193 protein-coding genes, 2 tRNA genes, 1 pseudogene and 1 riboswitch (1 of these 197 cut by a window edge) are annotated in these 223,812 nt (G+C 64.4%); of the genes and pseudogenes, 89 read left to right on the top strand and 107 right to left on the bottom strand.

Features of this window, described 5'->3' with window-relative positions:
- Positions 1-23: 23 nt before the first annotated feature.
- Complete coding sequence (locus ACTJKX_RS02540; RefSeq protein WP_440724248.1) at positions 24-1,520, bottom strand: CoA-acylating methylmalonate-semialdehyde dehydrogenase; 1,497 nt, start codon at positions 1,518-1,520, stop codon at positions 24-26.
- A 158-nt stretch (positions 1,521-1,678) separates the two neighbouring features.
- The gene (locus tag ACTJKX_RS02535) at positions 1,679-3,004 is read right to left on the bottom strand and encodes an aspartate aminotransferase family protein (protein ID WP_311933327.1); all 1,326 of its coding nucleotides are present in this window, start codon (positions 3,002-3,004) and stop codon (positions 1,679-1,681) included.
- 284 nt (positions 3,005-3,288) lie between these two features.
- Between ACTJKX_RS02535 and ACTJKX_RS02530 the strand changes: the two genes are divergently transcribed.
- The 3 genes from ACTJKX_RS02530 (at position 3,289) to phhA (ending at position 5,673) form a co-directional block, all read left to right on the top strand.
- Positions 3,289-3,840 carry a cupin domain-containing protein gene (locus ACTJKX_RS02530; RefSeq protein ID WP_149254399.1) on the top strand — a complete coding sequence of 184 codons (552 nt, stop codon included), beginning with the start codon at positions 3,289-3,291 and terminating at the stop codon, positions 3,838-3,840.
- 38 nt (positions 3,841-3,878) lie between these two features.
- On the top strand, positions 3,879-4,523 hold the full coding sequence (rutR, locus tag ACTJKX_RS02525; protein WP_149254398.1) for an HTH-type transcriptional regulator RutR: 645 nt from the start codon (positions 3,879-3,881) through the stop codon (positions 4,521-4,523).
- Between the two features lie 277 nt (positions 4,524-4,800).
- Positions 4,801-5,673: a phenylalanine 4-monooxygenase gene (gene phhA, locus ACTJKX_RS02520; protein WP_394310063.1), complete on the top strand. Its 873-nt coding sequence runs from the start codon at positions 4,801-4,803 to the stop codon at positions 5,671-5,673.
- 13 nt (positions 5,674-5,686) lie between these two features.
- Here the strand turns inward: phhA and ACTJKX_RS02515 are convergent, their stop codons facing one another.
- The 6 genes from ACTJKX_RS02515 to ACTJKX_RS02490 form a co-directional block, all read right to left on the bottom strand.
- Positions 5,687-6,361, bottom strand: a complete 675-nt coding sequence (locus ACTJKX_RS02515; RefSeq protein WP_440724247.1) for a hypothetical protein — start codon at positions 6,359-6,361, stop codon at positions 5,687-5,689.
- A 294-nt stretch (positions 6,362-6,655) separates the two neighbouring features.
- Positions 6,656-7,975 (bottom strand): NAD-dependent dihydropyrimidine dehydrogenase subunit PreA, encoded by a 1,320-nt coding sequence (gene preA / locus ACTJKX_RS02510; protein WP_415082670.1) that lies wholly within the window; start codon positions 7,973-7,975, stop codon positions 6,656-6,658.
- 12 nt (positions 7,976-7,987) lie between these two features.
- Positions 7,988-9,337 carry an NAD(P)-dependent oxidoreductase gene (locus ACTJKX_RS02505; RefSeq protein ID WP_440724246.1) on the bottom strand — a complete coding sequence of 450 codons (1,350 nt, stop codon included), beginning with the start codon at positions 9,335-9,337 and terminating at the stop codon, positions 7,988-7,990.
- A 399-nt stretch (positions 9,338-9,736) separates the two neighbouring features.
- Positions 9,737-10,570: an anti-sigma factor gene (locus ACTJKX_RS02500; protein WP_311933333.1), complete on the bottom strand. Its 834-nt coding sequence runs from the start codon at positions 10,568-10,570 to the stop codon at positions 9,737-9,739.
- Positions 10,567-11,094, bottom strand: coding sequence for an RNA polymerase sigma factor (locus ACTJKX_RS02495; protein ID WP_311933334.1), 528 nt, complete (start codon positions 11,092-11,094; stop codon positions 10,567-10,569). Before ACTJKX_RS02495 ends, ACTJKX_RS02500 begins: the two co-directional genes overlap by 4 nt.
- A gap of 146 nt (positions 11,095-11,240) precedes the next feature.
- On the bottom strand, positions 11,241-11,510 hold the full coding sequence (locus ACTJKX_RS02490) for a (2Fe-2S)-binding protein (RefSeq protein WP_311933335.1): 270 nt from the start codon (positions 11,508-11,510) through the stop codon (positions 11,241-11,243).
- Between the two features lie 273 nt (positions 11,511-11,783).
- Between ACTJKX_RS02490 and bfr the strand changes: the two genes are divergently transcribed.
- Both bfr and ACTJKX_RS02480 read left to right on the top strand, forming a co-directional pair.
- On the top strand, positions 11,784-12,266 hold the full coding sequence (bfr, locus tag ACTJKX_RS02485) for a bacterioferritin (protein ID WP_311933336.1): 483 nt from the start codon (positions 11,784-11,786) through the stop codon (positions 12,264-12,266).
- 148 nt (positions 12,267-12,414) lie between these two features.
- Positions 12,415-13,116: an aspartate/glutamate racemase family protein gene (locus ACTJKX_RS02480; protein ID WP_440724245.1), complete on the top strand. Its 702-nt coding sequence runs from the start codon at positions 12,415-12,417 to the stop codon at positions 13,114-13,116.
- Positions 13,117-13,219: 103 nt separating this feature from the next.
- Here ACTJKX_RS02480 and greA read toward each other — a convergent pair whose 3' ends face one another.
- From greA to ACTJKX_RS02445, 7 genes are all read right to left on the bottom strand, one after another.
- Positions 13,220-13,705, bottom strand: coding sequence for a transcription elongation factor GreA (gene greA / locus ACTJKX_RS02475; RefSeq protein ID WP_440724244.1), 486 nt, complete (start codon positions 13,703-13,705; stop codon positions 13,220-13,222).
- Between the two features lie 38 nt (positions 13,706-13,743).
- Positions 13,744-14,718 carry a transaldolase gene (tal, locus tag ACTJKX_RS02470; protein WP_394310074.1) on the bottom strand — a complete coding sequence of 325 codons (975 nt, stop codon included), beginning with the start codon at positions 14,716-14,718 and terminating at the stop codon, positions 13,744-13,746.
- A 233-nt stretch (positions 14,719-14,951) separates the two neighbouring features.
- Positions 14,952-15,731 carry a class I SAM-dependent methyltransferase gene (locus ACTJKX_RS02465; protein WP_440724243.1) on the bottom strand — a complete coding sequence of 260 codons (780 nt, stop codon included), beginning with the start codon at positions 15,729-15,731 and terminating at the stop codon, positions 14,952-14,954.
- Positions 15,732-15,765: 34 nt separating this feature from the next.
- On the bottom strand, positions 15,766-16,569 hold the full coding sequence (locus ACTJKX_RS02460; RefSeq protein WP_367624034.1) for an ABC transporter ATP-binding protein: 804 nt from the start codon (positions 16,567-16,569) through the stop codon (positions 15,766-15,768).
- Positions 16,566-17,588, bottom strand: coding sequence for a FecCD family ABC transporter permease (locus ACTJKX_RS02455; RefSeq protein WP_367624035.1), 1,023 nt, complete (start codon positions 17,586-17,588; stop codon positions 16,566-16,568). Before ACTJKX_RS02455 ends, ACTJKX_RS02460 begins: the two co-directional genes overlap by 4 nt.
- A gap of 1 nt (position 17,589) precedes the next feature.
- Positions 17,590-18,633 (bottom strand): ABC transporter substrate-binding protein, encoded by a 1,044-nt coding sequence (locus ACTJKX_RS02450; protein WP_440724242.1) that lies wholly within the window; start codon positions 18,631-18,633, stop codon positions 17,590-17,592.
- 192 nt (positions 18,634-18,825) lie between these two features.
- Positions 18,826-19,055, bottom strand: a riboswitch (cobalamin riboswitch).
- Between the two features lie 71 nt (positions 19,056-19,126).
- Complete coding sequence (locus ACTJKX_RS02445; RefSeq protein ID WP_311933343.1) at positions 19,127-20,095, bottom strand: CobW family GTP-binding protein; 969 nt, start codon at positions 20,093-20,095, stop codon at positions 19,127-19,129.
- Between the two features lie 281 nt (positions 20,096-20,376).
- On the opposite strand from ACTJKX_RS02445, the gene recQ reads away from it, so the two are divergent.
- From recQ to ACTJKX_RS02420, 5 genes are all read left to right on the top strand, one after another.
- On the top strand, positions 20,377-22,221 hold the full coding sequence (gene recQ / locus ACTJKX_RS02440) for a DNA helicase RecQ (RefSeq protein ID WP_440724241.1): 1,845 nt from the start codon (positions 20,377-20,379) through the stop codon (positions 22,219-22,221).
- Between the two features lie 174 nt (positions 22,222-22,395).
- Positions 22,396-26,037 carry an acyl-[ACP]--phospholipid O-acyltransferase gene (locus ACTJKX_RS02435; RefSeq protein ID WP_440724240.1) on the top strand — a complete coding sequence of 1,214 codons (3,642 nt, stop codon included), beginning with the start codon at positions 22,396-22,398 and terminating at the stop codon, positions 26,035-26,037.
- A complete protein-coding gene (locus tag ACTJKX_RS02430; protein ID WP_394310082.1) occupies positions 26,030-26,596 on the top strand; it encodes a TetR/AcrR family transcriptional regulator in 567 nt (188 codons plus the stop codon). The genes ACTJKX_RS02435 and ACTJKX_RS02430 overlap by 8 nt, the downstream gene beginning before the upstream one ends.
- 184 nt (positions 26,597-26,780) lie before the next feature.
- Positions 26,781-29,402 carry an aminopeptidase N gene (gene pepN / locus ACTJKX_RS02425; RefSeq protein WP_440724239.1) on the top strand — a complete coding sequence of 874 codons (2,622 nt, stop codon included), beginning with the start codon at positions 26,781-26,783 and terminating at the stop codon, positions 29,400-29,402.
- Positions 29,403-29,763: 361 nt separating this feature from the next.
- Positions 29,764-32,055 (top strand): PAS domain-containing sensor histidine kinase, encoded by a 2,292-nt coding sequence (locus ACTJKX_RS02420; protein ID WP_311933347.1) that lies wholly within the window; start codon positions 29,764-29,766, stop codon positions 32,053-32,055.
- A 45-nt stretch (positions 32,056-32,100) separates the two neighbouring features.
- On the opposite strand, the gene ACTJKX_RS02415 is transcribed toward ACTJKX_RS02420, so the two are convergent.
- From ACTJKX_RS02415 to ACTJKX_RS02390, 6 genes are all read right to left on the bottom strand, one after another.
- Positions 32,101-32,319 (bottom strand): hypothetical protein, encoded by a 219-nt coding sequence (locus ACTJKX_RS02415; RefSeq protein ID WP_394310087.1) that lies wholly within the window; start codon positions 32,317-32,319, stop codon positions 32,101-32,103.
- Positions 32,316-32,621 (bottom strand): ATP-dependent Clp protease adapter ClpS, encoded by a 306-nt coding sequence (gene clpS / locus ACTJKX_RS02410; RefSeq protein ID WP_311933349.1) that lies wholly within the window; start codon positions 32,619-32,621, stop codon positions 32,316-32,318. Before clpS ends, ACTJKX_RS02415 begins: the two co-directional genes overlap by 4 nt.
- A gap of 130 nt (positions 32,622-32,751) precedes the next feature.
- Positions 32,752-35,649 (bottom strand): bifunctional [glutamine synthetase] adenylyltransferase/[glutamine synthetase]-adenylyl-L-tyrosine phosphorylase, encoded by a 2,898-nt coding sequence (locus ACTJKX_RS02405; protein ID WP_440724238.1) that lies wholly within the window; start codon positions 35,647-35,649, stop codon positions 32,752-32,754.
- A 137-nt stretch (positions 35,650-35,786) separates the two neighbouring features.
- A complete protein-coding gene (locus ACTJKX_RS02400; protein WP_367624045.1) occupies positions 35,787-37,235 on the bottom strand; it encodes a sensor histidine kinase in 1,449 nt (482 codons plus the stop codon).
- Between the two features lie 72 nt (positions 37,236-37,307).
- Complete coding sequence (locus ACTJKX_RS02395) at positions 37,308-37,988, bottom strand: response regulator transcription factor (protein WP_068296804.1); 681 nt, start codon at positions 37,986-37,988, stop codon at positions 37,308-37,310.
- 245 nt (positions 37,989-38,233) lie between these two features.
- Positions 38,234-39,769, bottom strand: a complete 1,536-nt coding sequence (locus ACTJKX_RS02390) for a Do family serine endopeptidase (RefSeq protein ID WP_367624046.1) — start codon at positions 39,767-39,769, stop codon at positions 38,234-38,236.
- Between the two features lie 370 nt (positions 39,770-40,139).
- On the opposite strand from ACTJKX_RS02390, the gene ACTJKX_RS02385 reads away from it, so the two are divergent.
- From ACTJKX_RS02385 to ACTJKX_RS02365, 5 genes are all read left to right on the top strand, one after another.
- Positions 40,140-40,670 carry an RNA polymerase sigma factor gene (locus tag ACTJKX_RS02385; RefSeq protein WP_440724237.1) on the top strand — a complete coding sequence of 177 codons (531 nt, stop codon included), beginning with the start codon at positions 40,140-40,142 and terminating at the stop codon, positions 40,668-40,670.
- Between the two features lie 36 nt (positions 40,671-40,706).
- On the top strand, positions 40,707-41,672 hold the full coding sequence (locus ACTJKX_RS02380) for a FecR family protein (protein WP_440724236.1): 966 nt from the start codon (positions 40,707-40,709) through the stop codon (positions 41,670-41,672).
- A 181-nt stretch (positions 41,673-41,853) separates the two neighbouring features.
- A complete protein-coding gene (locus ACTJKX_RS02375) occupies positions 41,854-44,544 on the top strand; it encodes a TonB-dependent receptor domain-containing protein (RefSeq protein WP_440724235.1) in 2,691 nt (896 codons plus the stop codon).
- 85 nt (positions 44,545-44,629) lie between these two features.
- Positions 44,630-45,517, top strand: a complete 888-nt coding sequence (locus tag ACTJKX_RS02370) for a TonB family protein (RefSeq protein WP_440724234.1) — start codon at positions 44,630-44,632, stop codon at positions 45,515-45,517.
- A gap of 181 nt (positions 45,518-45,698) precedes the next feature.
- Positions 45,699-46,208 carry a Dps family protein gene (locus tag ACTJKX_RS02365; protein ID WP_068296793.1) on the top strand — a complete coding sequence of 170 codons (510 nt, stop codon included), beginning with the start codon at positions 45,699-45,701 and terminating at the stop codon, positions 46,206-46,208.
- Between the two features lie 47 nt (positions 46,209-46,255).
- On the opposite strand, the gene ACTJKX_RS02360 is transcribed toward ACTJKX_RS02365, so the two are convergent.
- From ACTJKX_RS02360 to ACTJKX_RS02325, 8 genes are all read right to left on the bottom strand, one after another.
- On the bottom strand, positions 46,256-46,714 hold the full coding sequence (locus tag ACTJKX_RS02360) for a cytochrome c-type biogenesis protein (RefSeq protein WP_440724233.1): 459 nt from the start codon (positions 46,712-46,714) through the stop codon (positions 46,256-46,258).
- A gap of 3 nt (positions 46,715-46,717) precedes the next feature.
- Positions 46,718-48,703, bottom strand: a complete 1,986-nt coding sequence (locus ACTJKX_RS02355) for a heme lyase CcmF/NrfE family subunit (protein ID WP_440724232.1) — start codon at positions 48,701-48,703, stop codon at positions 46,718-46,720.
- Positions 48,700-49,155, bottom strand: coding sequence for a cytochrome c maturation protein CcmE (ccmE, locus tag ACTJKX_RS02350; protein WP_068296783.1), 456 nt, complete (start codon positions 49,153-49,155; stop codon positions 48,700-48,702). The genes ACTJKX_RS02355 and ccmE overlap by 4 nt, the downstream gene beginning before the upstream one ends.
- On the bottom strand, positions 49,152-50,294 hold the full coding sequence (gene ccmI, locus ACTJKX_RS02345) for a c-type cytochrome biogenesis protein CcmI (protein WP_440724231.1): 1,143 nt from the start codon (positions 50,292-50,294) through the stop codon (positions 49,152-49,154). Before ccmI ends, ccmE begins: the two co-directional genes overlap by 4 nt.
- Positions 50,295-50,514: 220 nt before the next feature.
- Positions 50,515-50,913, bottom strand: coding sequence for a hypothetical protein (locus ACTJKX_RS02340; protein ID WP_311933362.1), 399 nt, complete (start codon positions 50,911-50,913; stop codon positions 50,515-50,517).
- 235 nt (positions 50,914-51,148) lie between these two features.
- Positions 51,149-52,573, bottom strand: coding sequence for an ATP-binding protein (locus tag ACTJKX_RS02335; RefSeq protein ID WP_440724230.1), 1,425 nt, complete (start codon positions 52,571-52,573; stop codon positions 51,149-51,151).
- Positions 52,570-53,244 (bottom strand): response regulator transcription factor, encoded by a 675-nt coding sequence (locus ACTJKX_RS02330; protein ID WP_068296769.1) that lies wholly within the window; start codon positions 53,242-53,244, stop codon positions 52,570-52,572. Before ACTJKX_RS02330 ends, ACTJKX_RS02335 begins: the two co-directional genes overlap by 4 nt.
- A gap of 10 nt (positions 53,245-53,254) precedes the next feature.
- Positions 53,255-53,539, bottom strand: coding sequence for a PepSY domain-containing protein (locus tag ACTJKX_RS02325; protein WP_311933365.1), 285 nt, complete (start codon positions 53,537-53,539; stop codon positions 53,255-53,257).
- A 187-nt stretch (positions 53,540-53,726) separates the two neighbouring features.
- On the opposite strand from ACTJKX_RS02325, the gene ACTJKX_RS02320 reads away from it, so the two are divergent.
- On the top strand, positions 53,727-54,593 hold the full coding sequence (locus ACTJKX_RS02320) for a S1 family peptidase (protein ID WP_311933366.1): 867 nt from the start codon (positions 53,727-53,729) through the stop codon (positions 54,591-54,593).
- A gap of 118 nt (positions 54,594-54,711) precedes the next feature.
- Positions 54,712-55,500 carry a S1 family peptidase gene (locus tag ACTJKX_RS02315; RefSeq protein WP_311933367.1) on the top strand — a complete coding sequence of 263 codons (789 nt, stop codon included), beginning with the start codon at positions 54,712-54,714 and terminating at the stop codon, positions 55,498-55,500.
- 792 nt (positions 55,501-56,292) lie between these two features.
- On the opposite strand, the gene ACTJKX_RS02310 is transcribed toward ACTJKX_RS02315, so the two are convergent.
- Together ACTJKX_RS02310 and ACTJKX_RS02305 are read right to left on the bottom strand one after the other, a co-directional pair.
- Complete coding sequence (locus tag ACTJKX_RS02310) at positions 56,293-56,784, bottom strand: YcgN family cysteine cluster protein (RefSeq protein ID WP_367624056.1); 492 nt, start codon at positions 56,782-56,784, stop codon at positions 56,293-56,295.
- Between the two features lie 60 nt (positions 56,785-56,844).
- A complete protein-coding gene (locus tag ACTJKX_RS02305; RefSeq protein WP_367624057.1) occupies positions 56,845-57,300 on the bottom strand; it encodes a VOC family protein in 456 nt (151 codons plus the stop codon).
- A 318-nt stretch (positions 57,301-57,618) separates the two neighbouring features.
- Between ACTJKX_RS02305 and ACTJKX_RS02300 the strand changes: the two genes are divergently transcribed.
- The 3 genes from ACTJKX_RS02300 to ACTJKX_RS02290 are packed head-to-tail and all read left to right on the top strand — an operon-like array spanning position 57,619 to position 60,835.
- Positions 57,619-59,703 (top strand): transglycosylase domain-containing protein, encoded by a 2,085-nt coding sequence (locus ACTJKX_RS02300; RefSeq protein WP_440724229.1) that lies wholly within the window; start codon positions 57,619-57,621, stop codon positions 59,701-59,703.
- Positions 59,700-60,311: a DUF1214 domain-containing protein gene (locus tag ACTJKX_RS02295; RefSeq protein WP_311933371.1), complete on the top strand. Its 612-nt coding sequence runs from the start codon at positions 59,700-59,702 to the stop codon at positions 60,309-60,311. The genes ACTJKX_RS02300 and ACTJKX_RS02295 overlap by 4 nt, the downstream gene beginning before the upstream one ends.
- Complete coding sequence (locus ACTJKX_RS02290; RefSeq protein ID WP_440724228.1) at positions 60,308-60,835, top strand: DUF1254 domain-containing protein; 528 nt, start codon at positions 60,308-60,310, stop codon at positions 60,833-60,835. Before ACTJKX_RS02295 ends, ACTJKX_RS02290 begins: the two co-directional genes overlap by 4 nt.
- A 56-nt stretch (positions 60,836-60,891) precedes the next feature.
- Here ACTJKX_RS02290 and ACTJKX_RS02285 read toward each other — a convergent pair whose 3' ends face one another.
- Positions 60,892-61,797: an ADP-ribosylglycohydrolase family protein gene (locus ACTJKX_RS02285; protein ID WP_440724227.1), complete on the bottom strand. Its 906-nt coding sequence runs from the start codon at positions 61,795-61,797 to the stop codon at positions 60,892-60,894.
- 8 nt (positions 61,798-61,805) lie between these two features.
- Between ACTJKX_RS02285 and ACTJKX_RS02280 the strand changes: the two genes are divergently transcribed.
- Positions 61,806-62,063, top strand: coding sequence for a hypothetical protein (locus tag ACTJKX_RS02280; RefSeq protein ID WP_440724226.1), 258 nt, complete (start codon positions 61,806-61,808; stop codon positions 62,061-62,063).
- Positions 62,064-62,328: 265 nt separating this feature from the next.
- Here the strand turns inward: ACTJKX_RS02280 and ACTJKX_RS02275 are convergent, their stop codons facing one another.
- The 3 genes from ACTJKX_RS02275 to ACTJKX_RS02265 are packed head-to-tail and all read right to left on the bottom strand — an operon-like array spanning position 62,329 to position 65,202.
- Entirely contained in the window at positions 62,329-62,679 is a 351-nt protein-coding gene (locus ACTJKX_RS02275) for a DUF1491 family protein (RefSeq protein WP_311933375.1), read from the bottom strand.
- On the bottom strand, positions 62,676-63,461 hold the full coding sequence (locus ACTJKX_RS02270) for a peptidoglycan-binding domain-containing protein (RefSeq protein WP_311933376.1): 786 nt from the start codon (positions 63,459-63,461) through the stop codon (positions 62,676-62,678). The genes ACTJKX_RS02275 and ACTJKX_RS02270 overlap by 4 nt, the downstream gene beginning before the upstream one ends.
- Positions 63,454-65,202, bottom strand: a complete 1,749-nt coding sequence (locus ACTJKX_RS02265; RefSeq protein WP_394310136.1) for a PAS domain-containing sensor histidine kinase — start codon at positions 65,200-65,202, stop codon at positions 63,454-63,456. Before ACTJKX_RS02265 ends, ACTJKX_RS02270 begins: the two co-directional genes overlap by 8 nt.
- Positions 65,203-65,555: 353 nt before the next feature.
- Between ACTJKX_RS02265 and ACTJKX_RS02260 the strand changes: the two genes are divergently transcribed.
- Together ACTJKX_RS02260 and ACTJKX_RS02255 are read left to right on the top strand one after the other, a co-directional pair.
- Positions 65,556-65,858 (top strand): hypothetical protein, encoded by a 303-nt coding sequence (locus ACTJKX_RS02260; RefSeq protein ID WP_311933378.1) that lies wholly within the window; start codon positions 65,556-65,558, stop codon positions 65,856-65,858.
- A gap of 41 nt (positions 65,859-65,899) precedes the next feature.
- A complete protein-coding gene (locus ACTJKX_RS02255) occupies positions 65,900-66,319 on the top strand; it encodes a SufE family protein (protein WP_311933379.1) in 420 nt (139 codons plus the stop codon).
- A gap of 126 nt (positions 66,320-66,445) precedes the next feature.
- Here ACTJKX_RS02255 and ACTJKX_RS02250 read toward each other — a convergent pair whose 3' ends face one another.
- The gene (locus ACTJKX_RS02250) at positions 66,446-66,865 is read right to left on the bottom strand and encodes a MucR family transcriptional regulator (protein ID WP_068288823.1); all 420 of its coding nucleotides are present in this window, start codon (positions 66,863-66,865) and stop codon (positions 66,446-66,448) included.
- 656 nt (positions 66,866-67,521) lie between these two features.
- On the opposite strand from ACTJKX_RS02250, the gene msrB reads away from it, so the two are divergent.
- The 4 genes from msrB (at position 67,522) to murJ (ending at position 73,157) form a co-directional block, all read left to right on the top strand.
- On the top strand, positions 67,522-67,929 hold the full coding sequence (gene msrB / locus ACTJKX_RS02245; protein ID WP_394310138.1) for a peptide-methionine (R)-S-oxide reductase MsrB: 408 nt from the start codon (positions 67,522-67,524) through the stop codon (positions 67,927-67,929).
- Between the two features lies 1 nt (position 67,930).
- Positions 67,931-70,066 carry a S9 family peptidase gene (locus ACTJKX_RS02240; RefSeq protein WP_440724225.1) on the top strand — a complete coding sequence of 712 codons (2,136 nt, stop codon included), beginning with the start codon at positions 67,931-67,933 and terminating at the stop codon, positions 70,064-70,066.
- Positions 70,067-70,325: 259 nt separating this feature from the next.
- The gene (locus ACTJKX_RS02235) at positions 70,326-70,925 is read left to right on the top strand and encodes a superoxide dismutase (protein ID WP_311933382.1); all 600 of its coding nucleotides are present in this window, start codon (positions 70,326-70,328) and stop codon (positions 70,923-70,925) included.
- 702 nt (positions 70,926-71,627) lie between these two features.
- Positions 71,628-73,157 carry a murein biosynthesis integral membrane protein MurJ gene (gene murJ / locus ACTJKX_RS02230; protein WP_440724224.1) on the top strand — a complete coding sequence of 510 codons (1,530 nt, stop codon included), beginning with the start codon at positions 71,628-71,630 and terminating at the stop codon, positions 73,155-73,157.
- Here murJ and ACTJKX_RS02225 read toward each other — a convergent pair.
- From ACTJKX_RS02225 to ACTJKX_RS02210, 4 genes are all read right to left on the bottom strand, one after another.
- On the bottom strand, positions 73,135-74,175 hold the full coding sequence (locus ACTJKX_RS02225; RefSeq protein ID WP_394310144.1) for a zinc-dependent alcohol dehydrogenase family protein: 1,041 nt from the start codon (positions 74,173-74,175) through the stop codon (positions 73,135-73,137). The genes murJ and ACTJKX_RS02225 overlap by 23 nt on opposite strands.
- 66 nt (positions 74,176-74,241) lie before the next feature.
- Complete coding sequence (locus ACTJKX_RS02220) at positions 74,242-75,627, bottom strand: M20/M25/M40 family metallo-hydrolase (protein ID WP_440724223.1); 1,386 nt, start codon at positions 75,625-75,627, stop codon at positions 74,242-74,244.
- A 140-nt stretch (positions 75,628-75,767) separates the two neighbouring features.
- Positions 75,768-76,226, bottom strand: a complete 459-nt coding sequence (locus tag ACTJKX_RS02215) for a response regulator (protein WP_156771527.1) — start codon at positions 76,224-76,226, stop codon at positions 75,768-75,770.
- A 196-nt stretch (positions 76,227-76,422) separates the two neighbouring features.
- Positions 76,423-77,925: a helicase HerA-like domain-containing protein gene (locus tag ACTJKX_RS02210; RefSeq protein ID WP_440724222.1), complete on the bottom strand. Its 1,503-nt coding sequence runs from the start codon at positions 77,923-77,925 to the stop codon at positions 76,423-76,425.
- A gap of 201 nt (positions 77,926-78,126) precedes the next feature.
- On the opposite strand from ACTJKX_RS02210, the gene ACTJKX_RS02205 reads away from it, so the two are divergent.
- The 3 genes from ACTJKX_RS02205 to scpA are packed head-to-tail and all read left to right on the top strand — an operon-like array spanning position 78,127 to position 82,031.
- Positions 78,127-78,519, top strand: a complete 393-nt coding sequence (locus ACTJKX_RS02205) for a DUF2780 domain-containing protein (protein ID WP_068288794.1) — start codon at positions 78,127-78,129, stop codon at positions 78,517-78,519.
- A 3-nt stretch (positions 78,520-78,522) separates the two neighbouring features.
- The gene (locus ACTJKX_RS02200; protein ID WP_440724221.1) at positions 78,523-79,875 is read left to right on the top strand and encodes a methylmalonyl-CoA mutase family protein; all 1,353 of its coding nucleotides are present in this window, start codon (positions 78,523-78,525) and stop codon (positions 79,873-79,875) included.
- Positions 79,872-82,031, top strand: a complete 2,160-nt coding sequence (scpA, locus tag ACTJKX_RS02195; protein ID WP_394310152.1) for a methylmalonyl-CoA mutase — start codon at positions 79,872-79,874, stop codon at positions 82,029-82,031. Before ACTJKX_RS02200 ends, scpA begins: the two co-directional genes overlap by 4 nt.
- 127 nt (positions 82,032-82,158) lie before the next feature.
- Here the strand turns inward: scpA and ACTJKX_RS02190 are convergent, their stop codons facing one another.
- From ACTJKX_RS02190 to ACTJKX_RS02165, 6 genes are all read right to left on the bottom strand, one after another.
- Positions 82,159-83,742, bottom strand: coding sequence for a Na+/H+ antiporter (locus ACTJKX_RS02190; RefSeq protein ID WP_440724220.1), 1,584 nt, complete (start codon positions 83,740-83,742; stop codon positions 82,159-82,161).
- Positions 83,743-84,095: 353 nt separating this feature from the next.
- Positions 84,096-85,607 (bottom strand): arabinosylfuranosidase ArfA, encoded by a 1,512-nt coding sequence (gene arfA / locus ACTJKX_RS02185; RefSeq protein WP_440724219.1) that lies wholly within the window; start codon positions 85,605-85,607, stop codon positions 84,096-84,098.
- A 194-nt stretch (positions 85,608-85,801) separates the two neighbouring features.
- Positions 85,802-87,124: an extracellular solute-binding protein gene (locus tag ACTJKX_RS02180; protein ID WP_440724218.1), complete on the bottom strand. Its 1,323-nt coding sequence runs from the start codon at positions 87,122-87,124 to the stop codon at positions 85,802-85,804.
- Between the two features lie 78 nt (positions 87,125-87,202).
- The gene (locus tag ACTJKX_RS02175; protein WP_440724217.1) at positions 87,203-88,048 is read right to left on the bottom strand and encodes a carbohydrate ABC transporter permease; all 846 of its coding nucleotides are present in this window, start codon (positions 88,046-88,048) and stop codon (positions 87,203-87,205) included.
- 3 nt (positions 88,049-88,051) lie between these two features.
- Positions 88,052-88,981: a carbohydrate ABC transporter permease gene (locus ACTJKX_RS02170; protein WP_440724216.1), complete on the bottom strand. Its 930-nt coding sequence runs from the start codon at positions 88,979-88,981 to the stop codon at positions 88,052-88,054.
- A gap of 10 nt (positions 88,982-88,991) precedes the next feature.
- Positions 88,992-90,071 (bottom strand): ABC transporter ATP-binding protein, encoded by a 1,080-nt coding sequence (locus ACTJKX_RS02165; protein WP_440724215.1) that lies wholly within the window; start codon positions 90,069-90,071, stop codon positions 88,992-88,994.
- Positions 90,072-90,332: 261 nt separating this feature from the next.
- On the opposite strand from ACTJKX_RS02165, the gene ACTJKX_RS02160 reads away from it, so the two are divergent.
- Both ACTJKX_RS02160 and ACTJKX_RS02155 read left to right on the top strand, forming a co-directional pair.
- Complete coding sequence (locus ACTJKX_RS02160) at positions 90,333-91,076, top strand: FadR/GntR family transcriptional regulator (RefSeq protein ID WP_311933396.1); 744 nt, start codon at positions 90,333-90,335, stop codon at positions 91,074-91,076.
- A gap of 90 nt (positions 91,077-91,166) precedes the next feature.
- Positions 91,167-91,508, top strand: coding sequence for a cupin domain-containing protein (locus ACTJKX_RS02155; protein ID WP_440724214.1), 342 nt, complete (start codon positions 91,167-91,169; stop codon positions 91,506-91,508).
- A gap of 37 nt (positions 91,509-91,545) precedes the next feature.
- Here ACTJKX_RS02155 and ACTJKX_RS02150 read toward each other — a convergent pair whose 3' ends face one another.
- Together ACTJKX_RS02150 and ACTJKX_RS02145 are read right to left on the bottom strand one after the other, a co-directional pair.
- Positions 91,546-92,586 (bottom strand): alpha/beta hydrolase, encoded by a 1,041-nt coding sequence (locus tag ACTJKX_RS02150; RefSeq protein WP_440724213.1) that lies wholly within the window; start codon positions 92,584-92,586, stop codon positions 91,546-91,548.
- Between the two features lie 323 nt (positions 92,587-92,909).
- Entirely contained in the window at positions 92,910-94,373 is a 1,464-nt protein-coding gene (locus tag ACTJKX_RS02145) for an NAD-dependent succinate-semialdehyde dehydrogenase (protein ID WP_440724212.1), read from the bottom strand.
- Between the two features lie 151 nt (positions 94,374-94,524).
- Between ACTJKX_RS02145 and ACTJKX_RS02140 the strand changes: the two genes are divergently transcribed.
- A complete protein-coding gene (locus ACTJKX_RS02140; RefSeq protein ID WP_440724211.1) occupies positions 94,525-95,529 on the top strand; it encodes an asparaginase in 1,005 nt (334 codons plus the stop codon).
- Positions 95,530-95,538: 9 nt separating this feature from the next.
- On the opposite strand, the gene ACTJKX_RS02135 is transcribed toward ACTJKX_RS02140, so the two are convergent.
- Both ACTJKX_RS02135 and ACTJKX_RS02130 read right to left on the bottom strand, forming a co-directional pair.
- Entirely contained in the window at positions 95,539-96,114 is a 576-nt protein-coding gene (locus ACTJKX_RS02135; RefSeq protein WP_440724210.1) for a methyltransferase family protein, read from the bottom strand.
- Between the two features lie 159 nt (positions 96,115-96,273).
- The gene (locus tag ACTJKX_RS02130) at positions 96,274-96,711 is read right to left on the bottom strand and encodes a hypothetical protein (protein ID WP_440724209.1); all 438 of its coding nucleotides are present in this window, start codon (positions 96,709-96,711) and stop codon (positions 96,274-96,276) included.
- A 234-nt stretch (positions 96,712-96,945) separates the two neighbouring features.
- Between ACTJKX_RS02130 and ACTJKX_RS02125 the strand changes: the two genes are divergently transcribed.
- Genes ACTJKX_RS02125 through ACTJKX_RS02115 form a run of 3 tightly spaced genes read left to right on the top strand, consistent with a single transcriptional unit; the run spans position 96,946 to position 98,445 of the window.
- The gene (locus ACTJKX_RS02125; RefSeq protein ID WP_394310173.1) at positions 96,946-97,311 is read left to right on the top strand and encodes a MerR family transcriptional regulator; all 366 of its coding nucleotides are present in this window, start codon (positions 96,946-96,948) and stop codon (positions 97,309-97,311) included.
- The gene (locus tag ACTJKX_RS02120) at positions 97,308-97,778 is read left to right on the top strand and encodes a DUF1330 domain-containing protein (protein WP_440724208.1); all 471 of its coding nucleotides are present in this window, start codon (positions 97,308-97,310) and stop codon (positions 97,776-97,778) included. Before ACTJKX_RS02125 ends, ACTJKX_RS02120 begins: the two co-directional genes overlap by 4 nt.
- Complete coding sequence (locus ACTJKX_RS02115) at positions 97,681-98,445, top strand: metallophosphoesterase family protein (RefSeq protein WP_440724207.1); 765 nt, start codon at positions 97,681-97,683, stop codon at positions 98,443-98,445. The genes ACTJKX_RS02120 and ACTJKX_RS02115 overlap by 98 nt, the downstream gene beginning before the upstream one ends.
- 40 nt (positions 98,446-98,485) lie before the next feature.
- Here ACTJKX_RS02115 and ACTJKX_RS02110 read toward each other — a convergent pair whose 3' ends face one another.
- From ACTJKX_RS02110 to ACTJKX_RS02075, 8 genes are all read right to left on the bottom strand, one after another.
- Positions 98,486-99,067, bottom strand: coding sequence for a hypothetical protein (locus ACTJKX_RS02110; protein ID WP_440724206.1), 582 nt, complete (start codon positions 99,065-99,067; stop codon positions 98,486-98,488).
- 37 nt (positions 99,068-99,104) lie between these two features.
- The gene (locus ACTJKX_RS02105) at positions 99,105-100,121 is read right to left on the bottom strand and encodes an aldose epimerase family protein (RefSeq protein WP_440724205.1); all 1,017 of its coding nucleotides are present in this window, start codon (positions 100,119-100,121) and stop codon (positions 99,105-99,107) included.
- A gap of 64 nt (positions 100,122-100,185) precedes the next feature.
- A complete protein-coding gene (locus tag ACTJKX_RS02100) occupies positions 100,186-101,124 on the bottom strand; it encodes a phosphatidate cytidylyltransferase (protein ID WP_311933407.1) in 939 nt (312 codons plus the stop codon).
- Entirely contained in the window at positions 101,124-101,780 is a 657-nt protein-coding gene (locus ACTJKX_RS02095) for a lysophospholipid acyltransferase family protein (RefSeq protein ID WP_425590887.1), read from the bottom strand. Before ACTJKX_RS02095 ends, ACTJKX_RS02100 begins: the two co-directional genes overlap by 1 nt.
- A gap of 5 nt (positions 101,781-101,785) precedes the next feature.
- Positions 101,786-102,229 (bottom strand): hypothetical protein, encoded by a 444-nt coding sequence (locus ACTJKX_RS02090; RefSeq protein WP_440724204.1) that lies wholly within the window; start codon positions 102,227-102,229, stop codon positions 101,786-101,788.
- Positions 102,230-102,234: 5 nt separating this feature from the next.
- Positions 102,235-103,587, bottom strand: a complete 1,353-nt coding sequence (locus tag ACTJKX_RS02085; RefSeq protein ID WP_440724203.1) for a phosphatase PAP2/dual specificity phosphatase family protein — start codon at positions 103,585-103,587, stop codon at positions 102,235-102,237.
- A gap of 115 nt (positions 103,588-103,702) precedes the next feature.
- Positions 103,703-105,463: a bifunctional alpha/beta hydrolase/class I SAM-dependent methyltransferase gene (locus tag ACTJKX_RS02080; protein WP_440724202.1), complete on the bottom strand. Its 1,761-nt coding sequence runs from the start codon at positions 105,461-105,463 to the stop codon at positions 103,703-103,705.
- A complete protein-coding gene (locus ACTJKX_RS02075) occupies positions 105,447-106,091 on the bottom strand; it encodes a CDP-alcohol phosphatidyltransferase family protein (protein ID WP_440724201.1) in 645 nt (214 codons plus the stop codon). The genes ACTJKX_RS02080 and ACTJKX_RS02075 overlap by 17 nt, the downstream gene beginning before the upstream one ends.
- Positions 106,092-106,499: 408 nt before the next feature.
- Here ACTJKX_RS02075 and ACTJKX_RS02070 point away from each other — a divergent pair, with 408 nt between their 5' ends.
- Positions 106,500-107,228, top strand: coding sequence for an SDR family oxidoreductase (locus ACTJKX_RS02070; RefSeq protein WP_440724200.1), 729 nt, complete (start codon positions 106,500-106,502; stop codon positions 107,226-107,228).
- On the opposite strand, the gene ACTJKX_RS02065 is transcribed toward ACTJKX_RS02070, so the two are convergent.
- From ACTJKX_RS02065 to glgX, 3 genes are read right to left on the bottom strand one after another with little or no spacing between them, the layout of a single operon-like run.
- Positions 107,179-108,129 carry a LysR family transcriptional regulator gene (locus ACTJKX_RS02065; protein ID WP_440724199.1) on the bottom strand — a complete coding sequence of 317 codons (951 nt, stop codon included), beginning with the start codon at positions 108,127-108,129 and terminating at the stop codon, positions 107,179-107,181. The genes ACTJKX_RS02070 and ACTJKX_RS02065 overlap by 50 nt on opposite strands.
- A gap of 50 nt (positions 108,130-108,179) precedes the next feature.
- Positions 108,180-108,623, bottom strand: coding sequence for a hypothetical protein (locus ACTJKX_RS02060; protein ID WP_440724198.1), 444 nt, complete (start codon positions 108,621-108,623; stop codon positions 108,180-108,182).
- A gap of 2 nt (positions 108,624-108,625) precedes the next feature.
- The gene (glgX, locus tag ACTJKX_RS02055; RefSeq protein WP_440724197.1) at positions 108,626-112,462 is read right to left on the bottom strand and encodes a glycogen debranching protein GlgX; all 3,837 of its coding nucleotides are present in this window, start codon (positions 112,460-112,462) and stop codon (positions 108,626-108,628) included.
- Between the two features lie 198 nt (positions 112,463-112,660).
- Between glgX and ACTJKX_RS02050 the strand changes: the two genes are divergently transcribed.
- Positions 112,661-113,602, top strand: a complete 942-nt coding sequence (locus ACTJKX_RS02050; RefSeq protein ID WP_440724196.1) for a lysophospholipid acyltransferase family protein — start codon at positions 112,661-112,663, stop codon at positions 113,600-113,602.
- A gap of 136 nt (positions 113,603-113,738) precedes the next feature.
- On the opposite strand, the gene ACTJKX_RS02045 is transcribed toward ACTJKX_RS02050, so the two are convergent.
- From ACTJKX_RS02045 to glgB, 4 genes are all read right to left on the bottom strand, one after another.
- Entirely contained in the window at positions 113,739-115,367 is a 1,629-nt protein-coding gene (locus ACTJKX_RS02045; RefSeq protein ID WP_440724195.1) for an alpha-D-glucose phosphate-specific phosphoglucomutase, read from the bottom strand.
- 64 nt (positions 115,368-115,431) lie between these two features.
- On the bottom strand, positions 115,432-116,865 hold the full coding sequence (gene glgA, locus ACTJKX_RS02040) for a glycogen synthase GlgA (protein ID WP_440724502.1): 1,434 nt from the start codon (positions 116,863-116,865) through the stop codon (positions 115,432-115,434).
- A gap of 86 nt (positions 116,866-116,951) precedes the next feature.
- A complete protein-coding gene (gene glgC, locus ACTJKX_RS02035) occupies positions 116,952-118,223 on the bottom strand; it encodes a glucose-1-phosphate adenylyltransferase (protein ID WP_311933417.1) in 1,272 nt (423 codons plus the stop codon).
- 110 nt (positions 118,224-118,333) lie between these two features.
- Positions 118,334-120,550 carry a 1,4-alpha-glucan branching protein GlgB gene (glgB, locus tag ACTJKX_RS02030; RefSeq protein WP_440724501.1) on the bottom strand — a complete coding sequence of 739 codons (2,217 nt, stop codon included), beginning with the start codon at positions 120,548-120,550 and terminating at the stop codon, positions 118,334-118,336.
- A 386-nt stretch (positions 120,551-120,936) separates the two neighbouring features.
- Between glgB and ACTJKX_RS02025 the strand changes: the two genes are divergently transcribed.
- The 8 genes from ACTJKX_RS02025 (at position 120,937) to ACTJKX_RS01990 (ending at position 129,816) form a co-directional block, all read left to right on the top strand.
- Positions 120,937-121,983, top strand: coding sequence for a LacI family DNA-binding transcriptional regulator (locus ACTJKX_RS02025; RefSeq protein ID WP_440724194.1), 1,047 nt, complete (start codon positions 120,937-120,939; stop codon positions 121,981-121,983).
- A 95-nt stretch (positions 121,984-122,078) separates the two neighbouring features.
- Positions 122,079-123,728, top strand: coding sequence for an ABC transporter substrate-binding protein (locus tag ACTJKX_RS02020; protein WP_394310201.1), 1,650 nt, complete (start codon positions 122,079-122,081; stop codon positions 123,726-123,728).
- Entirely contained in the window at positions 123,728-124,711 is a 984-nt protein-coding gene (locus ACTJKX_RS02015) for an ABC transporter permease (protein ID WP_440724193.1), read from the top strand. Before ACTJKX_RS02020 ends, ACTJKX_RS02015 begins: the two co-directional genes overlap by 1 nt.
- Positions 124,708-125,598 carry an ABC transporter permease gene (locus tag ACTJKX_RS02010; protein ID WP_415084319.1) on the top strand — a complete coding sequence of 297 codons (891 nt, stop codon included), beginning with the start codon at positions 124,708-124,710 and terminating at the stop codon, positions 125,596-125,598. Before ACTJKX_RS02015 ends, ACTJKX_RS02010 begins: the two co-directional genes overlap by 4 nt.
- Complete coding sequence (locus ACTJKX_RS02005) at positions 125,595-126,407, top strand: ABC transporter ATP-binding protein (RefSeq protein ID WP_440724192.1); 813 nt, start codon at positions 125,595-125,597, stop codon at positions 126,405-126,407. Before ACTJKX_RS02010 ends, ACTJKX_RS02005 begins: the two co-directional genes overlap by 4 nt.
- Before the next feature lie 5 nt (positions 126,408-126,412).
- Positions 126,413-127,360 carry an ABC transporter ATP-binding protein gene (locus ACTJKX_RS02000; protein ID WP_394310692.1) on the top strand — a complete coding sequence of 316 codons (948 nt, stop codon included), beginning with the start codon at positions 126,413-126,415 and terminating at the stop codon, positions 127,358-127,360.
- A gap of 12 nt (positions 127,361-127,372) precedes the next feature.
- Complete coding sequence (locus tag ACTJKX_RS01995; RefSeq protein WP_394310205.1) at positions 127,373-127,849, top strand: GNAT family N-acetyltransferase; 477 nt, start codon at positions 127,373-127,375, stop codon at positions 127,847-127,849.
- A gap of 23 nt (positions 127,850-127,872) precedes the next feature.
- On the top strand, positions 127,873-129,816 hold the full coding sequence (locus ACTJKX_RS01990) for a beta-N-acetylhexosaminidase (protein WP_440724191.1): 1,944 nt from the start codon (positions 127,873-127,875) through the stop codon (positions 129,814-129,816).
- A gap of 263 nt (positions 129,817-130,079) precedes the next feature.
- Here the strand turns inward: ACTJKX_RS01990 and ACTJKX_RS01985 are convergent, their stop codons facing one another.
- On the bottom strand, positions 130,080-132,593 hold the full coding sequence (locus ACTJKX_RS01985) for a glycogen/starch/alpha-glucan phosphorylase (protein ID WP_440724190.1): 2,514 nt from the start codon (positions 132,591-132,593) through the stop codon (positions 130,080-130,082).
- Positions 132,594-132,981: 388 nt separating this feature from the next.
- On the opposite strand from ACTJKX_RS01985, the gene ACTJKX_RS01980 reads away from it, so the two are divergent.
- Both ACTJKX_RS01980 and nagA read left to right on the top strand, forming a co-directional pair.
- Positions 132,982-133,845, top strand: a complete 864-nt coding sequence (locus tag ACTJKX_RS01980) for a BadF/BadG/BcrA/BcrD ATPase family protein (protein WP_440724189.1) — start codon at positions 132,982-132,984, stop codon at positions 133,843-133,845.
- Positions 133,846-133,847: 2 nt separating this feature from the next.
- Positions 133,848-134,996 carry an N-acetylglucosamine-6-phosphate deacetylase gene (nagA, locus tag ACTJKX_RS01975; protein WP_440724188.1) on the top strand — a complete coding sequence of 383 codons (1,149 nt, stop codon included), beginning with the start codon at positions 133,848-133,850 and terminating at the stop codon, positions 134,994-134,996.
- Between the two features lie 10 nt (positions 134,997-135,006).
- Here nagA and ACTJKX_RS01970 read toward each other — a convergent pair whose 3' ends face one another.
- The 9 genes and pseudogenes from ACTJKX_RS01970 to hutC form a co-directional block, all read right to left on the bottom strand.
- On the bottom strand, positions 135,007-135,336 hold the full coding sequence (locus tag ACTJKX_RS01970) for a YnfA family protein (RefSeq protein ID WP_440724187.1): 330 nt from the start codon (positions 135,334-135,336) through the stop codon (positions 135,007-135,009).
- 105 nt (positions 135,337-135,441) lie between these two features.
- Positions 135,442-136,131, bottom strand: a complete 690-nt coding sequence (locus ACTJKX_RS01965; RefSeq protein ID WP_311933431.1) for an outer membrane protein — start codon at positions 136,129-136,131, stop codon at positions 135,442-135,444.
- Positions 136,132-136,409: 278 nt separating this feature from the next.
- Entirely contained in the window at positions 136,410-137,444 is a 1,035-nt protein-coding gene (gene mgrA, locus ACTJKX_RS01960) for an L-glyceraldehyde 3-phosphate reductase (protein WP_394310215.1), read from the bottom strand.
- Positions 137,445-137,709: 265 nt separating this feature from the next.
- A complete protein-coding gene (gene mctP, locus ACTJKX_RS01955) occupies positions 137,710-139,260 on the bottom strand; it encodes a monocarboxylate uptake permease MctP (protein WP_440724186.1) in 1,551 nt (516 codons plus the stop codon).
- Positions 139,260-139,427: a DUF3311 domain-containing protein gene (locus ACTJKX_RS01950; protein WP_082979752.1), complete on the bottom strand. Its 168-nt coding sequence runs from the start codon at positions 139,425-139,427 to the stop codon at positions 139,260-139,262. Before ACTJKX_RS01950 ends, mctP begins: the two co-directional genes overlap by 1 nt.
- 255 nt (positions 139,428-139,682) lie before the next feature.
- Positions 139,683-140,714 (bottom strand): ABC transporter substrate-binding protein, encoded by a 1,032-nt coding sequence (locus tag ACTJKX_RS01945; RefSeq protein WP_440724185.1) that lies wholly within the window; start codon positions 140,712-140,714, stop codon positions 139,683-139,685.
- 33 nt (positions 140,715-140,747) lie between these two features.
- Positions 140,748-141,518 (bottom strand): ABC transporter permease, encoded by a 771-nt coding sequence (locus tag ACTJKX_RS01940; protein WP_311933435.1) that lies wholly within the window; start codon positions 141,516-141,518, stop codon positions 140,748-140,750.
- A 161-nt stretch (positions 141,519-141,679) separates the two neighbouring features.
- A pseudogene (locus tag ACTJKX_RS01935) lies at positions 141,680-142,467 on the bottom strand (ABC transporter ATP-binding protein).
- Between the two features lie 128 nt (positions 142,468-142,595).
- Entirely contained in the window at positions 142,596-143,333 is a 738-nt protein-coding gene (gene hutC, locus ACTJKX_RS01930; RefSeq protein WP_394310221.1) for a histidine utilization repressor, read from the bottom strand.
- Between the two features lie 201 nt (positions 143,334-143,534).
- On the opposite strand from hutC, the gene hutI reads away from it, so the two are divergent.
- From hutI to ACTJKX_RS01910, 4 genes are all read left to right on the top strand, one after another.
- Complete coding sequence (hutI, locus tag ACTJKX_RS01925) at positions 143,535-144,752, top strand: imidazolonepropionase (RefSeq protein WP_440724184.1); 1,218 nt, start codon at positions 143,535-143,537, stop codon at positions 144,750-144,752.
- Positions 144,749-146,296 carry a histidine ammonia-lyase gene (hutH, locus tag ACTJKX_RS01920; protein ID WP_440724183.1) on the top strand — a complete coding sequence of 516 codons (1,548 nt, stop codon included), beginning with the start codon at positions 144,749-144,751 and terminating at the stop codon, positions 146,294-146,296. Before hutI ends, hutH begins: the two co-directional genes overlap by 4 nt.
- Positions 146,293-147,120 (top strand): N-formylglutamate deformylase, encoded by an 828-nt coding sequence (hutG, locus tag ACTJKX_RS01915; RefSeq protein ID WP_394310227.1) that lies wholly within the window; start codon positions 146,293-146,295, stop codon positions 147,118-147,120. Before hutH ends, hutG begins: the two co-directional genes overlap by 4 nt.
- Positions 147,121-147,183: 63 nt before the next feature.
- A complete protein-coding gene (locus ACTJKX_RS01910) occupies positions 147,184-147,759 on the top strand; it encodes a HutD/Ves family protein (protein ID WP_440724182.1) in 576 nt (191 codons plus the stop codon).
- Positions 147,760-147,773: 14 nt separating this feature from the next.
- Here the strand turns inward: ACTJKX_RS01910 and ACTJKX_RS01905 are convergent, their stop codons facing one another.
- Positions 147,774-147,908: an entericidin A/B family lipoprotein gene (locus ACTJKX_RS01905; RefSeq protein ID WP_068288645.1), complete on the bottom strand. Its 135-nt coding sequence runs from the start codon at positions 147,906-147,908 to the stop codon at positions 147,774-147,776.
- Positions 147,909-148,193: 285 nt separating this feature from the next.
- Between ACTJKX_RS01905 and ACTJKX_RS01900 the strand changes: the two genes are divergently transcribed.
- Positions 148,194-149,465, top strand: coding sequence for a hemolysin family protein (locus tag ACTJKX_RS01900; RefSeq protein WP_440724500.1), 1,272 nt, complete (start codon positions 148,194-148,196; stop codon positions 149,463-149,465).
- Between the two features lie 206 nt (positions 149,466-149,671).
- Here the strand turns inward: ACTJKX_RS01900 and ACTJKX_RS01895 are convergent, their stop codons facing one another.
- On the bottom strand, positions 149,672-150,160 hold the full coding sequence (locus tag ACTJKX_RS01895; RefSeq protein WP_440724181.1) for a DMT family transporter: 489 nt from the start codon (positions 150,158-150,160) through the stop codon (positions 149,672-149,674).
- An 83-nt stretch (positions 150,161-150,243) separates the two neighbouring features.
- Between ACTJKX_RS01895 and ACTJKX_RS01890 the strand changes: the two genes are divergently transcribed.
- Positions 150,244-151,155, top strand: a complete 912-nt coding sequence (locus tag ACTJKX_RS01890; RefSeq protein ID WP_440724180.1) for a LysR substrate-binding domain-containing protein — start codon at positions 150,244-150,246, stop codon at positions 151,153-151,155.
- A gap of 169 nt (positions 151,156-151,324) precedes the next feature.
- Here ACTJKX_RS01890 and ACTJKX_RS01885 read toward each other — a convergent pair whose 3' ends face one another.
- The 8 genes from ACTJKX_RS01885 to tssH form a co-directional block, all read right to left on the bottom strand.
- A complete protein-coding gene (locus ACTJKX_RS01885) occupies positions 151,325-152,989 on the bottom strand; it encodes a flavin monoamine oxidase family protein (RefSeq protein ID WP_440724179.1) in 1,665 nt (554 codons plus the stop codon).
- A 140-nt stretch (positions 152,990-153,129) separates the two neighbouring features.
- Positions 153,130-153,786 (bottom strand): DUF2625 family protein, encoded by a 657-nt coding sequence (locus tag ACTJKX_RS01880; RefSeq protein WP_440724178.1) that lies wholly within the window; start codon positions 153,784-153,786, stop codon positions 153,130-153,132.
- A 9-nt stretch (positions 153,787-153,795) separates the two neighbouring features.
- Positions 153,796-159,114, bottom strand: coding sequence for an RHS repeat-associated core domain-containing protein (locus ACTJKX_RS01875; RefSeq protein WP_440724177.1), 5,319 nt, complete (start codon positions 159,112-159,114; stop codon positions 153,796-153,798).
- Between the two features lie 2 nt (positions 159,115-159,116).
- Complete coding sequence (locus ACTJKX_RS01870; protein WP_440724176.1) at positions 159,117-160,202, bottom strand: DUF2169 family type VI secretion system accessory protein; 1,086 nt, start codon at positions 160,200-160,202, stop codon at positions 159,117-159,119.
- 13 nt (positions 160,203-160,215) lie between these two features.
- On the bottom strand, positions 160,216-162,768 hold the full coding sequence (gene tssI, locus ACTJKX_RS01865) for a type VI secretion system tip protein TssI/VgrG (RefSeq protein ID WP_440724175.1): 2,553 nt from the start codon (positions 162,766-162,768) through the stop codon (positions 160,216-160,218).
- 117 nt (positions 162,769-162,885) lie between these two features.
- Complete coding sequence (locus tag ACTJKX_RS01860; protein ID WP_322431029.1) at positions 162,886-163,392, bottom strand: hypothetical protein; 507 nt, start codon at positions 163,390-163,392, stop codon at positions 162,886-162,888.
- 123 nt (positions 163,393-163,515) lie between these two features.
- Positions 163,516-163,992: an Hcp family type VI secretion system effector gene (locus ACTJKX_RS01855; protein WP_068288623.1), complete on the bottom strand. Its 477-nt coding sequence runs from the start codon at positions 163,990-163,992 to the stop codon at positions 163,516-163,518.
- 42 nt (positions 163,993-164,034) lie between these two features.
- Complete coding sequence (tssH, locus tag ACTJKX_RS01850; protein WP_440724174.1) at positions 164,035-166,806, bottom strand: type VI secretion system ATPase TssH; 2,772 nt, start codon at positions 166,804-166,806, stop codon at positions 164,035-164,037.
- 371 nt (positions 166,807-167,177) lie between these two features.
- On the opposite strand from tssH, the gene tssA reads away from it, so the two are divergent.
- The 14 genes from tssA (at position 167,178) to ACTJKX_RS01780 (ending at position 185,909) form a co-directional block, all read left to right on the top strand.
- Positions 167,178-168,242 (top strand): type VI secretion system protein TssA, encoded by a 1,065-nt coding sequence (tssA, locus tag ACTJKX_RS01845; RefSeq protein WP_440724173.1) that lies wholly within the window; start codon positions 167,178-167,180, stop codon positions 168,240-168,242.
- A gap of 166 nt (positions 168,243-168,408) precedes the next feature.
- Positions 168,409-168,924, top strand: a complete 516-nt coding sequence (gene tssB, locus ACTJKX_RS01840; RefSeq protein WP_068288619.1) for a type VI secretion system contractile sheath small subunit — start codon at positions 168,409-168,411, stop codon at positions 168,922-168,924.
- Between the two features lie 26 nt (positions 168,925-168,950).
- Positions 168,951-170,432, top strand: coding sequence for a type VI secretion system contractile sheath large subunit (tssC, locus tag ACTJKX_RS01835; RefSeq protein ID WP_311933454.1), 1,482 nt, complete (start codon positions 168,951-168,953; stop codon positions 170,430-170,432).
- A gap of 95 nt (positions 170,433-170,527) precedes the next feature.
- Positions 170,528-171,901 carry a type VI secretion system contractile sheath large subunit gene (gene tssC, locus ACTJKX_RS01830; protein WP_394310247.1) on the top strand — a complete coding sequence of 458 codons (1,374 nt, stop codon included), beginning with the start codon at positions 170,528-170,530 and terminating at the stop codon, positions 171,899-171,901.
- Positions 171,898-172,719 carry a type VI secretion system accessory protein TagJ gene (locus ACTJKX_RS01825; protein ID WP_440724172.1) on the top strand — a complete coding sequence of 274 codons (822 nt, stop codon included), beginning with the start codon at positions 171,898-171,900 and terminating at the stop codon, positions 172,717-172,719. The genes tssC (ACTJKX_RS01830) and ACTJKX_RS01825 overlap by 4 nt, the downstream gene beginning before the upstream one ends.
- Positions 172,712-173,221, top strand: a complete 510-nt coding sequence (gene tssE, locus ACTJKX_RS01820; RefSeq protein WP_440724171.1) for a type VI secretion system baseplate subunit TssE — start codon at positions 172,712-172,714, stop codon at positions 173,219-173,221. The genes ACTJKX_RS01825 and tssE overlap by 8 nt, the downstream gene beginning before the upstream one ends.
- Positions 173,214-174,992, top strand: coding sequence for a type VI secretion system baseplate subunit TssF (gene tssF, locus ACTJKX_RS01815; protein WP_440724170.1), 1,779 nt, complete (start codon positions 173,214-173,216; stop codon positions 174,990-174,992). The genes tssE and tssF overlap by 8 nt, the downstream gene beginning before the upstream one ends.
- Before the next feature lie 16 nt (positions 174,993-175,008).
- Entirely contained in the window at positions 175,009-176,004 is a 996-nt protein-coding gene (gene tssG, locus ACTJKX_RS01810; RefSeq protein WP_440724169.1) for a type VI secretion system baseplate subunit TssG, read from the top strand.
- Positions 176,005-176,014: 10 nt separating this feature from the next.
- Positions 176,015-177,277 (top strand): type VI secretion system-associated FHA domain protein, encoded by a 1,263-nt coding sequence (locus ACTJKX_RS01805; RefSeq protein WP_440724168.1) that lies wholly within the window; start codon positions 176,015-176,017, stop codon positions 177,275-177,277.
- On the top strand, positions 177,274-178,614 hold the full coding sequence (gene tssK, locus ACTJKX_RS01800) for a type VI secretion system baseplate subunit TssK (protein WP_311933462.1): 1,341 nt from the start codon (positions 177,274-177,276) through the stop codon (positions 178,612-178,614). Before ACTJKX_RS01805 ends, tssK begins: the two co-directional genes overlap by 4 nt.
- Positions 178,615-178,627: 13 nt before the next feature.
- On the top strand, positions 178,628-180,127 hold the full coding sequence (gene icmH, locus ACTJKX_RS01795; RefSeq protein WP_440724167.1) for a type IVB secretion system protein IcmH/DotU: 1,500 nt from the start codon (positions 178,628-178,630) through the stop codon (positions 180,125-180,127).
- Complete coding sequence (tssM, locus tag ACTJKX_RS01790; protein WP_440724166.1) at positions 180,124-183,594, top strand: type VI secretion system membrane subunit TssM; 3,471 nt, start codon at positions 180,124-180,126, stop codon at positions 183,592-183,594. The genes icmH and tssM overlap by 4 nt, the downstream gene beginning before the upstream one ends.
- Before the next feature lie 9 nt (positions 183,595-183,603).
- Positions 183,604-184,989: a type VI secretion system-associated protein TagF gene (gene tagF, locus ACTJKX_RS01785; protein ID WP_440724165.1), complete on the top strand. Its 1,386-nt coding sequence runs from the start codon at positions 183,604-183,606 to the stop codon at positions 184,987-184,989.
- Positions 184,986-185,909 (top strand): protein kinase domain-containing protein, encoded by a 924-nt coding sequence (locus tag ACTJKX_RS01780; protein WP_440724164.1) that lies wholly within the window; start codon positions 184,986-184,988, stop codon positions 185,907-185,909. The genes tagF and ACTJKX_RS01780 overlap by 4 nt, the downstream gene beginning before the upstream one ends.
- Positions 185,910-185,921: 12 nt before the next feature.
- On the opposite strand, the gene ACTJKX_RS01775 is transcribed toward ACTJKX_RS01780, so the two are convergent.
- Together ACTJKX_RS01775 and ACTJKX_RS01770 are read right to left on the bottom strand one after the other, a co-directional pair.
- Positions 185,922-187,163, bottom strand: a complete 1,242-nt coding sequence (locus ACTJKX_RS01775; RefSeq protein WP_311933468.1) for a polysaccharide biosynthesis/export family protein — start codon at positions 187,161-187,163, stop codon at positions 185,922-185,924.
- 390 nt (positions 187,164-187,553) lie between these two features.
- A tRNA-Pro gene (locus ACTJKX_RS01770) sits at positions 187,554-187,630 on the bottom strand.
- Between the two features lie 144 nt (positions 187,631-187,774).
- Between ACTJKX_RS01770 and ACTJKX_RS01765 the strand changes: the two genes are divergently transcribed.
- Positions 187,775-187,849: transfer RNA gene (locus ACTJKX_RS01765), tRNA-Gln, on the top strand.
- A gap of 157 nt (positions 187,850-188,006) precedes the next feature.
- Positions 188,007-188,486: a hypothetical protein gene (locus ACTJKX_RS01760; protein ID WP_440724163.1), complete on the top strand. Its 480-nt coding sequence runs from the start codon at positions 188,007-188,009 to the stop codon at positions 188,484-188,486.
- A 5-nt stretch (positions 188,487-188,491) separates the two neighbouring features.
- Here the strand turns inward: ACTJKX_RS01760 and ACTJKX_RS01755 are convergent, their stop codons facing one another.
- Together ACTJKX_RS01755 and ACTJKX_RS01750 are read right to left on the bottom strand one after the other, a co-directional pair.
- Positions 188,492-189,025, bottom strand: a complete 534-nt coding sequence (locus ACTJKX_RS01755; RefSeq protein ID WP_311933471.1) for a 2,4'-dihydroxyacetophenone dioxygenase family protein — start codon at positions 189,023-189,025, stop codon at positions 188,492-188,494.
- A 4-nt stretch (positions 189,026-189,029) separates the two neighbouring features.
- The gene (locus ACTJKX_RS01750; protein ID WP_311933473.1) at positions 189,030-189,737 is read right to left on the bottom strand and encodes an SDR family oxidoreductase; all 708 of its coding nucleotides are present in this window, start codon (positions 189,735-189,737) and stop codon (positions 189,030-189,032) included.
- Between the two features lie 296 nt (positions 189,738-190,033).
- Between ACTJKX_RS01750 and ACTJKX_RS01745 the strand changes: the two genes are divergently transcribed.
- Complete coding sequence (locus tag ACTJKX_RS01745; RefSeq protein ID WP_311933475.1) at positions 190,034-191,287, top strand: ROK family protein; 1,254 nt, start codon at positions 190,034-190,036, stop codon at positions 191,285-191,287.
- An 18-nt stretch (positions 191,288-191,305) separates the two neighbouring features.
- Here the strand turns inward: ACTJKX_RS01745 and ACTJKX_RS01740 are convergent, their stop codons facing one another.
- The 5 genes from ACTJKX_RS01740 to ACTJKX_RS01720 all read right to left on the bottom strand — a co-directional run bounded on the left by ACTJKX_RS01740 (position 191,306) and on the right by ACTJKX_RS01720 (position 195,107).
- On the bottom strand, positions 191,306-192,160 hold the full coding sequence (locus ACTJKX_RS01740) for a 23S rRNA (adenine(2030)-N(6))-methyltransferase RlmJ (RefSeq protein WP_440724162.1): 855 nt from the start codon (positions 192,158-192,160) through the stop codon (positions 191,306-191,308).
- Positions 192,157-193,356 carry a low temperature requirement protein A gene (locus tag ACTJKX_RS01735; RefSeq protein ID WP_440724161.1) on the bottom strand — a complete coding sequence of 400 codons (1,200 nt, stop codon included), beginning with the start codon at positions 193,354-193,356 and terminating at the stop codon, positions 192,157-192,159. Before ACTJKX_RS01735 ends, ACTJKX_RS01740 begins: the two co-directional genes overlap by 4 nt.
- Before the next feature lie 276 nt (positions 193,357-193,632).
- On the bottom strand, positions 193,633-193,983 hold the full coding sequence (locus ACTJKX_RS01730; protein WP_440724160.1) for a cupin domain-containing protein: 351 nt from the start codon (positions 193,981-193,983) through the stop codon (positions 193,633-193,635).
- Positions 193,984-194,004: 21 nt separating this feature from the next.
- Positions 194,005-194,670 (bottom strand): ribonuclease T2 family protein, encoded by a 666-nt coding sequence (locus ACTJKX_RS01725; protein ID WP_440724159.1) that lies wholly within the window; start codon positions 194,668-194,670, stop codon positions 194,005-194,007.
- Positions 194,667-195,107: a hypothetical protein gene (locus tag ACTJKX_RS01720; protein WP_440724158.1), complete on the bottom strand. Its 441-nt coding sequence runs from the start codon at positions 195,105-195,107 to the stop codon at positions 194,667-194,669. The genes ACTJKX_RS01725 and ACTJKX_RS01720 overlap by 4 nt, the downstream gene beginning before the upstream one ends.
- A gap of 250 nt (positions 195,108-195,357) precedes the next feature.
- Between ACTJKX_RS01720 and ACTJKX_RS01715 the strand changes: the two genes are divergently transcribed.
- Both ACTJKX_RS01715 and ACTJKX_RS01710 read left to right on the top strand, forming a co-directional pair.
- Positions 195,358-196,572 (top strand): alanine racemase, encoded by a 1,215-nt coding sequence (locus ACTJKX_RS01715; RefSeq protein WP_311933487.1) that lies wholly within the window; start codon positions 195,358-195,360, stop codon positions 196,570-196,572.
- A gap of 132 nt (positions 196,573-196,704) precedes the next feature.
- The gene (locus tag ACTJKX_RS01710; RefSeq protein WP_440724157.1) at positions 196,705-197,247 is read left to right on the top strand and encodes a hypothetical protein; all 543 of its coding nucleotides are present in this window, start codon (positions 196,705-196,707) and stop codon (positions 197,245-197,247) included.
- Here the strand turns inward: ACTJKX_RS01710 and ACTJKX_RS01705 are convergent.
- Together ACTJKX_RS01705 and ACTJKX_RS01700 are read right to left on the bottom strand one after the other, a co-directional pair.
- Positions 197,244-198,032 carry an SDR family oxidoreductase gene (locus ACTJKX_RS01705; RefSeq protein WP_440724156.1) on the bottom strand — a complete coding sequence of 263 codons (789 nt, stop codon included), beginning with the start codon at positions 198,030-198,032 and terminating at the stop codon, positions 197,244-197,246. The two genes, ACTJKX_RS01710 and ACTJKX_RS01705, sit on opposite strands and share 4 nt — an antisense overlap.
- Positions 198,033-198,064: 32 nt before the next feature.
- The gene (locus tag ACTJKX_RS01700) at positions 198,065-198,523 is read right to left on the bottom strand and encodes a RidA family protein (protein WP_440724155.1); all 459 of its coding nucleotides are present in this window, start codon (positions 198,521-198,523) and stop codon (positions 198,065-198,067) included.
- Positions 198,524-198,621: 98 nt separating this feature from the next.
- Between ACTJKX_RS01700 and ACTJKX_RS01695 the strand changes: the two genes are divergently transcribed.
- On the top strand, positions 198,622-199,473 hold the full coding sequence (locus ACTJKX_RS01695; protein ID WP_440724154.1) for a LysR family transcriptional regulator: 852 nt from the start codon (positions 198,622-198,624) through the stop codon (positions 199,471-199,473).
- A gap of 48 nt (positions 199,474-199,521) precedes the next feature.
- Here the strand turns inward: ACTJKX_RS01695 and ACTJKX_RS01690 are convergent, their stop codons facing one another.
- Entirely contained in the window at positions 199,522-199,950 is a 429-nt protein-coding gene (locus ACTJKX_RS01690) for a MerR family transcriptional regulator (RefSeq protein WP_440724153.1), read from the bottom strand.
- Positions 199,951-200,030: 80 nt separating this feature from the next.
- Between ACTJKX_RS01690 and ACTJKX_RS01685 the strand changes: the two genes are divergently transcribed.
- The 4 genes from ACTJKX_RS01685 to ACTJKX_RS01670 all read left to right on the top strand — a co-directional run bounded on the left by ACTJKX_RS01685 (position 200,031) and on the right by ACTJKX_RS01670 (position 203,977).
- Positions 200,031-202,370, top strand: a complete 2,340-nt coding sequence (locus ACTJKX_RS01685; RefSeq protein WP_440724152.1) for a heavy metal translocating P-type ATPase — start codon at positions 200,031-200,033, stop codon at positions 202,368-202,370.
- Positions 202,371-202,544: 174 nt separating this feature from the next.
- The gene (locus ACTJKX_RS01680; RefSeq protein ID WP_394310273.1) at positions 202,545-202,895 is read left to right on the top strand and encodes an ArsR/SmtB family transcription factor; all 351 of its coding nucleotides are present in this window, start codon (positions 202,545-202,547) and stop codon (positions 202,893-202,895) included.
- Complete coding sequence (locus ACTJKX_RS01675; RefSeq protein WP_394310274.1) at positions 202,888-203,364, top strand: SRPBCC domain-containing protein; 477 nt, start codon at positions 202,888-202,890, stop codon at positions 203,362-203,364. Before ACTJKX_RS01680 ends, ACTJKX_RS01675 begins: the two co-directional genes overlap by 8 nt.
- A 25-nt stretch (positions 203,365-203,389) precedes the next feature.
- Entirely contained in the window at positions 203,390-203,977 is a 588-nt protein-coding gene (locus tag ACTJKX_RS01670; RefSeq protein WP_394310275.1) for a dihydrofolate reductase family protein, read from the top strand.
- A 9-nt stretch (positions 203,978-203,986) separates the two neighbouring features.
- Here ACTJKX_RS01670 and ACTJKX_RS01665 read toward each other — a convergent pair whose 3' ends face one another.
- Positions 203,987-204,877, bottom strand: a complete 891-nt coding sequence (locus ACTJKX_RS01665; RefSeq protein ID WP_394310277.1) for a LysR family transcriptional regulator — start codon at positions 204,875-204,877, stop codon at positions 203,987-203,989.
- 94 nt (positions 204,878-204,971) lie between these two features.
- Here ACTJKX_RS01665 and ACTJKX_RS01660 point away from each other — a divergent pair, with 94 nt between their 5' ends.
- Positions 204,972-205,970: an aldo/keto reductase gene (locus ACTJKX_RS01660; RefSeq protein WP_440724151.1), complete on the top strand. Its 999-nt coding sequence runs from the start codon at positions 204,972-204,974 to the stop codon at positions 205,968-205,970.
- A gap of 538 nt (positions 205,971-206,508) precedes the next feature.
- On the opposite strand, the gene ACTJKX_RS01655 is transcribed toward ACTJKX_RS01660, so the two are convergent.
- The gene (locus tag ACTJKX_RS01655; RefSeq protein ID WP_440724150.1) at positions 206,509-207,402 is read right to left on the bottom strand and encodes a branched-chain amino acid aminotransferase; all 894 of its coding nucleotides are present in this window, start codon (positions 207,400-207,402) and stop codon (positions 206,509-206,511) included.
- A 561-nt stretch (positions 207,403-207,963) separates the two neighbouring features.
- Between ACTJKX_RS01655 and ACTJKX_RS01650 the strand changes: the two genes are divergently transcribed.
- From ACTJKX_RS01650 to ACTJKX_RS01640, 3 genes are all read left to right on the top strand, one after another.
- A complete protein-coding gene (locus ACTJKX_RS01650; RefSeq protein WP_440724149.1) occupies positions 207,964-208,515 on the top strand; it encodes a MarR family winged helix-turn-helix transcriptional regulator in 552 nt (183 codons plus the stop codon).
- The gene (locus ACTJKX_RS01645; protein WP_311933514.1) at positions 208,512-209,225 is read left to right on the top strand and encodes a response regulator; all 714 of its coding nucleotides are present in this window, start codon (positions 208,512-208,514) and stop codon (positions 209,223-209,225) included. The genes ACTJKX_RS01650 and ACTJKX_RS01645 overlap by 4 nt, the downstream gene beginning before the upstream one ends.
- 95 nt (positions 209,226-209,320) lie before the next feature.
- The gene (locus ACTJKX_RS01640) at positions 209,321-210,673 is read left to right on the top strand and encodes an ATP-binding protein (protein ID WP_394310694.1); all 1,353 of its coding nucleotides are present in this window, start codon (positions 209,321-209,323) and stop codon (positions 210,671-210,673) included.
- Between the two features lie 39 nt (positions 210,674-210,712).
- On the opposite strand, the gene ACTJKX_RS01635 is transcribed toward ACTJKX_RS01640, so the two are convergent.
- Together ACTJKX_RS01635 and ACTJKX_RS01630 are read right to left on the bottom strand one after the other, a co-directional pair.
- The gene (locus ACTJKX_RS01635) at positions 210,713-211,321 is read right to left on the bottom strand and encodes a TetR/AcrR family transcriptional regulator (RefSeq protein ID WP_394310281.1); all 609 of its coding nucleotides are present in this window, start codon (positions 211,319-211,321) and stop codon (positions 210,713-210,715) included.
- Positions 211,311-212,150: an alpha/beta fold hydrolase gene (locus tag ACTJKX_RS01630; protein ID WP_394310282.1), complete on the bottom strand. Its 840-nt coding sequence runs from the start codon at positions 212,148-212,150 to the stop codon at positions 211,311-211,313. Before ACTJKX_RS01630 ends, ACTJKX_RS01635 begins: the two co-directional genes overlap by 11 nt.
- 88 nt (positions 212,151-212,238) lie before the next feature.
- On the opposite strand from ACTJKX_RS01630, the gene ACTJKX_RS01625 reads away from it, so the two are divergent.
- Positions 212,239-213,429: an acetyl-CoA C-acyltransferase gene (locus tag ACTJKX_RS01625; RefSeq protein ID WP_311933521.1), complete on the top strand. Its 1,191-nt coding sequence runs from the start codon at positions 212,239-212,241 to the stop codon at positions 213,427-213,429.
- A 117-nt stretch (positions 213,430-213,546) separates the two neighbouring features.
- On the opposite strand, the gene ACTJKX_RS01620 is transcribed toward ACTJKX_RS01625, so the two are convergent.
- From ACTJKX_RS01620 to ACTJKX_RS01600, 5 genes are all read right to left on the bottom strand, one after another.
- Positions 213,547-213,909 carry a tRNA-binding protein gene (locus ACTJKX_RS01620; RefSeq protein WP_440724148.1) on the bottom strand — a complete coding sequence of 121 codons (363 nt, stop codon included), beginning with the start codon at positions 213,907-213,909 and terminating at the stop codon, positions 213,547-213,549.
- Positions 213,906-214,646 (bottom strand): TetR/AcrR family transcriptional regulator, encoded by a 741-nt coding sequence (locus ACTJKX_RS01615; protein ID WP_311933524.1) that lies wholly within the window; start codon positions 214,644-214,646, stop codon positions 213,906-213,908. The genes ACTJKX_RS01620 and ACTJKX_RS01615 overlap by 4 nt, the downstream gene beginning before the upstream one ends.
- Positions 214,647-214,812: 166 nt before the next feature.
- Entirely contained in the window at positions 214,813-215,640 is an 828-nt protein-coding gene (gene proC, locus ACTJKX_RS01610; protein WP_440724147.1) for a pyrroline-5-carboxylate reductase, read from the bottom strand.
- 282 nt (positions 215,641-215,922) lie between these two features.
- The gene (locus ACTJKX_RS01605) at positions 215,923-216,423 is read right to left on the bottom strand and encodes a YbjN domain-containing protein (RefSeq protein ID WP_105861637.1); all 501 of its coding nucleotides are present in this window, start codon (positions 216,421-216,423) and stop codon (positions 215,923-215,925) included.
- Between the two features lie 179 nt (positions 216,424-216,602).
- A complete protein-coding gene (locus ACTJKX_RS01600; RefSeq protein WP_068288466.1) occupies positions 216,603-216,857 on the bottom strand; it encodes an accessory factor UbiK family protein in 255 nt (84 codons plus the stop codon).
- 196 nt (positions 216,858-217,053) lie between these two features.
- Between ACTJKX_RS01600 and lgt the strand changes: the two genes are divergently transcribed.
- On the top strand, positions 217,054-217,914 hold the full coding sequence (lgt, locus tag ACTJKX_RS01595) for a prolipoprotein diacylglyceryl transferase (protein ID WP_311933529.1): 861 nt from the start codon (positions 217,054-217,056) through the stop codon (positions 217,912-217,914).
- A complete protein-coding gene (locus ACTJKX_RS01590) occupies positions 217,911-218,999 on the top strand; it encodes a class I SAM-dependent methyltransferase (protein ID WP_440724146.1) in 1,089 nt (362 codons plus the stop codon). Before lgt ends, ACTJKX_RS01590 begins: the two co-directional genes overlap by 4 nt.
- Positions 219,000-219,089: 90 nt before the next feature.
- Here the strand turns inward: ACTJKX_RS01590 and ACTJKX_RS01585 are convergent, their stop codons facing one another.
- Positions 219,090-219,665 carry a DUF992 domain-containing protein gene (locus tag ACTJKX_RS01585; RefSeq protein WP_367624140.1) on the bottom strand — a complete coding sequence of 192 codons (576 nt, stop codon included), beginning with the start codon at positions 219,663-219,665 and terminating at the stop codon, positions 219,090-219,092.
- A gap of 178 nt (positions 219,666-219,843) precedes the next feature.
- Here ACTJKX_RS01585 and pgeF point away from each other — a divergent pair, with 178 nt between their 5' ends.
- The 4 genes from pgeF to ACTJKX_RS01565 all read left to right on the top strand — a co-directional run.
- Positions 219,844-220,632 carry a peptidoglycan editing factor PgeF gene (gene pgeF / locus ACTJKX_RS01580; protein ID WP_440724145.1) on the top strand — a complete coding sequence of 263 codons (789 nt, stop codon included), beginning with the start codon at positions 219,844-219,846 and terminating at the stop codon, positions 220,630-220,632.
- A gap of 127 nt (positions 220,633-220,759) precedes the next feature.
- Positions 220,760-221,908 carry a M24 family metallopeptidase gene (locus ACTJKX_RS01575; RefSeq protein WP_440724144.1) on the top strand — a complete coding sequence of 383 codons (1,149 nt, stop codon included), beginning with the start codon at positions 220,760-220,762 and terminating at the stop codon, positions 221,906-221,908.
- Positions 221,909-222,058: 150 nt separating this feature from the next.
- Positions 222,059-223,027 carry a ribose-phosphate pyrophosphokinase gene (locus tag ACTJKX_RS01570; RefSeq protein WP_068288448.1) on the top strand — a complete coding sequence of 323 codons (969 nt, stop codon included), beginning with the start codon at positions 222,059-222,061 and terminating at the stop codon, positions 223,025-223,027.
- A gap of 421 nt (positions 223,028-223,448) precedes the next feature.
- Positions 223,449-223,812 carry the start of a peptide ABC transporter substrate-binding protein gene (locus ACTJKX_RS01565; protein WP_440724143.1) on the top strand. It continues 1,232 nt past the right edge of the window, so only the first 364 of its 1,596 coding nucleotides appear in the window; the start codon lies at positions 223,449-223,451; the stop codon falls past the right edge of the window.

The following is a 223,812-nucleotide window of genomic DNA, read 5'->3' as shown; positions in this document are numbered from 1 at the left end:
CGCACCCGGGAATATGCCTCCCCTCAGTTCGTCGAGGGGAAGTTCAGGTTCACGCCCGAGCGGATGCCGGTCGGCCAGCGGGCGGTCACGGTCTTCAGGCGGGTGTAGAATCGCACGCCCTCCATGCCGTAGATCGAGTGGTCGCCGAACAGCGAGCGCTTCCAGCCGCCGAAGGAATGGTAGGCGACCGGCACCGGCAGCGGCACGTTGACGCCGACCATGCCGACCTCGATGCTGTCGGCGAAGGCGCGGGCCGCATCGCCGTCACGGGTGAAGATGGCGGTGCCGTTGCCATATTCGTGGTCGTTGATCATCTTGGTGGCATGCGCATAGTCGCGGGCGCGCACCATGGAGAGCACCGGCCCGAAGATCTCTTCCTTGTAGATCGACATCTCTTCGGTGACGTGATCGAACAAGGTGGCGCCGACGAAATAGCCGTTCTCATAGCCCTGCAGCTTGAGCCCGCGACCATCGACCACCAGCTTGGCGCCTTCGCGCACGCCGGCGTCGATATAGCCGAGCACCTTTTCCTGGTGCTGCTTGGTGACCACCGGCCCCATCTCGGCCTGCGGATCGGCGGCGGGGCCGACCTTGAGCTTGTTGATGCGCGGCAGGAGATGCTCGACCAGCGTGTCGGCCGTCGCATCACCGATCGGCACCGCCACCGAGATCGCCATGCAGCGCTCGCCGGCCGAGCCATAGGCGGCCGAGACCAGCGCATCGGCAGCCTGGTCCATGTCGGCATCCGGCATCACCACCATATGGTTTTTGGCGCCGCCGAGGGCCTGGCAGCGCTTGCCGTTGGCAGCAGCCGTCGCATAGATGTACTGGGCGATCGGGGTCGAGCCGACGAAGCTGATGGCCTTGACGTCGGGATGGTGCAGCAGCGCGTCGACGGCTTCCTTGTCGCCATTGACGACGTTAAGCACGCCCTCGGGCAAGCCGGTGTCGAGGAGGAGTTGCGCCACCAGCAGGGCAGCGGAGGGATCGCGCTCGGACGGCTTGAGGATGAAGGTGTTGCCGGCCGCGATCGCCACCGGATACATCCACAGCGGCACCATGGCCGGGAAGTTGAAGGGCGTGATACCGGCGACGACGCCGAGCGGCTGGCGGTCATTGTGAGTGTCGATGGCCGGGCCGACATTGCGGCTGAATTCGCCGGCAAGCAGATGCGGGATGCCGCAGGCGAATTCGACGACCTCGATGCCACGCTGCACTTCGCCCAGCGCGTCGGAATGGGTCTTGCCATGCTCGGCCGAGATCGCCTGGGCAATCCTGTCTGCATTGGCCTCGAGCAGTTCCTTAAACTTGAACATGTAGCGGGCGCGCTTGAGCGGCGCGGTGGTCGACCAGGCCGGGAAGGCCTTCTTGGCCGCCTGCACGGCGGCATCGACATCCACGGTCGAGGACAGGCCGAGTTCGCCGCTCTGTTCGCCGGTGGCAGGGTTGAACACGGGCGCGAAGCGTCCGCTGGTGGTGGCGGTCTGCTTGCCGCCGATCAGGTTGTCGATACGGGCCATGGGGTTTCCTCTGAAAAATAGGTCATCCCGGACGCATTGCGGCACGCAGTGACGCGATGCAGATCCGGGACCGTCTTCCGATAGAAGCTCATCTGTCACGCGATCCCGTGTCGGCGACGCAGCATTGCATGCTGCATCGCGCACGGGATGACATGACCTCAATCCAGCGTCTTCAAGACGTCGCCGAGCGTGGTGACCAACTCGTCGATCTGCGCCTTGGAGATGATCAGCGGCGGGGACAGGGCGATGATGTCGCCGGTGGTGCGGATCAGGAGGCCTTTCTCATAGGCCTTCAGGAAGGCGGAGAAGGCGCGCTTGGTAGGCTGACCGGCGATCGGCTCGAGCTCGATGGCGCCGATCAGGCCGAGATTGCGGATGTCGATGACATGCGGCAGGCCCTTGAGCGAGTGCACCGCATCTTCCCAATAGGAGGCGAGATCGGCGGCGCGGGTGAGCAGGCCTTCCTCGGCATAGGTGTCGAGCGTGCCGAGCGCGGCGGCGCAGGCCACCGGATTGGCCGAATAGGTGTAGCCGTGGAAGAGCTCGATCAGGTGCTCCGGCCCCGTCATGAAGGCATCGTAGATCTCCTTCTTGGCGAACACCGCGCCCATCGGGATCACGCCTGAGGTGATGCCCTTGGCCACCGTCATCATGTCGGGGGTCACGCCGAAATAATCGGCGGCGAAGGGCGCACCGAGGCGGCCGAAACCGGTGATGACCTCGTCGAAGATCAAGAGGATGCCGTGCTTGTCGCAGATAGCGCGGATCCGCTCCAGATAGCCCTTGGGCGGCAGCAGCACGCCGGTGGAGCCGGCGATCGGCTCGATGATCACGGCCGCGATGGTAGAGGGATCATGCAGGGCGATCACACGCTCCAGATCCTCGGCATATTCGGCACCATGTTCGGGCAAGCCGCGGGAGAAGGCGTTGCGGGTGAGGTCATGGGTGTGGCGGATATGGTCCACGCCGGTGAGCAGCGTGCCGAACATCTTGCGGTTGGAGACGATGCCGCCCACCGAAATGCCGCCGAAGCCGACGCCGTGATAGCCGCGCTCGCGGCCGATCAGGCGGAAGCGCTGCCCTTCGCCGCGGGCGCGGTGATAGGCGAGTGCGATCTTGAGCGCGCTGTCGACGGCTTCGGAGCCGGAATTGGCGAAGAAGACGTGATCGATGCCCTGGGGCGTAAGCTGGACCAGGCGCGAAGCGAGCTCGAAGGCGGCGGGGTGCCCCATCTGGAAGGCTGGCGCATAATCGAGCTCGGCCGCCTGCTTCTGGATCGCCTCGGTGATCTTGGGGCGGCCATGGCCGGCATTGCAGCACCACAGGCCCGCCGTGCCGTCGAGCACCTGGCGGCCATCGGCCGTCGTGTAGTGCATGTCCTTGGCCGCGACGAACATGCGCGGATTGGACTTGAACTGTCTGTTAGCCGTAAACGGCATCCAGAACGCTTCGAGGTTGTTGGTCACACGGATCGGGGCATTCATCAGGATCTCTCCGGAAGCTGCCGGGGTCCCGAAGGCTGGCGGGAAGCCCGGCTCGTTAAGCTGGCAATAGCTTTGCCTTGAATTTGAAAATTATGCCAACTCTTTGTTGTGGCAGCATCATTCCTATTTCGGCCACACTTTCATACCCGAGTTTTCGTTCTAGAACGAATGTTCAATAACGAGCGTTAGGTTCGTAAATTTCCGCACGTTGAATACAAAGTGGAATTGCCGGTCGCGTTCATGATATTTAACACTCTAAACAGGCCTGGGCGAAGGACCACATCATGCAGAACGTCGATTTGGGTTCCCTGCTGCGGCGGGTACGCGAGGCGCGCGGATTGTCGCAGCGCCAGCTCGCCAAGCGTGCCGGCATCTCCAACGCCACCATCTCGCTGATGGAATCGAATGCAGTGAACCCTTCGGTCGGTGCCCTGAAGCGGGTGCTCGACGCCCTGCCGATCGGCCTGGCAGAATTCTTCGCCCTCGACGCCAATCCCGGCCGCAAGGTGTTTTATCGCTCGGGCGAGTTGATGGAAATCGGTCGCGGACGCGTCTCCTACCGCCAGGTCGGCTCGGATCTGCGCGGGCGCGCGCTGCAGATGATCTCCGAGCGTTACCAGCCCGGCGCCGATTCCGGCAAAGTGCTGCTGCACCACCAGGGTGAGGAATGCGGCATCATCATTCGCGGCCAGCTCGAAGTCACGGTGGGCGAAGATGTGGCCGTGCTTGGTCCCGGGGATGCATATTATTTCGACAGCCGCGAGCCTCATCGCTTCCGCAATGTTGGCGATACGCCTTGCGAGCTGATATCGGCTTGCACACCGCCAAGCTTCTGAGCCATGAAGGAATGGGAACAACGAAACAGGAAGCGCTCATGGCAGAGGGAGGAGAGGCCGGCCGGCAACGCAACAAGACCAAGCTCGGCCTGGCCAATATCGACAAGATCCTCGACAGCGCCCTTTCGGCCTTTTCGAAACATGGCTTGCGCGGTACGCGCATCGACCAGGTCGCCGAAGCCGCCGGCATGTCGAAGACCAATCTCCTCTATTATTTCCGTACCAAGGACGCCCTCTATGAGGCGGTACTCACCCGCACGCTGGAAGTCTGGGTCACGCCGCTGAAGGAACTCGACGCCACGCGCGGCCCGGTCGCGGCCCTGACGTCCTATATCGAGCACAAGCTCAAATGCTCGCGGCTCTATCCGGAGTCCTCCCGTCTCTTCGCCATGGAGATCATGCAGGGGGCGCCCCATCTGAAGAAGGTGCTGGCGACGGATCTCACCAACACCGTCCGGCAGAAATCGGTCATCATCCAGCGCTGGATCGCCGAAGGGAAATTGCGGCCGATCGAGCCCTATCATCTCCTCTTCATGATCTGGGCGACCACCCAGCATTATGCCGATTTCGCCACGCAGATCAGCGTCCTCACCGGCAAGGACCTCACCGACGAAGCCTTCTACGAAGAAACGCTGAAGACGTTGACAGAAACGATCCTACGCGGCGTGCTGGCCGAGCGCTGATCGGGCCTTGGGCCCAAAGCAATTTTCGGAAAGGTGGCCTCGCATTTAAGCTAATAAAATGCGCCAAAACAAAGAGTTATAGACAAAACACAACCCAGAGAAATCACGTCTTACCCTAGCAGCCGTGCTATCCTCACCCCACATGGATAGAGGGGTCATCCCCTAGAGCAAAGCGCGTTCAGGCGTGAACGCTTGTTTGCCCTAGCTCCTTGTTCCGACGCGTCTTTGCGATTCTTGGTGCTTCCAGGAAATCACAAAACGCTTTTGGGAGGACGAGATGGGACACGCTATACTGAGTGCTCAGACGATCGAGCAATGCATCATCCCGCAGGATTGGGATCGCTACACCAAGGAAGACCACGAGACCTGGTCGATCCTGTTCAAGCGCCAGCTCACGGCTCTCAAGGGCCATGTCGCGCAGGAATATCTCGATGGCCTGGCGACACTGGCTATCGACGAGACGGGCATACCGAATTTCGAGCGCATGAACGAAAGGCTGCGACGGGCCACCGGCTGGGAGGTGGTGGCCGTGCCCGGCCTGATCGCCTCCCGCCCCTTCTTCGAGATGCTGGCAAGCCGGCGCTTTCCGGCCGGCACCTTCATCCGCACGCGCGCGCAGCTCGACTATCTCGAAGAGCCCGACATCTTTCACGACGTCTTCGGCCATGTGCCGCTGCTCACCAATCCGGCCTATGCCGATTACATGAACGAATATGGCCGCATCGGCCTCGACGCGATCGACAACAAGGGCGTGAAATTCCTCGCCCGCCTCAACTGGTACACGATCGAGTTCGGCCTGATCCGCAAACCCGAGGGCATCCGCATCTATGGGGCGGGCATCGTCTCCTCCTTCGGTGAAGCCAAATATGCCGTCGGCGATACCTCCGCCCATCATCTGCGCTTCGATTTCGACAGGGTCGTCAGGACCGGCTACTACATCGACGACTTCCAGGCGAGCTACTTCGTGATCGACCGTTTCGAAGAGCTCTTCGACCTGCTCAAGGGGATCGATGCACCGGCGCTGTTCGCCGAATTGCGGGAGAAGCCCACGCTGTCCCCTTTCGAGATCCGGCCCGAGGACGAAGTGCTGCGCCGGGGCAGCGGCGACTATTGGCGTGATTTTCCCAAGACCAAGGCGAAGCTGAAGTAGAGCGATCCTTCGCTCAATGCGCGGCCAGGAAAGCGTTCATGTAGAAGCCCGCCTCCCCAGCGCCATACGCCTTGTCAGGGGCGACCGGACAAGCCCGGCGCGCGAGGCAGCCACCATGCCTGCAGTTGGTGCCTTGCGGTGAGTGCACATGGGCGGCGCAGCGTTCGACATCGTAACCGGCCGTCGTGAAGGCCCCGACCGGACAGCTGTTCAGGCAGGGCTGGGGCGCACAGCTCTCGCAGGGATGGACTGCCTCTGCGAGCGGCGGCAGCGCCAGCCTTTCGCCAAGGCCGAGCGCCCCGCGATAGCTGTGCCAGAGACCATGCACGGGATGCACATAGATGCCGAGCGGCGAAGGGAAGACAGCGTCGCCGCGCTGCGCCCATCGTTGGAACGGCAAATAGGGCGGACCGCCGAAGGGATAGAGGGCGACGGCACCGAACTGGTTCGCCATCGCGTCGATCACCCGGGCGGACCAGCGATCCAATGGATGCTGCGCACCATCGGCTGCCTCGGGCGAGGCCGCGAAAGCGGGCCATTGCCGGCCGCCGCTCCAGCCGAGCAGCACCAGCGTTTCGACCGGCCCGGTGTCGAGCGCCGGTACGCCGTCCTCCTGCCGAGGATGGAAGGCACCTCTCACCGAGACGCCGACAGCTTCGGCATGTTCTGCAATCTGATCCAGCGTCATGGGCTCGGCGTGATTTCCCGATGAGAGCGCTGCATCCTGGTCTGGGCGGAGAGGGATGACAATCTCATTCTGCTCGGTCGAGTGTCACCCTCATCCGGCTGCCGCCACCTTCTCCCGCAAGGGGAGAAGGGGTTTTGATGGCGAAGGCCGAGACCAACTGAGCGACCCCAAATACCGCATCCCACGCCGAGTAAATTCCCTTCTCCCCTTGCGGGTGTCGTCAACTCTCTTGAGTTGACTAGAGGTGGCGGCAGCCGGATGAGGGGTGGTGGCGCGGCCCGCTCGAGTCCTGCCCTACTCCGCCGCCGCGGCTGCCTTGGCATGCACGGCCGGATTGTTGGGATGCTCCTTCCAGGTGCGATGCCCGCCCACCGGCCTGCCGGTGCGCTTGTCGACTCCGGACGTCACCGGTTCGAGCGTGATGCAGTTCTCGATCGGGCAGACCACGGCACACAGATTGCAGCCGACGCACTCCTCCTCGATCACCTCGAACTTGCGCTCGCCGGCGACCATGTTGGTGATGGCCTGGTGCGAGGTGTCCTCGCAGGCGATGTGGCAGCGGCCGCATTTGATGCAGGCATCCTGGTCGATATGGGCCTTGACCACATATTCGAGGTTGAGGTGCTGCCAGTCGGTCACCTGGGGGATGGCCTTGCCGACGAACTGGTCGACGGAGGTATAACCCTTCTCGTCCATCCAGTCGGACAGGCCGGAGATCATCTCCTGCACCACCTTGAAGCCATAGACCATGGCAGCCGTGCAGACCTGCACCGTGCCGCAGCCAAGCGCCATATATTCCACGGCATCACGCCAGGTCTCGACGCCGCCGATGCCAGAGATCGGCAGGCCGCGGGTGGCCTCAGCCCGGGCGATCTCCGAGACCATGCTGAGCGCGATCGGCTTCACCGCCGGGCCGCAATAGCCACCATGGGTACCGAAGCCATCCGTGTTCGGCCAGGGTCGCATATTGTCGATGTCGACCGAGACGATGGAGTTGATGGTGTTGATCAGCGACACCGCGTCAGCCCCGCCGCGCTTGGCCGCTTCGGCGGGCTTGCGCACATCGGTGATGTTGGGCGTCAGCTTCACGATCACCGGCATGCGGGTATATTGCTTGCACCAGCGCGCGACCATTTCGACATATTCGGGCACCTGCCCGACGGCCGAGCCCATGCCGCGTTCCGACATGCCATGCGGGCAGCCGAAGTTCAATTCGATGCCATCGGCCTCGGTGTCTTCGACGAAGGGCAGGATCGACTTCCAGGCATTTTCCTCGCAGGGGACCATCAGGGAGACGATGAGCGCCCGGTCCTTCCAGTCACGCTTGACCTGCTTGATCTCGCGCAGATTGACCTCGAGCGGCCTGTCGGTGATCAGCTCGATATTGTTGAAGCCCATCACCCGGCGGTCCTGGCTATGCCAGGCGCCGTAGCGCGGGCCGTTGACGTTGACCACCGGCGGACCCTGCTCGCCGAGCGTCTTCCAGACCACACCGCCCCAGCCCGCCTTGAAGGCGCGGACGACGTTGTATTCCTTGTCGGTCGGCGGCGCGGAGGCCAGCCAGAACGGATTGGGTGACTTGATGCCCAGGAAATTCGTGCTGAGATCGGCCATTTTCGTTTCTCCTCACGCAGCCTTGGCTTGGGACTTCAGAACGCGATCGATCGAAAGAGCGGCCTGCTTGCCGTCCTCCACCGCCGCCACGGTCAGATCCTTGCCGCCGGCGACGCAATCGCCTCCGGCCCAGATGCCGGGCACCGAGGTGCGTTGCTCGGCATCGACGGTAATCCGGCCTTTTTCAAGTGCGAGCGCTACGCCATTCACTTCCTCGGGCAGGAAGGATTGCCCGATCGCGGTGAAAAGCTGGTCGCATTCGAGCCTGACGGTCTCGCCGGTGCCCGTGAGGCGCCCGCCCTGCTCCACGGTGTATTCGAGCTCGACGGCCACCAGCCTGCCGTCCTCAGCATGCAGCCGCGCTGGCTTGAGCCAGTGGCGGATCAGCACGCCATCGGTCTGCGCCACCTCCTGCTCGTAGTCGGAGGCATTCATCTGCGGCTGGCCGCGGCGATAGGCGATGGTGACGCTCTCCGCCCCCAGGCGCTTGGTCTGCGAGGCGATGTCGATGGCGGTCATGCCGCCGCCGATCACCACGATACGGCGGCCGACCGGCAGGTCAGCGAGATCCGCCGCCTGGCGCAAATCGGCGATGTAGTCGACGGCATCGATCACGCCCTCGATCCCCTCTTCCAGGCCGAGATCGTTGGTGTCGCCTAGTCCCATGCCAAGGAAAACCGCATCATACTCACGAGCGAGGCTCGCCAGTTCGACGTCGCGGCCAAGGCGCTTGCCATAGTCGATGGTGATGCCGCCGATCGCCGTGATGTAGTCGACCTCGGCCTGGGCAAAGCCGCCGGTGCTCTTATAGGCGGCGATGCCATATTCATTGAGCCCACCGGCCTTCTCGCGCGCCTCGAACACGGTAACCTCATGGCCCAGCGTTGCCAGCTTGTGGGCACAGGACAGGCCCGCCGGACCGGCACCGACCACGGCGACGCGCTTGCCGGTGGGGGCGCCGCGCTTGAACAGTTGCCGGCCCTTGGCGAAGAGCTCGTCGGTGGCGTAGCGCTGCAGATTGCCGATCTCGACCGCCCTGCCCTCCGAGGTCTCCTTGACGCAGGCTTCCTCGCACAGCGTCTCGGTGGGGCAGACGCGGGCGCACATGCCGCCCATGATGTTGGATTCCAGGATGGTCCGGGCCGCGCCGACCGTGTTGCCGGTCATGATCTCGCGGATGAACATCGGAATGTCGATCGAGGTGGGGCAGGCCTTTACGCAGGGCGCATCGTAGCAGAACAGGCAGCGCTCGGCGGCAACGCGCGCCTCATGCCTGCCGAAGGCCGGATGCAGGTCTGAGAAATTGCTGGCGAGCGTGGGGGAATCGAGACGGCCCCGCGCAATGTCGGATCGTGCAGTCATCTGAACCTCTGGTATTTGGCTCTTTATTTTTTACCAGTTGATCAAAAGAACGAGTCGCTGTCAATCACACTTTTGAACAGCTCCAGAGTGAGAATCTGCCTGTCTCGACGGCTTGGCAAGGGGTTTGGGGGCTGGTCTTCAGACCCGCCCCTTTCAAGGTGTTTGGAACGAACCCGGAAAAAACTGGGACAGGGCAACACGACCCCTCATCCGCCCCTCCGGGGCACCTTCTCCCGCAAGGGGAGAAGGCAACCGACCAGCGCCGCGTCTCCTGAAAAGATCCCCTTCTCCCCTTGCGGGAGAAGGTGCCCCGGAGGGGCGGATGAGGGGTCGCACCACTCTATCCGACATTCAGACCTCAACACCTTGAAAGGGGCGGGTCTGAAGATCCGCCCGCCATCATGCCGCGATCTGCTTCGCCAGCATGGCGGCGAGCTTCTGCATGATCTCGTCCGGCCCGTGGCCGATCAGCATGTAGGAACGCTCCGCATCCGACCAGTAGACCACGTTGAAGCCGTTGCGCTGTTCGAGCGTCGGCGGCGTTACCGCACCGGGGCTGTTGCCATAGATGCAGAAGGCGAGCGGGCCCGTCAGTTCGTCGAGATAGGCGATCTCGACCAGGGGCGCATTGTCGTAGTGGAAGAGTTCGACGCGCTTGAGCTCCTGGGCCGGCAGGCTGATCTTCTCGGGCGTCAGCGGGAAGCCGAGCCGACGGGTCGCTGCGGCAAGATCACGCTGCGCGGTGGAGACGTCGTTCGGCATCCAATCGAGCGTCTGCGACGTCGTCAGCCCCCAATAGTCGGCGACGGTCGAACGCCAGGCGTCCGGCCCTTCATGGTCGCTGCGCTGCGACGAGGGCAACGGCCAGAGGCCGGGCGGCATGTAGTGGCCGACCCCGGTACCCACGACGAACAAGGCGAGCGCTGCTGCGACCGCGGCAGGCGGGATGCGCCAGCGCGAGCCCCGTGCATTGTCATTGGCCACCGGCGCCGGAACCGCGGCCAGGCTTTCGGCCAGAAGCGCTTCCAGACGTTGCCGTGGCGCATGCGCCGTCAGGGCCTCGTAACTCTGCTCGAAGGGGAGCGAACCGCCCGCCAGAGCGTCCAGCCTCGCCTTCAAGGCCGGTTCCCGAGCCAGGCGCCCTTGTAACGCCGCACGTTCTTCGGGCGGCAGCGCATCATCGAGGAAAGCCACGAGGACGGCATCGTCGGGTCCCATCTCTTCCACACTCATGATGTCTCCCCCGAAGCGCCCTCGGGCGTATCCCTGTTCAGATGAGCGAGCCTGAGCCGGGCCGAGGCAAGACGACTCATGACGGTGCCGATCGGCACGGCCAACATCTCGGCCGCCTCGGCATAGCTGAGCCCCTCGCCATAGACCAGAAAGACGGTTTCGCGCAGCGCTGCAGGCAGGGCCTGCACATGCCTCAACACCTGAGCAGCCAAAATATTCGTTTGAAACTGCCGTTCGCCGTCAAAAGACAGAGCCGCCTCCGCCTCGTCGAGTTCGACGGGATTGCGGACCTTGCTGGCCCGGATCTCGTTGAGCCAGATCGAACGCTCGATGGCGAACAGCCAACGATCGAGACGCGTTCCGGGGATGAACTGGTGCGACCGCTCGAGCGCCCTCAGGCAGGTAGCCTGGACCAGTTCCTCCGCCGCCTGTCCGCTACCCGATAGCACAAGCCCGAACCGCCACAGCGCTACAAGATGCGCGGCGAGGCCGGTTCGAACGTCCTGATCACCTGATTGGGGCATGAATCGCCTATGCCGATATGGCGCGGCATTATTGTGGCGCGGCTGGCGGGAAACGCAATCATGTGAAAAGGGGTGGTGGGCGGACTTGCGACAAGCATTACCGCCGCTGCGCCAAAGTCTCCCTATCCCTTCTGTTGTCAGAAGGCCTATTCGGCGGCGTCGAGCAGGATTTCGTCGGCATTCGCCGCTTCGACCATGTCACGCAGGGCGCAATCCTCGGTGCAGTCATGGCAGCGTGCTGCTGCGCGTGCATCGGCGAGAATCTGCCGCACGGTGATCAGGCAGCGGCCGCATTCCGGTCCGCAACCCAGGCAACGATAGGCATCTGCAGCCGAACGCGGACACCCCGGCTGCTCGGTCGCGAGCGTGCTGGTGAAATCCTCATCGGTCAAAACACGGCAGGAACAGACGATCATTCGCGGCGATCTTGGGCTCGAGCAAAGGCAGTGACGCGAGTGATGTGGACGGACGCGAGCGCCTTGTCAATGGCTCGCCGCAACAATAGAATCGTTATAAATCAGTAGTTTAGAATGACAATAAACTGGGGCTCGCCTCGACAGTCATCGGTGACCGACCTCATCCCTTCCCCTGGATAAAATCCTCCGGACAAATTTGACGTCACCGGGGGCTTGCCTAAATTTAGAATTCTTCTAATGTGATTTCAGTCCACTAAGTACGGAGAAACGCTCATGAAGGGCGACAAGAAGGTCATCGACTATCTCAACAAGGCGTTGCGCAGCGAACTGACCGCAATCAATCAATATTGGCTGCATTACCGGATCTTCGACAATTGGGGCCTGCTCGGTCTTGCCAAGAAGTGGCGTGCCGAATCGATCGAGGAGATGCAGCACGCCGACAAGCTGACCTCGCGCATCCTCTTCCTCGAAGGCTTCCCGAACATGCAGACGCTCGATCCGCTGCGGATCGGCCAGACGGTGAAGGAAGTTCTCGAATGCGATCTCGCCGCCGAGCGCGAGGCGCGCTCCCTCTATCAGGAAGCTGCGGAATATTGCCGCACCGTCAAGGATTTCGTCTCCGAGAACCTGTTCAAGGAACTGATGACCGACGAGGAAGGCCATATCGACTTCCTTGAGACCCAGCTCGACCTGGTCGAACGCCTCGGCATCCAGAACTACTCGCAGAGCCATCTCGGCGGCTTCTCGGAAGAATAGGCCGTTCTTCCTCAGAACTATCGGACAAGGCGGTCGCGACGACCGCCTTTTTCTTTGGTTTCGCCGGCCTGCAGCGACGGCAGGCGCTCACCTCGTATAAGGTAACCGTATCGACCATTGCCACGCTTCCGTAGCCGACGAGGACCCAATGCCGAGCAGATCGCCGATACACATCAAGCCAACCAGGATCGGCCTGATCGGCGGCTTGGCGGCCAGGGCCGGGATCTACTACTACGAGCGGATCCTGCAAGAATATCAGGGGGCGAAGATCGCCCTCGACCTGACGCTGAGACATGCCGACGTGGGCACGGTACTGCACCATGTCGGATCGGGGGACAGGGACGGGCTCGGCCACTATCTGGGCTCGCTCGCCAACGAACTGTTCGACGCCGGCATGGACACGGTGTCCATCACCGCCATCGCGCCGCATCTTGCCATCGACGAAATCAAGAAACGAGCAAAGGGCCCGATCATCGACGTGCTGGCAACGATCCCGGGCGCCCTGAAATCCGCGGGCTTCGAACGCGTCGCGATTTTTGGCAACCGCGCCGTGATGACCTCGGCGGTCTTCGGCGCCGTGCCGGAAGATATGGTCGTCAAGCTCGATCCAAGCGAGATCGCGCGCGTACACGAGACCTACACCGACATTGCCCTCTGCGGTAAGCGCGGCACCAAGGCCGAGGTCGCCTATTTCGACGACCTGGCTGGCGACCTGCTCGGCCGGAGGGGCGCACAAGCCATCATGCTGGCCGGGACGGACCTGTCGTCCTTCTATGCGGATCGTGAGCCCGATTTTCCCTTCCTCGATGTGAGCGCCCTGCACATCGAACAAATTCTCGCAGGAATCTGAGCGGCATCGCCGGCGAGGAACTACAGCACGACATCAAGAGGTTCGAGTCCGGAGTCACGGTCACACGTCGATCTTTGAACCGCCCCTGCAGGACTGGTCCGGTTCAATTCGGTTCCGGCGTGATATCGATCTCGACGACCTCGCCCTCCTGCGGCCCGACGCGGATGACCTCCCCGACATCCTTGCCGAACAACGCCTTCGCTAGCGGCGAGACATGACTGATCCGGCCATGGGTGGCGTCGGCCTCGTCTTCGCCGACGATGCGCCAGACCCTTTCGCGCCCGTCGGGATAGTGCAGCGTGACGGCCATGCCGAAGCGAATGCCGGCATCGGCGACAGAGGGCGTCACCAACTCCGCAGAGGCCCGCCGGGCAGCCCAGTAGCGAATGTCGCGCGAGGCATTACCCATGGCAATGCGATCCCCCGCGGCCTCCGCCGTTGCGAAAAGCGCGCGCGCTCGCCTGAGCTCGGCCTCGATCATGGCAAGGCCGCGCGCGGTGACGAGATTGCGCTCGATCGAAATCGGCCGCTCGGGAAGGACCTGGGCGTCCTCCCCTTCCTGGCCGTCCTGGGTGAAGGCTCGGCTCATGTTGCGACGATCAGGCGGCTAAGGTCATGCCGCCAAGATCATGCGGCCTGGGCTGTGCCCTCGACGCGCTTGGCGATGAGGGTGCGCAGCTTGCCGAGATCCTTGGCGAAGCCGCGAATGCCTTCGGCGAGCTTCTCGGTCGCCATGGCATCCTCGTTCATCTCCCAGCGGAAGGCGCGTTCGTCGATCTTGCCGGTAGTCGGAGCAGCGGCATAGTTGTCGGGCGAGAGCTGGCGCTCCAGCGTGCCTTGATCCGCATCGAGCGCCTGCAACAGGTTCGGTGCGATGGTGAGACGGTCACAACCGGCCAGCGCCTCGATCTCGCCGGTGGAGCGGAACGAAGCGCCCATCACGACCGTCTTGACGCCGCGGGACTTGTAATCGGCATAGATACCGCGAACCGACAGCACGCCCGGATCCTCTTCCGGGGTGAAGGTGCGGCCGTCATTCTTCACGTGCCAATCGAGGATGCGGCCGACGAAGGGCGAGATCAGGAACACGCCGGCATCGCCGCAAGCCACGGCCTGCGCCTTTGAGAACAACAGGGTCAGGTTGCAGTCGATGCCTTCCTTCTGCAGCACCTCGGCGGCACGGATGCCTTCCCAGGTCGAGGCGATCTTGATCAGAATGCGGTCGCGCTCGATGCCGCGCGACTTGTAGTCGGCGATGATGGCATGCGCCTTGGCAATGGTCGCCTGCGTATCGAAGGAGAGGTCGGCGTCGACTTCGGTCGAAACGCGCCCGGGAACGAGCTTGGTGAGTTCCGCACCGAAGGAAACGGCGAGGCGATCGGCGATGGCTGCGACGACGCCGTCCTTGCCGCCACCCTGCTTGCTGCCCCAGCTCACGGCTTCCGCGATCAAATGGTCATAGGCCGGCATTTCGGCTGCCTTGAGCAGCAGGCTCGGATTGGTGGTGCAGTCCACCGGCTTGAGCGCCTTGATCGAGTCGATATCGCCGGTATCGGCGACCACGACCGTCATGGCACGCAATTGTTCGAGTTTCGAAGCCATATGTTACGTCCTTGTTCACAGAGCTTGTTAGCGTCCCGTCACGGACCATAGACCCCAGCCCCGGCGGCGTCATCAGTTATCATGCCTGTTTTTCTGCCTCGCCATCGGAGCGGGCAAGAGAGCACGGTGCGGCAGACATTTGCCGCCTCGAACATGCCTCGGATGATCCTCCAGGCTGCTTATCAAGATATGGCTCCGTTGCCGGGAGATACAAGGCGACTGCGGTACGCGGATCACTTGCGGCAGCAGATGATGAAGCGCTGGTAGAGATAGGTGCGCAGCCGGTTGCGCAGATTCGCCCGGCGCCTCTGGGCGGCGGCTATCGGCCGATGCGAGGAGACCACGACATCCCTGAAACCGGCCTGCTCCAGGAGCAGCAGGAGATCGGTGCTCCGCAGTCCCCGGCCAAAAGGCAGCCGCTCCATGATGCGGGCATGGCGTTCGCCCATCGCGCCATCATAGTAGGGATCGGCGCCACCGAGGCGATCGATCAGGGCGATGAGCCTGGACGCCATGCGTCCGGTCCTGGTCGGTCTCGCCCAATCCCCGTCGAAGAACAGCAATCTGCCACCCGGCTTCAGCACGCGATGCCAATCGGCGAAGGCCTTCTGCGGCTCGGTCAGCGTCCAGACCAGATGCCGGCAGACGACGGCATCATAGGCGCCTTCCGGTTCCATGGTGTTTTCGGCGTCGCCGAGCCGGAAGCGCAGGCGCTGTCGCCCGGCATGCTTGCGCCGGGCGACAGCCAGCATCGCCTCGGAAAAATCCAGGGCCGTGACCTCGTGGCCGAGCGCCAGCAGCAGCTTGGTGATCTCGCCCGTGCCGCAGGCGAGGTCGAGAACCCGGCGCGGATCGCTGCCGAGATGATCGCGGATCGCCGCAGCCCAGGCCTCGAATTCCGGACCTTCGGGAATGTGATGCCCGAAGGCGCGGTCGAAGGTTTCCGACCGCCCCGACCAGTAATCGCGGATCTCTTCCTTGAGATCGTAATTCGCGGTGCCGGTGCTGGTCATCTGACGGTTCTCTCCATCTGTTGGCGGATGCGGGTCATGACGCCGCCGCGATCCAGCCCGCCCGCGGTGCCGGAAGATCCGGATGCCGATAGCGAATGAAGCAGCCTCCCGCGCCGTCGCGAACGATTTCGGCGGCGACACCGAAGACCGACTGGATGCGCGCCGCCGTCAGCACCTCGGACGGAGGACCGATCGCCTCGATCCGTCCCGCCTGCATCAGGGCAATGCGGTCGCAGAACATCGCCGCGTGGTTGAGGTCATGCAGGGCCGCCACCACGGTGAGGTTCTGACGGTGCACCAGATGCAAAAGGCCGATCTGGTGGCCGATATCGAGATGATTGGTGGGCTCGTCGAGAAGCAGGATCTCCGGCTGCTGCGCCAGGGCACGAGCGATGTGGAGGCGCTGGCGTTCCCCACCGGAGAGCGTGTGCCACAGGCGACCGGCAAGGGCGGTCATCGCCACCTCCTCGAGCGCGAGGTCGACGATGGCATCGTCCTGGTTCGACCAGGGCGTGAAGGCCCCCAGATGCGGTGTTCGCCCAAGCTCCACGGCCTGGCGGGCGGTAATGCGCTCGGCCGTCTCGGCCTGCTGTTCGACCAGGGCGATGCGGCGTGCGACTTCGCGGCGAGCGAGGCCATGGAGCGGCTGGCCCGAGAGAAGCACCTGCCCCCCCTGCGGACGGCGAATGCCGGCCAGCAGGGACATCAGGCTGGTCTTGCCCGAACCGTTCGGGCCGATGATGCCGAGCAACTCGCCCGGACGGACCTCCAGCGATACTCCGTGCAGGATCGAGACCCCACCAGCCGACCAGGACAGATCGTGGGCCGACAGGCTCATGCCGTCGCCTTTCTTTGGCTGAGGATGAGAGCGAAAGCCGGCGCACCGACCAGAGCCGTGATCACGCCGATCGGCAGAACCTGGCCGGGGATGATGATGCGGGACAGAATGTCGGCGATGATCATGAAGACGGCGCCGATCAAGGCGCTGGCCGGCAGCAGGCGCCCATGGCGCACGCCCACAACCATCCGCGCCGCATGGGGGATCACCAGCCCGACGAAGCCGATCGATCCGACGATACTGACCATCACGGCCGTCATCATCGCCGCAACACCGACGAGCACGACATAGGCGCGCCGGACGGAGATGCCGAGGGACGCCGCCGATTCCGTGCCGAAGGTGAAGGCATCGAGCGCGCGGGCATGCCACAGGCAGACCAGCAGCCCTACGGCCGTGACCGGCAGCGCCAGCCAGACGTCGGGCCAGCGTACACCCGAGAGATTGCCCAGCAACCAGAACATGATGCCGCGCGCCTGTTCGGCATTGGCCGCCTTGGTAACGATGAAGGAGGTCAGGGCATTGAAGAGCTGGGATCCGGCGACCCCGGCCAGGATCACCGCGCCGGTGCCGCGGCCCGAGCGCATCGCCAGCAAGGCGACGAAGCCGAAGGCCGTCAGCGCACCGAGAAAGGCGCCGGCGGGCAGGCTCAGGACCCCTGCCCCGAGGCCGAGGATGACGACCCCGACCGCTCCCGTCGATGCCCCGGCCGAGATGCCGAGGACATAGGGGTCGGCCAGGACGTTGCGCAGCAGCGACTGCAGCACGACGCCCGACAGCGCCAGGGCCGCGCCGCAGCAGGCCGCGACGACCGCGCGGCTCAGCCGGTAGTTCCACACGATGCCTTCATCGATGCGATCCAGACCATAGCCGGCGCCCCACAGGCGATTGGCGGCCGTCTTGGCGACGACGTCCATCGGAATGGCCGTCTCGCCAATGGCGGCGCCCAGCCAGAGGGCCAGCACGAGCACCGCCAGCGCCAGCATCCCGATCGCCAGTAATCGTGTGACGGGGCGATTCATCTCAGCGCTTCAGGCCGAAACGCTGGATGGCATCGGCGAGCATCTCGATGCCCTCGACGACGCGCACGCTCGGCTGCATCGCCTGCACGTCCATCTCCACGACATGGCCCTGCTTGACCGCCGGCATCAGGCTTGCCACCGGATCGGTCTTGAGAAAGTTGAGCTTCACGGCGATGTCGTCGGCCGGATAGCGGCGACGATCCATCCGGCCGGCGACGATGATGGTCGGATCGGCCTTGGCGATGGTCTCCCAGCCGACGCTCGGCCACTCCTCCTCGCTCTCCACGACGTTCCGCACACCCAACGCCGACATGATATAGCCCGGCACGCTGTTCTTGCCGGCCATATAGGGATCGACGTCGACCTTGGCGCTCGAGAACCAGAAGGCGGCGGAGACCTTGCCATCGCCGGCCGCGATCTTGCGGCGGGCGGCTTCCTCACGCGCCTTTAGCTCGGCGACGACTTTCGCCCCGCGCTCCTGCACGTCGAAGATCTCGGCAAGCTCGGTGATCTCCCGATAGACCAGATCCATGGTGAAGAGGGTGCCGCGCGTGCCATCGCCGCCGCTGGAATTGTCCTTGCCAACGCAATCGGCGGGCGAAACATAGGTCGGGATGCCAAGTTCCTCGAACTGCTCGGGCTTGCCGACAATACCGCTGGGCCCGACATGCCATTGGAACTGCGCCGTCACAAGATCCGGCTTCCTGGCGATCACGCTTTCGAAGCTCGGATCATTGTCGGCCAGACGCGGAATTTTGGCATTGGCCGCTTCATAGCCGGGCAATACAGGGCCGAACCACACCGCCGTGCCGACGACCTTGTCGGCCAGGCCGAGGAGATAGAGAACCTCCGTGCTGCTCTGGCCGACGGAAACGGTGTGCTGCGGCGCATGCTCGAAGGTGACGGTGCGGCCGCAATTGGTGAGCTTGAGGGGATATTTCGTTGCCTGCGCAGCCGCCGGATCGATACCCAGCGCCAAGCCGAAGCTGGCCGCAAGCATGACGGCGAAGCTGGACCAGCGGGCCTTGCTCGTTGAAAGGATCATGACGTTCTCTCGTTTCGCGATAGGGGAAGCAGCGGTCTTCAGCACCAGCCGAATACCGTGAGGTTTCCTCAGGCCAGACCGTGGCAAAGGACGTGAGCGTGCGAAGCGGAGGGAACAGGCGGGCAAGCGCCCGAAACGTCGGGAAGAAACGTCACATTGTCTCCTGTTCCGGGCATCCCCGCCCGTGACATGGGATTGATCGAGATGACGGCAGGTTTCCTGGCTCGCGGATAAAGGCCTTGCATCTGCCTTCCCATGGGAGACCCACAGTGGCATGGCGCCTTTCGCGCCACGGGGATGCTTGGCAATCCGCCTACAGTTGCGGGGGCAGCCACGGCATGGGCTTTTAGAAAGCCGAACCGTGTTCCCTATTACTCCCGACGGACTTGCATCCGACGGGAACCGTCACCGCACAGTTATCGGGGCGTCACGACCGCGGTCAAGCGAATATGCAAAGCGAACGGCCCCTGATGCCGTGCCCTGCCTTCCCGCGTCAGGCCCGACAGGCCAGGAAGCCCTGTTCGATCACGTCCTTCGGCAGGTTGCGGCCGATGAAGACCAGGCGGCTTCGGCGCTCCTCCTCCGGCTTCCAGGCACGCTGATGATCGCCTTCGAGCAGCATGTGCACGCCCTGCACGACGAAGCGCTGCGGATCGCCATCGAAGGCGACGATGCCCTTCAGGCGCAGCATGTCCGTGCCGAACTGTTGCACGATCATGTTGAGCCAGGGCATGAATTTGCCGGGATCGAGCGGCTCCTGGGACACGAGAGCGAAGCTGCCGACATGATCGTCATGGTCGTGGTCATGGAAACCCTCGAGGAAATCAGGCTCGGCTTCGAGGATACGGTCGAGGTCGAACGCGCCGCGGCCGAGCACCTTGTCGAGCGCGATGTCGCAACGCCGGGTCTCGTGGAGAGTGGCGGTGGGATTGATGCGACGGATCCGCTTCACCACCCGATCGAGTTCCTCTGCCGTGACCAGATCGATCTTGTTGAGGAGGATCGTGTCGGCGAAGGCAAGCTGCTCCTGCGCCTCATGCGCCGTCTCGATCTCGCCGAGCAAATGCCGGGCGTCGACCACGGTGACGATGGAGTCGAGCTGGGTCTTGGCGCGCACATCGTCATCGACGAAGAACGTCTGGGCAACCGGTGCGGGATCGGCCAGCCCGGTCGTCTCGATCAGGATGGCATCGAAGCGGTCGCGCCGACGCATCAGGCCCTCGATGATGCGAATGAGGTCGCCGCGCACCGTGCAGCAGATACAGCCATTGTTCATCTCGAAGATTTCCTCGTCGGTATCCACGACAAGGTCATTGTCGATGCCGACTTCGCCGAACTCATTGACGATGACCGCATATTTCCTGCCGTGGCTCTCGGTCAGGATACGGTTGAGAAGCGTGGTCTTGCCTGCCCCGAGATAGCCGGTGAGGACGGTGACGGGTGTCTGCGGCGCGGGCTGCATGATGTCGGAATTCCTTGATCCGTTGCGGATGCCCCACAGCATGTCGCTGCCGAGAGGCCTCATTGAATTTTGATTTATATGAAACGTTATAACATAACTATCGCAATCGCAAGCGAGCTCTCACCATCGTCACCCCAGCAATCGCCACGCAGGTGGGCAGAGGCTTGCTGGCATTCTCGACCGTGATCATTCCACCGGATTTGTCTGCCAGCAGAGGAAATCCATGCGGGAAATTTTCGAATCACGGCCCTTGTCGGGTAAGCCTCACGCTTCACCCTGCAATGGAATCAGGCACCAAGGTGCATCCTGCCGGCATGACCCTCTCCTCTCCGCGAGATCCTCTCGCCATCCTCAATAGCGTGTTCGGCTACGCCGCCTTTCGCGGCCAGCAGGAGGCGGTGGTGCGCCATGTCACCGGAGGGGGCGATGCGGTGGTGCTGTTCCCGACGGGAGCCGGCAAGTCGCTGTGCTACCAGATCCCGGCTCTGTGCCGGCGCGGCGTCGGCATCGTGGTCTCGCCGCTGATCGCGCTGATGCGCGACCAGGTCGAGGCACTCAAGCAGGCCGGCGTGCGGGCGGCGCCGCTCAACTCCTCCCTGTCGCGCGAGGAGGCCTACAAGGTCCGCCGTTCCCTGATGGACGGCAAGCTCGACCTCCTCTACGTCGCACCGGAGCGCGTGGCGACGCAAGGTTTCCAGGCCCTGATCGCCGATGCCGACATCGCGCTCTTCGCCATCGACGAGGCCCATTGCGTCAGCCAATGGGGCCACGACTTCCGGCCTGAATATCGCGAGCTCGGCGGCCTCGCCGCGTCCTTCCCCGGCGTGCCGCGCATCGCCCTCACCGCCACGGCCGATCCGGTCACCCGTGCCGACATCATCGAGCGGCTCGGCCTCAACCAGGCCGAGGTCTTCGCCACCAGCTTCGACCGGCCCAACATCAGCTACGCCATCGTCGAGCGCGACAATGCCCGCCGGCAATTGCTGGCCTTTCTGGCCGGGCACAAAGGCAATAGCGGTATCGTCTACTGCCTGTCGCGCGCCAAGGTCGAGGAGACGGCGCAATGGCTGAACGAGCAGGATATCCGCGCCTTGCCCTATCATGCCGGCCTGGAAGCGGCTGTTCGCAGCGCCAACCAGGACGCTTTCCTGGAGGAGGAAGGCCTCTGCCTGGTCGCCACGGTCGCCTTCGGCATGGGCATCGACAAGCCCGACGTGCGCTATGTCGCCCATCTCGATATCCCTGCTTCGGTGGAGGCCTATTACCAGGAGACGGGCCGCGCCGGCCGCGATGGCCTGCCCTCGGATGCCTGGATGAGCTACGGTATGGCCGATGTGGTGCAGCGCCGCCGCATGATCCAGGAGGGCAATGCGCCGGAGACGGTCAAGCGGGTCGAACTCGGCAAGCTCAACGCTTTGCTCGGCATCTGCGAAACCGCCGAGTGCCGGCGCAAGGCAATCCTCGCCCATTTCGGCGAGACCCATCCCGGCCGCTGCGGCAATTGCGATACCTGCCTTTCGCCGGTGGAGAGCTGGGACGGCACCGATGCCGCCGTCAAGGCGATGGCCGCGATCTACCGCACCGGCCAGATGTTCGGTGCCGCCCATATTATCGACGTGCTCACCGGCAAGGTCACGGAGAAGGTCCAGCGCTTCGGCCATGACAACCAGCCCGTCTTCGGGGCCGGCAAGGACATCGAGGCGCGCACCTGGCAGTCGGTGCTGCGCCAGCTCACCGCGGCCGGCCTCGTCAATGTCAACCACGAGGCCCATGGCGCCCTGATCCTGGCCGAGGAGGCGCGAGCCGTGTTCAAGGGCGAGCGGCAGATCGTCTTCCGTCGCGACCGCCCCCGCAAGAGCACCGAGACCAAACGCGCCCGGCGCGGCGAGATCGAGATGTCGGAACGCGACGGCGCCTTGTTTGCCGCCCTTCGGGCGGAGCGCAGCCGCCTCGCCCGCGAGCAGGGCGTGCCGCCCTACATGATCTTCGCCGACACCACCTTGCGAGCCATGGCGAGCGAGCGCCCCGGCAGCCTGCCGGAATTTCTGGCCCTGCCTGGCGTAGGCCAGGCAAAGCTGGAGCGCTATGGCGAAGTCTTCCTGGAAGTCGTCAGGCGCGAGGGCTAGGATGACGGCTCGGTACCGCTGGTTCACGCCACTGTGCGGCGGCGCACAGGCCGGACATGAGCCAGCCCTCCCCTCCTTGACGCCGTTTACCATACATTTTAAGTTAGTGAACGAACGCTAACTTAAAATGCGATTCTCCCGCGCCCGGTACGCGCCCATCCAGGAACCACACCGATGCTCGCATCGCTGATGTCCGCCCGCCGCTTCTGGCCCCTGTTCTGGAGCCAGTTCTTCAGCGCCTTCAACGACAATTTCATCAAGCAGGCCCTGACCATCCTTGCGGTCTACGGCATTGCCGAAACGGCCGCGATGGAAGGCGGCGACAGCATGGTCTCGATCGCCGGTGCCTTGATCGTGCTGCCCGGCCTGCTGCTGTCGGGTCTGGCGGGGCAATTGGCCGACCGTTACGACAAGGCCCGGGTCGCCCGGCAGATCAAGCTCGCCGAGATCGCCATCGTCGCCATCGCTGCGGTCGGCTTTGCCCTGCACTCCATGCCGATCCTGCTGGTCAGCATGCTCACGCTCGGCATCATGGGCACGCTGTTCACGCCGGTGAAATACGGCATCCTGCCGGACCATCTGGCGCCGGAGGAACTGCCGGCCGGCAACGGCCTGATCGAGGCAGGCACCTTCCTGTCGATCCTGATCGGCATCATCGGGGCCGGCTTCGTCGCTCCCCACCTGCCCAGCTGGATCGTGGCCGCCATCATGGTGGCGGTGGCCGTGGCCTGCTGGTGGTTTGCCCGCCTGATCCCGCCCACGGGCGAAGCGGCCCCCGACCTCAAGGTCGACTGGAACATCATCCGATCGAGCTACCAGCTCGTGCAACTGGTGGCCTCCGACCGCAAGCTCCTGATCGGCTCGCTGGCGGTGGCCTGGTTCTGGATGAGCGGCATCGTCATCCTGTCACTGACCCCTTCCCTCGCCCACAGTGTCATCGGCGGTGACGGCACGCTCAATACCTGGTTCACCACCGCCTTCTCGATCGGCATCGCCATCGGTTCGATCCTGGCCGCACGCCTGGCCACGGGCCGCATCATCGTGCTGCTCTCCCCGATCGGCTGCATCCTGATGGGGCTGTTCTGCCTCGACGTGGCCTGGATCGCCTTCGGTACCGAGCGCTCGGCCACCCCCCTCCATTTCCTGAGCTATCTCGCCACCGGCTCCGGCGTGCACATGACCCTTGCGCTCGTGCTGGTGGCGCTGGCAGCGGGCCTGTTCATCGTGCCGATCTATGCGGCCGTCCAGCATTGGGCGCCCAAGGACGAACGCGCCCGCGTCATCGCCGGCGGCAATGTCATCACGGCCCTGTTCATGACGGTCGGCGCCGGCGGTCTCTCCCTGCTGCAGGGTAAATTCGGCCTCACCACACCGACGGCCCTGCTCGGCATCGCCGTCCTCGACATCATCGCCGGCGTCATCCTGCTCTATGTCCTGCCCATGAGCCGGTTCCGCGACTTCATCCTGCTGCTCTACCGGCTGCTCTATCGCCTCGAGGTCAAGGGCATCGAGAACCTCGAGACGCCGACGCCCCATCGCATCATCGCGATCAACCATGTCAGCTTCCTCGACGCCGGCCTGGTCCTGGCCCTGCTCGACAAGGATCCCGTGTTCGCCATCGACCACACCATCGCCAAGGCCTGGTGGGTCAAGCCCTTCCTGAAGATCTGCCGGGCCTATCCGCTCGACCCGACCAAGCCGATGGCGACGCGCGGGCTGATCAATGCTGTGAAGGCCGGCGAGACCCTGGTGATCTTCCCCGAGGGGCGCCTCACCGTCACCGGCGCGCTGATGAAGGTCTATGACGGCGCCGGCCTGATCGCCGACAAGTCGCATGCCGACATCGTGCCCATGCGTATCGACGGCCTGGAGCGTACGCCCTTTACCAGGCTCGACGCCAACAAGGTTTCGCGCCGCTGGTTCCCGAAAGTGACCGTCACTTTCACCGAACCGACACGCCTCACCATCGATGAGGACCTCCGCGGCAAGAAGCGCCGCCAGGCCGCCGGCGCCGCCCTCTACGACGTGATGTCGGACCTCATCTACAAGACGAGTTCGGTCGACACCGATCTCTTCCGTGCCCTGGTGGCGGCGGCCGACAAATATGGCCGCAAGCGGGTGGTGCTGGAGGACCCGGTCAGCGGCACCCTCACCTATAAGCGCCTCTTGATCGGCATCAACGTGCTCGGCCGCAAATTCATGGGCTTTACCGCCCCCGGCGAGCATGTCGGCGTACTCCTGCCCAACGCCAATGCCGTGGCCGTCACCTTCTTCGCCCTGCAATCGACGGGCCGCATCCCGGCCATGCTGAACTTCTCCGCCGGGCAGGCCAATCTGATCTCGGCCTGCAAGACAGCGCAGGTGAAGACGGTGCTGTCGTCCCGCGCCTTCGTGGAGAAAGGCCGGCTCGGCGATGTCGTGGCCGCGATGGAAGAGCATGTGCGCTTCGTCTGGCTGGAGGATGTGCGCGCCGAGGTCGGCACCGCCGACAAGCTGAGGGCCCTCCTCGGCGCCGGGCGCGCCCATGCCAGGCCCGCGCCGGGTGCCCCCGCCGCCGTCCTGTTCACCTCGGGCTCGGAGGGCGCGCCGAAGGGCGTGGTGCTGTCGCACAGCAACATCCTCTCCAACATCGCGCAGGTCGGTGCCCGCATCGACTTCGGCCCCGGCGACATCGTCTTCAACGTGCTGCCGGTCTTCCATTCCTTCGGCCTGACCGGCGGCATGATCCTGCCGCTCGTCAACGGCGTCAGGCTCTACCTCTACCCGACGCCGCTGCACTACCGCATCATCCCCGAACTGATCTACGGCACCAACGCCACCGCCTTGTTCGGCACCGACACCTTCCTCGCCGGCTATGCCAAGATGGCCAATCCCTACGACTTCCGCTCGCTGCGCTATGTCGTGGCCGGTGCCGAGCCGGTGAAGGTGGAGACCCGGCGGGCCTATAACGAGAAGTTCGGCCTGCGCATCCTGGAAGGCTACGGTGTCACCGAGACCTCGCCGGTGCTGGCGCTGAACACGCCGATGTTCAACAAGAACGGCACCGTCGGCCGGGCTCTGCCCGACATGGAGACGCGGCTGGAGGACATTCCGGGCATCGAGGAAGGCGGCCGCCTGCATGTGCGTGGCCCCAATGTGATGCTCGGCTATCTCAAGGCCGATCAGCCCGGCGAGATCGCCGCACCCGAGGAAGGCTGGTACGACACCGGCGACATCGTCACCATCGATCCGCAAGGCTTCATCGCCATCAAGGGCCGGGCCAAGCGCTTCGCCAAGATCGGTGGGGAGATGGTGTCGCTCGCAGCCGTCGAGGCGATGCTTGCCGATCTCTGGCCTGAGAGCCCGGTGGCCGTGCTCGCCACCCCCGACCCGCGCAAGGGCGAGCGCCTGGTGCTGATCACGCCTCACAAGCAAGCCAGCCGCGCCGACGTGATCGCACATCTGCGCTACAAGCATGCCGCCGAGCTGATGATCCCCTCGGAGATCATGATCATCGACGCCATGCCGGTGATGGGCACCGGCAAGACCGATTATGTCGGCCTCAACAAGATGCTGAAGGAGCGTCAGGCCAATGCCGGCGCCGCCGAAGCAAAGGCCAGCCCACCGGCCCCGCTGCCGGGCTTGCCCGAGCCGCCCAAGCCCTCCGCCGCTTCGCCCGCGCAGGGCAATGGTGCCGAGCCGGAAGCCCATCGCCCTCCGCCTGCCCCGCTCGCCGCACCGGGTCGCCCCGCCGGCGAGTCCAGGCTGGCCGCCGAAGCAGAAGCGCCGCCTTCGGCCAGGGCCGCCCACGACGAAACGGGCGGGAATCATGCGTGACGGATCGAAGACGCGCGCCAAGATCGTGACGGAGGCCTTGCGCCTGTTTGCCCAGAAAGGTGTGGCAGGGACCTCGATCCGCGACATCGCCGGTGCCGTGGGCGTGGCGGAGGCTGCCCTCTACCGCCACTTCCCGTCCAAGGACGCGTTGTCGCGTTCCCTCTTCCTGGATGGCTATGCCAGGCTTGCCGGCGACATCCTGGCAGCGGACCAGGCCCATGACCGGTTCGACACCAAGATCACGCGGATCGTCGAGGTCTTCTGCGACCTTTTCGACGAAGACCGCGCCCTGTTCACCTTCCTGCTGCTCTCCCAGCACGCCCATCTGGCCGAGGTTCCCCACGAAGCCGGCAAGAACGTGGTGGAGGCCGTGCACTCGATCTTCGCCGGCGCCATGCAAAGGCGGGAGATCCGCGAGCACGACACCGACCTCCTGACCGCGATGGCGCTGGGCATCGTCGCCCAGCCCGCGATCTTCACCCTCTATGGCCGGCTCCAGGGGCCGTTGCGTCATCGCGCCCCGGACATGGCGAAGGCCATCCTGGCGCTGGTCGGTTAGGGGAATTTCGAGAAAATCCGATCGGCCCTTCGCTCAGGAGAACATGCCGGCACGGCATTGCCCCGGCATCGCGGAGGATCATATCGCACCATGCGGAAATGCCTGGGTTGCGGCGCGGGCCGGACATCCGCCATGATGGCCGGCACCAGACGATTCAGATTGTCCCCGCCGGAATGAAGCCCCTATGACAGCAGCTGCCCTGGAACCCGTTCGCCTCGCCGACTACCGGGTGCCCGCTTTCCTGATCGACACGGTGCATCTCGACATCCGGCTCGAGCGGACGCAGACCCGTATCGTTTCTACCCTGACTTTGCGGCGCAATCCCCACAGCGCTGGGCAAGGCGCCTTGAAGCTCGACGGCGACGGTCTCGTCTTCGTGGAGGCGTGGCTCGACGGCGTGTCGCTGCCATCGGATGCCTATTCGGTCTCGCCCCATGGCTTCAGCCTGCACCAGCCGCCCGCCGAGCCCTTCACCTTGGCCATCGAGACGCGCCTGGATCCTTCCGCCAATACACAGCTGATGGGGCTTTACCGCTCCAACTCGGCCTATTGCACCCAATGCGAGGCCGAGGGCTTCCGGCGCATCACCTATTTCCTGGACAGGCCGGATGTGCTGTCGGTCTACACCACCAGGATCGAAGCTTCGTTCCAGGAAGCACCGGTGCTGCTCGCCAATGGCAACCGCACCGAGCACGGATCCTTGGCAGACGGCAGGCACTATGCCGTCTGGCATGATCCCTTCCCCAAGCCCTCCTACCTCTTCGCCATGGTTGCGGGCGATCTCGCCATGGTGGCCGACAGCTTCACCACCCGCTCTGGGCGGGAGGTGCGCCTGGAGATCTATGTCGAGCACGGCAAAGAAGACCGCTGCGCCTATGCCATGGACGCCCTCAAGCGCTCCATGCGCTGGGACGAGCAAGCCTTTGGTCGCGAATATGATCTCGACATCTTCATGATCGTCGCCGTGTCCGATTTCAACATGGGCGCCATGGAGAACAAGGGCCTCAACATCTTCAACGACAAATATGTACTGGCCCTGCCCCAGACGGCCACCGACAGCGACTTCGCCGCCGTCGAGGCGATCATCGCGCATGAATATTTCCACAACTGGACCGGCAACCGCATCACCTGCCGCGACTGGTTCCAGCTCTGCCTGAAGGAGGGCCTGACGGTCTTCCGCGACCAGGAATTCTCCTCCGATCAGCGCTCGCGCCCCGTCAAGCGCATCAATGACGTCAAGCTCCTGCGCAGCCAGCAATTCTCCGAGGACGGCGGACCGCTCGCCCATCCCGTCCGTCCTGAAATCTACAACGAGATCAACAACTTCTACACCGCCACGGTCTATGAAAAAGGCGCAGAGGTCGTGCGCATGCTCAAGACCCTGATCGGCGACGAGGCTTTCGCCGCCGGCATGGATCTCTATTTCCAGCGCCATGACGGGGAAGCGGTCACCATCGAGGATTTCCTGACCTGCTTCGCTGAGGCAAGCCGGCGCGACCTCGGCCAGTTCATGCTCTGGTACAGGCAGTCGGGCACGCCGGAGATCCGCGCCGAGGGGCAGTGGGACGAAGAGGCCGGCACCTACCACCTCAGCCTAAAGCAGATCCTGCCGCCGACGCCGGGCCAGCCCAACAAGCAGCCCATGCTGTTCCCGATCCGCCTCGGCCTGGTCGGCGAGGACGGCGATCTTCCCGTCACGCTCGACGGCAAGCCTTTCGATGGTCTGGTGGCCTTGGCCGAATCCGAGCGCAATTACGTGTTCGGCAATGTGCGCCAGGCCCCCGTTCCCTCGCTGCTGCGTGGCTTCTCGGCCCCGGTCAAGCTCACGGTCGCGCTCGACGAGGAAGCCCTGCTCACTTTGCTCAAGGCCGACAGCGACCCCTTCAATCGCTGGCAGGCCTCCCAGAGCTACGCACTCAAGCTGCTGCTGCGCCTGGTCAAGGACCCGACGACGCCGGTCGACCCGCGTTTCATCGCGGCTGTCCGTGGCCTCCTTGCCGGGGGAGCCGTCGATCCCGCCTTCACCGCGCTTTCCCTCGCCTTGCCCAGCGAGACCGACATCGCCCGCGAGATCGGCAATGACGTCGATCCCCAGGCCGTCTACCAGGCCCGCTCGATCCTGCGGCGGACCTTGGCCCGGGACCTGCAGGCGGACTTGCTGCGGACCATCGAGAACATGACGATGGCGGGCCCGTACTCGCCCCAGGCCGCCGATGCCGGGCGACGTTCCCTGCGCAACGGCGCACTCGACCTGATCTGCGCTGGCGGCACGCCCCAGGCGCTGGATGCTGCCGCCGCGCAGTTCGACAAGGCCGACAACATGACCGATGAAATGGCAGCGCTGGCCACGCTGGCCCTGTCCGCTACGCCGGCCGGCGAACGGGCCCTGCACAATTTCCGCGAACGTTACGACAATGATCCACTGGTCATCGACAAATGGATGGGCGTGCAGGCGATGCTGCCGCTCGAGGCGACGCTGGATCGTGTCAAGGAACTCATGCATGACCCCGCCTTCTCCCTGCACAATCCCAACCGCGTCAGAGCCTTGATCGGCACCTTCTGTTCCGCCAACCAGACGCAGTTCAACCGCGCCGACGGCGAGGGTTATCGCTTCGTCGCCGATATCATCCTGGCGATCGACCCGAAGAACCCGCAACTGGCGGCCCGGCTGCTGGTCGCGTTCAAGACCTGGCGCTCGCTCGAACAAGGCAGGCGCACCTTGGCGGCGGCAACATTGCGCGACATCGCCAGGCGTCCGGGACTATCGCGCGACGTTGCTGACATCGCGCAAAGATCGCTTGCATGAAGCAGCCTTTGCAACTATGCGGTCGGCTCGGCGCCGGCTGACCGTTGCAATCGAGAGTACTGGTGCCTCTAGGGAAGCATTCATAGGCTGCACTCCAAGGAAAGCAGCCCCATGCCACCAGATCTTGTGGTGGTGAGTTTTCAGCTCCATACATGTAGCCAAAGCATCAAGATTTTGTCTTGAATCGGGCGCGAATTCTTCGCTTTTCAGCCGCAAACGGACACAAATAATTAAAAAAGTGTTCACGGCGACTCTAGACAAATCACGTGAAGGTTGATTCTTATAGCTTTATCGATTCGGGGGCGGTGATGACCACCTGCCCTGTCGCAAATTCTCAGATAAGGCTTGGAAGGGCTAAGCAATGGCGCGTGCAAACGCGACACATGCGTCTTTGCGCGCGCCGGGCATCCGGGGCCTTGCCAAGACACTGGTCTGCCCAACCTATCGGCGACTGATCGGGCTTGAACCGATCCTGCGCAAGGCCGTGCCCTTGCTGATCATCGCCTTCCTTGCCGTCATCGCCCTCGCCTCCTTCATCCAGGCCCGGGACAGCCGCCAGCAAGCCATGCAGGAGGCCGGCCGCAACCTCGATCTCATCGTCTCGGCCGCAGCGGCGCAACTGAGTGCGATCGTCGCCCAGAGCGGCCGCGTGCCGACCCGTGCCGCGATCACGGCGCCCGAGCACACCCTGCTTGCCGTGATCACGCCGCATGGCCGCCTGCTCAACGACAATGGTGACGTCGCCGGCCTGATCGGCGCGATCGGGGACCGCGTCAGTGGCCAGTTGACCGTCACGGTCGGCGGCACTGCCATGCTCGCCTCCATCGGCACCAGCGAGAGCCTGCGCATCGTCGCCGCCAGGCCGATCGACGATATCCTGGAAGGCTGGTACGCCCTGAGCGGCCGGCTGCTCGTCTTCACCACCACCACCGGCGGCGTGCTGCTGATCCTGGGCTTTGCCTATTATTGGCAGGCCTCCCGGGCCCGCCGGGCCGACGACATCTACAACAATGTGCGCAACCGGCTGGAAACCGCGCTCAGCCGTGGACGCTCGGGCCTGTGGGACTGGGATCTCGAAGCGGGACGGGTGTTCTGGTCGGATTCGATGTTCCATCTGCTCGGCTACGAGCCGCAGGACGACCTTCTGGTCCACAGCGACATCGACCGGCTCATTCATATCGACGATGGCGGCTTGCGCACCCTTTCCGCCGAACTGCTGGCCAAGGATCCGCCACTCGCGATCGACCGGCGCTTCCGCATGCGCTGCGCCAATGGCGAATGGATCTATGTGCGCGTGCGCGGCGAGCTGGTCTATGGCCCGCAGGGCAACAAGCGCCTGATCGGCATCGTCGTCGACGAAACCGAAGAGCGGCGCTTCGCCGAGCACACCAAGCGGGCGGACCTGCGCCTGCGCGACGCCGTCGAAACCATCTCGGAAGCCTTCGTCCTGTGGGACGCCGGCAATCGCCTGGTAATCTGCAATTCCAAGTTCCAGGCACTGCACAACCTGCCGGACGGCCTGGTACGTCCCGGCACCCATTACAGCGCTATCGTCGAGGCCGGCTCCCAGCCCGTGGTGCGCACCAACATGTCCGCCAACGCGCCGATCGAGCGGGGCGCGCGCACCTTCGAGGCCCAGCTCCAGGACGGTCGCTGGCTCACCATCAACGAGCGGCGTACCAAGGATGGCGGCTATGTCTCCGTCGGTACCGACATCACCTCGCTGAAGGAACAGCAGACCCGGCTGATGGACAGCGAGCGCAGCCTGATCGGCATGATCGCCGACCTCAAGCGCTCCCGGCAGGTGCTCGAGCGCCAGACCCAGGAATTGGCCGAGCTGGCTGAGAAATATGCCGAGGAAAAGATCAAGGCCGAGTCCGCCAACCGGGCCAAGTCGGAATTCCTCGCCAATATGAGCCATGAGCTGCGCACCCCGCTCAACGCCATCATCGGCTTTTCCGAATTGATGGAGAACGGCACCTTCGGCGCGCTCGGCCAGCCGCGCTATGTCGGCTATTGCAAGGACATCAACGACAGCGGACGCTATCTCCTGAACTTCGTGGACGACATCCTCGAAATGTCGAAGATCGAGGCGGGCGAGGTCACGCTGCAGCGCGAACTCGTGGCGGTCGACCGACTGCTCGGCGACCTGCTGCGCTCGCTCCGGCCGGAGACGGACGCCAAGAAGCTCAGCCTCCACCCCTCCTGGAGCAATGGCGTGAACCTGCAGGCCGATCGCCGCGCCCTGCGCCTGATCATGAACAACCTTCTCTCCAACGCCATCAAGTTCACGCCGGAGGGCGGCAGGATCGGCGTTCGCATCCGCCGGCACGGCAGCCGGGTCGCCCTCTATGTCGAGGATTCGGGCATCGGCATTCCGGCGGAAGCAATCGGCAAGCTCGGTCGCCCCTTCGAGCAGGTCCAGACCCAGTTCACCAAGACGCACAAGGGCTCGGGCCTCGGCCTTTCCATCGCCAAATCCCTGGCGGAGCTGCATGGCGGCTCGATCCGCATCCGCTCCGCCGTGGGCGTCGGCACCGTCGTCATGGTGGTGCTGCCGGTCGAAGCCACGCGTTCGCCGGCTCAACCGACCACGCCGCTCCTGATGCGGCCCACGCCAAGACGCGCGGCATCGGCAGCGCTGTTGCACTGACACCGCCGCGCGATGGAACCTGCCGGCGTCGGCTTGGCGAGGGGATCAGGTTCGGCTCTTGCCTCCTTCATCGGCGCCACGCGCCCCATCCATCTGCTGCTGCAGCGCCGCCAGCCGCGCCTCCTGGGCCGCGATGCGGTCGGCCAGAAGGTCCTCATTCGCGGCCCCGGAAGATGCCGCCGCCTGCTCCATCAACTGACGGATGTTTTCGCGGATGATCGCGATCTCGGCATCGTAGGACTGTGTCGTGCGGGGCGTGCTCATTCTTCCGGCTCCGTCGTGAACAACAGGGGATAGCCCTGGCTGCGCGCCATATCCGTCGCCCGGGTCGCCTTCGTCTCGGCAATGTCGCGCGCGAACACGGCCACCACGCAGACGCCTCTTTGATGGGCGGTAAGCATAACGCGGTAGGCCTGTGACTCGTTCATCCGGAATTCGGCCTTGAGCACCACCACCACGAACTCCCGGGGGGTGTAGTCGTCATTGACCAGGATGACCTTGTGCAGCTGCGGCCGCTGGGTCCTGGTTCTGGCCTTGGTGCGAGGGCGAAGGTCGGTGTCGCTCATTGGCAGAAAACTCCCAATGAAGCCTCCCGTCGGGAAGCGGTGATCGCAATCATTCTTCCACGTCCGAGCGGCAAAATCGAGCCCGCTCGAAGGGAGACCAGGGATGAATGGGCCGCATCGCCGCGCGGGCTTATTTCCCGCCGACGACCTGCTTGAAAATGTTCCGCACCTGCGCCTGCGTCACGCCGATGACGGCGTTGAGTTCGTCGAAATCACTGCATTCGGCCACGCGGCTGAGCAGGATCTTGCCCGTTTCGGATGTCTTGTCGGGATCGAGATTACCGCCGACACAAAAACGGATCACCTGGGAGAGAGCGGTGTAGAGCCGCCAGGCCTCGATGAGGCGCCGATGCGCCGTCTTGGCCAGCACGCCGGCTTCCAGGGCCTTGTCGAGGGCACGGCCGGTATTGGCATCGAGCATGGCCGGATGGGTGGCCGCATGCAGGAGCTGCAGGGTCTGGGCGATGAATTCGATATCGACCAGGCCGCCCCGGGCATTCTTGAGGTCCCACGGCCCGCGCCCGCCCTTCTCGCTTTCGAGCAGGACCCGCATTTCCGCGACGTCCTTGAGAATCTTGCGCGGCTCGCGCTCGACGGCGAGGATCCCGGCGATGGTCTCCTCGATCAGGCGGCCGAACTCGGCGTCACCCGCGACGATGCGCGCTCGCGTCATCGCCATATGCTCCCAGGTCCAGGCTTCCTTGAGCTGGTATTCCCTGAACCCGTCAATATGGATGGCGACCGGCCCCTTCTGCCCGGACGGGCGCAGCCGCATGTCGACGGAAAAGGCCGTTCCCTCTCCCGTCGGGGCCGAGAGGGCGGCGATCAGCCTCTGCGTCAGCCGGGCGAACCAGACGGACGGGGCGATCGCGCGGGGTCCGTCAGTTTCAATGGCATCGGGATCATGGTCGTAGAGCACGATCAGGTCGAGGTCGGAGGAAGAGGTCAATTCCCCCCCGCCGAACTTGCCCATGGCAAGGATGCCGACGCGGGCACCGGGCGGGCTGCCATGGGCCTGCTTCAGTTCGGCGATGACGAGATCGAGCAAGGCCCTGACCACGGCCTGCGCCAGGGCGGTGATCTGCTCGCCGACCAGCAGGGGATCGAGTTCTCCGGAAAGCAGGCGGGCGCCGAGCACAAAAATGCGCTCGCGCACGAAAATGCGCACCAGGTCGAGTTTGTCCTCATAGCTCTCGCCCGTCGCGAGCGCACCGGCGAGGCGCGAATCGATCCAGGCCTGAGCGTCGTTTCCCTCGGCACCATGGTCGAGCAGGCCGTCCAGCGCATGCGGGCGCCGCACCAGCACTTCGGCCAGGCGTGGCGCCACGCCGAGCACGCGCGCGAGCACCGAAAACAGCTTGGCGTTGTTGCGCAGGATCGAAAAGAGCTGGTAACCCGAGGGCATGCGGGCGAGCAGCCCGTCGAACACGAACAAGGCCTTGTCGGGACGCCCCTCCTTGGCCAACGCCTGCAGCAGAGCGGGCGTGAGTTCGGTGAGATCCTCGCGTGCCTTGGCCGAGCGCATGGCGGGGTAACGTCCGTGATGCCAGCCGCGGATCATCTCCGCCACCTGCGAAGGCGAGGCATAGCCCAGGCGCTCCAAGGTCTTCAGCGTCTCCGGATCGTTCTCCTTGCCGGTGAAGACCAGGCTGCCGACATCGCTGGCGAGCGGCGCCGAGGCCTCGAACAAGCGGGCATAATGCTGCTGCACGGTCTCCAGGCGAGAGATCAGCGCCTTGGATAGGGCTTCCACATCGGCGTAGCCGGCAAAGCGGGCAAATTCCAGGAGTACCTGCTTCTCCGCCGGCAGGCTGTGGGTCTGCTCGTCCGCCATCATCTGGAGGCGATGCTCCAACCCGCGCAGGAAGTCATAAGCCTCGGTCAATTGGTCACGCGCCTCCGGCGTGATCCAGCCGGCTTCCTGCAGGGCGGCGAGCATGGCGATGGTGCCGCGCCCGCGCAGGTCGGGATTGCGGCCACCGGCAATCAGCTGCTGGGTCTGCACGAAGAACTCGATCTCGCGGATGCCGCCGCGCCCGAGCTTGAGATTGTGCCCGGCAACGGCGATGGCCTCATGGCCCTTATGGGCATGGATCTGCCGCTTCATGGCATGGACATCGGCGATGGCGGCATAGTCGAGGTGCCGCCGCCAGATGAAGGGCACCAGCCCGGCCAGGAAACGCTCGCCCAGCGCGATGTCACCGGCGCAGGGTCGCGCCTTGATCATCGCCGCCCGTTCCCAGTTCTGCCCGACGCTTTCATAATAGCCATAGGCGGCAGGAAGCGAGATCGCGATCGCGGTGGCTCCCGGATCGGGCCGCAGACGCAGGTCGACCCGGAAGACATAGCCATCGGCCGTGCGCTCGGACAACAATTTGACCAGCCCCTGTGTCAGCCGCACGAAGAAAGGCGCCGGCTCCAGCCCTTCGCGCAAGGGCGCCGTTTCCGGATCGTAGAGGACGATCAGGTCGATATCGGATGAATAATTCAGTTCGAACGCGCCCTGCTTGCCCATCGCCAATGCCACCAAGCCGCAATCCCGGTCCGGATTTTCAGGATCGGACGGCAGGAAACGACCTGCGGCGGCGGCCTCCCGCAGCAGGAAACGCAAGGCCAGCGTCGCGCTTTCGTCGGCCACGCGCGTCAGGGCCGCCGTGACCTCGGCAAGCCGCCAGACGCAGCCGAGATCGGCAATGCCGATCAGCAAGGCTGCCTCCTGCTTGAGCAGGCGCAGGGCCCGCATGGCCTCGGCGATATCGGCCGCGGCGCTGCATCGAGCCTTGGCACGTGCGATCGCCTCTTCGAGCACCGCCCCTGGCGCTCCTGCCAGGATGCGCTCCAGGCGGGCGGAATCGGCTAGGGCCAGCCCCCACAGGAAGGGTGAGGCGGTGGCAAGCCCGGCCAGCACGGCATGGCCCTGCCCGCCCCCCAGCGCCGTTGCGACGGTCGGTTGGGCGGCCGGATCCAATACGTCCGTCAGATCGGCGAAGCGGGATTTGACACGACGTTTGTCTTCAATGGGAATCATGCCGCCGCCTCACCCTGCTTTCACGCTCTTCTTGTCGTTCCTTGGCGATAGCATTGGTTCAAACAATTCGCATGCGCAAATGGCTGACTTCGAATGCCGTCGCTACGACGTAGCATGCTCTCGAGCAGGTGTCCGGTTCAGGAGCGAACGCGCAAGCCCGGGCGGCGCAGGGCGAGCTTGGACGGCACCGGCTCCTCGGCGGGCTTGTCGGGCAATTCCAGCACCACACGTAGACCCGGCTGGTTGTCTTCCAGGCGGATCGTGCCGCCATGCAGCTTCACCATGGCGGAGACGAGCGCCAGGCCAAGGCCGGAGCCCGGGCGCGTGCGGCTCGATTCCAGCCGGACGAAGCGTTCCAGCACCCTCTGCCGGTCGGCCTGCGGAATGCCGGCGCCATGATCGGCCACGCTGAGAATGACGCGCCCGTCGCGTTTCTCGGCCGCAATCGTCACGTCGCCAGCCGGTCCGCCCTCCTCCTTGGGGCTGTATTTGAGGGCGTTGTCGATGAGATTGGCCAAAGCTTGGCTGACCAGCTCGCGGTTGCCGTGCAGCGCCAAGGGCGATTGCGCCGCCACCACGATCCTGGCACCGCTCTCCTCGGCAACGGGTTCGTAGAGCTCCGCCACTGCATGCACGGCCTCGGCGACATCGAACTCGCTGAGCGCCCCGTCGATACGGCCGCCTTCCGCCCGCGCGATCATCAGGAGAGCGTTGAAGGTGCCGATCAACCCGTCTGACTCCTCGATGGTGCGATCGAGCGCAGCGCGATAGGCATCCTCGTCCTTCGCCGTTCGCAACGCCTCCTCGGCGTGATTGCGCAGGCGCGTCAACGGGGTCTTGAGATCATGGGCGATGTTGTCGGAAACCTCCTTGAGGCCCGCCATCAGTTCCTGGATGCGATCCAGCATGGCATTGGTCGTCGAGGCCAGCCTGTCGAATTCGTCATCCGTGCCTGCGACCTTGAGGCGGCGGGTGAGGTCCCCGTCGATGATGGAGCGGCTGGTGGCATTGATGTCGTCGAGGCGATGCAGCACGCGCCGCGCCACGAACCAGCCGCCGGCCACGCCGAGCAACATGATCAAGCCGACCGACCACAGTGCCGCATTGAACATGATCGCACGCACGCGGCTCTGCTCGTCGAGATCGACGCCGACGAGGAGCTTGTAGCCATCCTGCAGGGCAAAAACCCGCACCAGCGCCGTGCGCGGACCGGCCTTGCCGCCATCATCACGGCGATAGGGAATATTGCTGAGGCCTGGCTTATCGAGGACACCGTCGGGCAGTTCGCTGACATTGCCGACGAGCGCCTCCCCCTGCGGCGTGGTGAGCAGATAGAGCAGCGATCCCGGCCGGCGGGTGCGGGCCTCGATGGTCGAGGCCAGCAGCATCACGCCACCCTGGGCATATTCGTCACTGAGGCTGTTGATCTCGGCATTGATGGAATTGCTGATCTGCGAGCCGAGGAGGCGCTGGGCATTCCAGAAGAAATAGCCGAGCAGCGAAGCCGCGAACAGCGTGAACACCAGCAGATAGGCGGCCATCAGCTTGAAGGCCGTGGTTCGGATCAGTTTCCGCAGTCCGGTCACAGCCAGTCTTTCCGATTCAGCCCCCGACGCAGTGCTCCTCATCTTCACGCGGTGGAATCCTGCCGGGATGGCTTATTTCGCACTGTCGCGGATCATGTAGCCCGCCCCGCGAATGGTGTGCAGCAATGGCTTCTCGAAGCCCTTGTCGAGCTTGGAGCGCAGGCGCGACACATGGACGTCGATGACATTGGTGCCGGGATCGAAGTGGTAGTCCCAGACATGCTCGAGCAGCATGGTACGGGTCACCACCTGGCCGGCATTCTTCATCAGATATTCGAGCAGCCGGAATTCCCGGGGCTGGAGGTCGATCTCCTCCCCCGCCCGCTTGACCACATGGGACAGGCGGTCGAGCTCAAGATCGCCGACCCGATAGACCGTTTCCTCGCCCTTGCCGGGACGCCGGCGCGACAGGACCTCGACCCGAGCCAGGAGCTCGGAGAAGGCATAGGGCTTGGGCAGATAGTCATCGCCACCGGCGCGCAGGCCCTTGACCCTGTCATCGACCTCGCCCAACGCGGACAGGATCAGGGCGGGTGTCTGCGTGTCTTCGAGGCGCAGGCGGGAGATCATCGAAAGGCCATCGAGTTTGGGCAGCATGCGATCGACGATCAGCACGTCATAGGGACCGTCCTTGGCCATGGCATAGCCGCTCAAGCCATCGGCAGCATGGTCGGCAACATGTCCCGCTTCCGAGAAGGCCTTGACCAGGTAGGCGGCTGCGTCGCGGTCGTCCTCGACGATCAGAATACGCATTTTGGTTTCAGACTCATTCAGATTTCGAGTTGAAGGCGTCTGAGACGAGCTTTGCCACATTTCGAGGTCACCTCATAGGGGCGCAATGATCCGCGCCCGCAGCATTCACACGGTGTTTTCAAGAATGCACCCCCCATCCCGATCTGCTCCGACCGGAGCGAACGGGGTGGGGGGGACATGGATTCGAGCCAAGGTGCCGTCACGGCCGCCCGTGACGGGCAGCCGCATCGGCGTTTCAGCTCGGATCAGGCCTTGCCGATCGGCAGGGCGACGAAGTGCAGGCCGTCATTGTTCTTCACGCGCAGCAGCACGGTGCGCTTGGAGTCGGCCTTGGCGCTCGAAAGGATCTCGCGAACCTCGCGCACATTGCTCACCGGCTTGCCGGCAATGTCGAGGATGACGTCGCCCGGGCGCAGCGATTCGGCAGCGGGGCTGCCTGGATCGACATCGGTCACGACCACACCGGCCTTGCCGGCACCGGCAACGGCAGCAGCCGGCGCCAGTTCGACGCCCAGGCTGGCGAGCGAGCTCTTGCCGCCGGTGTCGTCATCCTGCTGCGAGCGCGCATCGGCCAGCTGCTTGTCGCCCGGCAGTTTGCTGGTCTCGACCTTGACGCTCTGCTCCTTGCCGTCGCGCCAGACGGTCAGGTCGGCGGTCTCGCCGGGCTTCACATCGGCGATGGCGCGGGCAAGCTCGCGAGAATCGCCGACTTCCTTGCCGTTGACGGCGGTGATGGCGTCACCCGACTGCAGGCCGGCCTTGGCAGCAGGACCGTTCTTGGTGACGTCGGCGATCAGGGCACCCGAAGCCTTCTTCAGGCCGATGGAGTCGGCGATATCCTGGGTGACCGGCTGGATCTGCACGCCGATATAGCCACGCGTCACCTGGCCATCGGCCTTGAGCTGCGAGACCACACGCGAGACGGTCTCGGCGGGAATGGCAAAGCCGATGCCGATCGAGCCACCGGACGGCGAGTAGATCGCCGTGTTCACGCCTATGACGCGGCCGGAGAGGTCGAAGGTCGGCCCGCCCGAATTGCCGCGATTGACCGGAGCGTCGATCTGCAGGAAGTCGTTATAGGTCGAGTTGTTGAGATCGCGGCCACGCGCCGACACGATGCCCGCCGTCACGGTACCGCCCAGGCCGTAGGGATTGCCGACAGCCAGGACCCAATCGCCCACGCGCGGTTCGTTCTGCAGTTCGAGTTCGACAAAGGGGAACTTGCCCGCATCGTCCTGGACCTTCAGCAAGGCGAGGTCGGTCTTCGGATCGACGCCGATCACCTTGGCCGTATAGGTCTTGCCGCCATCGGTGACGACATCGACTTCCTTGGCATGGTCGACGACATGGTTGTTGGTCACGACATAGCCGTCAGCCGAGATGAAGAAACCGGAGCCCAGCGCCATGCCGAACTGCTTGCGAGGCCGGCCGGGCTGCATGTTGCCGCCACCGGGCCCGTTGAAGAAGAACTCGAACGGATTGGCCGGCGCACCGTCATTGTCGTCGTCGGAAGCGCTGGCATTGGTTTCGGTCTTGACCTTGATGGAAACCACTGCCGGCCGCACCTTCTGCACGATATCGGCAAAGCCCGGCTGCGCGACGCCAGATTGAACGGCTTGGCTCTGGGTCTGAGCGAAAGCGGGCGTGACGGATGGCATGACCACGAAGTTGCCGGCAACCGCGCCGGCGACGCCAAGGCCGAACACGGCAGCCATCAGGCGCGTGCGGCGGCGGGCGAGGATACCGGCCTTCGGCTTCATGTCATGATCGGATGAATTCATCGTGATAGGCTCCATAATGACACGGCCTTCCGTAGGGATAGACCGGTCGCCTTTGCTTCAGCGCCCCCATTCAGCGCCGTTGCCGGTGACAATGCCCTGACCAACATTACGGCTCTTTTTCCGCCGGATTACTCTTTAGTAAGACGCAGTTTTTCCCGCTCGAGAGCATGTCCCACCGGCTGGATGCCGGCCCCTGTCGCGCTATAAGCGCACATCCCACCGGACGGCACCGGTTTTCCGCACCCCTTAGAATTCATCTAAACTATTGATGTTGCAGGGAAATTATTGATGAGATATCAGGTCCTGCATTAAGTTGACGCGCATCGCCCTCCCGAAGCGCGACTTCGTTTCCATTTCCGATGCGACGCCGATGACGACGTTCACCACGACCGATGCCCGTGACGACCTGATGTCGCTTTATCTGCGCCAATGGAAGACGCTGCGCAGCCTGCTGCGCAAACGCAGTGGCTCGCACGATCTCGCGGAGGAGGCCGTCCAGGAAACCTGGCTTCGGCTGGCGGACATGAAGGGAACGCGAGGCCCCATTCAGGACCAGCAGGCTTTCCTGCTACGCATCGCCGGCAACATCGCCATCGATTTCGCCCGCAAGGATCGTCGGCATTCGGCCCGTTGCCTCAGCGACGAAGCCATTCTCCAGGCGGTCGCCGACAGCGCACCGTCACCAGAGACGATCACGATCGATTGCGACCAATTGCGTTTCCTGGCCATCGGCCTGGCCAAACTCGCAGCCAAGCCACGCACGGCCTTGTTGCTGAATCGCTGCGACGGCCTTTCCCATCGGGACATCGCAAAGCGACTCGGCGTTTCCGAAAGCATGGTGGCGCGCTACCTCACCCAGGCGCTACGACATTGCCGCGACCATTTCCGCGCCATCGCCTGACCTCTCGGCCGAGCACGTATAGATTGCCGGGAGCGGATGGTGACGAGAACGCCGACCAGACAGACGGAACCAGGCCAAGAGAGGCAGCAGGCCGATCTCGCACTCAGCGACGCGGCCATCGACTGGCTGGTTAGGCTCCATTCCGGCCAGGCTGGCAAAGCCGACCATGAGGCTTTCGCGGCCTGGCGCAGGCAGAGCCGCGAACATGAACTGGCTGCCCGCGAGGCCGAGACGATCTGGCATGGCCTCGGCCTTGCCGGAGACAAGGTCCAGCGCAATGCCCGCGCCAAATTGACGAGACGGGCAGTGCTTGGTGGTGTGGCGATCGGTGGATTGGCCGTCGCCGGTTCCAGCCTTCTGCGCCAGCATCTGTTCGCCGACCACAGCACCGGTGCCGGAGAACGCGCGACGATAACCCTGCCGGACGGCTCCACCGCCCTTCTCAACGGCGACACCGCGCTGAATGTCTCCTTCGATGCCGCCCAGCGGCGCCTGGAACTGCTCGCAGGTCAGGCGCTGTTTCAAGTCCGACCGGACGCCGGACGGCCTTTCGTGGTGGCGGCCAATGGCGGGCAAGCGCGGGCCGTGGGAACCGTATTCGACGTCGACATCCGTTCGCAGGAAGTGGTCGTTACCGTGGTGGAGGGACAAGTGGACGTGACGGCCGGTGCCGGACCCGGCACGGGCGTACTCGCGGCAGCCGATCAGCGGGTGCGCTACGGAACAGGCCGGCAGCCCTTCGCGGCCGAACCCGTCGACGCCGAATCCGAGACGGCCTGGCGCAGGGGCAAGCTCATCTTCAACCAGAGGCCGCTGGGCGATGTCGTGGTCGAGATCGAGCGCCAGCGCCGCGGCAGGATCGTGATCACCAGCGCCCGCCTGCAGTCGCTGGAGGTGACCGGGGTATTCGAACTGGCCGACCCGGAATCCGTGCTCTCCACCCTCGAGGCAACGCTCCCCGTCAAGGTGACGCGGCTGCCCTTCGTCACCATCCTGCACTGAAGCCGCCTTCCCTCGAGCGCTTGGGACATGGTTCCGCTCCCCTCTTCCGCGAGCACTTCGAAATTTTCCTGCCGATGCGCTGCAAGATCGCCGGTCTCGTTTCGTCCTGGAGATATGGGGGACTGGCAGACGTTTTCAGGAAACGCCTGCCCTCCCCCCTTTGGTCAGCGGGGCGGGATTGATGGACAGCAGAAGATTGGGACATAACAAGGGGTGCGGCTTTGGCGGCCTCACCAGGATCGCACTTTTGGGGTCGGTATCGATCGGCATGGTGCTGGCGTCGGCATGGTGCGGCGGCACCGCCTATGCGCAAACGTCACAGCAGGGCAGTATTCGCCTCGACATCCGCCAGCAGGGCCTGGGCCCGGCGCTCACCCGCTTTGCCGATCAAGCCGGGTTGCGGTTGCTGTTCGCCTCGTCCCTGGTCGCCAACCGGACCAGCCCTGCCCTATCAGGCAGTTACACCCGCGAACAGGCACTTTCGCGCCTTCTCGCGGGCACAGGCCTCTCCTACAGCTTCACCAGCGCCAACACCGTGACCATCAGCGGGCGTGCTGCCGGCACGGCGGCCCCGCTTGCCGACGACGGCTCGCTGGTCCTCGACGTCATCACCGTGACGGCCGGCCAGGGCGGCAATCAGCAGGAAGCCCCCTACGAGACGCCGGCGCCCACCGCCTACATTTCGGAAAAGGCCATCGAGCGCTTCCGGGGATCGAGCCCGGCCGACATCTTCCGGGGCACGCCGGGCGTGACATCGGGCGAAGCGCGCAACGGTGCCGGTGCCATCGACGTCAACATCCGCGGCATGCAGGGCATGGGCCGCGTCGCGGTGACGGTCGACGGAGCCGAGAATGCCGTGACCGTCTACCAGGGCTATCAGGGCACGTCCAACCGCACCTTCGTGGACCCGGACCTGCTCGGCGGCATCGACATCACCAAGGGGTCGGACGTCACCTCCAACGGCATTGCCGGCACAGTCGCCATGCGCACGCTCGATGCCGCCGACATCGTGCAGGACGGCAAGAATTACGGCGTGCGCGTCCGTGGCGGTTTCGGCACCAATACCTCTTCGCCGAAAGCCGGCGCGGTGGCCGGCTACCAGTGGCCCTACGCCTCCTGGGCCTCCCCGGTGGCCACGCCCTCGCCGACCGGCATGGACCGGCCGGCCCTCCTGTCGCCGACGAGCGGCTCGGGCAGCGTCGTGGCTGCGGTGAAGGAGGAGAATTTCGACCTAATCGCCGGCTACGCCTATCGCAAGCAGGGCAATTATCATGCGGGAACGAACGGGCCTTCCGCCTATCCCATCCATCTGGGGCCACGCCGCGTCTGCTCCACGCCCACCTACTGCCAGAACTACACGGACTATATCGACAATGGCGGCATCGCCAATTATCGCGCCGGCGAGGAAGTGCTGAACACCCAGCTGGAGACGCAATCCTGGCTCGCCAAGGGAACGGTGCGCTTCGGCGACGGCCACAGTGTGCAGCTCGGCTACAACGGCTTTCGCAGCGAGGCAGGCGACCTTCTCGCTTCCCGGCTTACCGATGACCGGGGCCAGGCAGTCCAGCAGGCACAGACCACGGGAACCTCGGTGGACAGCGTAACGCTACGCTACCGCTGGAAGCCCGAGGACAATGACCTCATCAACCTCAAGGCCAATCTGTGGTGGAGCAAGCTGGAGATGCGCAATCCGCTGCGTGCCGGCTACAGGCCGCCCAGGCCGGGTGATTTCCGCTCCGGATCCGACACGGACATGTGGGGTGCCGAGATCACCAACACCTCCAAATTCCAACTGGCCTATGGTTCGGCCGACCTGACCTATGGCGTCTCCTATCGGGGCGAGGACACCCGCCCGAGTCGCGGCACCAAGGAGGCGGAAACCTGGCTGGACCTGCGCGACGGCATCCGCCATGAGGCCGCCGGTTTCGCCAAGGTCGCCTGGCGGCCCGTCGATTGGCTTACCCTCAACGGGGGGCTGCGCTACCAGTATTTCTGGTCCGAGGATCGCAACGCCCCCGAACTGGTGCGCCCCGACTACACCTACGACACCAGGCTGGCCAAGGGCGGCATCAGCCCCTCGATCGGCGTGACGGTCGAGCCTTTCGATGGCACCCAGTTCTACGTCAACTATTCCAATGCGATGCGGCTGCCCAGCATCATGGAATCGGTCTCGGCCTTCACCATGAACGTCAACTCGCATCTGAAGCCCGAACGTTCCAGCAATTGGGAGATCGGCACCAATCTGCGCCGGGAGGGCCTGCTGTCGGCGAATGACAAGGGCATGCTGAAGCTTGGCTATTTCGACTGGACAGTCGACGACTACATTGCCCGCCAATGGTACACCTTCCCCAATGGCGTGTCGGGCATGCGCATCTTCAACATCGACCGCGCCCATTTTTCCGGCCTGGAACTGTCCGGACGCTATGAGCTCGGCGGCTTCACGGCGGACCTTGCGGCCAACTACTATACCAATGTCGAGTTCTGCCGCACCGCCGGAACCTGCGAGAACAAGTCGCTCTATGCCGACTATTCGACCAACCATATTCCGCCCCGCTATTCGCTGGCGCTCACGCTGTCCCAGAAATTGATGGACGATGCGCTCACCGTGGGCGGGCGGATTTCCCATGTCGGCGCGCGCGCCATCGGCCATGGCGACGTGACGGCGCAGGGTGCGTCCCAGTTCATCGCCCTGGTCGACTGGAAACGGCACACGTTGGTGGACGTCTTCGCCGAATACAAGTTCAGCAAGAACCTCACGGGCAGCGTCCGCGTCGAGAACCTGACCGACCAATATTACGTCGACCCCCTGAGCCTGGTGCAGCAACCGGGCCCGGGGCGCACCTTCTACGCCTCGCTCACCGCCACATTCTGACGGCGCTGATGCACAAGCAGCGCGAGGCCAGCTATCCCACGATAACTCCGGCCGAACTGGAGAGCGTACCGGAAGGCACCCTATCGTGACCGATTGGCAAACCGTCTCAGGCTCCGGGAGCCGCGTCGCGGATCTGGCTCTCTGGGCCGGCGCGGGTCTCGTCGTGCTCAGCCTGCACCTTGGGATTGCCATCTGGTGTCTGTGGCCGTCGCCGGCAGCGCCTTCCGCCGATGCGCCGCCGCCGGCGATCATGATCGAGTTCGCGCCGACCTCGGAGGCGATGCAGACCCAGACCAACGAGATCTCTCCCGACCTGCAGGCGGCGGAGCCCCAGGCGGCAAGCGAGGCGGTCCCGGCGTCCGAGGAGCCCGTGCCCGCCGACCCCATCGAGGAGGTCCAGGCTCCGGAGCCGGTGACGGAGGCGGCCGAGCCGCAGCCGACAATGGAAACGCCGCCGACGCAGGTCACGCAGGCCGAAGTACAGCTCCCCCAGCAGCGGCCCATCGAGGTGAAGGCGAGGCAGCAGACCACTCTCCGGGCAGAGCCGAAGAAGCCGCCCAAGCAAAAGCCAGCCAAGCCACGCCCTCAGCACGCCCAGGAGGCTTCGAAGGCGGCCGTCGTGGCACAGGTCCAGGCCAACCAGTCGAGCCGCAACGCGGCCCGGCAAACCAGCTCCGGCCAGCTGTCCGGCCAGGCGCCGGCGCAGTGGCGCTCGCAGTTGATGGCGCATCTCGAACGGCGCAAGCGTTATCCAGCCGGCGCCCGTTCGCGCGGTGAACGCGGTATTGCCTATGTCCGCTTCCGGATCGACGATGAGGGCAACGTGCTGGCAGCCTCGCTCGCCCGCTCCTCGGGTTCTGTCGAACTCGACCAGGAGGTACTGTCCCTGGTCCGGAGGGCATCGCCCGTTCCCGCGCCGCCGGCTGGCGTCAGCCGGACCATCACCGCGCCGGTTCGGTTTGATTCAAGATGAGATCGGTGCACGAGCAACCGGGCAAAGCAGACAGGGCCATGGCGGTCCAACGATTGTCCAAGCTCGATCTGCGATGAACCTTGCTGGCCGAGCGATGTTCTATGAAGGCTGCCTCTCTGTCATGGTTCCGCTTGGGCTGGAGAGGAGCGCCACCGACCTGATAGCAAAAGGAAACGACTTGATGGCCAAGGACAAGGCGAAGGCATTGAAGACGGCGGATCTGCGGGTCCCCACCGATCTGGGTTCCAATGCGACCAAGGATCTGTCAGGCGCACTCACGACGTTACTTGCCGACGTGTTCACCCTTTATCTGAAGACCAAGAATTTCCACTGGCACGTCTCGGGCCCGCATTTTCGCGACTATCATCTGCTGCTGGACGAGCAGGCCGATCAGATCTTCGCCATGACCGACGCCATCGCGGAGCGGGTCCGCAAGATCGGCGGCACCACGCTGCGCTCGGCTGGCCATATCGGGCGGCTGCAGCGCCTGTCGGACAATGATGCCGATTTCGTCACGCCCGGCGACATGCTTGCCGAATTGCTCGACGACAACAAGCGCCTGGTCGGCTTCCTGCGCGAGACCCACGATCTGTGCGATGAACACCGCGATGTCGCAACGGCGAGCCTGATCGAAAACTGGATCGACGAAACCGAACGCCGAGCCTGGTTCCTGTTCGAGACCGGCCGATAGCAAACCTCTTCCGCATCGCGAACCGGGCGGCCGCGGCGATCCGCGGCCTAGCTTTCCCGCTTGAGGATATCGTCGACCCTGGCCTGCTCATCCGAACTGAGCGGTGCAGGAGCAGCAGCCTGCCGCCGCCGCGTCGACAGGAAGATGGCGATGCCGCCCAGCAGCAGCAATGCCGGCGGTCCTGACCACAAAGCGAGGGTCCGCCATTCCAGAGGTGGCTTCAAGAGGATGAAATCGCCATAGCGGGCAACCAGGAAGTCCTTGACTTCGGCGTCGCTGTCGCCGGCCTTCAGGCGCTCGCGCACGAGGATACGCAGGTCCTTGGCGAGCGAGGCATTCGAATCGTCGATCGACTCGTTCTGGCAGACCATGCAGCGCAGCTGCGCCGACAGCGCGCGGGCGCGTGCCTCGAGGGCCGGATCGGGCAGAACCTCGTCCGGCTGCACGGCCAGCGCCGGCAGCACCATGAGGCCGAAAAGGCAGGCGAGGATGAAGCGCTTCGCCATCGCCTATTCGGCCGGTTGCATGGTCTGGGCAAGCCGGCGAGCCGGCTTGGGGGCACCGACGCGCAGGCGGCGGTCCGAGAGCGATAGCAGGCCGCCAAACGCCATGACCAGGCAGCCGAGCCAGATCAGGGTGATCAGCGGCTTGTCGTAGAGCCGGGCCGCAATGGCACCATCCGGCAGGTTGTCGCCGAGGCCGATATAGATCTGATCGAAACCATGGGTGCTGATGCCCGTTTCCGTCACCGGCATCTGGCGCGCCGGATAGAAACGCTTGGAGGACGTCATGCGGCCGATCTCGACGCCATCGCGGCGGATCACGAACTGCGCCTCGGTGGCCGTGTAGTTCGAGCCGCGCCTGGGTACTGCGCCGACATAGGTGGCCTGGAAACGTCCGAAGGTGGCGGTCTCGCCGGGCTTCATCGCCACGATGGTCTCCGATTGCCAGGCCGAGGCAGCGACGACGCCCATCAACGTGACGCCGACGCCAAAATGGGCGAAGGCCGTGCCGAAGGCCGACCGCGGCAGGCCCGTTGCCCGGCGCAGGCTGGATCCCAGCGGCTCGCGGAACAACTTGATGCGCCCGGCGATCTCGACCACCGCTCCCGCCATGATGAAGAAGGCGAGGCCTGCGCCGAGCGGTGCCAACACCGGCCCGCCCTGCTTGAGCCACAGCGTCACCAGCGCGGCCAGGATGGCCAGGCCGATCGCAGCGGCGAGGCGCTGCATGGCACCGGCCAGGTCACCGCGCTTCCAGGCCAGGAACGGCCCGAACGGCATCACCACCAGCACCGCCAGCATCAGCGGCCCGAAGGTCAGGTCGAAGAAAGGCGGACCGACCGACACCTTGCCGCCGGTCAGGGCCTCCAGCGCCAGCGGGTAGAGCGTGCCGATGAACACGGCAAAGCAGCTCACCGTGAGCAGGAGATTGTTGAGGATCAGCGCGCCCTCGCGCGAGATCGGCGCGAAGATGCCGCCCTGCTTCAGGGCTGAAGCGCGCCAGGCGAACAGGCTGAGGCCACCGCCGATGAACAGCACCAGGATCGCCAGCATGAACACGCCGCGCCTGGGATCGGTGGCGAAGGCGTGCACGGAGGTGAGCACGCCCGAGCGCACCAGGAAGGTGCCGAGCAAGGAGAGGGAGAAGGTGAGGATGGCGAGCAGGATCGTCCACACCTTGAGGGCATTGCGCTTTTCCATCACCAAGGCGGAGTGGAGGAGCGCCGTACCGGCGAGCCACGGCATCAGCGAGGCATTCTCGACCGGGTCCCAGAACCACCAGCCGCCCCAGCCCAACTCGTAATAGGCCCAATAGGAGCCCATGGCGATGCCCAGAGTCAGGAAGATCCAGGCCAGCAGGATCCAGGGCCGGACCCAGCGCGCCCAGGCGGCATCGATGCGCCCCTCGATCAATGCGGCAGCCGCAAAGGCAAAGGCGATGGAGAAACCGACATAGCCGAGATAGAGGAGCGGCGGATGGATGGCGAGGCCGACATCCTGCAGGATCGGGTTGAGATCCTGCCCCTGCATCGGCGCCGGCGTGAGGCGGGTGAAGGGATTGGAGGTGAGCAGGATGAACAACAGGAAGGACGTGCTGATCCAGGCCTGCACCGCCAGTACGGTCGCTTTCATGGTCGGCGGCAGGTTGCGGCCGAAAGCAGCCACCAGCCCGCCGAAAAACGCCAGGATGAGGACCCAGAGCAGCATCGAGCCCTCATGGTTCCCCCATACGCCTGTAATCTTGTAGAGTAGCGGCTTGGCCGAATGGGAATTCTCGAACACGTTGGTAAGCGAGAAATCCGAGCTGACATAGGCATAGGTCAGCACGCCGAACGCCATGGCAACGAAGAGAAGCTGGAACAGGGCGGAACTGGTGCCGATGCGCATCAGCCCGAGATCGCCCGCGCGAGCGCCCCACAGCGGCAGCACCGACTGGATCACGGCGAGCGTGAGGGCGAGAACGAGTGCGTAGTGGCCGGCTTCGACGATCATGGCTTTTTCCCGTAGGCGCCGCCCTCTTCCCAGTGGCCTTGCGCCTTCAGCGCATCCGCCACTTCCTTGGGCATGTATTTCTCGTCATGCTTGGCCAGCAGCGTATCGGCCTGGAAGACGCCGGCGCTGTCGACCACGCCCTCGGCCACCACGCCCTGCCCCTCGCGGAAGAGATCGGGCACGATACCCGAATAGACGACCTTGATCGACTTGTTGGTATCGGTCACCGTGAAGGCGATCTCGGATGCGCTGCCGCGCTGCAGGGAGCCTTGCTCCACCAAGCCGCCCAGCCGCCAGCGCTGGCCTGGCGTGGTCTGCTTGCCGACGATGTCGCTCGGCCCGGCGAAATAGGACATGGTGCCGCCCAGGCTGAACAGCACCAGGCCCACCGCAGCCGCGAGGACCACACCGGCTGCGCCGATCATCGCCAGACGTCTGCCCTTGCGCGTCATAGACCCAATGCCTTCGAAAGCTCGTCCATCTGCCTGACGGCATCGGGCGAATTGGCCAGGGCCTTGCGGGCATCCGCGAGCGCAGTGCGGGCATTGTCCGCCTGCCCGAGCACGCTATAGGCCTTGATCAGCTTCATCCATTCCTCCGGGCTGCCCCCTTGCGATTTTAACCGCTCGGACAGCCCGGACACCATGCCCTGGATCATTTTGCCGCGCTCCTGCGGAGTCATCGCCTGGGCTGCCCTGACATCGTCCTGTGAAGGGCCGCGTGCAGCCGTATCGGGAGCGGCGCCATCGGGAGCAGATCCGGGCTGCCCGCCGACCCTGGCGATTTCCTGCCGCAGGAAGTCGGCAGCATTGGGATTGTCGGCAATCAGGGCCTGCCAGGCCTCGATCGCCCCCTTCTTGTCGCCGTCCTGCTCCCTGGCGAGGCCGAGGAAATAGGCAGAACGGAACTCCTTGGGATCGAGCTTGAGAGCCCGCTGGAAGGCGGCCTTGGCGTCGGCCGTCACCATGCGGTCGGCGGCAGCGACGACGGCGACGCCGAAATTGGCCTCGCGTTCGGCGGTCGACCCCAGCAGCCGCAGGGCGTTGGCATAGGCCTGCTTGGCATCCTCGAAGCGCTGCTGGCGCAGATAGATCTGCGCCATCAATTCCCAGCCGCGGCCGTCTTCGGGATTCTCCGCCAGCTTGGCTTCGACCCGGGCCACCAGTTCATCGAGCGAGGCGTTTTCGATATTGCCGTCCAGCCGGGCCGCCAGGGGCTGGTCGGGACTCGATGGCGAGCCGAGATAGGCATAGAGCCCGAGGCTGAGCAGCGGGACCGCCACCAGGACGACGCACGCGGCAAACCTCCGCCGCCCGCTGGCCGCCTGCGCGGCCGGCTGCCGGTCCTTCTCGGCTTTCTTTCCCTCATCGGCCTCGATCAGGCGGCGGGAGACCTCGATGCGGGCGGCCTGCGCCTCGCTCCCGGCGATCAGCCCGCGCTCGAGATCGCGATCGATCTCGGCCAACTGGTCCTTGTAGATGGCGACATCGGATGCCTGCGGCGTCACGGCGCCGCCACGCTGCGCCAACGGCCACAGCAATGCCAGAGCTGCGAGGCCGGTCATGGCGGCCAGGGCTATCCAAAGGAGCATTCGAGATCTCTTGCGCTGGCCATAAGGCCTAATTTGGGCGTTTCAAACGCGCAGAGACGCCTTATCACCCATCGGCTGCGGGCAGCGTGCGCGACCGCACCCCGCCCGCCCAGATATCGCCGCAGCAAAGCGCGTTCATGACCGAACACCTCTTCGCTCCGGCTTGTCGTCCCGACGCGTCGCTGCGATTCCCGGCCCTTCCGCCCGATCGCAAAACGCCTCAGCTGTTGACCCAACCGCCATCCGGCTGCCGGCACGCCGTCGAACGGGCGACGCTCGGCACGCCGTCCTTGTAGACGGTCTGGGAATATTGCCGGCACGGAGCCGCGCCCTGGTTCTGCAGCGGCCCGGCCACCACGCTGCCATGGGTGGTGGCGTTGCTGTCGCTCTTCCAGTCGATGCTGACCTTGGCCTTGCCATCCAGGGCCGTGCGCCGAGCCTGCTCGGCGCGGGCGCGATCGGCGGGATCGAGGCTGTCGAGGATCGGCGAATTGCTGGTGGCGGGCGTGGGCGGCGCGGCGGCGACGGTCGGCTGGGTGGTCGAGCTGGTAAGCCCGCATCCTGCCAGCGGCAGCGCCACCACAGCCAGGCCAAACAGCTTGACGATCGATTTTGTCATAGGACCCCTGACCTAAGCATAAGAGCATAAGCTGTCGGCAGCCTTACACGCAAAAACGCCCCGCGCCAACCATCTCTCAATGTCGCAAGGGGCAGGTGTTCCGCGCGATACGAGAAAGTGATCCTGATACCGGCCCAACCGGTTTTGCCACTTGGTGGAACCACCAGAAATCGCAAAGACGCGCCGGACTGGAGAAGTCGAACCAACAAATGTTCGCATCTGAACGTGTTTGGTTCTAGACCGTCGCGCCTTCACCGCTTCGCGAGGATGGCCGGGCGCCGGCTGTTGGTACCGGCCCCTGCAGGGCGGGAATATCGAGGATGGCCCGCAGACCGCCGATCGGTGCTTCATCGAGATTGAAACGGCCGCCATAGAGCGAGACGAGATCCTGTACGATGGCAAGGCCGAGGCCGGTGCCGGGCTTGGTCTCGTCGAGCCGCTTGCCGCGCTGTCCCGCCTCGGCGCGCTTCTCGGGTGACAGGCCCGGTCCGTCATCGTCGATGGTAATCCGGGCGAACATCGCGCCATCCAGGTGGAACGCCTCGGTCCGGATCAATACCTCGCTGATCGCCCATTTGCAGGCATTGTCGATGAGATTGCCGGTCATTTCCTCGATGTCTTGCTTCTCACCGCGGAAACGCAGCGCCGGATCGACCTGAACCGTGATCTTCAGGCGCTTGACGGCATGGATTTTCTCCATGGCCCGGACCAGCCCCTCGATCACCGGTGCGATCTCGGTCACCGTTCCCACCACGCTGACGGCGGCGGCGATGCGCGCGCGCTGGAGGTGGTGATCGATCTGCTTGCGCATCACGCCAACCTGTCGGCCCACCTGTTCGGCCAAGGGACTGGCCGGCGCCGTACCCGCCTCGTTGGCGATGACGGACAAGGGCGTCTTCAGGGCGTGGGCGAGATTGCCGACATGGGTGCGGGCCCGTTCGACCACTTCCCGGTTGGCGTCGACCAGCGCATCCAGTTCACGCGCAAGCGGCACGATCTCGTCGGGCAGGTCCGGCGGCAGCTTGGCCGCCTCGCCAGTGCGCATGCGCGCCAGCGCACCGCTGATGCGCGAAAGCGGCCTGAGGCCGAAGCGTACCTGCAGCAGAATCGCAGCGAGCAGCCCGACGCCAAGTGCGGTAAAGGTCAGCAGCAGCGAATATTGAAAGTCGGAAATGGCGCTGTCGATCTCATCGGCAGGGCCGGCCAGGGTTACCCGGTAGCGGCCGTCCTCCCCAAGATCGATCAGACGCTCGACGGCACGCAGCCGGCGATCGTCCGGGCCCTTGATATAGCCCTCGCGCACACCGCTGGGTTCGCCGGGCGTGTTCTGGTCGTCGAGGCTCGGCAAGGTCGCTTCGAACAGCGATTTGGATCCATTGGAAGCCGGCTTGTCGAGGCGGTTGATCTGCCAGTACCAGCCCGACAGCGGCAACTCGAAACGGGGCTCGCCCATGGCGCCTGGCGCCGTGCGGTCGCCCACATCCGCGCCAGCGATATCGGCGACCAGCGTCTTGAGATAGACATGCAGGCGCTCGTCGAAGGAGCGCTCGGTCGCATGCTGGTAGACGGAGGAGAGCACCACGCCCGCCACCACCAGCACCACCACCACCCAGGCCGCGGCGGCGACGAAGAGGCGGAAGGCCAGCGAGCGTGTGGTCATACGCGCATGGCGTCCGGCGGCGTGAGGATATAGCCCATGCCGCGCACGGTCTGGATCACATCCACACCCAGTTTCTTGCGCAGCCTGCCGACGAACACCTCGATCGTATTGGAATCACGGTCGAAATCCTGGTCGTAGAGATGCTCGACCAATTCGGTGCGCGACACGACGCGCCCGGTATAGTGCATCAGATAGGCCAGCAGCCGATATTCATGCGAGGTGAGCTTGATCGGGTTGCCGTCGACCACCACGCGGCCGGCCCGGGCATCGAGGCGCACGGGGCCGCAGACGAGTTCATTGGTGGCATGGCCGGTGGTACGGCGGATGAGCGCGCGAAGACGAGCCAGGACCTCTTCCATGTGGAAGGGCTTGGCGACGTAATCGTCCGCCCCCGAATCGAATCCCATCACCTTGTCGGACCAGCGATCCCGGGCGGTCAGGATCAGCACCGGCATCACCTTGCCGGCGCGGCGCCAGCGGTCGAGCACGGTAATGCCGTCGAGCTTCGGCAGCCCGACGTCGAGCACAACGGCATCATAAGGTTCGGTATCACCGAGGAAATGGCCTTCCTCGCCGTCGAAGGCCCGGTCGACGGCATAGCCGGCCTCTTCAAGCGCCTTGACCAGTTGGCGGTTGAGATCCTGATCATCCTCGACCACGAGAAGCCGCATCGGTATTCCTTTACTTCACACCTACGACTTCGCCGGTCTTGGCGTTGATCGTCGCTCTTATCACCCGACCATCGGTCCCCAGAAATGTGACGACATAGCGGTAATTGCCAGGGTCTCCACACAAATTGCCGTCGATCATCTCTCCCTTTACCGCACGTCGAGCCGCTCCCAATGCCGAAAGAAGAGGCACGATCGTACCTGACTTCACGAGCGGGCGCGCCTCGCTGAGGCTGACGCAGGCAGCCATCGCCGGCTGCAACGCCACAAACCACCCCAGTCCCAGGGCAAGGGCCACGGCTAAGGAAGATATCCGCCCCATCCTCATCCTTCTGCTATAGCTCGCCTCGTGCAAAATCCAAAAACGCGCCGAAACAAGGAGTTAGAACAAGGCGGCATTTCCGCCCGACGCGCCTTGCTCTAGATTTCGCCGCAATTCCCCTCGATTCGAGCCATCATCATTGTGCAGAGCCACTGAACACGGCATGAACGTAATGCTCAATCCCGCGTTTCGCCAGAAGGAGCGCCCCGTTAATACGACAGGTGCCGGCTGGTTCTCGCCCGGGCCACGCCAGTCACGGATGCTGGCATCGATGTCGACCTGGGTCCTGCGCTCACCCATGATCGCCCTTCTGAGCCTGGTCATAGCTCTGGTCATGGCTCTTGTGTCGGCGTTGCCCGCCCATGCCATCGTCGGCGGCACGCCGGCAGCCGCCGATATGGCCCGCCACGTCGTGATGATCGTCTCCGATCGCGGCAGTTTCTGCTCGGCCAGCGTCATTGCCTCCGATCTTCTGCTGACAGCGGGCCATTGCGTGCGCAAAGGCGCCAATTACCGTCTGCTGACCTATCAGGGCGGCAAGCCGGTGCTGTCACAACTCGGCAGCGTGGCGATCCACCCCCAATTCGATGCCAAGGCTTATGACAAACGGCATTTCACCATCGATCTCGCTCTGGTGAAACTCGATGCGCCCCTGGCGGGCTATGCGCCGCTTTCCCTGGCGGCCGAAGCAGGCATCGCGGGTGCGGTCTACCGCGTCGCCGGGTTCGGCCTGACTGCCCAGAATGCCGGCAAGAGCGGCGGCGTTCTGCGTGAAATTGCGCTGGAAGGATCTCCGCCCATCTCCAGGGTGCAGTTGCGCCTGCGCGAGAACAGTGGCGTCGGCGGCGCCTGCCAGGGCGATTCGGGCGGTCCGGTGCTGCGCGAGGGCATGCTCGTGGGCGTGCTGGCTTCGGCCGTGGGCGCCAATAGCGGCCGGGGCTGCGGCGGCATGACGGGCGTGGCCCTGCTGGGCACCGCCCTGCCCTGGATTCGCAGCAATGCAGCGCGCATGGGAGCGCCCCTGCCATGACAGCCCGGCGTTTGAGATCCGGCCGATTCTTCACGGTCGAATCCGAGACTCGCTCGGCAAGAACCCGCCCGAACGCGCAACAATTTGGTTTTGGTTGGAAATGCTCTACAGCTTAGCCATGATGAAAACCCGCCTCGCCGCCGCTGTCATGTCCTTCGTGGCCCTCACCATGCCAGCCCTGGCGATCAAAGGCGGTCGCGACGTCACCGATCCCTCCGGCGTACGCAGTCACGTGGTACAGATCACGGGGCCGAGCGGCACCAAATGCAGTGGCACGGTGATTTCCCGCAAGCTTGTGCTCACGGCCGCTCATTGTTTCCTGAGCGGGCATGGCGACTATCGCATCCGTGCCCTCGATACCCAGTTCCGCTTCCGCTTCGCCGAGGCGACGCAGGTGGCGATCCATCCCCAGTTCGACGTAACGGCGCTCGGAACCTCGGCTGCGATCAACGATATCGCGCTGATCCGGGTCGACCACGATTTTCCCGACTGGCTGGTGCCGGTGCCGCTGGCCTCGCGTATCGCCGATGACGGCAGTTTCGTCGACGTCCAGGTCGCCGGCTTCGGCATGAGCCGCGATCGCGTGGTCAGCAGCGCCGGCAAGCTGCGCGAACGGCGCTTCGATATGCTGGACCAGATCGACAGCAAATCCCACCAGCTCTTCCTGATCGATCACAAGGCAACCCGCCGCACCATCAACAATAACGGCATTTGCCGGGGCGATTCGGGCGGGCCGGTGTTCCAGCGCCAGGGCGCGAACTATGTGCTGGTCGGCGTGATCTCGGCCGTGATGGGCGGCAAGGGGCGCGATTGCGGCACGATCACCGCCGTTACCGCCGTCTCGGCCTATCGCACCTTCATCGAGACCATGGCCGACAGAGCCGGCTCCCCTGTGCGCTTTCAGTAAGCGAGACGCTCATCGCCGGGGATCGCAGGCCCTGCGATCGTTCCTGTGGCCCCTGCCCTCGCTATTTCAATCCTGAGCACTGCTTTCCGAGGTCACATGCAGCCCCATGGTCGCGCTCGAAACGGCCAATGCCGGCGGCCGAGCTTAGAAGAATGAAGCAAGGAACAAGACGGAGGCAGCGATCACGACAAAGGACAGAGTCGAGATCGCAAAACTGAGATGCCGTCCAGCCGCCGAGGGATTCACGCGGCCGAAGCCCGCCACCCGCTCAGGACGATCGAAAACCAGTTGCGCACGTGTCATCAATCTTCCCCCGAATCTGATGTTCAACACGCCCTATTTCGAACATTTGCGCGTATTCGCTCTGTGCGAAAACGCACAAACTCCTCTCCTTCGACAAAAAATGTTTACCAAAGAGTAAACTTAGTATTTTCCAACCTCAGACCGGCATGGACAGGGCAACATGCAAGATCATGCCCGCCAAGATCATGAGCACGGCAGCAGAGCCGATATCGACAAGCGTTTCCATCCCGCAACTCCTTTTGAATGATGCAAAGATAAGCGTGCTGTGTTGCTGGAATGCTGCCCGAGTGGGGCAATTCCCAGAATGTCCGCACAGCGATGCTCGACGATGCGGTGCCATGCCGTTTCCCCGTCGCCGCGATTCCACCCGTCTTCGGCTCGCTCGAATGGCGTTTGCTGCCGTTGCGCCAGGAAAGCCCGCAGGCAACCGCCACGGCTCCCATCCTGACGTTTCAGGCAGAGCGGCGGAGCGTCGCCTTCACACAGGCTTCAGCGCCTGCGAGCCGCCTTGGGTACGCGCGCGGGCCAACGCACCACGTGCTCTTCCCACTCGCCCTCGCCCACCTGCTTGTCGTCGGCCTTGACCTTGCCGCGCACCGAGACATTGGCCTGGTGCACGGTATTGGGGTCCCCCGAAACCAGGGGATGCCACCAATAGAGATCCTCGCCGTCGGCGACCAACCGATAGGCACAGGTCGGCGGCAGCCAATCGATGGTGCGCACCAGCTCGGGCGTCAGCGTGACGCAGTCAGGAACATGACGCTTGCGATGCTCGTAATCGGAGCACTGGCAGCTATGGCATTCGAGCATGAAACAGGCGACATCGGTGAAATAGGTGTCGCCGGTTTCCTCTTCCTCGAGCTTGACCAGGCAGCAGCGCCCGCAGCCGTCGCAAAGGCTCTCCCATTCCTCCGGGGAGAGGGCCTCCAGGGGCTTGGTCTTCCAGAAGGGCTTCGAAGGCTGTTCCATCGCCGTTGCCATAGCGGAACAGCCGGTCAGAGTCACCCTTCGTGAGAAGGCGGGCCGCCGGAAGGGAGCGCTTCAGCAGGCCATCTTGCGCATACCTTCCTGGATTTCCTCGACGGTGAGATCGCGCTGATGGGTGGCGATCGACCAATGATGCCCGAAGGGGTCCTTGATCACGCCATAACGGTCGCCCCAGAACATGTCCTGCACCGGCATCGCCACTTCGGCGCCCGCCTCGACAGCGCGGGCGACGAAAGCGTCGACGTCGGCGACGAAGAGATGGATGGTCACGGGGGTGCCGTTGAGCATCTTGGGCGATAGCAGGCCCCATTGCTTGTTCGCGTCGACCAGCATGACGGAACTGCCGCAGACCTTGATGGAGGCATGCATCAGCTTGCCGTCGGGTCCGGGCAGGCGGATCATCTCTTCGGCGCCAAAAGCCTTCTTGTAGAATTCGATGGCATCGGCTGCGCCGTCGCAGACCAGATGCGGCGACAGGACGTTCATGCCGTGCGGGGCGATATCAGCCATGGTCTTCCCTCCTCATGGGCAAGTTTCGTGGACTTACCCCAAGGACGGCGCAGCGCGGCCGGTTCCGACAGGGATGAAAAATTAATTCTGAACGCAACGTTGTTTGCCATGCCGCTGGAAAATCTCGGCAGGGAAATTGCAGGTCTTTCAGGATCGGCGACCGGGGGTTAGACTGTGCGTCCTGACGTCTTTCGCGTACCGGTTGGTTCCATCGTGCCTGAACGCAAGCCAGAGCCGTCCTTTCGAAAGCGCCTGAGCCGCGCCGCCCTTCGTTTGGACTCATGGCTCGACAACGCCGTCTATGCGTCGTGGCAGAAAGTGCGAGCCGGGATCGAACGCGGCTCCGACATCTCCAACAGGTTCCAGGTCTCGGGCTGGCGCCGGATGCTGGTGGAAGTCGGCTGCGAAGGGCTGACGCTGGGCACGGCCGGCATGATCTTCGGCCTGATGCTGATGCAGCCGGCAATCCGCCAGATCGGCGATGACTGGCTGCGCCGCGCCGACATCGCCGTCACTTTCGAGGATCGTTATGGCAATATCGTCGGCCAGCGCGGCATCCGCAGCAATGACAGCGTGGCCCTGGCCGACATGCCCGACTATGTCATCAAGGCCGTTCTCGCCACCGAAGACCGGCGCTTCTACGATCATTTCGGCATCGACGTCATCGGCACGCTGCGCGCGCTCACCGTCAACAGCCAGGCGAGCGGCGTGGTGCAGGGCGGCTCCTCGATCACCCAGCAGCTCGCCAAGAATCTCTTCCTGTCCAACCAGCGCACGCTGGAACGCAAGATCCGCGAGGCCTATCTGGCGCTCTGGCTCGAGGGGCATCTGAGCAAGGACGAAATCCTCAAGCTCTATCTCGACCGCGCCTATATGGGCGGGGGTGCCTTCGGCATCGAGGCGGCGGCGCAATATTACTTCGGCAAGTCGGTGCGCGACGTCTCCCTGGCGGAAGCGGCCATGCTGGCCGGCCTGTTCAAGGCACCGACCAAATACGCACCGACCAACAACCTCGCAGCGGCGCGTGGGCGTGCAAACCAGGTGCTCAGCAATCTCGTCGACGCCGGCTTCATGACCGAGGGCCAAGTCTCCGGTGCCCGCCGCAATCCGGCCACGCCGGTCGACCGGGCGCGGGAAAAGGCACCCGACTATTATCTGGACTGGGCCTATGGCGAGATCGCCGACCTCGCCGATGACGGGGCATTGGGCAGCGAATCCGTGTTCGTGGTGCGCACGGCGCTGGATCCGATCATCCAGGCAACGGCGGAAAACGCCCTGGAATCGAATCTGCGCCAATATGGCAAGGACTACAACGTGCACCAGGGTGCCATCGTGGTCATGGAGCCCGACGGCGCTGTACGCGCCATGGTGGGCGGACGCGATTATAGCCAGAGCCAGTTCAACCGGGCCACGGACGCCCTGCGCCAGCCCGGCTCCTCCTTCAAGCCCTTCGTCTATGCCACCGCCTTGATGAACGGCTTCACGCCCAAATCCATCGTGGTGGATTCGCCCGTCTGCATCCGAAACTGGTGTCCCCAGAATTTCGGCCACAAATTCTCCGGTCCGATCACGCTGACACAGGCCATCACCCGCTCGATCAACGTCATCCCCGTCAAGATCTCCCTGGCCCTCAGCAAGAGCGCCGCCGACGGCCGGCGCATGATCATCGAGACGGCCAAAACCATGGGCATCGAGACGGAGCTCAAGGAGTCCTGGGCCCTGCCGATCGGGGTCGAGGCCGTCAATCTCCTGGAGATGACCGGCGCCTATGGCGTCTTCTCGTCCGGCGGACACAAGGCGCCCCCCCATGCCGCGCTGGAGATCCGCAATGCCAAGGGCGACCTTCTGCATAAGTTCGATCCCGCCCGCGAGGATCCGGTGGTGATCGACCCCAAGATCATCGCCGATATGAACGGCATGCTCAACAGCGTGGTCGAAAACGGCACGGCCAAGCGAGCCCAGCTGCCCGGCATCAAGGTGGCCGGCAAGACCGGCACCACCAATTCCTATCGCGACGCGTGGTTCATGGGCTTTACCGGTAACTTCATCGGTGGGGTCTGGTATGGCAATGACAATTTCCAGCCCACGGAGGAGATGACCGGCGGCTCCCTTCCGGCCATGACCTGGCAGCAGGTGATGACCGTCGCTCACCAAGGCGTGGAAATCCGGCCGATCCCCGGCGTTGCCCCCTTCCCGCCGGTGCAGCAGCCCAGCAAGGCCGAACCGTCGGCCCCCGATACGGCGGATGCGGCGCAGATGGCTCCTGCGCCGCCGCCTGTCCTCACCCGCAACGCGACACAGATCCTGCGGGACGTCGCCACCCTGATCGAGCAGGCCGATCATTCGCCTGCCAGGCAGGCAGCCCAGATGCGCCGCCCGGCGCCGGTTTCGGCCATCGAATGAAAGGTTTCTCCGCGATCCTGGGGCTGGTCTATGCCCTTGCCCTCGGCGGCGCGCTGGGGCTCGGTCTCACCTGGTGGGCTACCGGGGCCGATTTCCAGCTCGGCGCCCTGCGCTTCGGTCCCTGGACGGCATGGCCCCTGGCCGACCCGCTCGGGGCCGATCGCTATAGCCGCGCGCGCATCGCCCGCAGTGGAGACCTGCCTCTCGGGCCTGGTGAAGGCCTTGCCTTCACGGCGTGGGAGGATTCGGCGGGGCGAGCGCTCGATGGCACCTGCCGGTACCGCCTTTCGGCCATGCTGCCGCAGGCGCGCTGGTGGACCCTCAGCCTCTATGATCGATCCGACAGGCTGGCCCGCAATCCCAGCAACCGGGCCGGCTTCACCAGTGCTTCCGTTCTGAGGGGCGAGGAAGGCCGGGTGACCGTCACCGTGGCGCCCGACAGCCAGCCCGGCAACTGGCTGCCGAGTTCCCCCGGCCCGATGAGCCTGATCCTGCGCCTTTATGACAGTCCGATCTCGACAGGCCTCGCCACGGAATTCGGGGCCGGCCGGAGTATTGCCGTTCCCGCAATCGAACGGCTCGACTGCGTGGCTGGAGGCCCCCCGTGATCCGCTGGCTGTTATGGACGCTCGCGGGCCTGCTCATCGGCGTCGTGGTGCATTTGGCCACGATCGTCACTCTACCCCGCCTCAGCGGGCAGACCGGCTTTCAGCGCGCGAGCGCAATCGCCCCACTCGGACGTTTCGTCATCCTGACTGCCGACAAGACCCCATTGCCGCTACCGGACCCGGCCATCGTAACGGCTTTCTGCCGCTACGACCTCACCGGTGGCCCGGTTCATGTGCGCGTTCCGCTGAATGCCGGTTTTCTGTCGGTGTCGTTCTATACGCCGGCAGGCCTCAATTTCTACACGCTGACCGACCGTGCGGGCGCGAACGGTGCGCTCGAGATGACCTTGTTCACACTGGCGCAGCTTGCCGAGATCAGGGCCAAGCAAGGTCCGGATCTGCCGGTCGCCTTGCGACTTCAGGCCCCCGAGCCGACGGGCCTGATCGTGGTGCGTGCGCTCGTGCCCGAACCGACCCAGCAGGTCGATGTGGAGCGGGAACTGGAGCCCGCAAGCTGTCGCTAGAGCGTTGTTCAGAAACGTCGACAGATTTTTCGATAGAGAAAGCGCTCGGCACCCTCTCAACCCAGCGCGAGAGCGCGGGCCGTCGCGATGATCTCATCGCCCCACACGACCTTGTGCTGCCAGGCGATCGGAATGGCGCTTCGTCCCCACAAGGCACCGGCCAATTGGCCGGCCACAGCGCCGATCGTGTCGGCGTCCCCACCCAGATTCACCGCGTCTACCACCGCACCCTGGAAGCATTCGGCTCGGGATACGGCCCACAGCGCCGCCTCCAGCGTGTGCATGACATAGCCGCTGGAGGAAATGGCATCGCGTTCGACCCGCCGCCAATCCGTGCTTGCACAACGCCGCAGCGGCTCGGGAAGATTCTCCGGCAAGTGCTTCGGCCGCAGCACGCTCGCCGGATCCGCACCGTGCAGGGCCTCGAACAGCAGTGTTGCGAAATAGACGCAGGCCTCGACGGCTTCCTCGGCCCCATGAGTCAGGCGGGACTGGTCCGCCGCATCCCGCAGGGCACGTTGCCGATCTCCTCGAGCGGCGATGACGACCGGCACCAGTCTCATCAAGGAGCCGTTGCCGGCGGTGTCGGCGGCTGTCGGGCCAGCGAACGGATTGCCCGAGGCCTCATAGCGCGCCAGGGCCTTGCTGGTTACCCCGCCAATGTCGAAACACTCGCCGGTCGCGCTCAAATAGCCGTGTCGCCACCAATTGACGAAACGGTTCATGCAATCCTGGGGATCGAATTGTTTGTGCTGCTGGAGGCTCGCCGCCAGGCAAAGCGCCATGGAGGTGTCGTCGGTCCAGGCCCCGGGTGGAAGGGCGAATGGCCCGCCGCCGACGATGTCGGTCAGGGGAGCATGGCTGTCGCGAGCTGAAAATTCGAGCGTAGTGCCGAGGGCATCACCGATGGCAAGCCCGAGGAGAGCTCCCTCGGCTCGGTCGAGATAGTCGCTGGAACTCACGCCTTGCGATGGCGCTTGCCACCACCGGCGCCACGACGCGGCTGGGGCGACTGACGATCGTCTTCTACGTGGCGCTCGATACGCACGCCGGTGAAGAACAGGATTTCGGCACTAGGCTCCCGGGCCTCCTGTTCACTCGGAGGGCGTGGGGCTTGAGGTTGTTTGGGAAATGGCAGGACGATGCTCATGGCGGGACCTATCAGCAGATTGCACCAGAAATCGAGACTCCGTTCGCTTTGGGGTCATTAGCAGGTAAGGAAAGTTAACAGTCTGTGTACATACGCACTAAACGCCGCCCGCCGTCGCTGCGGCGTGACTCCGGTGTGCGATTTTGCACATCGGGCCCCGATATTACGGCCAATTGGCCCTTTTTGGGCAAAACGCGCCCAACAAAATAGGCGTAGGCCTTTCGGGCATGGTGCGTCCGGCAATGCATCACCGGCCGTCCGGGCCAGACTATGCACCCAAAGCCATCGGTTGCGGAATCACGTTTTGATACATTGCCGAATGGTAATTCGGGCAATGCCCGCCTCAGCTTTCCTCGGCGAGGTCGAGGAAATGCCGGCCCTGGCGGTCCTCCGCCTCGATGACCCAGAGGTCGGGGTCGAAGCGGAATTCGCGCTGCAATCGCGTCTCAGCATCCAAGGGCGTGGCGTCCGCCGGCGTGATCCGCACAAAGCGGCGCACGCCATCATCCTCGGTGATGAGCGATTGCGGCGCCGGGCCGTAAAGCGCGGCGGTGCCGTCGAGATGGTCGATCTTGACGAAGATGGCCCCGGCCTCCTCGGAACCGCGCTGGCGCAATGCGGCGAAGGCACCTTCCGCCATGGCGCGGCGAAGATAAGCCGCGACGAACAGGCTGGATTTGAGCCGGGCGCTCATTCCACCTTGGTACCGGAACGGGCCAATTCCTGCAGCAGCCGCGTCGAGATCTGGCCGGTTACCGGCAATCCACGATCCTTCTCGAAGCGGGAGATGGCGTTGCGCGTGTCGGCCGCCATGAAGCCATCGACCTTCAGGGGACCATAGCCCTGCTTGGCCAGTGCCTTTTCGACCCCAAGCACGCGTTTGTCGGGCTGTGGGCCGGCCGGGGCCGGCGGCTCGCCATTGATCAGCGCGGCGATCTGGTCGACGGGCGGAGCCGGGGGCGCCTCTGCGGCGGTCGGTTCGGTGGTGAGCAGGGGACTGGAACTGGCGATGATCTTGGTAAGCAGCGCCGCGCTGGGCTGACCGTCGACCGGCATGCCATTGTGCTGCTGGAAGGAGCGGATCGCCGTGGTGGTCTTGGGGCCGAGAACCCCGTCGGCCAGGCCGTCATAGAGCCCGCGCTCGGCCAAGGCGAGCTGGACATCCCGCAGCACGGCAACCGCGTCCTGGGAAGCGGCATCGTCAGCCCCACGCGCGCTCGCACCCGACGCCGAAACGGAAGGAGCCGACGAGGCCGAGCCGCGCTGGGCGATGAAGGGCGAGGTATGCGTGCCGTTCTGCAGAACCAGAGCATTGACCAGGATCGCAAGGCTGAGGCCCCCCATCACCGCCAGTCCCGCGACCTCGGCCGGACGCTGCAGGATCACCCGCATGATACCGACATAACGCGAGGGGGCCTCTTCGACCTTGTCCGACAGCAGAAAATCGCGATCGGAACGGGCTAACGCTTCACGCACGCTTCTTCCCCAATTCTTCTTCGATAAAATGATCTTGGACCGCCGGACGCACCGGCAGCGTTTCAATGGTGGCGCCGCTGGCAAAGGCCCGGCGCGAGGCTTCGCTTTCGCAATCGGACGGCAGCTGGACCGTGACGGTGGTACCGTGACCGATCAGGCTGTCGACCTCCATGCGCCCGCCATGCAACTGGGCAAGGCCCTTGACCACGGAAAGGCCGAGGCCGGTGCCTTCATAGGTCCGTTCGTAGTCCTTGGACGGCTTGCCGGCCGTCGACTGGAAGAAGGCCTCGCCCAGCCGCGGCACGTCCTCGCGCGCCACGCCGACGCCGTCATCGGCGACGAAGAGGGCGACGCCGTATTTCTCCTGGCGCGCGCCGATGGTGACATGGCCGCCGCGCTTGGTGAATTTGAGCGCGTTGGACATCAGGTTGAGGTAGATCTGGCGGCAGGCGCGCTTGTCGGCGATGATCGGCGGCATGTCGGGCGCGATGGCGGTCTCCAGGGAGATGCCGAGTTCCTGCGCCTTCAGCAGCAGGATATTGCGGCAGTTCTCGATGAGGTCGCGGATCTGGAAGGATTCAGGCACCAACTCGAAGCTGCCGCTCTCGATCTTCGACATGTCGAGGATGCCGTTGACCATCGACAGTAGATGGTGGCCGCTGTCATGGATCAGGCCGGCATATTCATGCCGCCGCTCTGCCGAGAGCTTCATCATCTCCTCGTTCAGCATCAGCTCCGAAAAGCCGATGATGGCATTGAGGGGCGTGCGCAGCTCATGGCTCATCGTGGCCAGGAAGCGGCTCTTGGCGGCATTGGCCTTCTCGGCCTCGATCTTCGCGTCGATGAGCTGGTGCTCATAGGCCTTGCGATCGGTGATGTCCTGCATGACCGCCACCGTCTGGCGGTCCTCGTCCTCGCCCAGCGGCCGGCAGCGCATCTCCACCCACAGGAAGACGGGAGCCCCCTCCCCCTTGCGGCGCAGCCGGAACTCGACCGTCGAGCCCAGCCCATCCATCTCGGCGCTGGAAAGCGCAGACAGATAGGCGGGACGGTCGGCGATATGCACATAATCGAACAGGCCCTGGCCGAGCAGTTCGGACGGCTCGGCACCGAACAGCGCCTGGGACGCCGGCGAAGCATAGACGACCTGGCCGCGCTTGCCGTGCCGGGTCACGAGGTCGCTGATGTTCTCCGCCAGCAGGGTATAACGGGCTTCGCCGGACTTCACGAGCTGGCGGTCGTAGCGCCTCAGGCGCAATTCCATCAGCACGATGCCGCCGACGGCAGCAAGGGCAAGCACGACGCCCAGTCCGTCGAGGAAGCGCGTACCGAAACTGGGCGGCGGCGCCATCTTCGTTCCCGCCAGGGCGATCACCATGGCGGTGATGCCGGCCAGGACGATAGCGCGGATCACGATGTTGCGGGCGCCCGTCAGCAGCGCGAGGGCGGGAGCGACGGCCAGAAGTGCATAGGCGCTGGCGCTGTGCCCGCCGCTGTGGCGGGCGACGATGCCGGCAAAGCCGCAGACGGCGAGGACGGTGAGTAGAGCCGCAACATCGAGACGACCGGTGACGGACAAGCGCCAGACAATGGCGAGCAGGGCGGCAACCAGTACCATGATGCCGCCGACACCGAGGCTGGGACCACCGGAGAAAGCCAGGAAAGGCGGCACCAATGTCAGGCCGAACAGCGCCGCGCCGAGCAGCATGGCGACGAAGGCACCATGTCGGGCCGCTGTCAAGGGATCGTGTTTCGCCGATCCGTGGACCAAGCGGTCGACGGATGCCTTGGCGGATATGAACCAATCAAACTGACGCAACGCCCCGGCACGGCCCTGCGGCCGCGCTCCCTACATGACCCGTCGACCATGGCAGTGCGTCCTTTAAACGAACCCTAAGAGAATGGGCCTGCCAGGCCGTTCCTGCGTCTGGAAAGGCCTCTTGGCGGGTCAAGTGCCAAACATGGTGAACAATTCCTCACCAAGACGGGTTGGCGGGTTAACCATCCCTTCACTTTGCCGCCGTCCGTGCGATGAGTCACGCTCCTGTCGATGGTGCCCATGCTAGAATTGACCATCGATCGGGAGCCCATGACGTGTTCTTCATCCTGCGCATGATGTTCTGGCTTGCCGTGGTCGCCCTGCTCTTGCCGGCGCCGCCGGCCCAGCATGACAAGCAGGCCCTGGCGGGTCTGTCGGCAACGGCCCTCGCCGACAAGGCCGTCGGCGCCGCCTTGTCCTATTGCGCCGCCAGTCCCCAGCAATGCGCCGCTGGCCTCGCCGGTGCCAGGCAGCTTACCGGCCTCCTCGCCAGCCCGGGTGACGATGCCGCCGCCGCTCCCGCTCCAGCCGGTCAGCGCTTCACAGCCCTGCCGCCCCCACGCCCTTCCATTCCCTGAGAGGGCTTTGTCTTCCTCGGCATCTCACTTATATGAAGGGGATGAGCAGCCAAGACATCGCCGTCATCATCGAGAATTTCGAACTCCTGGACGATTGGGAGGATCGCTATCGTTACCTGATCGAGCTCGGCAAGACGCTGGAGCCGCTGCCCGACGAGGCGCGGACAGCGGCCAACAAGGTGCAGGGCTGCGTCAGCCAGGTCTGGCTCGTCACCCATTGGAAGGAAGGGCGGGCCGGTTTTCAGTGCGATAGCGACGCCTTTATCGTGCGCGGCCTCCTGGCGATCCTGGTGGCCGTCTATTCCGGCCGCACCGCGTCGGAGATTCTGGCCATCGACGCACTTGAAATCTTCCGCAAACTGCAGCTCGAGGAACATCTCACGCCTCAGCGTTCCAACGGACTGAAATCGTTTGTCGAACGCATTCGCAGCGATGCGCGGCAGGTCCTGGTCACGACCTGATCGCTTCCTGCCTCGAACGTCTAGCGCCAAACCATAACTGGCGACACGCCCTATATACTTCAAACAACAACAGCCGGATGCATGGCATCCGGCTGTTGTTGTCGTTCCGGCAGGGCCGTGGCGAAATTACCGTCCCTTGCGACGGCGCTGCTGGCCGAGGCCCATCTGCTTGGCCAGGTTGGAGCGGGCCTGAGCATAGTTGGGGGCAACCATCGGGTAATCGGCCGGCAGAGCCCACTTCTCGCGGTATTCTTCCGGCGAGATATTGTATTGCGTGCGCAGGTGACGCTTCAGGGACTTAAACTTCTTACCGTCCTCGAGGCAGATGATGTAGTCAGCCGTCACCGACTTCTTGATCGGAACCGCCGGCTTGGGAGCCTCGGCCGGCACTTCCTGCACGCCGCTGGTGATACGCTGAAGAGCACCATGGACCTCATTGATCAAGCCGGGCAGGTCCGATGCAGCAACCGAATTATTGCTGACATAGGCCGAGACGATGTCCGCCGCGAGCTCGATGAAGTTGGTGTTGTTGGATCCGTCGCTCATGGTAAATCGACTTTCTTTTTTTGGTCTGATTTAACTAAATGTTCACCACCGGCTACGCTGCCGCGCCATTCATTAACAGCAGTGCAGGCCATACATCCGCTTCGCAACTTTGGAATCGCGAATTTCGAATTGCGCACTGATGTAAACTCTCAAATCTTATCAATCAAGATCTTTTGCAAGACAAGCATGAATTTTGCACTACGCCGCATCTGATTACTGCCGTGAAAACATGCAACCGCCTACGTAAGACGCTCCCCTATCACAAATGGGTACTGCAACACCCGATCGGACTATCTGATCTGCACTGATGACCGGATAGGTCACGCCAGGCACGACAGCAGACTGCAATTGTAGAAAGGCGCACCTAACCAGCGCATTACGCAGCATCGCTGCGCCTGCCGCCGATCCCGCGCCGATGAGAAAGGTCTAGAATTCGACCGGCTTCCCTTGCGACAATTCCCACCCTCCGCAAACAGCAAATGCAAATTTGCAAGCCCGCCGCGGAATTCAACAAGACACTGAATTGCGAACTGTCGCCCCACCCCCTATTTACGACGAACTGAATAGTCTTCAAACGCTCGGCCCGTCGAATCAGTCGCAAAGTATGTCCACCGTTTCGATAGCATCCCTTTGCGGCAAAATATTGGGAGACAATTGTGCCAAACAAGAAAGTTAACAAAACAGATGCGGAATGGCGGTCGCTTCTCTCTCCAGAACAATACCACATTACCCGCGAACGCGGCACGGAGCGCGCTTTTACCGGACCTTTCTGGAACGCCAAAGAAAAAGGCACCTATTCCTGCGTCTGTTGCGGTGAGGAATTGTTCCGGTCGGACACTAAGTTCGATTCAGGCTGCGGCTGGCCGAGCTATTTCGAACCTGTGCGCGCGGATGCCGTAGTCGAGTTGGAGGACAGATCCTACGGCATGCGCCGTATCGAGATCCGCTGCGCCGCTTGCGATGCCCATCTCGGCCATGTCTTCCCGGATGGCCCGCCGCCTACGGGCCTGCGCTATTGCATCAACGGCCATGCCATGAACTTCACCCCCGACCAGAAGGCATGAGATGGTGACTTCCTCCCCCATTCTGCCGCCGATTGCCGAAAAGCGGCCAAGCAAACGCGTCGTTCACGGTATTGCGTTACAGGACGACTATGCTTGGCTGCGGGCGGACAATTGGCAGGACGTGCTGCGTGACGGCTCGACGCTGCCCGCCGACATCAAGACCCATCTCGAGCAGGAAAATCGCTATGCCGACGCCCAGCTTGCGGAGGGCGAGCACCTGCGGGCCGTCCTGTTCGAGGAGCTCAAGGGGAGAATCAAGGCCGACGACTCCTCGGTGCCCTCTCCGGACGGGCCCTTCGACTACTATTCGCGCTTCCGGCAGGGCGGACAGCACCGCCTGTTCTGCCGGCGCCCGCGTGGCGGCGGCGAGGAAACGCTGCTTCTGGACGGCGACGCCCTCGCAAAGGGCAAGAGCTTCTTTGCCTTCGGCGGTTTTGCCCCCTCGCCCGATCATCGGCTGATCGCCTGGAGTTGCGATGAGAACGGTTCGGAATTCCATACGATACGCCTGCTCGATACCTCGAAAGGCGTAATGCTCACCGACAATGTCCCCGATACGGAAGGCGAGGCCGTCTGGCTCGCGGATGGATCGGGCTTCTACTATGTGAGGCTCGACGAGAACCATCGCGCCTCCAGCGTGTGGCTGCATCTCTTGGCTACCCCAGCCGGTACCGACCGCCTCATCTATGAGGAGGCCGACGCCGGCATGTTCGTCGGTCTGTCGCAGACCCAGTCGCGCCGTCTGGCGGTCATCGACATCCACGATCATGAAACCTCGGAAGTCCGGGTGATCCGCCTCGAGGATGGCGACAGCCGCGTGCATCTGATCGCCGCGCGCCAGGAAGGCGTGCAATATGAGATCGAACACCGCCCCTTGCCGGACGGGAAGGATCAGTTGCTGATCCTGACCAATTTCGACGATGCCGAGGATTTCCGCATCATGACCGCGCCTCTGGCGACGCCCGTACAGGCGTCTTCAGCTCAGGCGTCCTCAATTCAGGCATCCTGGAGCGACCTCATCCCGCATAAGCCGGGCCGCTATATCCTCGACATCGTGCTGCTGGCCGATTGGCTGGTCCGGCTCGAGCGCGAGGACGGCCTGCCGCGCATCGTGATCCGCTCCTTGTCCAGCGGCGAGGAACACGCCATCGACTTTGCCGAGGAAGCCTATTCCCTCGCGCTCGATGGCGGCATGGAGTTTGCGACAGACCGGATCCGGTTCGTCTATTCCTCGATGACCACGCCGGCCGAGACCTATGACTACGACATGCGCTCGCGCGAGCGTGTTCTGCGTAAGCGCCAGGAGGTTCCATCCGGACACGATCCTGCGCTCTACGTCACCCGCCGGGTCTTCGCCCCCACGGCCGATGGCGAAAGCGTGCCTATCAGCCTGCTCTACCGCAAGGAAACCGCCCTAGACGGCTCGGCACCGCTGCTGCTCTACGGCTATGGCGCCTATGGCCTGTCGATGCCGGCGCAGTTTTCCACCAACGCGCTGTCATTGGTCGACCGTGGCTTCGTCTATGCCATCGCCCATATTCGCGGCGGCACGGAAAAAGGCTGGCGCTGGTATCGCGAAGGCAAGCTCGCCAAGAAACCCAACACCTTCCAGGACTTCATCGCGGCCGGCAGCTATCTGGCGGAACGCGGTTTCACGGCCCGCAAGCGGATCGTCGCCCATGGCGGCTCGGCCGGCGGCATGCTGATGGGCGCCGTCGCCAATCTCGCTCCCGACCTGTTCGGTGCCATCGTGGCAGAGGTTCCCTTCGTCGACGTGCTCACCACCATGCTCGACGACAGCCTGCCCCTCACCCCGCCGGAGTGGCCCGAATGGGGCAATCCGATCGAGGACGAAGCGGCTTTCCGGACCATTCTTTCCTACAGCCCGGTCGACAACGTGGCCGCCCGTCCCTACCCGCCCATCCTGGCCCTCGCCGGCCTGACCGATCCCCGCGTGACCTATTGGGAACCGGCCAAGTGGGTGGCGCGGCTGCGCGAGAAGAACCCGCAGGGCAATCCGGTGATCTTCAAGGTCAATATGGATTCGGGCCATGGCGGGGCTTCCGGGCGCTTCGAACGGCTGAAGGAAGTGGCGCTGGTCCAGGCCTTCGCCCTGCAGAGGATGGGAGCGGCGTGACTTAAAAATCATGCCGGTCACCCTGCCAAATCAGTTCCCTTCCAGCGCCATCGCGCTTAAGTTTGCCCGCCGATGGTGCATCGGCCTTGCAGCCCGCTCCAGCGGGCATCGAGGCCGCTAGCCGCCACCCCTTCACTCGGCTCCCGCCCGGATGGCTGCAAGATCTTCGATCTCGCGGCAACCGTTCGGGAACACTGGACGGGCGGGCTGCGTTTTGTAGCCATGCCCATCGCCATCATGTCACTTCATGAGGAACACCATGTCCTTCACGCTCCCCGAACTGACCTACTCCTATGACGCCCTCGCGCCCTACATGTCGCGCGAAACGCTGGAGTTCCACCACGACAAGCATCACCTTGCCTATGTGAACAACGGCAACAACCTGCTCAAGGGCACGGAGTGGGAAGGCAAGAGCCTCGAGGACATCGTCAAGGGCTCCTATGGCAAGAATGCCGGCCTGTTCAACAATGCCGGCCAGCACTACAACCATCTGCATTTCTGGAAGTGGCTGAAGCCGAATGGCGGCGGCGCCATCCCCGGCAACCTCGAAAAAGCCATCGTCGACGGCCTCGGCTCGGTGGACAAGGCCAAGGAAGAATTCATCCAGGCCGGCGTCACCCAGTTCGGTTCGGGCTGGGCCTGGCTTGCCGTCAAGGACGGCAAGGTCATCGTCGCCAAGACCCCGAACGGCGAGAGCCCGCTGGTGCACGGCGCTACGCCGATCCTCGGCGTCGACGTCTGGGAGCATTCCTATTACATCGACTATCGCAATCGTCGCCCCGACTATCTCAAGGCTTTCGTCGACAACCTGGTGAACTGGGAATATGTCGCCGAGCTCTATGAAGCGGCAGTGAAGTAAGCAGCTCCGGAGCGCCATTCGGCCCGTGGGCTCGAATGGCGCTTACTTTCAAAGAGGTCGCCCCGCGCCTTCGTCACACCCTGTCTGACTGCAGGACGTTTTCGGATATTCTGTCGAGAAGCTGAAAGGGCGGAGCGTTCTCCGCCCTTTTCATTTTAGGAGACTTGATAGTCGATCCGTCCCGCGCAGTGCATGGCTTGCCCCATTTTGGGCACAAGGCGTAAATGCAAAATCTTGGACATGAAACACAACCTATTGATATATCTATTCTTTATAGGGAAACGGTAGCGGAGCACCTGCAATCGTTACGCATGGCTCGCCTAGCAGCCATGCAAACTCAGCAATTGTTTATTGTGCGGCGCACACTAAACTAATCCCTATCAAACGGCGCGGAATTTTTCCCCGTTTGATAGCCCTCCTTGGGCGTTTCCTCCCTAGACTTGGGCCGCAGCGCAAGCTGCGGCCTCTTTCTTTTCTGGTACCCGTTACACGCTGGCGCGAGTCCCCGGAATCACAAGGCGGCCGTAAACAACGTGGAAACAAATCGGGCTCACGCCTGAACGCAGCTGGCCCGAACGACAGCTTCTCCACCGAAAATCCCTGCCGCCATCATCCGTTGGCAACCTTTTCAAGGCGATAGTGCCTGTTCCCGCCGATCAAAGCCGCGTATAGGCGGAGCTGACATCACGATAGGCCCTCTCCTTGCTGAAGAACATTCTTTCCATCGGCGCCTGGACCATGGTGTCGCGCGTGACCGGTTTTGTCCGGGACGCCTTGATGGCCGCCCTGATGGGAAGCGGCCCGGCCGCCGAGGCCTTCATCGTCGCCTTCCGCCTGCCGAACAATTTCCGCGCCATCTTCGGCGAAGGCGCCTTCAACGCCTCCTTCGTGCCGGCCTACACCAGGGTCCACCAGCAGGATGGCGACGACGCCGCACGGCTGTTCCAGGGGCGGATCGTGTCGATATTGCTGATCTCGCAGGTCATCCTGCTGGGATTGGTGCTGATCTTCACGCCGCAATTCGTCGGCTTGAATGCGCCGGGCTTCGAGGGTGAGCGCTTCGATCTTGCCGTAACGCTCACCCGCATCACTTTTCCCTATCTCATCCTGATCACCCTGGCCACGCTCTATGGCGGCGTGCTCAACGCCGTCGGACGCTTCACGGCGGCTGCCGCGGCACCGATCCTGCTCAATGTGGCGATGATCGCCACCCTGCTCGCGCATCATTGGTTCCCGACCACCGCCCATGCCGCGGCCTGGGGCCTCACCATCTCCGGTGTCCTGCAGCTCGGCTTCATGCTGTGGGCGGCGCGCCGGGCCCGTGTGCTCGCCAAGCCCGAGCCGATCAAGCTGGACGCGCCGGTGAAAGCTTTCTTCAAGGCGCTGGGGCCGGCCACCATCGGCTCGATGGGCACGCAAATCGCCATCTTCGCCGACACCATCATCGCCTCGCTGCTATCGGCCGGCGCGGTGGCGGCACTCTACTATGCCGACCGCATCAATCAGCTGCCGCTCGGCATCATCGGCATCGCGGCCGGCACCGTGATCCTGCCGCAGATGAGTCGCCTGTTGGCGGCCGGACAGGTCGACGAGGCGCATGCCGCCCAGCGGCGGACCATCTTCCTGACCTGGCTGCTGGCAGCCCCCTTTCTCGCCGGCTTCCTCGCGGTCCCCGATCTCATCATGCGCGCGCTCTTCATGCGCGGCGCCTTTACGGCTGGTGACGCGGCGGCCGCCTCCAGCGCCCTTCTCGCTTATGGCGCAGGCTTGCCGGCCGTGGTGCTGATCCGCTCGGCCGTCGCCAGCTTCTACGCCCGTGGCGATACGGCGACGCCACTCTGGGCCTCCCTCACCGGCATCGCCGTCAACATCGGGCTGAAGGTCGTCCTGATGGGGCCGCTCCAGCAGGCGGGCCTTGCCCTGGCGACCTCGCTCGGTGCCTGGGTCAATCTCGGCCTCCTCACGGTACTGGCGAGCCGCCGCGGCTTCATGCATCTCGACAGGCGCCTCTATGCCATGCTGGCTTGCGTCGCCCTGGCGACCGTCACCGCCGGCCTGGCCATGTACGCAGCCGCCACCGCCCTGGTGCCACTCCTGGCCGGGCTCTCCCATATCGGCGACATCATCGGCCTCGCCCTCGTCGGCATCGTTGGCGCCGCGTTCTACGGCGCCACCGTGTATTGCGCGTTCGGCACGGCCGGCATGGACCTCAAAAGCGCGTTACGACGCTGATGCCGACGCCGTCGAAGCGGTCCATCCGCATCAGGGCTTCCGGCGCCTCGTCGAGGCCGATGCGGCTGCCGATCAGCTTCTGAGGCGCCAGCTTGCCGGCGGCGATCATGTCGAACATCGCCTGGTAGCGGAAAGCCTGCATGCCGTGGCTGCCGAGGATCTCGAGCTCATAGGCGATCACCCGGTCCATCGGTATCGGCGGCCGGGCATGGTCGCCCAGCATCAGGCCGACCTGGATGTGGCGGCCGCGCCGACGTAGATTGCCGATGGAATTGACGCTGGTGACGGGATGGCCAAGCGCGTCCAGCGATACCTGGGCGCCACCGCCGGTGAGGTCTCGGACCGCTGCGACGACATCCTTGGTCTGGGCCGCATTGATGGTTGCCACCGCGCCGAACTGGCGGGCGAAATCCAGCTTTTCGTCGGTCAGGTCGATGGCCACGACATTGGCGCCGACGGCGCTGGCAATCATGATCGCCGACAGCCCGACGCCGCCGCAGCCATGCACGGCGACCCAATCGCCTGCCCGGACCCGTCCCTGGTCGACCACCGCCCTGAAAGAGGTGGCGAAGCGGCAACCCAGGCTCGCCGCTGTCGCCGAATCGAGGGCCTCGGGCAATTCCACCAGATTGGCATCGGCGAAATCGAGCGCCACGAATTCCGCGAAAGACCCCCATCCCGTAAAGCCCGGCTGGAACTGCTGTTCGCAGACCTGCTGATTGCCGCCGGCACATTCCCGGCAATGGCCACAGCCCGCGACGAAAGGCACCGTGACGCGCTGCCCCGCGCGCCAGCGCCGGACCTGGCTGCCGACCGCCACGATGGTGCCGGCCAATTCGTGCCCAGGCACATGGGGCAGCACGATATCGGGGTCATGCCCCATCCAGCCATGCCAGTCGCTGCGGCACAGGCCCGTGGCCTCGACCTTGACGACCACGCCTTCCGGCGAGGGCGCCGGATCGGGCACGCTCTGCAGTCTCGGCGGCTGCCCGAATTGTTCGAAAACCACAGCTTTCATGGTGGACCCGTATCGCAGCCAATGGACGAGGGCCGGCGCTGGCGCCGGCCCTGCTCGAGGCCTGCCCTATTTGGCGAGCGCATCGAGAATGCGCACCCAGGAGCGGATGCCCCGATGGAAGCTGCGCACATCGTATTTCTCGTTGGGCGAATGGATCTGATCGTCTTCCAGGGCAAAGCCGATCAGGAGCGAATCGATGCCGAGGATGCGCTGCATGTCGCCGACCACCGGGATCGAACCGCCCGACCCGATCACCGGCGCGGTGCGGCCCCATTCCTCCGCCAGCGCCGCTCGCGCCTTGGCAAGCGGCTCGCTATTCGCAGGTACGGCGATCGCCGGTCCCATGCCATGCGACTGGAATTCGGCCTTGCAGTCTGCAGGCAGGCGATCGGTCACGAATTTGCGAAAGGCAGCCTGCACCTTTTCGGGCTCTTGGCCTGCCACGAGGCGGAACGACACCTTGGCGAAAGCCTGCGCGGCGATCACCGTCTTGGCGCCCTCTCCCTCATAGCCGCCACTGATGCCGTTGACGTCACAGGTCGGGCGCACGGTGATCTGCTCGAGCACCGTACGGTCCTTCTCGCCGGCCGGCACCTTCAGGCCGACTTCGGCGAGATAGGCCTCGCCGTCGAAGTCGAGGGCAGCCCACTCGGCCTTCACTGCCTCGGGCAATTCCTGCACGCCGTCGTAGAAGCCCGGCAGGGTGACGCTGCCATTGTCGTCATGCAGGGCAGCCAGGATCTTCGACAGCACCCGAATCGGGTTCTGGGCAGCGCCGCCATACATGCCCGAATGCAGGTCGCGGCTGGCGGCCTTGATGGTGACTTCCTCATAGACCATGCCGCGCAGCATGGTGGTGATGGCCGGCGTTTCGCGATCCCACATATCGGTATCGCAAACCAGGCAGAAATCGGCCTTCAGCTCGTCCTTGTTCTCCTCGAGGAAGGGAATGAGGCTGCGCGAGGACGATTCTTCTTCGCCCTCGAGGAACACCGTCACATCGACGGGCAATTCCCCCTGGGTCTCGATCAGGGCACGGCAGGCCTCGATGAAGGTCATCACCTGGCCCTTGTCGTCGGAAGCGCCTCTGGCCACGATGATGTCGCCATGGGGACCGGGCTTGCGCACCGGCTCGAACGGCTTGGTGTGCCACAGATTGAGCGGATCCGGCGGCTGCACGTCATAGTGGCCGTAAAACAGGACATGCGGCACGCCCGGCTTGCCGGTGCGGCGATGTCCCACCACCATGGGATGGCCGATGGTCTTGCGAGGGGAGGCATCGAAGCCGATGTCCCTCAAGACCGAGGCGGCCCATTCGGCCGCCTTCTGGCAATCGCCGGCATAGGCGCTGTCGGCGGAGATCGAGGGAATACGGAGAAATTCGAACAGCCGGTCGAGGCTGGCATCGAGTGCCGTGTCGGCAGCATCGAGCGCTTTATTGATGTCAGACATGTGCCTTAACGATGCGGGTGAGAAAGCGCCAAGCTAACGCGCCTTGCCCGATCTGGGTAGGGCCGACTTGCCTTCCGATGGCATTTTCGCGGCCCATGGCTGCGCCCTGCCCTGAGCGGGAAGGGCAAGAATAGCGCTGGTCAGCTCGCAAGGCTCCGCATCCGGGCGGTGAGTCGCGTGCGCTGGATCATCGATCCCACCCGCCGATAGATCTGCCGCGGCGAGACCGGCTCGGTCAGCACGGCATCGAAACCAGCCTGGGTGGCGGTGAGAAGCGCAGCACGGTTCGGCTGGTTTGCAACCAGCAGAATCGGCACTTCGCGCAGTTCGCCTCCTTCGTCCTGGCTCAGTGCGCCCAACAACGCAAAGGCGTCCGCAAGCACCGGCAGTGCGATCACAACACCCAGCGGCGGATCCCGCCGCGCCATCTCCAGAGCATCCACGATACCCGAAGCAAGTCTGACTTTGGTCATGCCGAAATCCAGCAGGTTCTCACGCCAAAACTCGGCAACCTCTCGGTTTGGATTCACTAGTAAAATATCAGCAGATTGTATTACTTTTCTATTCGACCGGTCGTTCAGTATAGTTGCGCCATCCATCGCCCAAGAGCCTCCAGCAATCGCGCTTCAAAAGCTCATACGCCAAGGGTACCCAAACGTATATGCTGATCCCAATACCTCACCAGGAGGGCTAGGAATGCAATACGGGAAATTTGACGTAGGCGGCCCGAATAACGGCGAACTGGTAGTACTTGTATACTGACTCTTCAGCTATGGCATTGCGAGAGAGCATGCCTCAGCGTCGTGAACGGCCGCCGAGCACACCTCTCAGGATCGCCTGGGTAATTTCCCGGCCGGCCGTCGTGGCGATCGTGCGCGTCACCGAGCGAATCACGGCCTGTGAGGTCGTCATGCGGCCGGAAGCACGCCCACCGCCACTGCCCGAACCGAACACGCTCCCCAGGACGCTGCCGAGCAAACCGCCGCCCTCCTCCGCCTGCTCGGCGGACGCCGCCTCGTCGGTGACGCGGCGCTGCAGCATTTCGAAGGCCGATTCGCGATCGACCACGGTTTCATATTTGCCGCGCAGCGGGGAAGCCTGCAGGATCGCCTGGCGTTCGGCCGGCGTGATGGCGCCCACGCGTGCCGCCGGCGGCAGGATTAGCGCCCGCTGCACGATGGAAGGCACGCCATTGCCTTCGAGGAAGGAAACCAGGGCCTCGCCCTTGCCGAGCTCCGAGATGACCTTGGCGGTGTCGAGATCGGGATTGGGGCGGAAGGTCTCGGCAGCGGCCTTGACCGCCTTCTGATCGCGCGGGGTGAAGGCGCGCAGAGCATGCTGCACGCGATTGCCGAGCTGGCCGAGCACGGCGTCGGGCACGTCGAGCGGGTTCTGGGTGACGAAATAGACACCGATGCCCTTGGAGCGGATCAGGCGCACCACCTGCTCGATCTTCTGCAACAGTGCGGGCGGGGCATCGTTGAACAACAGATGCGCTTCATCGAAAAAGAACACCAGCTTGGGCTTGTCGAGGTCGCCGACCTCGGGCAGTTGCTCGAAGAGCTCGGACAGCAGCCAGAGCAGGAAGGTGGCGTAGAGCTGGGGCGCCATCATCAGCTTGTCGGCGGCCAGGATGTTGATGGTACCGCGCCCCTTGGCATCGAGCAGGCCGATATCGGCCAGCGACAGGGCCGGCTCGCCGAAGAATTTGTCGCCACCCTGCTGCTGCAGCGCCAGGAGCTGGCGCTGGATCGCCCCCACCGTCGTCTTGGAGACATTGCCATAGGTCTTGATTAGTTCGGCGGCCTTGTCGGCCATGTCGGCCAGCAGGGCCTGGAGATCCTTGAGATCGAGCAGCAGCAGGCCCTGGTCGTCGGCAAGCTTGAAGGCGGCGTTGAGCACGCCCTCCTGGACATCGTTGAGCTGCAGCATCCGCGCCAGAAGCAGCGGCCCGACATCGGAGACCGTCGCGCGGATCGGCATGCCCTGTTCGCCGAAGACGTCCCAGAACTGCACCGGGAACTGGTCGGGCTGATAGGTGATGCCGACATCGGCGGCCCTCTTGACGATGAAGTCCTTGGCTTCGCCGCGCTGGGAAACGCCGGATAGGTCGCCCTTGATGTCGGCGGCGAAGACCGGCACGCCACGGGCGGAGAAACCCTCCGCCAGCACTTGCAGGGTCACCGTCTTGCCGGTTCCCGTCGCCCCGGTGACCAACCCATGGCGATTGCCGAAGGCCAGCGCGAGATATTGAGGCTCCGCGCTCTTGGCGACGAAAATCCGGCTCTGATCGGTCATCTCTTCCTGTCCTGAACGGTCAAATCGCAACGCAAACCATAACCGGCCGCGCCGCCAATCGCTACGGCCAATGGCTTGATGAAGTGTTACAAGTATTTAAAGCCACGGCCTTGATCTCCATGGCAAAATGGGAAACAGAGAAGAGCGGTTTGCCTACCGTGTGTCTCTGGTAGCAGCCGCGTCACGTCAGGGAGAAGAAAGATGGAAGAGCTGGTCGCCCAACTAGGTGCGAAGATTGGCGTGAGCCCCGAAGTTGCGACGCAGGCTATCGGTGCCGTGCTTGCCTTCCTGGAGCGGGAAGGACCCGCCGACGCGGTATCGAAGCTCGTCGATTCGATCAGTGGCGCGCGTGAAGTCACCAATGAGGCCATGAATGCCCAGAGCGGCGGTTTCATGGGCATGCTGGCCGGCATGGTCGGCCATGTCGGCGGCGGCATTGCAGGCCTCGGCGGCCAGCTGATGGCGCTCGGCCTCGACCTCAACCAGATCCAGGCGATCGGCAAGGAGCTCTTCGCCTATGCCGAGAAGGAAGCCGGGCCGGAAGTCGTCGGCAAGATCGTTGCCGAGATCCCTGAACTCGGCCAGTTCGTCTGAGCCATGGCGGAGGCGGATGCGGATGAGGCCCGTTGGCGCGACGCCGTCGCCGGCGTGCTCAAGGGAGCCTCCTTCGAGGACAGGCTGACCAGCCTGTTGCCGGACGGCGCGCGCCTCCAGCCCATCCATGCCCGCATGGCCGGCGCCCTGCCCATTCCCGGGCGGCCGCCGGCTGCACCCTGGACCATCGTCCAGCGTGCCGACCATTCCGATGTCGTACCGGCGAACAGCCAGCTCCTCGAGGATCTCGAGGGCGGTGCCGGCGGCATGACGCTGGTGACGACGCAAAGCCCGTTCGCCCGCGGCTTCGGCGTCGTGATCACCTCGGCCGGCAGCCTGGACGGCCTGCTGGCCGGAGTCGTGCGCAATGCGATCGAGATCCGGCTCGAAGCGGGGCCGCAGACCCTCGAAGTCGCGCGCTGGCTCAGCGAGATCGAAGGCGGCACTGTTCATTACGGTTATGACCCGATCGGCCAACTCGCCACCACCGGCATCTTGCCAACCGGCTGGCCCTCGACAGCTTCGGTTCTCGCCAATCATCGGCAAGGCGGCACGGTGCTGACCGCCGATAGCCGCCCCTTTCATGAGGCCGGCGCGACCCCGGGGCTCGAGCTCGCCAGCACGCTGAGCTCGGCACTGTCCTATCTGCGCGTGCTGGAAGCGACCGGCCTGCGCCTCGAAGAAGCGCGCCACTGCATCGGCTTTACCCTCGCCGCTGATCAGGACGTGTTCACCACCATCGCCAAGCTCCGGGCCCTGCGCCTGCTCTGGCTCGAGATCGAGGATGCCTGCGACCTTGCCTCCTCCCCGATCCATGTCCACGCGGAAACCGCCTGGCGCATGCTGAGCCGGCGCGACCCGGCCACCAACATGCTGCGCAACGGACTGGCTGCCGCTGCGGCGGGGCTGGGCGGGGCCGACAGTGTCGCCATCCTGCCCCATACCGCCGCCAACGGGCTCGCCGACACCCATGCCCGGCGCGTTGCCCGCAATTGCCAGCATGTCCTGATCAGCGAGGCCAATCTGCACCGCATCGCCGATCCGGCCGCCGGCTCCGGCGGGCTGGAGGCGATGACGCAGGCTCTGTGCGAGGCCGGCTGGACCCAGTTCCAGGCGATCGAACGCCAGGGCGGCATCATCAATGTGATCCAGTCGGGCTGGCTGCAGGAAGAGATCCAGAGGCTGCGCCGGCCCGTCGGTACCATCATCGGCGCCAACAAATACACCCTGGCGGAGGAACCGGCGGTTTCGGTGCTGCGGCCGGCCCCGGACGAGGAGGCCCCGCCCCCCTCGCCGGCCCTGAGCCGCAAGCGCGACGCGCTCGCCTTCGAAAGCCTGTCGGGAGGCACCCCATGAGCCGCATCCCCGATTTTTCCGCGCGTCCCCGCCGCCGACCCGCCCCTGGACCGCTCTTGACCGGCGAGGTCTGGCGCACGCCCGAGGGCATCGACATCAAGGCCGTGCATGGCGAGAGCGACCTGATCGGCCTGCAGGCGGTCGATTCCTGGCCGGGCCTGCCGCCCTTCCTGCGCGGCCCCTACCCGACCATGTATGTCCAGCAGCCCTGGACCATTCGCCAATATGCCGGCTTTTCGACCGCCGAGGAATCCAACGCCTTTTATCGGCGCAACCTTGCGGCAGGCCAGAAGGGCCTCTCGATCGCCTTCGACCTCGCCACCCATCGCGGCTATGATTCCGACCATCCGCGCGTGACCGGCGATGTCGGCATGGCCGGCGTCGCCATCGATTCCATCATCGACATGCGCACCTTGTTCCAGGGCATCCCGCTCGACGAGATGTCGGTGTCGATGACCATGAACGGCGCAGTGCTGCCGATCCTGGCCCTCTACATCGTGGCGGCCGAGGAACAGGGCGTATCGCCCGACAAGCTGGCGGGGACCATTCAGAACGACATTCTGAAGGAGTTCATGGTCCGCAACACCTATATCTACCCGCCGGGCCCCTCCATGCGCATCGTCGGCGACATCATCGCCTACACCGCGCGGAACATGCCGAAATTCAACGCGATCTCGATCTCCGGCTACCACATGCAGGAGGCCGGCGCGACGCAGGACCTGGAGCTCGGCTACACCCTGGCCGACGGTGTCGAATACATCAAGGCCGGGCTGAAGGCCGGGCTCGACATCGACCATTTCGCCCCGCGCCTGTCCTTCTTCTTCGCCATCGGCATGAATTTCACCATGGAGGTGGCCAAGCTGCGGGCCGCCCGGATGCTGTGGACGCGGCTGGTGCAGCAGTTCAATCCGAAGTCGGCCAAGTCGCTGGCCTTGCGCACGCATTGCCAGACGTCCGGCTGGTCGCTGACGGCACAGGACGTCTACAACAACGTCACGCGCACCTTGATCGAGGCGATGGCGGCCACGCAGGGCGGCACCCAGTCCCTGCACACCAACGCCCTTGACGAGGCCCTGGCGCTGCCGACGGACTTTTCGGCCCGCATCGCCCGCAACACCCAGCTCGTGCTGCAGCAGGAGAGCGGCACCACCAGGCTGATCGATCCCTGGGGCGGCGCCCACGCCATCGAAAGCCTCACCGCCGACCTCGCCGCCAAGGCCTGGCAGCATATCGAGGAAGTCGAGGCGCTGGGCGGCATGGCCAAGGCGATCGAGGCCGGCTTGCCCAAACTGCGCATCGAGGAAGCCGCCAGCCGGACCCAGGCCCGCATCGATGCCGGCGAGCAGGCGGTGATCGGCGTCAACATCTACAAGCCGCAATCGGAGCCACCGCTCGACCTGCTCAAGGTCGACAATTCGGCGGTACGGGCGGCCCAGATCGCCAAGCTCGAGCAGTTGAAGGCCGAGCGCGATCCGACGGCGCTCGAAAAGGCGCTGGACGCCCTGAGCAAGGGCGCCGAAGGCGATGCCAATCTCCTCGCCCTTGCCGTCGAGGCGGCCCGGGCCAAGGCGACCGTCGGCGAGATCTCCTCGGCGCTCGAAAAGGTGTTCAGCCGCCATAAGGCTGAGATCCGTGCCACTTCCGGCGTCTACAAGGCCGCGATGAGCGGCGATGGCATCGCCAAGGTCCAGCAGAAGACGCAGACCTTCCGTGAGGAAGAGGGACGTCCACCCAAGATCCTGGTGGCCAAGATGGGCCAGGACGGCCATGATCGCGGCCAGAAGGTGATCGCCTCGGCTTTCGGCGATCTCGGCTTCGAGGTCGAGATCGGCCCCCTGTTCGCCACGCCCGACGAAGTCGCCAGGCAGGCAGCCGACAGCGACGTCCATATCGTCGGTGTCTCCTCCCTCACCGCCGGGCACCTGACATTGGTTCCCGCCTTGCGCAAGGCCCTGGTGGCCGAGGGGCGGCCCGACATCATGATCGTGGTAGGCGGCGTGGTGCCCGAGCAGGATTTCGAAGCGCTCTACACCGCGGGTGCCCAGGCGATCTTCCCGCCCGGCACCGTGATCACCGAGGCTGCCGGCGGCCTGCTCGACGAATTGCTGAACCAGTTGCGCCACCGGCACCACAACAGGCCACGGGACGCTCAGTGACGGCCGGCGTTTTATGGGATCGCAGGCATCCCTGCCTGCTCTTCCTTGAGACGCCGCGGTTCCAAGGGCAGGCAAGGATGCCTGCGATCCCAATGTACTCCGCCAAGATCGTCACGGCCCGCCCTCATCACGATTTGGCGGAGATCGCGCTCAATTCTTCCAGGTCGAGGTCCCGCTCCAGTTCGTGCAGCGTCTCGTTGTCGATCTTTCCGAGCCGGTGGAGGCGAATGAGTTCGTCGCGCCCGGTGGCGATTGCCGCCAAAACGACGTCGAAATGGGCGTGCAGCCCTGGCTGATACGCTTCGGTCCGCTCGGCATAGTCGACGATCATCGTGGCCCGGCGCTGGTAGCGCTCCAGCAATCGGGGATGGATGAGCGTCCCCTCGCTGTCATAGGCGAGCTTCTCGATGGTAACCAATTGCTTCTGCGCCATGGCGGATTCGGCCTGGGCCATGGTGAGGCGCGCCCGCTCCGATTCCGGCTCGACCGGCTTCACCCAGCCGATCACCCGCCCCAGGGTGGTGCCCTGGACGAGCACCGTTCCCAGGATGACGGCGAACGACGTCACCAGGATGAAGTCGCGGCCGGGAAAGCCTTCCGGTATGCTCAGCGCCAGGGCCAGGGTGACGACGCCGCGCACGCCAGCCCAACTCAGGATGGTGGCGTTGGCAAGGCCGAGCGGCGTGTAGCGATCGAGCCCCGCAGCCCTGCAAAGCCGGATCACCAGATCGGACCCGAACACCCAGGCAAAGCGTGCAAGGGTGAGTGCCGCGAGGATCACCAGAATGGGCACGGCCATGGTATCGGCCACCACGCCGAATCCGCCACCGCGCTCCACCACGCCACGCAGGGTGAAGCCGATCAGGATGAAGACCGCCGCTTCCATCAGGAAGATCATCACGGTCCAAAACGCCGTGCCGCGCATGCGTACCGAAGCCGAAAACACGGTGTGCTGGTACCAGCCGGCGATCAAGCCCGTGGTGACCGTGGCGATGACGCCGGAGACGTGGAGCATCTCGCCCAGCAGGTAGGACGACCAGGACAACAGGCAGGTGGCAGCGATGATCAGATATTCGTCACCGAGGCGGCGGGCGAGCAGCACCCATGTCGCGCCCGCTGCGACACCAACGAGGACACCGCCCAGTGCCAGCAGGAAGAACTCGCCGACCGCATCCACCGCACTGAAGGTGCCGGTGACGCCCGCAGCGATGGCAAAGCGGAACAGCACCAGGCCGCTGGCATCGTTGAACAGGCTCTCGCCCTCGAGCAGGATCTGCAGGCGCCGGGGCAGCTTCACCCGTTGCAGCACGGCGCGGGCGGAGACGGCATCGGGCGGCGAGACGATCGCCCCGAGCGCCGCACAGGCGGCCCAGGGCAAGGACGGGAAGACGAGATGGGTCGCCACCGCGACGACGACGCAGGTAAAGACCACTGCCCCGACCGCCAGCGAGGCGATACCGATCATGTGGCGCCGCAACCGGCCGAGCGCGATGAACCAGGCCCCGTCCATCAGCAGCGGCGGCAGGAAGATGACGAGCACCAGGTTGGGATCGAGCGCAATGGCAGGCAGGCCCGGCAGAAAGGCGAGCGATGCGCCGCCGACCAGCAGCGCCACGGAGGGCGGCAGCCCCAGCTTGTGGGCGGCATAATGCAGCACGATGATCGCCAGGAACATCGCGATCACCAGTTCGAACAGGTGAATTGGGTCCATCCGCCTCTGCCCCGATTTGGCTTTTGCAGACCCTATAACGTCACGTCAGAAATGAAAGCCGGCGTTTTCGGCACAAATGCCGGGTTGATGAGCCCTGTCGTGCCTCTCATTTTGAGGAGCACGGCCAGGACGAGCGAGACGCGCCAGTCCTTCCCCGATTTCGAGGAAGGTGGCGATGCGAAGCATCGACGGAAGGCGGAGAGTGGCTCAAATCGAGCAACAATAAGCACTGTAGCGCCACTCTCCCCCACCCGGCCTTTCGGGCCACCCTCCCCGCAGACGGGAAGGAATTGGCGCGCTCAACTCTGAAATCCAGCCTTGTTCAACTCGTTCGGCGAAATCGCCTCCTCCGCTCAGCGCGGCGCGGTGACGATCACGTTCCAGGAGCCCGGCAAGAGCCGCGCCTGCAGGCGATCTCCCTCCAGGCTCACCTTCTCGATCGGCGCCGGCGCGACGGTATCCTGGGCGTCTTTGGTGTTCACCGCCTTCATATTGGGATGATGGATCTGCAAAGCTTCCACCACCTGGCGGTTGCCGCCGAAGCCGCGCAGCAGGACCTCGAGGTCCATCGGCTCGCCGAGATGGCGGTTCAGGGCGAAGATGGTGACCTGGCCGGTCGTCTCGTCCTCGGTGACGCAGGCATGGAGGTAGGGAATTTCCGGCGCCGTCTTGCCGGCATAGGAGGGTGAGGAGATCAGCGAGCGCAGCACGCGGCCATGGGCATGGCGTGCCGTGAGCGCGAAGGGATGGAAGATGGTCTGGCGCCAAGCCGCTCCGCCCGGCTCCGTCATGATCGGTCCGATGATGTTCACGAGCTGGGCAATGCAGGCGCATTTCACGCGGTCGGCATTGTTGAGCAGCGTGATCAGCGCACCGCCCACCAGGAGCGCATCCTCGGTGTTGTAGACCTCCTCGATCAGCGGCGGATGCTCGGGCCAGCCCGGCTTGCGCAGATGCTCGTGGGTGCGGGCCTTGTACCAGACATTCCACTCGTCGAGGGACAGCATGATCCGCTTGGGCGAGCGACGCGTGGCGGCCACGGCGTCGGCAATGGCGACCACTTCGCGGATGAAGGCCTCCAGCAGCTCGATATTGCCGAGGAACTCCTCGGTGCTGTCATGCGGGTTCTGGAAATAGGTGTGCAGAGAGATGAAGTCGACATAGTCGAAGCAATGGTCGAGGACTTCGTATTCCCAGCGGGCATAGGTGGCCATGTCGCGGTTGGACGAACCGCAGGCAGCCAGTTCGATGGAGGGATCGACCCAGCGCATCACCTTGGCGGTCTCATGGGCGATGCGGCCATATTCGCCCGCCGTCTTGGCGCCGATCTGCCAGGGGCCGTCCATCTCGTTGCCCAGGCACCAGAACTTGATGTCGTGCGGCTTCTCATAGCCGTGGCTCTTGCGCAGCTCCGACAGCTCGGTGCCACCCGGATGGTTGCAATATTCGATGAAGCGCCGCGCTTCGTCATGGTCGCGGGTGCCGAGATTGACGCCGAACATCGGCTCGACCCCGACCTTACGGGACCAGTCCATGAATTCATTGGTGCCGAAGGCGTTGGTCTCGGTCGAGAACCAGGCGAGGTCGAGCCGGCGCGGCCGCTTCTCCACCGGGCCGACGCCGTCTTCCCAATTGTAGCCGGACAGGAAATTGCCGCCGGGATAGCGCACGATGGTAGTGCCGAGTTCGCGGGTCAGCTCGGCGACGTCCTGGCGAAAACCCTGGTCATCGGCGGTGGGATGGCCGGGCTCGAAGATACCGGTATAGACGCACCGTCCCATATGCTCGACGAAGGTACCGAAGATACGGCGGTCGAGATCGGAGATGATGAAATCGTGATCGACGATCAGGCGGGCGGACGGCATGGCGAAAACTGACCTTTGAACCGGGGAAATATCGGGCGGAAAAGGGACCCACGGCGGGAGGAGAGCCGTGGGTCCTAGAGCGTTTTCCAGAAAAGCTGATGGACTTTTCGATTAAGAAAACGCGTCAAAACAAAGAGTTAGAGAGAGTGGGATTTAAAGAAATCATACTTTCTCTAGCTGTGGCGAACGCGGCCTTACTTCGCGTTCGCCAGCAATTCGTTGATGCGGGACTGGGCATCGGCGAGGGCGGCGTCGATCTCCTTGTCGCCGGTCACTCCGGCGGTGACCTCGTCATTCTCGATCTCCTGGATCGCGAACTGGCGCTTCACCGCCGCCGGACGGGCGGCGCCGTTGGTGGTCAGCGGTGCGAGATCGGCCCGATGCGGCAGGGCCTTGAACTCGGCGCTGTCGGCCACGGATCTGCGGATGGGCAGATGGCCGGTGCGCGCCCACTGGAAATCATTGTCCCACAGGAATTTCAGGAATTCGTAGGCCGATTTGCGCTGAGCATCGCTGAGATCGGCCTTGAGGACCACCCAGCTATGTCCGTCGGCCCAGACGCGCGGGCTGCCGGGATAGAGCTGCGGGAAAGGCACTACCGCATAGCCGTTGGACAGGGGAGCGCCACTCTTCTTGGATTCCTGGTCATAGGTATCGACCAGCCAGGTGCCGCAGATGAACACGCCCGCATCGCCGGCCGCGAAGCTGGCGACCGAGGCGGCATAGTCCTGCCCCTTGGTGGTGTCGCCGTTCTGGTAGAGCGCCTTCAGCAGTGTCGCGGCGTTCTTGGCCTCGGGCGTGGCGAAATTGACCTTGGTTGGATCGGCGAAGAATTCTGAATTCTGCTGGTAGAGCAGCGTATCGAAGGTGCGCGTGAAGAAGGCACGCTCATTGGCGATGGTCCAGACGAAATAGGGCTTGCCCGTCTTTTCCTTGAACTGCTTGGCCTGGGCCAGCAGTTCCTCGCCATTCTTGGGCAGGATCGGCTTGCCGGCAGCATCGACGAGGCCGGCCTGCTTGAACAGGTTCAGATTGATGTGCCAGAGCCAGGTATGGGTATCGAAGGGCAAGGCATAGGTCTTGCCGTCCTTGGTGACCCCGGCCTTGGCAGCATCGGTGAAGTCAGCGGTATCGACACCCGCCGCCTTCAGGCCCTCGTCGAGGGGTTCCAGCAGCCCGCGCGAGGAATAGTCGCTGATCACGGCCTCATGCATGACCGAGATGGTCGGCGGTTCGCCTGAGCGGATGCGGGCGGTGAGCTGGTCATAGCCCGGCCATTCGACGATATCGACCTTGACGCGGGTATCCTTGCTCTCGGCGTTGAACTTGTTGATCAGCGCCGTGATGATGCCGCACTCGCCATTGGCCTTGGCGACATCCGTCACCGTGCCATAGTCGGCTTCGCAGGCCCCGAAGAAGCGCGATACCGAGATCTCGGTCTTGTCCTGGGCGAGGCCGACCTGCGACGACAGCAGCAAGAGAGCCCCGGCATAGAGCAATCGTTTCAAACCGATCATGCATTTCCTCCGTTTCGGCCGATTTTGTTCAAGGTCGAGCGCGCGGCCGGGACGCGGAACCAGGAGATCTTCTCGGAGTCAGCGGATCGCGGCGCCGGCCACGGCGCGGACGATGTATTTCTGGAAGAACAGGTAGACGATGAAGACGGGCAGCCCGGCGAAGACGGCCTGGGCCATCAGGAAGCCGAGCCCCTCGGACTGGGCAAAATTGGTCTGGGTCGAGGCCATGCCGACGGTGAGGGTGAACATGTCCGGCTTGGTCGCCGAGATCAGGGGCCACAAATAGTCGTTCCAGGCCGACAGGAAGGTGAAGATGCCGAGCGTGGCCTGGGCCGGGATGGTCAGCGGCAGCACCACCTTCCAGAAGATCTTGAAGCGCGAGGCATTGTCGAGCATCGCGGCCTCGTCGATGTCGCGCGGGATGGCCTTGAAATATTGGGTCATCAGGAAGACGCCGAAGGCATGGGACAGCCCCGGCAGGATCAGCGCCGGATAGCCATTGTGCATCTTCCAGTCGGTGAACATCTGGTGGCGGGCGATGATCACCGCCTGTTCGGGGATGGCGAGGCCCAGCAGCACCAGCACGAACAGGATGTCCCGGCCGAAGAATTCGGTGCGTGCGAAGCCGTAGCCGGCCAGGGATGACAGCACCAGTGTGCCGATGGTCATGCCGCCGGCCACGATCATGGAGTTGAGCAGCCAGCGAAACACGCCGGATGACGCGATGATGTCGGTGTAGTTCTTCAACGTATAGGGCGGATGCAGGGCCGTGGCGGTCGAGAGCATCAGCTCCGAATTGGGCTTGAAGGAGAGCACGATCACCCACGCGACCGGCACCAGCCAGGCGAAGGCCAGGACCAGGACACAAGCCAGGATCACCCGGTCCCCTGCGGTGCGGCCGACGAATTGCTGCGCGCTCGCCATGGCCTAGCCCTCCGCGCGCCGGCGGGCGGCGACATATTGCAGGATCGCGGCAACGGCCATCAGCAGGAACAGCACCTCGGAGGCCGCGGCGGCATAGCCGACATTCCAGCGCTGGAAGCCCTCCTCATAGATGAACTGCACGATGGGGCGGGAGGCGTTGTTGGGCCCTCCCCTGGTGAGAAGCTGCGCCTGGCCGAAGAGCTGGAACTGCGCGACGATCTCGTAGATCGCCACGACGACGACGCTACGCCGGATCGAGGGCAGCGTGATCGACCAGAAGGAGCGCCAGCGCCCGGCATTGTCCAGCGCGGCGGCCTCGTAGAGTTCGCCCGGTATCTGCTGCAGGGCGGCGAGGAAGAGCATCATCGGCAGGCCGATCACCCACCACAGCGTGCACAGCGCGATGGCCGGCAGGGCAAGCTCCTGGCTGGTGAGGAACTGGATCGGCGGCAGGCCGAAGATCGAGAGGATGCCGGCGATCAGGCCCCGGTCCGGCAGATACATCATCTTCCAGATGATGGTGACGATGGTCACCGACAGCACCGAGGTGCCGAAGAAGATCGCCCGCAGGGCGGCGCTGCCTTTACTCTCCCGGTTGAGGGCAAGCGCGAGGGCAAGGCCGATGGCGACGAAAACCGGCACCGTCATCAGCACGAAGACGAAGGTATTGCTCACCGTGCCCAGGAAGACCTTGTCGGCGAACAGGCGGCGAAAATTTGCCATGCCGGCAAAGGAGGCGGTCTGGTCGAACATGTCGTATTCCTGCAGGCTGATCCAGATGCCTCGAAACAGCGGATAGACCAGCAGGACGGCATAGACGGCGAGGAACGGCAGCACGAACAGGAGATTGCGCCAGCTCGGCCCGATCGAGGCGCCGGCATAGCGGGGTGCGGGCGTCGCGGCCGCCGTGGAGGCAAGGCTCTGCGTGGACATCAGCCCCTCCTCACGCGGCATGGAAGGCGCGGCCGCCATCGTCGAACAGATGGGCAGCTTGCGAATCCACCGAGAAGCGGGCTTCGCCACCAGCAACGGCGGTCGAAGCGCCCTTGTCCTCGGCGACCAGCGAGGTGCCGTCGGGCAGGCGCACATAAAGATGCGTGCGGTCGCCGAGGCGCTCGACCACTTCGATCCGGCCGGCAAGGGAGCCCGCCGGATCGGCGCGGACAGCCTCCGCCCTCACCCCCAGGCGCAGCTTGGCACCCTGAGGCAGGGTGGCGACGGGCACGCGGGTGGCGATGCCGGTGCCATCGGCCAGCCTGGCGGCGGCAAGGCCGCCCTGCTCGGCGACCGTGACGGGCAGGAAATTCATGGCGGGCGAGCCGACGAAACGGGCCACGAATTCGGTGGCGGGCCGTGAATAGACCTCCATGGGCGTACCCACCTGCTCGATCTTGCGGGCGTTCATCACCACGATGCGCTCGGCCAGGGTCATCGCCTCGACCTGGTCATGGGTAACGAAGATGGTGGTAGCCTGGACCTGCTGGTGCAGGCGGGCCAGCTCGACACGGGTGCGCACACGCAGCGCCGCATCGAGATTGGAAAGCGGTTCGTCGAACAGATAGGCCTTGGGGCTCTTCACCAGAGCGCGGCCGATGGCGACACGCTGGCGCTGGCCGCCGGAGAGCTGGCCGGGCTTGCGGGCAAGCAGCGGCTCGATCTCCAGGATGCGCGCCGCTTCCTTCACCCGGCGATCGATCTCCTGGCCGGGCACCGCGATGTTGCGCAGGCCGAAGGCCATGTTCTCGTAGATCGTCATATGCGGATAGAGCGCATAGTGCTGGAACACCATGGCGACGCCGCGCGCGCCGGGGGGAAGCTGGTCGACCCTCTGGCCGCCGATCGAGATCGAGCCGCCATCGACGCGCTCCAGCCCCGCGATCATGCGCAGCAAGGTGGACTTTCCGCAGCCCGAGGGCCCGAGAAAGGCAATGAACTCACCCGAGCGGATCTTCAAAGAGAGGTCTGCGATGACGTTCACGGCGCCAAAGGTCTTGGACACCCTGTCGATGTCGATGGCACTCAAGGCCTCTTCCTCCTACCATCTTTTCTTATTATCATCTGATGATAAGATAGAAGCAATCGCGATCCGGTGTCAATCCATCGGCGGGTCGGATATCGGCAATTTGTAGGAGGATTCATAATTGGCAGGAGGGTTGTTGGGCGCTTTGTTCGCCCCCGATAGCGGTGATAAGAGGTGGAGTGCCCTCCCAGGCACGGTCGGAGTTGCCCGTGCGAAGGGCGCGTTCCCGCCTGGGTCCGGCCGCGGGCTGGTTTGGAGATGAGTATGTTCGAGCGGGATACCGCCATCAGCACGATGAGTGCGCAGGTCGCACGCATCATCGGCACCCGCATCACCTCGGGAGAGTTCCGCCCCGGCGACACCCTGCCGATCGAGAACGAACTCTGCCAGGCCTATGGCGTCAGCCGCTCGACAGTGCGCGAGGCGGTAAAGAACCTGGCGGCCAAGGGGCTGGTCGAGGTTTCGCCCAAGACCGGCACGCGCGTCCTGCCCTTCGCCGACTGGAACCTGCTCGACCAGGACGTGCTGTCCTGGCGCCTCAATGCCCAGTTCGACGAACGCATCATCGAGGATCTCTACGAGATGCGGAATTGCTTCGAGCCGCGCGCCTGCTTCCTGGCGGCGCGGGACGGCTCGGCGGATGACCTCGAACGCATCCGCATGCGCTTTGCGGACCTCGTTTCCATGCTCGGGCAACCGGCCTTGGCGGCCGGCGCGGAGACGGAGTTCCATCTCGCCATCATGACGGCCACCCATAACGGCCTGTTCGTCACCATCGGGCGAGCGGTCAAGACGGCGCTGAAAGTCTCCTTCGGCCTGACGCAGCGCAGCGCCAATGGGCAGGCGATGGACCTGCAGCCCTATCAGGCCGTCGTCTCGGCGATTCTCGCCCGCAAAGCGGACGAGGCATCGCGCGCCATGAGCCAATTGCTGGAAATCTCGAGGGCCCGCATGCTGGAGGCCCTGCGCAATGCGCCACGCGCCGTGGAGAAGACGGCCGGCGAATAGAGGCCGCGCCGGCCAGATGGCGATAAGCGGGACAGCGCTCCGGACCTGTGCTTATCTTCCCACCGTAACTGGACAGCGAGGTGAAGTCCGATGATCCGCAGCAAGGAGCTCTTCGCCCGGTCCGCTGACGTCGAATGGCAGCCGACGCCGGACGGCAACCGGCGACGCATTCTCGCCTATACCGACGAACTGATGATGGTCGAATTCGCCTTCGAGAAGGATGGCGTGGGCTGGCTGCATTCGCATCCCCACATCCAGTCCAGCTATGTCGCCGAGGGGCGGTTCGAGGTCACCATCGCGGGCAGAACCGAAACGCTTGCCGCCGGCGACAGCTTCATCGTGCCCTCCGGCCTCGAACATGGCGTCAAGGCGATCGAGAAAGGCCGACTGGTCGACTGTTTCACCCCGCACCGCGCCGATTTCCTGGCGTAGTTCTTCCCTCAGGCGATTGCGCGAGCGGCGCCGGAGACTACTGGTCCGCGTTCTCGATCGCCCGGGCAACCACGGCCCGCACTTCCTCGCGGCTCATGAAAATGTCGTGGTTGATGAAGCCGGAGCCGAAATCGGAGGCGTCGACCACCTTCACGCCGGTCTTCTGCAGTTCCTCGCTGTCACCGGAACCGACCCGCGGCACACCACCGGCGAGCTTGGTCGAGATCTCCAGGGCGCGGTCGTTCTTGGAGACGATCACCGTCATCTTCGACGACAGCGACGACAGCCGCTTCATCTGGCGACGGAAGAGGTCGAGGTCGACATCCGGGTTGGCCAGCACGATGGCGCCGAAATGATTGGGAAGCGAGGCCCCCATGCGATCGGACATCGAGCGCAGGGCTTCCATCATCACCATGCTGCCCATGGAATGGGCGATCAGGTTGATGCGGCCGACCTTGGGATCGTTGGCGAGCGCGGTGAGCGTGTCCTCCAGGGCATCGCGCGACCACATCGCGCTGTCCTTGTCGGTGACATAGTCCAGCAAAGCCGCACGCGAGGGCCAGGAGAACAGCACCGGCACGCCCGAGAACTTGATGCCGTCGACCAGCTTGGCATAGCTCGTCGCCGCGCTGTCGAAGGTTTCGTTGTAGCCGTGGACATAGACGATGACGTCACGCCCCTCGGCCTGCGTCGCAAGGGAGGTGGCCGGCTGGTCTCCCGGCAGGGCGCTCACCCCGGCCACCGACCAGCCAGGTGTGGAAACCGGGTTGACTGCGGCCAGCAGCGACTTGGACGGCGGATACATCACCAGGCGCGCAGCGGTCGGGTCGGAAGCGCGCTTGGCCCCGAACCAGGGTTCCTTGTTGCCGGTCGAATTGCGCGTGGTCATCACCAGCATGGTCATGCCGCCGCGCCAGATGCCGAGCGGGGCGGTGTTGGCCGCCTGGTCGTTCGAGGCCGTGTTGGTCAGCACGGGCTTCAGGGACGAGGTCGAGTCACCGGAATCGTCATCGATCCCGACGCAGCCCGTCAGCACAAGTGCCGAAGCGATCAAAGCAAAGAGCGAGGCGACCCGCATCGAAACCCAATCCTGTTTGCTTAAGCTGCCCTCAATGCAGCAAAAGGGGTGAATAGTCAGTGAACGGGCGAAATTGAGGCGGCGGCGTGCGAACCAGCCAAAAAACCGGCTGCACTGTCGCTTTCCATGACAATGTCGGCAAAAATATCACAATTCCCTCCACCGCCCCCCCCGGTGCCGGACCCCGGCCTTCTGTCGCGGCGTCCTTCTGTCACCACGAGCTGGCAGGGCGAGCTGCGACGACAGCGGGCGCGGCCTGCGTATCCGACGAAAAAGGGCCGGTGGTGCCGGCCCTTCCTGTGTCATGTGCTTTGGAGCAGGCCTCAGTCGAGACCGCCGACGCAGACATATTTGGCATCGATATAATCCTCGATGCCGTATTTGGAGCCTTCCTTGCCCATGCCGGATTCCTTGACGCCGCCGAAGGGAGCGACCTCGGTGGTGATCAGGCCCTCATTGATGCCGACCATGCCGTATTTCAGCGCTTCGGCGACCCGGAAGGCACGGCCGAGATCCTTGGTGTAGAAGTAGGAAGCAAGGCCGAACTCGGTGTCGTTGGCCATCCGGACGGCGTCTTCCTCGGTCTCGAACTTGAACACCGGGGCGAGCGGCCCGAAGGTCTCGTCGCGAGCCACCATCATGTCCGGGGTCACGCCGGTCACCACCGTGGGCTCGAAGAAGGTGTGGCCGAGAGCGTGGCGCTTGCCGCCCGCCACCACCTTGCCGCCCTTGGCAACGGCGTCGTTGATGTGCTCCTCGACCTTCTGCACCGCCTTCTCGTCGATCAGCGGGCCCTGCTGCACGCCGGCCTCGAGGCCGTTACCGACCTTGAGCGCGTTGGAAGCGGCGATCAGTTTCTCGACGAACTTGTCGTGGATGCCGGCCTGTACCAGGAAACGGTTGGTGCACACGCAGGTCTGGCCGGAATTGCGGTACTTGGCGATCATCGCGCCTTCGATCGCCCGATCGACATCGGCGTCGTCGAACACGATGAAGGGGGCGTTGCCGCCGAGTTCCATCGAGACCTTCTTGAGCGTCTTGGCGGACTGCTCCACCAGGAGCTTGCCGATCGGCGTGGAACCGGTGAAGGTGATCTTGCGCACCAGCGGGTTCGAGGTGAGCTCGCCGCCAATGGCGCTGGCAGAACCGGTGAGGACGTTGACCACACCGGCCGGAATACCAGCCATCTCGGCCAGGGCACCCCAGGCCAGGCCCGAATAGGGCGTCTGCATGGCCGGCTTGATCACGATGGTGCAACCGGCGGCCAGGGCCGGGCCAAGCTTGCGGGCGATCATCGAGGAGGGGAAGTTCCAGGGCGTGATGGCGCCGACGACCCCCACCGGCTCCTTGGTCACCAGGATGCGGCGGCCCGGCCAGGGGGAAGGAATCACGTCGCCATAGACGCGCTGGGCTTCCTCGGCGAACCAGCGCACATAGGCGGCCGAGAACACCACTTCGCCGCGCGCCTCGGTGAGCGACTTGCCCTGCTCGACCGTGAGCAGCACGCCGAGCGTCTCGGCATTGGCCTCGATCAGATCGGCGAGCTTGTGCAGGATCTTGGCCCGCTCCTTGGCTGTCTTGGCGCGCCAAGCGGGGAAAGCGGCATCGGCGGCCGCAATAGCGCGCGCTGTTTCGTCCTTGCCGCAATCGGGCACGCTGCCGATGAGCTCGCCGGTGGCGGGATTGGTGACCGGCACGGTCTTGCCGCTGTCGGCAGCGATCCATTGACCGTTGACGTAGGCGGCCTCACGCTTGAATTCGAGTGTCTGCGCCAGTTTTTCCAACATGCGCCTTCCTCCGTTATGTCTCTCGCTGGCGCTTAGATAGGCGTTCGGCGCGCGCGGATCAATGTAGAAATGTGATCACATATTCGGGTATTGCCTCGGCCCGCGAAGCCTGCGATGGAGGCCCGCCTGCACATAAAGAAAGCAAGTCGCCATGTCCAATCCCGTCCTGGCCGAACTCATCCGCGGCGGCATGGTCGAAAGCCGGCATAGCGGCGCCGTTGCCGTCAGCGATCCCGAAGGCCGCCTCGTACTCGCGCTCGGCGACCTCACCCGCCCCGTCTTCCCCCGCTCGGCGGTGAAGGCGTTCCAGGCCCTGCCCCTGCTGGAATCGGGAGCCGCCGACAAGCTCGGTCTTACCGACGCGGACATCGCCCTCGCCGTCTCCTCCCATGGCGGCGAGCCGCGCCATGTCGAGCAAGCTGCCGCCATGCTGGCCAAGGCCGGCCGCGATGCCGGCACGCTCGAATGCGGCGCCCATGCGCCGAGCTTTCGCCCGGCCGCCTGGGCCCTGCTGCGGGCCGGAGAAGAGCCCTCGGCCCTGCACAACAACTGCTCGGGCAAGCATGCCGGCTTCATCTGCCTTGCTTGCGCCAGCGACCGTGATCCCCACCATTACATCGAGGCCGGGCATCCGGTGATGCGCGAGGTGATGGGGGCGGTCAACGAGATGAGCGGAGCCGCCCTTGCCGGCGATGGCGTCGGCATCGACGGCTGCTCCATCCCCACCCAGGCCGCTCCGCTCGCAGGCGTGGCGCGGGGCTTTGCTCGCTTCGGCACCGGCGCCCATCTCGGCCCCGAAAGGGCGAAGGCCGCCGCCCGCATCCGCCGCGCTGCGGCCGCGGAGCCCTTCCTGGTCGCCGGTAGCAGGCGCTTCTGCACCGAGATCATGACGATCTTCGGCGAGCGCGTCTTCGTGAAGACCGGCGCCGAAGGCGTGTTCTGCGCCGCCTTTCCCGAACTCGGCTACGGCATCGCCCTCAAATGCGATGATGGCGGTACCCGGGCCGCCGAACTGATGATGGCCGGCGTGATCGCCAAGCTTCTGCCTCTTTCCGACAGCGAGGCCGAGGCGCTGAGGAGCTTCCTCGAACCGGTGCAGAAGAACTGGAACGGCCTCGAGGTGGGCAGGCTGCGCCTGGCGGGGGCCCTCGTCTGAGACAGTCCCTCACCCCGGAAGATGCGGAAGCAGGGGGACGAGCATCGGCACCCTGCTTGCGTAATCGTCATAGGCTTCCCGGCCCAGTGCCTCGCGCAGCGCCGTCTCCTCGAGGCGGGCTTTCGACAGGAAGCCGGCAAGCATGATCAGGCCGCCAACCATTCCCAGCCATGTGCCATTCGCTAGCACAGACGCAAAAACAGCCAGAAGCAGCCCGGTATAGATGGGATGGCGCACCAGCCCATAAGGGCCGCTGTCGACGATGCGATGTTCTGGTTTGATCGTCACCGCACTCGACCACAGACGACCGAGATGAAGCCGGGCCCACCAGCAAAAAACGAAACCGGCCAGCGCGAGCAGGTCGATCGTCCAGCTGTCCCAGGCCGTGGGGTGCCATAAGCGGGGAGCCCAATCGAAACGGTTCGGCAGAATGAGCAGGATAGCGCCAACCGCCAGATAGAAACGATAGGGCAAGGCCGAACGGCCGCTCTCCACACGCGATGGCGCACTCGCCCAGCCCGAAGCAGCAAACCAGGACACTGCCCAGGCAATCCAGAGAGCAGGAAGCATCAATGCCAGCAGCATGGGAACGAACTCCACTTCGCCCCCCCCAACGCCAAGCTAGCTTTTTGCCAACTGTTGTTGCAATGGGGTCGACGGCTAAAGCTACCTCCCCTGATCCGATAGCCTGAACGCAACTCCCGGGTACCGGGGCCCCCTCCCCGTCTTTCGGTTGCACGAGGTTCATGCCGAGGCGGCCTTCTTCCAATCCCCCCTGCTGTTCCACCAGCGATTGGGGTTCTTGCCGTCGTCAAGCCCCTTGGAACGGCTGGACAGGATGGTCTGCAACCTGATTACCGGCTCCTGATAGGAATGGGCCTGGAAGATGGCCTCGATCACCCTCTCCGTGACGTCCTGTGCATCGGGAAGCTCGAAACAGACTTCCACCACGCCCGGGCGCTTGCGAAGCTCGCTTTCCGCGCCGGCCGCCGCCCCCTCCAGCGGGCGATAACGCTCCGTTCCGGGAGAGGATTGATAGGCATTGCTGTCATAGGGCCCCATTGCCAGGGGAACGATGGCGACGACGGCATCCATGATGCGGTCGACATCCTCGGCCGGGGCTTGAAACGTCAGAAGGCGGATGGGAACCATCGCTACCGACGATGTCTCGAAACCTGTCATGGCCCTCGCCCCTCCCAGCCGATCGGAGTGCGAAGGTTAGTTCATCGCTGCTGACAACAATCTGTCAGCACTGTCGCCATCCGAGGTCCGTGCGAGCCGCGATGCGCCTGCAGCCCGCCGCGATCTCTCGGGCGGAAGGTCGGCTGTCGACCGACATGCCGCAAATCAGCGCTTGATCTAGAGTGCACTCCAGCAAGTAGCCTCGGCTGCGGTTCAGGAGGCCGATGAAGGCAGATGAAGATCGGAGAACTGGCGCGACGTTCGGGATTGTCGGTCCACACGCTGCGCTATTACGAAAAAGTCGGCCTGCTTCCGCCGGCCTTTCGGAACGGCTCGGGCCAGCGGGACTATGACGCCGCCATCCTCGGCTGGATCGACTTTCTCGGCCGCATGAAGGCTGCGGACATGCCGCTCCGGGACATCGCCGCCTATGCGCGCTTGTGGAAGCAAGGCGCCGGCACCGAGGCCGCCCGTCGGGATCTGCTGGAGAAGCAGCGCCGACGGGTTGCTGCCCGGATCGAGGATCTGCAGTCCGGCCTCCTCGTCATCGAGCAAAAGATCCTGGACCTGGTTGAACTGGAAAAAGGACGACAATCATGAGTGCCTATGTCATTTCCGACGTGGTTCCGCAGGACGAGGAAGCCTGGAAAGCCTATGTGCGGCTCGCCCCCGCAACGATCGAGAAATATGGCGGCCGCTATCTGGCGCGTGGCGGCCCTGTCCGAACCATGGAGGGCAATTGGTCGCCTCGCCTGATCGTCCTGGTCGAATTTCCCGATCGTGCCGCCGTCGAGGCCTGGTATGCCTCCCCTCAATATGCCGAAGCCCTGGCGTTTCGCAGCAAGGCCCTGGGCAGGAACCTGATCTGCGTGGATGGTGGGTACACATGGTTCGACGCGCGTCGAAACATTGCCCGGCACGGCCCGCTAGAACGCGGCGACAAGTCGATACAATTGCCAGGCCGCCGCGATGACGAGAAAACTTGCTTATTTCACCGACGCCCATCTCGGGCAAAAACTCGTCATGGGCGGTGCGATGGACAGCGACAAGATGCACTATGCCAGTGAGCCGGCAGAACATCGAGACCATCTGCGCTGGGTCCTCGACGACATTGCCGCGAGAGGCATATCGGAGGTGATCTTCGGTGGCGACATCGGCGCACCCAGTTCCGTCCCCGACTTCTTCGAGATCCTGGAATCCTACGATTTCAGCAGGAGAATAGTCCTCGGCAACCACGACGACCATGACGCGGTTTCACCCTTCCTTTCCGATCAGACCCATGCCGTTGAGGGCAAGGCCTGTTTTTCCGAAGGCGATCCGGCGCTGAAATGGCTGTTTCTCGATTCATCGGCCAACCGGGTGGACGAGGATCAGCTCGCCTGGCTCGCGCGGGAACTGCAGGACACGCGCCGCCTCCTGCTGTTCCTGCATCATCCGGTCCTGTCGATCGATACACCGGTGGAGCACGCCGGCGCCGCCTTGAGGGAACGCGATACTCTCAAGGCGCTTCTGATCGGCAGCGAATGCGACATATCGCTGTTTTGCGGCCACTATCACATGGCGGATGAACGGCGCGAGGCGAATATCCGGCAGTTCTGCACCCCCGCCGTCTCCTACCAGATCGTCAAGGAGGCCGATCGGCTTGAAGTCGATACGACGCGACGCTGCTATCGCATTGTGGAGATCGACGGCGGCCAGATCGAAACCGAGATCGTCTATCTCGGCCTGCTCTAGTCAATCGAGTGCCCGCTTGCCATCGGACCGATGCCTCCCGTCACGCCCCATTGCAGATGGGGCAGCCATGGGCATGCTTGATCAGGCCATGCGCCGGACAGCGCTCGAATTCGGGGGCCGACCACAAACCCTTGCGGTCCGTCGCCTCGGCGCGAATGTCAGCGGGCACAAACGCCGCCAGCAGCACATGGAATTTATCCAGGCATGGCATAAGCCACCCTTCCTTCGGCTCGTAGCCGAGCCGGTGCCAATCGCGCTTCGCTTTCGCCGTTTCGATCGTGCGGAGGATGAAGGATCGGTCTTCGACGAAACTCTCGACTTCCCAAGGCATCTCGGCGATATCGAAGCCCACGGTTCCGAGGCCATAGACGCCCTGGTCCCGCGCGGCGATCCACGCTGCAAGCTGGCATTGCCGAGGGGTCGAAGCCAGTGACGAGGCAGCCAACGCCAAGACGTCGATGAACACCGACATCAGCGAATTATTCATCGGCAGGTATGGCAGGTCAGGCCGCGCATCGTAGGTGATGGAATTCGCCATCGGTAAGGTCCGATTTGCTCCCTTGATGCAGAAACTAGGAGGCAGATTGACCGTGGCGCAGTTCGGTTTCGGATGCGCAGCCATGATGCCCACGCATCCGAACGAGAACCGGATGATCGCCTCACACCTGTCCGAAGCGATATTGCGTCTCGTGGTCGTAGACTTCGCCCGGTCGGATGATCGAGGACGGGAAATGCGCCTTGTTCACGGCATCCGGCAGGTTCTGGGTCTCGAGGCAGAAGCCGCCGAAGGCCCCATATTTGGCGCCGCCGAGGCCGGGAACCGGGATGTCCAGCTTGGCGGCATCGTAAAGCTGCACGCCGGGCTGGGTCGTCCAGGTCTCCAGGCTGACGCCGCTCTTGGGAGACCAGGTCCGCGCCGCCCGCGCCAATACGCCCGAGCTCCTCAGCACCAGATTCCCGTCATATTTGAACGGCCCTTCCGGCGTCTCCAGGCGCAAGGTGCGCTCCTGACGGAAGTCCCATGGCGTACCCGCCACCGAGAGGATCTCGCCGGTGGGGATGAGGTCGGCGTCGGTGGGCGTATAGAAATCGGCATCGATCTCCATGCGATGGTCGAGCACATCGGCCGAACCATCGAGATTGAAATAGGAATGCTGGGCGAGATTGACTGGCGTCGCCTTGTCGGTGGTGGCGGTGAAGATCACCTGCAACGTCGCCGGCTCCAGCAGGCGATAGGTACAGGTCGTCACCACGCGGCCGGGGAAGCCCATGTCGCCGTCCTCGGAGACGAGCACCAGCGTGGCCGAGCGCTGGTCCGATTGCACCAGGGACCAGACGCGCTTGCCGAAGCCGGTGGCACCGCCATGCAGCGTGTGCGGGCCGCCATGGCTCTTGGAGAGATCGTAGGTCACGCCATCAAGGGTGAAGCGGCCAAAGCCGATGCGATTGGCGACCCGGCCAGGATTGGCGCCGAAATGCGGGGAATATTTGGGGTAGTCCTCGAACTTCTCGAAGCCGAGCACCACACGCTGCGGCCCGTTCTTCGAGGGCACCAGGAGATCACGCACCACGCCGCCATAGGTGATGATCCGGGCCTCGGCACCGGCATCAGAGCGCAGGGTGACCTCGAGCACATCGGCGCCGTTGAAGGTTCCGAACAGGACAGGCTTGGACATGGGATTTCCTTGGCAGAGATGAGGCGTGAACATCCGATCGCCGGCAGGCAGCGACGACTCGTTTCTACACGGTCCACCAATAGCGGACCACATGGAAGAAGATCGGCGCGGCGAAGACGACGGAATCGAGTCGGTCGAGCATGCCGCCATGCCCCTCGATCAGATGCCCCCAATCCTTGACGCCGCGATCGCGCTTGATCGCCGACATCACCAGCCCGCCGAAAAAGCCCATCAAGGTGATCACCAGCGCCACCAGCCCGGCCTGCCAGAAGGAGAACGGGGTGATCCACCACAGGCCGGCACCGAGCAAAGTGGCACTTGCTACCCCGCCGACCAAGCCTTCCCAGGTCTTGGAGGGCGACAATTTCGGCGCCACCTTGTGCCGGCCGAAGAGCTTGCCCCAGACATATTGCAGCACGTCGCTCATCTGCACCACGATGACCAGGAAGGCGATCAGCAGGAGCTTGCGGCCCTCGAAAGCGGGAATATCCAGCGTCAGCAGCGCCGGCACATGGGAGAGGCAGAAGATGGCGATCATCACGCCCCATTGCATCTCGGCGACGCGGGTCATGAACTTGGCGGTATCGCCCCTCAGCGCGATCAGGATCGGCAGGAGCAGGAAGACATAGACCGGAATGAAGATCGAATAGAGCCCGTACCACTCGATCCAGATCAGGTAATACTGGATCGGCAGCACCACGAAGAACATGGCGAACAAAGTGCGATGGTCGGCCCGGCGCGTCGGCGTCAGCGTCAGGAATTCACGCAGGGCCGCAAAGGAGGCGAAGGCAAAGAGGGCGATCACGCCGGCCTTGCCGAGGAGGAAGGCACCGCCCATCAGCGCCACCATCACCCACCAGGCGCGGATGCGGGCATTGAGATTGTCGATGGCGGCATTGCCCTGCGGGCCGGCCCTGCGGTCGAGCTGCCAGCCGATGAGGGAGGCCAGGACCAGGAAGGCGATGATGCCGCCAAACAGGGCGAGGGTATGGTTCTCGAACATCAACCCTCGTCCCCCTCATGCGGCCTGAGAGCCAGCAGGGCATTGCGGCTGCGATCGAGGAAGGCCTGCTTCTCCTCCCCGGGCCCCAGCCGCAGCGGTGCTCCGAAGGTGACGGTGCACAGGAAGGGCACCGGCAGAAACTCACCCTTGGGCATCACGCGATTGAGGTTCTCGATCCAGACCGGCACCATTTCCACGTCCGGCTGGCGCTTGGCGAGCCAGAACAGGCCGGACTTGAAAGGCAGCAGCGGCTCCTCGCCCATGTTGCGCGTCCCCTCCGGAAACAGGATCAGCGAGGATCCCGCCTCCAGGGCAGAGGCCATCTGGCCGATCGGATCGACACTGCGGGTCGTGCTCTCGCGGTCGATCAGCACGGCATCGAAGACATTGTGGGCGAGGAAGCGCCGCGTCGCGCCGGCATTCCAGTAATCGCGCGCCGCCACCGGGCGTGCCGTCGCGCGCAGGGCAGACGGAAAGACCGTCCAGACCAGGATGAAATCGCCATGGCTGGCATGGTTGGCAAAATAGATGCGCGGTTTGCGCGCCGGCAGGCAGCCCTGCCAATTGCCGCGCACGCCGGTGACGAGCCGGGCAAAACCGATGGTAGCGCTTCCCACCAGCCGGCCGAACAGGGAACGGCCATCCCGCACCGCGATGTCGCTCACAGCATGGCCCCAAGCAGCGGCAAAGCCAGCAGGCTTGCGACCTGCAGCACCAGGAAGATGGCCTGGCGGCGCACCAGGGCCATGGCGCCACGAGCCCGCTCCGACATCGGGCGCGAGGCGCGGTCTTCAGCAAACAAGCCGAGACGCTTCATCGCCCTGTCGAAATTGGTGGTGCTGAAGGCATTGCCGGCCAGATGGCCGAAAATCTCGGCATCAAAGCCCGCGCGCAGGGCGAAATAGCTCTGTACCAGGCCGAGCAGCACGGCCAGCACTGCAAGCCCGCTGACGGACAGGGGCGCTGATGCATAGGTGGCGATCACGACGGCGAGGACACCCAGCAGCGTCAATCCGCGCGAAATCCAATCGAGCGCCCTGCCCTGCCGCAAATAGGAAGCGGCGATGGCGGCGATCACCGCCGGATTTTCCTGTGCATCAGCCATGGACTTCAATCACTTTGGACATCAACCAGTTTGGCGGCCGCCACGATGGCGGCCTGCGCCTCGGACCCCAACACGATTCGCGGGCGGACGGCACGTAGGATCGCAACCGCGTCGTCCACCGTTTGCGCCTGCCCACTGGCGAGCAGCCAGGACGCAACCGCCGCGGCGCTGCGCGAATAGCCGAGTGCGCAGCACACCAGCACCGTGCCCTTGCCGCGCGCCGCTTCGATCGCTTGCGAAGCCTCCACCAGCTTTGCCGGCTGCGGCGCTATCAGGTCGAGCATCGGTACCGCACGCGTCGACACGCCCCGCCAGGCGGACAGTTCGGCGGCAAGATCGACAACGCTGCCATAGCTCCCCGGTGCGCGATCGAGGCGCGAGGGGATACGGCCGAGATAGATCCCGGGACGAACTTCGCCGGCGGATGGCTCGCGGCGCGTCCACCAGCGCGAATTGAGGAAAGCCCCGAGCTGATAGGGCGCGAACAGGAGCCGGACCGCCAGCGGCATCGAACCGTCGCCCCGTTTCTGGAAACCGGCCGCCCCGCGCCAGAGGTAGTTCGCCGCGACAAGGGCGAGCGATGCCGCCGGATAGCAGAGCCACAGCCCCCAGCCGCCGACCCCGATGCCGATGACGGCAAGAGCCAGGGCGCCCAGACCATAACAGGCAGCGAGCTTTCGACGCTTTCTAACCTCTCCCGGAGGGGGAGAGGGAACGCCCATCTCGTCGGGCCACAGCCACAGACAGAACAGGCCGAGCAAGGCACCGGTCGGTATGTCGAAGAAGTGATGCTGGTAGGTGGTGAGGACGGAAAGCCCGATCAGGGCGAACCAGGGATGGAGCAACCACCGGGCCCAGGCCGGCAGATGGCTGGCGTAGTGCACCCAGAGGATCACCAGGAGCGCGATATGCAGCGAGGGCGCCTGGTTGTAGGGCTTGTCGAAGCTGAGCAGCGCATCGAACATGAAGCCGGACAGGCCGCCGCCGATCTCCGGCTTGGCAAAGCTGAAGCGCAGCGGAAAGAGGAGGAAACAGGCGACCGCGATCACCTGTGCGGTCAGCAGCCGGCGCCCCAGTGTGTCCAGCTCCGTCCTGCTAGTGCAGACGAATAGCGAGGCGGCATAGAACAGGTTGACCGACCAATAGGGAATGATCGTCCAGGCCAGGAACGGCATGCCGTGTTCCCAGCCGAACACGATGGACGGCACGAAGACGCGCTGGTCGGCGAGGTAATTGGCGAGGCCATAGCTCGAATAGAAGAAGATGCCGAGGCCTGCGAGCCAGACAAGCGCCCTGCCCCAGGGGCGCCTGTCGGAGCGCCCGCCATCGGCAGGCTTCACCGGTATCGCCATGGTCATGACGATACCTCTTGCCGGAAGTCCCTTGGAGCGCGGACATCCTGTCCGCTTCTTCCCTTCCCATCAGCAGGGCGTTTCCAAGAGCGGACTGGAAGTCCGCGCTCCAAAACAGGGGTCATGACACGGCCTTGCGGCGAGCGAGCGAGACCGAGAAGATGCCCCATTCGTCTATACGCTGTTCGAGCTTCTCGAAGCCCGCAGCCTCGACGAGCTGGTCCATCTCGGCCTGCGTGCGCCGGCGCATCACCCAGGCCTGCCCCTGGCGGTGGCTGGTCAAGGCGCGCGCGATGAACTCGAGCTGCGGATGCCAGGGCTGGCCGGTGTAGATCAGATAGCCTCCGGCTGGGATGGCGGCGGCAAGGCCGCCCAGCGACCATTTGATCAGGTTGTTGTCGGCGAAGAGCTCGTAGAGCCCGGAAACCAGCCCGAGAGTGGGCTTGGGCTCGATGCCGGCAAGGCTGGCCGCATCGAAGGCATCGCCCTTGACGAAGCGGGCGATGTCGGCGAGGCCCTTTTCGGCGATCAGCCGCCCGCCCGCCTCGACATTGATGTCGCTGTAGTCGCGCAGCAGGATCGAATCCGGCCGTGAGACGCCTTCCGCCTCCAGGGCTTCGAGCACGTAGCGGCCATGGCCGGCAGCGATGTCGACGATGGAAACCGGCCGCCCCTCTTCCCGCAGCCGGGCGATGGCGACACGCAGCAATTCCTCGACATGGAGCTTGCGCTGGCGGATGCCGCGCCAGCCGATCGCCTCCAGATAGTTCTTGTCGGCCAACCGCCCGAGAGCTGAACGCCCCGACGGCGTGTTGCGATAGACATAATCGAGGGTGGAGCCGGAATCGAAGCCGGTCTCATGGCCAAGCCTGATGCCGTCGGAGACCAGCCCCGTCGCCTTCAGCCCGAGCCTGGTGCCCGCCCAGTAGAGGCCCTTCGGCGAGGCGAGCGGCAGGGGCGAGGCGAGCCTGTCGGCTTCGTCGCGGGTGTAGCCCTGGCGATCGGCCTCGGTGAGGACGGTGCGTTCCAGGGGCGCGGCGAAGCGCTCGCCGAGAAAGCGCCTGACATGGCCGATCGCCACCGCCCTGTCCTTCTCGCCGAGCGTGTCGTGGTAGAAGCCCGGCAGCACGTGCCGCTCCTTGGTAGCCGATCCCAGATTCTCGTAGAAACGGTGCTGGGGCCCGTGATGCACCACCCAGTCGGCGCCGGAAACCAGGAGTTGGGTCGGCACCGTGATGGCCCGGGCATCCTCGACCACCCGCCGCGCGGCGTCGTAGAGACCGAGCAGGATGCGCACCGAGATCGCCCTGGTGATCTTGGGATCGGCGTCGAAGGTCGCCTGGCGCTCTGGATCATGGGTGAGGAACTTGGCCTTCACATAGGATTGCACGAAGAAATTGCCCTTGTAGGCCTGCCACAGCTTCAGGCCCGGCCGGGCGAAGGGCACATAGAGCTTCACCTTGAAGGCGGGCGAGGCCACCACCAAAGCACGGATCTTGGGCGCATAGTCATGCACCCAGGCCGAGGCTACGACGGCCCCGACGCTCTGGGCGAGCACGGCGATATCGGCGGGCGCGAAACCATGCACGGTGCCGATATGGTCGATGAAGCTCTGCACGTCGCGCACCAGGGCGCCGAAACTGGGCGCATCGCCGCGTTCGCCGGGCGAGTCGCCATGGCCCCGGGCATCCCAGGCGAAGAACTCATAATCGGGCATGGCGAGTTCATCGGGCAGATGCGCCATGCGCCCCGAATGCTCATGCCCGCGATGGAACAGCACGACCGCGCCCTTGGCGGGGGCATTGAGGGCCGGCCAATGGCGGTAGAACAGCTCGACACCGTCATGGCTGCGAAAAAAACCGGTCTCAGAGGGACGCATCATGACTCCTGCCGTCATCGGCCTGCTTGGCGCGGGCTTCACGCAGGCCCTTATGCACACGATTGACGATGGTCAGTGTGAGAAAAAGCACGGCAAGCGGCATGATCCAGCCGAACCAGCCGGGCAGTGGCAGGCCGAGGCCGACCCACAGGCCGAGTGCGCCGAACATGAAAGCACGGTCGCTCTTGCCGAGCGGGCCGTCATAGCGCCTGTTAGCGCCGACCATCGGCCCCATCACGCCGGCAAACTCGCTGATCACCGCGAGCACGATCACCGTCCCGGTCCAGAACGGTCCGAAGACCGGCAGGGTGGCAAAGGGCAGGATCAGCGCCGCGTCGGAGACGACATCGGCGACCTCGTTGAGATAGGCGCCGAGCAGGCTCTTCTGGCTGAATTCGCGCGCCAGCATGCCGTCGATGGCATTGAGGGCCATGCGTATGGCGAGCCAGACCGGCAACAGCAGAAAGAGGATGCGCAGATCCGAGAGCCAGGCGACACCGAGACCAACGACGAGAGAGCCCGCCGCCGCCGCCAGCGTCACCTGGTTGGCGGTCGTGCCCCGCTCGGCCAGCCGCGTGACGCGCGGGCGCAAAAGGGCCTGAAAACGAGGCTTGAGAGCATAGAGACTCACGGGACCGTCCAGATTCGCAACATAAGCAACGATCATGGCTCACCCGACGAGCCTGATGCAACCTGACCGATAGGCCGGCGCGTACTGGTGCATGGGATCTCCAGCCACGCCATGAAAAACAGGGGCACTTTTCCCGCAGGCGTCCTCGCCGGCAGGCACTGCGGTTTCAAGGGCGGACGAGACGCCCGCGGTTCCAGCCGCGCCGCTCCCCGCGCGCTACTGACAAGGTTCGTACCGGAAGCGCCAAGACTGGGACCGCGGACGTCTCGTCAGCCTCACCTATCCGGCAGGCACAACGCCACCATCGGAAACACCGATAGCGCTATCGGTTTCTTCCGTTTTCCTGGCCGTCGCCGATCTGCGATCCCGATGCGCAGCTCCATCCGGATCGAAAGGAAGCTCATCATCATGAGTCTTGCAAAGTCGAGAATTCTTATCGCCGGCGGCAGTTCCGGCATGGGCCTGGCACTGGCACGGGGTTGCCTCGATGCCGGTGCGCGGGTCGTCATCGTCGGACGGAGTGAGGAGAGACTGGCCCAGGCCCGCTCGAGCCTCGGTGCCGCCGACGCTCTCGATACCGTTTCTGCCGACATCACTCGGGAACACGAGGTCGCAGCGTTGTTCGAGCACATCGGCCGGCTCGATCACATCGTCAGTACCGCGGCTGATATCGACGGAGCCTATGCGCTTCTGCCCTCTCTCGACCTGAAGGCCGTCCAGAGAATCATGGAGAGCAAGGTCTATGGGGCCCTCCTCCTGGCCAAGCATGGCGCCGGGAAGCTGGCACCGTCCGGCTCCCTGACCTTCGTCTCCGGTATCGCGGCCTATCGTCCCCTGCCGCGGGGTGCAGCGGTCGCCGCCGTCAATGCCGCCTTGGAGGGACTGGTCAAGGCGCTGGCGGTCGAGCTCGCGCCCTTGAGGGTCAACGCCGTGTCGCCTGGTTGGGTCGACACCCCGATCTGGGCCTTCGTCGCCGGCGACAGGAAAGACGAGACCCTGGGAGCCATGGCAAGAAAACTGCCGGTCGGCAGGGTCGGCCGGCCCGAGGACATCGCCGATGCCCTGGCCTTCGTGATGGGCAACGGCTTCACGACAGGATCGGTTCTGCATGTCGAGGGTGGGCACCGCCTGGTCTGAGCGCGTCGAGCCCGGTGCTAGCCGAGGCGAGCAGCAGCTTCAAGGCCGGCGGCTGCACCCGCCGCCGGCGCCAGACCATCACCAGCTCCGCGGCCAGATTGGCAGCTTGGGCCGGGTCCGGCCAGGAAAGCTCAATGACCTCGCCCCGCGCGAGTGCCTCGGCGACCGCCAGGCGCGGCACCAAGCCAAGACCCGTTCCGGCCGCCACCAGCCGGGCAATCGCGCCGATGCTGCCCGCTTCGGCCGCCAGCTTCGGGGCCGCAAGCCCGGCAGCGGCAAAGGCCGCGTCGAACATACGGCGGTAGACGCAGCCCATCTCCGTCACGACGAACCGTCTTGCAGCAAGGATGGACAAGCCGTCATCAGCCGGCAGCGTCGGTTCGCCGGCCGGCGCAATCAGGATCAGCGGCTCCCTGGAAATGCCACGCCTGGCGAAACGCTCGTCGAACTCGCCATTGTCGAAGCAGAAGGCGACGTCCACCTCACCATCTTCCAGCTTGCGCAGGAGGTCACCCGTACCTGCGACGGACAAGCGAAATGCGATTTCAGGATGGGCCTGCCCGAAACGCGAGAGCCAGGCCGGCAGACGGGAGGTCGCAATCGTTTCCAAGGCGCCGATCGATACCGCCCCGCGCTCCTGCCCGACCGTCATGGCCACGGCGCCGCGCGCCTCCTCCGTCAGCGTCAGGATCTCCTCGGCATAGGGCTGCAGCGCCGCTCCGGCGGCCGTCAGTTGCAGGCCCGACCGCGAGCGCGTGAACAAAGGCGTGCCGAGTTCGGCTTCCAGCGCCTGGATCTGGTCGCTCACGCTCGACTGGGCCAGATGCACCGCCTCGGCTGCCCGGGTGACATTACGATGGCGGGCAACGGCGAGAAAGGTCTTGAGCAATCTGGAATGCATGGTCTTTCAGGCCTCGGTCTCGAATGATGCAGCAGAGTCCCGAACGCGCTTCAGCGGGCCACAAGACGGATGCCCGATACGAGGCAGAAGACGATGCCGGAGGCCAGGCCATACGCTGCAGACAGCAACAAGCCCTCCGGTTCCAGCAGTTCTCCCGGCCTTCCTCCCAGCAGCCAGGCGTAGCCATACATCGTGATCGGCCCGAGCAGGATACACCAAAGGCACAATTTTGCGCTCGACAAACTCTGTTTGCGCCGCAGCCACAAGGCCACCGGCATCACCAGGATCAAGGTGACGGCGTAGGTGAAAGGCAGTCCAAACATCAGAAAAGCCGCAAAGACACCGGCAATCTGAGAGTCGGGAATGCCGTCCTGCCCGCCGGCCAGGAGATCCAGCACGACAAACAGGAGTGGAAGGCCGGCAGGAACCGTCCAGGGACTGACCAGGGCCCCGAGCGCCAGGCTTCTCTCATGCTGCTTGCCGGTCAGCGCCATGGCTACTCTGCCCGTCCCGCCTGCCGCATCGCTTCGAAAACCGCCTTGGCTTCGTCGGTTTCCAGCATGGCGTGGACATCGAGGTCGAGGCGGCGGCGCCAATTGGGATATTCCCGATCGGTCCCCGGCAGGTTGACCGGGTCGACCTCGCCGGCAAGGTCCTCGACCTGCGCGGCGACGAGGCCCGAGGAAGCAGAGGCCAGGAAGCCATGGATGGCGCCGACGAGAGCCGGCGTCAACGCACTCTCCTCGCTGCCGACGGCCTGCAGCAGCGCCTGCCTGTCCTCGGCGCGCACCGCCTCGGCGTCCTCGGCGACGGGCCGGCCAAGCGTGCGCTCCAGTGCGATGTCCGCGCCGCTCCACCAGCCGCGCAAGGTCGGCAGGTCGTGCGTCGCAACGCAGGCCAGCGACGCGGCCGGATAAAGATCGGGCCGGCGAAACACTCCGCCGTCCCGCTCGAAGAACAATACGCGATAGGAATAGAGCTCGGCTTCGGAGAGCCGCTCGCGTAGGCCCTCCGGCACGGTGCCGAGGTCCTCGCCCACCACCATGCAGCGATGGCGCTGGCTCTCCTCGGCGAGCACCGCCAGCATGCCTTCGAGCGGATAGGTCAGATAGGCGCCCTCGCTGGCCGGCGCACCACCGGGCACCACGAAGAGCCGGGTCAGCGCCATGACGTGGTCGATGCGCAAGGCCCCGGCATGGCGCATATTGGCGGCGAGCAGTTCGCGGTAATGGGCAAAACCGCTCTGGCGCAGAGCGACCGGATCGAGCGGCGGGATATGCCAGACCTGGCCGCTGGCCGAGAAGGGGTCGGGCGGAGCTCCGGCGGAGACCCCTTTCAGGAAGGCATCGGGCGCCGTCCAGACCTCGGCGCCATCCGGCGCCGCTCCCACGGCGAGGTCTCGGCAAAAACCGATGGCAAGGCCGCCGCGGCTGGCCGCAGCAAGCTGCTCTTCCGCCAGGAACTGCAGATAGCCGGCGAAATCGGCGGCATGCTGCAGGTCGGAGGGCAAGGCCGCCGTCGACATCGCCGGGATGGCGCACGACCCGGCCTGCTCCTCCAGCGCCTGGAACAGGCAGAAGCGAGCCAGCGCCTCGCCGCCCGCCATCTGGAAGGCCCGGAAGGCAGCGAAGCGCGCCGGGCGTTCGGTCAGGATCGAAAAAGCCTGCGCCAGCGCCGCCCGCTTGTGGCGCCAGACTTCGGGCCAATCGATGAAACGCCCGGCCGGTGGCGGGACCGTGAGCCGGCCTTCCAGTTCAGGCACGGCGTCAAGGGCGATCAGGGCCGGATCGAGGAAGCGCCGGTCGGAGGGCTGATAGGGGCTGGCCCGCTGCCGGTCGGAGGGGAACATGGCATGGAAGGGGTTGAGCGCGATCAGGCTCGCGCCCTTGCCGGCCGCGTCCCTGGCCAAAACCTCCAGCGTGCGGAAATCCCCGACGCCCTGGTCCCCCTGCCGTCGCAGCGTATAGAGCTGGGCGGAAAGGCCGAAGTGCCTGCCGCCATCGGCGAGCATCGGCGGCAAAAAAGCCTTGGCTTGTCGGTTCCCGACGGGCGCAGCGAGCGAGCGTAGATGCTCCAGGCTCTCGCGTGCCTGGGCGAGCGAGTGATGGGGCAGGCCCATGGCGGTGAGCAGAGCGCGCTTGGTGTCTCCGGAGACCAGTGTGTGGCGGCCCGAAACCTCCCACCACTCCGGCGCGATGCCTGCCGCCTTGGCCAGAAGCTCGAGCACTTCGGGCGGCGCGTCGCCATCCCGGCGCGGCGCACGCCCCGGCTCGGCGATGAACACGCCGACCGAGCGCGGCGCAAGCTCCATGATGTCAAAGGCGCCGTAGAGGGCCGGCGGTGCGAAGGCCTGGTATTCGTCGCTGACATGCGCCAGCCGCCAGGCTAGCCCGGGTGCAAGATCCGGCAGCCGAGCATAGAGCGGCTCGGCGCCCGCATGGAACCAGATCAGCGCTTTAGAGCCATCCGGTCCTGCCAGGGCCATGCCGAGGCTGCGCAAAGCCGGATTGCCCCATTCATTGTCCTGCAAAGGCTGGCCGCTCGGCCCGAGCCAGGTCACGTCGGGCTGCCCATCTGCCCCATCGTCGGGATGGGGCTTGCCGGTGAGGAACCGATCCGCCGTCACCAGAGGCAGCGATCTGCGCAAGCGCGTCAGGCTCGCCACGAACTGGATCAGGGAGCGATCGGCACTGGCCCAATCGATCCAGGTGATGGCATTGTCCTGGGCATAGGCGTTGTTGTTGCCGCGCTGGCTGCGGCCGAGTTCGTCGCCCATGGCGATCATCGGCGTGCCCCGCGACAGCAGGAGGCTCGCCAGCAAGGCCCGGACATGGCTGCGCCTGAGCGATACGATCTCCGGCGCGGTGCTGGGGCCTTCGGCGCCATCGTTCCAGCTCACCTCGCCCGAATGCCCGTCGCGGTTGCCCTCGCCATTGGCGTCATTGTGCTTGCCGGCGAAGCTCACCGTATCGGCCAGGGTGAAGCCGTCATGGGCCGCGACGAAATTGATGCTGTCGCTCGGGCGGCGGCTGCCGGGGTCGAACAGATCCGAGGAGCCGGCCAGCCGCGTCGCCAGCGCGCCGATGCCGCCGTCGCCGCGCCAGAACCGCCTGACGTCGTCTCGGTAGCGATCGTTCCATTCCGCCCAGCCTTGCGGAAAATGGCCGAGCTGGTAGCCGCCGGGGCCGATGTCCCAGGGTTCGGCGATCATCAGCCGCGTGCTCAGCACGGGGTCGGCGGCAATGGCCGCGAACAAGGGCGCTTGCCGATCGAAACCATCCGGCCGGCGCCCCAGCACCGGGGCGAGATCGAAGCGAAAGCCGTCGAAGCCGCCGATCTCCGCCCAATGCCGGAGGGCAGCGAGGGTGAGGCCGAGCCCCGGCTCACGATCGAGCGCCAGCGTGTTGCCGCAGCCGGTATCGTTGGCATAAAAGCGCGGATTGTCGGCGAGCCGGTAATAGGAACGATTGTCGAGCCCGCGCAGCGAGTGGGTGCCGCCACGCTCGTCGCTCTCCGAAGTGTGGTTATAGACGACGTCGAGCAGCACCTCGAAGCCAGCGTCATGCAGCCGGTCCACCGTATCGGCGATCTCGGCCATGCCGCCGGGGGCGAGGCGCGGATCCGGCGCCAGGAAACAAGCAGGATTGTAGCCCCAATAATTCCTCAGCCCGAGCGGCTCGAGATGGCGCTCGTCGATCGCCGCGGCCAGCGGCATCAATTCGAGCGTAGTAATGCCGAGCTCGGTGAAATGGGCGATCACCGCCGGATGGGCCAGCGCGGCCACGGTCCCATGCAGCTCGGGCGGGATGCCGGGATGAGCCTGGCTGAAGCCCTTGACATGGACTTCATAGATGATGCGGGTCTCGGGCCTCACACCGGAAGGGCGGGTCCTGCCCGGCGCGGGCCGCTCCAGCACCGCCTTCGGCATGATCGCGGCCGTGTCGGTTTCGTCCAGCACGATATCGTCCACACCCTGTGCGCCCTTTATCGGCAAAGCAGAGGTCATGCCCTCCGGCAGGACGAGCCTGACAGCGTGGGGATCGATCAGCAGGCGTGCCGGGTTGAAGCGCAGCCCCTCCTCCGGGCGCCAGGGACCATGGGCGCGCAGCCCGTAGACCTGTCCCTCCGCAAGGCCGCCGATGCGGCCGTGATGCACCGGCCCGTCGCGCCCCGACAGCAGGATTCGCTGGCTCTCGGTGCCATCGGCATCGAACAGGCACAGCTCGATGCGTTCGGCTTCTGCAGCGTGGACGGCGAAATTGACCTCTTCCCCGATCCAGCTCGCTCCGAGCGGAGCTCCCGCACCGGGATTCGCCATGCTTGAACGTGCCATACGGTCCTTGCCTCGACTGTCGAATGCCTGTCGTACTTTCCTGACATCTTGGACGATCAAAACGCAAAGACTAGATGACAGGATGCGGCGAAATTTCTGTCCGCTATCCATTGCGGCTGAATCGTCGCCGACCAATGTCCTTGTCGCACGTTTTGCTGTAGGAACGTCCTGGCGCGATAGTGTGCCCGAAGGAAAACCATGGTTCGCCATATTGCCGACCCAGCCGGGGCCGAAACGGACGTCGTCCAGTTCACCTATGCGGACCCCACCTTTTCCAAACCGAAACAGGCGCTGATCCGGGCCATCGAGAAGGTGACGGGGCAGCCTCGGCTGAAGCGTCTCTACCTCGAAAACCAGCGCAATCCGGTGGCCGGCGAGAGCTTTTTTGCCGCAGCGGTCCGCCAGCTCCGGCTCGACGTCCAGTTCGACAGGACCCAGCTCGACAAGATTCCAAAGACGGGGCCCTGCGTCATCGTCGCCAACCACCCCTATGGCGTGCTCGACGGCATCACCATCGCCTGGCTGATCGGCCTGGTCCGCCAGGATTTCGTCATCCTCACCAATGCCGTGCTTCTGCATGCGCCGGAAACGCAGGCCTTCCTCCTGCCCGTCGATTTCGCGGAGACCGAGGAGGCGATGCAGACCAATTTGCGCACACGCGCCGAAGCACGCCGGTTGCTCGACCGCGGCGGCTGCGTGATCGTCTTCCCGGCCGGCGGTGTCTCGACCTCACCCGACAAGCTCGGGCGGCGCCCCGCCATGGACGCCCCCTGGCAACCCTTCACCGTGCAGTTGATCCAGCGCTCCAAGGCCACGGTGGTGCCGATCTTCTTCGGCGGCCAAAACAGCCGCCTGTTCCAGATCGCCAGCCACCTCAACCAGACCCTGCGCCTGTCCCTGATCTTCAAGGAAGTGCGCGACCGCATCGGCACGATCCTGCCGATCGCCATCGGCGATCCCATCGACGGTGCGGCCTTCGCGGCCGCCACCGACCGCAAGGCGGTCGCGCTGGAGCTGATGCGTCGTACCTATGCCCTGGCGGGCCAGCTGAGGGATGACCGCACCGCCAAGCGCATCGCTGCCGGCCGTCTCGAGCCGGTGGTGCTGAACCAGCCCAAACTCTGCGCGCCGCGGGGGTAGGGTTTCCTTCTCCCCTTGCGGGAGAAGGTGGCACGAAGTGCCGGATGAGGGGTCGTGCCGAGCTATCAAAAGGTAGCGCGACCCCTCATCCGCCTGCCGGCACCTTCTCCCGCAAGGGGAGAAGGGCGGCCGCCCCTCAGGTCACCACACTCGGTTCGGCCATGCCGGTCTTCTCGGCGATGCCGCTGAGCTGGCGCGCGACAGCGATGACATCGGCGAGAGCGGCCTGCGTCTCGATGGCATGATGGGCAGGATCGGCCTCGTAGCGCTCGAGATAGACGCGCAAGGTCGCGCCTTCCGTACCGGTGCCGGAGAGGCGGTAGACGATGCGCGAACCGTTGTCGAACAGCACGCGCAGGCCCTGGTTCTTCGAATCCGAACCGTCGACCGGATCGTGATAGGCGAAATCGTCGGCGGATTTGACCTTTAGCGCCCCGAAGCTCTTGCCAGGCAGGCTGGGGATCTGCGAACGGACCGCTTCCATCACCGCATTGGCGGCTTCGGTGGGCACGGCCTCATAGTCGTGGCGCGAATAATAGTTCCGGCCATATTTGGCCCAATGCTCGCGTACGATATCAAGCGTAGGCTGGCGGCGCTTGGCCAGCAGGGTCAGCCAGAGCAGAACCGCCCACAGCCCGTCCTTCTCGCGAACGTGGTTCGAGCCAGTGCCGGCGCTTTCCTCGCCGCAGATGGTGACGCGGTCGGCATCGAGCAGGTTGCCGAAGAACTTCCAGCCGGTCGGCGTCTCATAGATGCCCACGCCCATCGCCTTGGCGACCTGGTCGGCGGCAAGGCTGGTGGGCATCGAGCGGGCGATGCCGGAAATGCCCTTGGCATAGCCGGGCGCCAGATGGGTATGGGCGGCGAGGATGGCGAGGCTGTCCGAGGGCGTGACGAAGATGCCGCGGCCGATGATGAGGTTGCGATCGCCGTCGCCATCCGAGGCCGCCCCGAAATCGGGGGCGTTCGGCCCCATCATGAGATCGTAGAGCTCCTTGGCGTTGACCGGGTTGGGATCGGGATGATGGCCGCCGAAATCGGGCAGCGGTGTCGCGTTCACCACCGTGCCGGCAGCGGCACCCAGCTGGTCCTCGATGATGCGTCGGGCGTAGGGGCCGGTGATGGCCGACATCGCATCGAAGCGCATGGTGAAGCCGGACTTGAACAGCTCCCGGATGGCATCGAAGTCGAAGAGCCTGCCCATCAGCTCGGCATAATCGGTGACGGGATCGACCACTTCGACGATGGTATCGCCGATCGCCGTTTCGCCGAGCTTGTCGATGTCGATATTGGGCACGTCGGCGATCTTGAACTCGCTGATCGACTTGGTACGGGCAAAGACGGCATCGGTGATCTTCTCGGGCGCCGGACCGCCATTGCCGATATTGTACTTGATGCCGAAGTCTCCGTCGGGCCCGCCGGGGTTGTGCGAAGCGGAGAGTACGATGCCGCCGAAGGCCCCATATTTGCGGATGACGGCCGAGACGGCCGGCGTCGACATCAGGCCGCCCTGCCCGACCTTGATACGTCCGAAGCCGGCGGCGGCGGCCATTTTGAGGATCTTCTGCACGACCTCGCGGTTGTAGTAGCGCCCGTCGCCGCCGACGACCAATGTCTTGCCGGCAAAGCCCTCAAGCGTGTCGAAAATCGACTGCACGAAATTCTCGACATAATGCGGCTGCTGGAACACCGGCACCTTCTTGCGCAAGCCGGACGTACCGGGCTTCTGGCCATCGAAGGGTTGGGTCGGGACAGTGCGGATCATAGTGAGGTTCCGGTTCTGGTTTATTTGAAGGTCGATCTGTTGGAGGCGAGGCTGGCGGTGCCCCTCACCCCAGGAGATCACGATAGAGCTTGGCATAGCCGGCAGCCCTGAGATCCCAGGACTGGTCCAGCCCCATGCCGCGGCGCTGCATCGCCTGCCACACGGGCTTGTCGTGGTAGAGCGCGATGGCCCTCGAAATGGCATCGCGCAGCATGTCCGGCGTGATCGGCTGGAACTGCACGCCGGTGGCGGCCTTGAGCGTCAAGGCGGCATCGTTGGCGTCGACGATGGTGTCGGAGAGCCCCCCGACACGCGCCACCACGGGAATGCAGCCATAGCGCAGGCCGTAGAGTTGGGTGAGGCCGCAAGGCTCGAAGCGCGACGGCACCAGGGTCATGTCCGAGCCGCCGAACATCAGATGCGAGAGCGCCTCGTCGAAACCGAACACCGTACCGACGCGCCCTCGATGCTGAAGGCTTGCCTGGCGGAAGATGCCCTCCAGTTCCCGATCGCCGGAACCGAGCAGGGCCAGCCGCGCGCCGGAGGCGACCAGATGCGGCAACGCCTCGGCGAGAATGTCGATGCCTTTCTGCCAGGTCAGGCGGCTGACCAGGCAGAACAGCGGCGAGTCGTCGTGATCGAGGCCGAAACGCTCCTCCAGTGCCTTGCGATTGCCCCCACGCCTGGCGAGGGACTTGGCATCGTAATTCACGACCAGGCTCGGGTCGGTCTGGGGATTCCACACCCGTTCGTCGATGCCGTTGACGATGCCGGAGAGCACATCGGCGCGGCCAGCGAGCAGGCCTTCCAGGCCCATGCCGGCTTCCGCCGTCTTGATCTCGGCGGCATAGCGCGGCGAGACGGTGGTGATGCGGTCGGCAAAATGCAGCCCGGCCTTGAGGAAGCCGATCATGCCGTAATACTCGACCCCGTCCAGGGCAAAGGCCCGCTGCGGCAGGCCGAGACTGCCGAGGATCGAGCGGGGATACTGGCCCTGGAAGGCAAGGTTGTGCACCGTGATCACCGATTTCGGCCTGACGGCATCGGTGTAGTTGAGATAGGCCAGCGTCATCGCCGCCTGCCAGTCGTGCACATGCACGATGTCGGGCCGGTAGGTCTTGACAAGACCGTGGCAGATTTCCGCCGCCGCGCTCGACAGGGCGCAATAGCGCTGGGGATTGTCGAGCCAGTCGCGCCCATCGGCGTCGACATAGGGATTTCCCGGTCGGTCGAACAGATGCGGCGCATCCACGGCCAGGAGATCGAGCTCGCCGATGGTGGCGCGCTTGATGGCGGTGCGACCACCGAAGAACCCCGGCAGCTTGGCCACCGTCTCCCAGGCCGTGCTGGCCGCCATCACGGCGGGGTAGCCGGGGATGACCGTCGTCACCGCGACGTCATGGCCTTTCAGGGCAGCAGGCAGCGCGCCGACGACGTCGGCGAGCCCCCCCGTCTTGATCAGCGGATGGATTTCGGACGCAACCGCGAGAACTTTGATCATCGAAAGCGCTAACTTCTTGTTTTGACGCATTTTCCTGGCCGATACGCTTGTGGCTCCGCCGGAAAATGCCCTGGATCGTGTCGTCAGAGCTTCAGCTTGTCGATCATGGGCTGCGTGATCAGGCAGATGCCCTTTTCCGTCCGCCGGAAGCGCTTGGCGTCCAGTTCCGGATCCTCGCCGACGACCAGGCCCTCGGGAATTATCACGCCGCGGTCGATCACCACATTCTTGAGCTGTGCCGATCGCCCGATCTCGACATAGGGCAGGATCACGGCATTCTCCACACTGGAATAGGAGTTGATGCGCACGCCGGTATAGAGCAGCGAGTGCTTGGCCGTTGCCCCGGAGACGACGCAGCCGCCGGACACCAGCGAGGAGATCGCGGTGCCGCGCCGTCCCTCGGTGTCATGCACGAATTTAGCCGGCGGCGTAATTTCGGCGAAGGTCCAGATCGGCCATTCCTGGTCGTAGAGGTCGAGCGCGGGCACGACGTCGGTGAGGTCGATATTGGCCTCCCAATAGGCGTCCACCGTGCCGACGTCGCGCCAATAAGATTCCTTTTCGTGCTCGGAGCGCACGCAGCTCGCCGGGAAGCGGTGCGCCACCGCCTTGCCGTTCTTGACGATGTGGGGAATGATGTCCTTGCCGAAATCGCGGCTCGAATTGGGATCGTTGGCATCCCGGTTGAGTTCCTCGGTAAGGAACTTCATCGAGAAGACATAGATGCCCATCGAGGCCAGGGCCATTTCGGGATTGCCGGGAATGCCGGGTGGATCCTTGGGCTTCTCCACGAAGGCGACGATGCGGTCCTGCTCGTCGACATGCATGACGCCGAAGCCGGTAGCCTCCATGCGCGGCACTTCGAGGCAGCCGATGGTGACATCGGCGTTCTGCTCGACATGCTGCTTGAGCATCAGCTCATAGTCCATCTTGTAAATATGGTCGCCCGCCAGGATGACCATGTATTCGACGCCGGTGCCGTCGATGATGTCGAGGTTCTGATAGACCGCGTCCGCCGTACCGCGATACCACATGTCCTCGGAAATGCGCTGGCTGGCCGGCAGGATGTCGAAGCTTTCATTGCGCTCCGGCCGCAGGAAGTTCCAACCGCGATTGAGGTGGCGGATCAGCGAATGCGCCTTGTATTGCGTGGCCACGCCGATACGACGGATGCCCGAGTTGATCGCGTTCGAAAGGGCGAAGTCGATGATGCGGCTCTTACCTCCGAAATAGACCGCGGGCTTGGCGCGCCGGTCGGTCAATTCCATCAGGCGGCTGCCGCGGCCTCCGGCCAGCACATAAGCCATGGCCGAACGTGCCAGCGGCCCACCCTTCGAATGCCTCGGTTCCGTCATACAGTTCCTCCCACTGATAATCCGGGATGACGCTGCTGCCTTCTTGTTCAGCCTTGGCTCCTATCGCAGAGCCGCGACTCTCCAAAGACATGCAACGCCCACTCCCCAGCCTAGTTCCCCGCCCATTCCAGCATGATGGCCGTCAGGGGCGGCAGATTGATACGCGCGGACGCCGGTTTGCCCTTCCAATCGCCCGCATAAGCATAGACTCCGCCGGAATTGCCTCGATTGAGCCCGAAATAACGCTCGGAGTCGGTGTTGAGAATTTCCCACCACTGCCCGGCCAGCGGCAGGGGCAGCAGATAGTCGTCGCGCGCGACGGGAGTGAGATTGGCCACCACCACGATCGGCATCGCATCGGTGGCATAGCGCGCCCAGGCGAACACCGAATTGGCATTGTCGTCGACGACCATCCACTCGAAGCCGTCACCCTCGCAATCGCGCTGATGCAGCGCCGCACGGCCGCGATAGAGATGGTTGAGATCGCGGACGAGATCGCTCAGCCCCTTGTGCGGGCCGTACTGCATCAGGTCCCAGTCCAGTCCGACATTCTCGTTCCATTCGCGGCGCTGACCGAAATCCTGCCCCATGAACAGCAATTTCTTGCCGGGATAGGCCCACATCAGCGCATAATAGGCCCGAAGGGTCGCGAATTTATCGCCCTCCATGCCGGACATCTTGTTGACGATGGAATTCTTCCCATGGACCACCTCGTCATGGGAGAGCGGCAGCACGAAATTCTCGGCAAAGGCGTAGATGAGGCCGAAGGTCAGATCGTCATGATGATATTGGCGATAGACCGGCTCGCGCTGCATGTAGCTCAGCGTGTCATGCATGAAGCCCATGTTCCACTTGAATCCGAAGCCGAGACCGCCGTCATGCACGGGCTTGGACACACCGGGCCAGGCGGTGGATTCCTCGGCGATGGTCATCACGCCGGGATGGGCGGCATAGACTTCCTTGTTCATGCGTTGCAGGAAGGCGATGGCGTCGAGGTTCTCACGCCCGCCATGGATGTTAGGCAGCCACTCCCCGTCCTTGCGCGAATAATCGAGGTAGAGCATGGAGGCCACCGCATCCACGCGCAGGCCGTCGATATGGTAACGCTCCAGCCAGAACAGGGCGTTGGCGATCAGGAAGTTGGCGACCTCACGCCGGCCGAAATCGTAGATTGCCGTGTTCCAGTCGGGGTGGAAGCCGCGCCGAGGATCGGGATGCTCATAGAGCGCGCTGCCGTCGAACCAGGCCAGGCCATGCGAGTCGGTCGGGAAATGCGCGGGCACCCAGTCGAGGATCACGCCGATGCCAGCGGCATGGGCACGGTCGACGAAACGGGCGAACCCCTCGGGCGAGCCGAAACGGCTGGTCGGCGCGAACATGCCGGTCGGCTGATAGCCCCAGGACGCATCGAGGGGGTGCTCCGTCACCGGCAGCAATTCGATATGGGTGTAGCCCATATGCTGGACATAGGCGATCAGCTCGTCGCCAAGCTGGTCGTAGCTGAGGAAGCGCTGGTGCTCGCCGCGCTTCCAGGAACCGAGATGCACCTCGTAAATCGACATCGGTGCCCGTCTCGCATCGCGATGCGCCCGCTCCTCGAGCCATTGCTGGTCCGTCCAGACGAAGGGCTCCGACGAGGCGACCCGGGAGGCCGTGCCGGGGCGCAATTCGCTGGCAAAGGCGAAGGGATCGCTCTTCAGCGGCAGCAGCGCGCCATTCGGACCGATGATCTCGTATTTGTAATGGGCGCCGACCCCGACACCGGGCAGGAAGATTTCCCACACGCCGGTATCGACGCGCTTGCGCATGGGATGGCGACGGCCGTCCCAGTCGTTGAAATCGCCGACGATCGACACCCGCCTGGCATGCGGCGCCCATACGGCGAAATGCACGCCGTCCATGTCTCCATGCCGCAGGGGACGAGCACCGAGCTTGTCCCAGAGTCGGAGATGGGTACCCTCCGTCAGCAGATAGTCGTCGATCTGCCCCAGCAGCGGCCCGAAACGATAGGGATCCTCGACCTCCCACTGCCCTCCCGCATTGACGGCACGCAGGCGGTAGATCCCGACGCTGTCGGGCACCAAGCCTTCGAAGACGCCATCGTCATGCCGCCGCTCCAGGGCAACGGGTCCGACCAGATTGGGCGCGAGCACCGACAGCGTCTCGGCATTGGGAACGAAGGCGCGGATCACAAGGCCGGCGGGTGTCTCATGCGGGCCGAGCACGGCGAAAGGATCGGCATGACGGCCGGCCGCGAGCGCGGCGACTTCCACTTCGGACAAACGCCAATCCGCTGTCTTACCGCGGCTGGCCGGCCGCTTGGCCAAGGGTGCCGGCTTTGCGGCTCTGGCGACGGGAGCGTTCGTCTTCGTTGTCTTTGCCAAGCGCTACGACCCCTTTTCGAACCGGATCGAAACGCCTGGACTTGCCGGGACCAGGCGTTTTTCTGTGATCCTCTCGAACACAAGCTAGGGCTTTTGCTACAACGGTCAACGATTAAACGCAGCCTGCCCAAATGGGTTATGCCAAGGGTGCTGCAGGGTGAAGAATTTGGTGGTTCCAGCTCACGGTGCGCCGTCGGGCGACCTTCGAAGAAGCGGCGGCGCCGTCCACCCAGCGAGGGTCGATCGAAAATCCACGGGGTGATTTGACATCGTCTCCAACATGCGTTCTAGATATGGGATCGATCCCACAATGCAGCAGCGGAGCCTTCGTGGTTACGATCAGAGACGTATCCAGGCGGGCCGGTGTTTCGCGATCGACGGTATCGCGGATCATTGCCGGCAATGGATATGTTTCGGACAATGCGCGCCAGGCGGTGGAGGCGGCCATCGCGGAACTGGGCTACCGGCCCAATACGATGGCACGGGGGCTGCGCTCCAATCGCTCCGAGATCATCGGCGCGGTGGTCGTCAACGTCGCCAGCCCCTTCTACGCCCAGATGGTCGGCGGCATGCAGAGCGTGTGCCGCGCCGCCGACAAGTCGATCCTGCTCGCCAGCGGTTATGCCCAAGCGCATGAGGAAGCGCGGGCGATCCTCGAATTGATCGACCGCTCCTGCGACGGCCTGATCCTCTATCTCGAAAATGCCGTAAGCGACGAGGTCAAGGAAGTGGTCGCCAAGGCCGATATTCCCATCGTGGCGATCGGCGGAGAGCCGACCTCGCTGGCCTGGGCCAGGGTGGGCATCGACAATTACAACGGCGCGCTCGACGGCATGCGCTATCTGCTGACCATGGGCCATCGCGACATCGCCTATTTTGCCGGCACCCTCACCTATTTCGACACGCGCGAGCGCCTGCGCGGCATCGACACCGCCCTAGCGGAAGCCGGCATGAGCCGGGCCGACATCCATTTGGAAGCCGGCGACTACAAGGAGCGCTTCGGCTACGAAGCCACGGAACGGCTGCTGGCGTCGGGCCGGCAGGTCAGTGCCATCTTTGCGGGCGACGACGATATCGGCGCCGGCGTGCTGCTGGCGCTGCGCCACCACGGCGTCAGGGCGCCGGAACAGATCTCCCTCCTCGGCTTCGACGACAATTTTCACGCGAGGCATCTCACCCCGTCGCTGACGACCATCCGCCAGCCGACGGATATAGCCGGTCAGACGGCTGCAAGACTCCTGCTCGACATGATTGCCGACAGGAATTTCACACCGGAGGACATCGTCATTCCCGCCGAGCTGATCGTCCGGGAAAGCGTCATCCCCCATTCGGCAGGACACCGGACGGACCACGCCGCGGAGGCAACAAGAGCGTAGGACGGCCCGCCCCGCCCAGCACCATGTGCCGGCCGGGATGGGTTGTGAAATGACCATAAACAAATGTGGGATCGATCCCATAACAGAGGTGGACCATGAAACGCATCCTGATCGCTTTGTGCGCGAGCACCATCATCGGCAATGCCTCGGCGGAGGCGCTGCTCACCATGCATATCGAGGAGCAGACCAGCTGGGTGCGCAATTTCAACCCCTTCGACGCGGCTGGCCGTCGGCAGAGCACGCTCGACTTCATCTACGAGCCGCTTGTCATCTTCAACGCCTACGACAACGGCAAGCCGATCTATCGCCTGGCCACCGCCTACAAGTTCTCCGATGACCTCAAATCCGTCACCTACACCATTCGTGATGGCGTCAAATGGTCGGACGGGCAGCCCCTGACCGCCAAGGACGTCAAATTCACTTTCGACCTGATGATGAAGAACCCTTCCATCGACATCGTCGGGGTCGGCGCCGCCGTACAATCGGTGGAACTGCCCGCGCCCAACCAGGTCAGGGTCAATCTCAAGGACGTCGATTCCCAGTTCCCCGAGTCCCTCGCCGACTTCACCGTCGTGCCCGAGCATGTCTGGAAGGGCGTCGGCGATCCCTTCGCCTACAAGAATGAGAATCCCGTCGGCTCCGGCCCGATGACCGAAATCCGCCGCTTCACCCCGCAGGTCTACGAGCAATGCCGCAATCCCAATTATTGGGATGCCGAGCATCTGAAGGTGGATTGCCTGAAGCTGCCCCAGATCAGCGGCAACGACCAGATGCTGGCGACCTTGCCCGAGGGCAACATGGACTGGTTCGGTTCCTTCCTGCCCGAGATCGAAAAGACCTATGTCTCGCTCGATCCCAAGCACAATGGCTACTGGCAGCCCTCCGCCAATACCGTCTCCTTCGAGATGAACCTCAAGACCACCAATCCGGGCAACAAGGCGGCTTTCGACGACATCAAGTTCCGCCAGGCCGTCAGCCTGCTGATGGACCGCAAATCGATGGTCGATATCGCCGGTTTCGGCTACCCACAGGTCAATCCCCACGCGACCGGCCTGCCGCTGCATTTCGACAATTGGGCCAATCCGCAGGCCCAGCAGGGCCAGGACGCCTGGATGGGCTATGACGTCGACAAGGCCAACAAGCTCCTCGACGAGGCGGGCTACGCCAAGGGTGCCGACGGCTTCCGCAAGACCCCGAAGGGCGAGCCGATCGCCTTCACCGTCGCCGTGCCGAATGGCTGGACGGACTGGATCGACGCCGTGCAGATCGGCGTGGAGGGCCTGCGCAAGGCCGGCATCAACGCTTCGGTCGCCACCCCCGAATATGAGCAGTGGAACAAGCAGATCGTCGAAGGCAATTACGACACCGTGTTCCAGTCCCGGCCCGACGGCCCCACCCCGTTCCGCGCCTATTACCAGACCCTCGCCACTCCCTTTGTCGGCCGGTCGTCCTTCGCCGCCTCGCGCTATAGCAATGCCGACCTCGACAAGCTGTTCGAGGACTATAAGCGCGCCTCCAAGGATGCGGACTTCCGAGCCATCTTCGGCAAGATCCAGCTCCACATCGCCGATAATTTCCCCATGGTTCCCCTGTTCAACGGCCCGACCTGGTATCAGTACAGTTCGAAGCGTTTCACCGGCTGGGTCACCAAGGACGATCCCGCGATGAATCCGGAGAACCACGACGACAACCGCATCAGGCTCATGCATCTGCTACGCCTGAAGCCAGTGGCGAATGCCGACTGATGCGGCTCTCATCCCGCCGGCTGGCGGTCTATGGTACCGCCTTCATCTTCGCCATCCTGGTCAACTTCCTGCTGCCACGGCTGATGCCCGGCAGCCCTGTCGACGGGATGATCGCCCAACTCGGCCCGCGCGCCACGCCCGCGGCCGTCGATGCCATCCGCGCCCGCTTCGGTGCGGTGGACCAGTCCTATTGGAGCCAGTTCCTGGAATATCTGCAGGGGCTGGCGACGTTCGATCTGGGGGTATCGGTCAAATACTATCCCCAGACCGTCACCCAGGTCCTCGCCCGCTCCGCAGGCTGGACCGCCTTCCTGATCTTCGCCGCCATCACCTTCTCGCTCATCGTCGGCTGCCTTCTCGGCGCCTTGGCGGCCTGGCGCCGCGGCGGACGTCTCGACACCATCGTCTCGCCGCTGGCAATCGTGATGAAATCGGTGCCGCCGGTGGTGATCTGCCTGTCGATCCTCTTCGTCTTCGGCGTGTGCCTGCGCTGGCTGCCGGTGGGCTATGCCTATGATCCATCGCTGGATCCGTCCTTCTCGCCAGGCTTCATCGGCAGCGTCCTCCTCCACGCGGCCATGCCGGTCCTTGCGCTTTCGCCTGCACTGATCGGCGAATTCCTGACCACCATGCGCACCAGCATGATCTCCGTGCTCGGCGAGGATTACGTCACCATGGGCCGGGCCAAGGGCCTGAGGGAAATGGCAGTGATGTTCAACTACGCCGCCCGCAACGCCCTGCTGCCCGTGCTCACCAACCTTGCCCTGATCCTGGGCGCAGTCTTCGGCGGCTCCATCGTCACCGAGATCGTCTTCAATTATCCGGGCCTCGGCCTGACGCTCTATACGGCGAGCGTCGCGCGTGACTATCCGGTCATCCAGGGTCAGCTCCTCCTGATGACGCTGGCGACGCTCGGCGCCAATCTCCTGGTCGACCTCGTCTATGGCGTGATCGATCCGCGCATCGGGGAGGCCAGGGCATGAACGCCGTCCTGAAACAGAAGAAAGCCGTCTTCGGCCTGGTCATCGTCGCGCTGCTCTGCCTGACGGCCCTGCTGGCGCCGGTCCTGGCCCCCAACGATCCGGCGGCCCGTGTCGGTCGCCCGCACCAGCCCCCCAGCACCGAACATGTGCTCGGCACCACCAAGATGGGGCGTGACGTCTTCGCCCAGTTCGTCTGGGGCGCGCGCTCCTCGCTGGCGGTGGGCTTTGCCACCGGCCTGGCCATCACGGCCCTCGGCACGCTGCTCGGCCTGCTCGGCGGCTATTTCGGCGGTCGCACCGACAATGCCCTCGACCTCCTCACCAATGCGGTGCTGGTCATTCCCAACATACCGCTCCTGATCCTGCTCGCCTCCTTCGCAGGCAAGGTCGGCCCGGTCGCCATCATGACCATCATCGCCCTGACGTCCTGGCCATGGGGCGCGCGCATGACGCGCTCCCAGACGCTGGCGCTGCGCAACCGCGAATTCGTGGTTGCCGCCCGCATGATCGGCGAGCCGAGCTGGCGTGTCGTCTTCGTCGAGATCCTGCCCAACCTGCTGCCGCTGATCGCCCTCAACTTCGTCGGCAGCGTCATCTACGCCATCGTCGCCCAGACGACGCTGGAATATCTCGGTTTCGGCGATCCCCTGAACGTCAGCTGGGGCACCATGCTCTACAACGCGCAGAACTCCTCTGCCATCATCGTCGGTGCCTGGTGGGACATCGCCACGCCCTGCATCGGCATCATGCTGGTCGGGCTCGGCCTGTCGCTCGTCAACTTCACCTTCGACGAGATCGCCAATCCGCAATTGCGCTCCGGTCCTGCCTTGACCCGCTGGCTGCAGCTGAGCAACCGGCGCAAGCGCCTGTCGAGGAGCGGGTCATGAGCGAGGTGCTTCTCGATATCCAGAATCTGAGCGTCGACTACCTCACCGACAAGGGGACCTTCCAGGCCGTCAGGGAGGTCTCCTTTCAGATCCGTCGCGGCGAACTCTTCGGGCTTGCCGGGGAATCCGGCTGCGGCAAGAGCACGATCGCCTATGCCATCACGCGCCTCGCCAAGCCGCCGGCCTGGACAAGAGGCGGCCGCATCCTGCTGGACGGCCAGGACATCCTGGCCCTGCCGGAGGACGAACTCCGGCATATCCGCTGGCGCAAGATCGGCATGGTCTTCCAGAGCGCAATGAACTCCCTCAATCCGCTGCTGCGCGTGGAAGCGCAGTTCCACGACGTGCTCCGTCTCCACAAGGGCTATTCGCGGGCGCAGTCGCGGGCCAGGGCGGAGGATATGTTTCGCCTGGTCGGCATTCCCACCGATCGCCTCGGCCACTATCCGCACCAGTTCAGCGGCGGCATGCGCCAGCGCATCGTCATCGCCATCTGCCTGGCGCTTCATCCCGAGCTGATCATCATGGACGAGCCGACCACTGCGCTCGACGTCGTGGTGCAGCGCGAAATCCTGGAACAGGTCGTTGACCTGCAGCAGAGCCAGGGCTTTTCGGTGCTCTTCATCACCCACGACCTGCACCTGATGGCGCAGATCTGCCATCGCATCGGGGTGATGCTGAAGGGCGAACTCGTCGAGGTCGGCGATACCGTTCAGATCAGCACGGCCCCGCGCCACGACTATACCCGCAAATTGTGGAGCGCCATCCCGGTCCTGCCCACGGCCCGCCATCTCGAGGGGAGCCTTTGATGAACATGCTGGCCACCCCCACCCGCCTGCAACCGGCAGCGACCCCGATCATCCGGCTGGAGAACATCACCCGCTCCTTCGGCGCCGTGCAGGCGCTGCGCGGCATCACCCTGTCGCTCGTGCCAGGCAAGGCCCTCGCTTTGGTCGGCGAGTCCGGCTGCGGCAAGACCACCTGCGCCCGCATCATCGCCCGCATGGACCAGCCGACCGGGGGAGCACTGCACTTCCACGACCGGAACGTCACGCTGGCCGGCAGCCGCGCAGAGGAAAAGGCCTATCGGCGCGCGGTGCAGATGGTGTTCCAGGATCCCTTCGCCTCCCTCAATCCGGTCTTTTCCATCGGCCACCACCTCATCCGTCCCCTGCTGCTGCATGGCCATGCCCGGGGACGCGCCGAAGGCCGGGCGGGGGTGAAGCAGCTCTTGGAGAGCGTCGGCCTCGATCCCGAGCTGACCATCGGCAAATTCCCGCACCAGCTCTCCGGCGGGCAGCGCCAGCGGGTCAACATCGCCCGCGCCATTGCGGTTCGCCCGCAGGTCCTGCTGGCGGACGAACCCACCTCGATGCTCGATGTCTCGATCCGGCAGGGCATTCTCGACCTGCTTGCCGGCATCAAGCAGGAACGCAACCTGGCCCTCCTTTACATTACCCACGACATCGCCACGGCCGCCCATGTGGCGGAAGAGATCGCGGTGATGTTCGCCGGACAGATGGTGGAATGGGGCGATGCCCTGGCGGTGATCACCAATCCGCGTCACCCCTACACCAAGCTGCTGCTTTCCGCCGTTCCCGATCCGAACCGCCCGTTCATCCCGGGCCAAAGCGGTGCCTTCCTCAGGCGCGCCGAAGACATTCGCCGTATTTCGCGCCCGGCCTCGAACACGGTCGAACAGGCGGGCTCGAACCATTTCGTCCGGATGCCCGGATCTGCGGACCACAACGCTTCTGACTGAACAGGACTTTGCATGGATCTTCTCGTCAAACTTTATGACCTCGCCCCGAACAGGGCGCTGGATGCCCGCCTCGATGACGCCGGCGTTACGCTTCGGCGCGCCCTGCCCCCGGAGCTCGCCGCCATAACGGAGTGGATCCGCCGGCATTTCACCGCCGGCTGGGCCAGCGAGGCGACCGTGGCGCTCTGCCGCCAGCCGGTCTCGTGCTTCATTGCGGTCAGGCACGGACAACTGCTCGGTTTTGCCTGCTACGACGCCACAGCCAGGGGCTTCTTCGGCCCCACCGGCGTGGACGAGGCCGAGCGTGGTCGCGGCATCGGCCATGCCCTGCTCCTCGCCTGCCTCCACGACATGCGGGCACAGGGCTACGCCTATGCCGCCATCGGCGATGTCGGGCCGGTGGAATTCTATGCCCGCACGGTCGGCGCCACACCGATCGCCGACTCCACGCCCGGCATCTTTGCCGGTCTCCTCAAAGCTTCCAGTTGATCCTTGCCCTTCGAGAGACTTTCATGACGATATCCGTGCGCAATCTTCTTCGTCTCGAAACCCAATGGACGCCGTCCGGCGAGGATCGGCCGCTCGCCTATGCCCTGACCCTGACCAATGCGTCGGACAGGCCGATATCGGGCTTCCGGCTCTGCATCAGCGGTCCGGGACGCATCGACCCGGCCGCCACGATCGAAGGCGGCTCGCTTCGAACCCGCCTGTCGAACTATGCCGAGTTCGCGCCACCCGAAGGGTTCGTCCTGCATCCGAACACGGCCTGGACCGTCACCGCCCGGGGCCTCAGCTACCCGCTGCGGCATTGGACGGACGGAACCAACACCGCCTATGTCGTCTTCGACGATGGAACCAACCTGCCGGTCACGGTCATGCCCAGCCGGTCCAGTGGCGACAACGCCTCCCCCAAGCGAGGCGCGGACGTCTATCCGGTGCCGGATATCGCGCCTGCCGCCGTCTCCATCGTGCCCTGGCCGAACGAGGTTTCGGTCACGGGCCGGCGCGGCGTGCCCTTGGGGCTTGCCCCCCGGCCCGATTGCGATGAGGCCAGCCGGGCGATCGCCGCCTTTGACGAACTGGCGACCAGCCTCTTTCCGGTCGAAGGCATCGTACGCCCGGAGGCCGAAGGTGGACTTGCCGTTGCCCTGCGGCGCCAGGACGGCATGACTGCCGAGGCCTATTCGATTCTCTTTACCGAGGAAGGCATGACGCTCACGGCCGCGAGCCAAGCCGGCTTCCTCTACGGTCTGATCACCCTCGGACAGATGCTGCGCGGCGCGCGCCTCCATCCGCAGACCTTCCTGTTCCCGCTGGAGGGCGAGATCCGGGACGAACCCTGGGCTCGCTGGCGCGGTACCCATCTCGACGTCGCCCGCCAGTTCTATGGCTCGGCCGAGATCGCGCAGTTCCTGCGCGTTCTCGCCTGGAACAAGCTGAATCGCTTCCACTGGCACCTGTCCGACGACGAGGCCTGGCGCGTTGAGATCGAGGCCTATCCGGAACTGGTCGCCACCGGCGCCTGGCGCGGCCATGGCCTGGCCATTCCCTCTCTCCTCGGCTCCGGCGCAGCGCCCACGGGCGGCTACTACACCAAGGCGGCGATCCGGCAGATCGTGGATCTGGCAACACGCCTCAGCATCGACGTCGTTCCGGAGATCGACATGCCGGGCCATTGCTACTCGGTGCTGCAATCCCTGCCCTCCCTGCGCGACCCGGACGAACAGGGCGAATATTTCTCCATTCAGGGCTTTCCCAACAACTGCCTGAACCCCGCCCGTGAAGAGACTTACGCCTTCGTGGAAAAGCTCCTCGACGAATTGCTTGAGCTGTTTCCCTCCCGCACCATCCATGTCGGCGCAGACGAGGTCCCGGCGGGCGCCTGGGAAGGCTCTCCCCAGGCCATGGCGCATCTCAAGGCATTGGGGGGTGGCGGCACCGCCGAATTGCAGGCCCATTTCCTGCAGCGCGTCCAGGCCTCGCTGACCGCCAGGGGCCGCATCACGGGCGCCTGGGAAGAGGCCGCACATGGCGGCGGCATCGACAAGGCAAGTTGCTACCTCAATGGCTGGCACACGGTGGAGATCAGCGCCAAACTCGCCTCCGAAGGCTATGACATCGTCGTCTGCCCCGGACAGGTCTATTATCTGGACATGGCCAACAGTCCGGCCTGGTCGGAACCGGGCGCCGGCTGGGCCGGCTGGTCCGATGCCGAGAAGATCTATGGCTTCGATCCGGTGGAGGGCTGGTCAGACACCCAGAGGCAACATTTCCTGGGCGTACAGACCTGCATCTGGTCTGAACCGATGACCGACAGGGGCGTGTTCGACCGCCTGATCTTCCCCCGCATTTCGGCTCTTGCGGAAACCGGATGGACGACCCCGCCGAAGAAATCCTGGGATCGCTTCAGGGCCATGGTCGGCCTGATGCCGCTGCTCTACGGGATCAGGGCGTAACCCAGGGCTGAGGCGATACCGACGGGGCTTTGCGCCGCCCCTCACCCTTACCCTCTCCCCGTGAGAACGGGGAGAGGGGGGACGTTGGCTCGCGATCTTTCCTCAAGCCTTAGATCTTGCTCGACCGCTGCGCGAGATGAGACCGTGTTGTCATTAAACTCATCGCCGAGGTCTCCCTCGCCCCGTTCTCACGGGGAGAGGGTAAGGGTGAGGGGCGGCGTCTGCCTCTCAAAATCCATAAGCCCGCAAACGATATGTGACATCTATTCCACCGGCGTCGTCTGCACGCCCCAGATCTCGTCGGCATATTCGCGGATGGTGCGGTCCGAGGAGAACCAGCCCATGCGGGCGACGTTGAGGATCGACTTCTCGCGCCAGGCCGCCTTGTTGGCCCAGAGCGCATCGACATTGCGCTGCATGGCGGCATAGGCGTCGAAATCGTCGGTGACGAAGAACCAGTCGCTGGAGCGCAGCGCCTGCACCGTGCCGCGATGACGTTCGCGATCGGTCGGCGAGAACACGCCGCTTTCCACCGCGTCGAGCACCTCGGCCAGAGCGGGCGAGGCCGCGATGGCGTCGACAGGATTGCGGCCCTGGCGCTTCTTTTCCTCGACCTCATGCGCCTTCAGGCCGAAGATGAAGATATTCTCGTCGCCGACATGCTCTTTCATCTCGACATTGGCACCGTCGAGCGTGCCGATGGTGAGGGCGCCGTTGAGACCGAACTTCATGTTGCCGGTGCCCGAAGCTTCCAGGCCCGCGGTCGAGATCTGCTCGGAGAGGTCGGCCGCCGGAATGATCACCTCGGCGAGGCTGACATTGTAGTTCGGCATGAAGACGACCTTGAGCAAATTGCGCACGGCCGGATCCGAATTCACCACCTTGGCGACGTCGTTGATCAGCTTGATCACATATTTGGCCGCGGTGTAGCTCGCGGCCGCTTTGCCGGCAAAGATCTTCACGCGCGGCGCCCAATCCTTCTCGGGATGGGCGCGGATGGCGTTATAGAGCGCGATGGTCTCGAGGATGTTGAGCAGCTGGCGCTTATATTCGTGGATGCGCTTGATCTGGACGTCGAACATCGCCGAGGGATCGACGCGCAGGCCCACGGTCTGCTGCAGCACCTTGGCCAGCCGCGCCTTGTTGGCATGCTTGACCGCCGCGAAGGCCTCCTGGAAGGCAGCGTCCTTGGCGTAGGGCTCCAAGGCCACCAGCTTTTCGGCATCGTCGAGATAGGCATCGCCGATGGTTTCGCGCAACAGCGTGGTCAGCCCCGGATTGGCCGTCATCAGCCAGCGCCGCGGCGTGATGCCATTGGTCTTGTTGGTGATGCGGCCCGGGAACAGCGTGTTGAGGTCGCGGAACACCGTCTCCTTCATCAGCTCCGAATGCAGAGCCGACACGCCATTGACCTTGTGCGAACCGACAAAGGCGAGATTGCCCATGCGCACGCGCCGGCCATGGCTCTCGTCGATGATCGAGACGGTGGCGATCATGGCATCGGAGGCGCCGCTCTCGCGTGCCTCGGTCAGCACGCGGGCATTGATGGCGTAGATGATCTGCATGTGCCGCGGCAGCAGCCGCTCGATCAGCGGCACCGGCCAGGTTTCCAGCGCCTCGGGCAGCAGGGTGTGGTTGGTGTAGGAGATCGTCTCGCGGGTGATGGCGAAGGCATCGGCCCAGTTGACCCCGTGAATGTCGATCAGGATACGCATCAGCTCGGCCACCGCGATGGCTGGATGCGTATCGTTGAGCTGGATCGCCGCCTTGGACGGGAGGGTCTTGATGTCGCGATGCTGCTGCAGGTGGCGGCGAACGATGTCCTGCAACGAGGACGAGGTGAAGAAATATTCCTGACGCAGGCGCAGTTCCTGCCCCGCCGGGGTGGAATCGGCCGGATAGAGCACGCGCGAGATCGACTCAACCTTGGTGCGGTCGTTCAGGGCGCCGATATGGTCACCGGCATTGAAGGCGTCGAGCGAGATCGGATCGAGCGAGCGGGCCGACCACAGGCGCAGCGTGTTGACGCGGTTGCCGCGCCAGCCCACGGCCGGCGTGTCATGGGCAACAGCGAGCACGGTCTCCGCCGGCTTCCAGCTGTGTATGGCCGAGCCGTCCCAGCCATCGCTTGCCTCGACGGCACCGCCGAAGCCGACCTCATAGGCGACTTCCCGGCGCGGGAATTCCCAGGGATTGCCGTTCTGCAGCCAGTTCTCGGGCGATTCCGTCTGCCAGCCATCGACGATGTTCTGGCGGAACAGGCCGTTCTCGTAGCGAATGCCGTAGCCATAGGCGGCGATGCCGACGGTGGCCATGCTCTCCATGAAGCAGGCAGCAAGCCGGCCGAGACCGCCATTGCCGAGGGCGGCATCGGGCTCCATCTCGGCAATCATGTCGAGATCGACGCCGACAGAAGCCAGCGCCTCGCGCGCCGTGGCCACGAGGCCGAGATTGTTGAGGCCGTCCTTGAGCAGGCGGCCGATCAGGAATTCGAGCGAGAGATAATAGACGCGCTTGCCGCCCATGCGGTAGACGCCGCGCGTCGTCGCCATCCAGCGGTCGACGATATGGTCGCGCAGCGCCAGGCTCACCGCCCGCAGCCAGTCATGGTCGCGCGCCACGATCGGGTCCTTGCCGACGGCATAGGTCAGCTTGGCGAGGATCAGGTCACGGAAGGCGCGTGCCTCGCCGGTCGCTTCGGGCAGCTTGGCCGCATCATCACCGACAGCCATCGCCGCCTCGGCCGAATAGAGCTTGTCGTGCAACGTTGAAGTCATGTGTCGCTTCTCGATCGTTGATCCCAGGACGGTGGTCCTTAACCCAAGTGACGCCCGGTTACGAGTGCCCCTTTTGCATAAGATGTAGGCAAAAACACTGATATCTTGTGATTTTGGCACGCTACGCCGCCATGATCATCTCATATGTTGGTTCTGCATAGCTCTCGCGCCTTGTGCATGGTGCGCACAGAACGACCCGATGCTGTTGCCGATGGCCGTGGAGAGTGCGCGCTCATGACGGAATCCTGGCTGAATTCCGCTGGCGATGATGATATGCCACCGACACGGAGGCATGCGATTGCGTGGGATCGACAGGAATCGCAAAGCCGCGTCGAAACAAGGAGTTAGGGCAATCGAACGCTCCGGCGTTCTGCCCTGGGAGACAGGTATGACGGGTATCCTCTATCTTGCGGTCGACGGCGGCGGCACCAATACGCGCGCAAGGCTCTACGACGAGGATGACAAGCTGATTGGCGAAGGCCTGTCGGGTTCTTCCAATCTCACTCTCGGCACCGAGATCGCGGGTCCGGCGATCGCAGCGGCCGGCGATGCCGCCCTTGCCGCGGCCGGGCTAACACCGGACGCGAAGCGGCTTATCCGGGCCGGTCTCGGCCTTTCCGGCGGCAATATTCCTGCTCTCGCCGACAGTATCGCCGCCTTTCCCTTCGGTTATGGGGCCTTAACGGTCACTTCGGATGCCGTCACCGCCTGCCTCGGCGCCCATGCCGGCGAGGACGGCGGCATCTTCATCCTCGGCACGGGCTCGCAGGGCCTGGCCCTGGTGGGCGGCAAGGAAACCTCGGTCGGCGGTTGGGGGTTTGCCCTGGGCGATGATGCCTCCGGCGCTGTGCTCGGACGCTCTGCCCTCCGGGCCGCCCTGCTCAGCGTCGACCTGCTTGGTCCGGTGAGTGACCTGACCCGCCGCCTGCTGGCGCATTTTCATGACGATCCGAACGAGGCGGTGATCTGGGCCAGGACCGCCACGCCGAGGGACTACGGCCGCTTCGCTCCCCTGGTGTTCGAGGCCGCCGGCGGGGATGTCGTAGCCGATCACCTGATTGCCGGGGCTACGGGCTCCATCGTCGCCATGCTCGATCGCCTGACGGACCTGGGCGCGCCCAGGATCGCCCTGATGGGCGGACTTGCCGAACCCTATCGCCCCTATCTGCCGGTGCGATATGACGAAATCCTGGTTCCGCCCAGGGGCGATGCCCTTGCGGGGGCCCTGACCCTGGCAAAGAGGGGGCGCTGACGATGTCGCTCAACGCACTGACCGCGCCTCGCCTGTTCAATGGCGAGACCTTTGTCGAGGGCCATGCCGTTCTGGTCGAGGCCGATGCCATCCTCGGCCTGGTGCCGCGATCCGACATTCCCTCCCATGCCGCCGTGACCACCCTGCCCTCCGGCGTGCTGGCGCCCGGCTTCGTCGACGCCCAGGTCAATGGCGGCGGTGGCTTCCTGTTCAACCAGTCCCCGGACGTGGCGACACTCGACGGCATCGTCGCGGCCCATCGCCGCCACGGCAGCACCGCCCTGCTGCCCACCTATATCACCGACACGGCCGAAGGCATGAAGAGCGCCATTGCCGCCGCCCGTCAGGCGATCGCCGACGGTGTCCCGGGCATGGCCGGCATCCACCTCGAGGGGCCCTTCCTTTCGGTGCCGCGCAAGGGTGCCCATGACCCCGCCTTGATCCGCCCGCTGACGGAAGCGGATGTCGACCTCATTCTGGGCAGCGGCATCGAGACCGTCCTGCTCACGGTGGCGCCGGAAAATGCGCCGCTTCACCTGATCCGGCGCCTGGCAGATGGGGGCGTGATCGTCAGCCTCGGCCATACCGACACCAGCTATGAGGCGGTGATGGCGGCGGCGGATGCCGGCGCCACCGGCATCACCCATCTCTTCAATGCGATGTCGCCCCTGCAGGGCCGCCACCCCGGCGTCACCGGAGCCGCCCTCGACCATGGCGGGCTCTGGGTCGGCATCATCGCCGACGGCCTCCATGTGCATCCGGGTTCGCTCTCGCTGGCCTTGCGGGCGAAAAAGGCACCGGGACGGCTGTTCCTCGTCACCGACGCCATGCCGACGGCCGGCGATGCCAACGATGTCTTCTATCTCAACGGGCGCAGAGTCACGCGGCGCGACGGTGCCCTGACGCTGGAAGACGGCACGCTCGCCGGCTCCGACCTCACCATGGATGCGGCGCTGCGCTACAGTGTCGGCCATCTCGGCATCGGTCTCGGCGAGGCCCTGCGCATGGCCAGCCTCTATCCCGCCCAGTTCCTGCGCCTCGACAGCCGTCGCGGGCGCCTGGCGCCACGCTATCGTGCCGATCTGGCGCATCTCGACGAGCAGCTGACCGCGCGCGGCGTGTGGGTGGGTGGCCGCAAGCTGGCTGGGTGAGGCCGTCGCGTCAAGCGGTACGGTGCGGCGCGAATAGGATGACAGCCATACCGGCGAGGCACAGGACCGCTCCGACCAGGTCCCAGCGATCAGGCCTGATCCCCTCGACGCCCCAGAGCCACAGCAGCGAGGTAGCAATATAGATGCCGCCATAGGCGGCATAGGCCCGACCCGCCGCATCCGTCTCGATCTGGGAGAGCAGGAGGGCAAAGGTGACGAGGGCAGCCGTGCCCGGCACCAGCCACCAGGCCGACTTGCCCAACCGCAGCCAGCTCCAGAAGGCATAGCAGCCGCCGATCTCGCCGGCGGCCGCCAAGACGTAGAACAGAATCGATTTCATGCCGGCTGCACACTCCACTTCCGCGTCAGCTTAACGGGCTGCCGCAGAAGGCGGAAGGCGGCGAAGATGGCGGCGGGAACCCATGCGCTCCCGCCCCCGATCTGCTCAGAATTTGTAGCTGACGCCGACGAGCGCGACCGTCTCGTGGAAGCCGGCCTTGAAGCGGGTATCGGGCGCCACCCGGAAGCGCGACTTGCCGAAATCGGTATAGCGTACTTCGACGCGGCCGATCCAATTGTCGGTGAAAGCGTATTCGACGCCGGCACCCACGGTCCATCCCGCCTTGGTCTTGGACCCGGAGCCAACGATATCGCCGTCAAACAGGTTCCAGCGCTCGCGGATGTCGGCAAAGGCGACGCCACCGGTGGCATAGACCAGGACCCGGTCGAAGGCATAACCTAAACGGGCACGGATCGAACCCTGCCAGCGGTTGCGCATATGCAGACGACTATTGCCGTTATTGGCGTCGATCACGGTATGAGAGCCGTTGATGCCGCTGAGATCGATGTCGCCTTCCAGGCCGACCACGATATTGTTGGAGAACTGCTCATTGTAGCCCGCATGCAGACCACCGAGCACGCCATTGACGTTGAAGCTGTCGGCGGGCACGGGCAACGTCCGGCTCAGATCGTCCCTCTCCTTGCCCCAGGCATAGCCGATATGGGCACCGACATAGAATCCGGTCCAGCTATAGGGCGTTATTGGCGCTACCGGCTCGACCGGCGTCGCCGCGAGATCTGCAGCGAGAGCAGACGTTGGCGCCAGCAAAAAGGCCGCCAGGACGATTTTCTTCATGATCCCCACCCCATCGTGACATGATTCAACAATAAATCACTGTCACAATTCTTATTAGCTGTCCACATTTTCGACAAAATTTCGATGATTTCGGAGTGGGATGATTTTTACGAAATATACTTCATGCTTTATAAGAATAATTTGATTGCTTGTTACTATGTCGCCCTTAAGTCTAATTAGCCTCTAGGGAAACACAGGCATGTTTCCTTGCCAAGTCCTGACAGCAAAACGGGCCGCAAAGCGGCCCGCTGCTGGATCGACATTCAGCTGTCTCGCGATCAGCCCTTGCTCGAAGCCGCCCAGAGATTGACGTTGCCTTCCTCGGCATAGTGATCAATCTCGGCCAGCTCCTCGGCCGAGAAATCCAGATTCTTCAAGGCACCAACGCAGTCCTCGATCTGTCCGGGCCGGCTGGCACCGATGAGGGCCGAGGTCATGCGCGGATCGCGCAGGACCCAGGCGATCGCCATCTGGGCCAGCGACTGGCCACGGCGACGGGCAATCGCATCAAGCGCCCGCAGCCTTGCCAGATTCGCCTCGGAAAGCTGGTCGGGCGAAAGCGACTTGCCGGCTGCAGCCCGGCTGTCAGCTGGAATGCCGCTTGCGCCGAGATATTTGTTGGTGAGCAGGCCCTGCGCCAACGGCGTGAAGGCGATGCACCCTGCACCATCGGCCTCGAGCTGGCCGAGCAGACTGTCCTTCTCGATCCAGCGGTTGAGCATGGAATAGCTCGGCTGATGGATGAGCAAGGGCGTACCAAGGCGGCGCAGGATTGCGGCCGCCTCCTTGGTCCGTTCAGCACTGTAGGACGAGATGCCGGCATAGTGGGCCTTGCCCTGGCGCACGGCATCATGCAGCGCCGTCATGGTTTCTTCCAGCGGGGTGTTCGGATCGAAGCGGTGGGAATAGAAGATGTCGACCGTCTCGATACCCATGCGCTTGAGGCTGGCATCGAGGCTGGAGAGCAGATATTTGCGGCCGCCCCACTCGCCATAGGGGCCGGGCCACATGCGGTAGCCGGCCTTGGTCGAGATCACCAGTTCCTGGCGGTGATGGGCGAAATCCGTCTTCAGGATACGCCCGAAGGTCTCCTCGGCCGAGCCGGGCGGCGGACCGTAATTGTTGGCGAGATCGAAATGCGTGATGCCGAGGTCGAAGGCCTTGCGGCAGAGCGCCCTGGCGTTCTCGAAGGGGATGTCGCCACCGAAATTATGCCAGAGCCCGAGCGAGAGCGCCGGCAGCTGGAGCCCGGATCGGCCGGATCGGCGATATTGCATGGCGTCGTAACGCGTTTCATCCGCAACATAGGTCATGGCAGTTCTCACAATTGGAAATGAACGTTCTACAATATGATTCATCTGACAAAATGCCCCGCCCCTGGCATTTGTTCAACCGTTCAAATGACCGTTTCCGCTAACGCGTTTTGCCATTTGGTGGAATCACCGAGAATCGCAAGGACGCGTCGAAACAACGAGCGAAAGCAAACAAGCGCTCACGCCTGAATGCGCTTTGCTCCAGTGGAAACAAAGAAGCCGGCGTCACCGCCGGCCTCCATCGTTGTTTCAAGACGCGACGCATTCAGCGAGTGGGCACGGCATCCTCGTAGTCCGCATCCGAGGTTTCGTCCTGCGTGGTCGAACCGAGCACCATGGTGAGCACCACCGAGACGACGAAGTTCAGCACCACGGCGATCAGGCCGATATAGAAGGAGGTGCCGAACAGGGCGTAGGTCGGCGCCACCGCTCCCGAAGCCATGGCCATATAGGTGCCGGCGAGCATGCCCACGGCCCAGCCGATCAAGAGGGCCCAGCCATTGAACCAGCGCGTATAGAGCCCGGCGACCAAGGCGGGGAAGATCTGGATCATCCACACGCCACCGAGAAGCTGCAGGTCGATGGCGAACTTGGTCGGCAGCCAGAAGATCACCGCCAGGGCGCCGATCTTGACGATCAGGCTCATCAGCTTGGCGAGGTAGGATTCCTTCTGCGGCGACATGTCCGGCTCGATGAAGGGCCTCCAGACATTGCGGGTGAAGGTGTTTGCCGCCCCGATCGACATCACCGCGGCCGGTACCAGGGCGCCGATGGCGATGGCCGCAAAGCAGAAGCCCGCGAACCAGTCGGGGAACATCTTGTTGATCAGGAGCGGAATCGCCATCGAGGCATCGCCATTCGGCGTCTCGATGCCAGCGGCAACCGCCATCACGCCCAGCAAAGCGATGAGGCCGAGGATCAGCGAATAGGCCGGCAACGCCACCGCGTTGCGGCGGATGGCATTGGGGCCGGTGGCCGACAGCGTGCCCGTGAGCGCATGCGGATACATGAACAGCGCCATGGCCGAGCCGATGGAGAGCGTGATGAAGGGCCAGATCTGCGCCGGCGTCAGCGTCAGGCCGACATTGGCAGGCTTGCCGGCCGCGGCAAGGGCTGCCGCTTTGGCATCATAGACCACCTTGGCCTTTTCGAAGATCGAGCCGAAACCGCCGAGCTGGTAGGGAATGATGACGACCGCGGCGATCACGAAGATGTAGATCATGATGTCCTTGATGAAGGCAATCATGGCCGGCGCGCGCAAGCCGCTCTTATAGGTGTAGAGCGCCAGGATGATGAAGGCGATCGTCAGGGGAGCGTGCGAGGCCCACCCCGTGGCCGAGAAGCCGAGGGCCTGGATCACCTTCTCCATGCCGACGAGCTGGAGGGCGATATAGGGCATGGTGGCGAGGATGCCGGTGAAGGCCACCGCCAGTTCCAGCCAGCGATTGCCGTAGCGCCCGGCAATGAAATCGGCGCCGGTGAGATAGCCATGCCTGTGGGTGGCGTTCCACAGCCGCGGCATGATCAGGAAGATCAGGGGATAGATCAGGATGGTATAGGGCACGGCGAAGAAGCCGTAGGCGCCCACCGCATACATCAGGCCGGGCACGGCGATGACGGTATAGGCGGTGTAGAGGTCCCCACCCAGGAGGAACCAGGTGATCCAGGCCCCGAAGCGCCGGCCGCCGAGGCCCCATTCGTGCAACTGGTCGAGATCACCCGCCTTCCAGCGCGCCGCCACGAAACCCACCACGGTGACGAGGAGGAAGAAGAAGACGAACACCATCGCCGCCGTCCAATTGAGATTGTCCAGCATCAGCGTTCAACCTTCCAGGCGAGGTAGACGAACAGCGACGAAATCGGCACCAGGACGAGAAGATAGAAATAGAAGAAGGGCAGGCCGAACAGCACGGGATCGATGCTGTTATAGAGCGGCGTCAGCAATGCCAGTACGCAAGGTACCAGCAGAAGCAGGTATTTCATGGCATTTCCCCCGGAGACTCTGAGAACGTGGCGGCAGCCGAATCCTCGCCTGCTGCAAACTCTTTGGACGGATTCTTATTCCCTTGGAGAAAGATTGAGTCCAGCGGCAATACGGCTGACTTAACGGGAATGGCTGCGATTTCTAGCCGGGCTCGCGGGCTCGGCCCGGCTATTCGAAAGCCCCGCTCGATACGAGCCGAGGCAGGATTGCCGGGCCGGGCCCGCTGACAAGGCTCTTTCCCGCCCGGCCGCGCGTCAGATCTTGGCCGCCTTGACGAAGGCCGGATCGAAGGTCTTTTCGTAGGGGACGTCGGCGTTGGCGAGTTCGGGATCGAGCGCCTTGAGCGCGTTCATCATCGACTCATAGCCGTCCTTGGTGACCATGCCGTCCGGCGAATACATCTGCCGCGAATTCTGGAACGCCTGCATATAGAGATCACGATTGCCCAGCAGATATTCCTTGGGCACGAGATCGGCGACATCCTCGGGCTTGGCCTGGCCGAGCCACTTCAGGGCCTTCATCATGGCATTGACCACGCGCTGCGTAGTGACCGGATTGTCCTTCGCGAAGGACTGCTTGAGATAGACGGTCGCGGCCGGATTGGTACCGCCGAACAGGGCCTTGGTGCCCTCCTCCGTACGCGTATCGAGCAGGATGGCGATATCGTCGTCATGCTGCAGCTGGCTGACCACCGGATCGAGATGGGACAGGCCGTCGATGCCGCCATTCTTGATGGCCGCCACGGCGCTGGCGCCGCCGCCGATGCCGATCTGGGCGACGTCGGCCGAGGTCAACCCGTTCTTCTGCAAGGCATATTGCAGCAGGAGAGCGGTGGAGGATCCCGGCGCCGTCACGCCCACCTTGCGCCCCTTGAGATCGGCAATGGTCTTGATCTCGCCGGCGAGGCTCTTGCGCACCGCGATGACAATGCCGGGAAAGCGGCCGAGGTCGCAGACGGCGATGACATCCTGCCCCTTGTTCTGCATGCGGATGGTGTGCTCATAGGCGCCAGTGACCACGTCCACAGAGCCGCCGACCAGCGCCTGCAGCGATTTGGAGCCGCCGGCGAAGTCGTTGATGGTGACGTTGAGACCTTCCTCCTTGAAGAAGCCTTTCTGCTCGGCCACGGTCAGCGGCAGATAATAGAGCAGCGGCTTGCCGCCGACACCGATGGCGAGGTCGGTTTTCTCGGGCTTGGCATCCTCCGCGAAGGCCGGCAGCGTTCCGCCGAGCGAGGCACCAAATACCATGCCGGCAGTGCCGACCAGAAAAGTCCTGCGTTTCATGATTTTTCCTCCCAATTCGCTTTCCAATATGCGTTAGCCACGCCAGACCAGCAGCCGGCGTTCCACCGCCGTCATCAGCCAGTCGACGATGAGAACGAAGGCCATCAGCACGAACATGCCGGCAAAGACGCCGGTGACGTCGAACACGCCTTCGGCCTGCTGGATGAGATAGCCCAGGCCCGCCGAGGAGCCGAGATATTCGCCGACCACCGCCCCGACCACGGCAAAGCCGACCGAGGTGTGCAGGCTGGAGAACACCCAGGACATCGCCGAGGGCAGATAGACATGGCGCAGGAGCTGGCGCTCATTCATGCCGAGCATGCGCGCATTGGAGAGCACGGCCGGGCTCACTTCCTTGACGCCCTGATAGACGTTGAAGAAGACGATGAAGAACACCAGGGTGAAGCCGAGCGCCACCTTCGACCAGATGCCGAGGCCGAACCACAGGGCGAAGATCGGCGCCAGCACCACGCGGGGCAGCGCATTGGCGGCTTTGACATAGGGATCGAAAATGGCGGCGACCACGGGCTGGCGGGCGAACCAGAAACCGAGAATGACGCCGCCCACAGCACCGGACAGGAAGGCCAGCGCCGATTCAGCCAGGGTGATCCAGAGATGGTACCAGATGGAGCCGTCGGTGAACCACTCCACGATCCGCTTCCACACGCTGAGCGGCTCGCCGAAGAAGAAGGCCACGGTCTTGGGCGAGCCGAACAGCGACGTCGTCGAGGCCAGATGCCAAAGGGTGATGCCGACGACCGCGACGAGCACCTGCAGGACGAGCAAGACGATCTTGTTGTTCATTGAGTCCCCCAGGACGGCCGTCTTCGGATGGCAGAATTGACTTTCGTCATTGCGAGCACAGCAAGGCAATCCACCTGCCATAAAGCGAGAGCCCTGGATTGCTTCGCTGCGCTCGCAATGACGATGAATGATCGATCGAACTCATGAGAAAAACCGCCGAACTAGCTGTAGGCCTTCATCACCTCGTCGCGCAGGGCGTCCCAGATATCGCGATGCAGGCGGATGAAAGCGGGGTCATGGCGAATTTCCGCAATGGCGCGGGGCCGGGGCAGCGGCACGCTGAACTCGCCGATGATGCCAGCCTTCGGGCCGGCCGACATGATGACGATGCGATCGGCCAGCGCGATCGCCTCATCGAGATCATGGGTGACGAACATCACCGCCTTGCGATCCTCCGACCACAATTTCAGCAGGAGGTCGCCCATCACCAGCCGGGTCTGGGCGTCGAGCGGCCCGAAGGGCTCGTCCATGAGAAGCAGCTTGGGATTGCGGATGAGCACCTGCGCAAGACCCACGCGCTTGCGCTGCCCGCCGGACAGCATGCGGGGATAGCGATCGCCGAAGCGGGCGAGGCCGACCCGCTCCAGCCAGGTCTGCGCCGCCTGCCTGGCCTTTTCCGCAGGCGTGCCGGCGACTTCCAGGCCGATGGCGACATTCTGCAGGACGTCTTCCAGGGCATCAGCGATTCCTGCTGGAAGAGGTAGCCGGCCTGCCCGTTCAAGCCCTTGAGCGGCTTGCCGAAGACTTCGACCGTTCCGGCGACCGGGATCAGCAGCCCGGCCGTGGCATTGAGCAGCGTTGACTTGCCGCAGCCCGTCGGCCCGACAATGGCAACGAATTCGTGCTCCCCCACCGAGAGATCGACATTGGCCACGGCATCGAAGCGGGAATCCCTGGTCGCGAATGAAATCGAAACGCCCTTCAGCGCAACGGCTTGCGCTGCGCTCATGCGGCCTCGGCCCTTCTCATCTGCAGTCCTCCCGAATTGGTCCTACGAGTCGGCTTTGTGCGAACTCTATACCGCGACAGCAAGCAACGGCCAGCCCCGCGAACAGGCTCGTCAGGAGCAAGGCATGGTCAGGACGGCGAGAAACGGGCCACCAGCTGATGGCGGTCGCCCGGATAGGTGAAGCGCACCGCCGTGACGAACTGGTCGCCGCGCCAGGTGCGCCGCTCCACCACAAGGCAGGCGCTGCCGGGCTCGAGCTTCAGCAAGGCCGCCTCTTCCCCGCGAGCCGCCGCAGCCTTGATGTGGTGTTCGGCCACCGTCCAGGGCACATGCCCGAGGAGCCAGACCCCCGGCGGTTCCCGGCCAAAGTCTGCCTCTTCCGCCAACGGCACCGCCTCGAGATCGATCAGGCGCTCTTCCAGGCAGAACGGGCTGTCACCGGCGAAATGGCGGCAGGTCAGCGCCAGCAACGGCCTGGAACCCTCCAGCGCGAATGTCAGGCGTTCCGCCGGCGTCGGCCGACGCTGGCGACGTTGCAGCAATTCGAAGCGATAAGGCAGACCAAGCGCGGTCACCTCCGCCTCGATGCCGTGAATGGCGAGTACGGCGGCCTCGCTGCGCGGCTGGGTCACGAAACTGCCCGCCTTGCGCCGACGCTCGATCAACCCGGCGGCGGCAAGCTGGGTCAGCACCTTGTTCACCGTCATGCGCGAGCAGCCATAGATCTCGGTCAACTCGGTCTCGAAAGGGATGCGATGGCCCGGCGGCCATTCGCCCGAAACGATGCGGTGCTCGATATCGCCGAGGATGCGCTGATGCAGCGTCTGTGCCTTGGCATCCAGCTCGAGGGGGGCTGTCTCGTTCATCAAAGGCTCCCGCTGCGATATGGCCCCATCCGGGCGAGCGCCGCAATTTCGTGGACCTCCGCTTCCTTAGCCATTGCCGCTCCCCTCGCCAAGTTCCGCTTTCCCGCTCAAGCCAATCGGCACTAAACTTTCATCATTCCACTTGCGCGTCAATTAATATGTCTATACATGTTCCCGCATAACAGCAGGGTGGAGAGATCGATGGCGACAGACAGCCAAGGGGGTCGTTTGTGGCGCAATGCGCGCCTGGCAACCCTGGTCGGGGATGACCTCGGCATCGTGGAGCGGGGAGCCGTGCTTGCCGAAGGCGAGCGCATCGCCTTCGCCGGCCCCGAAAGCGACCTGCCGGCCGGCATGCGCGACAAGGTCGAGACCATCGACCTCGAAGGGCGCTGGATCACACCGGGTCTGATCGACTGCCATACCCATCTCGTCTTCGGCGGCGACCGGGCACACGAATTCGAGCTGCGCCTCAAGGGTGCCAGCTATGAGGAGATCGCCCGGGCAGGCGGCGGCATCGTTTCCTCGGTCAACGCGACGCGGGCCGCCAGCGACGATGAGCTTCTCGCCAGTGCCCTGCCCCGTCTCGACCATCTGATCGCCGAGGGTATCACCACGGTCGAGGTGAAGTCGGGCTACGGCCTGGAGACCCGCACCGAGCTTGCCATGCTGCGTGCCGCACGCCGTCTCGGCGAGGCCCGCAAGGTCAATGTCTCGACCACCTTCCTCGGTGCCCATGCCCTGCCCGTCGAGGCCAAGGGCGACAAGGACGCCTATATCGATCTCGTCTGCAGGAATATGCTGCCGGCCGTGGCCGCCGAAGGCCTCGCCGATGCCGTGGACGGCTTTTGCGAGGGCATCGCCTTCCTGCCCGAGCACATCAGCAAGGTCTTCGACGCGGCGAAGAAGGCCGGCCTGCCGGTCAAGCTTCATGCCGACCAGCTCTCCAATCTGCACGGCGCCAAGCTCGCGGCCGATTACGGCGCGCTGTCGGCCGATCATCTCGAATATACCGACGATGAAGGCGCCGCCGCCATGCATGCGGCGGGCACGGTCGCCGTGATCCTGCCCGGCGCCTACTACTTCATTCGCGAGACCAAGCAGCCGCCCATCGCCGCCTTCCGGGCCCACAAGGTGCCGATGGCCGTGGCGACGGACTGCAATCCCGGCACCTCGCCGCTGACCTCGCTGCTCACCACCATGAACATGGCCGCCACCCTGTTCCGCATGACCGTCGACGAGTGCATCGCCGGCGTCACCCGCAACGCCGCCAAGGCGCTCGGCAGGGCCGGCGATATCGGTACGCTCGAAGCCGGCAAGCAGTGCGACCTCGCCATCTGGGATATCGAGCGCCCGGCTGAACTTGTCTACCGCCTAGGTTTCAATCCGCTACATCAACGCATCTGGAGAGGCCAGTGACCAACCCCGTTTTGCTGCGTCCCGGCAGCGTCTCGCTCGCACAATGGCGCGCCATCTATGACGGCGCGCCCATCAGCCTGGACGAGGGCTGCCGCCCGCTGGTCGAGGCCGCTGCCAAGGCCGTCGCCGACATCATCGCCAAGGGCGAGCCGGTCTATGGCATCAATACCGGCTTCGGCAAGCTTGCGAGCGTGCGCATCGAGAATGCCGACCTCGCCATCCTCCAGCGCAACATCGTGCTCTCGCATGCAGCCGGTGTCGGCGAGCCCCTGCCGGTCGAGGTCGTCCGGCTGATCATGGCCCTGAAGCTCGGCAGCCTTGCCCAAGGCGCTTCGGGCGTGCAATGGTCGACCATCATCATGCTGCGCGACTGTCTCGCCAGGGACCTGATCCCGGTCGTTCCCGGCCAGGGCTCCGTCGGCGCCTCCGGCGATCTCGCTCCCCTGTCCCACATGACGGCGGCGCTCACCGGCGTCGGCGCCTTCTTCGTCAAGGGCGAGAAGGTCGAAGCCACCGAGGCGCTCAAGCGTGCCGGGCTGTCGCCGCTCGTGCTCGGTCCGAAGGAAGGCCTGGCGCTGCTCAACGGCACGCAGGTCTCCACCGGCCTGGCGCTGGCGGGCCTGTTCCAGGCCGAACGCGTGTTCCAGGGCGCCCTGGTGACCGGCGCACTCTCCACCGATGCCGCCCGCGGCTCGGACGGGCCCTTCGATCCGCGCATCCACAAGGTCCGCGGCCATCGCGGCCAGGCCGAGGTCGCCGACACGCTGCGCGCCCTGATGGCCGGCAGCGCCATCCGCGCCTCCCACCTCACTGGTGACGAGCGCGTGCAGGATCCCTATTGCCTGCGCTGCCAGCCCCAGGTGATGGGCGCCTGCCTCGACCTCCTGCGCCAGGCCGCCGCCACGCTGACGATCGAAGCCAACGGCGTCACCGACAATCCGCTGGTCTTCACCGACACGGGCGACGTGATTTCCGGCGGCAATTTCCATGCCGAGCCCGTCGCCTTCGCCGCCGACATGATCGCCATGGCGCTGTGCGAGATCGGCTCGATCAGCGAGCGCCGCATCGCCATGCTGGTCGACCCGGCCCTTTCGGGCATCCCGGCCTTCCTCACGCCCAAGCCCGGCCTCAACTCCGGCTTCATGATCCCGCAGGTCACCGCCGCCGCACTGGTGTCGGAGAACAAGCAGCGTGCCTTCCCGGCCAGCGTCGACTCGATCCCGACCTCGGCCAACCAGGAGGACCATGTCTCCATGGCCTGCCACGGCGCCCGCCGCCTGCTGGAGATGAGCCGCAACACCGCCAATGTCATCGGCATCGAATATCTCGCGGCCGTGCAGGGTTGCGATTTCCATGCTCCGCTGAAGTCGAGCGAAGCGCTGGAAAGCGCCCGCGCCACGCTGCGCGCCGAGGTGCCCCACCTTTCCGATGACCGGCATTTCGCGCCCGATATGGCCGCCGCCACCGCGCTGATCTGGAGCGGCGCGGCGCAGAAGGCCGCCGGCCTCAAGACTTTGGCCAGCGTGGTGGAGGGCACGGCATGAGCCGGCCCGACTGGCTCGAGATCCGGCAGGGACAGGCACCACTGCTTGTCTCGCTGCCGCATACGGGCACTGAGATCCCGGCCGCGATCGAAGCGCGGCTGGTGTCGCCCTGGCTCGCCCGCAAGGACACCGACTGGTGGATCGAGACGCTCTACGACTTCGCAGCCGGGCTCGACGCCACCATCGTGCGCACGCCGATGTCGCGCACCGTCATCGACGTCAACCGTGACCCATCCGGGGTTTCGCTCTATCCCGGCCAGGCCACCACGGAGCTGTGCCCGACCACCAGCTTCGACGGCGAGCCGCTCTACAAGGACGGCGAGGCCCCCAGCACGACCGAGGTCGCCGAACGGCGCGCCCTCTGGTTCGATCCCTATCACCAGGCCCTGGCCGACGAAGTCGCCAGGCTTAGGGGACGCCATCGCAACATCGCTGTCTATGACTGCCATTCGATCCGCTCGGTCATTCCGCGCTTGTTCGAGGGCACGCTGCCGCAGTTCAACATCGGCACCAATGGCGGCGTGACCTGTCATCCCGCCCTGGCCGAGACGATCGAGGCGCTCTGCCGCTCCAGCGGGCGCGAGACGGTGATGAACGGGCGCTTCAAGGGTGGCTTCATCACGCGCAGCCTGGGCCAGCCTGACAAGGGCGTGCACGCGGTGCAAATGGAGCTCGCCTGCCGCTCCTATATCGACGAGCCGCTCGGCCCGGTCGGGGAAGCCAACTGGCCGGTCGCCTTCGACGCGGCCTACGCCCAGCCCCTGCGCGAAACCCTCGGCAGCATCCTCAATGCCTGCCTGGTCTTTGCCAGGGCGCTGAAATAGTAGTGTGCCGGTCTTCAGACCGGCATTCCTTCAAGCTCAACACCGTCTTATCGGTCTCCCGCCATGAAGCTGATCCGTTTCGCCGACCTCACGCCTAAGCCCTGGAAGAATGGCGGCGGCACCACCACCGAGATCGCGGTTGCGCCCGAGGGCGCCGGCTTCGACGATTTCGATTGGCGCTTGTCGGTGGCGGAAGTAGCTAGCGACGGTCCCTTCTCGCTATTCCCCCAGATCGATCGCACCTTGACCCTGATCGAGGGCCAGGGCCTCGACATGTCGATCGAAGGGCGCGAGGCGGTGAGGCTGACCCCGGTTTCCGCTCCCCTGGCCTTCCTCGGCGATGTGCCCGTCACGGCCAGCCTGGTCGAAGGCCCCATCCGCGACTTCAATGTGATGACCCGGCGCGGGCGATTCAATCACCAGGTCTCCCGGCACGATCTCGCAAAGGGACGGCTGGCGTTGCCGCAGGACGGCCTGCAGCTGGTGGTGGCGCTCGGCGTCGGTTCGATCCGGATCGGCGCCAATAGTCTCGACCTCGGCTTCGGCGACGTCCTCCTCTTCGAGGCGGGTGATACGGGCAGCATCGAGGGAGCGCTGCCCGTCTTGTTGATCGGATTACGGCCCGCAACAGCGGGCTGACCACAGCGCGAAACTCACTGCACCGCGTGCTTGACGGCGCGCCCGGTGGCCTTCACGTCCCGGCCAACGCCGGTGACCGTATTGGCGCAGGCGGTCAGAGTGAGTGCGGACACCACGAGAGCAACGATCGCGAAGGAAATTTTTGACATTCGTTCATTCCCCGAATTGGCTGTGCCGACAATGGCAACAACACGGGAATCGTTATGCCATATTCGCCGGGCTTGCACAGCCGGACTTTTCCTTCCCAAAGGGAATATCAGGCCTGTACTTATCTATCCTGACGCTCCTGTGAGACAGGCTCGAGCCCTGAAACGGCCGCCATCCCCACGAGCTCCGCCCGTTGCCCCTATCCCAAGCCGGGCGATGCCGTTATGCTCCGCCCTCTCGAAGCGGCCCGACATTCGTCGCGGGCATGCAACCCCCTCAAAGGCACCTTGTTCCTCGACATCGCCATCATCGTCCTCCTGACGCTTCTCAACGGCGTCCTCGCCATGTCGGAACTCGCGATTGTCTCCTCCCGCCCCGCCAGGCTGCGTGCGCTCGCCGACCGCAAGCGCGGCGCGGCGACAGCGTTGGAATTGCTTGAAAATCCCGGTCGCTTCCTGTCCTCCGTGCAGATCGGCATCACGCTGGTCGGCGTGCTCTCCGGCGCCTTCTCGGGCGCCACGCTCGGCGCGCGTCTTGCCGGTTGGCTGCAGGCCCAGGGCTTGTCCGTCCATGCCGCCGATACGCTCGGCGTCGGCATCGTGGTGGTGGCGATCACCTATCTGTCGTTGATCATCGGCGAGCTCGTGCCCAAGCAGATCGCCCTGCGTGACCCCGAGCGCATGGCGGCCCGGGTGGCGCCGGCCATGCGGCTCCTGTCGAAATGCGCGGCGCCGCTGGTCTTCCTGCTCGATATCTCCGGCCGCACCGTGCTGAGGCTGCTCGGCCAGGGCGGCAAGACCGAGGAGAAAGTGACGGAAGAGGAAGTCCGCACCATCCTCAAGGAAGCCGAAAGTGCCGGCGTGCTGGAAACGGCTGAGCGCGACATGATCTCGGGCGTCATGCGGCTGGGCGACCGCAGCGCCCGCTCGCTGATGACGCCGCGGCGCGATGTCGAGGTCATCGACCTTTCCGATTCCGCCAAGACGATCATGGCGCAATTGCGCGCCACCGGTCGCTCCCGCCTGCCCGTGCAGGACGGCGAGGACGACAACATCATCGGCGTCGTCACCGTCAAGGACCTGTTCCAGTCCCAGCTCGACGGCCGGGCCCTCAATGTACGAGACCATATCCAGACGGCCCCCATCGTGATGGACACCAATGAAGCGCTCGGCATGCTGCCGTCGCTGCGCTCCTCCAAGGCACATATGGCGCTGGTCTTCGACGAGTACGGCCATTTCGAGGGCGTCATCACCGCCAATGACGTGCTGGAGGCCATCGCTGGCGCCTTCCAGGACGATGAGGGGGACGAACCGGCCATCACCATGCGCTCGGACGGCTCCTATCTGGTGTCGGGCTGGATGCAGGCAGACGAGCTGGCCGAGACCCTGTCGATGCCGATCGAGCGCGGCGACTACGAAACCGCGGCCGGCTTCATCCTGGCCGAACTCAACCGCCTGCCGCAGACCGGCGAGAGCTTCGTGCGGGACGGCTGGCGCTTCGAGGTCGTCGATCTCGACGGCCGGCGCATCGACAAGATCCTGGTGTCGAAGGACGCCTGAGAGGTACCACCTCATCGAGGCCGCCAAGCAAAACGCGGGCAACCCTTCTCCCCTTGCGAGAGAAGGTGGCGCGGAGCGCCGGACGAGGGGTGCCAACACGCTCCTTGCTAGGTTGCGTTTCTCCCCTCATCCACCCCTTCGGGGCATCTTCTCCCACAAGGGGAGAAGAATTCTCTGCGACCGCCTGCTCGGGTGCGCCCTGCCTCTCAGCGCGCCGACGCGGTGATCGCCTGCGCGGCGTTGGCCCATTGCGTCACCACCATGCCGCCGACGATGAGCAGGACGCCGGCGAGGCGCGCCGGGTTGATCGGCCTCGGCGCAAAGCCCATCAGGCCGAAATGATCGATCGCCAGCGAGGCGATCATCTGGCCGGCGATCACCGCCACCATGAAATTGGCGGCTCCGAGCCGGGGGGCCAGCAAAAGCGCAGCGGTGATGTAGATCACACCCGCAAGCCCGCCCGTCCAGATCCACCACGGCCCTTTCGACGCCGCATCGATGGTAGGGGTCGGGACACGGAAGGCCGCCATCACCGGCAGGATCACCGCGATGCTTACCGCCAGTGAAACCAGGGTGGCCCAGAGCGGATGACCGAGCAGCCGGCCAAGCGTGGCATTGGCCCCAGCCTGGAACGGCACGACCGCGCCTGCGATCAGGGCTGGCAGCAGCAGAAACAGGGAAGCGGGGTTGGTCATGGCGATCTCCTTCGATCGCCGAAGGTCTATGCCATGCCTAATTCAGATGGAAATTCCGATTTCCCATCCTTACTATGCAGCAAATGAATAATCTTGCCGGCATCGACCTCAACCTGCTCACCGTCCTCGAGGCCCTGCTGGCGGAGCGCCATGTCTCGCGCGCGGCCCTGCGTCTGAACAAGAGCCAGCCGGCCGTCAGCCACGCCCTGGCGCGGCTGCGCCTGTTGCTCGACGATCCTCTCTTGGTGCGCCAGGGTGGCAGCCTCAGGCCGACGGCGCGAGCGCTCGAAATCCAGCCTCATCTCACCGAGGCGCTCGACCGCATGCGCTATCTGCTGGCCCCGGCCGGTTTCGATCCCGCGCGCGAGCGGCGCACCTTCCGGCTGGCGATGTCGGACTATGGCGCCGCCGTGCTGCTTCCGAGACTGGTGCCGCTGCTGCGTGCAGAGGCGCCGCACAGCGACCTGCTCATCACCCAGGCGGGCCGGGAGGCGATGGCGGCCCAGATCCTCGATGGTGAAATCGATCTCGCCTTCGGCGTGTTTCCCGATCTCGGCGAGCAACTCGCTCAAGCGCTTCTGTTCGAGGATCACTATGTCTGTCTCGCGGATGGGTCCGGCCTGCCGCCCTCCGGCCGGCTCGACCTTCCCTCCTATCTTGCCCGCCCGCACGCGCTGGTGGCGCTGCGCGCCGATGTCGAGAACGAGATCGACCGCACCCTCGCCGCGCTCGGCCACAAGCGGCGGATCTGCCTCACCCTGCCGCATTGGGGCGTGGCACCGCGCCTGATCGCCGGCACGGACATCATCCTGACCGTGGCGCGCGGCATCCTGCCGCCCTCTATCGAGGCTGGCGGTCTTCGCCTGTTCGAGCCGCCTTTCACCCTGCCGGCCGTGCCCTTCACCCAGATCTGGCACCCGCGCCGCCGGGGCGATCCCGCCCATCAATGGCTGCGCGAGCGTATCGCGAGGTTTTATGGGAAAGGGCGAGGGTGATCGCGCCCTGTCATCCCGGACGCGATGCAGCATGCAGTGCTGCTTCGCAGATCCGGGACCGCAGGACAATTCTGCGCCGCACTCGGATTGCGGTCCCGCATCTGCACCGCAATGCCATGCGTTGCAGTGCGTGCAGGATGACAAGCGAAAACCGTGCCCTCTTCCACCCTCAATCCCCGAGATCGACCGGCTTGAGGGTGGGATAGAGATCGCCGGGGCCGGGGTTTTCGGCAGGCGAGCGGCCGCCGAGATGGGTCATCACGCCCCAGACCGCGTTGAGCGCCGTCTGCACAGCTCCCTCGACCCAAGCCGGCGTCCAGCTCACACCGTCGCCCGCCATGAAGATGCCGCGCTGGCTCTCCGGCAGGTCGGCCTGCATGAAATGGCCGTACATGCGGTGATTGTAGCGGTAATGCCCGGGCAGCGCGCCCTTGAAGGCGCCGAGGAAGTTCTCGTCCGCCTCCCAGCTCACGCAGATCGGCGAACCGATGATGTGGCTGGCGATGTCGAGCCCCGGATAGATCTTGCCCAGCGCCGAGAGGGCGAGCTCCACCCGCCGCTCGGCCGGCAGCGGCAGCACCTTCAGCGCATCCGTCATCCAGGAATAGGACAGGCAGATCACGCCCGGCCTGTCGTCGCCATTGTCGAACAGATAGGTGCCGCGGGTGATGCGGTCGGTCAGCGTCATCGACATCACGTCACGGCCGGTGGCCGGATCCTTGTCCTTCCAGAACGGACGATCCACCATGATGAAAGTCTTGGCCGCCTGCATGTAGCGGGTACGATCGAGCGCCATCCACAGCTTCTGGTCGAACAGGCTCTCCTCGGCGGCGATCGATGTGGTGAGCAGATGGCTCTGGCAGGTGACGACCACGGCATCGTAATCGTCGCGATTGCCCCATTGGTCCGTCACGGCAAAGCCACCCTGGCCATTGTGGGCGATCGCCTGCGCGCGGCCCCTGGTGGCGCCTGCATTGAGCCCGGCCAGCGTGGTGCCGGCTGGCCAATGCGCCAGCTTGTCCGGCGCCTTCTGCCACAGGCCCTGCGCCACCTGCTCGACCCCGCCGACGACATAGCGCTGCTCGTCGTCGAAGGCGCCGAGATTGACGCGCAGGATCTCCAGCATCGAATTGGGAAAATCCGAATCCCAGCCGCCGGTGCCGAAGCCGACCTGCCCGAACACCTCGCGATGGCGGAAGGAGAGCTTGCGGAAGGCCTGCGACGACACCACGAAATCATAGAAGGTGCGCTCGTCCCATTCGCGCACGATCGGATCCCAGATCTCCTTGATGCGCTTGGCATCGCGCGCCCGCATCGCCGCCTGCAGGGCCGAGAACTGGGCCCCTTCTTCCAGCGCCTGGTGATAGGCGTCGGCGACCTCCTTGTAGAGCGGCGGCAGATCGTCCAGCGTACGGGCATAGAGGGTCTCGCCCTCCAGATCGATCACGGTGGAGCCGGCCGCCGGGGTGAGCGGATTGGGAAAGTCCCGCGTCTCCAGCCCGAGCTTGTCGACATAGTGATAGAAGCCGCGCGAGGAGATCGGAAAGCGCATGCCGCCGAGCTCGGCGATGATGCCGTCCGTGCCCTCGAAGCGCTGCGAGCGCAGCCGCCCGCCGAGCCGCGCCGATTCATAGAGCACCGGCCTCAAACCGAGGCGCATCAGCTCATAGCCGGCTACCAGCCCGGCCGCCCCCGCCCCGATGATGGCAACCCGTTTGCCATGCTTGTCGGCCGGCACCGCCCCGAGCCCGGCCGGATGGGCCAGCCATTCGTCGTAGGCAAACGGAAAGTCCGGCCCGAAGGCGCTGATGGCATCGGAGGGCTGGTTCGGCATGGTTGTTTCCCTGCTGGCATGATGGGCACCGGAAAGGCGCACGCCATCATGCGCGAGGCAGGGGAATAGGGGAAGTGGGGTGTCTGCCCTCGGCGCCGGCCCACTTCTGGGGCGCACTCCAACACTGTCACCGTGATGCATCAAACGCTTATTAGCTCTCTCCTAAGAAGCCATATCTCGGAGGTAGACACCAAGCGGCGATCAGAATTTGATGGGCTTCCTTCCGTTGTCCATAAGAATGGGTAAAAACTGAATATCTGCATCATATCTGTTTTACTAACCTCGGATTCCCATCCTTTCCAACGAAAATCCCTATAAAAATCGTCGACATTGCCAAGAAAGCACCAATCTATGAAATCGCTATGCCCCATGTCTAGGGATTCCCATTCATTTATCTCAGGCGGTAGGTAAAATACTCCCCCAATATTTTTGTCACTGATGCCGCCTGAATTTATGACAAAGAAACCACCGACAATATCGCTTCCGAATACAAGGTATGCCCTCTCTCCATCTTTGTTAAAATTCGAATTCCATTTTAATAATGAAATAACTCCGTCCGAATTTTTTGAACCCATAATCCTTATCCATCGATTATCAAAATATAGGCCTCCCGTATTATATATAATTGCACCAAGTGTTGATTTTGTTGTGACTTGGTAGTGCAGCAGTGATTTTTTAGATTCAGATTCAGCCGGCTCTATTAATTCCGGATTATTTGTACCAGACTGACTAAGTAATTCAGATATGTGCTTATAGGCTGATTCATCGTTTCTTATTAGATCATCCAAGCTTTTCATAAGATTCTCCTAGGGAACTATTCTCATCATAATTCGCTGACCGTCGGAGATGCCCGCCGCCTTTAAGGCACTCCCAATAGACGAACCAGCACCACGATTATCCGAAGGATTAATGGGGCGGACACTCGCGCCATTCCCTCCTTCTTTTGTCATAGCCATAGGCCATTCATCTCTATCCTTGCCCGAACAGCAAGCAACGCCTTTCAACGAGGCGCGCCGCCTCTTAGCAATTTCATTCGGAATACGGTCGGGCGTCATAATTGCACTTTTCCCGGCTTTGATAGCATCTTCGATATGGCCGGCCGTTTCAGGGTAAACGGATTTTTGGAGTTCCATAACAAAATCATAACCCGATCCGGGTGGAGCAGGCGTTATTGTTACACCTGCTAGACCGAGTGGGTCGACCATCATTGATGGTCTCTGTCCGTAGCTCTGAACATTCAACCCGCCGATAAACCCAATCGGGTCCGGGCTTACGTATTGTCCGGCTAGGGGATCATAATGTCGGAAACGGTTGTAATATAACCCACTCTCCTCATCTTCCCATTGCCCCTGAAAACGGATGGGACAGACGAAGCGCGCTTCATGAGCGATCGGATCCTCCTTCAGCGCTAGACTGCCATACAAGCGCCCGCCCGGATAGGTCGTGGCGGCAATAGAGTCGCCGCCGTCGCTGTTCCAGCCGTCATCGGAGGGAGCGCCGACCATCCTTGCCGTCTCGTCCTTGCCGGCTTTCTCGCCGCGCGGATACATTGCCTGGCCGCCGCCGTCGAGGCGGTTGTCGTTGCCGACCTCCGCCAGCCACAGACGGCGCACTTCACCCCAGGTGCGGTATTCCGCCGCCCAGGTGAGCTTGCCGTTCTCCTCGAACATCTCTCTCGGTGTGCCGAGATGGTCGGTGACGATGTAATGGAGCCTGCCGTCGGGCGTCTCCTTCGCCAGCGGCCGGAAGGAGCTCGGCTCGTAATGCCAGCGTGTGGCCGCGTCCCAGTCGATCGCCCCGTCGAGCCGGAGCGGTGCTTCCTCCGCGATCACGTCGCCGTCCCACCCATAAGCGATGCCAACAACCGGCGGCCGGTCGAGATCCTCGGTGACGGCCGCGCCCATCACCGGCCTGCGCCGCTCGGAGGGCGGCGGCCGTAGCATGCTGGCATAGTCCGGTGCCACTGCACTGGCATCGATCAGCGCCGGGAACTGCGCGGCATGCAGGCGCATCTCCGGCACTGTCAGCTCGCGCACCTTCCACACCCGTCGCCCGAACGGATCATAGCCATAGCGCCAAGCCTCGCCCTCCGGCGTGAGGCAGCGGACCAGCCGGTCCTTGGCGTCCCATTCATAGCGCCACACCGTGGGCCGGAAGCCCTTGCGCTCCAGCTTGCGCCGAACGACCCGCCCTCGGACATCGTGCTCCAACTCGATGCGCTCGCCATGGGGACCGGTGGCCAGCCGCACCCGCCCGCCCTCGGACAGCAGCCAGCCTTGGATACCCTTCTCGGTCTGTGTCCCGAGATAACCCGATCCCGCCAGGCTCGGCGTCAGGCCCAGCGCCTCTGTACCCGCTGCCGATCCCTCGCCGAACCCGGCCGTGTTCAGCGCCGCGTCATAGCGGAAACGCTCCCCGCCGCCGTCACCGAAGCGCGTGCGCAGAATCTGCCCGTTCTCGTCATAGGAATAGTCAAGATCGCCCCAGGCCTTTTCGGCGATGGTAACGGGCGCGAAGGCCTTGTCCCAGCCGTACTGCCGTTCCAAAATCGGCATTGCATGGCCGGCCCGGCGGATGGCATCCATGCCATCGCCCGAGGCGCCGCCTAGGCCAACGCCGCCGAGGGTTTGACGATCATTCGTATTGGTCCCCATCCGTTGGCTGACAAGCTGCCCAACGGCATCATAGTCCTGGCGTAGTGCAAAGCCGGCCGCGCTGGTCCGCGCCAGTTCGCGCCCCAATCCATCGCGCTCGAAGGCGAGCGGAGCATGGTCGCCGACCATCAGGCTTTGCAACGCACCCAACGGATCATAGGCGGATGCCACCAGACGCCCGCCCATGCGGCGCTCCGTGCGGTTGCCGCAGCAATCATAGCTATTCTCGACCCGCCGCCCGTTTACCGTCTCGGCGACGATGCGCCCCATGGCGTCGCGCTCATATTCGACCAGCGCCGCCTTGTTCTCCGCCTTCTCCAGAAGGGCACGCCCGTCATACCAATAGCGCGTGACGTCGACCGGCTCGACCTCCTCGGCATGCTGGGCTGGCCCGAGAGGCGCGTAGGCCTCCTCCCGGACCAGCAGCCCGGAACGATCATAGGCGAAGGCGAGCCGCGAGCCGTCGGCATGACGCGTCTCGATCAGGCGATCCGCGCGGTCATAGGCATAGTCGATGACCAGCCCGTCAAAATCCTCCTCCCGGATGACCCGTCCCGCCGCATCGCGCTCGAAAGTCCACACCCGGCCGAGTTGGTTGGTCACGCTGACGAGGCGCTCCAGCCCGTCATAGCCGAAGCGCAGCCGGCCGCCCTTGGCGTCCTCGATCTCGGTCAGCCGATTGTCCGGCCCAAAACCATGGCGATAGACGGTCTGCCGGCCCTCGCCATCGACGACGCGCCGCTCGATCTGCTGCGCCGAGGCCGAGGTCGTCACAACGACACCGTCGGGGCGCTCCAGGCGCGAGGGTTGCCAGAAGTCGAGGCCTCCCGCATCGTCATAGCCGTACCGCGTCACCTGCCCCAGCGGGTCGATGACACTGGTCAGCCGACCGAACTCGTCATATCCGAAACGCGTCAACTCGCCGCGGTAGTCGCGCAGGGCGATGAGGCGATGACAGGCGTCGTAGTCGCGCTGTTCCAGCAAGCCGTCATGGCGCATGATCCGCACCGGCAGGCCTGCTTCGTCATTGACGATCTCGGTGCGATGGCCAAGCGGATCGGTGATGGAAGACAGCGCGCCCCGTTCATCATAGTCGTATTTCCAGGTATGGCCGGCCGCATCCATGGCAATACGCACACGGCCCGCCCCATCGTGGACATGATAGGTCTCCCGGCCTTCACCATCGCGCACGGACTGCAGCTGGCCGCGCGCGTCATAGCCGTAATCGGTGCGGTTGCCTTCCGCGTCCGTCACCGCGACGAGACGCCCATCCCGATAGTCGTTCCACTGGAAATGCCCGAGCCCATTGGCCTGGGCAGTGATGGCGCGATGCTCGTTGAGATAGTAGCGCTCCAGGCTGTCTTCTCCGACACCGTGCCGGAACGTCATCGCCCTGAGAGCGTCATCATACTCGAAACGATTGCCGTCATGAGGGCCGTTGGTATGAGTGACGATCACCCGACCCTGCTCGTCATAGACACGTTGCGAGCGATAGCCATGCCCCTTGCGTGTTTCGATCAGACGATGCTGCGTATCGTACGCATACTGGACCGAACCTCCGCCATAGGGCGCATCGACCGAGATGAGGTTGTTTTCGCCATCATAATCATAACGGAGTACCGTCCGGCGTTCTCCCGAGGGAGCGACCACGTGGGCAGCCAGGCGCAGGGCCTTGCCGATATCATTGTCGAAGGCGAGGGTGAGCCCGGAAGGATGAGCGATGCTTTCCAGCATGCCGCTGTCATCGCGGCGGAAAGCTATGCTCAGGCTGGTGCCGTTGCCAATCGCGGCGAGCCGCCAGACGCCATCCTCAAACAAGGCATAGTCGCTCAGGCGATCGCCCTCGCGCACGCGCAACCCACCCTTCGGCGTGGCGACAATTTCAATGCGGCGCGGGCTTTCGCCGCGCTCCCAAAGGCCTGATTGTGCCGAAGGCCGAGGGAAATAGACCGGCCATGGCGCGGCATCGATCAGCCGGAGGCGGCCGTCATCCGTGGCGACGATGAAACTGTCGACGCCGGCAGTTCGCCGATGCCCCAGGGGACCGCAGTGGTCCAGGTCGCCATGATAGGCGGAGCCGATATCGAGCGGCAGCGGCCAGGCCACCCCAAAGCCAGGATCCTGCTCCGTCGGCCTACCCGTGGCGATGAGAACCGGGTTGCCGCCTGTCTTGCAGGTGATGCAGTGGGTCTTTGCGTCCTCTTCTTCTCTGGTGCTGCGTCCTCCAGGCTTTCCGTCCTCAGTCGCTTTATCGAGGGCTTTTTCGGCTTGGCGCGCGTCCTTGGCGAGGTCTTCGGCACCCTCCACCCTGTTGGCGCCTTTCAAGGCCAAGCTACCAACCTCGCCCATCTTGCCTGCGGCAGTGGCGGCCCCCTTTGTCAGCGCAGCTTCAACCGCGAGCTTGACCACATCGGCCGAGCCATAGCCGATTGCCTGGGCGATGCCTCCTTTCTGATAGGCCTGCACATAGGGGTCGGAGACCCCATGCCAGATCGCGCCACCTGTCTCGAGCGTATTGTCCACACCACGCTGCATCGTCCCGGCCGGGTCGTACCACATGTTGGTCGCGACTTCGCCCGTCCACTGCCCCGCGCCAACCGCGGCATCGGCAACATTCTGAGCACCCGCTCCTACCGTTCCAAGCGGGTCACTGTAGAGATCGGAGGCGAGTTGTGTCGTGCCGTCCCATGTATTGGATGCAACACTTTTCACGCCCTCCCACGTTTGCCCTAAATTCTCGCTGAAGCCATCGCCAAACTTCTGCCACCCACTACGCGTGTCCTGTTGCTCATCCTTGCCACTTGGTGGCGGATCGACGTCTTTGCGTTTGACATAGATATATTTGCCCGGGCAATTTGTATTATTCAGGGTACATGTATCTGAATGACGCTGGATTGGATTGCCATTGACACGCACGACGGGTGAGGACGAAGTCGGGTCTACCGTGCCTTGAACGGTGTTAGACTTGACCCCGCCATTTGGATCGCCCGGCTCGTCGCCGCGCGTCGTTGTAATCTGCCCGTTGTTACCTTTGATCGCCTTGCCGTTCGAGAATACGTTTGGTGAGTAGTTCTGATCGTCGCTCGCTTTGCCATACACGGGCATCGGCGTAGGTTTGCCGCCCACTCTCACTACGTCCGGCGATGTGGAAACGGCAATGGCTTCCTGGTCATCTGGAATAATTTCCGGGGGAGGGGGATCGGGGGCGGTGGGGGGCGGTGGGACCGGACGTTTTTTTGATACGGTGTGGGGCTTGGCTTCCTCTTCGGTGGTTTTCGCAAAGTCGCCCGCTCCAGTTTGATCGCTGGTCCACACGGACCCATCAGGATGCGTCCAATAGGTCGTCGTTCCATCCGGCCGCGTTAGAAGGGCGGTGTCACCAGGCAAGCCAACCGACTGGGCAAAGGCCGCGTCCTCCCCCTGGTCGTAAAGTATGAAGTCCCCGCCACTGCTGGTGTAACGTGTCGCCATCGCTACGCTCTCGCCTCCGGTTCCAAGTGAAGAGCCTCCACCACAGGGACCCCTCTTCCCTCCAGCCATGGGAAGCCGGCACGCCAGGTCAGGAACACCCGCCCCACACCAGGGCGCATGTCGAAATGCACGCCATCCAGCACCAGCGGCGCCATCTTCGGGCCGTCGCCCTGATCGAGCGAGACGCGCAGTTGGAGGCCGGGCAAATGCCCGTTCAGTTTCGGCAGCCCCGGCAGGAGATGTTCGAGTTCGAAGGCTTCGTCTCCCTTCAGCCAGGGATCGGCGATGAGGTCAGGATGGGCACACTGCCAGAAGCGGAAGTCGAAATCCGTCGGCAGTAGCGGATGGCGTTCTTCCAGCCAATCATCGTCATAGGTACCTGCGTAACGGTGACGTTGATCCCACCAGGGCGGAATCGGGCCGAACCCTTCAGGCGCGATATCGCCATAAGGTGAGATCAAAGGACGATCAGGGCTTTCGATCTGAGGGGCGGGATAGAATGGTTTTTCTCGGAAGGCGCTGTCATCGACCATGCCCTGCCCAAGCGCATTGAGCCGATAGCGACCAGACGGGCTATTGCCGGTTCTTCCGGGTAACAATCCTCCGTAAGCGAGACGCCAATCGAGCGGCACGAAACTGACAGGCTCAGGTTCAGTCAGGTCCCAACCTTCAAGTACGTCTCGCGGGGCGGGCTCAGCTCGGCCCTGCCACCTTTTACGTGTTTTCGCCTTCCATTGGCGGGGTCCTGTGACGCGCAGTGTTTTCGAAACCGAACCAACCTCCAATCGGCATGTCCAATCAGGCCGAGGCATACCGTCAGAGCTATGGGCCGCACCGAGAAAGGTAATATCGGTCCCAGGTTTGAAAGGGGTGAGGTCGCTTTGCGCGACCAATGGTCCGTCATGCGGAGCGTCATTCTCATAGCGATCCGCCAAAACCAACGGATATTGGGTATCCGCCGTCTGTAGAGGACCATTACGCGCGAGTTTGAAAGTGCCGCGCGCCGCAACGACGCCGAGCATCTGCCCCGCAAGATTATATTGCTGAAAGGCAATTGCCGGGAAAGGGGTGCGATTATCAACTGACACAGGACGGCGAGCCTTATCCGGTCTTGCTGTCGCGACTTGACGGCCCGGCTTCTGCGACACCACCGCCCGGCTTGTTCAGGTCGACCACCACACCGTTGATCTGGGTTGGGCCGGATGCAGTGAAATTGAACTTGGTGCCGAGGATGATGACGGTGCCGTCCTTGCGCATGATGAATTTGGACGCCCCGACTTCGATGACGAACTCTTCGCCGACGACCGTCTTCTTGAAATGCCCCACCTTTTCCATCGAGACCTGTCCCACGGTCAACACATCGGCCGTTCCCACCTGCGTGGTCCTCGCCACGCCCACATTCTGAGCCTGCATACGGCCGACCGTCAGATTGTGGTCACCACCGCCCATCAGCCCGCCGAGAGCGCCGAGGGCGGCCGTACCCGCCGCGGCCATGGGCGCGCCGCCGGCCTGGAACAAGGCCGGGGCGGCGACATTGGCGGCCGCCATCAGGGCCTTGTCGAAACCGCCCGAGGCAACGCCGAGCACACTGCTCGCCAGGGCGCTGGCGATGCCGCCGGCCAGCCCCCCCTGCCCGCCGGCATCGGCCGGCGGCGCGAAGGGTGGGGTGGAGAGGATGCCGCCGGGTGATGCTTCGCCGCCGCTTCCCCCTGCCGCTGGACCACCGGAGCCGGATCCCCCGCCCAGCCCGCCGAGCGCCGCCTGCGTCACCGCCGAAGCAGCCGCGCCGGCGGTCTTGCTGGCGGCGCTGCCCGGCTGGCTTGCGGCGGCCTGGGCCGCGATCGCCATCGCCTGCTGCAGCATGCCGGCGCTCTGGCCCATCAGCCCGGCGAGCGGGGCCAAAAGGGCGGCCGCGCCCATGCCGGTGGTGGCGCCCACCACCTGATTGAGCCCGCCCCCGACCTGGTGATTCATGTTGGCGCCCACGGTGAGCTGGTGCTGCTGGCCGTAGCTGTGCAGCGCGCTGGCATCCACCGTGTGGATCTGGTTGTTGAGCACCTTCGAGGTCATGTCCTTCTGGGCATGCAGGTGGAAGTTCTCCTGGCCCGGTGCATCCTCGAAGGAGAATTCGTTGAACTTGGTCGGGTCCTTGGACTTGTAGGTGTTGGAGCGGAAGATGCTCTTGGTCTTGTGCTCGGGCAGCTGGTAGGGCACCTGCTGGCTGGCATTGGGCACCAGCGCGGTGATGATCGGCCGGTCGGGGTCGCCGCCGAGATAGGAAACGATCGCTTCCATACCCACGCGCGGGATGATCTGGCCGCCCCAATTGCCGCCGCCCCAGTTCTGCGCCACCCGGATCCAGCAGGTGTCGGTGCCGTCCTTCTTGGCGCGGCGGTCCCAGGGGAACCACACCTTCACCCTTCCATATTTGTCGGGATGGATCTCCTCGCCCGGCGGGCCGGCGATGATGGCGATGTCGGTGCCGTCGATGCGCGGGCGCTGCGTCGAGCGGTGGGGCGTCGCCGGCACCCGGCTCGGCAGGGCGATGAAGCGGTTGGAATATTCCGGCTCGCCCTCATTGGTCTCGTAGGAGCGGTCGCGCGCCGTGTGCACGATCTGGAAGGTAATATGCTCCTCATAGGCGTTGCCGGGATTGGCGACGTCATAGGGCTTGAAGCGCCGTCCGGGCGCGAGCGTGCGGATGGTGGAGGCGCCTTCGATGCGCTCGTAGTCGGCCTCGGCCGCCTGCATCCTCAGCTTGGACTGGCGCTCCACCCGGTCATTGGCGATGCCCTCCGAGGCGCTGTCCGAGCCATAGCCGCCGACCATGGGGTATTCATAGAGCTCATAGGCCTCGTTGCCCGGCAGCGAGATCAGGCTCGGCGTCTCGCCCGACGGCACGGAGCCGGGGGTGAGGAAGTTCCAGTCCCCCGCCGAGCGCTTGCCGGGCACATAGGTGAAGCTGCGCTCGAACTTGGTGAGGTGGTTGCGGTCGGTCGAGCCCATGGCGAGGCGGACATCCGTCTCCGGCCCGCTGGTATAGCCCGAGACATGCGAGGCGATGTGCATGACATGCTTGGCGGCGACCGAGCCGGCCGAGCCGCCCTCATGCTCAAACCAGAAGAACAGGCCGTCCTCTTCCAGGCGGCGCAGGAGATAGGCCAGGTCCGTCTCGTTGTACTGCACCGAATAATGCTGGGGCTTGGGCTCGGGGATGACGCCCGAAGTCACCGGCGCGATCAGCTTGTGCTCGGACAAGAGCGTGCGGGCGACGTCGAGCGAGCTCTTGTCCTGCCAGATGCGGCAGTCCGAACGCTGGCTCATCAGCCAGTGCTGGGGCCGGATCTCCAGGCTGTAGGCGCGCAGGCCCCGAGTCACCGGCGGCCCCTCCACCAGGCGAACCACCAGCCCGTTCCAGGTGCGCCGCTCGCCCTGGCCGAGTTCGAGGGAGACGTCGACCAGCTTGCCGACGATCTCGTTCGGCTTGATGTCCGTCTTCTTGGAACGCACCGCGACGTGAAGCGTGAACAAATCGTTCACCGCCTCGCGCATCTCCACGCGCTCGGGCAGCAGCACGTCGGCGCCCAGCGGCGTCTCGATGCGCAGGATGCGTTCGGCCTGGATATAGGATGCTGAGCTGGCGTCGCCGTCCATCGAATGCCTGTCCCCGTATCATCTGGCCAGCGGCGGTGGCGAGTTCGCCTGACCGCGGGCCTGCCCGTTTCGATCGCGGCCCCGGCCTGGCGCCGGCGCCGCATGCGAAGTCGATGCTCAGTGGCTGATCCGCTCTCCCAGGAGATAGACCGTCACATAGCTGATCGAGCGGTTCGGCGGCGTCGGGCCGATCCATGGCCCCTGCACCAGCCTGGCCAAGGTCGGCTCCAGCTCGGCGCGGCTGCGGGCCGATTCGAGAAAATAGGCGCTGCGCCACATGAAGGCGCGGGTATCGGCGCCCTGCGCCAGCGAATAGGTCACCTGCATCACGAAGACGGTGTGGCCCTTGGCGTCCATCGCCTGGGAGATCGGCTGATCGTTGTTCTTCAGCCAGGTCCGCAGCGCATAGGTCAGCGAATATTCGTTGAGCAATTCGGAGCCCTGGCGGAACAAGGCCGCGGCCGCCCCGACCGTGGCGGCCCTGCCGCCGGCTTCGCGCGGCCCGGGAGCATAGGCGAAGTAATCGAGGTTGGGGGCCCGGCCCATGCGGGCAATGGGCGGTACGTCGGCCGGAACCAGCGGCCTTACGCTGAGCCTTGCAGAGGAAACGCTGAAATCGACCATGCCACTCCCTTGCGATTGTCGTTCGATATGGCTGGAAGGCCCATCCGGAACCGGACCGGAAAGCCGTCGAAAGGTCCGGGGCGCCGCCGGATCGGCGGCGCCCCGTCATCATGCCGGAAGTGCTTAGGCAGCCTTCGTCGTGGCCAGATCGTAGGTGGCGATCGTCGGCGAACCGGAGGTGTTGTCCTCGTTGTAGGGGGTGTACTTCACCTGCATCTTGGTGAAGTTGAGCCGGATCGTCTCGACGGGGCGGTCACCATTCGAATCGACCGAATAATTGGCGAGCAGCGTGTTGGTCAGCGTGTATTCGATATAGGTGTTGCCGGGGCTGCCGGTGGACACCAGATGGATCACCGCCGTCTTGCCCGTGCGGCCCGAGCAGGCTTCCTGGAACAGCCGGGTGGAGGAGGAATCGCTGACCTTGGTCAGGATCACTTCCGAAATCGTCGGCTCGGAGGCTTCGCGGTTGGCGGCCGAACCCGCCGAGGTGTTCATGTTGCGCGAAACGTTCCAGTGAATGGCTTCGATATCCATCCATTTCTTGTGCTGTTCCTGGGTGGCGTCGCCCTGGATACCATCGAGCTGCAGATAAATCGGCATACTACTTCTCTCCTGTTCGAAGTTGAATCGGCTTAAGACAGGTCAAGGCGCTCGCGCCTTTCTGGGTCGTACCGCATCCGAATGAGCCTTCTTGCCATTCGAGGCTGCTTTATCCGCCGGCCGTTTCCTCGGCCTGGCGAATTCCTTGGCGGCCGCCGGCTCAGCGGCAATGCTGAAACGGTGGCCGTCAAATCCGATCTCGATCCGCCCCGCCTTGGTTCCGGCGGTGACCTGATCGAGGAAAAAGGTGGACAGATCCGGCAGGAGTTCGCGCGCGATCATCGCCTCGATGGCACGCGCCCCCATCTCGCTGGTGCCGGCGCGGGCGACCAGGGCCTCACGCGCCGGGGCCAGCAGCACCACCTCGCTGCCATAGCTCGCCGCGACACGGTCCTGGATGCGCCCGATCTGGATGTCGACGATGCCCGACAGCGCCTCCCGGCCGAGCGGCGTGAAGGGCAGGATGGTGGTGCGGCCGAGGAAGGCGGGCTTGAACTGCTTCTGCAACTCGCCGAGCAGCAGTCCCTCCAGCGCCTCGCCTTCCGGCATGGTATCGGGATCGGCCGCCAGCGTGGCCAGCAATTCCGAGCCGGTATTGGCCGTCATCACGATGGTGGTGTTCTTGAAATCGATGTCGCGGCCTTCGCCGTCGCGCAGCGTGCCCTTGTCGAAGACCTGGTAGAAGATCTCCTGGACGCCGGGATGGGCCTTGTCGATCTCGTCGAGCAGCAGCACGCCATAGGGCCGGCGCCTGATGGCCTCGGTCAGCACCCCGCCCTCGCCATAGCCGACATAGCCGGGGGGCGAGCCGAGGAGCATGGAGATCTTATGCTCCTCCTTGAATTCCGACATGTTGATGGTGGTCAGATACTGGCTGCCGCCATAGAGCAGGTCGGCCAGCGCCAGCGCCGTCTCGGTCTTGCCGGTGCCGGACATGCCGACGAACAGGAACACGGCGGGCGGGCGGCGCGGATCGTTGAGCCCGGCCCTGGCCGTACGCATCGCCGAAGCGACCCGGCCGACGGCACCGTCCTGGCCGATGACGCGCTCCTTCAGGCGCGCTTCCAGCGTCTTGACCGTCTCGACCTGGTCGGTCAGCAGCTTCCCGACGGGAATGCCGGTCCAGCGCGCCACCAGGGCCGCGATCACCTCGCGATCGACGGCGCGCGGCAACAGAGGCGTCTCGCCGGTGAGTGCGGCCAGGCTCCCTTCAGCCTCGGCCAGCGCGGCGCGGGCGCTTTCGCGGGTGCCGGGCTGCTCGGGGAAAGGCGCGACATTGCCCTCCTCGCCCCCTGACGATGACGGCTCGCCCGCCTCGTCCTCGCCCGACAGGATCGCCTCCAGCCGATCGGCCTCCTCCACCAGGCGGGCTTCGGCCTCGAAACGAGCTTCGAGCGCCTCGATCTCGTCGGCGATGGCCACCAGCCTCGTGGTTATCCAGCCTTGCCGTTCCAGGCCCTCGGCGCTCTCGGGCTCCTTGGCGAGCCAGGCCGTTTCGACCTCGAGCAATTCACGCTCGCTCCGAAGGGTGCGAATCGCCTCGGGCACCGCCTGGCGGCCCAATGATACCGCCGCCGCCGCCGTGTCGATCAGGCTGATCGCCTTGTCGGGCAGCTGCCGGGCCGGAATGTAGCGCGCCGACAGCCGTACCGCTGCAGCCAGGGCCTCGTCGCGAATGCGCACTTTGTGGTGGGACCGGAAAGCGCCGGCGACGCCGCGGAGCATGCGGATCGCGGTTTCTTCGTCGGGTTCGTCGACCTTCACCGTCTGGAACCGCCGTGTCAGGGCCGCATCGCGCTCGATGAAACGCTTATATTCGCCCCAGGTCGTGGCAGCGATGGTACGCAGTTCGCCACGCGCCAGCGAAGGCTTGAGTATGTTGGCGGCATCGCCCTGCCCGGCCTGGCCGCCGGCCCCGATCAGGCTGTGCGCCTCGTCGATGAACAGGATGATCGGCACGGACGAGGCCTTGACCGCATCGACCACGCCATGCAGCCGGCGCTCGAACTCGCCCTTCACACCGGCCCCCGCCTGCAGGAGGCTGAGATCGAGCGACAGCAGGCGGACGTCCTTCAGCATGGCCGGCACATTGCCGGCCGCGATCTCCAGGGCCAGCGCCTCGGCGATCGCCGTCTTGCCGACTCCGGCCTCGCCCACCAGGATCGGGTTGTTTTGCCGACGGCGCATCAGGACGTCGACGACCTGGCGCAGCTCACGGTCACGCCCGATCACCGGGTCGATACGGCCGGAACGCGCGTCCGCCGTCATGTCCTGGGTGTAAAGCCGCAGGAAATCGCTTTCGCCGGTCGCCCCGGCGGTCGGCGGCGTGCCCGCCGGTGCCTGGTCCACATCTGCCGCCTTGAGGTCGGCGAGCGCTGCTTCGACGGCCTTGAGGTCGATGTCCCGCAGGCTCGGGGCCGTGGCCCTCGCCACGATGCGAAGGTTCTGCTCGGTGGCGAGCGCCACCAGGAGATCGCCGAACTCGACACGGTTGCGCCCGAACTGCAGCGAAGCCACCAGCCACGCCTCACGGGCGAGCGTCAGCACATTCTGCGACAAGGTCAGCTGCGCCTGGCTGTCCCGCGACAGGTCGGCGATAGCAAGGTCGAGCTCGCGCCTGAGTGCCTCGACGCCGATCCCCGCCTGTTCAAAACGCGCCACCGGACCGGGGGCCTGGACGAGCCCGCTCAGCCAATGCGCCACTTCCACAGTAGGGTTTGCGTTGCGCGCGGCAATGGAGGCGGCTGTCTCAAGAGCGACACGAAGCTCCGGTCCCAACATCCTGACAAGTTGGTTGAGATCGATATTCGGCATCCACGAATTCCACGTAGGTTTTTCTGCTCATGCGCAAGTGCGCCGTAACGTCAATTGAGTTAAGCAGGATTCCTATTTTCCGTCTATAGAGCTATTATTACAAAAGCCAAGATACCGGTACACCACTGTGAGTCTACCATCATAACTGCGGTACGATAGTACATGACATTTTGATGACATTTGCGCGACGTGATTCATACGATTCTTCATCAATTGGAAAACTGTAAGGTAATACCATATATCGTCATTCATTCATCATACGGGGTGTGGCATTGACATTACTGTACCTTTGGAAACAGAATGCTTGAGCCTTTGGAAGCAGACTGCCATCGGGATGTGTCAGGAGTTTAAAGCTTGGGGCCGCTGTGCTGATGGATTTAAGGGAGATTATCTCTCCACTTGGGCAGGATAGCCCTTGCGGCGAGAATATTAGGGTAGCTCCCAAATATCAGGAAAAGTATTATCGGATTAAGGACGCTCGCAATGCTGCTCGAAGCGTTGAGCGGAGCGCGTCTCCGAACGATAATATTCGTCTTACGCCCGCCTGGCATGAGGTCAATGAACTAGGTCTTCAGATCTTGTCGTCCAACAGCAAGGATATCGAAATCCTTGCCTGGCTCGCCGAGGCGCAACTCAGGCTGCGTGGTTTCGAGGGCCTACGGGACAGCTTCACCGCCATGATGTCGCTTTTGGACAATTATTGGGAGGAGCTGCACTCCATCGGCGACGACGATATCGAGGAACGACTGGCTCCTCTTGCCGGCCTCAATGGCGTCAATAGCGAAGGGTCCCTGATCCAGGCGATTCGCCTGACCTCGCTGGTCCCCAATGGCAGTTTCGCCCAGCATTCCCTGTGGGACTATCAGCTCGCCCAGCGGGCTGGAGAAGCCGAGCGTCGCGACCTCCTGCACGAGGCGGCCACGGAAGCGGGAATGGCTGCCATGGCCTCCCATCTGGCCGTGGTCAACGACTGCATCGCCTCCTTTGCCAAGCTGGCGACGGTGCTGACCGAACGCTGCGGGGACCGGGCGCCGCCAAGCTCGAACACCCGCAACGTCCTGCAGGAGGTCGCGGCCGCCATCCGGGATCTCACCGGCCTCGGCGCGGAAGTGAGTGATGCCATGCCGGCGACTGCGGCGGAAACGCAGGCGGGCACGGCTGCCGAGACCGCTCCGGCACCGTCGGCGCCGCGTTCCCTCGTTCCCGGCAGCATCGCCTCGCGTGAGGAGGCTTTCGAGATCCTGCTCGCCGTTGCCCGCCATTTCCGGCGGACGGAACCGCACTCACCGATTTCCTTAGCCATCGAAACATTGGTGCGCAGAGGGCGCATGGACTTTTCCGAACTGCTGGCCGAGCTCCTTCCCGAGGCGCAGACGCGCAACGCCGTCCTGACCGCGGCCGGGATCCAGGCCAAGACCGAAAAACGGGACAATTGAGAGACCCTTCGGCGCCGTGCGGGAATTGAAACCCTCGTCGCCCTGGCCGTTTCCCGTTCCGAACGACGCAAGAAATTTATCTGCGGCCTAATTTTATCAACGTGCCCAATTTTACCAACGTGCCCAATTTTACCAACGTGCCCTTGGCACAGACAGGAAGACCAAGATGGAAAGCGTTCACGCCAAGCTCGAAAGGGTGCGCAAGCCCCGGGTCCACATCAAGTACGAGGTCGAAACCGAAGGGGCGATGGTGGTCAAGGAACTGCCTTTCGTCGTCGGCGTGCTCGGCGACTTCTCCGGCAACCCCACCCAGCCGCTCAAGCCGTTCGGCGAACGCAAGTTCGTGCAGATCGATCGCGACAATTTCGACGACGTCATGCGCCGCATGACGCCCGGCCTCAACATCGCGGTCGAGAACACCCTGGCCGATGACGGCACCGACCTCGCGGTCAATCTCAAATTCGAGAGCATGGAAGATTTCGAACCCGGCGCGATCGTCAATCAGGTGCCGGCGCTCAAGGCCCTGCTCGACGCCCGCAACCAGCTGCGCGACCTGATGAGCAAGGCCGACCGCTCCGAGGACCTGGAACGGCTGCTCGAAAACATCCTGCAGAACCAGTCCGACATCAAGCAGCTGGTCGGTGAACTCGGCGGCAACAAGAAGGACGGCTCGGCGAACTGACGCCGCAGCGACACGAGGATCGAGCCATGAATGCCAAGACCCAAGCCAAGCGTGACGTCGTCGTCGAAACGACAGCGGAAGAGAACCTGCTCTCCAAGGTCGTGTCGGCCACCCGCCAGACCGAACCGGATCGCGCCCAGGACCTGCTGCGCACCCTGACCGACCAGGCCCTCAAGGGCACGGTGGTCTATGACCGCAACCTGACGGTGACGCTCAACAACGCCATCGCCGCCATCGACAAGACGATCTCGCGCCAGCTCGCGACGATCATGCAGTCGCCCGAATTCACCAAGCTCGAGGGCGCCTGGCGCGGCCTGAACTATCTGGTGAAGAACTCGGAGACCAGCGTCAATCTGAAGATCCGGGTGCTCAACGCCTCCAAGCGTGATCTCGCCAGGGACCTGTCCAAGGCCGTCGAGTTCGACCAGTCGCGCCTGTTCAAGTCGATCTACGAAGACGAGTTCGGCACCCCCGGCGGTGAACCGATGGGCGCGATCATCGGCGACTACGAGTTCGACAATTCCTTCGACGACGTCCAGCTGCTGCAGGGCCTGTCCTCGATCGCAGCGGCCGCCTTCGCGCCCTTCATCTCGGCTGCGAGCCCGCGCATGTTCGGCTTCGAGGACTATCGCGACCTGGCGCGCCCGCGCGATCTGGAGAAGATCTTCGAGACGGTGGAATATGCCAAGTGGCGTTCGCTGCGCGAAAGCGACGATTCGCGCTTCGTCACCCTGGCTCTACCCCGCGTGCTCGCCCGCATGCCCTATGGACCGAAGACGCATCCCATCGACGAATTCGGCTATGACGAGACCGGCGATTCCAAGACCGGCGAACTCCCGCACGACAATTATTGCTGGATGAACGCCGCCTATGTGATGGGAACGCGTCTGACCGAGGCCTTTGCCAAATTCGGCTGGTGCACCGCCATCCGCGGCGCCGAGAATGGCGGCAAGGTCGAGAACCTGCCGATGCACATCTTCTCCAGCGACGATGGCGATCTCGATCTCAAATGCCCCACCGAGGTCGGCATCACCGATCGTCGCGACGCCGAACTCGGCAAGCTCGGCTTCCTGCCGCTGTGCCACTACAAGAACACCGACTACGCCGTGTTCTTCGGCGCCCAGACCGCCCACAAGCCCAAGCTCTACGACCGGCCAGAGGCGAATGCCAACGCCGCCGTGTCGGCCCGCCTGCCCTATATGATGGCGACGTCGCGCTTTGCCCACTATCTCAAGGTGATGGGCCGCGACAAGATCGGCTCCTTCATGGAAGCCAAGGATTGCGAAGCCTGGCTCAACCGCTGGATCTCCAACTATGTCAACGCCAATGACGAGGCCGGCGAGGAAACGAGGGCGCGCTACCCGCTGCGCGACGCCAAGGTGACGGTCCAGGAAGTTCCGGGCAAGCCGGGCTCCTACAATGCCGTGGCCTGGATGCGCCCCTGGCTGCAGATGGAGGAACTGACGACCTCGCTGCGCATGGTCGCTCGCATTCCCGCCAAGAACTGAGCCGGCGAACAGACAGTGAGCCGTGCCGCCGGCCCGCCCGGCGGCACCTTCGGCTTTCCTTCCGAAAGCCATCTCCGACGATAGGTTTCGAGAACTTGCTGCGAGGCAGAGCAGATCGGCTCATCGCCCTGATCGACGAGGCGCTGAATCGCCAGGTCAACGCGATCCTGCACCATCCCGAATTCCAGGCGATGGAGGCACGCTGGCGCGGACTGGCGATGCTGGTGCGCGTCGCCTCGCGCTCGAGCGAGGTCAAGATCAAGCTGCTCGGGCTGAGCTGGAAGGAGCTGGCGCGCGGCATGGAACGCGCATCGGACTTCGACCAGAGCCATCTGTTCGAGCTGGTCTATAATCGTGAATTCGGCATGCCGGGCGGCGAGCCCTATGGCCTCATCATCGGCGATTATCACCTCTCGCCTACCGATCCCCAGGAGGGCGGCGATGTGGTCGGCACGCTGACCCAGTTGGCCCCGGTGGCGGCGGCCGCATTCTGCCCCTTCGTGGCCGGCGCCTCGCCGCGCGCGATCGGGCTGGAGAGCTTTTCCGAACTCAACCGGGTGCAGGATCTCAACTGGCTCGACAGCAGCCCCGATCGCATACGCTGGAACCGCCTGCGGACCCATGAGGATACGCGCTTCCTCGGCCTGGTCGCGCCGCGTGTCCTGATGCGCCAGCCCTACGAGCCCTATTCGCGCCGGCGTGATGACGGCTTCCCCTTCCGCGAAGCCGTATCGGCGGATGGCGCAAGTCTGCTGTGGGGCAATGGCGCCTTCGCCTTCGCCACCATCGTCATCCGCAATTTCATCCAGTCCGGCTGGTTCGCCGACATTCGCGGCGTCACCCAGGACGCGGTGGACGGCGGCATGTTGAGCACGGCCGAACTCGCCGCCTATGATTTTGCGACCGAAAGCGAGGGCCTGTCCGCCCAGCCGCCGGTCGAAGTGCGCCTGACCAGCGGACAGGAGCAGCAATTCTGCGATCACGGGCTGGTGCCGATCGGCACCACCTACATGTCCGCATCGGCGATCTTCAACGCCAACCAGTCGCTCCATGCACCCCAGCATTACGCCAATGAAAATGCGCGTCAGAACGCGCGCCTCGCCGCCATGCTGCAATATGTGCTCTGCGCCTCACGCTTTTCCCACTATCTCAAGGTGATCATGCGCGACCAGGTCGGCCGGCTGGCCGATGCCACCGCGCTGCAACGCAAGCTCGAGGACTGGCTGTCGGGCTATACGCTCGGCAATGACGATGCCGACCTGCCCCTGCGCACGCGCTATCCGCTGCGCTCGGCGGGCATTGCGGTCGAGGAACTCGCCGGCAAGCCAGGCACTTTCATCTGCACCGTGCGGCTGCAGCCGCATTTCCAGCTCGACGACGTGTCGACCAGCTTCCACCTCATTGCCGAAATGGCCCCGCCGACGAGTGGTGCCGATACGGCCTCCCCGCCCAGAAGGATGACCGCATGACGCTCGCCGCCAGCATCGCCAGTTCCCTGTCCGAAGGCGCCCTGAGCCAGGCGCTCGACCATGCCAAGGACCATGTGCGGGCCCGTCCCTCGGACAAGGACGCCCGCCATCTCTATATCGACCTGCTCGTCCTCGCCGGGGACTATGAGCGGGCCGATACGCAATGCAGCCTGGCCGTGACCCTGGCGCCGCAGGACACCATGGGCTTTGCCCTGCTGCGCAACCAGCTGCGGGCCATGGCGGCCCGCAAGGCCTGGTTCGAGGCCGGCGCCGTGCCGGAATTTCCCCAGGGGCCGAGTGCGCTCGACAAGGCCGCCATCGAGCTCGCCATCGTCCATCGCGAGGGTGGTGCGGCAAGACCCGCGCTGGAAGCGCTGGACCAGCTGCGCGGCGAACAGCCCATGCTGTGGAACGGCAAGCCGGTCGGTGATTTCCGGGACCTCGACGATCGGGTGCCGCATGCGCTCGAAGTCATCATGACGGGCGGCGCCTATCTGTGGATCGACTTCGCCAAGATCGCCTCGGTAACGGTGGAGCCGATCGCCCGGCCGCGCGACCTCGCCTTCCGGCGGGCGGAGCTGTCGCTGATCGACGGCGCGTCCGCACCCGTGCTGCTGCCGGCGATCTATCAGGGTACCGAAGGCAACGAGGCGCTCTTGCTGGGACGCGAGACCGAGTGGGTCGCCGAGCCTTCGGGCATCACCACCGGCCGCGGCCAGCGTTGCTTCCTGGCCGGCGACGACCTGGTCTCCTTCCACGACATGCAGGCCCTGGGCATGCCGGAAGTCGCCCGTCACAAGCAGGCTGCCCATGGTTGATCCGCTCGAACGGTTCCGGGCCCGCGAACAGGTCCTGTCGCGCTCGATCCTCGATCGATTGCTCGACGCGACACCCGATCTCGTCCAGGACCCCGCCCTCAGCCTTGCGGACCAGGCGCGGGAGATGCGCGAGGCCATCCGCCGCGACCTCGAGGCGCTGCTCAATACCAGGCGCTGTCCGGCCAGCCCGCCGGACAGGCTGGCGGAGCTCAGGGACGCGCTGGTCAGCTACGGCGTGGAAGGGATCGTCTCCGCCAATCTGGTCACCGACGAAGCCAAGCTGCAGCTGGCACGCGCCATCGAGCGGCGCATCGCCCTGTTCGAAACGAGACTGTCGAACATCCGCGTGACCATCCTCAAGAATCGCACCCAGGGCGAAAGAGCGCTGCGCATGCGCATCGAGGCGACCTTCCGCCTCTATGACGGCATGCCGCCGATCAATTTCGAATCGACCATCGATCCCACCAGCCAGCGCTTCCAGGTGGAGGCGGCACATGGCTGAGGGGTTCCTGCGGCGCTACAATGAGGAATTGTCGGCCTTGCGCCGGCGTGCATCGCGGTTTGCCGATGCCTTCCCCAAGATCGCGGGACGCCTGCGCTTGACCGGGGAGATTGCCGACGATCCCCATGTCGAGCGTCTCATCCAGAGCTTCGCCTATTCGGCAGCCAGGGTGCGCCAGAAGCTCGACGACGAATTTCCCGAACTCACCGACGGCCTGCTCGAAACGCTCTATCCGCATTATCTCGCCCCCCTGCCTTCCATGAGCATCGTGCGCTTCGCACCGGGCGAGTCGCTGGCCGCCATGCAGACCCTGCCGCGCCACACCGAGGTGCAGGCCGAACCGGTCGGCGGCGAGACCTGCCGCTTCCTGACCACGCAGGATGTCGAAATCGCGCCGGTGGAAGTCACCGCGGTCACGCTGTCGGGACAGCCGATCCAGGCCCCCCTTTCCCGCCATGCCGGTGCGGCCGGCTGTCTGCGGCTGTCGATCCGTTCCCTGGCAGGGCGGCGTCCCTTGTCGGAGCTCGGGGTCAAGCGCCTGCGTTTCTACATTGCCTCGCCCTGGCGGCAGGCGAGCGCCTTGTACGAATTGCTCGTCAACCACACGCAGGGCATTGCACTGGCACGCCATGCCGACGACGACAAGGCGATCTTCCTGCCGGCCGATCACCTCAAGCCTGTCGGCTTTTCGGCCGACGAGACCATGCTGCCCTATCCGAGCACGAGTTTTACCGGTTACCGCCTGCTGACGGAATTCTTCGCGCTGCCGCAGAAATTCCTGTTCTTCGAGATCGACGGGCTGCAGCGCTGGCATGGCGACGGGCTGGAGATCTTCGTCTATCTCGGCCAGACGGACGGCAAGCTCGAGCGCTCGGTTACCAGCCGGGATCTGGTGCTGCACGCGACGCCCGTGGTCAATTTGTTCCGCCAGACCTGCGAGCCGCTCGCGCTCGACGGCACGCGCACCGAATATCGGCTGCTCTCCGACTCGCGTCGGCAGCGGACACGCGAGATCTATTCCATCGAGAAAGTGACGCTGACGGGATCGAAGGGCGAGCAGCAATCCTGCCAGCCCTTCTTCGGCCGCACCCAGCGTTCAGGCGCTGCCGCCGCCTATTGGCAAAGCTATCGGCGCTTCGACCCCGACGACGGCACCTGCGATCTCGACATCGCCTTCGTCGACCACAACCGCCGGGTTACCGGCAATATCGATGCCGTGGCCAGTGTCGACGCCTGGTGCCTCAATCGCGCTCTTCCCGAGCGCCTGCCCTTCGGAGGCGGCCACCCCCATCTCAAGCTGGCGCTCGGCAACGAGGCGGTCGGGCGCATCGAGGCGTTGATCGCCCCGACACCCGCCGTGCGCATGAACGACGAGGATGGCCGCAACTGGCGACTGATGTCGCATCTCCTGCTCAACCATGTCTCGCTGTTCGACAATGGCGGGGCGGCGCTCAAGGACATCCTCTCGCTCTATGCCTTCCGTGACCTGCCGGAGACCCGCCAGCTCGTCGACGCCATCATCCGGGTGGAGGCGCGCGCTGCCACCGCTCGCATCCGGGGCGGCATGGTGCCCGGCACCGAGATCACCGTGGAATTCGACCCGGCTGCAATCGATCGCCCTTCCGCCTTTCTGTTCGGCAGCGTGCTCGATCGCTTCTGCGGCCTCTACACCTCGGTGAACAGCTTCACCCGGCTGACCGTCTCCATCAAGGGCCAATCCAAGCCGATCGCCACCTGGCCCGCCCGCGCGGCCGAGCGGCCGCTGCTGTAGGAGGCCCTTGCACGCCATGCTTCCTGATCCCAACACAGACAGCCTTGCCGACCTGCTCGAACGCGACCCCGGCCGTTTCGAGCCGACCACGGCCTTCCGGGTCGCCCAGGCCTCCGGAGAGCAGCTTGCCATCACGGCGCATGGCGGTGTCTCGCCGGCCGCCCTGCCGGTATCGGGCTTTCGCCGGAAAGAAGGTGAGGCGACGCTGCGCAGCGCCCTCGCCGGGCTCGCCGGACCGTTGGGTTCGCTGCCGCCAGCCTATAACGAACTCGTCATGCGCGAGGAACGCAACAAATCCTCCTCGCTCGCGGCCTTCCTGCAATTGTTCGGCGCCCGCATGGACGAACTGTTCGTCGATGCCTGCGAGAAATACCGGCTCGCCCGGCTGCTGCGCTGGGGAACCCGTGAAGGGCGCAACGGCTTCATCAAGACATTGCTGTCCCTCACCGGTTTCGGCACTGCGAGGCTGCGGGAGCGCAGCGGCACCAACGACGACGTGCTGCTGCGCTTCAGCGGCTTCTTTGCAGCGCGAACCCGCAATGCCAGCAATCTGAGAGCCATGCTGTGCGAAGTGAGCGGCCTGCCGGTCGAAATCGAGCTCTTCCAGGGCCGTTGGCTGAGCGTACCCGAACACGAGCAGAGCAGGATGACCCGGGGGGCCACGGTGCGCCTTGGCGTCGATGCCATGGCAGGCTCGGCCATCCGGGACCTCTCCAGCACCTTCCGCGTGGTGATCGGTCCTCTCGACTATCGAGACTATCTGTCTCTGGCGCCAGGGAGCCGCAATATCCAGGAACTCTTCGCGCTTACCCGCCTGTTCGTCGGTTGCGGGCTCGATTTCGACATCCAGGTCGTTCTCAAGAAGGAGCACGTTCCTTTCTGTCAGCTCGGCCAGGCGGGCGATCCACCACGCCTGGGCTGGAACAGCTGGGCACGCATCGCACCGGCGGCACGGGACAGCGACGATGCCGTCATTACCGAGCGCCAGGCGGTGCTTCAACCGGTCTCGTGAGGAGATGGCCATGCGGTTGGAACTCAAGCAGGTCGAGGCAAACGGAGCCGGGGCGGGCACGCCACCCTGGGTGCTGGAACGCGGGCGCCGGACGCTGGGACGATCGGTCGATTGCGACTGGCAAGTGCCTGACGCCGGCCGCACCGTCTCCAAGCTCCATTGCACCATCCTGCGCGATCGCGACGGCTATTTGCTGCGCGACGAAAGCGCCAATGGTACCCGCGTGGACGGCGTGCTGGTCCTGGAGGGCGAAACTGCTCGCCTCCGGCATCAAACGCGCCTCGAACTGGGGGGCCATGCCTTCGCGGTATCGGTCACCGGCGAGGCCGACCGCGACATCGTCGACCCCGATGCCGGCCTCGCCGTCAGTTCGGAGAACCTGACGATCACCGCCATCCTTGCCGATATCGCGCCGGGCGGGCAGACGGCGACCGGCGTGATGGGCGGGCGTCTTTCCGACGACTGGCCTTTGGAGCAGCCGAAAGCCTCCCAGCCCGCGGGACGCAAGCGCGAGGCCGCTCCCTCCTCGCGTCATGTCGAGATCGGCTGGAATGGGCCACCGGATCCCAGGGCGATCAAGGCGGTCCTGCCGGATGACTGGAACGAGGATTTCGACTACGGCAACCGCCTCGAACATGGCCGGGCCACTTTCGTGTCCGTACCCATGGCCCGCGACCGCAGCAAGGATGGCAGCGAGGCGGCACCGGCAAGTAACGACGGAAGGCAGGTGGTCGTGCCCACCGAGCCGGACGAGGAGCCCGCCGATTTCCTGGCCGCCATGGCCGCTCCCTCTTCCTGGCTGCCGCGCTGCGACGGCCTGCTCGCCCAATGCGAAGAAGCGCTCGAGAAGGCCTTCGTCACCTTCGAGATCGGCGCCGAGGCCTTGGCACCAGCACCGGACGTCTTCGGCCTCACTCGAGAGGAAGCCCTGCTGGCACGGCTCGAAACCCTGCTGGCGCGCCAACAGGCACTCGCGGAGGCGCTCGGCACCTTGGTCCGCGAAGTCGGCCCCCAATTGGAGCCACGCATCGTCGAGGCGAGCATCGATGCCCGTGCCATGGGACTGCCCTGGCGCCGCAACGGCGCCTATTGGCAAGCCTATCGCCAGCAATTCGAGGCCGACGGCCGGGATCTCTCCGTCCGCGACCTGTTCCGCAGGGCAATGCTGCGCTCCCTCGACCCGGCTAGGAACGAACCAGGCGGCAGCGAGCCGGCCAAGACTGGGAACGGCACTGCGCACAGCACGACAAGCAAGGACGACGAAGTCGCATGAGAAACGAAAACAGGGTCGCGTGGAGCGAGGGAATGTTCCTTCGCGTGCAGCATTTCCAGCAGGCCGACCGCTGGACGGAGCGGCTCGTTCGAGCGACCACGCGTGAGCTTGCCGCCTACCCCTGGGGCATTGCCGAGATCGGCATCGATCGCGGTGCCCTGGCCATCGGGCAGTTCGCCCTGGCGAATCTGCGCGGCACCCTGCCCGACGGCACGCCGTTCGAAGCGCCCTTCGACACCGACCTGCCGCCGCCGCTCGAGCTCGACGAGGCCACCAAGAACGCCATCATCTATCTGGCGCTGCCGGCCCGCCGGCCTGGGCGCGCCGACATCGCCGTCAATGGCGGGGCTTCCTCGTCGGGGGTGCGTTTCGTCGCCTCGCACTACGAAGCGCCCGACGCCAATGTCGAGACCGACTTCATGGCGCCCATCGATGTCGGCCGGCTGAGCCTGCGTTATCTCAAGAGCGGCGACGACCTCGCCGGCTACGAACTGATCGGCCTTGCGCGCATCATCGAGGTGCGCTCGGACAAGGCCGTTTTGCTCGATCCCGACTACATCGCCCCGTGCCTGAATTGCGCCGCCGAGGCGCGGCTCAGCGAACTCATGGCCGAACTCCTCGGCATCGTGCGCCACCGCGCGGCGGCCATCGCCGAACGTATCGGCGATCCGACCATCCGCGGCACGGCCGAAGTCGGCGACTATTTCCTCCTTCATATCCTCAACCGGGCCGATCCGCTGCTCAGCCACATCGCCGCCAATGCGACGCGGATCCATCCGATGACTTTCTACGAGCATTGCATCCAGCTCGCCGGGGAACTCGCCACCTTCACCATGGATTCCAAGCGCGCCAGCGAGTTCCCGCCCTATCGGCACGACGACCTCAAGGCGACCTTCGCCGCCGTGTTCGACGATCTCAGGACCTCACTCTCGGCCGTGCTCGAACAGGCGGCCGTCGCCATCGAGCTCGCCGAACGCCGGCATGGCGTGCGCGTGGGCACCATCAACGACCGGACCCTGCTCAAGGATGCCGGTTTCGTGCTGGCCGTCAGGGCCGAGATGCCGGCCGAGGAGGTGCGCCGCCGCCTGCCGGCCCAGATCAAGGTCGGCCCGGTGGAGCGCATCGCCGAACTGGTCAATGTCGCCCTGCCCGGCATTCCCGTCCGGCCGCTGCCGGTGCTGCCGCGCCAGCTGCCCTATCGTTCGGGCACCATCTATTTCGAGCTCGATACCAAGAACCCGCTGTGGAAACAGCTCGATACGTCGGGCGCCATCGCCCTCCATCTCGCCGGCGACTTTCCGGGTCTTGAGATGGAGCTCTGGGCCCTGAGGGAGTGAAGGAGGCCAGCCGATGAACAAGGCAACGACAGCCCCCTGGCAGTCCCTGCCGACGGTGGTCGAGCTCACCGAGGACGGCGCCAGGAAGCAGCAGGTCGCCCGCAAGATGGCCGAGATGCTGGACGATGCGCCGCAGGACGCCGGTCCGGCCGAGCCGTTGCGCTCGGGCGGCTGGTCGGCCGACACGCTGGTGCGCAATTTCCGCTTCGGCGGCGAGGAAGTCCCCACCATCGTGGCCTCGGCCGCACCCCTGCTCAATCTCGCCCATGCCTTGCGCCACACCGCGGACCAGCCCGACATAGAACAGTTGCGCCGCACCACCACCGAAGCGATCAACCGCTATGAGCGCGATCTCGCCGGCGCCCGCATCAGCCCAGAGCGGGCGCGCGCCGCCCATTATGTCGTCTGCGCCACCATCGACGACGTGGTGCTCAGCAAGCCCTGGGGCGTGCGCGCCGGCTGGGCGCGTTCGGGCCTGGTCTCGACCTATCACATGGACGTCACCGGCGGTGACAAGGTCTTCGACCTGCTCGACCATTTCCACCAGAGCCCGGGCGCCAACAAGGATCTGCTGCTGCTGATCTATCTCAGCCTGTCGCTCGCCTTCGAGGGCCGCACCCGCGTCTCCCCGCGCGGCGCCCTCGAACTCAGCCGCATCCGCGACAGCCTCTACAAGACACTGCTCGGCCAATATGGCGCCTTCGAGCGGGAATTGTCGCCCCACTGGCGCGGCGTCATCGCCAGGCACAAGCCGTTGCGCACCGCGGCGGCGCTCTGGACGCTGCTCAGCATCCTGGGGCTGCTGTTCGGCCTCGGCTACCTCTTCTTCTCGCTGTCGCTCGACCGGGCCTCCGACGGCACCTTCACGCGCCTGGCCAACCTGCCGCCCAACGAAGCACCGAGCATCTTCATCCCGCCGCCGCCCAAGGCGAAAGATCCGCCGCCGGTCCAGGTCCAGGCCAAGGCCGAGGTCCCCCCGGAACCCGTGGGTGTAACGCGCATCCGTCAATTCATGAACTTCCTGCAGCCGGAGGTCGACAAGAAGCTCGTGACCTTGTGGAACGACAATGGCCAGGTGCTGGTCCGCATCAACAATGCCGGCCTGTTCGATACCGGCAAGGCTGACGTCAAACCCGGTTTTCAGGATCTGATCGACAAGATCGGCGTCGCCCTGGCCGCTTCTCAATTCAGCGCAAGGGTGATTGGCTACACCGACAACCGGCCCTTCAACGGCAATCGACGCATCCGCGACAATCAACAATTGTCAGAAGAGCGGGCCGACGCCGTCGGCAACATATTGAAGACCTACGCTCGCGACCGCATCACCACCGAAGGCCGGGGTGAAGCCGAACCGATCGCCTCCAACGATACAGACCCGGGACGCGCGCAGAACCGCCGCACGGAGATCCTGGTGATCGGCAGGCCTGAGGACGGCTATACCGGCTCGCCTCTCGTGATGAGCCTGCCGGTTGTCGATCGCAGCGTCATACGGCCGGGAGGCGCCACGCCATGAACCCGCTCAGCTATTATTATACGATCCGCTCCTATGTCGAAGCCTATGGCACGCTGCTCGGCCAGCGCTTCCTGCCCATCGTCTGGATCGCGGCGCTCTGCCTGATCATCTGGTTCTACGGCCACCTCATCGGCTATGGCGAATTCTATCCGCTTGCCAGCGCGACCAATCGGCTGATCGCCATCGGCATCGTGCTGGTTGCCGGCCTCGCCTATATCGGCATCAGCATCTACCGGGCCCGCAAGCGCGACAAGGCGCTGGTCGCCGACCTCGAAAAGAGTGCGGAGGCGGAAGCCGCCGCCAGCCAGCAGGCCGAGGTCAGCGAAATCCGCGACCGCCTGAAACAGGCCTTGGCACTGCTGCGCCGCGTCACCAAGAAACGCTTCAGCTATGTCTATGAACTGCCCTGGTATGTGATCTTCGGGGCGCCCGGCTCGGGCAAGACCACCGCCCTCACCCATTCGGGCCTGAAGTTCCCGCTGGGCGATGCGCTCGGCGCCAATTCCGTGCAGGGCATCGGCGGCACGCGCAGTTGCAACTGGTGGTTCACCGACGAGGCCATCCTGATCGATACGGCCGGCCGCTACACCACCCAGGAAGATCTCAACGGCAGTTCCAAGGCCGGCTGGGAAGGCTTCCTGACCCTTCTGAAGAAGCACCGCCGCTCGCAGCCGGTGAATGGCGCCCTGGTCACCTTGTCGATCGCCGACATCCTGACCCGCGAGCCCACGGCACGGCTGGAAGAGGTGCGCGCCATCCGCCAGCGCCTGTCGGAGCTCGACGAATACCTGCAGGCCCGCGTCCCCGTCTATCTCGTGCTGACAAAATCGGACCTGCTCACCGGCTTCGTGGAATTCTTCGACGGGTTCAATGCCAGCGACCGCGAACAGGTCTGGGGCACTACCTTCGGTCTGGACGAGAGCTACAAGGCCGACGATCTGCCCGAGCGTTTCCTGGAGGAATTCAGCCTGCTCCAGCAACGTGTCGACGCCATGCTGATCGAGCGCCTGCAGCAGGAACCCGACAGCGAGATACGTGGGCGCATTTTCCGTTTCCCCGCCGAGCTCGCCGCCCTCAAGGAACGCCTGCACGAGGTGCTGGTGGAACTTTGCGCCGGATCGAAACTGGTGGAGTCCCCGCTGCTGCGCGGCATCTATTTCGCTTCCGGAACGCAGGCGGAGATACCCGGCGTGGCCGGTGCTCCACGCATGCGCCGCAGCTATTTCCTGCCGCGCCTGTTCAAGGAAGTCATCTTCGGAGAGGCCGCGCTCGTGGCGCGCGACAAGCGGCTGGCCCGCCGCCAGCTGATGCTGCGCCGTATCGCCTATGGTGTCTCGGCGGTGGTGCTCGGCGTGGTCTTCTCGAGCTGGATCGCAACCTATTTCCAGAACTCCCGCGCCCTGGCGCAGGCCGACGAACGCATCAGCTCCTATGAGAAACTGGTGCAGGGCATCCCGGTGCGCGACGTCAACGATACCGATTTCCTGCGCATCCTGCCGGCGCTGAACGATATCCGAGGCGTAACCGATGGCTTCTCGGGGTCAGATACGTGGCAGGTCGGCTTCGGGCTGGACCAGAGCGACAAGATCGCCGGCCGGCAGCGTGAGGCCTATCAGCGCGCCCTCAATTCGCTGCTGCTGCCGCGCCTGATGGTGCAGTTGCAAAAGCAATTGGGCGACACCTCCAATGTCCGCCAGACCTTCGATGCCCTCAAGCTCTACGGCATGCTCGGCGGGTTGGGCCAGGTCGATGCCAAATTCGCCTCGCAGGAGGCCGAGCAGATCTTCGACTCCCTCTATCCCGACGAGGGAAGGGTGGCCGCCCGCCGCGAACTTCTCCAGCATGTCGAGCAGTTGGTGGCGAGGAGACTGCCACCGATCGACATCGACCAGACCCTGGTCGCCAAGGCCCGGCAGGCAATCAGCGGGCAGAGCCTGGCGGCACGGGCCTATGACATCCTGGAGGAAAATCGGCAGGTGCGCGCATTGGCACCCTGGGTGCCCGCCGATGCGCTCGGCCCGCTCGGCGAACGGGTGTTCCAGCGCAAATCCAAGGCTGCGCTGCGCGAAGGCATTCCCGGCCTGTTCACCGGCGAAGGCTATCGCGCCGTCGTCCTGCCGGAGGTCGCCGAAGCAGCCCGTCAGGCGCTGGACGAACACTGGGTTCGCGGCGAGCAGCCCAGCGCCGGCATGACGGTGGACAGCCTGTCCCTGGCTGCGCTGCAGCTCTATTTCGACCAGTATGAGAAACGCTGGGCGAGCCTCCTGGCGGATCTGAACATCAAGCCGTTCCAGTCACTGGCCGATGCCGCCGATACACTTCGCGTCCTCTCCAGCGAGCCGGGCCCGATCGAATCCCTGGCGCGTTCCATCGCCAATGCCGCCGATCTCAGGCCCCAGGCGAACGCCTCCGTGGCGCTGGCGCAGCAGGGTAGTCAGAGCACTGCGTTGAACAGCAGTACGATCAGCGTCCCCGATCCCTATGGCCGCCTGCGTGAAGCACTGGAACCCCCCAAGCAGAGCGAGACCAGCAGCTCGGAAAAGCCACGTTCGCAGATCCAGGCCCTGAAACCCCTGCTCGGAGCCATGTACACCCAGCTCTCACGAGCGGCAGGATCGACACAGCCGGTGAACAAGATCTTCAACACCGACAGCCAGCTCGCCGCCGCCGTCCAGTCCCTGGCGGAAGAGAGCCGACGCTTGCCGTCCCCGATCGACGATCTGGTGGCGGGCCTGGTCGGGGATGTCGGTGCATTGGCGTCCAAGACCGCCCGCAACGAGGCAGCCGACAAATGGGCTGGTGATGGCGCCAGGCTTTGCTCCACCATCATGGCTGGACGCTATCCCTTCGATCGGTCTGCCAGGGAAGACATGGCACTGACGGATTTTGCCCGACTGTTCGGTCCCAAGGGGCTTTTCCCGAGCTTCTTCCAGAACGAACTGCAGGCTTTCGTCGACACCTCGGCCAGTCCCTGGCGCTGGAAGGGCGCTCCCGGGGCGGAGGGGATGGCAAGCGAGGCACTGGCCCAGTTCGAAAATGCCGACGAGATCCGCAAGGCCTTCTTCCCGAATGACGGCGAGATGCCCTCGATCCGCATTACCATGACCGGCCTGTCTCTCAACGATGCGACCGACATGGCCGTCCTCACGACGGCCGGCGAGGGCGTCCGTCTGTTCAAGAGCAACGCCCAGGCCAAGACATTCGAATGGCCGTCGAAGGACACCAAGGCCGAATCCTGGGTGTACATGCCTCCCGGTGACTTCAACCGGAAGATCCAGGTAACCGGCGAATGGGCGACCTTCCGGCTGCTCGACAAGGCCGTGATCACTGCTGAAGGAACCGACCTGTTCAAGGCCCGCTTCAGCCAGGACGGCAGGAGCGCCGAGTTCAGGGTGCAGTTCGGCGGCACGCTCAATCCCTACCGCCTGAAGGCGCTGGCGGATTTCCGCTGCCCTTCGCAATTCTGAGGGCGGGTGATGAGTCAGCGTGGCGCTTCTCACCCTCCCTCGTCCGAGAATGACGGCATCGGCTTTTTCGGCAAGGTACCGAGCCATGGCGATTTCGTCTCGACCGGTCTCGGTCGCCAGGCCGAAACCGAACTCGTCAACTGGCTGCAATCGGGCCTGCAGGAAAGCGAGCAGACGCTCGGCACCCAATGGGAAAGCCTGTTTCATGCCTCCCCGCCCTGGCGTTTCGTGATCGAGCGATCCCTGTGGGGGCACGCCACCATGGTGGGCATCCTGCTGCCGAGCAAGGACAGGGTCGGCCGCAGTTTCCCGCTGGTGATCGCAGCCCGGCTTGGCAATTATGACGGTCCGGCACGCCTTTTCTGCTTCGACGAGAGCTGGTTCACCGCCGCCGAAGCGATTGCCGAGACGTCGACACTGCGCGATTTCAACATCACGGCCTTTCTGGGCGGGCTGAAGCGCCTGCGCCTCCCCCAGGCCCGGCCGGTGCCGCCACCACCACCTGGCACCGCCGATAGCCGCGTCTCACTGTGGTGGACCGTTGAAAGCGGCACCGGACGGGCCAGCGGCTTCAAGACTCAAGGGGCACCACGCGCCGGCGATTTCGTACGCCTGCTGAAAGGCGGCAACCCCACCGTCAAGCCGCCCTCTCGTCCGCCCTCACCGCCTCCGCCGGCCGAGAGAACCGAAACGACGGCCCCGCCCATGGCTGCAACTCCGTTGCCGGCACTGGTGATGGAGCGCGGCTATGCTACGCATGCCGGCACGCGCCTGTCGATCAATGCCGACGCCTTGCTGGTCTCCGATAATCCGCGCCTTTTCGCGGTTGCCGATGGCGTCGGCGATGGCAATGGCGCAGCGGAGGCTGCCAAGATCGTCACCAACACGCTGGCCTATGTCTCGCCGGCCGATACGCTCGAAACCCTGGTGCAGGATGTGAAGGGCAAGCTCGGGCGTGCGCATAGCCTGGTGCAGTCGATTCGCTTCCCGGGCGCGTTGGAGCCTCCAAGCGCCAGCGTCGTCACCCTCGCCCTCGAGAACGGGGACTTCGCCGTGATCTGGGCCGGCAATGCCCGCTGCTATCTGATGCGCGAGGGCATGATGCGCTGCCTGACGCGCGACCATGTCGAGATCGGTCTGCGTTTCGCGCTCGCGCGCAGCATCGGCGCGCCCCGCCAACTGGTTCCCGAGATCGTGCACGACAGGGCCCAGCCGGGCGATCGCTTTCTGCTCTGCAGTGCGGCGCTCGCGCGTGTCCTCGACGAGCGCAGCATCGCCGCCAACATCGCCGAGCAGCCGGCGAAGGAGGCCGCCGCCGCCCTGGTTCAGGAGGCCCTGATCGCCAATGTGCGGGAGAATGTCAGCGCCATCGTCGTGGCTGTCCAGGCGACATGAGCAGCGAACTGCCGCCGGGCGACCTGGAGGCGATCGCCACCCGCTTTGCCGCGTTGTGGCAGGCGCTCAGCCGGAGCGGCGCCGAACCACGCACGCCCGCTGAAACCCGTCTGCTGGCCGATCGCGTGCGTGATGCGCTTGATCGGCGCCTCGACAGGCTGGATGCGGCGGAGCCAGGTTTCATCGCCAACAGTTTCGCCCTGGAAGCAATGGTCCATGAGGGCGCTCTCACGCAGATCCATCGCCTGCGCCATCGCGATCTCGGCACCCGCCACGCCCTCAAGACGCTGCGGCCCGACCAGGCCGACAATGTCGTCGCCCGCGACCTCCTGCTGCGCGAGGCCGGCTTCGGCGCCAGACTGCGCCACCGCCACGTCGCCGCCGCCACTGCCGCTTTGCGGCTCGCCGACGGCCGGCCGGCGCTGCTGATGGACTGGCTGCCCTCCAGCCTCTCGGAGCGGATGCGAAAAGCCTCGTTCCGCCGCGACGAGGTGGCCGGGATCGCCACAGCCCTGTTGTCGGGATTGGAGGCGGTGCATGCAGCCGGCCTGGTGCATGCCGATCTCGCGCCGGACAACCTGCTTTATGACGGTGAGGATCTCGCCACGCTGCGTATCGCCGATTTCGGCATCGCGCTGGAAGCGGGGCGGCGCCATGGCGATGTCGACCTGGCGAAGGCCGGCCGCGACGGCTTCAGCGCCCCCGAACAGCAGGCGGGCGAGCCCCTCGACGGCCGGGCAGACCTCTATGCCTGCGGGCGGATCCTGCAGATGCTGCTGGAAGACCGTGCCGATCCACCCAGGGCCGACGACCCCTTGCGAAAACTTGCCGGGCAACTCGCCTGGCCCGATCGGGACGAAAGGCCGTCATCGGCAGGCATCGCCCTGGCGATGCTGCACGGCATCCAAAAAGCCTCCTGAGGCCTGCCTGCGTCAGCGGGACGGCAGGTTCAGGGACACACCCGGCGCGGGAGGCGGGCTGGACGGGATTCCTCCGGTCGGCTGCGGGGCCGCCGCCGTCGGCACGCTCTTCTGGAACACGGTGAAGAGCTTGGCGAAATCGACCATGCCGGCATTGCTGGCGAACAGCATGTCGCCGCTCTCCATCTGGACCTGCTGCATCATCAGGAGGCTGGAAGCGTCCCTCATATTGATGCGGAAGATCACGGCACGCGGCGGTGGCGGCGAAGCCATGGCTTCCGGGCAATTGCTGCGCGGCGGCATGGTGCCGCTGCCATAGGGCGAGGGCCGAACCAGCACGCAATCCTTGGTCGTCCAGTAATAGGCACGCTTGCGGAACAGATAGACGTAGCGCGAATCGGCCCGGTCATCGAGCAGACCGCCGCTGCGTGCGATGGCCTGCGCCAAGGTCAGCTGGCCCGGTTCGAAATTGAACTCGCCGGCGCTTTTGAACGCTCCCATCGCGGTGAAGCTCGGCGTATTGCCACCCAGGATGACCTGGTCGCCCGGCTGCAGGTAGATGTTCTGCTTGGGATCGGCCATTACCTGGTCGAGGCTCTGGTCGGCGCGCTGATTGCCGCGAATCACCGTCACCGTCGTCGCGTTGGCGGGCCCGGTCGCCCCGCCGGCCCTCGCCACCACATCGAGGATGCGTTCCTTGCCTGAAGCCATCGGCATGCGGCCGGCGGCCCGCACCGCACCGGAAATGGCCACGGCACTGTTCGGACGATCGACGATGGTCACCACCGCCTGGGGATTGACGGAAGAGCCCTTGAGGCTGCCGACGATGCGCTTCTGCACCGATTCCGGCGAGGAGCCCGCCACACGCTGCTTGCCGACGAAAGGAATGTCGATCGAGCCATTGTCGTCGACGGTAAAGCGGCCGAGATCCAGCGTCTTGCTATTCGTCGGCGAGAACAGACCGTCCTCGCCGGTATCGAGGACGGTGATCTGCAGGACGTCGCCGCGGCTGATCTGCGTGCCGGTAAATCCGGCCGAACGTAACGTCGACAGACCGGGCGTTGCCGCAAAGGATGAGGCACCGGCGCCCGGAGCCAGGGCCGTCTGCGCGGCATAGGTGATGTCGATGACCGGAACGCGCTCATTCGTATAAGGCTGGCGCGCATTCAGGAAACTTCCGGCACTCGGGCCGTCGGAAGGGCTGGAGCAGCCACCCAGCAGGACAAGCAGGCCTACGCCCAGCAGCTTCCGCATTCCCAATCCTCATAACGAATCGTTAATCGCACAGATATCCAAATGCCACATTAAAGACAATATCTCTACGCCGGAGACGGAATAACGACAAAGCTTAAACAAGCGGCAATCTATTCGGCACCGAGCCATTGTCATAAAGTTGTTACACTGTATTCAGTTACCCATGTAACAGCCGAGGAGCGTTGAGGCACCCGCTCCGCCATACTTCACGAGACAATAGCTATGCGCTTGCCGAAGACGGTATCATCATGACTTTCAACAAGAAAGACATCGCGATGCTGCTTCGCGTACCAGTACGACGGCTTGGACAGGCGGTTGCGCATGCGCCAACGCCACGATGAGCGGCGTCTATGGCTTAGTAATCAAGGATTGGATCTCGGGAAAATCGACTGGTCGGAGTGGCAGGATTTGAACCTGCGACCCCTACGTCCCGAACGTAGTGCTCTACCAGGCTGAGCCACACTCCGTATTCCAGTCGTGGGCGGCTCTATAGCGGGATCATCGGCGAGCCGCAAGCATGATATGCGCTTTTTTGGTAATGAATTTCGCAGCGCTTTTTTGTAGCCATATCTTGCGGCCTGGGAGCGAACCGTTTATTGAGCCGCACCGATTGGGGCGTAGCCAAGTGGTAAGGCAGCGGATTTTGATTCCGCCATTCGGAGGTTCGAACCCTCCCGCCCCAGCCAGATTCTCGATGCCCGACCGGACTTCCATGCCTCCCGCGGGACCAATGCCCGCCCTGTCGAAGATTTGCGCTCCTACGCTGGGCACAACGCCTTGCGGCCGCCCTTTTGTTTGCGCAGCATGATGCAGCAAATCAATGCGATGGAGGCAAATGTGCGCGTGACGATGGCAGCATTCCTGGCAGGCGCCCTTTGTCTAGGCAGCCTCCCGATTCCACGGGCGCTGGCGACCGAGAAGCCCCCCGCCGACAAGGCGGCGCCGGCCAAGCCGGAGGACGCCGCGCCTGCAGCGGTCAAGCCCCCGGCACCCGCCAAGCCGCATGTGCCCGTCAGCCAGGCAGTCGACTATGGCGACATGCGCTGCGGTTTCGCCGTGCGCCGCCGCGATATCCTCGACAGCCAGATCATCGCCTGGGCCGGCGGTTATATCGAAGGCTATGCCAAGGCCAATCCCGGGCACTTCGGCAGCGAACGCTCCCTTGCCGACCTTACGGATCCGGTCGCCCTGCGCACCCATCTGCGCGGCTATTGCCTGAAGCACCGCGACAAGTCGCTCGAGACGGCCGTGCTCGCCATGGTGCCTCGCCCGCATGGCGACAGCAAGCCCGCCACGCCGCCGCAGCACCCTGCCCCCAAATAAGCGTTTCAGCCCCGGATGAAACGCTCGACATAGTCGGCGCCCAGGCCGTTGGCGGCATAGTGGGCCCGACACATGTCGATCTTGGAGAAGACGTCCTCGAACCCCGTCACCTTGCCCCAGGGATCGACATAGATCATGGCGCCGGTGATGTGGAACAGGGTGATCATCTCCTCGCAATCCTCCGGCACCACGAGGGTATGAGTCTCGCCTGGCGGCTCGAACACATAGGAGCCGGTCTCGGCCACCCAGTCATGCTCGAGATAGTGCCAACGCCCCTTCAGGACATGGCCGTGCACCGGCGCCGGATGGCGATGGCGCGAGAGCACGCCGGATTTGCGCACGCGCAGCAGGTTGACCCAATAGCCCTGCCCGGCATGCAGGCAGAGCGGGCGGAACCAGACATTCTCCATCTGCGGCACCCAGACACGCTCGTCATCGGGCAGCACATGCGGCACCACGATCTCGGGAGCCGCCTCCGCGGGCATCGGCAGTTGATAGGGCATCCGGCTCTGGTCGAGCTTGCGGTCGGGCACGGTCATGGCTTCATCCAATCAGATAGCCGCCGTCGACGGGCAGGATCGTACCCGTGACGAAAGCGGCGGCGGGGGAACACAGGAACAGCACGGGCCCGACCAGATCCGCCGGCACGCCCCAGCGCCCGAGCGGGGTACGCGCCAGGATCGGGCCGCTGCGGGCGGGATCCTCCACCAGCGCCCTTGTGAGCGGTGTCTCGATCCAACCGGGAGCGATCGCGTTGACGCGGATGCGTTCGCCCGCCCAGGCGATGGCCAGCGATTTGGTGAGCTGGGCGATGCCGCCCTTGCTCGCGCTGTAGGCCGGCACCAGGCCGCCGCCGAAGAAGGACAGCATGGAGGCGAGATTGACCACGGCACCCGCGCCCGAAGCCGCCAGGGCGCTGCGACAGGCGGCGCAAAGGCGCATCGTGCCGTTGAGATTGATGTCGACCACTTCTTCGAAGATCTCCGGCTCATGCTCGGCACCGCGCCGGATGATGCCGGCGGCATTCACCAGCACGTCGAGACGCTGATAACGCCCGGCCAGCGCGGCGACGGCCGCACCATCCCTGACGTCGAGCTCCACCGTCTCGACGCCGGCAGGCGCGGCCGCTCCGGGCAGGCCTGCGGCCACGACGGAAGCGCCGGCTTCGGCAAATCCTGCCGCGATCGCGGCTCCGATGCCGCTGGTGCCGCCGCTGACCAGCACCAGCCTGCCCTTGAAATCGAATTGCATGATCCATTCACCATAGTGCGCCGGCTCAGGCAGAACCTGTCAATGATCTGACAATACCCCCTGCCCGGCGTCAATCCGGGTGCGACCATGGGAAACGGGACAAGGACTGCGTCGGTTCCTTGACGCGCCGGACGGCACGGTCCCGCATGATGCTTGACACCTTCGCTCTTCTTGAATTTACTCAACGGCAATGAATAAAGAGCGGCGTGGCGACTATGCGCTCGCCCAGAAAGTGGGAGCAAACAAGCGTTCACACCCGAACGTGTCTTGCTCCAGGCGGTAAGGGGGAGGAAGCCATGGCGCCCGCGTCGATGGCGGAACGCGGATTGACCTCCGCGCGCATCCGTCACTACCACCATCGTGTCGTGCTGCAGCGCCTGCGACGCCTGCGCGAAGCCTCCAAGGCCGACCTTGCCCGCGCCGCCAACCTGACCAACACCGCCATCGGCGAGATCGTCTCCGACCTGCAGGCCTTCGGGCTGATCTCCGTTGTCGGCAAACGCTATCACGGCCAGCGCGGGCAGCCGGCGACGCTGCTGCGCCTGGAGCCGACGGGGGCCTATGGCATCGGCGTGCGGATCGACCGCAACCGCATCGAGACCGCCCTGGTCGATCTCGGCGGTCATCTCATCGACAAGCGCTCGCATGACTATCCCCTGCCGGCTCCGCAGGAGGCCCTGGCCGTGGTCGCGGCCGACGTCGCCGATCTCAAGGCCATCGCCGACGGCCTGTCCCCCGGACGCGTGCTCGGCATCGGCCTGGCGCAGCCCTACAATCTCGGAGCCTGGCTCGATCGGCTCAATTTGGAGATCGACACGCTGTCGCTGTGGGAAGGCTATGACTTCGCCGCCGCGCTGCAGAGCCTGACCGGCCTCGACGTCCATGCCGAGAATGACGGCACCGCCGCCGCCATCGCCGAGCTCTTTTATGGTTTTGGCCGGGAATCGGACGATTTCGTCTATTTCTTCATCGGTCCGGCGATCGGCGGCGGCGTGGTGCTGGGCGGCGACTATCGCCGCGGCGCCCAGGGCAATGCCGGCGACGTCGCCATGCTGCCGGTGCCGCCCTCCCGCCTGGCCTCGGTGCCTCCGCCCAAGGGCCCCTATGACATTCTGCTGGCGCGGGCCTCCATTGCCGCCCTGATGCGCCATCTCGGCTGGCATGGCCGCAAGATCGTCGGCCCGCACGATCTGCCGGCCGCCATCGCCGCCAATCCGGCGGCCCTGGAAGAATGGATCGCCGATTGCGTCGACGCCCTGGTCGGGCCGGTCCTGTCGGCACAGGCTCTGCTCGACGTTCCCAATGTGGTCATTGACGGCGACCTCGGGGCGCCCATCATGCAGGAGATCGTCTCGCGACTGGAAACCGCGCTGGCCGCGGCCATTCCCGAGGCACGCAGCGCACCGGTGCTGCGGCTGGGCACCTTCGGCTCGATCGCCCATGCCCTGGGTGCCGCCAGCCTGCCGCTGTTCATCGACTTCGCGCCCCGGGCCACCTTGTCGGCCAGCGCCCGCCCGATCGCGTCGCTGGGAGAGACACGCCTGGCCTGATTCCTCCTCAAAGGCGGATCAGCGCTTTTCTTCTTCCTTCAGCCAATCGAGGCGGATGAGGCCGTTGCCTTCCTTGGCAAAGAGCGGAGCCAGATAGTCGCCCACCGCCCGCAGCTCCTCGTCCAGCTTCCAGGGCGGGTTGAGGATGATCATGCCGCAGCCATTCAGGCGGTCGATGCGCTGCACGGTGTAGCGGCTAAGCTCGAAACGCAGGATGCGACCGGCGGGCAGTGCCGCCACCTTGCGGGCGAAGCTCTCGACCTCGCGCATGCCCTTGATCGGATACCAGATGGCATAGATGCCGGTGGCCCAGCGTCGCAACGCCTGCGCCAGCCCCTCGGCGATGGCGCGAAACTCGTTGTCCTCCTCGAAAGGCGGGTCGATGAAGACGAGGCCCCGCCGCTCGGGCGGCGGCAGCAGCCCGGGCAGCAAGGCCCAGGCATCGCCCTCCATCACCTTGGTCCGCTTGCCGCGGGCGAAATTGCCACGCAGGCGGCTGGCATCCTCGGGATGCTTTTCGCAGAAGACCAGGCGGTCCTGGTCGCGCGTCAGGTCGGCGGCGAGCCAGGGCGAGCCGGGATAGAGCGGCGGGGACTGGGCCATCAGCCCCTGACAGAGATCGTGCCAGGGTGCGATCAGTTCGGCGACCCGCACCGATGGCGGATTTGCCGCCATCAGGCCGACGCCATCCCGCCATTCGCTGGTGCGGCGGGCTTCGTCGGCTTCCAGACTGTAGAGCCCGGTGCCGGCATGGGTGTCGATCACGCGGAACGGCGCTTCCTTGGCCTTGAGATGGGTCAGGATGCGCGCCAGCACGATATGCTTGAGGACGTCGGCAAAGTTGCCGGCGTGGAAGGCATGGCGATAGTTCATGATGCGTGATGCAGAGCCTTCGATTTCGCTTTCCTGCCGATATAGCCCTCCCAGATCGCCACGACGAGGAGAATGACGGTGGTGATGCCACTGATCATCAACAGATCGGTCATGAAGGCGAACGGCGCGGTAATCGCCAGCGCCAGCAGGCCGACGACATGGGTGATCGGCACACCGCCATAGATCAAGCGCTTATAGAGGGCGTTGCCGACGAGATAGATCGCCGGCCCACCGAAAATCACCGCCATGCCGCCGAAATCGACGTGGTGGGCCGGATGGGCGATCGACAAATCATTGCCGACGGCCGTGACGATCACGCCTGCGATCAAGAGCACGTGCAGATAATGCGTGTAGGCCGCGATCTGTCCGGGCCTGTCGGATTCGACGATCGCCTCGGTCGCGTCCTTGGTGGAGATGTCGAAATAGATCCACCACATGGCGATCGAACCGAGGAAGGCGACGAAGAAGGCGATCAGGCCCGGCGCATCCCAGGCCGTCGATTTGGCCAGGGTGGCACCGGTGACCAGAACGGATTCGCCCAACGCGACGATGACGAAGAGTGCGCAGCGCTCGACGATATGGCCGCCTTCCACCGTCCATTCCTTGCCGGGATCCGAACGGCCGAGCCCCGGCAGCCAGAAGCCGAACCAGGGGGCGAAATATTCGCAGGCCACTGCGATGACCCACAGCACGATGCGGGTCTCGCCTTCGGCCAGACCACCGGCGATCCAGATGCAAGCCGCAATCAGGTTCCAGCCGATCATGCGCTGGAAATTGCGGGAGATCGGCGTGCCAGCGCCCAGGCTGAACACGGCAAAGGCCGTGCGCCCGACCTGAATGGCCGCAAAGCAGATCGCAAAGATCAGCCCGCGTTCCCCGAAGGCCTCCGGCAAGGCGGCTGCCATCACGAGCCCGAGCGCCATCAAGGCGAACAGGCAGATACGGACCGGCGTCTTCTCCGGATCGAACCAGTTGGTGAACCAGCAGGTATATTGCCAGGCCAGCCAGACGGCGAACCATAGGACCAGGGTCTGCAGCGCCCCGCCCCAGGAAAGATGCTCCAGAAGCGAGTGGGAAAGCTGCGTCACCGTGAAGACGTAGACGAGATCGAAGAAGAGTTCCGCATAGGAAACGCGAGCCTCATGACCATCGCGCTCACGTAGAAAACTGGTGGTGCCGCCCTGCTCTGCTGCCATTGTACCTGTCACCTCCGCCCAGCCCATATCGCCGGGAAGCCACTGGAGTGGCAAGAGGGGAAATCGCAGCCGGGCGGCATGGCAGGCAGAAGTTCACGGCTTAGGTCGCCCGCACGTCGGCATCCGCAGCGGAGACGATCGAGGTAGGCCACGACATGACTGGACCGGCAGGGTCATGTCGAGACGGCACGCCCGGCAATTGGGCACGACGAGGCGATCCTCCCCACCCGTAAGCGGAGAGAAGACGAGACCGATGTCCCGTCCTAAAAGCGGCGTTCAAATCCGGATCACGTAGCTCTTGCGCGTCGTCTCCACCACTTCCCAGCTGCCGGCAAAACCCGGTTCCAGGATCATGGTGTCGCCAGGGCCCAGTTCGACCGGCGCCCCGCCATCCGGCGTGACGATGGAGCGGCCCTCGAGCAGGGTGCAGCTTTCCCATTCCTCATAGACGATGCGCCAGCGCCCGGGCGTTGCCTCCCAGATGCCGCAGAAGGTCTTGCCATCGGCGCTCTCATAGCTGTTCCAGGTGCGGAAGGCCGGAGTGCCGGCTTCCAGCCGTTCAGGCTTGGGTGCGCCTGCCTCGGCCTCCCCTTCCCCCACGCCTGCGAATTTGAGCCATAGAGCCATGTCGATTTCCCCCAAGCGATGTCAGTTCAGCGCTGGTATCAGAATGTCGCGCGTCCGGCAGCCCTGATAACGCAGCTGCGTCGGGCAGGTCCGGAAAGTGCGCAGATCCTTGCTCAGGCAGATACGCAATTCCGTGAGCACGCTGCCGCGCTCGCCCCGGCTGCAGACCACGGTCATCATGTCGGGCCGCAGGCCGGGATTGGCTTGCGAGAAGGCCCGCCCGATCTCGATCGGTGCGGCCCGGCTGTCCTGGCCCGGGGCCCGATAGGCTTCGGGGACGACGATCCGGCGATAGAGCGTCGCCATCGCTTCGAAATAGCGGGTCGGGGACAGGCCCGAACAGGTGCCATGCTTGCGCCACTCATAGCGGGCCAGGCCTTCGGAGGGCATCACGCCCCGGGTTGCGGCGAGGTCTCGCCGCTGCACGAAGGCACCGGGATTGCATTCGGTGGGAAAATCGCGCTCCCCCTGCGGCCACAGGCCATGGACAAGGAAGCCGAGGCGCGAACCGATGTCGCACTGGTCGGGCTGCTTGGCCGCGCCACCCGTGGCGCAGAAGCCCGGCGACCAGGTCAACGCGAGCAGATAAAGGTCAAAATCGCCCGGTGCCCCGCCACGGATCTCATGCGCGGCGAGACCGCTGCTCGCGGCCACCATGACAATGGCCGCGAGCAGGAGACGGATCACGGACGCGCCATCTTGCAGGCGGGCGCATAGGCTAGGTTGTGGTCGGTGCCATCGACGCACCATTCCACGCCCCAGCTTGCGCCGATCCAGCCGGTATCCTCGGCGATCGCATAGGAGACGCGGCGATAATGCCCGTCATTGGTCAGCACGCGCGCCACGCAGAAGCGGCGCGGAATGTAGCTCGCGCCCCAGGGCCGGAAGGCGACCTGGCGATGACGGTCGATCTGCTGGATCGCCAGGTTGGAATGCCAGTAATTGGACTCCTTGCGGGCAAAGCGCGCGGCGATCTGGTCGGAGACGGCCTTGTCGGCGCAATGGGGCAGGACGGCGTCGTAATTAGGCCCGGACAGCCAGAAATTCTTTTCCAGCGCCGAGGCGGCAAGCGCCGGCGCACAGGATGCAGCCAGCAGGACGGCAGCAAGACCGGCAATACGCATGATGAGAATCCTTAAATCAGCAACTCATGCGAATCTGTCCGCGCTGAGGCCGGCCGTCAAGCACCAAGCCATGGGGCCGGGCCCAATTGCTGCCGTTCGCAAGGCAGCCTGGCAATCGCTCGGCTTGCTGCTGCCCCCAAGACGACATGATCGCCTTCGTCTGTCACATTTCTGTCAGGAAACACGGTTGTTTTGCAGCAGCCATGAACAGGCTTAAACATGGATCATGAAACGGGGCGTCGATTCGGCCATGCAGAAATTCACCACCGCCCGCGAAGCTGCGCTGGCACTCCGCCCGGACGAACCGGTTTATGGCTTCCGACCGCAGGTCCTGGCGGCCGATGCGCGCGAGTTCATGGCCCAGTTTCCCGGCAAGACCGCCTATGCCGTGAAGACCAATGGCGAGCCAATGATCCTCAAGGTGCTGGCCGAGGCCGGCATCACCTCCTTCGACGTCGCCAGCCCGGCCGAGTTCGAAGCAGCCCGGGCCGCTTCGCCGAACTGCGAACTCCTTTATATGCATCCGGTCAAGGCGCAGTCCCATATCCGCCTGGCGCTGGAGACCTATGGCATTCGCGAGCTCTCGCTCGACCATGAGGACGAAGTCGCCAAGATCCTGCGCATCGTGCGCGCCCTCGACATTCCGCCCGAGGAGATTACGCTGTTCCTGCGCCTCGCCACCAAGGGCGCGGCTGCCTACGAACTCTCCAAGAAGTTCGGCGCCACGCCGACCCATGCGGTCGAGCTGCTCGATCGCATGGCCGGCATCGGCTTCAAGACCGGCATCGCCTTCCATGTCGGCTCCCAGGTCGAGGATCCGGAGACCTATGAACGGGCGATGGCCTCCGTCGCCTGGGTGCGCTCGCGCATCAAGGAGGATATCGTCAGCCTCGACATCGGCGGCGGCTTTCCCGCGCAATATGGCCTCGACCCCAAGAAGAAGGGCTCGAACCAGGGCACGCCGACGACCGAGGCGCTGATGCGCCAGATCCGGGCCGACATCGCCGACTGGAAGCTGGACGACCTGCCGCTGGTGGCCGAGCCCGGCCGGGTGATCGTGGCGCGCTGCCTGTCGGTGATGGTGCGCGTGCTGCTCAAGAAGGGCCAGCGCCTCTACATCAATGACGGTGTCTGGGCCTCGCTCTCCGATTCATGGACGGGCAAGCTCCTGCTGCCGACCCGCTTCATTCCCGATCCCGCCCGCAAGCGCCGCAACGGCTCGCCCGACAAGCTGTTGCCGTTCCGCATCTGCGGTGCGACCTGCGATTCCGTCGACATCCTGACCCGCCCCTTCTATCTGCCCGAGACAATCGACACCGGCGACTGGATCGAGATCGGCCATATCGGCGCCTATTCGCTCGGCCTGCGCACCCGTTTCAATGGGTTCTTCCCCGACAAGTTCGTCGAGCTGGAGACCCCGTTCGAGGAAGAGCCCGGCGTCAGCATTCCGATTGCGGCGGAGTAGAAATCTTCTTGCCCTGTTCTTTTATCGCCGAGCGTTGATCTGAACTTCGAAATCATTTGCTCGTGACGGAAACTACCCCTAGCTTGGTGACGTAGTAGAATACACTACTTGTTCTATGCCTTGGGGGTTCTCTTGATCCGTCTTCTCGGTATTTTTGCTGTTTGCCTTGCTTTAGCCTCCTGTGCGGGACGCGTATCGCTCTCACCGGCCACCGATGCCGGCCTGGCATCGCGAGGCTGGGAGGAAGCGCGTAATCTGGCATATTACGCGCCGTCGGGCGTGCGTCTCACCAAAGGGCTTATCTGCAGGAGCGCACGCTGCGGTGGGCCAGGCTTCGTGATGACCGGAACCGCTTCCCTGCCGAACGGCAGCGCACTGGGTTTCCGGGGCGTGATGGCCAACCGTTCCCTTACCGATGCCAAGCTCCTCCAGGCACTCCGGCTGCTTAGCGAGGGCTCTCCGAACCTGGCGGGAATCGACGGCCACCTCATCGGCGCACGTAAACGGGCCAATTCGATCGAGCTGACGTTCTCCTTTGCCAAAAGCACGCCCCAAACGGGCCGCATCGTCGGACTGGCCCGCGCCGATGTCAGGGGAACCGACATGTCGGTGGTGGTGGCCGGTGGCCCCACCATGGCCAGTGCGCGGCAGCGGTTGGGGCTGCTCCCCAATTAGAGGATAGCCCGAGCCAGGCCGCCGTCGATCGGGATGGCCGCGCCCGTGACATAGGAGGCGAGGTCACTGGCCATGAAGGCGGCAACGGCACCGAATTCATCGGCGGTGCCATAGCGCCCGATCGGAACCTCGGCCTGGCTCTCCGCCGCAATCGCCTCTGCATCCACGCCGCGCGCCTCGGCATCGAGGCGGTCGAGTACCTTGGTCCGTTCGGTATCGAGCCGGCCGGCCAGCAGGAGGTTGACGGTGACGCCATCCGCCGCCACCTCGTTGGCAAGGCTCTTGGCCCAGCCGGCCACCGCCGCCCGCAAGGCGTTCGAGGCCGTCAGTCCCCTGATCGGCTCCCGCACGCTGGTCGACGACACCACCAGGATGCGCCCCCAATGCCTTGCCCTCATACCTGGCAGGACATGGGCGGCGATGCCCAGGCCCGTCAGGAAGAGAGCATCGAACTGTCGATGCCATCGTGCGCTATCCGTTTCGCCGGCACCGAAAGGCGGCGGCCCGCCGCCATTCAGCAGCAGAATATCGACGCCGCCCCATTCCAAATTGATCCGCTCGAACATGGCTGCGACATCGGTGGGATTTTCGAGATCGGCAAGAATACCGAAGGAGGACGGCGAGACGCAGCGGAGTTCCGCGGCCGTCGTCTCGAGTGCTGCCGCGTCGCGTCCAACCGCGGCGACGACCGCTCCCTCCGCCGCCAGGCGGGCGGCCACGCCGCGCCCGAGGCCCTTATTGCCACCGAGCACCAGGGCCCGCTTACCGTCAATTCCGAGATTCATGTTTCTATCCAATATTTTGTCGCGTCACCCGTTCAGCGCACATGCACGATGGCATCGACCTCGACGGCGACGCCCAAAGGGAGCCCCGCCATTCCCAAGGCGGAACGGGCGTGCTCGCCTCGGGATCCGAGGATCCTGAGAAACAGCTCCGAGGCACCATTGCCTACCTGCGAGATCTGGCTGAACCCGGCCGCGGCATTGACATAGACGGTGAGCTTGGCGACCCGGACGATCCGATCCAGATCGCCCTGAAGCTCCCTGTCGAGCCAGAACAGCACGTTGGCAGCGCATAGTTCGGCGGCCTTGCGGGCCTCATCGAGGCTCACGCCGTCGCCGACCTTGCCGATGGCCGTGATCTCCTCGCCCCGTTCCGGAATCTGGCCGGAGATATAGATGATGTCGCCGATACGCACGCAGGGTTCGAATGGCAGGTCGGCGCGGACGACCAGCGGCGGCGTCAGGCCGAGTTCGTGAAAAATCTGGCTGAGCATGGACAGGGCTTCCTTCCCGGGATGTGAAGGAATGGGCTTGCCAGATCGACGGCCCAGAAAGTATCCTTATAATGATTATGTCAATATCAGGATAATTTATGGATCGAGATCTGGACCCTCATCTCCTGCGTGCTCTGCTTGCAGCCGCCGAAGCCGGGACGATCAGTGCGGCGGCCGAACGGCTGTCCCGGACGCAGGCGGCGGTCAGCATGCAGTTGCAGCGCCTGGAGGGCGATCTCGGCGCCAGACTGCTCGACAGGACGCCGCGCGGCGTCTCGCTGACGCAAGCCGGCGAAACACTGGCGGCCTATGCCAGGCGCCTGCTCGCGTTGACCAGCGATGCGCGGCGACAGATCGAGGGCCGGCAGTTGGCGGGCAGAGTCAGACTGGGCCTGGTCGAGGACCTGACAATGACGCAACTGCCGCTCGCACTCGCCGAGTTCCGGCAACAGCATCCCAAGATCCAGCTCGACCTGATGACGGCCCACAGCCCCGAACTCGACAGTGCCGTGCGGGAAGGCCGCTGTGACATCGTCATCGGCGATCCCGCCCGTTTCGGTTCGGCGCCCCATTTCCACTGGTCCCGGCGGCTGGTCTGGGGCGGCAGCCGCCTCATCGACCTGTCCGACGCTGCGCCGGTACCTTTTGTCGCCTTCGAGGAATCCTGCACCTGGCAGGATAGGACGGCCGTCGCCTTTGCCGAAGCCGGCATCACCTGGACCATCGCCTGCCACGTCACCACGTTCGCTGCGCTGGTCGGCGCATTGCGTGCCGGTCTCGGCATCAGCCTGATGTTGCCGGAGACGCTCCCTGCCGACTGCGAAACCTTGGCACCCCGCATTCGCCTGCCGGCACCGCCCAGCGCCCATTTCGGCCTGTTCCTGGGGGAAGAACCGAGCAATCCCACCCGGCTGCTCGCGGCGTTCCTGCGGGACCGGCTGGTTGCTTGAGTTTCAAAGGGGCCACCCGTGCATCCGGTCCCGTAACAGTTCCTCTTCTCAGTGATGCCCATGCAGGCATTTGTCGTGATCGGCCAGGATCTCGATCACCCTGCATTCGTCGACGCGACCATGGCGGCAGCCTTCCGCCATGCGCTGCAACTCAATTTTCAGCGCCTGCAGGCTGGCAATGCGCTGTTCCACTTCGACCAGGCGAGCCTGGGCAATGGCGTCGGCCGCCGCGCAGGACTGGCCGGGATTGTCCTGCAGGTCGAGCAGGGTCCGGATCGCGTCGACCTCGAAGCCGAGTTCGCGCGCATGACGGATGAAGGCGAGCCTGCGCACATCGGCTGCCTCATAGAGACGCCGGTTGCCGTCGGTGCGCGGCGGCGCCGGCAGCAGGCCCACCTGCTCATAGTAACGGATGGTCGGCACCTTGACGCCGCTGCGCTTGGCCGCCTCGCCGATCGCCGCGCCTGAAAGCTTCATTTTCCGCTTGCTCCTCTAGCCACTAGAGGATGTAGTTGCCTTCGCAGAAGATGCAACCCATTCGAAATGCGAGACTCGAAATGGCTATCGCTGCGACCCAGACCCGTTACCGCGTGGAGGGCATGGACTGTGCCTCCTGCGCCAGCAAGATCGACAAGGCCGTGCGCGGCGTCACCGGCGTGGAGGACGTCTCGGTGTCGGTGACGGCAGGCACGATGACGGTCAAGCATGGCGACGGCCAGGATCTCGGCGCGGTCGAGGATAGGGTCCGTCGCCTCGGCTACAAGGTTTCTCCCCTGGCCAGCGCAGCGCCGACGACCGTGGGAGCGAAGCCAGATCACGATCATAAGCACGACCATGATCACGGCGCCTGCTCCGGTCACGACCATGCTCATGCGAGGCACGTCCACGATCACGACCATGATGATCATGACGATCATGACAATCATGCCGGCCACGACCACGGCAAACACGATCATGGCAAACATGATCATGGCGCCCAAAGCGAGGCACCTGCCCTCGCCGGCCTGCATGGCCATGATCACGGCCCTTCTTCCGGTCCCTGGTGGCGCTCGGGCAAGGGCCACCTCACCATTGCCGCCGGCGTCGCGCTGGTGGCCGCCTATGGCATCGGCCATCTCTTCCCCTCGATCGCGGTCTGGGCCTTCGACATCGCCATGCTGGTCGGCCTCGTTCCGATCGCGCGGCGCGCCTTCGTGGCGGCTCGCTATGGCATGCCCTTCACCATCGAGATGCTGATGACCATCGCCGCCGTGGGCGCGGTGATCATCGGGGCGGCCGAGGAAGGCGCCGCCGTGGTCTTTCTCTTCCTGGTCGGCGAACTCCTGGAGGGCGTCGCGGCCGGCAAGGCGCGCGCCAGCATCCAGTCTCTCGCCAGCCTGGTGCCCAAGACCGCCCTTCTGGAAGAAGAAGGACGCACTAAGGAGGTGCCGGCCGAAATGCTTGCCGTCGGCGCCGTGATCCTGGTGCGACCGGGCGACCGCATTCCCGCCGACGGTGTCATCGTCTCGGGCGAGAGCGCCATCGACGAAGCGCCGGTCACCGGCGAAAGCACGCCCAAGCGCAAGGAGACCGCCGACATCGTCTTCGCCGGCACCGTCAATGGCGACGGCGCCCTGCGCATCCGCGTGACGGCCAGCGCCGCCGACAACACCATCGCCCGGGTGATCAAGCTCGTCGAGGAAGCCCAGGAGAGCAAGGCGCCGACCGAACGCTTCATCGATCGTTTCTCACGCTATTACACCCCGGGCGTGGTGGTGGTCGCGGCCCTGGTGGCCATCCTGCCTCCCCTCCTCGGCGGCGCTTCCTGGAACGAGTGGATCTACAAGGGTCTGGCGATCCTCCTGATCGGCTGCCCCTGCGCCCTTGTCATCTCGACGCCGGCCGCCATCGCCGCCTCGCTCTCGGCCGGTGCGCGCCGTGGTCTCCTGCTGAAGGGCGGCGCCGTGCTCGAGACCGTGGGCAAGATCACCGCCGCCGCCTTCGACAAGACCGGCACGCTCACCGAGGGCAAGCCCAAGGTGACCGACATCGTGCCGCTCGGCCGCGAGGAAGCCGAGGTACTGCGGCTTGCCGCGGCCCTGGAGGCCGGTTCCAGCCACCCGCTCGCCACCGCCATCCTGGCCAAGGCGGCCGAACGCAACGTCCTCGCCCCCGTCGCCCGGGACTCCAAGGCATTGGGCGGCAAGGGCGTCACCGGCAGCATCGATGGCCTCGCCCTCTTCCTCGGCTCGCCCAAGGCTGCGGCCAGCGAGACGGCGCTTCCTGCGGACATCGTGACGCGCATCGAAGCCTTCAACCATGAAGGCAAGACCGTCTCGGTCCTGCTGGCCGGCGGCGTGCCTGCGGGGCTGATCGCCATGCGCGACGAGCCGCGCGAGGACGCCATCGCCGGGCTTTCGGCCCTGCGTGCGGCCGGCGTGCGTACCCTGATGCTCACGGGCGACAATGCCCGCACGGCCCAGGCGATCGGCAGCAAGCTCGGGCTGGAAGTGCATGCCGAACTCCTGCCGCAGGACAAGCAGCGCATCGTCAACGAGCTCAAGGCGCAGGGGTTGACGGTGGCCAAGGTCGGCGATGGCATCAATGACGCGCCAGCGCTGGCGGCGGCCGATATCGGCATAGCCATGGGCGGCGGCACCGACGTCGCCCTGGAGACGGCCGATGCCGCCGTGCTGCATGGGCGCGTCAGCGACGTGGCCGGCATGGTCTCGCTGTCGCGCCGGACCATGACGAACATCCATCAGAACATCACGATGGCGCTCGGCCTGAAGGCGGTGTTCCTGGTCACCACCATTGCCGGCATCACCGGCCTATGGCCGGCCATCCTCGCCGATACCGGCGCCACCGTGCTGGTCACCATGAACGCGCTGCGCCTGCTGCGGGCAAAAGCCGGCTGAGGCGGGACGCGGTCTTTTCAGGTCGTGCATCGCCCCTCATCTCCTTGCGGGAGAAGGTCCCGGCAGGGGGATGAGGGGTCTCAGCACCTTAGTCGACATAGAATCTGCCGCTTGACCTCTCTTGCCAACATTCGTATATAGCCATAAGGTTAATTAACCAGATGGCTATATACGATGCCCGATCATCTCAGCGACACCTTCTCAGCCCTGGCCGATCCGACGCGCCGGGCCATCCTGGCCCGGCTGGCGCAGGGTGAAGCCACCGTCATGGAGCTGTCGGAGCCGTTCACGCTGACCCAGCCCGCGATCTCCAAGCATCTCAAGGTTCTCGAAAAGGCCGGGCTCATCAGCCGCGGCCGGACGGCGCAATGGCGCCCGTGCCGACTGGAAGCCGAGCCGCTGCGGCAGGCGTTCGACTGGGTCCAGCCTTATCGCCGCTTCTGGGACGAGAGCTTCGACCGTCTCGACGATTACCTCGCCGAACTCCAGGCACGAGGAAACAAGAAGGACGACAAGCATGACTAGCGCCCTCAACGCCGCGCAGGCAGCCGGCGAACACGAACTCGTCATCACCCGCCTGTTCAAGGCGCCGCGCGATCTAGTATTCAAGGCCTGGACGGAGCCGCAGCACCTGATGCGCTGGCCCGGCCCCAAGGGCTTCACCGCGACCTCGGACAAGTTCGACTGCCGCCCCGGCGGCTTCTATCGCACTTGTCTGCATGCGCCTGATGGCAGCGATCATTGGGTTCGCGGCACCTATCTGGCGGTGGAGCCTCCGGCCCGCCTCGTCTTCACCCATGCCTGGGAAGGCGACAACGGCAATCCCGGCCCCGAGACCATCGTCACCGTCACCTTCAAGGAGGAAGACGGCCAGACCTTGATGCGTTTCCACCAGGCCGTCTTCACCACCCTCGCCTCGCGGGATGGCCATGGCGAAGGCTGGAGCCAGAGCTTTGATAGGCTCGAAGCCTATCTGGCCGAGGTGGCGCCCTGAAACTTTCCCACAACGAGGCTACGCCATGCGCAAACTCAAGCTGGAAATGCAGATCTCCGTCGATGGCTTCAGTTCGAGCCAGGATGGCAATAATGACTGGATGGTATGGAACTGGGCGCCCGACTGGGGTTGGGATACAGAACTCAGGCACTATCACGAGGCGCTGACCGCGTCCTCCGATTGCATCCTGCTCAGCCGGATGATGGCCGAGGAAGGCTTTCACCAGCACTGGCAGACGGTTGCGGAGGATTCCGCCAGCCCCCAGTCAAGTTTCGCCAGGGCGATCGGCGACATGTGCAAGATCGTCTTCAGCCGCACTTTGAAGGAGTCGCGCTGGCCCCATACCGAAATTGCCAGATCGGGTCTCGCCGAGGAGGTCAACCGCCTCAAGCGCGAGCCCGGCAAGGACATCATCGTCTATGGCGGCCCCATCCTGGTCTCGTCCCTGGTCGAGGCCGGGCTGATCGACGAATTCCACTTTATCGTCAATCCGGCCCTGCTCGGTAATGGCAAGCCCGTGCTCGGCGCGTTGCACAGGACGACGCGCCTCAAGCTGGTCGACGCCCGCCCCTTCCCCTGCGGCGTGGCGGTGCTGCACTACGCCAAGCTGTAACGGCTTCGACTACGCCTCCGTCTTCAGGAAATCGACGAAGGCGCGCAAGGCCGGACGCATCAGGCGCCGGCTGGGATAGTAGAGGAAGAGACCCGGAAAGGCCGGGCACCAATCCTCCATGAGGCGCACGAGCCTGCCTTGGGCAAGCGCCTCCGCCACGAGCCCCTCGATCAGCAGAGCCAGCCCCTGCCCCGCCAAAGCGGCATCGAGCATCAGGGCGTCGTCATTGACGATGAGGCTGCCCGTCACCGCCAGTTCGATGGCCTTGCCGTCCCGTTCGAGCTCCCAGCGATAGAGGGAGCCATCGGTGAAGCGGCGCTGGATGCAATCGTGATCGTGGAGATCGGCGGGCAGTTCCGGCCTGCGCCGGCCATCGAGATAGCCGGGCGCACCGACGATGGCAAAGCGCAGCGGGCCGCCGAGCGGCACGGCGATCATATCCTGCTGCAGGCTTTCGCCGAACCGTATGCCGGCGTCGAAACCCGACGCCACGATATCGGTGAAGGCATCCTGGGCCAGGATTTCCACGCTCACCGCGGGATATCGGCGCATGAAACGCAGGGCCAGCGGCAGCAGCACATGCTGCACGGCCGAGCGCGGCGCGCTGAAGCGCAGCTTCCCGGCGATGTCCGCCTGCGAAGCGCTCGCCTGTTCGAGCGCCTCCTCGATCGAAGCGAGCGCCGGCTGCAGGTGCCCCAGCAAGCGTTCCCCGGCAGCGGTGGGCGCGACGCTGCGGGTCGTGCGGGCCAGCAGCCGCACGCCGAGGCTTTCTTCAAGACCTGTGATCGCCTGGCTGACGGCCGAGACTGACATGCCGAGCTTGCGGGCCGCGGCACGAAAGCTGCGCTGCTCGGCGATGGCCGAGAGGATGACGAGGCCAGGGAGATCGGTCCGTTTCATTGTTCAGTTATACAAAACACGCCATTTAAAAAAGCATGGATTATCGAACAACTCAATGAGGTGCATGGTCGCCGATATTACGGAGGACCACATCATGAAGACACGCCAACTCGGCACCGAGCTCAGCGTTTCCGCCATCGGCCTCGGCTGCATGGGCATGAGCTTTGCCTATGGCGGCCAGGCCGAGGCGGATGCCATCCGCACGCTGCATCGCGCCGTCGATCTCGGCATCACCCTCTTCGATACCGCCGAGGTCTACGGACCCTTCACCAATGAGGAGCTCGTCGGCAAGGCGTTGAAGGGGGCCAGGAACAAGGTGGTGATCGCGACCAAATTCGGTTTCCGCATTGCCCCGGAAGGCCAGGATCGTGACCGTATCATCGGTGTGGACAGCCGTCCCGAACATGTGCGCGCCGTTGCCGAGGCCTCGCTTCGCCGCCTCAGCATCGAGGTCATCGACCTGTTCTACCAGCATCGTGTCGATCCCGCCGTGCCGATCGAGGACACGGTCGGGGCCATGGCGGACCTGGTGAAAGAGGGCAAGGTCAAGGCCCTCGGCCTGTCGGAGGCCGGCGCAACGACCATCCGGCGCGCCCATGCCGTCCATCCGATTGCCGCGGTCCAGACGGAATATTCGCTGTGGAGCCGCGATGTCGAGGCGGATGTGTTGCCGGTCTGCCGGGAACTCGGCATCGGCTTCGTGCCCTACAGCCCGCTGGGCCGCGGCCTGCTGACCGGCACGATCCGCGATCACAGCACGCTCGCCGAAGACGACTGGCGCAAATCCCTGCCGCGCTTCCAGGAAGACAACATGGCGGCGAACCGGCTCCTGCTGGCGAAGTTTGGCCGTATCGCCGAGAGCAAGGGGGTGACCCCGGCCCAACTCGCCCTGGCCTGGGTACTGCATCAGGGCGATTTCATCGTGCCGATCCCTGGAGCCCGGCGCTTGCCTCATCTGGAGGACAATGCGGCGGCGGCCACAATCACCCTCACCGCAGCCGATCTTGCCGCCATCGACGAAGCCATGCCGCCTGCCAGCGTCAGCGGCGAGCGCTACATGCCGGAAGCCATGGCGCTGGTCGACGCCTCGTGAGACAAAGCAATCAGCATCGCCTCAGGACGCGCGATACCTGCAAAAGCACACCCTGGCCGGCGCCGGCCCTATCCAGATGTCCCCGGACGATCAGGCAAGACCGCTGGCGCCAAGTACGGCGGATCGCGGCGGCATCCGCGGGCCTTGCCTGCAGCCGGGGCAGCGGGCCTCGGTAGAGCGGGTGCGGCGAGTCGGCCGCATCCACCGGCTGGATCGCCATTTCGCCCCAGGGACATGGCGCCCGGATGCACATGATCCGAAGCGGCGCCAGACGCAGTGTTTGCAACCGGTCCCGCGCAAGACCCACTGCCGGAGCAAAGGCGCCGGCGAAAATGACCGCCGCCGCCATGCCAAGGGACAGATACCGAATTGCCCGCATCGCTCGCGCTCCCATCATGGCCGCACCCTCATCCATCCCAGCATAGCGTCCGGGTTCCCGCTGTTGTTCTGGCAACAGGCAGCGTTGTTTGGGCGCTTTCAATGCAAAAGGCAGGCTCGCGGCCTGCCTCCTTGCTTCGTCTCGCCGGTCTCAGCTCCGTCAGGCCGCAGCCGACTGGCTCTCCGGGCGCACCGCCTGATTGAAGTCTTCGATCAGGCTGCGGGTGATGGTGCCGGGCGTGTAGCGATGTTCGAGGATCTCGCTGACCGGCGTGACCTCTGCCGCCGTGCCGGTGAGGAAGCACTCGCTGAAGCTGCCGAGTTCATCCGGCATGATGCGCCGTTCGATCACTTCCAGACCGCGGGCCTTGGCAAGATCGATCACCGTGCGGCGGGTGATGCCGTCCAGGAAGCAGTCGGCGATCGGGGTGTGGATCTTGCCGTCCTGGATGAAGAAGACATTGGCACCGGTGCATTCGGCCACACGGCCCTGCCAGTCATACATCAGCGCATCGGCATAACCGCGACGCTCGGCACGATGCTTGGAGATGGTGCAGATCATGTAGAGGCCGGCGGCCTTCGACAAGGAGGGTGCCGTCTTCGGATCGGGCCGGCGATATTCGGCCACATCGAGGCGAATACCCTTCATCTTGGTCGCCATGTCGAACATGCTCGGCCATTCCCACACGGCGATGGCGGTGTGGATGGTGGCATGCTGGGCGGCCACGGCCATCATTTCCGAGCCACGCCAGGCCACCGGCCTGACATAGGCATCCTTCAGGCCATTCTTGTCGAGCACGGCCTGCTTGGCGGCATCGAGTTCCTCGACCGAATAGGGAATGGCGAAATCGAGAATCTCGGCAGAACGCTTGAAGCGTGCGGAATGCTCGGAGGACTTGAAGATCTTGCCGCCATAGGAACGCTCGCCCTCGAAGACGGCACCGCCATAGTGCAGCCCATGCGAAAGAACATGAAGCTTGGCATCGCCCCAGGCCAGCATCTGGCCATCCAGCCAGATAAAGCCATCGCGTTGATCGAAGGGCAACATCGACATGACACATCCTCCAGCGCTTCGCGCTTCCTCGAGCAAAGTGCGTCTTGGCGAAAACGCTTGCTTGCTCTTACTCTTCGGTTCGACACGTCTCGGCGATTCCTGGCGTTTCCGTCGAATCGCAAAACGTGTTGGAGCAAATGGCAAAACGCCGACTTGCTCCATTTGCGGAGCCCTGCATCCCCTGGCGATTTCACCGGGGCGCAAGACAGCTTGGTAACCGCAATGTTATAGCCATTGGCGGGCAGTTGCGGAAACTGTTCCGTTCGCCGCGAGCGTCTTTTTCGCTCGGGACGTGGCTGGATAATGGCAACCGTCGCTTTTGCGTCGGGGGGCAAATCCCCTTATGTTTCGTGCCGGAAACGGCACCGCGCCTCGCGCGTTGAGATATCCACCCGTTCCTGAGCAAAGCGCGTTTAGACGGAAACGCTATTTTGCTCTAACTCTTTGGTTCGATGCGTCTTTGCGATTCTTGGCAATTCTGCCAAATCGCAAAACGCTTCGGCGGAACATCCTTTCGCGCTGAGCCCGGTTTGCGTAACGATCTGACGAAAATATGTCAATATGGCTGACGTAAATTTCTCGTTCTCCCCTGCCTCCACGCCACGCTTGGAAAACGAGCAGGGCGAGCCCCCGCTTTATGAGCTGATCGAACTCTTCTTTTTCGCCTATCGCGACTTCGTTGCCGATCCCGACCATGCCCTCGAAGCCTATGGTTTTGGGCGGGCCCACCATCGGGTGCTGCATTTCGTCGACCGCAATCCCGATCTTACTGTCGCCGAATTGCTGGATATTCTGAAAATCACCAAGCAGTCGCTGGCCCGGGTGTTGAAGGACCTGGTCGACCAGGGCTTCATCCTGCAGCGCGAAGGCAGGGAAGATCGTCGGCAGCGTTTGCTGACCACCACGGTGAAAGGCAAGCAACTGGCCGTCGAACTGGCAACAACGCAATCCCAGCGCATCGCGCGAGCACTCGCCGAAGCCGGGCTGACCGGCCCCGAGCTGGCGCAACGCTTCCTGTTCGCCATGGTCGATCCGGACGGGCGGACAGAAGTCGCCCGGCTCATCAGCGGCAACGTCACCAAAGGCGACAAGATCCGGGGTGAAAAACGATGAACAAGGTTGCCGTCCTTCCCGACGACGCCCCCCATATCCTGCTGGTCGACGACGACAACCGCATCCGCACGCTGCTCTCGCGCTATCTCGGCGAGCACGGCTATCGCGTGACCACGGCCGAACACGCGGCTAGCGCCCGGCAGCGCATCGAGGCGATCACCTTCGATCTGATGATTGTCGATGTGATGATGCCGGGCGAGAACGGTTTCGACCTGACCCGCTGGATCCGCACCGGCTCCAGCGTGCCGATCCTGATGCTGACGGCACGCGGCGATCCGGATGATCGCATCAAGGGCCTGGAGATCGGCGCCGACGACTATTTGCCCAAGCCGTTCGAACCGCGCGAATTGCTGTTGCGCCTCAACAATATCCTGAAGCGGGCGGTTGCTCCGACACCGGCGGAACCGGTGCGCGACATCGTCACCTTCGGCGACTTCACCTTCCATGTCTCGCGCGGCGAACTCCAGCAAGGCGGCGAGACGGTTCGCATCACCGAACGCGAGCGCGACATGCTGCGCCTGCTGGTCGAGATCCCGCGCGAGACGGTGGACCGGCTGGCGCTTGCCGGTTCGGCCGCCGACATCGCCAATGAGCGCACGGTCGACGTGCAGGTGAACCGCCTGCGCCGCAAGATCGAGAAGGATCCGGGCAATCCGGTCTATCTGCAGACGGTGCGCGGCACAGGATACCGCCTGATGGTCGACATGTGATGCAGTCCCGTCCGCCGGCCCTTCAATCTGCCGGAGCGCTGCTCCGCAAAGGCCTGTCGCGGGCGTCGGAGGCCGCCCGCATTGCGTTGCCCCGGATGCGAGAACTCGCCGCCGGCCCCGGGCGCGTGCTGTCGGCGCTGGGCGACCGCATGCCCAAGGGCCTCTATGCCCGTTCGCTGCTGATCATCATCACGCCGATGGTGCTGCTGCAGGCCATCGTCACCTATATGTTCATGGAGAAATACTGGCAGGGCGTGACGGCGCGATTGTCTGCCGCCACCACCAAGGACATCGCGGCGATCGTCGAGCTCTACCAGCAAATGCCCCATGACAAGGGCACGACGGACCTGCTCCAATTGGTGGCCCAGAAGCAGCTCGCGCTCGGCATCGAGTTCCGCCCCCTCGAGGATCTGCCGCCGCGCGGCGCCCGGCCCTTCTTCGACATTCTCGACCAGGCGCTGTCGGACGAGATCCGCATGCGTATCGGCCTGCCTTTCTGGATCGATACGGTCGGCCGCTCGGATTTCGTCGAGATCCGCGTCAAGCTCGACGATGCCGTGCTGCGTGTCTTCGCCCGTCGCAGCCAGACCTTCGCCTCCAACTCCTATATCTATCTGCTCTGGATGCTCGGCTCCTCGTTGATCCTGATCACGGTGGCGATCCTGTTCCTGCGCAACCAGATCCGGCCGATCCAGCAGCTCGCCAATGCGGCGCAGGATTTCGGCAAGGGGCGCGACGTCCAGAACTTCCGCCCGCGCGGCGCGCGCGAAGTGCGCCAGGCCGCCAGCGCCTTCATCGAGATGCGCCGACGCGTCGAGCGTGCCTTCGAGCAGCGCACCGCCATGCTGAACGGCGTCTCTCACGATATGCGCACCATCCTGACACGCTTCAAACTGTCCCTGGCGCTGCTCGACGAAAACAGCCCCGAATATGAGGACCTGCAGAAGGACGTCGACGAGATGAGCCGCATGCTGGAGGCCTATCTCGCCTTCGCGCGCGGCGATGCGGCGGAGCAGGCCGAAGCCACCGACATCGCCGCCCTGCTGGAGGAGTTGCGTGCCAATGCCATACGCCAAGGCCAGGATGCCCGGGTCAGTTTCCAGGGCGATCCCATCGTGGTGGTGCGCCCGGACGCCTTCCGGCGCTGCCTGACAAACCTGGTATCGAACGCCCAGCGTTTCGCCCGGACCATCGTCATCACCGGAGTGCGCGAGCAACGCTATCTCGTCGTCACCATCGACGATGACGGCCCCGGCGTGCCCGAAGAAAGCCGCGAGGACGTGTTCAAGCCTTTCTTCCGGCTGGACGAGGCCCGCAACCAGGATCATGGCGGGACAGGCCTCGGCCTCGCCATCGCCCGCGACATAGCCCGCTTCCATGGCGGCGACATTACCCTCGCCACCAGCCCGTTGGGCGGACTGCGTGCGAATGTGCGAATCCCGGTCTGATGCCGATCAAAGATCGGCAGATGCCTGGCGCTGGCCGATCTACTTGTCTGTACTGACTTTCCCGCCACCGGAGGTGCCACGCGCCAGCTTCAGCGCCGCTTCGATGCCGTTCTCCAGGATCGCGTCGGACTGTTCGGGATCGGGGACGACGCGCGCGAGTTGAAGCGTTCCAGCCAGCAGGGCCATGATGGCGGTAGCGGTGCTGCGGCGCATTTCGGCATCGCCACCGGGCAGAGCGTCCGCGACCACGCCGATGCTGCCGAAGAGTTCCTCGGTGAAGACGGCCCGGGTCGTCTCGGACTGGCGCGCGATCTCGCTGGAAAGCGCGGCGATGGCGCAGCCCTTGTCGGGCATATCCCGGTGGATAGGACGCAGATAATAGCGGATCAGCCCTTCGATCGGGTCATCGGCGCGCTCGGCGGAGCGGCGCAGCTTGCCACGCCGTTGTGTCAGCGTATGGGCGACGGCTTCGCGCACCAAGGCATCCTTCGAGGCGAAATGGCTGTAGAAGCCGCCATGGGTCAGCCCCGCATCGGCCATCAATGGCGCAATGCCGGTGCCGTCGATACCATCCCGCAACAGGCGCAACGCGGCGGTTTCGAGAATCTGCCGGTGCGTCGCATCCTTATGGCCCTTGTCATAGCGCATGAACAGCCTCGCCTCCTGTCACGGATCGCGCCGCCGGAAAATCCACGGCCAGAAAATCGACCGCCAGAAAATTGACGGCCTGGCCGATCACGCCAGCATCGCTGAGAATGCGGCCATGACCAAGCCCGTCCAGCTCGATCAATCGTGATCCGCGCCAATATCTGGCAATTTCGCGCGCTTCGCCAATGGCGACGACGCGATCGTCCCTGGAATGGAGGAGAAGAGCCGGTTGCGTCAACCGCTCGGCAAAACTGGGCAGGTCCATGATCGGCAATTCGGTACCCAGGCGGATGAGTTCCTCGGCCATATGGGCGAGATCCCTGGTGTCGACCACCCCCAATGCCATTGCCGCCGCCCGCATCTGACGGCCGTAATTAGCGGGTGACGCAATCAGGACCACGCGCCCAGCCTCCAACCCGCCGGCCAGTGCGACGGTCAGGACCGGCCCGCCGACGGAATGGCCGATCACGCCATGCAGGCGCCCACAGGCCTTGCCGACAGCGGTCACGGCCCTGGCCATCTGTGGGATGGTCGCTGAGACGCCCTCGGAGCTGCCATGAGCCGGCAGGTCGACCGCGATCACGCCGAGACCGCGCGCGAGCAGGGGTTCCACGAAAGCGAGCATGTCGAGATGGGAGGCTTCCCAGCCATGTACGAGGAGCACTGGTTCGCCTTGACCCCAGCGCCAACCGGCGATGACGGCGCCATCATGCTCTAAGGAGAAGGGGATAGCACCTTCGGGAACCGTGACAGGGCGCGGGGGAAGCCGCCGGGGCGTGATCATCTGCAGAGCCAGCCTGCGCGGGTCGATGCGTTCCGAAAGATCCATGACCGCTCTCCTCTTTAAATTATGGTCATAATATAATATGTCACTCGTCATGCAATAGGTACTCCGCAGCATCAGCGAGGATTGAGCCATGTCCAGCAGCGACCCCATCGTCATCGTCTCCGCCACACGCACCCCGCTGGGGCGTTTCCAGGGTGACCTCTCCAGCCTGCCCTCCCCCGTGCTCGGAGCGCATGTCGTGAAAGCGGCCCTGGCAAGAGCGAACCTCGCCGCCGATCGCGTGGACGAGGTCTTGCTGGGCTGCGTGCTTCCGGCCGGCCTTGGCCAGGCGCCGGCCCGTCAGGCCGCCCGCCAGGCAGGACTGCCCGACGCCACGGGCGCAACGACCGTCAACAAGGTGTGCGGTTCCGGCATGAAGGCGACCATGCTAGGCCACGATCTCCTTCGCGCCGGTTCCGCCGACATCGTGGTGACGGGCGGCATGGAGTCGATGTCGAATGCGCCCTATCTGCTGGCCAAGGCGCGCAGCGGCTACCGCATGGGCCATGACCGCCTTCTCGACCACATGATGCTCGACGGCCTGGAGGACGCCTATGAAGGCGGCCGCCCGATGGGCGATTTCGGCGAGGCGACGGCTGAGGCCTATCAGTTCAGCCGCGACGACCAGGACGCCTATGCCGTGGAGACCCTGACCCGTGCTCGCAAGGCGATCGAAACCGGTGCTTTTGCCGCCGAGATCGCACCGGTGGAGGTGCCGGGCAAAGGCGGATCCAGGTTGATTGCCGACGACGAGAACCCGCTCAAGGTTTCACCCGACAAGATCCCGCAGCTCAGGCCGGCCTTCCGCAAGGACGGCACCATCACCGCCGCCAGTTCCTCGGCCAATGCGGATGGCGCGGCCGCACTCGTCCTCACCCGCCGCTCCATTGCCGAGCGCGACGGCCTGCCCGTGCTCGCCGAGATCAAGGGCCATGCCACCCACAGCCAGGATCCGGCCTGGTTCACCACGGCGCCGATCCCGGCCATGCGAAAACTGCTCGAACGTACGGGCTGGCGCGTCGGCGATGTCGACCTGTTCGAAATCAACGAGGCCTTCGCCGCAGTCGCGATGGCGGCCCGCCACGACCTCGACATCCCGGCCGACCGTCTCAACATCCATGGCGGGGCCTGCGCTCTCGGCCATCCCATCGGTGCCACCGGGGCGCGCCTCATCGTTACCCTGCTGCACGCTTTGGCCCGCAACGACCTCAAGCGCGGCGTCGCCTCGCTGTGCATCGGCGGCGGCGAGGCAACCGCCATCGCGATCGAGAGAGTCGGATAAGCGGAGGCGGCTTGATGTTACTACAGTGTCGACCTCCTGGTCGACATCGCCAAAAACCCCATTCAGGATGAAGAGTATGGCGACCGGGAGGTCGCCACTCCGCACTTTCGCCAGCTCTCAGAACAGTCGCGAGCCGTTCGGGGCACCGCGTTCGGGTGTCGCCAGCACGACAGCACCATCGGCGCCGGGAAAGCCCAGCGTCAGCACCTGCGACATGAACTTGCCGATCTGGCGCGGCGGGAAATTGACCACAGCCATCACCTGGCGCCCGACCAGCTCATCGGCCCTGTAGAGCGCGGTGAGTTGAGCGGACGACGCCTTGATGCCAATCTCGTCGCCGAAGTCGATGCGCATGCGATAGGCCGGCTTGCGGGCCCCTTCCAGGGGCACCGCCTCCAGCACCGTGCCGATGCGAATATCGACCTTGAGGAAATCGTCGAAGCCGATCTCTGCCGCCAGCTGCCCGTTACTGTTACTCACACCGCCTCCGCATCGTCTCGATCATCCCTGCCTCGCCGGCGCGACTCGGCGAAATCGTGAAAACGCTCGCGCAACCTTTCCCGCATGCGGGCACGGCGCTCATGAGAACGTTCGGCGATGCGGCGGAACGGCGCGAAGATCTGGCAAAGATCGTCGGCCCGCTCCATCCAGCGTTCGCCCGAGCGAAGCTGCCGGTCGACTTCCTTCATCGTCGTGGCCAGGCCTTCGTCCTCGTCCTTCAGCCAGACCTTGACGATGCGAGCCCAAGCCAGCGCCAGTCCCTGCGCCCGCACGGCTCCCATCGGGCCATCGGCGTCGATATCGGCGGCCGTCAGCATCCATTGCATCGAATTGGTGACGACACGGTTCCAGGCCGCCATGGCGAGCGGATCGAGCGCGAAGGCCCTGGAAATATTGGCGATGGCAGTCTTGTGCGGCGAGAGCACGTCGATACGGCGCATCAGAATGTCGAACAGCCTCTCACGGGCCGGCTCTTCGGCCATGCCCGCATCGATGCCATCGAGCACCTTCTGGTCGACCTGGCGCGAATAGGCAGCGAGGATGGCCCCCTTGGAGGGGTAGAGGCCGCGCAATTGCGACAGGGACAGTCCCGCCTTGTCGGCAATGTCGGCCAGGCCGATCTCGCCCCAGGGATTGTCGGCGCATAGCGACAGCAAGGCCTCTACAGCGGCCTGACGCGGATCGACGGCATTATCGGCTTTCGGCTTGGCAACCATGGCTCGAACCTCGTTTTTCGGTGTGCCCCGTCCGATAAAGATAGGCCGATTGCGAACCGGATCAATGCGGCGCGTTGGCCGCAGGAGTTCGGTGTTGCCGTCTGGGGGACGTGACTTCAGACCCGGCTCTCGACATGAGAGGCCTTCGTGATCTGGAGACCAGCCCTCAGGACGCGAGTTCGACCGCGCGCCGGCGAGCGGCCTCCACTGCCCGCTTCATCAATGCCGTCAGGCCGTTTTCAGCCATCAGCACTTCGAGCGCCGCCGCAGTGGTGCCGCCCGGGCTGGTGACGTTCTGCCGCAGCGTGGCGGCCTGCAGGTCGGACTGGTGCAGCAATTCGCCGGAACCCGCCACGGTGGCGCGCGCCAGCCGCATGGCGAGATCGGCCGGAAGGCCCGCCGCCGCTCCGGCCTCCGCCATGGCTTCGACGAGATGGAAGACATAGGCCGGCCCCGAGCCGGAAACCGCCGTCACCGCATCGATGTGGCTTTCATCCGCCACCCACTCCACGGCGCCGGTCGCCCGCAGCAAGGCGTCGGCCGCCCGTTCCTGATCGGCAGTCACGAAGGCATTCGGCACGGCAGCGGTGATACCGCGGCCGACGGCAGCCGGCGTGTTCGGCATGGCGCGCACGATGGCGGTGCCTGCCGGCAGCAATGCCGCGATGCTGGCAATGGTCTTGCCTGCCATGATGGAGACGGCCAGCGTATCCGATCCGAACAGGGGCGCGACCGAACCCATGGCGACGTCCATCATCTGCGGCTTGATCGCCAGAAGCACCACCGCGGGCGTGCCGAAGGACGCCAGCATCGGGTTGACCGCGACACCTTTTACGGCGAGGTCTCCGGCAATCTCCGGCGGCAAATGCGGATCGATCACCCCCACCTGGGCCGGATCTAGGCCGAGCTTCAGCCATCCTTCCAGCATGGCCCCGCCCATCTTGCCGGCGCCCAGCAACAGCAGCTTGCCGCCAATGTCCAATGCTTCAGCCATGCGAATAACTCCAGCAAATAAGAAGCCGGCTTCGGCAGCCGCCTATTTCGCAGCTGCAATAGGTCACCGGAAAAGGTTCGTCCTTGCGAGCGCAGCGAATCAATCCAGGAATGTCCGTGTAGACCCTATGAGGGCCGGATTGCTTTGCTGCGCTCGCAAGGACGCGGAAAGCCCCCGAATACTAGAGCAAAGCGCGTTTACACGTAACCGCTGCTTTTCTCTAACTCATTGTTTCGACGCGACTTTGCGATTCTTGGTGATTCCAGGAAATCACAAAACGCTCTAGGCTTCGCCCACGGTTTCGAAAAGCACCGCTTCGAGCGCCTCCTTGGGGGTCTTGCCGGCCCAGATCACGAATTGGAAGGCCTGGAAATAACGTTCGCAGGTTTCCACCGCGATCTCGATCAGGGCTTCGCATTGGCGCGGCGTGGCCTCGGCGCCGCCGGCCAGGAACAGGGCATGGCGATACATGATGACCTGGTCGGCATTCCAGACGTCGAAATGGCCGACCCACAGCTGTTCGTTGACGAGCGCAATCGTCTGCAGGAGATCGGCGTGGCGGCGCTTGGGAATTTTGGCGTCGAAGGAGCAGGCCAGATGCAGCGACTCGATATCGTCCATCCAGGTGAAGGAGACGGCATAGTCGCAGCCATGCCCCTTCACGACGATGGAGATCTCGTCTTCGCCGAGTCTGTCGAAGGCCCAGTCATGAAGACTCGCCAGATGTTCGACGAGATCAACCGGATGACCGGCCCGCTCGCTCTGGAGCTCGATTACCGACATTGCAACTCCCGGCGCCTCCGAGGAGGCGCATTGGCGCTGCGAATACCGATCGATACGCAGCCTGTGTGGGGAGAGTTCAGGCATTCGGGCTGAATCGGCAAGGATTCGTTCCCGCCGTCCACAAGGAGGCCTCTCATTCTTCGCCGGTCTTATTGTCGCACGGCGAGACAATCTTGCGCTTAACGCGCGGCAAGCTTGGCTTCGAGTTCGGCGATACGGGCCGCCAGGCGTTCGTTTTCGTCGCGAGCCTTGATCGCCATCTCGCGCACGGCATCGAACTCATCGCGTCGAACATAGTCGAGATCGCGCATGATGCGTTCGGCCTGGCTGCGCACGACACTGTCGACTTCCCGGCGCACGCCCTGCGCGACACCGGCGGCGTCGGTCATCAATTTGGCGAACTCGTCATAGATACGGCCGGATTGCTGTGGCATCACGAAACTCCTTTGCGGCGTCGATAGCACGGGCCAGACCTCGATAAAAGTGCGGCCCCGCTAGGGCGTGTCGTCAGTTATGGCTTCGAGCGAGATGAGGTCAAAATCGCTCCCGTCTAGCCCGAAACCATAACTGACGACACGCCCTAGAAGCTTCTGCCTTGACGCTGTCACCTCTAGTCACCAAAAGGCACCCATGCCTGAGCAATATTTCATCGTCCCCGCTTTCGATCCGGTGCTGATCCATATCGGCCCGCTCGCCATACGCTGGTATGCGCTGGCCTATATTTTCGGCCTGCTCGGCGGCTGGTGGTACGGGCGTCGCCTGATCGGCAACGCCAGGCTCTGGCTCGTACAGCCCGGCACCAAACTGCAATTCGACGACCTCCTGATCTGGGTCACGCTCGGCGTGGTGATCGGCGGACGGCTCGGCATGCTGCTCTACGAGCCCGATTACTATCTCGCCAATCCGATCGAGATCCTCAAGGTCTGGGAAGGCGGCATGGCCTTCCATGGCGGTTTCCTGGGGGCGGCACTTGCAGTGATCCTGTTTGCCTGGCTCAACAAGATCCCGGTCCTGTCCTATCTCGACATCGCCTCCTGCGTGGCGCCGATCGGCCTGTTTCTCGGCCGCATCGCCAATTTCATCAATGACGAACTATGGGGGCGCCCGGCCTGGGGGTCGTCCTGGGGCATGATCTCGCCATCGAGCCCGTTCTCGATATTTCCGCAGGGGCCGACGCCGCGCTATCCGAGCCAGTTGATCGAGGCCGCCCTGGAGGGCCTCGCGCTGTTCGTGCTGTTTGCCATCATGACACGCTTCGGTGCCTTGAAACGGCCGGGCCTGATCGCCGGCCTGTTCGGCATCGGCTACGCCGCCGCCCGCTCCTTCAGCGAACTCTACCGCGAGCCGGACGGCTGGTGGATCCAGGACGTGCTGACGGTCGGACAAGCCTATTCGCTGCCGATGGTCCTGGTCGGCCTTGGCCTGGTGGTGTATGCCCTGATGCACCGTCCCGAGGCGCCCAAGGCCTCCGACACACCGAAATCGGCATGAGCGAAACCCCGCTCGCCCGCGAGATCAAGGACCTGATCCGCCAGGAAGGGCCGATCGACGTGGCGCGCTACATGACGCTCGCGCTCGGCCATCCCCGTCACGGCTACTACATCACGCGCGATCCGCTCGGTGCCGCCGGGGATTTCACCACCGCTCCCGAGATCAGCCAGATGTTCGGCGAGATCATCGGCCTGTGGGCGGCCCATCGCTGGATGATCCTCGGCTCGCCCGCCCGGATCAACCTGCTCGAACTCGGGCCCGGACGCGGCACGCTGATGGCGGACGCCTTGCGGGCGATCGGCAAGGTCGTGCCCGCCTTCGCCGAGGCCATCGCACTCCATCTGGTCGAGACGAGTCCCGTCCTGCGCGAAGCCCAGGCCAAGACCTTGGAGAACAGCCTCGGGGGACGCCGCCCGACCTGGCACGATGACATCGCCAGCCTGCCGGAGGGGCCATCGATCATCATCGCCAACGAATTCTTCGATGCCCTGCCCGTGCACCAGCTGGTGCATCAGGGCGGGCGCTGGCATGAACGATTGGTCGGCCTGGTCGATGACGAACTCGCCTTCGGGCTCGCCCCGGAGCCCGTACCGGCCAACCAGGCACCTCCCCTTTCGGATGGCGCGCTCGACGGCACCATCGTCGAATATCCGGAAGCCGGTTCACAGGTGATGGCGGCCCTCTCTGCGCGCCTTGGCCGCTTCGGCGGCGCCGCCCTGATCATCGACTACGGGCATCTCGAATTCGGCGTCGGCGACACGCTGCAGGCCATGGCCGGCCATGCCTTCGTCGATCCGCTGACCCGCCCCGGCGAGGCCGACCTCACCACCCATGTCTGCTTCGAGACGCTGGCCCGCATCGCCGCCGACCGGCATCTGGCGATCGACATCCTCACCACGCAGGCCTATTTTCTCAACGAACTCGGTATCCGCCCGATGGCTGCCAATCTCAGCCGCCATGCCACGCCGGAACAGGCAGAAGCGATCGCCAAGGCGCTCGAACGCCTGACCGACGACGCCCCGCGCGCCATGGGTTCGCTGTTCAAGGTGCTGGCCGTCTCGGCGCCGGGAACCGAGCGCAGCTGAGAAAGGCATGGTTCTTGCCATCAACGAGGCAGACCCCGGTGATGGCAAGCTAGCGAGAGCCTCGCAATTTTCGCTCAGCTCCTCGAGGCCTCACACCTTGCAGCGGCAGCTCTTGCGATGCTTCTTCGCCTTGTAGTGATGGCGATGGGCCTTGTGGCGGGGACGGTAGGCCCGCTCGGTCTGGATGATCACCGGCGCTGCGACCGGGCGGATATGCAGGCTGCCGATACCGGCCGACGCGTTGAGGCCGGTCTGCCCCTGCACCGAGATCGGCTGCAGCGTCACGCCGCCATTGCCGCCACCGAGCAGGACATTGGCCCCGACGCCGACCGCCGCGCTGGCCTCGGCCGACACGCCGGCATAGTTGCCGCCCAGGGGCGCGTGACGGTTGGACGGCTCGAAGACCGCCCAGACCATACGCCCGCCGAAGGTGAAGCCAACATCCACGCCGACCTTGGTGATGGTGCCGTCATAGAGTTCGCTGTAGCCGTTGAAGCCGGAGAACCGACAGGACACCGGCTTGCGCGATCCCAGCACCACGCCGATGCCACCGCCGATGTCGCAGGTAAGCGTTCCCGTCCTGACGGCCGCCTCGGCCGAACCGGCCGCCGCAGGCGCCAGCAGGGCCGCCAAAGCAAATGCGGACAAGGTTTTCGTGATCTTCATGGGGCACCTATTCAACAAATCTTCTCCGGCCGCGGCCGGATGCCAGGGCACTTTGAACCAACGGCTTGAAAACGCAACGGTTCCCGCCGCGAAATCGCCGGTATCAGAATCCTGACTGGCCCGGCTTCCCGCCAGGCGCCGGTTTGACATCCCTCCACTTCCTCCCGATCCTGCCGCCATGACCGATTCGCCCGCCATCGCGCTCCAGCACGCCGCCCTCGACCTGCCCGGCATCCGCCACGGCTTCTTCACGCGACAGGGAGGCGTGTCGGACGGCATCTATGCCTCGCTCAACGGCGGATCAGGCTCGGACGACGTTCCCGATCACGTCCGCGAGAACCGGGGCCGCATGGCCGACAGCCTCGGCGTGCCGCGCGATCGCTTCATCACCTGCTACCAGGTGCATTCCCCCAACGTGGTCACCGTCACCGCGCCCTGGACCCGCGAGCACGCGCCCAAGGTCGACGCCATGGTGACGCGCGAGCGCAACCTCGCCTTGGCTGTCGCCACCGCCGATTGCGGCCCCGTCCTGTTCGCAGACGCCAAGGCCGGCGTGATCGGCGCGGCTCATGCCGGCTGGAAGGGCGCCTTCACCGGTGTGCTCGAAACCACGCTCGACGCCATGGTCGGCCTCGGCGCCACACGCGGCAACATCGTCGCGGTGCTCGGTCCCATGATCTCGCGGGCGGCCTACGAGGTCGGGCCGGAGTTCAAGGCCCGCTTCATCGAGGCTGCTGCCGACAATGCCCGCTTCTTCGGCCCGAGCCCCAATGCGGGGCATGCCATGTTCGATCTGCCGGCCTATATCACCATGCGTCTCACCGCGGCCGGCATCGGCCACTTCGAGGACATGGCGCTGTGCACCTATCAGGACGAAGAGCGCTTCTTCTCCTACCGGCGGGTGACCCATCGCAAGGAGCCAGACTATGGCCGCCTGCTGCATGCGATCGCGCTGGTGGATCACTAGAGCAAAGCACGTTCAGGCGTGAACGCTTGTTTGCTCTAACTCTTTGGTTTGACGCGTCTTTGCGATTCCTGGTGAATCGACCAAATCGCAAAGCGCATCGGGAACGAGGTTCGAGGCAGGACCTGCCATGCTACATTTTTCGACCGATGAGTTCGCCACGCGCCTGAAGCGCCTGCAGGCGGAGATGGCCACGCAAAAGCTCGATGCCATGCTGCTCTTTGCCCAGGAGAGCATGTACTGGTTGACCGGCTACGATACCTTCGGCTTCTGCTTCTTCCAGTCCCTGCTGGTGCGCGCCGACGGCACGATGGCGCTGCTCACACGCACGGCGGATCTGCGCCAGGCCCAGCACACCTCCAACCTCACCGACATCCGCATCTGGACCGATCGCAGGGATGCGACACCGGCCCAGCAACTCCTCGCCATGGTCCGCGATCTCGGCGTGACGGGCGGCCGCATCGGCGTGGAATTCGATTCCTACGGCCTCACCCATGCCAATGGCCGCAAGCTCGAGGCGGCTTTTGCCGGCGATTTCGAGCTAGTCGACGCTTCCGATGTCGTCGCCCATCTCAGGGCGGTCAAGTCGGCGGCAGAAATCGCCTATGTGCGCGAGGCCGCGCGCCTCTCGGACGCGGCCGATGCAGCCGGCATCGCCGCCGTATTTCCCGGCGCCGACGAGGGCGACATCCTCGCGGCCCAGCACAATGCCATCTTCTCGGCCGGCGGCGACTATCCCGCCAACGAATTCATCATCGGCTCGGGGCGCGACGCCCTGCTCTGCCGTTACAAGAGCGGCCGCCGCAAGCTCGCCGAACGCGACCAGATCACGCTGGAATTCGCCGGCGTCTATCGCCACTACCACGCGGCGCTGATGCGCACGATCACGGTTGGGGACGTCTCGCCCCGTCACAGCGAACTCTATACCGCCGCCCATGAGGCCCTTCTCGCCTGCGAGGCCGAGATCCGGCCGGGGCGCACGGCCGGCGATGTCTTCGCCGCCCATGCCCGGGTGATGGATTCGCACGGGCTGGAGGAGCACCGGCTCGCCGCCTGCGGCTATTCGCTCGGCGCCAAGTTCACGCCGTCCTGGATGGACCGGCCGATGTTCTACGAGGGCAATGACTGGGTGTTGGAAGCGGGCATGGTGATGTTCGCCCACATGATCCTAATGGACTCCGACAGCGGCACCGCCATGTGCCTGGGGCGGACCAGCCTGACCACCGAGAACGGCAGCGAAGTGCTGAACGGGGCCGACGCCGGATTGCAGATGCGCTGAGCCGGCCGGGCATCGGAACAGCGGCAAATCATCCCAATCTGCACGCATTCCAGCCATGCAAGTGTGAACTCCTTGTGACGCCCCCATTGTATGCGAGCCGGTCAGTTGCTAAGAGCCGGGTGCATTTTTCTCAAAGCGGGAGCCGGCTTCATGGCGGCAGGTGACAGGGGCCACGGTTCGGGCGAGATCAAGCTCGTCGCCGGCAATTCGAATCGTGCACTGGCCGAATCGATTGCGACCTATCTGAAGACCCCCCTGACGAAATGCTCGGTGCGGCGGTTCGCCGACATGGAGATCTTCGTCGAGATCCAGGAAAATGTCCGCGGCGCGGATGTCTTCGTGATCCAGTCGACCTCCTTTCCCACCAACGACCATCTGATGGAGCTGTTGATCATCACCGATGCCCTGCGCCGCTCCTCGGCCCGGCGCATCACGGCGGTGATCCCCTATTTCGGCTATGCAAGGCAGGATCGCCGCGCTTCCGGCCGCACGCCGATCTCGGCCAAGCTGGTCGCCAATCTGATCACCCATGCCGGTGCCGACCGCGTGCTGACCCTCGACCTGCATGCCGGGCAGATCCAGGGCTTCTTCGACATTCCCACCGACAACCTGTTTGCCGCTCCGGTGATGGAGCGCGACATCAAGGCCCGCATGGAGCTCGACAAGCTCATGGTGGTCTCGCCCGACGTCGGCGGCGTGGTGCGCGCCCGTGCCCTCGCCAAGCGCATCGATGCGCCCCTGGCCATCGTCGACAAGCGCCGCGAGCGCGCCGGCGAGAGCGAGGTCATGAACGTGATCGGCGACGTCAAGGGCCGTACCTGCATCCTGATCGACGACATCATCGATTCCGGCGGCACGCTGGTGAATGCTGCCGAAGCCCTCTTGGAGCGCGGCGCAAAGGACGTGCTGGCCTACATCACCCATGGCGTGCTCTCGGGCGGCGCGGTAGCCCGTATCGCCTCCTCCAAGCTGCGCGAACTGGTGATCACCGACTCGATCATGCCGACCGAGGCGGTACGCGTGGCCCAGAACATCCGCGTCATCTCGATCGCGCCGCTGATCGGCGAGGCCATCGGCCGCACCGCCTCCGAAGAGAGCGTCTCCAGCCTGTTCAACTGAGCCGGCCCGTTCTCATCAGTTCGAATTACCGTCCCGGAACCACCGTGCGAATGTCGCCATTCGCGCGGCGGTTTGGTTTTGCCTGGCCCCGGCATGGCGCCACATCCTGCCCCGTCACACGCGGCCAGGTTGTGCAGGGCTTATCCCCATAATTCAGCCCGACCTTCGTCCCATCAGTCTTCGCAATGCAAGGGGCATAAAGCGCAGTCGGTTATGGCGAATATTGCGTCGCATCCCGGCCACCCGCAATTTTCAGACGATCACTATACCCTTCGACATACTATCCCCCTGCACGCGGACCGAGCAGCTCTACCCTTCCTTTCCCCGTCGAAAATCGCGGGTTGCCGTAGCGAATGCGAAGGCCTTTACTGCCGGCCTTCAACCAATAGCCGGAACAACTGGCTTCAGAGGGGACATCAGGATGACAGCAGCCTTGAAAACGCGCTTGTTCGGCGCCCTGCTCGCCGTAGGCTTGCTCAGCGGCACGGCGTTGTCGGCTTCCGCCGAAACCGTGTTGAACAAAGGCCTGGGCGGCGAACCCCAATCGCTCGATCCCATCCACACGACCACCAATATCGAGCAGTTCATCATCGACGACCTCTACGAAGGTCTCACTGCCTATGACGGCGCCGGCAAGGTGGGTCCCGCCGTCGCCGAAAGCTGGACGGTTTCGCCGGACGGGCTGGTCTACACCTTCAAATTGCGGCCCAGCGCCAAGTGGTCGAACGGCGACCCGGTCACGGCCGAGGATTTCGTCTACAGCTTCCGGCGCAATCTCGATCCCA

The sequence above is a fragment of the Labrys sp. 22185 genome (assembly GCF_052045555.1).
Lineage (GTDB): Bacteria > Pseudomonadota > Alphaproteobacteria > Rhizobiales > Labraceae > Labrys > Labrys neptuniae.
The sequence above is the reverse complement of the archived record's forward strand: the minus strand, read 5'-3'. Positions and strand labels throughout refer to the sequence as shown.

Bases quoted from the DNA above. Each gene is read 5' to 3' on its own strand.
- ACTJKX_RS02540 (WP_440724248.1), bottom strand. From the start codon at position 1,520: ATGGCCCGTATCGACAACCTGATCGGCGGCAAGCAGACCGCCACCACC.
- ACTJKX_RS02535 (WP_311933327.1), bottom strand. From the start codon at position 3,004: ATGAATGCCCCGATCCGTGTGACCAACAACCTCGAAGCGTTCTGGATG.
- ACTJKX_RS02530 (WP_149254399.1), top strand. From the start codon at position 3,289: ATGCAGAACGTCGATTTGGGTTCCCTGCTGCGGCGGGTACGCGAGGCG.
- rutR (WP_149254398.1), top strand. From the start codon at position 3,879: ATGGCAGAGGGAGGAGAGGCCGGCCGGCAACGCAACAAGACCAAGCTC.
- phhA (WP_394310063.1), top strand. From the start codon at position 4,801: ATGGGACACGCTATACTGAGTGCTCAGACGATCGAGCAATGCATCATC.
- ACTJKX_RS02515 (WP_440724247.1), bottom strand. From the start codon at position 6,361: ATGACGCTGGATCAGATTGCAGAACATGCCGAAGCTGTCGGCGTCTCG.
- preA (WP_415082670.1), bottom strand. From the start codon at position 7,975: ATGGCCGATCTCAGCACGAATTTCCTGGGCATCAAGTCACCCAATCCG.
- ACTJKX_RS02505 (WP_440724246.1), bottom strand. From the start codon at position 9,337: ATGACTGCACGATCCGACATTGCGCGGGGCCGTCTCGATTCCCCCACG.
- ACTJKX_RS02500 (WP_311933333.1), bottom strand. From the start codon at position 10,570: ATGAGTGTGGAAGAGATGGGACCCGACGATGCCGTCCTCGTGGCTTTC.
- ACTJKX_RS02495 (WP_311933334.1), bottom strand. From the start codon at position 11,094: ATGCCCCAATCAGGTGATCAGGACGTTCGAACCGGCCTCGCCGCGCAT.
- ACTJKX_RS02490 (WP_311933335.1), bottom strand. From the start codon at position 11,510: ATGATCGTCTGTTCCTGCCGTGTTTTGACCGATGAGGATTTCACCAGC.
- bfr (WP_311933336.1), top strand. From the start codon at position 11,784: ATGAAGGGCGACAAGAAGGTCATCGACTATCTCAACAAGGCGTTGCGC.
- ACTJKX_RS02480 (WP_440724245.1), top strand. From the start codon at position 12,415: ATGCCGAGCAGATCGCCGATACACATCAAGCCAACCAGGATCGGCCTG.
- greA (WP_440724244.1), bottom strand. From the start codon at position 13,705: ATGAGCCGAGCCTTCACCCAGGACGGCCAGGAAGGGGAGGACGCCCAG.
- tal (WP_394310074.1), bottom strand. From the start codon at position 14,718: ATGGCTTCGAAACTCGAACAATTGCGTGCCATGACGGTCGTGGTCGCC.
- ACTJKX_RS02465 (WP_440724243.1), bottom strand. From the start codon at position 15,731: ATGACCAGCACCGGCACCGCGAATTACGATCTCAAGGAAGAGATCCGC.
- ACTJKX_RS02460 (WP_367624034.1), bottom strand. From the start codon at position 16,569: ATGAGCCTGTCGGCCCACGATCTGTCCTGGTCGGCTGGTGGGGTCTCG.
- ACTJKX_RS02455 (WP_367624035.1), bottom strand. From the start codon at position 17,588: ATGAATCGCCCCGTCACACGATTACTGGCGATCGGGATGCTGGCGCTG.
- ACTJKX_RS02450 (WP_440724242.1), bottom strand. From the start codon at position 18,633: ATGATCCTTTCAACGAGCAAGGCCCGCTGGTCCAGCTTCGCCGTCATG.
- ACTJKX_RS02445 (WP_311933343.1), bottom strand. From the start codon at position 20,095: ATGCAGCCCGCGCCGCAGACACCCGTCACCGTCCTCACCGGCTATCTC.
- recQ (WP_440724241.1), top strand. From the start codon at position 20,377: ATGGAATCAGGCACCAAGGTGCATCCTGCCGGCATGACCCTCTCCTCT.
- ACTJKX_RS02435 (WP_440724240.1), top strand. From the start codon at position 22,396: ATGCTCGCATCGCTGATGTCCGCCCGCCGCTTCTGGCCCCTGTTCTGG.
- ACTJKX_RS02430 (WP_394310082.1), top strand. From the start codon at position 26,030: ATGCGTGACGGATCGAAGACGCGCGCCAAGATCGTGACGGAGGCCTTG.
- pepN (WP_440724239.1), top strand. From the start codon at position 26,781: ATGACAGCAGCTGCCCTGGAACCCGTTCGCCTCGCCGACTACCGGGTG.
- ACTJKX_RS02420 (WP_311933347.1), top strand. From the start codon at position 29,764: ATGGCGCGTGCAAACGCGACACATGCGTCTTTGCGCGCGCCGGGCATC.
- ACTJKX_RS02415 (WP_394310087.1), bottom strand. From the start codon at position 32,319: ATGAGCACGCCCCGCACGACACAGTCCTACGATGCCGAGATCGCGATC.
- clpS (WP_311933349.1), bottom strand. From the start codon at position 32,621: ATGAGCGACACCGACCTTCGCCCTCGCACCAAGGCCAGAACCAGGACC.
- ACTJKX_RS02405 (WP_440724238.1), bottom strand. From the start codon at position 35,649: ATGATTCCCATTGAAGACAAACGTCGTGTCAAATCCCGCTTCGCCGAT.
- ACTJKX_RS02395 (WP_068296804.1), bottom strand. From the start codon at position 37,988: ATGCGTATTCTGATCGTCGAGGACGACCGCGACGCAGCCGCCTACCTG.
- ACTJKX_RS02390 (WP_367624046.1), bottom strand. From the start codon at position 39,769: ATGAATTCATCCGATCATGACATGAAGCCGAAGGCCGGTATCCTCGCC.
- ACTJKX_RS02385 (WP_440724237.1), top strand. From the start codon at position 40,140: ATGACGACGTTCACCACGACCGATGCCCGTGACGACCTGATGTCGCTT.
- ACTJKX_RS02380 (WP_440724236.1), top strand. From the start codon at position 40,707: ATGGTGACGAGAACGCCGACCAGACAGACGGAACCAGGCCAAGAGAGG.
- ACTJKX_RS02375 (WP_440724235.1), top strand. From the start codon at position 41,854: ATGGACAGCAGAAGATTGGGACATAACAAGGGGTGCGGCTTTGGCGGC.
- ACTJKX_RS02365 (WP_068296793.1), top strand. From the start codon at position 45,699: ATGGCCAAGGACAAGGCGAAGGCATTGAAGACGGCGGATCTGCGGGTC.
- ACTJKX_RS02360 (WP_440724233.1), bottom strand. From the start codon at position 46,714: ATGGCGAAGCGCTTCATCCTCGCCTGCCTTTTCGGCCTCATGGTGCTG.
- ACTJKX_RS02355 (WP_440724232.1), bottom strand. From the start codon at position 48,703: ATGATCGTCGAAGCCGGCCACTACGCACTCGTTCTCGCCCTCACGCTC.
- ccmE (WP_068296783.1), bottom strand. From the start codon at position 49,155: ATGACGCGCAAGGGCAGACGTCTGGCGATGATCGGCGCAGCCGGTGTG.
- ccmI (WP_440724231.1), bottom strand. From the start codon at position 50,294: ATGCTCCTTTGGATAGCCCTGGCCGCCATGACCGGCCTCGCAGCTCTG.
- ACTJKX_RS02340 (WP_311933362.1), bottom strand. From the start codon at position 50,913: ATGACAAAATCGATCGTCAAGCTGTTTGGCCTGGCTGTGGTGGCGCTG.
- ACTJKX_RS02335 (WP_440724230.1), bottom strand. From the start codon at position 52,573: ATGACCACACGCTCGCTGGCCTTCCGCCTCTTCGTCGCCGCCGCGGCC.
- ACTJKX_RS02330 (WP_068296769.1), bottom strand. From the start codon at position 53,244: ATGCGGCTTCTCGTGGTCGAGGATGATCAGGATCTCAACCGCCAACTG.
- ACTJKX_RS02320 (WP_311933366.1), top strand. From the start codon at position 53,727: ATGAACGTAATGCTCAATCCCGCGTTTCGCCAGAAGGAGCGCCCCGTT.
- ACTJKX_RS02315 (WP_311933367.1), top strand. From the start codon at position 54,712: ATGATGAAAACCCGCCTCGCCGCCGCTGTCATGTCCTTCGTGGCCCTC.
- ACTJKX_RS02310 (WP_367624056.1), bottom strand. From the start codon at position 56,784: ATGGCAACGGCGATGGAACAGCCTTCGAAGCCCTTCTGGAAGACCAAG.
- ACTJKX_RS02305 (WP_367624057.1), bottom strand. From the start codon at position 57,300: ATGGCTGATATCGCCCCGCACGGCATGAACGTCCTGTCGCCGCATCTG.
- ACTJKX_RS02295 (WP_311933371.1), top strand. From the start codon at position 59,700: ATGAAAGGTTTCTCCGCGATCCTGGGGCTGGTCTATGCCCTTGCCCTC.
- ACTJKX_RS02280 (WP_440724226.1), top strand. From the start codon at position 61,806: ATGGCGCTTGCCACCACCGGCGCCACGACGCGGCTGGGGCGACTGACG.
- ACTJKX_RS02275 (WP_311933375.1), bottom strand. From the start codon at position 62,679: ATGAGCGCCCGGCTCAAATCCAGCCTGTTCGTCGCGGCTTATCTTCGC.
- ACTJKX_RS02255 (WP_311933379.1), top strand. From the start codon at position 65,900: ATGAGCAGCCAAGACATCGCCGTCATCATCGAGAATTTCGAACTCCTG.
- ACTJKX_RS02250 (WP_068288823.1), bottom strand. From the start codon at position 66,865: ATGAGCGACGGATCCAACAACACCAACTTCATCGAGCTCGCGGCGGAC.
- ACTJKX_RS02240 (WP_440724225.1), top strand. From the start codon at position 67,931: ATGGTGACTTCCTCCCCCATTCTGCCGCCGATTGCCGAAAAGCGGCCA.
- ACTJKX_RS02235 (WP_311933382.1), top strand. From the start codon at position 70,326: ATGTCCTTCACGCTCCCCGAACTGACCTACTCCTATGACGCCCTCGCG.
- ACTJKX_RS02225 (WP_394310144.1), bottom strand. From the start codon at position 74,175: ATGAAAGCTGTGGTTTTCGAACAATTCGGGCAGCCGCCGAGACTGCAG.
- ACTJKX_RS02220 (WP_440724223.1), bottom strand. From the start codon at position 75,627: ATGTCTGACATCAATAAAGCGCTCGATGCTGCCGACACGGCACTCGAT.
- ACTJKX_RS02215 (WP_156771527.1), bottom strand. From the start codon at position 76,226: ATGGATGGCGCAACTATACTGAACGACCGGTCGAATAGAAAAGTAATA.
- ACTJKX_RS02210 (WP_440724222.1), bottom strand. From the start codon at position 77,925: ATGACCGATCAGAGCCGGATTTTCGTCGCCAAGAGCGCGGAGCCTCAA.
- ACTJKX_RS02205 (WP_068288794.1), top strand. From the start codon at position 78,127: ATGGAAGAGCTGGTCGCCCAACTAGGTGCGAAGATTGGCGTGAGCCCC.
- ACTJKX_RS02200 (WP_440724221.1), top strand. From the start codon at position 78,523: ATGGCGGAGGCGGATGCGGATGAGGCCCGTTGGCGCGACGCCGTCGCC.
- scpA (WP_394310152.1), top strand. From the start codon at position 79,872: ATGAGCCGCATCCCCGATTTTTCCGCGCGTCCCCGCCGCCGACCCGCC.
- ACTJKX_RS02190 (WP_440724220.1), bottom strand. From the start codon at position 83,742: ATGGACCCAATTCACCTGTTCGAACTGGTGATCGCGATGTTCCTGGCG.
- arfA (WP_440724219.1), bottom strand. From the start codon at position 85,607: ATGCCGTCCGCCCGCCTGATCGTCGATCACGATTTCATCATCTCCGAT.
- ACTJKX_RS02180 (WP_440724218.1), bottom strand. From the start codon at position 87,124: ATGATCGGTTTGAAACGATTGCTCTATGCCGGGGCTCTCTTGCTGCTG.
- ACTJKX_RS02175 (WP_440724217.1), bottom strand. From the start codon at position 88,048: ATGGCGAGCGCGCAGCAATTCGTCGGCCGCACCGCAGGGGACCGGGTG.
- ACTJKX_RS02170 (WP_440724216.1), bottom strand. From the start codon at position 88,981: ATGTCCACGCAGAGCCTTGCCTCCACGGCGGCCGCGACGCCCGCACCC.
- ACTJKX_RS02160 (WP_311933396.1), top strand. From the start codon at position 90,333: ATGTTCGAGCGGGATACCGCCATCAGCACGATGAGTGCGCAGGTCGCA.
- ACTJKX_RS02155 (WP_440724214.1), top strand. From the start codon at position 91,167: ATGATCCGCAGCAAGGAGCTCTTCGCCCGGTCCGCTGACGTCGAATGG.
- ACTJKX_RS02150 (WP_440724213.1), bottom strand. From the start codon at position 92,586: ATGCGGGTCGCCTCGCTCTTTGCTTTGATCGCTTCGGCACTTGTGCTG.
- ACTJKX_RS02145 (WP_440724212.1), bottom strand. From the start codon at position 94,373: ATGTTGGAAAAACTGGCGCAGACACTCGAATTCAAGCGTGAGGCCGCC.
- ACTJKX_RS02140 (WP_440724211.1), top strand. From the start codon at position 94,525: ATGTCCAATCCCGTCCTGGCCGAACTCATCCGCGGCGGCATGGTCGAA.
- ACTJKX_RS02135 (WP_440724210.1), bottom strand. From the start codon at position 96,114: ATGCTGCTGGCATTGATGCTTCCTGCTCTCTGGATTGCCTGGGCAGTG.
- ACTJKX_RS02130 (WP_440724209.1), bottom strand. From the start codon at position 96,711: ATGACAGGTTTCGAGACATCGTCGGTAGCGATGGTTCCCATCCGCCTT.
- ACTJKX_RS02125 (WP_394310173.1), top strand. From the start codon at position 96,946: ATGAAGATCGGAGAACTGGCGCGACGTTCGGGATTGTCGGTCCACACG.
- ACTJKX_RS02120 (WP_440724208.1), top strand. From the start codon at position 97,308: ATGAGTGCCTATGTCATTTCCGACGTGGTTCCGCAGGACGAGGAAGCC.
- ACTJKX_RS02115 (WP_440724207.1), top strand. From the start codon at position 97,681: ATGACGAGAAAACTTGCTTATTTCACCGACGCCCATCTCGGGCAAAAA.
- ACTJKX_RS02110 (WP_440724206.1), bottom strand. From the start codon at position 99,067: ATGGCTGCGCATCCGAAACCGAACTGCGCCACGGTCAATCTGCCTCCT.
- ACTJKX_RS02105 (WP_440724205.1), bottom strand. From the start codon at position 100,121: ATGTCCAAGCCTGTCCTGTTCGGAACCTTCAACGGCGCCGATGTGCTC.
- ACTJKX_RS02100 (WP_311933407.1), bottom strand. From the start codon at position 101,124: ATGTTCGAGAACCATACCCTCGCCCTGTTTGGCGGCATCATCGCCTTC.
- ACTJKX_RS02090 (WP_440724204.1), bottom strand. From the start codon at position 102,229: ATGGCTGATGCACAGGAAAATCCGGCGGTGATCGCCGCCATCGCCGCT.
- ACTJKX_RS02085 (WP_440724203.1), bottom strand. From the start codon at position 103,587: ATGACCATGGCGATACCGGTGAAGCCTGCCGATGGCGGGCGCTCCGAC.
- ACTJKX_RS02080 (WP_440724202.1), bottom strand. From the start codon at position 105,463: ATGATGCGTCCCTCTGAGACCGGTTTTTTTCGCAGCCATGACGGTGTC.
- ACTJKX_RS02070 (WP_440724200.1), top strand. From the start codon at position 106,500: ATGAGTCTTGCAAAGTCGAGAATTCTTATCGCCGGCGGCAGTTCCGGC.
- ACTJKX_RS02065 (WP_440724199.1), bottom strand. From the start codon at position 108,129: ATGCATTCCAGATTGCTCAAGACCTTTCTCGCCGTTGCCCGCCATCGT.
- ACTJKX_RS02060 (WP_440724198.1), bottom strand. From the start codon at position 108,623: ATGGCGCTGACCGGCAAGCAGCATGAGAGAAGCCTGGCGCTCGGGGCC.
- glgX (WP_440724197.1), bottom strand. From the start codon at position 112,462: ATGGCACGTTCAAGCATGGCGAATCCCGGTGCGGGAGCTCCGCTCGGA.
- ACTJKX_RS02050 (WP_440724196.1), top strand. From the start codon at position 112,661: ATGGTTCGCCATATTGCCGACCCAGCCGGGGCCGAAACGGACGTCGTC.
- ACTJKX_RS02045 (WP_440724195.1), bottom strand. From the start codon at position 115,367: ATGATCCGCACTGTCCCGACCCAACCCTTCGATGGCCAGAAGCCCGGT.
- glgC (WP_311933417.1), bottom strand. From the start codon at position 118,223: ATGACGGAACCGAGGCATTCGAAGGGTGGGCCGCTGGCACGTTCGGCC.
- ACTJKX_RS02020 (WP_394310201.1), top strand. From the start codon at position 122,079: ATGAAACGCATCCTGATCGCTTTGTGCGCGAGCACCATCATCGGCAAT.
- ACTJKX_RS02015 (WP_440724193.1), top strand. From the start codon at position 123,728: ATGCGGCTCTCATCCCGCCGGCTGGCGGTCTATGGTACCGCCTTCATC.
- ACTJKX_RS02010 (WP_415084319.1), top strand. From the start codon at position 124,708: ATGAACGCCGTCCTGAAACAGAAGAAAGCCGTCTTCGGCCTGGTCATC.
- ACTJKX_RS02005 (WP_440724192.1), top strand. From the start codon at position 125,595: ATGAGCGAGGTGCTTCTCGATATCCAGAATCTGAGCGTCGACTACCTC.
- ACTJKX_RS02000 (WP_394310692.1), top strand. From the start codon at position 126,413: ATGCTGGCCACCCCCACCCGCCTGCAACCGGCAGCGACCCCGATCATC.
- ACTJKX_RS01995 (WP_394310205.1), top strand. From the start codon at position 127,373: ATGGATCTTCTCGTCAAACTTTATGACCTCGCCCCGAACAGGGCGCTG.
- ACTJKX_RS01990 (WP_440724191.1), top strand. From the start codon at position 127,873: ATGACGATATCCGTGCGCAATCTTCTTCGTCTCGAAACCCAATGGACG.
- ACTJKX_RS01985 (WP_440724190.1), bottom strand. From the start codon at position 132,593: ATGACTTCAACGTTGCACGACAAGCTCTATTCGGCCGAGGCGGCGATG.
- ACTJKX_RS01980 (WP_440724189.1), top strand. From the start codon at position 132,982: ATGACGGGTATCCTCTATCTTGCGGTCGACGGCGGCGGCACCAATACG.
- nagA (WP_440724188.1), top strand. From the start codon at position 133,848: ATGTCGCTCAACGCACTGACCGCGCCTCGCCTGTTCAATGGCGAGACC.
- ACTJKX_RS01970 (WP_440724187.1), bottom strand. From the start codon at position 135,336: ATGAAATCGATTCTGTTCTACGTCTTGGCGGCCGCCGGCGAGATCGGC.
- ACTJKX_RS01965 (WP_311933431.1), bottom strand. From the start codon at position 136,131: ATGAAGAAAATCGTCCTGGCGGCCTTTTTGCTGGCGCCAACGTCTGCT.
- mgrA (WP_394310215.1), bottom strand. From the start codon at position 137,444: ATGACCTATGTTGCGGATGAAACGCGTTACGACGCCATGCAATATCGC.
- mctP (WP_440724186.1), bottom strand. From the start codon at position 139,260: ATGCTGGACAATCTCAATTGGACGGCGGCGATGGTGTTCGTCTTCTTC.
- ACTJKX_RS01950 (WP_082979752.1), bottom strand. From the start codon at position 139,427: ATGAAATACCTGCTTCTGCTGGTACCTTGCGTACTGGCATTGCTGACG.
- ACTJKX_RS01945 (WP_440724185.1), bottom strand. From the start codon at position 140,714: ATGAAACGCAGGACTTTTCTGGTCGGCACTGCCGGCATGGTATTTGGT.
- ACTJKX_RS01940 (WP_311933435.1), bottom strand. From the start codon at position 141,518: ATGAACAACAAGATCGTCTTGCTCGTCCTGCAGGTGCTCGTCGCGGTC.
- hutC (WP_394310221.1), bottom strand. From the start codon at position 143,333: ATGAACGAGACAGCCCCCCTCGAGCTGGATGCCAAGGCACAGACGCTG.
- hutI (WP_440724184.1), top strand. From the start codon at position 143,535: ATGGCGACAGACAGCCAAGGGGGTCGTTTGTGGCGCAATGCGCGCCTG.
- hutG (WP_394310227.1), top strand. From the start codon at position 146,293: ATGAGCCGGCCCGACTGGCTCGAGATCCGGCAGGGACAGGCACCACTG.
- ACTJKX_RS01910 (WP_440724182.1), top strand. From the start codon at position 147,184: ATGAAGCTGATCCGTTTCGCCGACCTCACGCCTAAGCCCTGGAAGAAT.
- ACTJKX_RS01905 (WP_068288645.1), bottom strand. From the start codon at position 147,908: ATGTCAAAAATTTCCTTCGCGATCGTTGCTCTCGTGGTGTCCGCACTC.
- ACTJKX_RS01895 (WP_440724181.1), bottom strand. From the start codon at position 150,160: ATGACCAACCCCGCTTCCCTGTTTCTGCTGCTGCCAGCCCTGATCGCA.
- ACTJKX_RS01890 (WP_440724180.1), top strand. From the start codon at position 150,244: ATGAATAATCTTGCCGGCATCGACCTCAACCTGCTCACCGTCCTCGAG.
- ACTJKX_RS01885 (WP_440724179.1), bottom strand. From the start codon at position 152,989: ATGCCGAACCAGCCCTCCGATGCCATCAGCGCCTTCGGGCCGGACTTT.
- ACTJKX_RS01880 (WP_440724178.1), bottom strand. From the start codon at position 153,786: ATGAAAAGCTTGGATGATCTAATAAGAAACGATGAATCAGCCTATAAG.
- ACTJKX_RS01875 (WP_440724177.1), bottom strand. From the start codon at position 159,114: ATGGCGACACGTTACACCAGCAGTGGCGGGGACTTCATACTTTACGAC.
- tssI (WP_440724175.1), bottom strand. From the start codon at position 162,768: ATGGACGGCGACGCCAGCTCAGCATCCTATATCCAGGCCGAACGCATC.
- ACTJKX_RS01860 (WP_322431029.1), bottom strand. From the start codon at position 163,392: ATGGTCGATTTCAGCGTTTCCTCTGCAAGGCTCAGCGTAAGGCCGCTG.
- ACTJKX_RS01855 (WP_068288623.1), bottom strand. From the start codon at position 163,992: ATGCCGATTTATCTGCAGCTCGATGGTATCCAGGGCGACGCCACCCAG.
- tssH (WP_440724174.1), bottom strand. From the start codon at position 166,806: ATGCCGAATATCGATCTCAACCAACTTGTCAGGATGTTGGGACCGGAG.
- tssA (WP_440724173.1), top strand. From the start codon at position 167,178: ATGGATTTAAGGGAGATTATCTCTCCACTTGGGCAGGATAGCCCTTGC.
- tssB (WP_068288619.1), top strand. From the start codon at position 168,409: ATGGAAAGCGTTCACGCCAAGCTCGAAAGGGTGCGCAAGCCCCGGGTC.
- tssC (WP_311933454.1), top strand. From the start codon at position 168,951: ATGAATGCCAAGACCCAAGCCAAGCGTGACGTCGTCGTCGAAACGACA.
- ACTJKX_RS01825 (WP_440724172.1), top strand. From the start codon at position 171,898: ATGACGCTCGCCGCCAGCATCGCCAGTTCCCTGTCCGAAGGCGCCCTG.
- tssE (WP_440724171.1), top strand. From the start codon at position 172,712: ATGGTTGATCCGCTCGAACGGTTCCGGGCCCGCGAACAGGTCCTGTCG.
- tssF (WP_440724170.1), top strand. From the start codon at position 173,214: ATGGCTGAGGGGTTCCTGCGGCGCTACAATGAGGAATTGTCGGCCTTG.
- tssG (WP_440724169.1), top strand. From the start codon at position 175,009: ATGCTTCCTGATCCCAACACAGACAGCCTTGCCGACCTGCTCGAACGC.
- ACTJKX_RS01805 (WP_440724168.1), top strand. From the start codon at position 176,015: ATGCGGTTGGAACTCAAGCAGGTCGAGGCAAACGGAGCCGGGGCGGGC.
- tssK (WP_311933462.1), top strand. From the start codon at position 177,274: ATGAGAAACGAAAACAGGGTCGCGTGGAGCGAGGGAATGTTCCTTCGC.
- icmH (WP_440724167.1), top strand. From the start codon at position 178,628: ATGAACAAGGCAACGACAGCCCCCTGGCAGTCCCTGCCGACGGTGGTC.
- tssM (WP_440724166.1), top strand. From the start codon at position 180,124: ATGAACCCGCTCAGCTATTATTATACGATCCGCTCCTATGTCGAAGCC.
- tagF (WP_440724165.1), top strand. From the start codon at position 183,604: ATGAGTCAGCGTGGCGCTTCTCACCCTCCCTCGTCCGAGAATGACGGC.
- ACTJKX_RS01780 (WP_440724164.1), top strand. From the start codon at position 184,986: ATGAGCAGCGAACTGCCGCCGGGCGACCTGGAGGCGATCGCCACCCGC.
- ACTJKX_RS01775 (WP_311933468.1), bottom strand. From the start codon at position 187,163: ATGCGGAAGCTGCTGGGCGTAGGCCTGCTTGTCCTGCTGGGTGGCTGC.
- ACTJKX_RS01755 (WP_311933471.1), bottom strand. From the start codon at position 189,025: ATGACCGTGCCCGACCGCAAGCTCGACCAGAGCCGGATGCCCTATCAA.
- ACTJKX_RS01750 (WP_311933473.1), bottom strand. From the start codon at position 189,737: ATGCAATTCGATTTCAAGGGCAGGCTGGTGCTGGTCAGCGGCGGCACC.
- ACTJKX_RS01745 (WP_311933475.1), top strand. From the start codon at position 190,034: ATGGCGCCCGCGTCGATGGCGGAACGCGGATTGACCTCCGCGCGCATC.
- ACTJKX_RS01740 (WP_440724162.1), bottom strand. From the start codon at position 192,160: ATGAACTATCGCCATGCCTTCCACGCCGGCAACTTTGCCGACGTCCTC.
- ACTJKX_RS01735 (WP_440724161.1), bottom strand. From the start codon at position 193,356: ATGGCAGCAGAGCAGGGCGGCACCACCAGTTTTCTACGTGAGCGCGAT.
- ACTJKX_RS01730 (WP_440724160.1), bottom strand. From the start codon at position 193,983: ATGGCTCTATGGCTCAAATTCGCAGGCGTGGGGGAAGGGGAGGCCGAG.
- ACTJKX_RS01720 (WP_440724158.1), bottom strand. From the start codon at position 195,107: ATGCGTATTGCCGGTCTTGCTGCCGTCCTGCTGGCTGCATCCTGTGCG.
- ACTJKX_RS01715 (WP_311933487.1), top strand. From the start codon at position 195,358: ATGCAGAAATTCACCACCGCCCGCGAAGCTGCGCTGGCACTCCGCCCG.
- ACTJKX_RS01705 (WP_440724156.1), bottom strand. From the start codon at position 198,032: ATGAATCTCGGAATTGACGGTAAGCGGGCCCTGGTGCTCGGTGGCAAT.
- ACTJKX_RS01700 (WP_440724155.1), bottom strand. From the start codon at position 198,523: ATGCTCAGCCAGATTTTTCACGAACTCGGCCTGACGCCGCCGCTGGTC.
- ACTJKX_RS01695 (WP_440724154.1), top strand. From the start codon at position 198,622: ATGGATCGAGATCTGGACCCTCATCTCCTGCGTGCTCTGCTTGCAGCC.
- ACTJKX_RS01690 (WP_440724153.1), bottom strand. From the start codon at position 199,950: ATGAAGCTTTCAGGCGCGGCGATCGGCGAGGCGGCCAAGCGCAGCGGC.
- ACTJKX_RS01685 (WP_440724152.1), top strand. From the start codon at position 200,031: ATGGCTATCGCTGCGACCCAGACCCGTTACCGCGTGGAGGGCATGGAC.
- ACTJKX_RS01680 (WP_394310273.1), top strand. From the start codon at position 202,545: ATGCCCGATCATCTCAGCGACACCTTCTCAGCCCTGGCCGATCCGACG.
- ACTJKX_RS01675 (WP_394310274.1), top strand. From the start codon at position 202,888: ATGACTAGCGCCCTCAACGCCGCGCAGGCAGCCGGCGAACACGAACTC.
- ACTJKX_RS01670 (WP_394310275.1), top strand. From the start codon at position 203,390: ATGCGCAAACTCAAGCTGGAAATGCAGATCTCCGTCGATGGCTTCAGT.
- ACTJKX_RS01665 (WP_394310277.1), bottom strand. From the start codon at position 204,877: ATGAAACGGACCGATCTCCCTGGCCTCGTCATCCTCTCGGCCATCGCC.
- ACTJKX_RS01660 (WP_440724151.1), top strand. From the start codon at position 204,972: ATGAAGACACGCCAACTCGGCACCGAGCTCAGCGTTTCCGCCATCGGC.
- ACTJKX_RS01655 (WP_440724150.1), bottom strand. From the start codon at position 207,402: ATGTCGATGTTGCCCTTCGATCAACGCGATGGCTTTATCTGGCTGGAT.
- ACTJKX_RS01650 (WP_440724149.1), top strand. From the start codon at position 207,964: ATGGCTGACGTAAATTTCTCGTTCTCCCCTGCCTCCACGCCACGCTTG.
- ACTJKX_RS01645 (WP_311933514.1), top strand. From the start codon at position 208,512: ATGAACAAGGTTGCCGTCCTTCCCGACGACGCCCCCCATATCCTGCTG.
- ACTJKX_RS01640 (WP_394310694.1), top strand. From the start codon at position 209,321: ATGCGAGAACTCGCCGCCGGCCCCGGGCGCGTGCTGTCGGCGCTGGGC.
- ACTJKX_RS01635 (WP_394310281.1), bottom strand. From the start codon at position 211,321: ATGCGCTATGACAAGGGCCATAAGGATGCGACGCACCGGCAGATTCTC.
- ACTJKX_RS01630 (WP_394310282.1), bottom strand. From the start codon at position 212,150: ATGGATCTTTCGGAACGCATCGACCCGCGCAGGCTGGCTCTGCAGATG.
- ACTJKX_RS01625 (WP_311933521.1), top strand. From the start codon at position 212,239: ATGTCCAGCAGCGACCCCATCGTCATCGTCTCCGCCACACGCACCCCG.
- ACTJKX_RS01615 (WP_311933524.1), bottom strand. From the start codon at position 214,646: ATGGTTGCCAAGCCGAAAGCCGATAATGCCGTCGATCCGCGTCAGGCC.
- proC (WP_440724147.1), bottom strand. From the start codon at position 215,640: ATGGCTGAAGCATTGGACATTGGCGGCAAGCTGCTGTTGCTGGGCGCC.
- ACTJKX_RS01605 (WP_105861637.1), bottom strand. From the start codon at position 216,423: ATGTCGGTAATCGAGCTCCAGAGCGAGCGGGCCGGTCATCCGGTTGAT.
- ACTJKX_RS01600 (WP_068288466.1), bottom strand. From the start codon at position 216,857: ATGCCACAGCAATCCGGCCGTATCTATGACGAGTTCGCCAAATTGATG.
- lgt (WP_311933529.1), top strand. From the start codon at position 217,054: ATGCCTGAGCAATATTTCATCGTCCCCGCTTTCGATCCGGTGCTGATC.
- ACTJKX_RS01590 (WP_440724146.1), top strand. From the start codon at position 217,911: ATGAGCGAAACCCCGCTCGCCCGCGAGATCAAGGACCTGATCCGCCAG.
- ACTJKX_RS01585 (WP_367624140.1), bottom strand. From the start codon at position 219,665: ATGAAGATCACGAAAACCTTGTCCGCATTTGCTTTGGCGGCCCTGCTG.
- pgeF (WP_440724145.1), top strand. From the start codon at position 219,844: ATGACCGATTCGCCCGCCATCGCGCTCCAGCACGCCGCCCTCGACCTG.
- ACTJKX_RS01575 (WP_440724144.1), top strand. From the start codon at position 220,760: ATGCTACATTTTTCGACCGATGAGTTCGCCACGCGCCTGAAGCGCCTG.
- ACTJKX_RS01570 (WP_068288448.1), top strand. From the start codon at position 222,059: ATGGCGGCAGGTGACAGGGGCCACGGTTCGGGCGAGATCAAGCTCGTC.